At 59.2% G+C, this 230,686-nt stretch carries 202 protein-coding genes, 1 tRNA gene and 1 pseudogene (2 of these 204 only partly in view); 77 read left to right on the plus strand and 127 right to left on the minus strand.

Going from position 1 to position 230,686, the window contains the following annotated elements; genetic code table 11:
* The 3 genes from ACP0KA_RS00525 to ACP0KA_RS00535 form a co-directional block, all read right to left on the minus strand.
* Positions 1-1,390 carry the 5' portion of an alkaline phosphatase family protein gene (locus ACP0KA_RS00525; RefSeq protein WP_424626883.1) on the minus strand. 686 nt of this gene lie to the left of the window's left edge, so the window shows 1,390 of its 2,076 coding nt (coding positions 1-1,390); the start codon lies at positions 1,388-1,390; the stop codon falls past the left edge of the window.
* Between the two features lie 339 nt (positions 1,391-1,729).
* Positions 1,730-3,106 carry a cytochrome c peroxidase gene (locus ACP0KA_RS00530; RefSeq protein WP_424626884.1) on the minus strand — a complete coding sequence of 459 codons (1,377 nt, stop codon included), beginning with the start codon at positions 3,104-3,106 and terminating at the stop codon, positions 1,730-1,732.
* Positions 3,103-3,948 (minus strand): EfeM/EfeO family lipoprotein, encoded by an 846-nt coding sequence (locus tag ACP0KA_RS00535; protein ID WP_424626885.1) that lies wholly within the window; start codon positions 3,946-3,948, stop codon positions 3,103-3,105. Before ACP0KA_RS00535 ends, ACP0KA_RS00530 begins: the two co-directional genes overlap by 4 nt.
* 231 nt (positions 3,949-4,179) lie before the next feature.
* Here ACP0KA_RS00535 and ACP0KA_RS00540 point away from each other — a divergent pair, with 231 nt between their 5' ends.
* Positions 4,180-4,653 carry a prepilin peptidase gene (locus ACP0KA_RS00540; protein WP_424626886.1) on the plus strand — a complete coding sequence of 158 codons (474 nt, stop codon included), beginning with the start codon at positions 4,180-4,182 and terminating at the stop codon, positions 4,651-4,653.
* Here ACP0KA_RS00540 and ACP0KA_RS00545 read toward each other — a convergent pair.
* The 10 genes from ACP0KA_RS00545 to ACP0KA_RS00590 all read right to left on the minus strand — a co-directional run bounded on the left by ACP0KA_RS00545 (position 4,621) and on the right by ACP0KA_RS00590 (position 12,804).
* The gene (locus ACP0KA_RS00545) at positions 4,621-5,259 is read right to left on the minus strand and encodes a hypothetical protein (RefSeq protein WP_424626887.1); all 639 of its coding nucleotides are present in this window, start codon (positions 5,257-5,259) and stop codon (positions 4,621-4,623) included. The genes ACP0KA_RS00540 and ACP0KA_RS00545 overlap by 33 nt on opposite strands.
* Positions 5,256-5,816, minus strand: coding sequence for a type II secretion system protein GspM (gspM, locus tag ACP0KA_RS00550; protein ID WP_424626888.1), 561 nt, complete (start codon positions 5,814-5,816; stop codon positions 5,256-5,258). The genes ACP0KA_RS00545 and gspM overlap by 4 nt, the downstream gene beginning before the upstream one ends.
* Positions 5,813-6,793 carry a PilN domain-containing protein gene (locus ACP0KA_RS00555; RefSeq protein ID WP_424626889.1) on the minus strand — a complete coding sequence of 327 codons (981 nt, stop codon included), beginning with the start codon at positions 6,791-6,793 and terminating at the stop codon, positions 5,813-5,815. Before ACP0KA_RS00555 ends, gspM begins: the two co-directional genes overlap by 4 nt.
* 98 nt (positions 6,794-6,891) lie before the next feature.
* Positions 6,892-7,809 carry a general secretion pathway protein GspK gene (locus ACP0KA_RS00560; RefSeq protein ID WP_424626890.1) on the minus strand — a complete coding sequence of 306 codons (918 nt, stop codon included), beginning with the start codon at positions 7,807-7,809 and terminating at the stop codon, positions 6,892-6,894.
* Complete coding sequence (locus ACP0KA_RS00565) at positions 7,809-8,537, minus strand: PulJ/GspJ family protein (RefSeq protein ID WP_424626891.1); 729 nt, start codon at positions 8,535-8,537, stop codon at positions 7,809-7,811. The genes ACP0KA_RS00560 and ACP0KA_RS00565 overlap by 1 nt, the downstream gene beginning before the upstream one ends.
* Positions 8,538-8,545: 8 nt before the next feature.
* Complete coding sequence (locus ACP0KA_RS00570) at positions 8,546-8,965, minus strand: prepilin-type N-terminal cleavage/methylation domain-containing protein (RefSeq protein ID WP_424626892.1); 420 nt, start codon at positions 8,963-8,965, stop codon at positions 8,546-8,548.
* Positions 8,931-9,395, minus strand: a complete 465-nt coding sequence (locus ACP0KA_RS00575) for a pilus assembly FimT family protein (protein ID WP_424626893.1) — start codon at positions 9,393-9,395, stop codon at positions 8,931-8,933. The genes ACP0KA_RS00570 and ACP0KA_RS00575 overlap by 35 nt, the downstream gene beginning before the upstream one ends.
* On the minus strand, positions 9,388-9,849 hold the full coding sequence (gene gspG / locus ACP0KA_RS00580) for a type II secretion system major pseudopilin GspG (RefSeq protein ID WP_424626894.1): 462 nt from the start codon (positions 9,847-9,849) through the stop codon (positions 9,388-9,390). The genes ACP0KA_RS00575 and gspG overlap by 8 nt, the downstream gene beginning before the upstream one ends.
* A 53-nt stretch (positions 9,850-9,902) precedes the next feature.
* Complete coding sequence (locus ACP0KA_RS00585; RefSeq protein ID WP_424626895.1) at positions 9,903-11,117, minus strand: type II secretion system F family protein; 1,215 nt, start codon at positions 11,115-11,117, stop codon at positions 9,903-9,905.
* 4 nt (positions 11,118-11,121) lie between these two features.
* Entirely contained in the window at positions 11,122-12,804 is a 1,683-nt protein-coding gene (locus tag ACP0KA_RS00590; RefSeq protein ID WP_424631456.1) for a GspE/PulE family protein, read from the minus strand.
* Between the two features lie 361 nt (positions 12,805-13,165).
* Between ACP0KA_RS00590 and gspD the strand changes: the two genes are divergently transcribed.
* Entirely contained in the window at positions 13,166-15,505 is a 2,340-nt protein-coding gene (gspD, locus tag ACP0KA_RS00595; protein WP_424626896.1) for a type II secretion system secretin GspD, read from the plus strand.
* Positions 15,505-16,047: a tetratricopeptide repeat protein gene (locus ACP0KA_RS00600; RefSeq protein WP_424626897.1), complete on the plus strand. Its 543-nt coding sequence runs from the start codon at positions 15,505-15,507 to the stop codon at positions 16,045-16,047. Before gspD ends, ACP0KA_RS00600 begins: the two co-directional genes overlap by 1 nt.
* 46 nt (positions 16,048-16,093) lie before the next feature.
* Here the strand turns inward: ACP0KA_RS00600 and ACP0KA_RS00605 are convergent, their stop codons facing one another.
* From ACP0KA_RS00605 to ACP0KA_RS00615, 3 genes are read right to left on the minus strand one after another with little or no spacing between them, the layout of a single operon-like run.
* Entirely contained in the window at positions 16,094-16,831 is a 738-nt protein-coding gene (locus tag ACP0KA_RS00605) for an enoyl-CoA hydratase/isomerase family protein (RefSeq protein WP_424626898.1), read from the minus strand.
* Positions 16,804-17,976, minus strand: a complete 1,173-nt coding sequence (locus ACP0KA_RS00610; RefSeq protein WP_424626899.1) for a CaiB/BaiF CoA transferase family protein — start codon at positions 17,974-17,976, stop codon at positions 16,804-16,806. The genes ACP0KA_RS00605 and ACP0KA_RS00610 overlap by 28 nt, the downstream gene beginning before the upstream one ends.
* A 24-nt stretch (positions 17,977-18,000) precedes the next feature.
* Positions 18,001-18,774, minus strand: coding sequence for an IclR family transcriptional regulator (locus ACP0KA_RS00615; RefSeq protein ID WP_424626900.1), 774 nt, complete (start codon positions 18,772-18,774; stop codon positions 18,001-18,003).
* A gap of 109 nt (positions 18,775-18,883) precedes the next feature.
* Here ACP0KA_RS00615 and ACP0KA_RS00620 point away from each other — a divergent pair, with 109 nt between their 5' ends.
* The 5 genes from ACP0KA_RS00620 to ACP0KA_RS00640 all read left to right on the plus strand — a co-directional run bounded on the left by ACP0KA_RS00620 (position 18,884) and on the right by ACP0KA_RS00640 (position 24,528).
* Positions 18,884-19,840: a D-2-hydroxyacid dehydrogenase gene (locus tag ACP0KA_RS00620; protein ID WP_424626901.1), complete on the plus strand. Its 957-nt coding sequence runs from the start codon at positions 18,884-18,886 to the stop codon at positions 19,838-19,840.
* Between the two features lie 40 nt (positions 19,841-19,880).
* Positions 19,881-21,083, plus strand: coding sequence for a mandelate racemase/muconate lactonizing enzyme family protein (locus ACP0KA_RS00625; RefSeq protein WP_424626902.1), 1,203 nt, complete (start codon positions 19,881-19,883; stop codon positions 21,081-21,083).
* 56 nt (positions 21,084-21,139) lie between these two features.
* Positions 21,140-22,105 (plus strand): Bug family tripartite tricarboxylate transporter substrate binding protein, encoded by a 966-nt coding sequence (locus ACP0KA_RS00630; RefSeq protein ID WP_424626903.1) that lies wholly within the window; start codon positions 21,140-21,142, stop codon positions 22,103-22,105.
* Positions 22,106-22,288: 183 nt separating this feature from the next.
* On the plus strand, positions 22,289-23,785 hold the full coding sequence (locus ACP0KA_RS00635; protein ID WP_424626904.1) for a class I adenylate-forming enzyme family protein: 1,497 nt from the start codon (positions 22,289-22,291) through the stop codon (positions 23,783-23,785).
* Entirely contained in the window at positions 23,785-24,528 is a 744-nt protein-coding gene (locus ACP0KA_RS00640) for an enoyl-CoA hydratase/isomerase family protein (RefSeq protein ID WP_424626905.1), read from the plus strand. Before ACP0KA_RS00635 ends, ACP0KA_RS00640 begins: the two co-directional genes overlap by 1 nt.
* A 70-nt stretch (positions 24,529-24,598) precedes the next feature.
* On the opposite strand, the gene ACP0KA_RS00645 is transcribed toward ACP0KA_RS00640, so the two are convergent.
* Both ACP0KA_RS00645 and ACP0KA_RS00650 read right to left on the minus strand, forming a co-directional pair.
* Positions 24,599-26,356, minus strand: a complete 1,758-nt coding sequence (locus ACP0KA_RS00645; protein ID WP_424626906.1) for a hypothetical protein — start codon at positions 26,354-26,356, stop codon at positions 24,599-24,601.
* Between the two features lie 135 nt (positions 26,357-26,491).
* Positions 26,492-27,373: an SDR family oxidoreductase gene (locus ACP0KA_RS00650; protein WP_424626907.1), complete on the minus strand. Its 882-nt coding sequence runs from the start codon at positions 27,371-27,373 to the stop codon at positions 26,492-26,494.
* Positions 27,374-27,518: 145 nt separating this feature from the next.
* Between ACP0KA_RS00650 and ACP0KA_RS00655 the strand changes: the two genes are divergently transcribed.
* Positions 27,519-28,082, plus strand: coding sequence for a TetR/AcrR family transcriptional regulator (locus ACP0KA_RS00655; RefSeq protein ID WP_424626908.1), 564 nt, complete (start codon positions 27,519-27,521; stop codon positions 28,080-28,082).
* A 409-nt stretch (positions 28,083-28,491) separates the two neighbouring features.
* On the opposite strand, the gene ACP0KA_RS00660 is transcribed toward ACP0KA_RS00655, so the two are convergent.
* The 4 genes from ACP0KA_RS00660 to minC all read right to left on the minus strand — a co-directional run bounded on the left by ACP0KA_RS00660 (position 28,492) and on the right by minC (position 30,640).
* Positions 28,492-28,761, minus strand: coding sequence for a hypothetical protein (locus tag ACP0KA_RS00660; protein WP_424626909.1), 270 nt, complete (start codon positions 28,759-28,761; stop codon positions 28,492-28,494).
* Between the two features lie 62 nt (positions 28,762-28,823).
* Entirely contained in the window at positions 28,824-29,108 is a 285-nt protein-coding gene (gene minE / locus ACP0KA_RS00665) for a cell division topological specificity factor MinE (RefSeq protein WP_424626910.1), read from the minus strand.
* Positions 29,105-29,923, minus strand: a complete 819-nt coding sequence (minD, locus tag ACP0KA_RS00670) for a septum site-determining protein MinD (protein WP_424626911.1) — start codon at positions 29,921-29,923, stop codon at positions 29,105-29,107. Before minD ends, minE begins: the two co-directional genes overlap by 4 nt.
* A 21-nt stretch (positions 29,924-29,944) precedes the next feature.
* Complete coding sequence (minC, locus tag ACP0KA_RS00675) at positions 29,945-30,640, minus strand: septum site-determining protein MinC (protein ID WP_424626912.1); 696 nt, start codon at positions 30,638-30,640, stop codon at positions 29,945-29,947.
* A 293-nt stretch (positions 30,641-30,933) separates the two neighbouring features.
* Here minC and ilvA point away from each other — a divergent pair, with 293 nt between their 5' ends.
* Positions 30,934-32,448, plus strand: a complete 1,515-nt coding sequence (gene ilvA, locus ACP0KA_RS00680) for a threonine ammonia-lyase, biosynthetic (RefSeq protein ID WP_424626913.1) — start codon at positions 30,934-30,936, stop codon at positions 32,446-32,448.
* Positions 32,449-32,543: 95 nt separating this feature from the next.
* Here the strand turns inward: ilvA and ACP0KA_RS00685 are convergent, their stop codons facing one another.
* From ACP0KA_RS00685 to ppk2, 5 genes are all read right to left on the minus strand, one after another.
* Positions 32,544-33,080, minus strand: coding sequence for an HdeD family acid-resistance protein (locus tag ACP0KA_RS00685; protein WP_424626914.1), 537 nt, complete (start codon positions 33,078-33,080; stop codon positions 32,544-32,546).
* Positions 33,081-33,280: 200 nt separating this feature from the next.
* Positions 33,281-34,735 carry a GntP family permease gene (locus tag ACP0KA_RS00690; protein ID WP_424626915.1) on the minus strand — a complete coding sequence of 485 codons (1,455 nt, stop codon included), beginning with the start codon at positions 34,733-34,735 and terminating at the stop codon, positions 33,281-33,283.
* A gap of 3 nt (positions 34,736-34,738) precedes the next feature.
* Positions 34,739-35,788: a patatin-like phospholipase family protein gene (locus ACP0KA_RS00695; protein WP_424626916.1), complete on the minus strand. Its 1,050-nt coding sequence runs from the start codon at positions 35,786-35,788 to the stop codon at positions 34,739-34,741.
* Positions 35,789-35,996: 208 nt separating this feature from the next.
* Positions 35,997-37,679 (minus strand): Na/Pi cotransporter family protein, encoded by a 1,683-nt coding sequence (locus tag ACP0KA_RS00700; protein ID WP_424626917.1) that lies wholly within the window; start codon positions 37,677-37,679, stop codon positions 35,997-35,999.
* Between the two features lie 102 nt (positions 37,680-37,781).
* On the minus strand, positions 37,782-38,579 hold the full coding sequence (gene ppk2, locus ACP0KA_RS00705; RefSeq protein WP_424626918.1) for a polyphosphate kinase 2: 798 nt from the start codon (positions 38,577-38,579) through the stop codon (positions 37,782-37,784).
* 359 nt (positions 38,580-38,938) lie between these two features.
* On the opposite strand from ppk2, the gene ACP0KA_RS00710 reads away from it, so the two are divergent.
* The 3 genes from ACP0KA_RS00710 (at position 38,939) to ACP0KA_RS00720 (ending at position 46,184) form a co-directional block, all read left to right on the plus strand.
* On the plus strand, positions 38,939-41,680 hold the full coding sequence (locus ACP0KA_RS00710) for an HAD-IC family P-type ATPase (protein ID WP_424626919.1): 2,742 nt from the start codon (positions 38,939-38,941) through the stop codon (positions 41,678-41,680).
* Positions 41,681-42,012: 332 nt separating this feature from the next.
* Positions 42,013-43,128, plus strand: a complete 1,116-nt coding sequence (locus tag ACP0KA_RS00715; RefSeq protein WP_424626920.1) for an efflux RND transporter periplasmic adaptor subunit — start codon at positions 42,013-42,015, stop codon at positions 43,126-43,128.
* Positions 43,125-46,184, plus strand: a complete 3,060-nt coding sequence (locus ACP0KA_RS00720) for an efflux RND transporter permease subunit (RefSeq protein WP_424626921.1) — start codon at positions 43,125-43,127, stop codon at positions 46,182-46,184. Before ACP0KA_RS00715 ends, ACP0KA_RS00720 begins: the two co-directional genes overlap by 4 nt.
* 66 nt (positions 46,185-46,250) lie before the next feature.
* Here ACP0KA_RS00720 and ACP0KA_RS00725 read toward each other — a convergent pair whose 3' ends face one another.
* The 5 genes from ACP0KA_RS00725 to ACP0KA_RS00745 all read right to left on the minus strand — a co-directional run bounded on the left by ACP0KA_RS00725 (position 46,251) and on the right by ACP0KA_RS00745 (position 52,556).
* Positions 46,251-46,721, minus strand: a complete 471-nt coding sequence (locus ACP0KA_RS00725; protein ID WP_424626922.1) for a DUF992 domain-containing protein — start codon at positions 46,719-46,721, stop codon at positions 46,251-46,253.
* A gap of 1,318 nt (positions 46,722-48,039) precedes the next feature.
* Positions 48,040-49,551, minus strand: coding sequence for a GMC family oxidoreductase (locus ACP0KA_RS00730; RefSeq protein WP_424626923.1), 1,512 nt, complete (start codon positions 49,549-49,551; stop codon positions 48,040-48,042).
* Positions 49,552-49,595: 44 nt separating this feature from the next.
* Positions 49,596-50,543 (minus strand): alpha/beta hydrolase, encoded by a 948-nt coding sequence (locus ACP0KA_RS00735; protein WP_424626924.1) that lies wholly within the window; start codon positions 50,541-50,543, stop codon positions 49,596-49,598.
* A 107-nt stretch (positions 50,544-50,650) separates the two neighbouring features.
* Positions 50,651-51,526: a pirin family protein gene (locus ACP0KA_RS00740; protein ID WP_424626925.1), complete on the minus strand. Its 876-nt coding sequence runs from the start codon at positions 51,524-51,526 to the stop codon at positions 50,651-50,653.
* 118 nt (positions 51,527-51,644) lie between these two features.
* A complete protein-coding gene (locus ACP0KA_RS00745; protein WP_424626926.1) occupies positions 51,645-52,556 on the minus strand; it encodes a LysR substrate-binding domain-containing protein in 912 nt (303 codons plus the stop codon).
* Positions 52,557-52,686: 130 nt separating this feature from the next.
* Here ACP0KA_RS00745 and ACP0KA_RS00750 point away from each other — a divergent pair, with 130 nt between their 5' ends.
* On the plus strand, positions 52,687-53,304 hold the full coding sequence (locus ACP0KA_RS00750) for an isochorismatase family protein (protein ID WP_424626927.1): 618 nt from the start codon (positions 52,687-52,689) through the stop codon (positions 53,302-53,304).
* A 244-nt stretch (positions 53,305-53,548) separates the two neighbouring features.
* Here the strand turns inward: ACP0KA_RS00750 and ACP0KA_RS00755 are convergent.
* Positions 53,549-53,622, minus strand: a tRNA-Gln gene (locus ACP0KA_RS00755).
* Positions 53,623-54,026: 404 nt separating this feature from the next.
* On the opposite strand from ACP0KA_RS00755, the gene ACP0KA_RS00760 reads away from it, so the two are divergent.
* From ACP0KA_RS00760 to ACP0KA_RS00770, 3 genes are all read left to right on the plus strand, one after another.
* The gene (locus ACP0KA_RS00760) at positions 54,027-55,787 is read left to right on the plus strand and encodes an ATP-binding protein (protein WP_424626928.1); all 1,761 of its coding nucleotides are present in this window, start codon (positions 54,027-54,029) and stop codon (positions 55,785-55,787) included.
* A 93-nt stretch (positions 55,788-55,880) separates the two neighbouring features.
* A complete protein-coding gene (locus tag ACP0KA_RS00765; RefSeq protein ID WP_424626929.1) occupies positions 55,881-56,462 on the plus strand; it encodes a peroxidase-related enzyme in 582 nt (193 codons plus the stop codon).
* A gap of 17 nt (positions 56,463-56,479) precedes the next feature.
* A complete protein-coding gene (locus ACP0KA_RS00770; protein ID WP_424626930.1) occupies positions 56,480-56,950 on the plus strand; it encodes an MgtC/SapB family protein in 471 nt (156 codons plus the stop codon).
* Here the strand turns inward: ACP0KA_RS00770 and ACP0KA_RS00775 are convergent.
* Complete coding sequence (locus tag ACP0KA_RS00775; RefSeq protein ID WP_424626931.1) at positions 56,947-57,570, minus strand: ParB-like protein; 624 nt, start codon at positions 57,568-57,570, stop codon at positions 56,947-56,949. The genes ACP0KA_RS00770 and ACP0KA_RS00775 overlap by 4 nt on opposite strands.
* A gap of 264 nt (positions 57,571-57,834) precedes the next feature.
* On the opposite strand from ACP0KA_RS00775, the gene ACP0KA_RS00780 reads away from it, so the two are divergent.
* From ACP0KA_RS00780 to ACP0KA_RS00810, 7 genes are all read left to right on the plus strand, one after another.
* Positions 57,835-58,182 (plus strand): hypothetical protein, encoded by a 348-nt coding sequence (locus tag ACP0KA_RS00780; RefSeq protein ID WP_424631457.1) that lies wholly within the window; start codon positions 57,835-57,837, stop codon positions 58,180-58,182.
* 168 nt (positions 58,183-58,350) lie between these two features.
* Positions 58,351-58,632, plus strand: a complete 282-nt coding sequence (locus ACP0KA_RS00785) for an acyl carrier protein (protein WP_424626932.1) — start codon at positions 58,351-58,353, stop codon at positions 58,630-58,632.
* Between the two features lie 11 nt (positions 58,633-58,643).
* A complete protein-coding gene (locus tag ACP0KA_RS00790) occupies positions 58,644-59,117 on the plus strand; it encodes a 3-hydroxyacyl-ACP dehydratase FabZ family protein (protein WP_424626933.1) in 474 nt (157 codons plus the stop codon).
* Positions 59,110-60,309: a beta-ketoacyl-ACP synthase gene (locus ACP0KA_RS00795; protein WP_424626934.1), complete on the plus strand. Its 1,200-nt coding sequence runs from the start codon at positions 59,110-59,112 to the stop codon at positions 60,307-60,309. Before ACP0KA_RS00790 ends, ACP0KA_RS00795 begins: the two co-directional genes overlap by 8 nt.
* A 13-nt stretch (positions 60,310-60,322) precedes the next feature.
* On the plus strand, positions 60,323-61,603 hold the full coding sequence (locus ACP0KA_RS00800) for a beta-ketoacyl-ACP synthase (RefSeq protein ID WP_424626935.1): 1,281 nt from the start codon (positions 60,323-60,325) through the stop codon (positions 61,601-61,603).
* A 105-nt stretch (positions 61,604-61,708) separates the two neighbouring features.
* Positions 61,709-62,731 carry a zinc-binding dehydrogenase gene (locus ACP0KA_RS00805; RefSeq protein ID WP_424626936.1) on the plus strand — a complete coding sequence of 341 codons (1,023 nt, stop codon included), beginning with the start codon at positions 61,709-61,711 and terminating at the stop codon, positions 62,729-62,731.
* Positions 62,731-63,663: a lipid A biosynthesis lauroyl acyltransferase gene (locus tag ACP0KA_RS00810; protein ID WP_424626937.1), complete on the plus strand. Its 933-nt coding sequence runs from the start codon at positions 62,731-62,733 to the stop codon at positions 63,661-63,663. Before ACP0KA_RS00805 ends, ACP0KA_RS00810 begins: the two co-directional genes overlap by 1 nt.
* 9 nt (positions 63,664-63,672) lie before the next feature.
* On the opposite strand, the gene ACP0KA_RS00815 is transcribed toward ACP0KA_RS00810, so the two are convergent.
* From ACP0KA_RS00815 to ACP0KA_RS00860, 10 genes are all read right to left on the minus strand, one after another.
* On the minus strand, positions 63,673-64,773 hold the full coding sequence (locus tag ACP0KA_RS00815) for a polyamine ABC transporter substrate-binding protein (RefSeq protein WP_424626938.1): 1,101 nt from the start codon (positions 64,771-64,773) through the stop codon (positions 63,673-63,675).
* Positions 64,774-64,802: 29 nt separating this feature from the next.
* Positions 64,803-65,954, minus strand: a complete 1,152-nt coding sequence (locus ACP0KA_RS00820; protein ID WP_424626939.1) for an aminotransferase — start codon at positions 65,952-65,954, stop codon at positions 64,803-64,805.
* A 7-nt stretch (positions 65,955-65,961) separates the two neighbouring features.
* Positions 65,962-66,297 (minus strand): rhodanese-like domain-containing protein, encoded by a 336-nt coding sequence (locus ACP0KA_RS00825; RefSeq protein WP_424626940.1) that lies wholly within the window; start codon positions 66,295-66,297, stop codon positions 65,962-65,964.
* Between the two features lie 73 nt (positions 66,298-66,370).
* A complete protein-coding gene (locus tag ACP0KA_RS00830) occupies positions 66,371-68,296 on the minus strand; it encodes a potassium transporter Kup (RefSeq protein WP_424626941.1) in 1,926 nt (641 codons plus the stop codon).
* Between the two features lie 131 nt (positions 68,297-68,427).
* Positions 68,428-70,329: a potassium transporter Kup gene (locus tag ACP0KA_RS00835; protein WP_424626942.1), complete on the minus strand. Its 1,902-nt coding sequence runs from the start codon at positions 70,327-70,329 to the stop codon at positions 68,428-68,430.
* A 312-nt stretch (positions 70,330-70,641) separates the two neighbouring features.
* Positions 70,642-71,469, minus strand: coding sequence for a flagellar motor protein MotB (locus ACP0KA_RS00840; RefSeq protein ID WP_424626943.1), 828 nt, complete (start codon positions 71,467-71,469; stop codon positions 70,642-70,644).
* A 29-nt stretch (positions 71,470-71,498) separates the two neighbouring features.
* Positions 71,499-72,272 (minus strand): motility protein A, encoded by a 774-nt coding sequence (locus tag ACP0KA_RS00845; RefSeq protein ID WP_424626944.1) that lies wholly within the window; start codon positions 72,270-72,272, stop codon positions 71,499-71,501.
* A gap of 199 nt (positions 72,273-72,471) precedes the next feature.
* On the minus strand, positions 72,472-73,350 hold the full coding sequence (pssA, locus tag ACP0KA_RS00850; RefSeq protein WP_424626945.1) for a CDP-diacylglycerol--serine O-phosphatidyltransferase: 879 nt from the start codon (positions 73,348-73,350) through the stop codon (positions 72,472-72,474).
* 79 nt (positions 73,351-73,429) lie between these two features.
* A complete protein-coding gene (locus ACP0KA_RS00855) occupies positions 73,430-74,128 on the minus strand; it encodes a phosphatidylserine decarboxylase (protein ID WP_424626946.1) in 699 nt (232 codons plus the stop codon).
* A 34-nt stretch (positions 74,129-74,162) separates the two neighbouring features.
* Positions 74,163-76,133, minus strand: a complete 1,971-nt coding sequence (locus tag ACP0KA_RS00860; RefSeq protein ID WP_424626947.1) for an ABCB family ABC transporter ATP-binding protein/permease — start codon at positions 76,131-76,133, stop codon at positions 74,163-74,165.
* A 233-nt stretch (positions 76,134-76,366) separates the two neighbouring features.
* Between ACP0KA_RS00860 and ACP0KA_RS00865 the strand changes: the two genes are divergently transcribed.
* Positions 76,367-76,972, plus strand: a complete 606-nt coding sequence (locus tag ACP0KA_RS00865; protein WP_424626948.1) for a TIGR00730 family Rossman fold protein — start codon at positions 76,367-76,369, stop codon at positions 76,970-76,972.
* Positions 76,973-76,977: 5 nt separating this feature from the next.
* On the opposite strand, the gene ACP0KA_RS00870 is transcribed toward ACP0KA_RS00865, so the two are convergent.
* From ACP0KA_RS00870 to cysS, 4 genes are all read right to left on the minus strand, one after another.
* A complete protein-coding gene (locus ACP0KA_RS00870; RefSeq protein ID WP_424626949.1) occupies positions 76,978-77,364 on the minus strand; it encodes a VOC family protein in 387 nt (128 codons plus the stop codon).
* Positions 77,365-77,373: 9 nt separating this feature from the next.
* Complete coding sequence (cimA, locus tag ACP0KA_RS00875) at positions 77,374-78,972, minus strand: citramalate synthase (protein ID WP_424626950.1); 1,599 nt, start codon at positions 78,970-78,972, stop codon at positions 77,374-77,376.
* A complete protein-coding gene (locus ACP0KA_RS00880) occupies positions 78,969-79,493 on the minus strand; it encodes a GNAT family N-acetyltransferase (RefSeq protein WP_424626951.1) in 525 nt (174 codons plus the stop codon). The genes cimA and ACP0KA_RS00880 overlap by 4 nt, the downstream gene beginning before the upstream one ends.
* A gap of 114 nt (positions 79,494-79,607) precedes the next feature.
* The gene (gene cysS / locus ACP0KA_RS00885) at positions 79,608-81,002 is read right to left on the minus strand and encodes a cysteine--tRNA ligase (RefSeq protein WP_424626952.1); all 1,395 of its coding nucleotides are present in this window, start codon (positions 81,000-81,002) and stop codon (positions 79,608-79,610) included.
* 292 nt (positions 81,003-81,294) lie between these two features.
* Here cysS and ACP0KA_RS00890 point away from each other — a divergent pair, with 292 nt between their 5' ends.
* Positions 81,295-81,603, plus strand: coding sequence for a hypothetical protein (locus ACP0KA_RS00890; protein WP_424626953.1), 309 nt, complete (start codon positions 81,295-81,297; stop codon positions 81,601-81,603).
* 239 nt (positions 81,604-81,842) lie between these two features.
* Positions 81,843-83,012, plus strand: a complete 1,170-nt coding sequence (locus ACP0KA_RS00895; protein ID WP_424626954.1) for a DUF2865 domain-containing protein — start codon at positions 81,843-81,845, stop codon at positions 83,010-83,012.
* Between the two features lie 111 nt (positions 83,013-83,123).
* Here ACP0KA_RS00895 and ACP0KA_RS00900 read toward each other — a convergent pair whose 3' ends face one another.
* The 3 genes and pseudogenes from ACP0KA_RS00900 to ACP0KA_RS00910 form a co-directional block, all read right to left on the minus strand.
* Positions 83,124-84,881 carry an NAD+ synthase gene (locus tag ACP0KA_RS00900; RefSeq protein WP_424626955.1) on the minus strand — a complete coding sequence of 586 codons (1,758 nt, stop codon included), beginning with the start codon at positions 84,879-84,881 and terminating at the stop codon, positions 83,124-83,126.
* 43 nt (positions 84,882-84,924) lie between these two features.
* Positions 84,925-85,274, minus strand: a pseudogene (locus ACP0KA_RS00905) (diacylglycerol kinase).
* Between the two features lie 2 nt (positions 85,275-85,276).
* Entirely contained in the window at positions 85,277-86,665 is a 1,389-nt protein-coding gene (locus ACP0KA_RS00910; protein ID WP_424626956.1) for a class II 3-deoxy-7-phosphoheptulonate synthase, read from the minus strand.
* Between the two features lie 169 nt (positions 86,666-86,834).
* Between ACP0KA_RS00910 and ACP0KA_RS00915 the strand changes: the two genes are divergently transcribed.
* Positions 86,835-87,719: an alpha/beta fold hydrolase gene (locus tag ACP0KA_RS00915; protein ID WP_424626957.1), complete on the plus strand. Its 885-nt coding sequence runs from the start codon at positions 86,835-86,837 to the stop codon at positions 87,717-87,719.
* A 46-nt stretch (positions 87,720-87,765) separates the two neighbouring features.
* Here the strand turns inward: ACP0KA_RS00915 and ACP0KA_RS00920 are convergent, their stop codons facing one another.
* The 4 genes from ACP0KA_RS00920 to rpiA form a co-directional block, all read right to left on the minus strand.
* A complete protein-coding gene (locus tag ACP0KA_RS00920) occupies positions 87,766-88,929 on the minus strand; it encodes a beta-propeller fold lactonase family protein (protein ID WP_424626958.1) in 1,164 nt (387 codons plus the stop codon).
* A 431-nt stretch (positions 88,930-89,360) separates the two neighbouring features.
* On the minus strand, positions 89,361-90,746 hold the full coding sequence (gene gor / locus ACP0KA_RS00925) for a glutathione-disulfide reductase (protein WP_424626959.1): 1,386 nt from the start codon (positions 90,744-90,746) through the stop codon (positions 89,361-89,363).
* A 204-nt stretch (positions 90,747-90,950) separates the two neighbouring features.
* Positions 90,951-91,460 carry a DUF2059 domain-containing protein gene (locus ACP0KA_RS00930; RefSeq protein WP_424626960.1) on the minus strand — a complete coding sequence of 170 codons (510 nt, stop codon included), beginning with the start codon at positions 91,458-91,460 and terminating at the stop codon, positions 90,951-90,953.
* Positions 91,461-91,471: 11 nt separating this feature from the next.
* Positions 91,472-92,182 (minus strand): ribose-5-phosphate isomerase RpiA, encoded by a 711-nt coding sequence (gene rpiA / locus ACP0KA_RS00935; RefSeq protein ID WP_424626961.1) that lies wholly within the window; start codon positions 92,180-92,182, stop codon positions 91,472-91,474.
* A gap of 167 nt (positions 92,183-92,349) precedes the next feature.
* On the opposite strand from rpiA, the gene gph reads away from it, so the two are divergent.
* The 5 genes from gph to ACP0KA_RS00960 all read left to right on the plus strand — a co-directional run bounded on the left by gph (position 92,350) and on the right by ACP0KA_RS00960 (position 97,674).
* Positions 92,350-93,036, plus strand: coding sequence for a phosphoglycolate phosphatase (gph, locus tag ACP0KA_RS00940; protein WP_424626962.1), 687 nt, complete (start codon positions 92,350-92,352; stop codon positions 93,034-93,036).
* A 158-nt stretch (positions 93,037-93,194) separates the two neighbouring features.
* On the plus strand, positions 93,195-93,689 hold the full coding sequence (locus ACP0KA_RS00945; protein WP_424626963.1) for a PEGA domain-containing protein: 495 nt from the start codon (positions 93,195-93,197) through the stop codon (positions 93,687-93,689).
* A 273-nt stretch (positions 93,690-93,962) separates the two neighbouring features.
* Positions 93,963-94,997, plus strand: a complete 1,035-nt coding sequence (gene moaA / locus ACP0KA_RS00950) for a GTP 3',8-cyclase MoaA (RefSeq protein WP_424626964.1) — start codon at positions 93,963-93,965, stop codon at positions 94,995-94,997.
* Between the two features lie 194 nt (positions 94,998-95,191).
* Positions 95,192-95,788 carry a TRAP transporter small permease subunit gene (locus tag ACP0KA_RS00955; RefSeq protein ID WP_424626965.1) on the plus strand — a complete coding sequence of 199 codons (597 nt, stop codon included), beginning with the start codon at positions 95,192-95,194 and terminating at the stop codon, positions 95,786-95,788.
* Between the two features lie 41 nt (positions 95,789-95,829).
* Entirely contained in the window at positions 95,830-97,674 is a 1,845-nt protein-coding gene (locus ACP0KA_RS00960; RefSeq protein ID WP_424626966.1) for a TRAP transporter large permease, read from the plus strand.
* 69 nt (positions 97,675-97,743) lie between these two features.
* Here the strand turns inward: ACP0KA_RS00960 and ACP0KA_RS00965 are convergent, their stop codons facing one another.
* Positions 97,744-98,832, minus strand: coding sequence for a TRAP transporter substrate-binding protein (locus ACP0KA_RS00965; RefSeq protein ID WP_424626967.1), 1,089 nt, complete (start codon positions 98,830-98,832; stop codon positions 97,744-97,746).
* A 147-nt stretch (positions 98,833-98,979) separates the two neighbouring features.
* Positions 98,980-100,122, minus strand: a complete 1,143-nt coding sequence (locus ACP0KA_RS00970; protein WP_424626968.1) for an Mrp/NBP35 family ATP-binding protein — start codon at positions 100,120-100,122, stop codon at positions 98,980-98,982.
* 172 nt (positions 100,123-100,294) lie between these two features.
* On the opposite strand from ACP0KA_RS00970, the gene ACP0KA_RS00975 reads away from it, so the two are divergent.
* The 4 genes from ACP0KA_RS00975 to ACP0KA_RS00990 all read left to right on the plus strand — a co-directional run bounded on the left by ACP0KA_RS00975 (position 100,295) and on the right by ACP0KA_RS00990 (position 103,878).
* A complete protein-coding gene (locus ACP0KA_RS00975) occupies positions 100,295-101,164 on the plus strand; it encodes an NAD(P)-dependent oxidoreductase (RefSeq protein WP_424626969.1) in 870 nt (289 codons plus the stop codon).
* A 247-nt stretch (positions 101,165-101,411) separates the two neighbouring features.
* Positions 101,412-103,013: a sensor histidine kinase gene (locus tag ACP0KA_RS00980; protein ID WP_424626970.1), complete on the plus strand. Its 1,602-nt coding sequence runs from the start codon at positions 101,412-101,414 to the stop codon at positions 103,011-103,013.
* 96 nt (positions 103,014-103,109) lie between these two features.
* On the plus strand, positions 103,110-103,322 hold the full coding sequence (locus tag ACP0KA_RS00985) for a DUF1289 domain-containing protein (protein ID WP_424626971.1): 213 nt from the start codon (positions 103,110-103,112) through the stop codon (positions 103,320-103,322).
* A 37-nt stretch (positions 103,323-103,359) separates the two neighbouring features.
* Complete coding sequence (locus tag ACP0KA_RS00990) at positions 103,360-103,878, plus strand: TIGR02281 family clan AA aspartic protease (RefSeq protein WP_424626972.1); 519 nt, start codon at positions 103,360-103,362, stop codon at positions 103,876-103,878.
* Position 103,879: 1 nt separating this feature from the next.
* Here the strand turns inward: ACP0KA_RS00990 and dusA are convergent, their stop codons facing one another.
* The gene (gene dusA, locus ACP0KA_RS00995) at positions 103,880-104,875 is read right to left on the minus strand and encodes a tRNA dihydrouridine(20/20a) synthase DusA (protein ID WP_424626973.1); all 996 of its coding nucleotides are present in this window, start codon (positions 104,873-104,875) and stop codon (positions 103,880-103,882) included.
* Positions 104,876-105,233: 358 nt separating this feature from the next.
* Between dusA and ACP0KA_RS01000 the strand changes: the two genes are divergently transcribed.
* Together ACP0KA_RS01000 and ACP0KA_RS01005 are read left to right on the plus strand one after the other, a co-directional pair.
* A complete protein-coding gene (locus tag ACP0KA_RS01000; RefSeq protein ID WP_424626974.1) occupies positions 105,234-105,878 on the plus strand; it encodes a hypothetical protein in 645 nt (214 codons plus the stop codon).
* Between the two features lie 10 nt (positions 105,879-105,888).
* Entirely contained in the window at positions 105,889-106,374 is a 486-nt protein-coding gene (locus tag ACP0KA_RS01005; RefSeq protein ID WP_424626975.1) for a GGDEF domain-containing protein, read from the plus strand.
* Positions 106,375-106,474: 100 nt separating this feature from the next.
* Here the strand turns inward: ACP0KA_RS01005 and ACP0KA_RS01010 are convergent, their stop codons facing one another.
* The 20 genes from ACP0KA_RS01010 to ACP0KA_RS01105 form a co-directional block, all read right to left on the minus strand.
* Positions 106,475-107,179, minus strand: coding sequence for an ABC transporter ATP-binding protein (locus tag ACP0KA_RS01010; protein WP_424626976.1), 705 nt, complete (start codon positions 107,177-107,179; stop codon positions 106,475-106,477).
* The gene (locus tag ACP0KA_RS01015) at positions 107,166-107,969 is read right to left on the minus strand and encodes an ABC transporter ATP-binding protein (RefSeq protein WP_424626977.1); all 804 of its coding nucleotides are present in this window, start codon (positions 107,967-107,969) and stop codon (positions 107,166-107,168) included. Before ACP0KA_RS01015 ends, ACP0KA_RS01010 begins: the two co-directional genes overlap by 14 nt.
* A complete protein-coding gene (locus tag ACP0KA_RS01020; protein WP_424626978.1) occupies positions 107,969-109,003 on the minus strand; it encodes a branched-chain amino acid ABC transporter permease in 1,035 nt (344 codons plus the stop codon). The genes ACP0KA_RS01015 and ACP0KA_RS01020 overlap by 1 nt, the downstream gene beginning before the upstream one ends.
* Positions 109,000-109,872, minus strand: a complete 873-nt coding sequence (locus ACP0KA_RS01025) for a branched-chain amino acid ABC transporter permease (RefSeq protein WP_424626979.1) — start codon at positions 109,870-109,872, stop codon at positions 109,000-109,002. The genes ACP0KA_RS01020 and ACP0KA_RS01025 overlap by 4 nt, the downstream gene beginning before the upstream one ends.
* A gap of 102 nt (positions 109,873-109,974) precedes the next feature.
* A complete protein-coding gene (locus tag ACP0KA_RS01030) occupies positions 109,975-111,138 on the minus strand; it encodes an ABC transporter substrate-binding protein (protein WP_424626980.1) in 1,164 nt (387 codons plus the stop codon).
* A gap of 179 nt (positions 111,139-111,317) precedes the next feature.
* On the minus strand, positions 111,318-112,685 hold the full coding sequence (locus ACP0KA_RS01035) for an L-serine ammonia-lyase (RefSeq protein WP_424626981.1): 1,368 nt from the start codon (positions 112,683-112,685) through the stop codon (positions 111,318-111,320).
* A 44-nt stretch (positions 112,686-112,729) separates the two neighbouring features.
* The gene (locus ACP0KA_RS01040) at positions 112,730-113,686 is read right to left on the minus strand and encodes an LLM class flavin-dependent oxidoreductase (protein WP_424626982.1); all 957 of its coding nucleotides are present in this window, start codon (positions 113,684-113,686) and stop codon (positions 112,730-112,732) included.
* A gap of 18 nt (positions 113,687-113,704) precedes the next feature.
* Positions 113,705-114,475, minus strand: coding sequence for a CoA-transferase subunit beta (locus ACP0KA_RS01045; protein ID WP_424626983.1), 771 nt, complete (start codon positions 114,473-114,475; stop codon positions 113,705-113,707).
* Positions 114,468-115,439 (minus strand): CoA transferase subunit A, encoded by a 972-nt coding sequence (locus tag ACP0KA_RS01050; protein WP_424626984.1) that lies wholly within the window; start codon positions 115,437-115,439, stop codon positions 114,468-114,470. Before ACP0KA_RS01050 ends, ACP0KA_RS01045 begins: the two co-directional genes overlap by 8 nt.
* Positions 115,436-116,947, minus strand: coding sequence for a pyridoxal-phosphate dependent enzyme (locus ACP0KA_RS01055; RefSeq protein ID WP_424626985.1), 1,512 nt, complete (start codon positions 116,945-116,947; stop codon positions 115,436-115,438). Before ACP0KA_RS01055 ends, ACP0KA_RS01050 begins: the two co-directional genes overlap by 4 nt.
* Positions 116,948-117,025: 78 nt before the next feature.
* The gene (cofH, locus tag ACP0KA_RS01060) at positions 117,026-119,455 is read right to left on the minus strand and encodes a 5-amino-6-(D-ribitylamino)uracil--L-tyrosine 4-hydroxyphenyl transferase CofH (RefSeq protein WP_424626986.1); all 2,430 of its coding nucleotides are present in this window, start codon (positions 119,453-119,455) and stop codon (positions 117,026-117,028) included.
* A gap of 1 nt (position 119,456) precedes the next feature.
* Positions 119,457-120,158 (minus strand): 2-phospho-L-lactate guanylyltransferase, encoded by a 702-nt coding sequence (gene cofC / locus ACP0KA_RS01065; protein ID WP_424631458.1) that lies wholly within the window; start codon positions 120,156-120,158, stop codon positions 119,457-119,459.
* Entirely contained in the window at positions 120,158-121,138 is a 981-nt protein-coding gene (gene cofD / locus ACP0KA_RS01070) for a 2-phospho-L-lactate transferase (RefSeq protein ID WP_424626987.1), read from the minus strand. The genes cofC and cofD overlap by 1 nt, the downstream gene beginning before the upstream one ends.
* The gene (gene cofE, locus ACP0KA_RS01075; protein ID WP_424626988.1) at positions 121,135-121,902 is read right to left on the minus strand and encodes a coenzyme F420-0:L-glutamate ligase; all 768 of its coding nucleotides are present in this window, start codon (positions 121,900-121,902) and stop codon (positions 121,135-121,137) included. Before cofE ends, cofD begins: the two co-directional genes overlap by 4 nt.
* 12 nt (positions 121,903-121,914) lie before the next feature.
* Positions 121,915-122,571, minus strand: coding sequence for an NADPH-dependent F420 reductase (gene npdG / locus ACP0KA_RS01080; protein ID WP_424626989.1), 657 nt, complete (start codon positions 122,569-122,571; stop codon positions 121,915-121,917).
* Between the two features lie 36 nt (positions 122,572-122,607).
* Entirely contained in the window at positions 122,608-123,384 is a 777-nt protein-coding gene (locus tag ACP0KA_RS01085) for a LamB/YcsF family protein (protein ID WP_424626990.1), read from the minus strand.
* A 99-nt stretch (positions 123,385-123,483) separates the two neighbouring features.
* Positions 123,484-124,689, minus strand: coding sequence for a xanthine dehydrogenase family Fe-S subunit (locus ACP0KA_RS01090; protein WP_424626991.1), 1,206 nt, complete (start codon positions 124,687-124,689; stop codon positions 123,484-123,486).
* The gene (locus tag ACP0KA_RS01095) at positions 124,686-125,525 is read right to left on the minus strand and encodes an FAD binding domain-containing protein (protein ID WP_424626992.1); all 840 of its coding nucleotides are present in this window, start codon (positions 125,523-125,525) and stop codon (positions 124,686-124,688) included. Before ACP0KA_RS01095 ends, ACP0KA_RS01090 begins: the two co-directional genes overlap by 4 nt.
* Entirely contained in the window at positions 125,522-127,885 is a 2,364-nt protein-coding gene (locus tag ACP0KA_RS01100; RefSeq protein ID WP_424626993.1) for a xanthine dehydrogenase family protein molybdopterin-binding subunit, read from the minus strand. Before ACP0KA_RS01100 ends, ACP0KA_RS01095 begins: the two co-directional genes overlap by 4 nt.
* Before the next feature lie 131 nt (positions 127,886-128,016).
* Complete coding sequence (locus tag ACP0KA_RS01105; RefSeq protein ID WP_424626994.1) at positions 128,017-128,832, minus strand: GntR family transcriptional regulator; 816 nt, start codon at positions 128,830-128,832, stop codon at positions 128,017-128,019.
* Positions 128,833-129,082: 250 nt separating this feature from the next.
* Between ACP0KA_RS01105 and pxpB the strand changes: the two genes are divergently transcribed.
* Positions 129,083-129,808, plus strand: a complete 726-nt coding sequence (gene pxpB, locus ACP0KA_RS01110) for a 5-oxoprolinase subunit PxpB (protein ID WP_424626995.1) — start codon at positions 129,083-129,085, stop codon at positions 129,806-129,808.
* On the plus strand, positions 129,805-130,842 hold the full coding sequence (locus ACP0KA_RS01115) for a biotin-dependent carboxyltransferase family protein (protein WP_424626996.1): 1,038 nt from the start codon (positions 129,805-129,807) through the stop codon (positions 130,840-130,842). Before pxpB ends, ACP0KA_RS01115 begins: the two co-directional genes overlap by 4 nt.
* Before the next feature lie 297 nt (positions 130,843-131,139).
* On the opposite strand, the gene ACP0KA_RS01120 is transcribed toward ACP0KA_RS01115, so the two are convergent.
* From ACP0KA_RS01120 to ACP0KA_RS01130, 3 genes are all read right to left on the minus strand, one after another.
* The gene (locus tag ACP0KA_RS01120; RefSeq protein WP_424626997.1) at positions 131,140-132,105 is read right to left on the minus strand and encodes a 2-hydroxyacid dehydrogenase; all 966 of its coding nucleotides are present in this window, start codon (positions 132,103-132,105) and stop codon (positions 131,140-131,142) included.
* A 77-nt stretch (positions 132,106-132,182) separates the two neighbouring features.
* Complete coding sequence (locus ACP0KA_RS01125) at positions 132,183-133,568, minus strand: MFS transporter (protein WP_424626998.1); 1,386 nt, start codon at positions 133,566-133,568, stop codon at positions 132,183-132,185.
* 150 nt (positions 133,569-133,718) lie between these two features.
* The gene (locus tag ACP0KA_RS01130; protein ID WP_424626999.1) at positions 133,719-135,734 is read right to left on the minus strand and encodes a methyltransferase domain-containing protein; all 2,016 of its coding nucleotides are present in this window, start codon (positions 135,732-135,734) and stop codon (positions 133,719-133,721) included.
* 145 nt (positions 135,735-135,879) lie between these two features.
* On the opposite strand from ACP0KA_RS01130, the gene ACP0KA_RS01135 reads away from it, so the two are divergent.
* The gene (locus ACP0KA_RS01135; RefSeq protein WP_424627000.1) at positions 135,880-136,248 is read left to right on the plus strand and encodes a hypothetical protein; all 369 of its coding nucleotides are present in this window, start codon (positions 135,880-135,882) and stop codon (positions 136,246-136,248) included.
* 172 nt (positions 136,249-136,420) lie between these two features.
* On the opposite strand, the gene ACP0KA_RS01140 is transcribed toward ACP0KA_RS01135, so the two are convergent.
* The gene (locus ACP0KA_RS01140; RefSeq protein WP_424627001.1) at positions 136,421-137,533 is read right to left on the minus strand and encodes a four-carbon acid sugar kinase family protein; all 1,113 of its coding nucleotides are present in this window, start codon (positions 137,531-137,533) and stop codon (positions 136,421-136,423) included.
* 105 nt (positions 137,534-137,638) lie between these two features.
* On the opposite strand from ACP0KA_RS01140, the gene ACP0KA_RS01145 reads away from it, so the two are divergent.
* The 3 genes from ACP0KA_RS01145 (at position 137,639) to ACP0KA_RS01155 (ending at position 142,792) form a co-directional block, all read left to right on the plus strand.
* Positions 137,639-138,607, plus strand: coding sequence for a zinc-binding dehydrogenase (locus ACP0KA_RS01145; RefSeq protein ID WP_424627002.1), 969 nt, complete (start codon positions 137,639-137,641; stop codon positions 138,605-138,607).
* Between the two features lie 166 nt (positions 138,608-138,773).
* On the plus strand, positions 138,774-140,141 hold the full coding sequence (locus ACP0KA_RS01150; RefSeq protein ID WP_424627003.1) for a cation diffusion facilitator family transporter: 1,368 nt from the start codon (positions 138,774-138,776) through the stop codon (positions 140,139-140,141).
* A gap of 224 nt (positions 140,142-140,365) precedes the next feature.
* Entirely contained in the window at positions 140,366-142,792 is a 2,427-nt protein-coding gene (locus ACP0KA_RS01155; protein WP_424627004.1) for a PAS domain-containing sensor histidine kinase, read from the plus strand.
* Here ACP0KA_RS01155 and ACP0KA_RS01160 read toward each other — a convergent pair.
* The 11 genes from ACP0KA_RS01160 to ACP0KA_RS01210 all read right to left on the minus strand — a co-directional run bounded on the left by ACP0KA_RS01160 (position 142,683) and on the right by ACP0KA_RS01210 (position 157,846).
* A complete protein-coding gene (locus tag ACP0KA_RS01160; protein ID WP_424627005.1) occupies positions 142,683-145,646 on the minus strand; it encodes a bifunctional [glutamine synthetase] adenylyltransferase/[glutamine synthetase]-adenylyl-L-tyrosine phosphorylase in 2,964 nt (987 codons plus the stop codon). The genes ACP0KA_RS01155 and ACP0KA_RS01160 overlap by 110 nt on opposite strands.
* Complete coding sequence (locus ACP0KA_RS01165) at positions 145,643-147,082, minus strand: ATP-binding protein (protein WP_424627006.1); 1,440 nt, start codon at positions 147,080-147,082, stop codon at positions 145,643-145,645. The genes ACP0KA_RS01160 and ACP0KA_RS01165 overlap by 4 nt, the downstream gene beginning before the upstream one ends.
* The gene (locus tag ACP0KA_RS01170; protein ID WP_424627007.1) at positions 147,066-147,791 is read right to left on the minus strand and encodes a response regulator transcription factor; all 726 of its coding nucleotides are present in this window, start codon (positions 147,789-147,791) and stop codon (positions 147,066-147,068) included. Before ACP0KA_RS01170 ends, ACP0KA_RS01165 begins: the two co-directional genes overlap by 17 nt.
* 280 nt (positions 147,792-148,071) lie before the next feature.
* A complete protein-coding gene (locus ACP0KA_RS01175; protein ID WP_424627008.1) occupies positions 148,072-149,646 on the minus strand; it encodes a Do family serine endopeptidase in 1,575 nt (524 codons plus the stop codon).
* Positions 149,647-149,930: 284 nt separating this feature from the next.
* Positions 149,931-150,431 (minus strand): cytochrome c-type biogenesis protein, encoded by a 501-nt coding sequence (locus tag ACP0KA_RS01180; RefSeq protein ID WP_424627009.1) that lies wholly within the window; start codon positions 150,429-150,431, stop codon positions 149,931-149,933.
* A gap of 7 nt (positions 150,432-150,438) precedes the next feature.
* On the minus strand, positions 150,439-152,421 hold the full coding sequence (locus tag ACP0KA_RS01185; protein WP_424627010.1) for a heme lyase CcmF/NrfE family subunit: 1,983 nt from the start codon (positions 152,419-152,421) through the stop codon (positions 150,439-150,441).
* Complete coding sequence (ccmE, locus tag ACP0KA_RS01190; RefSeq protein WP_424627011.1) at positions 152,418-152,891, minus strand: cytochrome c maturation protein CcmE; 474 nt, start codon at positions 152,889-152,891, stop codon at positions 152,418-152,420. The genes ACP0KA_RS01185 and ccmE overlap by 4 nt, the downstream gene beginning before the upstream one ends.
* A gap of 17 nt (positions 152,892-152,908) precedes the next feature.
* Positions 152,909-154,009 carry a c-type cytochrome biogenesis protein CcmI gene (gene ccmI / locus ACP0KA_RS01195; RefSeq protein WP_424627012.1) on the minus strand — a complete coding sequence of 367 codons (1,101 nt, stop codon included), beginning with the start codon at positions 154,007-154,009 and terminating at the stop codon, positions 152,909-152,911.
* A gap of 207 nt (positions 154,010-154,216) precedes the next feature.
* On the minus strand, positions 154,217-155,605 hold the full coding sequence (locus ACP0KA_RS01200) for a hypothetical protein (RefSeq protein WP_424627013.1): 1,389 nt from the start codon (positions 155,603-155,605) through the stop codon (positions 154,217-154,219).
* Positions 155,606-155,787: 182 nt separating this feature from the next.
* Positions 155,788-157,179, minus strand: coding sequence for a sensor histidine kinase (locus tag ACP0KA_RS01205; RefSeq protein WP_424627014.1), 1,392 nt, complete (start codon positions 157,177-157,179; stop codon positions 155,788-155,790).
* Positions 157,169-157,846, minus strand: a complete 678-nt coding sequence (locus ACP0KA_RS01210; protein ID WP_424627015.1) for a response regulator transcription factor — start codon at positions 157,844-157,846, stop codon at positions 157,169-157,171. Before ACP0KA_RS01210 ends, ACP0KA_RS01205 begins: the two co-directional genes overlap by 11 nt.
* A 367-nt stretch (positions 157,847-158,213) precedes the next feature.
* Here ACP0KA_RS01210 and ACP0KA_RS01215 point away from each other — a divergent pair, with 367 nt between their 5' ends.
* On the plus strand, positions 158,214-158,915 hold the full coding sequence (locus tag ACP0KA_RS01215; RefSeq protein WP_424631459.1) for a S1 family peptidase: 702 nt from the start codon (positions 158,214-158,216) through the stop codon (positions 158,913-158,915).
* Between the two features lie 53 nt (positions 158,916-158,968).
* On the opposite strand, the gene ACP0KA_RS01220 is transcribed toward ACP0KA_RS01215, so the two are convergent.
* Complete coding sequence (locus ACP0KA_RS01220) at positions 158,969-159,133, minus strand: hypothetical protein (RefSeq protein ID WP_424627016.1); 165 nt, start codon at positions 159,131-159,133, stop codon at positions 158,969-158,971.
* Between the two features lie 109 nt (positions 159,134-159,242).
* A complete protein-coding gene (locus tag ACP0KA_RS01225; protein WP_424627017.1) occupies positions 159,243-159,611 on the minus strand; it encodes a response regulator in 369 nt (122 codons plus the stop codon).
* Between the two features lie 436 nt (positions 159,612-160,047).
* On the opposite strand from ACP0KA_RS01225, the gene ACP0KA_RS01230 reads away from it, so the two are divergent.
* A complete protein-coding gene (locus ACP0KA_RS01230; RefSeq protein ID WP_424627018.1) occupies positions 160,048-160,302 on the plus strand; it encodes a hypothetical protein in 255 nt (84 codons plus the stop codon).
* Between the two features lie 48 nt (positions 160,303-160,350).
* Here ACP0KA_RS01230 and ACP0KA_RS01235 read toward each other — a convergent pair whose 3' ends face one another.
* The 5 genes from ACP0KA_RS01235 to ACP0KA_RS01255 form a co-directional block, all read right to left on the minus strand.
* Positions 160,351-160,542, minus strand: a complete 192-nt coding sequence (locus tag ACP0KA_RS01235; protein ID WP_424627019.1) for a hypothetical protein — start codon at positions 160,540-160,542, stop codon at positions 160,351-160,353.
* Between the two features lie 207 nt (positions 160,543-160,749).
* Positions 160,750-161,469, minus strand: coding sequence for an RES family NAD+ phosphorylase (locus ACP0KA_RS01240; RefSeq protein ID WP_424627020.1), 720 nt, complete (start codon positions 161,467-161,469; stop codon positions 160,750-160,752).
* Positions 161,466-161,864, minus strand: coding sequence for an MbcA/ParS/Xre antitoxin family protein (locus ACP0KA_RS01245; protein WP_424627021.1), 399 nt, complete (start codon positions 161,862-161,864; stop codon positions 161,466-161,468). Before ACP0KA_RS01245 ends, ACP0KA_RS01240 begins: the two co-directional genes overlap by 4 nt.
* Positions 161,865-161,974: 110 nt before the next feature.
* Positions 161,975-163,561, minus strand: a complete 1,587-nt coding sequence (locus ACP0KA_RS01250) for an MDR family MFS transporter (protein WP_424627022.1) — start codon at positions 163,559-163,561, stop codon at positions 161,975-161,977.
* A gap of 185 nt (positions 163,562-163,746) precedes the next feature.
* Positions 163,747-164,265: a YcgN family cysteine cluster protein gene (locus tag ACP0KA_RS01255; protein ID WP_424627023.1), complete on the minus strand. Its 519-nt coding sequence runs from the start codon at positions 164,263-164,265 to the stop codon at positions 163,747-163,749.
* 306 nt (positions 164,266-164,571) lie between these two features.
* Between ACP0KA_RS01255 and ACP0KA_RS01260 the strand changes: the two genes are divergently transcribed.
* Genes ACP0KA_RS01260 through ACP0KA_RS01280 form a run of 5 tightly spaced genes read left to right on the plus strand, consistent with a single transcriptional unit; the run spans position 164,572 to position 170,230 of the window.
* Positions 164,572-166,836: a transglycosylase domain-containing protein gene (locus ACP0KA_RS01260; protein ID WP_424627024.1), complete on the plus strand. Its 2,265-nt coding sequence runs from the start codon at positions 164,572-164,574 to the stop codon at positions 166,834-166,836.
* 25 nt (positions 166,837-166,861) lie between these two features.
* Positions 166,862-167,440, plus strand: a complete 579-nt coding sequence (locus ACP0KA_RS01265) for a DUF1214 domain-containing protein (RefSeq protein WP_424627025.1) — start codon at positions 166,862-166,864, stop codon at positions 167,438-167,440.
* On the plus strand, positions 167,437-168,000 hold the full coding sequence (locus ACP0KA_RS01270; protein ID WP_424627026.1) for a DUF1254 domain-containing protein: 564 nt from the start codon (positions 167,437-167,439) through the stop codon (positions 167,998-168,000). Before ACP0KA_RS01265 ends, ACP0KA_RS01270 begins: the two co-directional genes overlap by 4 nt.
* A 56-nt stretch (positions 168,001-168,056) precedes the next feature.
* On the plus strand, positions 168,057-168,533 hold the full coding sequence (locus ACP0KA_RS01275) for a thiol-disulfide oxidoreductase DCC family protein (protein ID WP_424627027.1): 477 nt from the start codon (positions 168,057-168,059) through the stop codon (positions 168,531-168,533).
* A 2-nt stretch (positions 168,534-168,535) separates the two neighbouring features.
* Positions 168,536-170,230, plus strand: coding sequence for a DUF4166 domain-containing protein (locus tag ACP0KA_RS01280; protein ID WP_424627028.1), 1,695 nt, complete (start codon positions 168,536-168,538; stop codon positions 170,228-170,230).
* On the opposite strand, the gene ACP0KA_RS01285 is transcribed toward ACP0KA_RS01280, so the two are convergent.
* The 4 genes from ACP0KA_RS01285 to ACP0KA_RS01300 all read right to left on the minus strand — a co-directional run bounded on the left by ACP0KA_RS01285 (position 170,209) and on the right by ACP0KA_RS01300 (position 172,566).
* Positions 170,209-170,847 (minus strand): TerC family protein, encoded by a 639-nt coding sequence (locus ACP0KA_RS01285; RefSeq protein ID WP_424627029.1) that lies wholly within the window; start codon positions 170,845-170,847, stop codon positions 170,209-170,211. The genes ACP0KA_RS01280 and ACP0KA_RS01285 overlap by 22 nt on opposite strands.
* Before the next feature lie 220 nt (positions 170,848-171,067).
* Complete coding sequence (locus tag ACP0KA_RS01290) at positions 171,068-171,418, minus strand: hypothetical protein (protein ID WP_424627030.1); 351 nt, start codon at positions 171,416-171,418, stop codon at positions 171,068-171,070.
* 159 nt (positions 171,419-171,577) lie between these two features.
* Complete coding sequence (locus ACP0KA_RS01295) at positions 171,578-172,306, minus strand: hypothetical protein (protein WP_424627031.1); 729 nt, start codon at positions 172,304-172,306, stop codon at positions 171,578-171,580.
* A 56-nt stretch (positions 172,307-172,362) separates the two neighbouring features.
* Complete coding sequence (locus ACP0KA_RS01300) at positions 172,363-172,566, minus strand: hypothetical protein (RefSeq protein WP_424627032.1); 204 nt, start codon at positions 172,564-172,566, stop codon at positions 172,363-172,365.
* Between the two features lie 139 nt (positions 172,567-172,705).
* Here ACP0KA_RS01300 and ACP0KA_RS01305 point away from each other — a divergent pair, with 139 nt between their 5' ends.
* The gene (locus tag ACP0KA_RS01305; RefSeq protein WP_424627033.1) at positions 172,706-173,728 is read left to right on the plus strand and encodes a DUF2336 domain-containing protein; all 1,023 of its coding nucleotides are present in this window, start codon (positions 172,706-172,708) and stop codon (positions 173,726-173,728) included.
* 16 nt (positions 173,729-173,744) lie between these two features.
* Here ACP0KA_RS01305 and ACP0KA_RS01310 read toward each other — a convergent pair whose 3' ends face one another.
* From ACP0KA_RS01310 to ACP0KA_RS01320, 3 genes are all read right to left on the minus strand, one after another.
* Entirely contained in the window at positions 173,745-174,092 is a 348-nt protein-coding gene (locus ACP0KA_RS01310; protein WP_424627034.1) for a DUF1491 family protein, read from the minus strand.
* 207 nt (positions 174,093-174,299) lie between these two features.
* A complete protein-coding gene (locus ACP0KA_RS01315; RefSeq protein ID WP_424627035.1) occupies positions 174,300-174,920 on the minus strand; it encodes a peptidoglycan-binding protein in 621 nt (206 codons plus the stop codon).
* A complete protein-coding gene (locus ACP0KA_RS01320) occupies positions 174,913-176,733 on the minus strand; it encodes a PAS domain-containing sensor histidine kinase (protein WP_424627036.1) in 1,821 nt (606 codons plus the stop codon). Before ACP0KA_RS01320 ends, ACP0KA_RS01315 begins: the two co-directional genes overlap by 8 nt.
* A gap of 469 nt (positions 176,734-177,202) precedes the next feature.
* Between ACP0KA_RS01320 and ACP0KA_RS01325 the strand changes: the two genes are divergently transcribed.
* Both ACP0KA_RS01325 and ACP0KA_RS01330 read left to right on the plus strand, forming a co-directional pair.
* Positions 177,203-177,658: a DUF5330 domain-containing protein gene (locus ACP0KA_RS01325; RefSeq protein ID WP_424627037.1), complete on the plus strand. Its 456-nt coding sequence runs from the start codon at positions 177,203-177,205 to the stop codon at positions 177,656-177,658.
* A 74-nt stretch (positions 177,659-177,732) separates the two neighbouring features.
* Complete coding sequence (locus ACP0KA_RS01330) at positions 177,733-178,158, plus strand: SufE family protein (protein WP_424627038.1); 426 nt, start codon at positions 177,733-177,735, stop codon at positions 178,156-178,158.
* A 92-nt stretch (positions 178,159-178,250) separates the two neighbouring features.
* Here ACP0KA_RS01330 and ACP0KA_RS01335 read toward each other — a convergent pair whose 3' ends face one another.
* The gene (locus ACP0KA_RS01335) at positions 178,251-178,667 is read right to left on the minus strand and encodes a MucR family transcriptional regulator (RefSeq protein WP_424627039.1); all 417 of its coding nucleotides are present in this window, start codon (positions 178,665-178,667) and stop codon (positions 178,251-178,253) included.
* A 282-nt stretch (positions 178,668-178,949) separates the two neighbouring features.
* Complete coding sequence (locus tag ACP0KA_RS01340; RefSeq protein WP_424627040.1) at positions 178,950-179,948, minus strand: hypothetical protein; 999 nt, start codon at positions 179,946-179,948, stop codon at positions 178,950-178,952.
* A 326-nt stretch (positions 179,949-180,274) separates the two neighbouring features.
* Between ACP0KA_RS01340 and ACP0KA_RS01345 the strand changes: the two genes are divergently transcribed.
* Together ACP0KA_RS01345 and ACP0KA_RS01350 are read left to right on the plus strand one after the other, a co-directional pair.
* Positions 180,275-181,924: a glycosyltransferase family 39 protein gene (locus tag ACP0KA_RS01345; protein WP_424631460.1), complete on the plus strand. Its 1,650-nt coding sequence runs from the start codon at positions 180,275-180,277 to the stop codon at positions 181,922-181,924.
* Positions 181,925-182,041: 117 nt separating this feature from the next.
* Entirely contained in the window at positions 182,042-182,824 is a 783-nt protein-coding gene (locus tag ACP0KA_RS01350) for a class II aldolase/adducin family protein (protein ID WP_424627041.1), read from the plus strand.
* A gap of 75 nt (positions 182,825-182,899) precedes the next feature.
* Here the strand turns inward: ACP0KA_RS01350 and ACP0KA_RS01355 are convergent, their stop codons facing one another.
* The 3 genes from ACP0KA_RS01355 to ACP0KA_RS01365 form a co-directional block, all read right to left on the minus strand.
* Complete coding sequence (locus ACP0KA_RS01355) at positions 182,900-184,300, minus strand: M20/M25/M40 family metallo-hydrolase (RefSeq protein ID WP_424627042.1); 1,401 nt, start codon at positions 184,298-184,300, stop codon at positions 182,900-182,902.
* A 26-nt stretch (positions 184,301-184,326) separates the two neighbouring features.
* Positions 184,327-185,958 carry a helicase HerA-like C-terminal domain-containing protein gene (locus ACP0KA_RS01360; RefSeq protein WP_424627043.1) on the minus strand — a complete coding sequence of 544 codons (1,632 nt, stop codon included), beginning with the start codon at positions 185,956-185,958 and terminating at the stop codon, positions 184,327-184,329.
* Positions 185,959-186,186: 228 nt separating this feature from the next.
* Positions 186,187-186,369 (minus strand): hypothetical protein, encoded by a 183-nt coding sequence (locus tag ACP0KA_RS01365; protein WP_424627044.1) that lies wholly within the window; start codon positions 186,367-186,369, stop codon positions 186,187-186,189.
* A gap of 286 nt (positions 186,370-186,655) precedes the next feature.
* Here ACP0KA_RS01365 and ACP0KA_RS01370 point away from each other — a divergent pair, with 286 nt between their 5' ends.
* The 12 genes from ACP0KA_RS01370 to ACP0KA_RS01425 all read left to right on the plus strand — a co-directional run bounded on the left by ACP0KA_RS01370 (position 186,656) and on the right by ACP0KA_RS01425 (position 198,773).
* Complete coding sequence (locus tag ACP0KA_RS01370; protein WP_424627045.1) at positions 186,656-187,063, plus strand: DUF4332 domain-containing protein; 408 nt, start codon at positions 186,656-186,658, stop codon at positions 187,061-187,063.
* Between the two features lie 72 nt (positions 187,064-187,135).
* Positions 187,136-187,993 (plus strand): dihydropteroate synthase, encoded by an 858-nt coding sequence (gene folP, locus ACP0KA_RS01375; RefSeq protein WP_424627046.1) that lies wholly within the window; start codon positions 187,136-187,138, stop codon positions 187,991-187,993.
* Complete coding sequence (folB, locus tag ACP0KA_RS01380; RefSeq protein WP_424627047.1) at positions 187,990-188,355, plus strand: dihydroneopterin aldolase; 366 nt, start codon at positions 187,990-187,992, stop codon at positions 188,353-188,355. Before folP ends, folB begins: the two co-directional genes overlap by 4 nt.
* Positions 188,356-188,361: 6 nt before the next feature.
* A complete protein-coding gene (folK, locus tag ACP0KA_RS01385; protein WP_424627048.1) occupies positions 188,362-188,853 on the plus strand; it encodes a 2-amino-4-hydroxy-6-hydroxymethyldihydropteridine diphosphokinase in 492 nt (163 codons plus the stop codon).
* 87 nt (positions 188,854-188,940) lie between these two features.
* Complete coding sequence (locus ACP0KA_RS01390; protein WP_424627049.1) at positions 188,941-190,818, plus strand: methylmalonyl-CoA mutase family protein; 1,878 nt, start codon at positions 188,941-188,943, stop codon at positions 190,816-190,818.
* A 10-nt stretch (positions 190,819-190,828) separates the two neighbouring features.
* A complete protein-coding gene (locus tag ACP0KA_RS01395) occupies positions 190,829-191,272 on the plus strand; it encodes a hypothetical protein (protein WP_424627050.1) in 444 nt (147 codons plus the stop codon).
* Positions 191,269-193,425 carry a methylmalonyl-CoA mutase gene (gene scpA / locus ACP0KA_RS01400; RefSeq protein WP_424627051.1) on the plus strand — a complete coding sequence of 719 codons (2,157 nt, stop codon included), beginning with the start codon at positions 191,269-191,271 and terminating at the stop codon, positions 193,423-193,425. The genes ACP0KA_RS01395 and scpA overlap by 4 nt, the downstream gene beginning before the upstream one ends.
* 107 nt (positions 193,426-193,532) lie before the next feature.
* Positions 193,533-194,282, plus strand: coding sequence for a hypothetical protein (locus ACP0KA_RS01405; protein ID WP_424627052.1), 750 nt, complete (start codon positions 193,533-193,535; stop codon positions 194,280-194,282).
* Positions 194,282-195,262: a methylmalonyl Co-A mutase-associated GTPase MeaB gene (meaB, locus tag ACP0KA_RS01410; protein ID WP_424627053.1), complete on the plus strand. Its 981-nt coding sequence runs from the start codon at positions 194,282-194,284 to the stop codon at positions 195,260-195,262. The genes ACP0KA_RS01405 and meaB overlap by 1 nt, the downstream gene beginning before the upstream one ends.
* A complete protein-coding gene (locus ACP0KA_RS01415; RefSeq protein ID WP_424627054.1) occupies positions 195,262-195,921 on the plus strand; it encodes a pyroglutamyl-peptidase I in 660 nt (219 codons plus the stop codon). Before meaB ends, ACP0KA_RS01415 begins: the two co-directional genes overlap by 1 nt.
* A 109-nt stretch (positions 195,922-196,030) precedes the next feature.
* The gene (locus tag ACP0KA_RS01420; protein ID WP_424627055.1) at positions 196,031-197,278 is read left to right on the plus strand and encodes a multidrug effflux MFS transporter; all 1,248 of its coding nucleotides are present in this window, start codon (positions 196,031-196,033) and stop codon (positions 197,276-197,278) included.
* 124 nt (positions 197,279-197,402) lie between these two features.
* Complete coding sequence (locus ACP0KA_RS01425) at positions 197,403-198,773, plus strand: TIGR03808 family TAT-translocated repetitive protein (RefSeq protein WP_424627056.1); 1,371 nt, start codon at positions 197,403-197,405, stop codon at positions 198,771-198,773.
* Here ACP0KA_RS01425 and ACP0KA_RS01430 read toward each other — a convergent pair.
* The 5 genes from ACP0KA_RS01430 to ACP0KA_RS01450 form a co-directional block, all read right to left on the minus strand.
* Positions 198,750-199,160: a TIGR03809 family protein gene (locus tag ACP0KA_RS01430; RefSeq protein ID WP_424627057.1), complete on the minus strand. Its 411-nt coding sequence runs from the start codon at positions 199,158-199,160 to the stop codon at positions 198,750-198,752. The genes ACP0KA_RS01425 and ACP0KA_RS01430 overlap by 24 nt on opposite strands.
* A 197-nt stretch (positions 199,161-199,357) precedes the next feature.
* Complete coding sequence (locus tag ACP0KA_RS01435; protein WP_424627058.1) at positions 199,358-201,664, minus strand: DUF4384 domain-containing protein; 2,307 nt, start codon at positions 201,662-201,664, stop codon at positions 199,358-199,360.
* A gap of 365 nt (positions 201,665-202,029) precedes the next feature.
* Entirely contained in the window at positions 202,030-203,511 is a 1,482-nt protein-coding gene (locus ACP0KA_RS01440) for a S8 family serine peptidase (RefSeq protein ID WP_424627059.1), read from the minus strand.
* Positions 203,512-203,585: 74 nt separating this feature from the next.
* Entirely contained in the window at positions 203,586-204,263 is a 678-nt protein-coding gene (locus ACP0KA_RS01445; RefSeq protein ID WP_424627060.1) for a hypothetical protein, read from the minus strand.
* Complete coding sequence (locus ACP0KA_RS01450; RefSeq protein ID WP_424627061.1) at positions 204,260-204,829, minus strand: sigma-70 family RNA polymerase sigma factor; 570 nt, start codon at positions 204,827-204,829, stop codon at positions 204,260-204,262. Before ACP0KA_RS01450 ends, ACP0KA_RS01445 begins: the two co-directional genes overlap by 4 nt.
* A 377-nt stretch (positions 204,830-205,206) precedes the next feature.
* Here ACP0KA_RS01450 and ACP0KA_RS01455 point away from each other — a divergent pair, with 377 nt between their 5' ends.
* Both ACP0KA_RS01455 and ACP0KA_RS01460 read left to right on the plus strand, forming a co-directional pair.
* Complete coding sequence (locus ACP0KA_RS01455) at positions 205,207-206,367, plus strand: GGDEF domain-containing protein (RefSeq protein WP_424627062.1); 1,161 nt, start codon at positions 205,207-205,209, stop codon at positions 206,365-206,367.
* 59 nt (positions 206,368-206,426) lie between these two features.
* Positions 206,427-207,542, plus strand: a complete 1,116-nt coding sequence (locus tag ACP0KA_RS01460; RefSeq protein ID WP_424627063.1) for a DUF2336 domain-containing protein — start codon at positions 206,427-206,429, stop codon at positions 207,540-207,542.
* A gap of 12 nt (positions 207,543-207,554) precedes the next feature.
* Here ACP0KA_RS01460 and ACP0KA_RS01465 read toward each other — a convergent pair whose 3' ends face one another.
* The gene (locus ACP0KA_RS01465; RefSeq protein WP_424627064.1) at positions 207,555-208,193 is read right to left on the minus strand and encodes an NrsF family protein; all 639 of its coding nucleotides are present in this window, start codon (positions 208,191-208,193) and stop codon (positions 207,555-207,557) included.
* Between the two features lie 5 nt (positions 208,194-208,198).
* On the minus strand, positions 208,199-208,744 hold the full coding sequence (locus tag ACP0KA_RS01470) for a sigma-70 family RNA polymerase sigma factor (RefSeq protein WP_424627065.1): 546 nt from the start codon (positions 208,742-208,744) through the stop codon (positions 208,199-208,201).
* Between the two features lie 208 nt (positions 208,745-208,952).
* On the opposite strand from ACP0KA_RS01470, the gene ACP0KA_RS01475 reads away from it, so the two are divergent.
* Both ACP0KA_RS01475 and ACP0KA_RS01480 read left to right on the plus strand, forming a co-directional pair.
* On the plus strand, positions 208,953-209,624 hold the full coding sequence (locus tag ACP0KA_RS01475) for a hypothetical protein (RefSeq protein WP_424627066.1): 672 nt from the start codon (positions 208,953-208,955) through the stop codon (positions 209,622-209,624).
* Between the two features lie 178 nt (positions 209,625-209,802).
* Positions 209,803-210,582, plus strand: coding sequence for an enoyl-CoA hydratase (locus tag ACP0KA_RS01480; RefSeq protein ID WP_424627067.1), 780 nt, complete (start codon positions 209,803-209,805; stop codon positions 210,580-210,582).
* Here the strand turns inward: ACP0KA_RS01480 and ACP0KA_RS01485 are convergent.
* On the minus strand, positions 210,569-212,434 hold the full coding sequence (locus ACP0KA_RS01485; protein WP_424627068.1) for an acetyl-CoA hydrolase/transferase C-terminal domain-containing protein: 1,866 nt from the start codon (positions 212,432-212,434) through the stop codon (positions 210,569-210,571). The two genes, ACP0KA_RS01480 and ACP0KA_RS01485, sit on opposite strands and share 14 nt — an antisense overlap.
* A 261-nt stretch (positions 212,435-212,695) precedes the next feature.
* Here ACP0KA_RS01485 and ACP0KA_RS01490 point away from each other — a divergent pair, with 261 nt between their 5' ends.
* Positions 212,696-214,099 carry a TolC family outer membrane protein gene (locus tag ACP0KA_RS01490; RefSeq protein ID WP_424631461.1) on the plus strand — a complete coding sequence of 468 codons (1,404 nt, stop codon included), beginning with the start codon at positions 212,696-212,698 and terminating at the stop codon, positions 214,097-214,099.
* A gap of 1 nt (position 214,100) precedes the next feature.
* On the opposite strand, the gene ACP0KA_RS01495 is transcribed toward ACP0KA_RS01490, so the two are convergent.
* The 6 genes from ACP0KA_RS01495 to ACP0KA_RS01520 all read right to left on the minus strand — a co-directional run bounded on the left by ACP0KA_RS01495 (position 214,101) and on the right by ACP0KA_RS01520 (position 225,727).
* Entirely contained in the window at positions 214,101-217,223 is a 3,123-nt protein-coding gene (locus tag ACP0KA_RS01495) for an efflux RND transporter permease subunit (protein WP_424627069.1), read from the minus strand.
* Positions 217,224-217,278: 55 nt separating this feature from the next.
* On the minus strand, positions 217,279-218,544 hold the full coding sequence (locus tag ACP0KA_RS01500) for an efflux RND transporter periplasmic adaptor subunit (protein ID WP_424627070.1): 1,266 nt from the start codon (positions 218,542-218,544) through the stop codon (positions 217,279-217,281).
* A gap of 96 nt (positions 218,545-218,640) precedes the next feature.
* Positions 218,641-220,044, minus strand: coding sequence for a CoA transferase (locus ACP0KA_RS01505; RefSeq protein ID WP_424627071.1), 1,404 nt, complete (start codon positions 220,042-220,044; stop codon positions 218,641-218,643).
* 61 nt (positions 220,045-220,105) lie between these two features.
* On the minus strand, positions 220,106-223,450 hold the full coding sequence (locus tag ACP0KA_RS01510; protein WP_424627072.1) for an error-prone DNA polymerase: 3,345 nt from the start codon (positions 223,448-223,450) through the stop codon (positions 220,106-220,108).
* A complete protein-coding gene (locus ACP0KA_RS01515; RefSeq protein WP_424627073.1) occupies positions 223,447-225,051 on the minus strand; it encodes a DUF6504 family protein in 1,605 nt (534 codons plus the stop codon). The genes ACP0KA_RS01510 and ACP0KA_RS01515 overlap by 4 nt, the downstream gene beginning before the upstream one ends.
* Positions 224,951-225,727 carry an ImuA family protein gene (locus ACP0KA_RS01520; protein WP_424627074.1) on the minus strand — a complete coding sequence of 259 codons (777 nt, stop codon included), beginning with the start codon at positions 225,725-225,727 and terminating at the stop codon, positions 224,951-224,953. Before ACP0KA_RS01520 ends, ACP0KA_RS01515 begins: the two co-directional genes overlap by 101 nt.
* 144 nt (positions 225,728-225,871) lie before the next feature.
* Between ACP0KA_RS01520 and ACP0KA_RS01525 the strand changes: the two genes are divergently transcribed.
* Both ACP0KA_RS01525 and ACP0KA_RS01530 read left to right on the plus strand, forming a co-directional pair.
* Complete coding sequence (locus ACP0KA_RS01525) at positions 225,872-227,104, plus strand: putative DNA modification/repair radical SAM protein (RefSeq protein WP_424627075.1); 1,233 nt, start codon at positions 225,872-225,874, stop codon at positions 227,102-227,104.
* A gap of 2 nt (positions 227,105-227,106) precedes the next feature.
* Positions 227,107-228,537 (plus strand): UdgX family uracil-DNA binding protein, encoded by a 1,431-nt coding sequence (locus tag ACP0KA_RS01530; protein ID WP_424627076.1) that lies wholly within the window; start codon positions 227,107-227,109, stop codon positions 228,535-228,537.
* A 19-nt stretch (positions 228,538-228,556) separates the two neighbouring features.
* Here the strand turns inward: ACP0KA_RS01530 and ACP0KA_RS01535 are convergent, their stop codons facing one another.
* Complete coding sequence (locus ACP0KA_RS01535) at positions 228,557-229,729, minus strand: M20 aminoacylase family protein (RefSeq protein WP_424627077.1); 1,173 nt, start codon at positions 229,727-229,729, stop codon at positions 228,557-228,559.
* Between the two features lie 163 nt (positions 229,730-229,892).
* Between ACP0KA_RS01535 and ACP0KA_RS01540 the strand changes: the two genes are divergently transcribed.
* On the plus strand, positions 229,893-230,686 hold the beginning of the coding sequence (locus ACP0KA_RS01540) for a GMC family oxidoreductase (RefSeq protein ID WP_424627078.1). The gene runs 829 nt beyond the window's last position; 794 of the gene's 1,623 nt are visible here — the first part of the coding sequence; the start codon lies at positions 229,893-229,895; the stop codon falls past the right edge of the window.

Below are 230,686 nucleotides of genomic sequence, written 5' to 3' on the forward strand. Positions count from 1 at the left end.
GAGCGACGGCAGCGTTATAGGCGCCACCATAGAAAGCCCACGAGATGTCCTTTTCCATCAGAGCATCGCCGATGGTACGGACAGGAGACGGCGGAAGATTGTTGCCGCCCGACAGCGCACCGTTCGGGAGATAGCCCGGATTGGTGTTGTTCAGCATGTAGTAGTGATTGTGCTGACAGTTCGGCTCGGCAGCGTACTTCAGATGCGAGAGATAGTTCACAATCGGCTGCACGCCGGGTTGGAAGATATCCGCGCATTCGCTGAAATTGCCGTCGACGGTGTACTTGTTGTTGATACCGGGCTTCGGGTTCGGATTCGCGATTATGCTGGCAGGCGGCACAGCAGGATTGCCATGTCCATCCGTCCAGTAACCGGCATCGCCGGTGCCGAGCATGAAGTGGTTGGCGCCCGTGCCGCCGTGGAACGACTGATGGAAGTTGTCGCTCAGCGTAAAGCGGTCAGCAAGCATCTTCAGGATCGGAGCCTGCTCTTGCGTTGCATTGTAGAAGCCCATCGAGTTACCGGCGCTCGATGGCGAGAGGGTCGACATGATGAACGGAAACAAATCCATCTTACAGCCGGAGTTGTCTTCCTTCGTCACATTGGCGGCGCTGCAGTCGTCCTGCTGCCAATCTGAATAGAAGCGGTGCGAAGTATCGCCGGTGTAGTCGTCATCGCTAATCTGCGGGCCCTGCAGCGGGTACGGACCGCTCAGATTGCCGGCACCAGGAACGCGAGTATCCAGAACGTTCTTCGCCAGGCCGCTCGCACCGGTCGTCACGATGTCGAGATCCGCCGGATTCATGTCCTTCTCGACGTGTGCTTCTGCGATCGTCTTGAAAGGAGGCGCAGTATCGCTTTGCGTTGTCGGGGTACCGCCGGTGTTCGGCTGCGGCATCACGCTGGAAGCGCTGTATGGGAACTTCGCGTTTTCAGGCGCGCTGATATAGAACGACGACTGCGCACCGACTGAGTACTGCTGCGCCAACGCGTAATTCGGGCCCGGCGAGCCATCCTCGTTGACGATTCCCTTCGAGAGGAGGTTCGAAATCGTCTGCTTCTTGCCCTTCGGACGATACACACCAAAGGTGTGATCGAGACCGCGGTTTTCTCCGATCAGGATGATCACATGCTTGATCGGGCTTTCCGTCTTGAGCGAGTCGGCAGGATTCTTTTTCTGCTTGTCCGCGTTCTGTACGGCATTCGATTGAAGCTTGAGACCATTGGTCTCAACTTCTTTGTTCAGATAAGGATTGGGATGCGCGCGCGTATCCCAGCTGCTGCGACCAACTTCAGCAGCGTAGCTCGCAGTCGAAACAAGAAGCGACGTAATGACGCACAGCGCTGTGCTAGCGCGCCATCCGTTGTTGAGATATTTCGTGGTTTGCATTGTCGACCCCATTTGAAGTTAACATGTACTGCTTTAGTCGCAGTTCGTGACGGTCGCGTTTCGCACTTGTGAAATCAGAAGAATGCGAAGCGAACGCAGCGATAATTTTTCTCGCGCGCACTCATCTTCAATATCTCAAGTTGTTTTTCTCTCGCGCACGTTGCGCATTCAATGATCGCGCTGTGCATCACACACCATCAAGACGCAATGGCGCGTGATTAAGTCGAGATAGATGTCATCTGATTCGCCCAAGCGCCTATCGAACGACGACAAATTTATCGAAATGCGATACATTCACGTCGAGCGCGTTATGCGAACGCACGGCGCGCCGCTAATCTCTCAATGCGTAGATTGCTTTACCTGCAAGACCTGACGGAATGCATCGTAGTGCGCGTCGTGCACTGACGGATTAAACAGAGACCACGGCTGCGCCCTGGCAAGCAAAGACGGCACTGCTGCGGCCATCAAATATCGATAATTCTTGTATTCAGCTGCCGCGTCGTCAAAGCGATCTTCGTTGGAAGCATTGCCGATACGCCGCAACGTCAATACCAACTCCTTCAGAGCGGAACGCGCGAGCATGCGCTCACTCTGTCCACCCGAAACGCTCGTGTCCTTCCGATCCGGATAGCGTTCTGTCAATTCGCGCAACTCGCCGCCGATCGTCTCGACCGTGAGCGAAACAATCTCCTTATCCTTCGCGGGAATTGCCGTATCCAGCACCGTCGCGAAATCATTGATCTCCTTGAGGACAGCACCAACGCCGTCGACCTCGTAAGGCTGCATCCCGTCCCCGACCGCCGTCAGATACGCAACCAGGTCGTTCTGGTCCTGCGCGGAAAGACCAAGAGTAAAGGTACGATCAAAGTGCGCGACAACCTCGCCATAGCTGCGGTAGCGTCCATCATGAAAATACGGAGCGTTGAAGTCTGCATTCTTCAACGTCGGCGTCTTGTAGAGACCACCAGAGCCAACATCATGCTGTTGATGATCAACAAATCCGGCTGACGGAACGTGACAGCCCGAGCAACTCATCGACGGCTGATTCGGAAATGGCTTTACGAAGAGCGCTTCACCACGACGTTCCGCGTCGCTGATCTTCCCAACGAGTCGCCCGCCTGGACCGAGACTCGGATTCGGGAGGAAGTCGATGTCGTTGATGTAGGCGACCAACGCATCCAGAATGACAGGCGATGGCTCCGGCCCCGCAAATTCATCCACAATCACATTTCGCACGAATTCACGCAGCGACGTCATTCGACCATCGTGGCCATACGGCGCGAGATATCGCGCGCCTCGCAAACTGGGAATCCTTATCGGATCGAACGAGAGATTATCGGCTTTAGGATTGAACAACGGACCGGTCGTGTCGAACGTGCCCGGATGAACCGACATTTTCGGAACAAAAAGCTTCGCGTTAGAGGCGCCGTTGACATGGCACGTCTCGCAGCTCATCCCGGCCTGCCGCGCAGGTCCACCGAACAGCGACGGTGAACTGAAAGCCAGATTTCCAAGGTTGACCATATAGGACTTCCGGCCGCCAATACTCTCCGACCGGAACACCTCGCGCGGCTTCGCCAGCGCGTCTTCATTCAGCTCCGTTGAACGTGGAAGGATAGTCTGATCCCCATCGACCGGAAAAGCAGCCACCCGCACGATCGATCCGCTCGTGAGGCAGACGAGAAGAACGGCGAGCCATGGACGCAATGATTTCATCGCGTTGAGGCCTCGAGCGTCGGACGGCCTAAGCCGAGTTTCGGCGCAGCCGCCTGCAGTGAGACCACCAGGTCCTCGCTCACTTCGCGCAGCTTCGGAATATTCACCGCGCGCAGTTCCCGAACACCCATAAGCTCGGAAAGCGATTTGATCTTTTGGTCAATTTTATCCGCAAGCTTCCGATCGGAAGCTTCGAGAGCGGTGGCGAAAATCGTCCGGTAAGCGAAATCTATCCCGGATACATTGTTGCGCATGTCATCAAGTGACGTTCCGCTGATGCGTGACTCGCCGCCATCCGCTTTGCTTTCTCCAACTTCGTATGCCAGCCGCACGAGGCCATCGAGTAACCCCTGCGGCTTCAATTCCATACCGTGAAGTTTGGAATGGAGATCATCCAGATTGCCTACAAGCGCATCTGCTTCATTTCCGACATCGAGCTTTCCGGAGCCGAACAGTTTTGCCTCGATGGCATGGAATCCGGTCGTGGCATCGGGCCACGCGTCAATCTTCTGATCGAGCTCTGGAACAAAGCCCGCGGTGAAGACTTCGGAGCGCTCCCAGCCCGCGCGGGCTGAAAGCCAGGCTTTCTTTGCCCCTACGAGATCGGATTCGGCGATTCGCTGCTTCAAATCGCGCGCACCGTTCAACGCCTGACCGATCCCCTCCACCATGTAAGGACGATATCGCTCTGCAGAATCATCCAACGGTGACGCCGCCACGCTGCCGGACACCAGCGTAAACGCAAGACACAGAATACCGGCACAGCAACATACAAAACAGTTCAGCGAACGATCCATTCGCGGCGACACGCGAGAGACGCCGTCGAGTGAAAGATCGATCATACTCTTGAACCTTAACTGAGCTTAGAATGTTTCCACGTAATATTGTCGGATTGGTTTGCGGTTTTGTGACGAGATGACGTCGATGTATCGTTTTCCGACCTAACAAGGAATTTCCACGCTCAACGAACGCTTCGGGCGCGGCCTAAAGCGCACTAAGCCACTTCAGCGAGAACGTTTTCCTGAACGGGAAAATCAGATAACAAAAACGCAGGTATCTCAGAACGAGTTTGCATGTCTTTTGATAACGAGTTTTTTATCTTCTTCGCTTTGCTTTTCGCGTTGTGCTTTGCTCTCGCGATCATCGACATCCGGCAAGGAATCATTCCCAACTGGTTGAACCTTGCAATCGCAGGAATTGGAATCGCGGAGGCTGCAACCACCGATGGCTTGCTCGCCTGCGCACAAGCGCTATGCGAAGGAATTCTCGTCGGTGGGGTATTTTGGTTGCTGCAGCGATTTTATTTCTCGCTGCGGAAAGTCCGCGGCCTCGGACTTGGTGATGTCAAGTTCATTGGAGCTGCCGGGATCTGGATCGGATTTATCGGCATACCCGTTCTCTTGCTTGTCGCGTCGCTGACCGCCCTGCTCACGGCAGGGATTATGAAGCTGGCCGGACGAACAATGACCGGTCAAACGGCACTGCCGTTCGGCCCGTTTCTCGCGATTGGTCTGCTATTTGCGCTGGCCTTCAAACCATACGGGTAACGATACGGGATGTACGATTCCCTCTTCACCCACCGGCTCCGGCAAGCGCAGAACTGACGTCTGCTGGTCTTTTTCCAGAGTCACTTCCCTTCCGCGTATCGATTGCAGCTTCCAGCCCTGATGGTCTTCACCGACTTTCAGGCGGAGCGCGGCCTTCGTGGTCTGATCGAGGAAAATACCGAATCCCTCCTCCCCGCTCGCGATCGTACCAACGAGAGAAAGTTGCGGACGCTCCGGCACCTTAGGGCGCGGCGGCGCTCTAACGGTTACAGGTTTGGCTTCAGCAGGCGGCGCCGGAGGCCGACGCGAGACCGAGAATATTGGTCTGTCCCGCGTCTCAGATAACTGACTGAGCGGAATAGCCCATAGCGGATTGGCGCTTGGAACTGGCTTCTTCACGGGCAACATCGCCGAAGGCGCGCCGGCTTTCGTTGGGTTTACGACCTGTGGATCAGACGGAGTCTGAACCGGCCTGTTGACCGGCGGATCGTCAACGACATCCGCATCCAAGGCGTCGCTCGATGGCAATGCAGCCGCGCGCTGCACCAGGATGGTCAGAAGAAAAGCAGAGATCAGGGCTCTCCAGGTCACTTGTTTCCAGGTCACTTGCTGCCCCGCCACTGTCCGGAAACTGCGAGCAAGATGCGTAATTTGTCCTCGCCAGAGGTCGATGATGTCGTTGATTCAACAACAAGCTGATCGACAAACAGGAAGGGCATTCCAGCCTCAAGGTCATATAAAAGCTTCTGCAGTTCCGCCTGACCGATCTCGCAGCTTGCGATCATACTGATAAAGCCGGCCTTCGACTGGCTTCCTTTTAAATCCACCTGCGAAGACAGCACATTGCCACCGAGCTTCGTCACAGCGCCGTCAACGCGTTGTAGCAATGTGGCTCCTGCGATGGTGAAGGTTGCGCCTTCGAGGAACGGCGATCCCGTCGGGATCGATACATCACCCGACGAAGTGCGTGCTGCCGCCAACCTGCGTCCATCCAATTGCGCAAGCATAGTCTCAGCGGATGCCACCTCAGCGCGTCGAGAAAGAAGGTCTGTGACGGACGTCACAACAATGAACAGCAATGCCAGTACCAAAGCCGCATAGGCAGAGGCTGCTAGCGATGGCGAACCGGAAAACGTTTTTCGCAGTGTCGCGATTGCAGTCATGTGCCGGATCCAAAGTACGCGTTGATGTGCGCTTCAATATGAAACCGCTCTCCCGGGTCATTCTGCGCGCGTGTCGTCGGCGCGAAGAAGGTTGCGCGCGTGAACTGTGGCGACTGCTCCATGAGCCGGATCAATGATGGCGCATCCTGTGTCAGTCCAACCACCTGGACCTTGTCCCCCTCAATCCGCAGTTCCGTCACGTAAGTCGTATCAGGTAACACCTTGGAGATCGCTTCAAGGACCATCACACTCGAGGAGGTCTCCTGCTTGCGCTTTGCAAGCAACTCCAACCCAGAGCCACCAGCGGGATCGGAATTAAGGCGCAATGCTGCCCGCCGCTGGGAAATTTGGCTTTGCAGCTGTTGTTGCTCCGAATCCAAGGCATCACCAAAATAGACTGAAACCAGAACTGCAACTGCTGCGGCAACCCCGCCCGTCAACAAAGTGCCGCGCAAGATCGCCGGGACGCTCAGGGCACGTTTGCTCGAACCCTGAAGCGCGTTTTCAAACAACTTTATCGGTAGGAGCGGCCCTTCATTGGCAGCAAACAGCGTGAGTATCGCGACCGACGAGGCGCCGAGATCCGCCGCCAACTGAGACAGCGGCTGAATCTTGCCTTTCGAGGTCGCAACCAGAGCGACATCAATGCGATCACTGGTCGTGTCGGAAAGCAAACTCCATCCAAATGCGGCATCGTTCGCCGTCCACGGCGTGAGGCGATCGATTTGCGATCGAATCATGCCGTCAAGAAACTCAGCCGCCTGCTTCGGAAAATCCAGCTTCCGCGCCATGACCCGTTGTGACGACAGCATGATTTCGATCCGACTGCCGCGGGCGACATTTTGCCAATCTTCCGAGAGCGCGGACGTCGATCGCTCGCTGATCAGACCTAATTTGATATCCGGGAGCGAGATTCCGTTTTTGCTTTGTTGGGCCTTGATGGTGAGCGAACCGTCCGTACTTTCTTCGATGATCACCACTTGTGGCCGGACATATCGCCCCGCGACAAGATCGATAGCGCGCGCAACAGCTGCGATCCAGTCGCTGAATAGCTCCTTCATGTCGGAAACAACCGTCATTGCAACCTCGCCCACTTTTTCTGGCGCTGCCGGGACGTCAGTTCATCCTGCCACGATAGCACCCGATAGGGCACGTCATCATCGCCCAAAACAAACACCACTTCAGAAGTCATTTGGCGACGATCTTTCGTCTTGATCAGGATGGATGCACGAAAGGTGCTGCCTTTGGGAGACGCGGCATCCGGATTTGACGTCTGCGCGCCATCGTTAAGATCGCTGGATGAAGTTGAGACGCTTTTTGCTATGTCACCGAAAGAGGCTGGGGCTCTGTCAGGCTGCGCTGCAACGACTTCCGGTGAGGCAATCGCCACATCCACATTCGGGGACCCGTTGAAGATCGTGACAAAAGGCAACGCCCGCTCGACGAATGCGGGCGGGATTCCAAGGACCAGCCCCAGTTCATTCACATGGACAAAGGACCCCTGCCGCGGTGAATATGTCAATCCAGCGGCGCCGTAGAGTGCGGCTTCATCGTTTGAGGCGCCGGGCGTAGGACGGGTCCTCCATCCGACAATGCGATCCGCATATTCCTTCGCGGCGTTCTCGTTTGCACCAAGAACCGCGAAGAGCCCTGAAAGCGTTTCCTTTGAAGCGTAGTTCAGATCGATGCGGGCCGTTTCGGCTGAAAACGAGACGAAGATATCCGCGCCGTTGAGTCCAAAATGAAATTCGCCCCGTGCAGGACGCGTCTTTTGGTCCGCAGCCAACAAGCGATAAGCCGTCAGTTCGACGCCAGCGGATACAAGTGCCTCAACTTGCAATCCCGTGTCGTTGATGGCGAGCGCCTGAGCTGAATTGGAAAGATACAGAGAGAAGATGACGGTCAATGCAGACAGCGCCATCAAAATCCAAAGTACCGCAACGAGGACGAAGCCACGTTCGGGGGATTCCTGAGCCGTCGAGCGGATGTACATTATAATGCTCCCCCGCCGCTGCCAGGAGCATTGCTCTGTCCGCTATTCTGATGGTCCCGCGTCTCGTCGGCCTTCTTGCTGCATTCCTTCGGCGACTGCATGCACTCGGCGGACACCTGCACGTGGATTGGTGTAACCGTCGATACCGACAAGATGCGCTCGGTCGCAGCATCCCGAACTGTCAACTTGATCGCGGTCGGGAGCTGATCGGCGTCGCGCCAGGAGGCGCGCCAGACCATGTCCTGCCCCGCATAAGCAAAGGACAAACGATACGGCGGACGCAGCAAAAGAACCTGATCGCTGAAATGCAATTGTTCGGTCACCGATGATCCCGGCTGCAATGGCCGGAACGAGGCACGGGAGCGGACCGTCACCAGATCTCCATGGTCGCTCGCTTCACCAAGCCGCACGATGTCGAGGCCGGTTCCGACATTAGGCCCCAACGCCGTCCGCACGAACGTCACCGACAATTCGGAACCGTCGAACAGCGGACGTTTTTTGTCCCGGTCCGGCGAAACATATTCTGCGGAAGCCAGATCCGCCGCGATCCGTTGCAGGGCAATTCCGATGGTCTCGCTGCGCTGAATGCGGTCGATCCCGCGATTCCAGTTTGGCAACCATTGGGCCGTGATGCTGGCGAGCGCCGATAACACCATGCCGGTCAAGGCCAACGCCACCAGCGTCTCGATCAAGGTAAAGCCGCGTTCATTCTCGCGCTGTCTTGCCACTCGCCCGCTCATTGTGAAGGCCGTCCGACCAGCCGGACAGTGCGAAGATCGGAGACGGCGCCAAAGGGCGATCGCACGCGTACTCTGACCAGTTCCGGAATCCACTTTGTGTCAGAGTCTTTATCTCCATCATCCCCGCTCAAGGGATCGATATCAATTGTCCAGCGATAGCCGCCTTCCTCCCCGGATATCGTGCCGGGAGCAAGTGCCGGGCGCGGTGGGACTTTTGTCGCCATAATCATCCGCGTCGTCTGCATCAATGCCACGTGTCGTTCGAGCGAAAGAACGCCGCGCACGTTCGTCGACATGACAGATCCGATCGCGACGACTGAAACCGCGACAACGGCAAGCGCAATCAGCACCTCGATAATGGTGAATCCGGCATCGTTCCGATCAACGGCTTGCGGCGGTACGCGAAACAATTTCAACCCTTCCTGTCAGCCAGTTGACGCGCACGTCATAACCCGTATCGAAGCGAGTCAGCCCTATAGAGCCGCCACATGACATTCCGTTTGCAAAAAAGCTGATGGTCGAAAACGCAGGCTTTTGATTGCACGTTTTCGGAAGCGTCGCGTCGAAGTGAACGTCATCCGGGACATGAATGGTGCTTTTGCCGGTACCCGAGACGATCCTGCGCGATCCGGGATCAACCAGCGTTGCCACATCTGTCCCGCGCCGGACTGCGGCATTGCGATCCGCTTTCAGCAGCGTCGCAACCTGCAGCGCATAGGCCTGAAGTCGCGAGCGCGAGGTGTTGTGAGGGATGAATGGCAACAGAACGGCTGACAATAGCCCGATGATGGCCAGGACACAGACCATCTCGAGCAAGGTGAAGCCGTGCTGTGCGTCATCAGTCATTCTTCGCACTTGTCAGCTTGTCGAGCGAGATATCGGCAGCGACCCCACTTCCGCCTTCCTGACCGTCAGACCCGCGGGATAGGATGTCGTAAGGACCATGCTCGCCCGGAGAACGATAGAGGTAGGGATGATTCCAGGGATCCTTCGGAACGGAGCCACCTTTCAGGTAAGGACCGTTCCAGGCCGCCGCGCCCGCGGCCTGATGGACCAGTGCGTCGAGACCTTCTGACGTGGACGGATACCGGCCGGCATCCAGATAGAACAAATCGAGCGCTCCAGCGAAGCTCTGCAACTGGATTTTCGCAGTCTTGACCTTCGACTCGCTCAGGTAGTTCAGAACTCTCGGGCCAATCAGCCCCATGATGAGGCCGATGATGGTGATCACCACCAGCATCTCGACCAAGGTAAACCCCTCTTCACCCTCGCTGGTCCTCCGAGGGCTCGTCTGACTCATGAGAAGACTGCTGATACGTTTCATCAACGTCATAGTGAACCAACCTTTTTGATCTAGCCGACGAGCTGAGTGACAGAGAGCAATGCAGTCATGACCGAAACAATCAGTCCTCCGACAACCGCACTGATGGTGATGATGGCAAGCGGCCCGATAACGGCGACGATCCGATCGAGGCTGCGCTGCAACTTTGCTTCATAGAATTCCGCGACACGACCTGACAGTGAGGGAAGCTGGCCGGTTTCTTCGCCCAACCGCAGCATCCGCACTGCCATCGGAGGCAAGCAGCCGCCCGCCGCCAATGCTTCGGACAGCTTGCCGCCATGGCGCACGCGATCGGCCGCCGCCGCCCATGCCTCCACGTTGCCGGTAACCGACATGATATCCATCAGGATACGCAACGTTGCCGTGAGGCTCACTCCGCTGCCCAGCAGAACGCCTAGATTCCTGCAGAAGAGACTTGTGCGGTAGAATTGAAAAATCGTCGAAATCCCCGGAACGCGCGAGATCGCTGATGCGATGGCGCTGCCTGTTCCCGGACGGCGCAGCAGCCACCACAGGCTCGCGATGACAGCAGCCGACCCCAACAACATCTCCGTGGCGTTCGCCCGAAGGAAATCCGATAACCTGATGAAGGCGCTGAGCGCGGTGTCGGACTTCGTCCCGAAATCCTGCAGGACCGATGAGAACTGCGGCAACACGAACAGAATGAAGAACAGCATCACGCAAGCCGATGCGATCAGAACAAATACCGGATATTGCATCGCGTCCATCAGCTTGCGACGCATAGCCTCGGAACGCGTGCGCTCCGCCCCCAGCATCTCGAGCACCTGATCCAGCGTTCCGGAGACTTCTCCGACCCGAACCAAGGCGCCATACATCACCGGAAACAGCTCGGGATAGCCCTCCACCGCATCCGCGAAGCTCTCTCCACTCAACAGCGCCGTGCGCAATTTTGCGACGATGGGCCGAAGTCTGCCCACGTCAGCGTCGCTCGCAAGAAGTTCGAGCGCATCATCGAGGCGGGCACCTGCCTTCAAAAGCAGCGCCAGATCCCGGGTGAACGTGGTGATCTCCGCCGTACTTGGCCGACTGAGAAAACCGAACATTCCGCTTGAGTCAGCCGTAGATCGCTTGTCCTCAATCGTCTCGATCGGCAGCAACTGCAGATACTCGATCCGGCGAGCCACTTCCGCAGCCGTCGGAGCGGACAGCGTTCCGTTGACGATCTCGCCGGTCTGGGTCAGGGCGCGGTAGCGAAAATTCGGCATGACGTCACCGCACTGTCGTCACGCGAAGAATTTCGGAGGGCGATGTCAAACCCGCCCGGCATTTGGCAACACCGTCAACAAGCATAGTGGTCATGCCGTTGCGGATCGCGGTCTGATCGATCTTCAAGCCGTCGGTCTTCTCTCCGATGAGCTCTCGAATCTCGTCGGTCAGCTCGAGGACTTCAAAGACCCCAAGCCGGCCGCGATATCCCGTACCGCTACATCGCTCACAACCGCACGGTGTCTGAAGCACCTCGCCGGCCCTGAAACCGAACGCGCGTAACCGGGGGTCCTCGGTGAAATCGTTATCAACAAGCGTTTTTGGCTTCTTGCAGCGATCGCACAGCTGCCGAACCAGTCGTTGCGCAACCACAGCTCGCAGCGTCGAGCGCAGCAGATAGCCTTCGATGCCAAGATCAAGCAGGCGCGGAACCGCAGCCGCCGCGGTCTCGGTATGGAGCGTGGTCAGAACAAGATGTCCTGTCAGAGCCGCATGGACAGCGACGTGCGCCGTCTCGGAATCGCGAACTTCACCAACCATGATGACGTCGGGATCCTGACGGACGAAGGAGCGAAGAGCGGCAGCAAAGGTCAATCCGATTGCGGGTTTGGTCTGCGATTGATTGACCCCCGGGATTTCATATTCGACCGGATCTTCAATCGTCAGAATTTTTCGCGTCGGCTCATTCAATATCGAAAGGACGGTTGCAAGCGTTGTGGTCTTCCCGCTTCCCGTCGGACCGGTGATGACAATCATGCCATGCGGCAGCGTCAGCAGACGTCTAAGCTTTTCTTCGTCTGTCGACGCGAACCCAAGTTTTTCGACAACCAGAAGTCCGCGGTCCTTGGGCAGAATACGAATAACGGCCGATTCACCGTGCTGGGTCGGCATGATGGCGACACGCATGTCCACATCGGACCGCCCCGCTCGCAATCGGGCAGCGCCATCCTGGGGAAGCCGGCGTTCGGCGATATTAAGACCAGCCACGATCTTGATGCGCGAGATCACTGCTTGCGGCAAGACCCCGGCCGGCGCAGCAACAGGCCGCAACAGTCCGTCGATGCGCATCCGGACCACCAGTCCGGACTGGTGCGGTTCGATATGAATGTCGCTGGCGCGCAACTCCAGCGCCTTTTCGAGAAGATCATTGACGGCGCGGACTACCGGCGCGCCACTCGCAAGATCCCGCAGGCTCTCGATATCGTCGTCGCGCAACTCATTGAGCGCGCCAACTGCCTGCGACTCAAGACTTTCATCACTGAGCCGCTGATTCAGGACAATTGCGATATCCTCTGACGAGGCAACCTCGATGGCTACCCCTGCTCCCAGTACAATCTCGGCGGCGCGCTGCGTTGCCCGATCACCGGGATCGGCAACTACAATTCGCGGCATTCCTTCCGCAGTACGATACGGGAACACATACATGTCCCGCAGGAAACGGGACGAAAACAACTCAGTGAGGGAAGTTGCCCCCAGCATTTCCGGCAGCGGAATACGCCGTACGCCAAAGAATTGTGCAGCCTGATCCGCGAAATCGTTAGGCGAGAGATTCGTCAAATCCCACAACTTGCTTGCAGCACCGCCATTGCCGCCATGCCCAGTGACATTAGCCTCGACGTCAGCGGCAGCCAGATGATTGGCCTGGCGCAGATGTTCAATGAACTGCAAAGACTCGCCGCTGGTCATCGTGTCTTTCCAGACAAAACGCTTCTTCATCGCGAGCTGTCAGGAATTTGTGCACCGCCGACAAGCTCTCTGTCATCGCAGGACAGGGGTGTGTTTATTCCTCCGAAGTGTGACACCTGTACGAAACATCCGAGAGGACGTTTGGCAAAACACCCGCAACAACAGTTTTTGATCGCATTACGATGAAATGGATCGATGTCAGCTTCGCCACCATGAAAGATTGTTCGTACATATCAAAATGTGGCTGCCGATCTTTTTTTGAAAATTATTACTGTCATGTTTGATCGCTAAACATTCCGTTCGTTCGACGAATTATCGCAAGCGATCAATTCGTTGCACTTCCAGTAAGAATGGCGGAAAAATGGTACGCGTCGGTCGCTCAAACCGGTACCCGACGATTGCACGCATTGCACATACTGCGTTGATGCTGATGTCGGTTGTATTCCTGACATCATGCAATTCTGCAATCGTCACCTCGAACAGCACGGACATCGATGTTCTCGACAAGGTCCGATCAATCGACATCCTTCCGCGTCAGCCGCAACAGGTGGGCATCGCGCAAGCTCGACCTGCTCAACCGAGCCGATCGGCAGAGTTCGAAGGTGCAGCTGTCACCGACGTTTCCGAAGAACGGCCCCAGCCGGTGGCAAATGGCAACGGCTTCGATCTGAACTTTGAAAACACGCCTGTCGCGACAGTCGCCAAGGTCGTGCTCGGCGACATTATGGGGACCGGCTACACCATCGACCCCCGTGTTCAAGGCACGGTTAGTCTGGTCTCGGTCAGGCCCGTTCCCAAATCTGACATTATATTTGTGCTTGAGAACGCCCTGCGCCTCAGTGGCGTTGTTCTGGTGCGCGACACGGCGGGATATCGCCTGACACCGCTGGGGGATGCGATCGGGGCGGGTCGTGTCGATGCGGCTGCGGCAAGCCCCGAGCCCGGCTACGGCATCTCCGTGGTGCCGCTGCAATACGTTTCAGCGCAGACCCTTCTTAAGCTGATGGACAGTTTCGCAACCAAGCCGGGAACGGTGCGGGCCGATTCAACGCGCAACATCCTCCTGATCCAGGGAAGCGGAGCAGAACGACGAACAGCCGTGGACACCGCCATGAGCTTCGACGTCGACTGGATGCGCGGCCAATCAGTCGGAATCTACCCGATCAACAGCAGCAGCCCTGAAACCATCATCACGGAGCTCGAGAAAATCGTCGACTCCGGCGAGAATGGCCTCAGCCAGAACGTCATCAAGTTTCAGCCCATTGCCCGCTTGAACGCGGTGATGGTCGTCACCAAAAAGCCGGCGCTGCTGCACACCGCTTCGACCTGGATCAAGCGGCTTGATCGCGCTGATACGGCGCGAACCAGCGTCCACGTCTACCAGATCAAGTACGGTGACGCGCGCCAGATGGCGCGGGTGCTGACGGACATGTTCCTCGGCGGTTCGTCCTCTTCCTCGCTCGATAACGCCGACAATCAGATCGCACCGGGATCCGGCACATCCAACACCAGCAGCGCCGACCGACTGTCACTGAACGGCAATTCGTCTTCGCAAAGTGGCTTTGCTAATCGCGGACAATCGGGCACCGGCAACACCACGCAGGGCTTTGGCGGATCAGCGGCGGCTCCCTCTTTAACCGCAAACGCCTCCCCCAATGGCGGCGGTGCGCTCGATAGTAAAGCATCGGGGTCAAACGGCCCGCCCGCGCTGCAAGGCGTGCGCATCACGCCGGACACGGTGAACAACACCCTGCTGATCTATGCGGATCAGCAAAACTATCAGGTCATCGAGGCAACGTTACGTCAGGTCGACCAGCCCCAGCTGCAGGTTGCAATTGACGCCACCATCGCGGAAGTGACTCTGACCGATGAACTCAGCTACGGCGTACAGACCTACCTGACGAGCCACAACCTCGGTCTCAAGCCGAACACCGGCTCAATCCTCAACACCCAGGCGGCCACCGCGCCGGCCACCACCACGGACCCAGTCACCGGCGCGGCTTCCGTCGCGGGATCCGTCACCAACGCCTTCATCAACCGCGCATTTCCCGGCTTTAATTTCCTGATCGGCTCCGAGACGCAGCCAAGCGTCATTCTCGATGCTCTGCACGCGGTCACCAGCGTCAAGGTGTTGTCGAACCCCTCGCTTGTCGTCATCAACAATCAGCCGGCGACCCTTCAGGTCGGCGACGTCGTTCCGGTCTCCACCGGTAGCGCGACTGTCCTGACGACGAACAATACGGTCGTCAACACCATCGACTATCGCAACACCGGTATCATTCTTCGCGTTGCCCCCCGTATCAGCGCGAACGGCAACGTCAGGCTCGACGTTGAGCAGGAAATCAGCAATGTCTTGCCGGCAAGCGCCAACAGTCTGACACCGACGGTTTCGGAACGACGGGTCAAGAGCTCGATCTCGGTTGCGACCGGCCAGACCGTGCTTCTGGCGGGATTGATCAGCGAGCAGCAGGACGGCGGGCGGAACGGTATTCCGCTGCTCGACCAGATTCCAGGTTTGGGCGATGGCTTTGGCCATCAGGACAAGAAGACCACGCGCACCGAACTGATCATTTTTATCCGGCCGCAGATTATTCGTGACAGCACGGATGCCCACTTTGTGGCGGAAGAGCTCCGCTCAAAGCTGCGCGGCAACATCGGCGCAAGCCTCGTGAACCACCCCCACGGCCCGAGGGCGGATTGATGGTAGGAGCCTGGAATTCGGCAGAGCGCACAGGCCGAAAATTGATCTCGCTACGAGTGCTGGTCAGCTGGATCGCCCTGTCGTTCTTGAGTGCGGCGACGATCGGTATTGCACATGCCGGCGATCTCGCACGCAGCAATGCCGCCTATGCCAGACGTGACTATGTTCGCGCGGCAAAGGCCCTGTCCCACGCCGCGCGACGTGGAAATCGAGAAGCACAAGGTCGTCTCGGCTTCATGTATGAAAATGGCCTTGGTGTTCCCCAGGCCTATGATGCCGCCGCCTCTCTTTATATAGACGGTGCCAGGCAGGGCGATCCTTTCGCGCAAAGCCGGCTTGGCTTGATGTACGACAAAGGCCATGGCGTCCCACAGGACTTCGTCCTCGCCTATAAATGGCTCAATCTCGCAGCGGGACGCGCGTCACGACGGGAGCGGGATTTCTTTCTCCGGCTTCGGGATGCCGTGTCGTCGAAAATGACACCCGATCAGATTCTCGAAGGTCAGAGAATGGCCTTGGATTGGCGGCCTGGAGAGTGGTGATCCGTCCGCGCCTGCTTAACAACGGTTCGCGTCTCGCACTCCACACTCAATGCCCGGCGCGATAGCGTGCAATCCGCTCATGCAATCCCGGCGCGCTGACCGAGCGAACAAGCTCAGCCAGATCGGTATCGTTGTTCTGCGGCGACGTCAGATGCAGAATGCGATTGCGCACGGTCTTATCGAGGTGCCCGATCTGCGCGATGATCTCGTCGGCCTTGATACGCAGAGCATCCGGCTCTACCAAATCGGTCAAAAGTCCGATCTCAAGCGCAGTGTTCGCATCGATCGTCGTATTGTTCAGCAAAATATCCCGCGCGGTCTGTGTCCCGACCAGTCGGGCCAGATGGCTCGTCCCCAGTGCGACGCCAAACCGAAAGCCGGGGAAGCGGAATTTCGCCATATCGGATCCGACCCTGTAGGTGCAGGACGCGGCAATATCGGCCCCTGCCCCCATCGCCGCCCCCTGTACGAGCGCGATGCTGACAAACGATGATTGCCGCAGCCGTTGCAAAAGCTGTTCGATGCGCGTGAAACGCAGCAGCAGATCGCCGTGGGACGCGGTTTCATAGCCGGTGAAGTCAAAACCGCCGCAAAAGGCTTTGCCGTTCGCGGCAATGACCACAGCGCGGCAATCTTCATTCTCCGCTTGTTCGATCCAGCCAAGCAGCTGATCGACAAGGTCAGCGCTCAGCGAATTGGCTTTGTCGGCCCGGTCGAGCGTCAGGAAGCGGACACCCTCAACAAGCGGCGATGCAATCACGTACTCTTTGCGCGCGTGGTCCATTCCTTGAAAACCTCTTCATTGTGCTCGCCAAGACCGGGCGGTGCCTTTGTGATCTGGTAGTCAAAATCCGAGATCTTGACCGGAAATCCGACGGTCTTGGTCGTCGCGCCATTCGACACTTTGATCGAATGCACGAGGCCCAGATGTTCGACCTGTTCATTCGAGAGAATTTCACGATAGTCCAGCACGGGCGCACAGGGGATGCCTTTGGCGTCGAGCGCTGCAACCCACTCATCCGCATTCCGCGTCAGAAAGATCGGCTGCACAATCGCAGAGAGTTCTTTCTGGTTTCGCGCGCGATCGAGCTGCGTGACGAACCGGGGATCGTCCGGGAGATCCGGCCGACCGACCACATCGCAGAAATCACGCCACAGCTTGTCGTTGCCGGCGGCTACCGTGAACGGCCGGTCTTTCGCATCAAAGCCCTGATAGGGAGCGTTGCGCGGATGCGCCGCCCCGAGCCGCTTTGGCGCGATGCCGGTGCCGAAAAATTCACTGGTCTGCAGCGCCGCCATGCCAATCAACGAACCGAGCATCGAGCAGTCGATATAAGCGCCCTGTCCGGTCTCTCGTGCCTTCATGATCGCGGCCAACGACGTAAACGCCGCATAGAGCCCCGCGCCGAAGTCACCAATGGGGACACCGCATTTGACCGGCGCCCCGCTCTCCTCTCCTGTGACACTCATCACGCCGCTCATGGCCTGTACCGTCACATCGAACGCGCCCTTCTGGGCGTAAGGACCGGTCTGGCCATATCCAGAGATCGAACAGTAAACGATGCGCGGATTGTGCTTGCGAAGCTCTTCATAGCCAAGGCCGAGCCGTTTCGGCACGCCGGGGCGATAGTTCTCGACAAAGAGATCGGCAGTGGCAACCAACGCATAAAACCGCTTCATGTCCTCCGGGTTCTTCACATCGATGGTAATGCTGCGCTTGTTGCGATTCACCGACGTGAAATTGCCGCTGACGGGCTCGCCACCCTCGCCCTTGATGGCCGGCGGCCAGTTGCGCATCCCGTCGCCGCCATCCGGTCGCTCGACCTTGACCACGTCAGCGCCAAGGTCGGCAAACAGGCTCCCCGCAAAGGGGCCCGCTGCGATCTGCGCGAATTCCAAAACACGTATTCCGGTGAGAGGACCGTTCATTGATTGACCTATGATGATCTGGACTTAAGCTGTTTTGCGGGATGAGTAAGCGTCGCCTGAATACCCAAGCGCCCGCGAGATGGAGTTCGCAACCCCGATCACCTCAGGTGCCTGATCGCGCATAAATGTCGGCTTCATACGGGTGGCCGGTCCGGATATCCCCACTGCACCCACAACCTGCCCTGACGAGTCGCGGATAGGCGCTCCCACTCCGCAAACACCCTCACGCCATTCACCGCGATTGATCGCGTAGCCGACCTGCCGAATGCGCGCGAGTTCGCGCTTCAGTTCTTCGGGGTCTGTGATGGTGCGCGAGGTATGCTGCTCGAGGGATTTGCACACACCAGCAATTACCTCTTCGCTCTGATACGCGAGAAGGACCTTGCCGGTCGCCACACAATAAGCCGGCGCACTCTTCCCGATCTGGCTGTAAGCTCTCACAGGTTGAGGACTGTCGATCTTGTCGATGTAGATGATGACGTCTTCAATGAATACCGACAGATGCACCGTCTCGCCGGTCTTATCCGCCAGCGTCTGCAAGAATGCGCCCGAGACGTTCTTGATATCGACCTTCGCCAGCACCTGAGAGCCAAGCTCCCACAGCTTCAGCGTCGCGGAGTATTTCCCGCTGTCACCAGTGGACTGCGCAAAGCCGCACGACACCAGCGTCTTCAGGAGACGATGAGAATTGCTCTTGGTCAGACCCAACTCGCGCGCGAGATCGCTGACTCCACGCGGGCCCTCGGACGAGGCGAGAGCCTGGAGCATTTTCATGCCTTTGAGAAAAGTCTTTTCCATCTCGTTCTAATATTTGGAACACCTATCCAACATTTAGGATAGACAGACAGGGCTTTCGTCGTCAATAAGTGAGTGAGGCCCAGAAGAGGCCAGACGAGGTGGGAAGCGAATGCTTGTTGAACCGACTATTCTTTTCGGTCACGTAGCGTATCAACTTGGCGACGCCTTCAAGGCGCGCGGCAATCGAGAGCGTTATATCGAGGTGCGCAGCATCGACGACGTCGAAGCAAAGCTGCACGACGCTGATGTGCTGGTTGTTTCCCGCTTCTGGCGCAATGAATGGATCGAGCGCGCCGAACGTCTCAAATTTGTTCAAGCTGTCAGCGCAGGCACGGAGCAGTTCGACCGCGCCCGCCTCGCCGCCCGCGGTATTCGCCTTGCGAGCGCTCAGGGTGCCAACGCCGGAGCCGTCGCCGAGCATGCCATCGGCCTGTTGCTGTCACTGAGCCGCCATCTTCATTTCGCCCGCGATCGGCAGCGCGAGCATCTCTGGCGTCCGATGATCAGCGATCCGAATGTGCGCGAACAAGAACTCAGTGGCAAAACGATTGCCATTGTTGGGCTTGGCGAAATCGGCCAGCGCATTGCCGTGCTGTCCAAAGCGCTAGGTATGCGGGTTATCGGCGTAAACCGGTCCGGGCGCGCACCTCAGGGCATCGATTCCATCCGGACGATTGATCGCCTCAGTCAGATCCTGCCCGAGGTCGACGTTGTGGTGCTCGCCTGCCCCTTGACTCCAGATACCCAAAACCTGATCGGTGGCCGACAATTAAAGGCAATGAAGCGCAACGCGTTCCTCATCAACGTTTCACGTGGCCGTGTCGTCGATGAGGCTGCGCTCATTGAGGCGCTTGCTGATGACATCATCGCGGGCGCAGGCCTCGACTGCTTTCATGAAGAGCCGCTTCCAGCGTCATCTCCCCTCTGGGATTTCAAGAACGCGATCATCACACCCCACAGCGGCGGCGAGACACGAAGCTATGAAATCCGCGTCATCGATATTCTGACCGAGAATCTCGGGCGGCTTGCGCGCGGCGAAACGCAACTTCGCAATCAGGTCGTCTGACGCCATCGAGACAACCAAATATGTAAAAGGAGCTCGACCGATGAAGGTCGCTGAAATCAAAACCCTTCGATGTGATGCCGGCTGGCGAAACTACCGTTTCGTCAAGATCACCACGGATGATGGTGTTGTCGGATGGAGTGAGTTCGATGAAGGTTTCGGCTCGCCTGGTGTCACCTCCGTCATCGAACAACTCGGCCAGCGCCTGATCGGCCAGGATATCCGCAATCATGAACGCTTCTTCGCGGAGGCCTCCGCGCTCACGCGTCCCGCCGCGGCAGGTGGCATTATCGGCCAAGGCATCGGTGCAATTGAAAACGCGCTCCTCGACGCCAAGGCCAAGACTCTCGGCGTCCCTTGCTACGAACTGCTCGGCGGCAAGATTCGTGACCGTGTTCGTGTGTATTGGTCGCATGCGCCATCATGGCGGATCAACCACCCGCAGTTTTTTCCGCCCGCCATCACCGATCTGGAAGGGGTCAAGAATATTGGAGCTGAAGTCCGCGCCCGCGGCTTCACGGCCTGCAAAACCAACATCTTCATCCATGACGACGGCCCAGTGCGCGCATGGCGCCCCGGATTTGGTGTTCCGTTCTATCCCGAACTGAACGTCGATCGTGCGGTCATCCGCAATCTGAAAAGCCACCTGCAGGCGCTGCGCGACGGAGCTGGGCCTGACGTCGACATCTTGCTCGACCTCAACTTCAACGCCAAGACCGAGGGCTATCTCAAAATCCTGCGCGCGCTCGAGGACATGGACATGTTCTGGGTCGAGATCGATACTCACAGCCCGAAAGCACTCGGCTATATCCGGCAGCACAGCCGCCTTCCCATCAGCTCGTGCGAAACGCTGATCGGCCTGCGTCAGTTCCTGCCCTATTTCCAGGAACAGGCCATGGACGTTGCTATTGTCGACGTGCCGTGGAACGGCGCTTGGCAATCCATGAAGATTGCAGCACTCGCCGAAGCTCATGAGGTGAACGTCGCTCCGCACAACTTCTATGGCCATCTGTGCACGATGATGAACGCGCACTTCGCAGCGGCCGTCCCCAATCTTCGCATCATGGAGGTCGATATCGACCGCCTCGCCTGGGACAAGGAGCTGTTCAGCCACGAGCCCGAATTCGAGAATGGACATCTCGTCATTCCCGATCGTCCGGGATGGGGCATCGATCCGGTCGAAGAAGCAATTCTAAAACATCCGCCCAAGGTGACGGGCGGATTACTCCAATACAAAAGATCCTGAAAAGGGACGCACGACAAAGTTCAATGACAAAAAACAAAACTAGGTGGGAAACAATGATGTTGAAGCACTGCTGGGTCGCCTCGGCCCTACTGGCGTTCAGTCTTTCTGGTCCTGCGATCGCCCAAGATAAATACCCGGATCATGTGGTCCGGATCGTCGTTCCCTATACTCCCGGCGGAACGACAGACGTTGTCGCCCGCGTCATCGCCAACAAGCTGAATGCCCGTCTTGGACAGCCGTTCATTGTCGACAACCGTCCGGGCGCCGCCGGCATGATCGGCTCTGACGTTGTGGCGAAGTCACCCGGCGACGGATACACTATCCTGATGGGATCCGTTGCGAATACCACGATCCCGGCGGTTTACACACACGTCCCCTACGACCTCAAACGTGACTTGGTGCCGTTGTGTCAGGTCATCTCGATCCCCAACTTTTTGGTGGTTAGCGCCGAGTCGCCCTACAAATCCGTGGCCGATCTCGTCGCTGCCGCGAAAGCAGCTCCCGGAAAGTTTTCGTTCGCGTCGTCAGGAGCCGGCGCGAGCCCTCATTTGTCCGGCGAGCTTTTCAAGGTCATGACCGGCACCGACATGCTGCACGTTCCTTATAAAGGCAGCGGCCCGGCGCAGGTCGATCTGATGGGCGGCCGCGTGACGATGATGTTCGACAACGCCTCGCTTCCCCTGATCAAGGGCGGAAAATTGCGCGCGCTCGCTGTGAGTTCGCCGAAGCGATCGACCGCAGCACCGGACGTGCCGACCGTGGCCGAAGCTGGCGTTCCGGGTTACGCGGTCACATCGTGGTACGGGCTTTGGGTTCCGAAAGGAACACCGAAGCCGGTCATCGACATGCTTGACAAGAACATCGCCGAAATATTCGCGGACAAGGATATCCAGGCGAAAATGCTCGAATTCGGCGGCGACACTGACGTCGCTTGTGGCGACAAATTTTCCGCCTTTATCGATAAAGAGTTGGCGAAATGGAGCGACCTCGTCAAGAAGGCCAATATCAAGATCGATAACTAGAGCACATTCGGTTCTGATTGAATCAGAACCGAAGCTATATTCTTGTGTTGACGCGTTTTCTTCACGCGAACCGGTAGAAAACGCTTTAGCATGAATTGACCAGAGCGACCGGAAGCCAGCGCGCTTGCTTCCGGTCCGCGCTGCGCGAACCGGGCGTCAATTCATCAGGAGACCGCGCGCACGATGGATATCGTCACCCCCATTTTCAGACAGGCTGCGACGCAGGGTAATGCACCCGCCGTCACCGATCACTCACTCTCGCTCAGCTATTCCGATTTGCAGTGCGAGGTCACACGGCTTGCCGACTATTTAAGGTCGCTCGGCATCGTTCCAGGCGACCGCGTGATGATGATCGGAGAAAACAGCGTAGCGCTCGCGGTCCTGATCCTCGCCGGATCGCATGCAGGCGCAACGATCGTGCTCGAGAATGCACGGCGCGCGCCCCTCGAGATCGATGCCATCACGACGCACTGCCAGCCGAAGCGCGCGATCTTCGTCCTCGCCCATTCGACCGATGCCAGAAAGCACGCCGAACAGGCGAACGCTGACATTCGTTCAGACGCCGTGATCGGTGACTTTGCCGTCAGCGCAGAAAGCCCCAAAGGCAGCTCAGCTTCCGACCAAGATACGGGATTGGCCGCCTTCATCTACACGACCGGCACAACCGGTACACCCAAAGGCGTCATGCTCACCCATGGCAACCTGTGCTTCATCGCATCGATGATGGGCGAGCTGCGCGAGATTGCGTCCAGCGACAAAGTCTACTGCGTCCTTCCCATCACCCATGTCATGGGCCTCGCCTCCGTTCTGCTGGGATCACTGCATTCCGGAGCCCATGTCCATCTGCGCCCGAGATTTTCCGCCAGAGAGTGCCTTGCCGACATCAACGCGCTCGGCATCACCGTGCTGCAGGGCGCGACCGCCATGTTCGCCAAACTGACTGAACAGGCTCACCTCGACAAATGGCAGCTCGCAGCCCGAATGAGGTTCATGGGCGCTGGCGGAGCGCCCATTGACACGACGGTCAAACGAAACACCGAGCGACTTTTTGGCGTCGTACTTCAGAACGGCTACGGACTCACCGAGGCCGCATCCATCTGCTGGACTCGCTTTGACGAAACCTATGACGATGATTCTGTGGGCCGTCCACTCCCCGGCATGGAATTGAGAATTCTCGACGATAACGGCCATGCCGTGGCGGATGATACTGTCGGCGAATTGTGGGCGCTCGGGCCGAATGTCATGCGCGGCTATTTCCGCAACCCGGAGATGACCGAGAAGGTTCTCACCGTCGACGGCTGGCTAAACACACAGGATCTCGCACGACGGTCGCCGGACGGCCGGATTTACATTGTCGGACGAAAGAAGGACGTCATCATCCGTTCTGGATTCAAGGTCAATCCGCTTGAAGTCGAGACGATCCTCAATCGCCATCCCGGCATTGCGCATTCGGCGGTCATCGGCCGAAAGGCAGAGGGCAACAACGAAGACGTCGTTGCCTTCGTCGAGCTCGTACAGCCATTGACCGCCTTGCCCGATGACCTTGAACGGCATCTGCGCAACGCGCTGTCAGCTTACAAATATCCAAACGAGATCATCGTTCTCCCAGCCCTGCCGCTTGCGCCCAACGGCAAGGTGCTCAAGAACAAACTGCTGGAAACTGCGAAAGGTTTGACGTGATGAGCGATCCAGTTCTCTACGAAAGCGCAGACGACATCTGCACGATCACATTGAACCGCCCTGCCAAACTGAACTCCATTGATGAAGCCACCGAACTCGCCCTGGCTGACGCCTGGCGCCGCTTCAATGCGAGCAGTGACCGCGTGGCAATTCTCACCGGCGCCGGCCAGAAGGCGTTTTCGGTGGGAAAAGATCTGAATTCATCTTCGATCCCGGACTACCGACGTTTCACGCCGGGCTTTGATATCGAGGTGAGAAAGCCGATCATTGCCGCCGTCAACGGATGGTGCATCGGCGGCGCGCTGACGCTGGTGCAGATGTGCGATCTCTGTATCGCAACAACCACCACACGCTTCATGTATCCCGAAGCTAAGATCGGCTTTGCCGGCGGCTTGATTGCGGGACTGGCGGCCCGCATTCCCCACAAAGTCGCGATGGAAATCATGCTGCTTGGCGAAGAGTTCTCGGTCGAGCGCGCCCATCAGGTCGGGCTCGTCAACAAGATCGTTCCCGAGGACGAACTCATGTCCGCCGCGAGAGCCTATGCACGGCGCCTTGCCGACAACGCACCTCTGGTACTTGAGATGTTCAAGATGTTCGCGGGCGAAATCATTCCAAGCAGCCCCATGGAACGGGCAAGCCACGCCATGCGCGTGGTTGAAAACATCATGGCAAGTGACGATTTCCGCGAAGGCTTTGAAAGCAACCGCGACAAACGCCCAGCACGGTTTACAGGAAAGTAATGCCGTTAACATGTAACGGCGTTGCCAAATTCATAGGTTGTAACGACGAACTCGCGACTTGCTCCACCAATCAAGGTTTTGGCGTGATCCGGAGATCCGTATCCGGCTTGGGGATGTTGCCCTCCCGGATCAGCGGGCGTTCCCGCCATTCCTCTCCCATGAGCGCAAGATCGCGTGCACGATCAAGCAACACTTCAAGACGCGCCTTGCTGTCCTGACGATATGAGGACGGATCCTCGGCGTAACGTTTCAGAAACGCGTCAAAGCCTTCGGGTTTTCCCGGTAACGTCTCATAGGCCGTGACGACTTCCTCCAGCGTCTCTTCCATACGCGCCATTGCCACTAGAAATCGGCGCCAGCGATGGTCATCCAAGTCAAAGGAGGTGCACAGAATGTCTCCCGCATCTCGCCCATACTCAGCAAGCTGCTTGATTGTGTCATCACTCATGGCGAGATTGAGGCCACCCTCATTCGGCACGAGACCGATATGGACAATTCGCTCTCGATATCCCGGCAAGGTGCTCTGCAGATTGTCCTGCCAGTCCTTGACTGAATCGATCAGCCGCATCAGAAATCCGAGTATTCCCTCAATCGGTTCGAGCGGAATATTGATGCCGCTGATGGCCTTCGCGGGAAGCCAGACGCGGCCATCTCCACGATCCCGCTTTTCGTCATATCGATCGAGCGATATTGCGAAGGTCGGAGTGTTGGGAAGCAACCGGTCAAAAAAGTGAATGGGAAAATTGCTCGACAGGCCACCATCACTGAATAGACAGCGCCGCAGGGTGTTCTGCTCTTCCTCGGTGGCAAAGGTAAAGTCTCGACGCCACAGCGGTACTGCACAGATCAGCCCGGGAAAACTCAGGCTCATCCGCGCAGCGACGGTCAACGGAAGGTGGCTAGCGTCGGGAAAATAGTAATAGTCTCCCGCCTCACCTGATGCCGGCTCGAAGCGCTCACAGTTATCGACGAGATAAGTCATGACGTATTCAGGAAAGAGATTCGCCCATTCACTTCGCTTGAATAGAAATGCTCGCGGGTGTGAAAACGGCATCGTGTAAGGACGACGCTCCATAAGACTGGTCGTCATCATCGCAAGCTTGATCGGCGGACGGTCACCCGGAGGCGCCAACAAATCGCCGAACGAGAGCGGTACCTTTCGATCGGCAACACCAGCCGTTTCATCGATCAGCCGTGCCAGCCAATCGGTAAATCCTTCGTCCTTCGTGTTCCCTTGGCGAAGTCCAGGACACAGTCCGAAATCATTCACAGGCAAGTCGTCGCGGATCGCTGCGACGAGACGATAGGAAACGGCGGCGACGAGCCCTCCGATGCCGAGGATCACACCGCAGACAAGGAATCCCGCGCTCGCGAAGCCTAGCCAGGCAATTGCTGCGAGAAGTGCACCAGGCGCTGCGCCGACGATGGCCGCGAACGGATACCCGGTTACCGCAGCTGCCAGTACGCCACCCCATCGACCGAGGCTGCTTTTTGCGGAGAGCAACGCGATAAAGATGCCAAACAGCGGTTGGAGTGGCGGCGCTGGTTGAAACAGCGACAGCAGCTTCGGCCCTATTTCACTCGGAATTGTCTCAAGCCGTTCAAAACCTGCGCCGGGAACGGATCTGCCATACTCCGCTGCTGCCGCCGCAGCGGCGGCAATGGCACCGGCCGATGTCCCGCCGATATTGGAAAAACGGAATTTCTTGGACAGCTCAACAAGCGCGAGCGGGTAAACGACCCCGCTTGTAATGCCGCCCTTGAGAACGATGTCACAGAAACTCGCAGGTAATTCGTTGACTTGGGCATTCGACGATTGTGTTTTCATTTCGCCCTCGCGATTAGAAACTCAAGTCCCGAAAATCAGTCCGATTCAATCATATTCCAACATGCTTCAATGACGATACAGAGACGCGTCCGCCCGATCGGCGGCTGCGCCTCTTCGTGCGCGCCTATCCCAGCGCTATTCCGCCTCTTCGAACCAACGCGATTTCTGGTCGTTGTCCGGGCCATCGGCAAAGTCTGTCGAGAACGCCAGTTCGCGTTGCGCTTCCAACGCCGCCAGCCGCACTGAGAGTTGCGCATGCATCATCTGGTAGGCATCGCCGCCAAGCGCGATGCGGCGCGGCGCCGGATTTTGCTCGACACTGGCGATCATCGCATCGACCATCTTCGCTGGATCGCCGGGCGATTGATGAGTCCTGTCCGTGAGAATGCGATTGACCATCCGCGACGGTGACACGTCATAAGATTCCAGCATCGGCGCCACCCGGGCACTGCGATAGCGAAAATCCGTCCGCGCGCCGCCGGGTTCGACGAGCGTGCAGCCGATGTTGAAGACCGCAACCTCCTGCGCCACGGCTTCGATGAATCCTTCGATGCCCCACTTGGTCGCGTGATAAAGCGAACCACCTGGAAAGGTGACCTGTCCGCCCATGCTGGACAGCTGAAGGATGCGTCCACCACCCTGGGCCCGCAAATGCGGAAGCGCGGCGCGGATCAGCTGGATCGATCCGAGCAGGTTGGTGTCGATCTGATGCTCGATGAGCTCGTCGGTCAACTCTTCGGCCGCGCCCATGAGACCATAGCCCGCGTTGCTGACGACGACATCGATGCGGCCAAACGCGGACCACGCACGATCGACCACGCCGCGGATCGAGGCTGTGTTGGTGAGATCAAGCTCGGCCAACCACAGCCGATCGCCATACTGGGCTTTCAAACCGTCAACCGCCGACAGGTCCCGCACCGTGCCTGCGACATCGTCGCCCCTGGCCAATAACTGCTCAGCCATCACGCGTCCGAATCCGGTACTGATCCCGGTAATCAACCAGCGCTTCTTCGTCATGCTCAAGTCCTTGGTTCAAATCAGATAATCACGCGCGCACCTCCGGCGGCTGATGGACAATGAGCCATCGGCACGCTACACATCCGGAGGACGCCTCCGATTAAATACGGAGGCATCCTCCGTTTTTCAAGAGGAATAATTCTAAATGGCCGAGCGCAAGCCCCGCACGGATTCCCTGCGCAACCGGACCCGCCTTCTGGAAAAGGCCAAGCTGGCATTTTCCGAGAAAGGATCAGGCGCGAGTCTTGAAGAGATCGCGCGTGCAGCCAATGTCGGAATCGGTACGCTCTATCGTCACTTCCCCACACGCGATGCGTTGATCGAAGCAGTGTATCGCCAGGAGAGCGAACAACTCGTCGGAGCGGCCACCGAGCTTGCCAAGACGCACGATCCCCTCCCGGCGCTGCGTGCGTGGATGCTGCTGTTCGTGGACTTCATCGGCACCAAACAGGGGATGTCCGAAGCGCTCAATTCGATCGTCGGCGGAACGTCCGATCTCTATTCCGCCTCGAGTTCGCACGCGAAAGAGGCGTTTGAAAAATTGATCGCGCGCGCGGTGAAAAGCGGAGAGATTCACTTGACGATCGATCCGCTCGATCTGCTGCGCTCGTTGGCCGGCGTTGCCAACATCAATGCCGGACCAAACTGGAAGCGTAACGCCAAGCGGCTTGTCGATATTCTGCTGGAAGGCGTACGCATACGCGATTGAAGAGCAGTCGTAAGGTAGCGACCGCTAAGGCATGGTCAAATCAGACAGCTTGGTACTTAAGGCACCGCGCCGACGCCCATCCCGACGCCGCCATTGAAACGGACGCAATTGTCCGAACCGGGAAGACGCGTGAATCCTGCACCAAACTGCGCACATGACGTTTCCCGGTGTGGCCGTATGATCGGTTTCTGAACTTGTGTCCGGTGGCGCGTGACTTTGCCATCACGCGGCTCTTTCGGCGCAGCAGCAGCAGACATAGACGTCAACGCCACGGCCGCAACCGGCAACACAGCAATCAAGATAAAGGAGCGATGCATCATCCCTCCCTTATATCAGACTTTACGGGGGGCTTTCACCTCCCAGCGCGCGATCATGGAACTCACATCGCAACGGCCAGCCCGCTGGGCTTTTATTGACTCGTGCCGACACCAACGTCGATCCCGCCGCCGATACGAACACAAGTATCGGAGCCGGGAGCGCGTACAAAGCCCGCCCCGAACTGCGCACATGATGTCGCCTGACGCGGCTTGGCAATCGGCCGATCAGGTGGCGTGGTTACACGCTGGCGTGGGGTTTTGCCGCCAGGCGGCTCTTTCGGTGCGGCGAAAGCTGGCATGGGCGCCAACGAAACGAGCACAGCCAGCAGCACCGAAGCGAGGACTATAGGGGAACGAACCATCATCCCTCCCCTATATCAGACTTCCCTGCCGCCTTCACGTCCCAACGTGGGACCCGATGAACTCACACCACCACCGCCAACCGCCGAGGCTCGACGCCATTCGGAAGTTCAATGTCGACTTCAAGCGTCGAGACGCTTTCGCCGCGATCCATACGGACCACAACTCTTTCCGGATCGAGATCGACATGGCGCGAGACCACCGCAAGGATTTCCTCGCGCAGGATGTTCAAGAGATCCGGCTGACCGCGCAGGCCGCGTTCATGCGCGAGAAGAATCTGCAACCGTTCCCGTGCAACCGGCGCGGACGCCGAACGGCCGCTGAGGAGCCGCCACAGATTCATGCTCATGCAGCGGCCCTCCGTCCGAGCAGTCGGTTCATGAAGCCTTTGCGTTCGGTCGGCACCACCATGGCGATGGATTCACCCATCAGGCGGCGGGCTGCATCGGTGTAAGCCTTGGCGGGAGCGCTCGCCGCGTTGTTGAGCGTGACAGGCGAACCGACGTTGGACGCTTTCAAAACGTCCTGGCTCTCGGGAATGATGCCGAGCAGCGGCGTCGCAAGGATCTCCAGGATGTCGTCGATATTGAGCATCTCGCCGCGCGCCGCACGCGAGGTGTCATAGCGCGTAATGAGAATGTGCTTCTTGATCTGCTCGCCCTTCTCCGCCTTCACGGTCTTGGAGTCGAGCATGCCGATGATGCGATCGGAATCGCGCACCGACGAGACTTCGGGATTGGTGACAATCACCGCTTCGTCGGCAAAGCGCATCGCCATCGTTGCACCGCGTTCGATGCCCGCTGGGCTGTCGCAGAGAATCCAGTCGAACTTCTCGCGGAGCTCATTGATGACAGCCCCGACCCCCTCGTCGGTCAGCGCATCCTTGTCCCTCGTCTGCGACGCGGGAAGCAGCCACAGATTGTCGAGGCGCTTGTCGCGGATGAGCGCCTGCGAAAGCTTGGCGACCCCGTGCACCACGTTGATGAGATCGAACACCACGCGGCGTTCGGCGCCCATCACGAGATCCAGGTTGCGCAGACCGACATCGAAATCCACGACCACGACTTTCTCGCCCAATTGTGCGAGCGCAGCACCGAGTGCGGCAGTGGACGTTGTCTTTCCAACTCCGCCTTTGCCAGACGTCACGACCAAAACTTTGGCCATTCCTACCTCCTTCTTCGCCGGTTAATTCAGCGGGGTAATTCGCATCATGTCGCCGTCGAGCCACGCCTGGGCGGGCCGATGACGTACGGTTTCGTTGATGTCTTCTGCAGTCCGGTAAAAGCCATCGATGGCGAGCAGCTCGGCCTCGATCTTTTGGCAGTAAATCCGCGCACCGGGGTTGCCGTTGACGCCTGCCATCGCACGACCGCGCAGCGTGCCGTACACGTGGATCGAGCCGCCCGCGACGATCTCTGCTCCCGAGCCGACCGAGCCCAGCACCGTCACATCGCCATCCATGAACACGACCGACTGCCCCGAGCGCACCGGGCTATCGAGCAAGAGCGACGTTGGCCGCGGCTTCTCGTCGGGCTTTTTCTGCTCCTGCGGCGCTTCGATCACAACCGGACGCCCGCTGGTCAACACCGGCGGTAAATCCGGCGTGAGCTTGGACCCATCCACCCCCTCGAAGCCGAGAACGCGGATATTTCGGGCGTGAAGGCTGGTGACCAGATGCGTGATGGCGGCCTGGCTGAGCGACAGCGCGGAGAGATCGAGGACAACGGGCCGTCCGACAAAGAATCCGGGTGACGTCGCGATCGTTGCGTCGATCTGCTCCAGCCACCCCACAATCGGCACAACGGGGCTGAACACGAACGCAACGTAAGACCGGCCCCGGAGGCGTACCAACTGCCGTTGTGGTTCCACCTGTGAAAGCATGTTGCCGACTCTCTTTGGTTACTGATTTGTTAAGTTGAGAGTCAGGCAATCGTGGTTAACAAACGGTTAACTCGCCGATTAATTCCTTAATTTTCATTGGCTTGCGGGGTTCCATCCGCGCTCGCATGCCGTGTCCGATAAAAATTTTTCGCGCGATCGCGCGCCAGCGCGACGGAAGCGGGCATGAATTTGTCGTGAGACTGACACGACTTGCCGGAGACTGTTGAAGCTTCCCGGCAACCTGTTACGAATGCTGACTTCGCGCCCTCCCGATCTCCCATGGGACAAATCACATGCACGACTATGTCCGCCGCATCCTCGACTCAGCCGTTTACGAGGTCGCGACCGAAACGCCGCTCGAGCGGATGGGCATGCTGTCGGAACGGCTGGGCCGGGACGTTTTCCTGAAACGCGAGGACCTGCTGCCCGTTTTCTCCTTCAAGCTCCGTGGCGCGTACAACAAGATCGCGAAACTCTCAGCCAGCGAAAGGCAGCGTGGCGTCATCTGCGCCTCCGCCGGCAATCATGCGCAAGGTGTCGCCTATTCCGCGCGGCGGATTGGCGTGCGTGCCATCATCGTCATGCCGACCACGACTCCGTCCATCAAGGTGAAGGCGGTGAAGCGTCTCGGCGGCGAAGTGATCATCTTCGGTGACACTTTCGACGACGCCCGGCTGCATGCGCTGGACCTCTGCAAGAAAGACAATCTCGTCTTCGTACATCCCTATGACGATCCCGACGTGATCGCCGGGCAAGGCACCATCGGCGTTGAGTTGCTTCGTCAACACTCCAGTCAGCTCGCTGCCATCTACGTGCCGATCGGTGGCGGCGGATTGGCTGCGGGAATTGCGAGCTACGTCAAATTCCTGCGGCCTGAAATTCGCGTGATCGGTGTCGAACCGGAAGATGCAGCCTCGATGAAGGCGGCCATCGCGGCGGGACAACCCGTTCCGCTGGATGAGGTCGGCATCTTTGCTGATGGCGTTGCCGTGCGACAGGCGGGAGATGAAACGTTCCGCCTGTGCAGCACGTTGCTCGACGAGGTGGTGACCGTCACAACCGACGAAATTTGTGCCGCCATCAAAGATATCTTCGATCATACCCGCGCCATCTCGGAGCCGGCGGGCGCCGTCTCGCTCGCGGGGCTGCGCAAACATGTCGGACAGCTCGACATCCCCGGCGCGGCCATCGCGATTTCCTCAGGCGCCAACATGAATTTCGACCGGCTGCGACACGTGGCCGAACGCGCGGAGATCGGCGAGCGATCTGAGGCCTTGCTCGGTGTGACCATTCCGGAAAAGCCAGGCTCCTATCGATCTTTCATCCGGTTGCTCGGAGATCGCGCCATCACGGAATTCAACTATCGCATCGCACCCGGCGCGAATGCCCAGATCTTCGTCGGCGTCGCACTGAAGGCTGGCCAGGCGGAAAAGCAGGAAATCATCGCCCTGCTCCGCAACCACGCGCTCACCGTCGTCGATATGACGGACAACGAGTTGGCCAAGCTTCACGTCCGCTACATGGTTGGCGGCCGCGTCGAAGGCTTGATGGATGAGATGCTTTACCGCTTTGAATTTCCCGAGCGCCCCGGTGCGCTCCTCAGATTTCTCGAGGGTTTGCACTCGGACTGGAATATTTCGCTCTTCCACTATCGCAACCACGGCTCCGACTTCGGACGCGTGCTTGCGGGCATTCAGGTGCCGCGAAACGAAAGACCTGCATTCGAGCAATTCCTCAAGGAACTCGGATATGCGCATTGGGATGAGACCGGAAACCCGGCTTACGGCATGTTCCTTGGCATGAACTGACCCGACAAATGCCAGCGGGTCAGTAGCCGTCGGCGACAGAAGCGACACCATCATTGCCACCCACATACGCTGCAACGACGGCGTCGGGGACGAGCTCAACGCCGGCTGCGAAACGCCAAGGCAATGAGCGAAACGCCCTGTATGAGCAGCAGCACAGCGAACACAAACGGCACTGCCAGCGCTGCGGCCATGGGAGCCGTCAATAACAGCACGCCGATCAGCAGGTTGATAACGCCCCGGATAAACGAGCCGATCCCGCCGCCTGAAAAACCGCCAATCAGCTCCAATATGCCGATGATCAACCCTTCAATGCCGAAAACAATGACAATGGCGGTCGGCACGGTTAGCGCTGCAACTAGCGGATGCCTTACAATCAGAACGCCGGCAGCGACGCTGACAAGTCCGATCAGCAGTGACCATATCCATGGCACGGACCGATCGACAAACATTTGAACGAGTGAAAGAACGCCGGTGACAATCCAGTAGAAGCCGAGAAACGTAACCAGCGCGACAAGCGTGGTGCCGGGCGCCGTCAAAAGCATCAAGCCCAGAAGAATTCCTGCGATGCCTTGGAGAAGAAAGACCCACCAGATGTTGCTCGATTGCGGGGTCTGTATGGTTGTCGTGGTCATAACGTCGATCTCCTATTTTGCTTCAATTGCAACGGGATCTTTCGCTAGCTTGTAATTTGACCGTATCGTTTGAACGCTACCAGTTTATGTGAATCGTTTAAGCGGCCAAACGAATTCTAACCAGAAATGACATCAATGTGAAAAGCTCCGTTGGAGCGCGCGCTCAGTCAGTCCATTTTTGTAGGCAGGCTTATCGAGCATCAGAATGACCCGAATACTGAGCCCAAACCAATAACTGCTGCAAGCGCAATAAGCGCGCTGACAATTCCCACCATAACGATATCCAGATAGCTTTCGCGATGTGTGCAACCGCAAACAGCGAGCAACGTCACCACCGCGCCGTTGTGCGGTAGGCTGTCGAGCGTCCCGGAGCCAATTGTCGCCACGCGGTGCATCAATGAAGGATCAATCCCCTGCTCCGCAGCGATACGCATGTAGGTGCTGCCGAGCGCATCGAGGGCGATTGTCATGCCGCCCGAGGCGGAGCCGGTCAGAGCGGCGAGCACGTTGGTGGCGACGGCCAATGAAACCAACGGACCGCCACCGATCGAGAGAACCCAGTCACGCACGGTCGCAAACGCCGGCAGCGCAGCCACGACGGCGCCGAAGCCAACCAGGCTGGCAACGCTGAATGCCGGCAGGACAGACGCGTTCGCGCCAGCATCCATGCTTTGGCGCAGCTCCGGCAGCCGCCGACGGTTGACGAGGATCAGCGTCAAGATTGCAGCGGCAAGCGCCACCACCACCGACCAGACGCCCGCCACGGCAGAGAGCGAGACACCGCCCCAGCTTTCCTCCGCCAAAAAGGAAAAATCGAGCCGTGGCAAAATAAGAAGCGACATCAAAAGATTGACGCCAACGACAACGATCAGTGGCAACATAGCCGTACCGATTGGCACCACGGCATCACTGTGGTGACCGTGACGAATTTCTGCTGGGTCGAACTCCCGCGCAGTCGTCGCTCGCTCTCGAATGATCTCGTTATCGGCAACGATATCGGGAATGATATCAGTTCCGCCGCCATACCCTTCACCGGCACGCTGCGCTGCGCCCTCGGCGCGGGCGAGCCACCACAAGCCAAAGGCCAGCATGATGGCGGAGGCGATAATTCCGAGCCCCGGTGCCGCGAACGGGGTGGTGCCGAAAAACGGCATCGGAATCGCGTTCTGAATCGCCGGTGTCCCCGGAAATGCCGTCATCGTGAACGTCGAGGTGCCGAGCGCGATGGCCGCCGGCATTAGCCGACGCGGGATATCGGCCGCTCGAAACAGCGCCTGCGCCATCGGCGCGAGCACGAAGAAAGCAACAAACAGGCTAACGCCGCCATACGTCACCAATGCACCTGCGAGCACGACCGCAAGGATGGCGCGGCGTGGCCCCAATTTTTTCGTCATGAAGTTCGCGATGGCCGTCACCGAACCGCTGTCATCCATGAGCTTGCCGAACAGGGCGCCCAACAGGAACAGCGGAAAGAATTGCGCGATAAACTGCGCCGCGCTGGTCATGAATGTCTGAGTCCAGTGGGCCAGCAGCGGTTCTCGCGAGATGGCCGCAGCAACCAGTGCAGCCGCGGGCGCGAGCAGAAGGACACTCCAGCCGCGATAGGCGAGAAAGATCAGGAGCCCGAGTGCAAGCAGAATTCCCAGAAGGCCCATGGCTCAGACCTGCTCCAGAAGAACGTCTAAATTGAGCGTAGACGTTTTTCCCAAACTCCCCCGACTGGTCTCCAAAAAAGCTTCGGCGCTCTTGCGGCCTTCATGATGCAGCATGGTCAGAAAATCCCATTCCGCATTGAACTTTGAAGACGCTCCGAGCTTGGCGAGAGCCGCGCTCGCGATGAGGTGGATACGCATCCCCGCCCAGAGCGCGCCCTCACCCGAGCCCGCGTCGGCCACTTGCCGAAGCAGCGCAATCATGCGCAACTCCTTCAGCAGCGTGGCGTTAAACGATACCTCATTCAGCCGGTCGAGGATTTCGCGTGCCGAACGCGGCGTGCCCTGGCGTTCGACCGGGTTGACCGCCACGAGCAGCGTATCCTTGGATTGACACTCACGCACCAGCGGCGTGATCGTTGGGTTACCCGAGTAGCCGCCATCCCAATAGGCTTCGCCGTCGATCTCTATGGCTTGAAACAGCGTCGGCAGGCACGCCGATGCCAGCAAGACGTCAGGGGTAAGCTCGGCATTCCGAAACACGCGGCCGCGACCGGTGCGAACGTTGGTCGCGGTAACGAACAAGCGGATAGACGACTTCGCCACGCGTTCGAAGTCCACACACTCCGCAAGGATTTCCCTCAATGGATTAACGCCTCGCGGATTGAGATCGTAAGGCGAGAACAAACGCGCCGCCAGATCGAAGGCGACAAAGAACGGCGATGTATCCAAGGTCCAACGGCCCATGAGCATATCCAGCGGGCCTCGCTGGATAGGGCTGAACCGCGCGGCATCCGACACCCGCTGCCAGAATAGCTCAAGCGCCGCCCGTGCGCCTTCCGGTCCGCCCGCCGCGTATCCGTCGGCAAGGACTACCGCATTCATTGCGCCCGCGGAGGTCCCGGAAATGCCATCAATCCGTAGCCACGGCTCCTCAAGCAACCGATCGAGCACCCCCCACGTGAAGGCGCCATGAGACCCGCCGCCCTGAAGCGCCAAGTCAACCAAAAGAGTATCGTGAACGCCGTGATGAGAAGCATCGGAAGGAGCAGACACCATGCACTCCTCGGTTACGAGAACCCATTTGAATGTACCTAGGCAACCATTTCAGCGCTATGACGTTTTGGCCCTCTCGCCGATAAGGTTGCGGCAAGGAATTCCCGCTTCAGCGCTGATACCGCGCACAATTGCTGCATCGGCGCCAACAATTCAGGCAGTCGCTAAAAATTGAAGTCATTTTGAGTTTTTCGACGCACGAACACCGTTATTTCTGATCGCCAACCAGATGAACTGCACAGCGCCAAGCATGGTGCGCAATCGCTTCAATGCGTCGCGCTGTATCAACACGGACAATCGCTTCGTCCGCCGTCAAGGCTCCACTCCCGACGGCTCCCAGCGTAGCAGCGCGATACGCGGGCTGCACCTCATTCAGCCCCCGTGCAGACTGCTCGAGCTGGACGAGAGCGCCATCGGCCGTTCCCTCCCAATGTGTTGTCTCCCGATGGGAAGAGCTGATCGGATCGGCAGTCGCTTGAACACCTGTTTGCGCGGAAATTTTTGCCGCGATCAAGGCCGCATTTCGCATCGCATCCGCACACAGCTGCACGACACGCGTGTCCTCAAGCCCACCTTTTCCCGGACTGATGTCGGCCTCTTGGCCCGCGACCTCTGCAAGCCGAGAGGCGTGGTCGAGAGCATGCAAGGTGCTGGTGAGCCGCTGCTGATCCTCCTCTGTTTCAGGCGGACCGCTCACGTCGGTCATGAAAACCTGTGTTTGGCTAAGAGCGCTGGCTGCTTCCGCGATCAAGACATCGCCCGGACGAACTGCTCCACCAGCACTATTCGCCTCAAGCCGCGAGCTAATGGAGTTACATATCGCCTCCAGGGCGCGCGCCACCGTCCGTCGCGCCCCCTCCACCGCCGCGATTGGAATCTCAAGCGCGGCTGGATCCAGACATCGCGTGAGTGGCGAACCGCGCTCCGGCAGGATGCGTTCGACAAATTTGGTGAACTTTTGGATGATCGGCAAAAGCACAAGCACGCCGATAACATTGTAGGCCGTGTGATATGCCGCCAATAGGGTCACGCCATCGATTGTGTTTGAGGCACGGACCAACATGGGGGTGACAACCGGGAAGAGCACCAGAGCGAGTACGGCTGCAATCAGTTTGAACAGGATGTAGGCGACGGCCAACCGTTTGGCCGTACTGCTCGCGCCAATTGCAGCCAGAGCCGAACTGGTTGCCGTCCCGATGTTCTGCCCAATGATGAGAGCGCATGACTGGTCGAGCCCAACGGCTCCGGCGTGATAGGCGGACAGCGTGACAGCAATCGCAGCGGTCGAGGACTGCATCAAGGCAGTCATGACGAGCCCGACAACCACCAGGATCAGCACGCCCAACATACCGGACCACCAACCCGCCCCCGCCGCTGCTGTAACGGCAGGCAAGTCCGCTGGATGCAACTGCTCCGCCAGGCCTCCCATGCCCTGCTGCAGAGTGGTGAGTCCAAAAAGCACGAGAGCGAAGCCGGCAAGAGCTGCGCCCGCGGCGGATAGACGTCCGCGCCCTAATAATTTGACCAGCGCGCCGATAAAGATGAGCGGCAGTGCAAAAGCTGTGAGCGAAACACGAACGCCGATGAGCGCAACCAGCCACCCCGTTCCCGTCGTTCCTATATTCGCGCCAAATACGAGACCGAGACCTTGAGGAAAATTGAGCAAGCCCGCGCTGACCAGGCCGATTGTGGTCATGGTCGTTGCACTTGACGACTGCACCAGGAGCGTCACGAAAGCTCCCCAGAACACACCCGACAAAGGCGTAGCGGCAGCTTTGCCCAACACCGTTCGCAGCGACGGCCCGGCCATGGCTTTGAGGCCGCCGGTCATGACCGACATGCCAAGCAGAAACAGGCCAACGCCACCAATGACTGCGACCGTTGTCGACATTTCGGCTCCCGGGCTGAATCGTTCCCTCAGCTACGTGTAGTGAGTAACAATGACAGAAGTGCCGTCAGATATATCCCCCGCGTCTCACTCTCATTTCTTGCGCTAGTATTTTTCGTCAACGAACCGCCGGCCCTCGAGTGTTGCCTGATCATCGTATGCGTTCTTAACCTCCCGTTTTGGAAGCTTCACAAGCTCCCGCCGTGTCTTCTTGTAAGGAATGACGCCCAGCAGGTGGCTGATGCAGTTCAGTCGCGCACGACGCTTGTCATCAGAACGCACAATAAACCAGGGCGCAAACTTGGTATCGGTCGCCTCGAACATGATGTCGCGCGCTCTGGAGTAATCAAACCATTTGCGTCGGGAGCAGAGATCCGTGGGGCTCAGCTTCCATTGACGAAGCGGGTCCGTGATACGCGCCTCGAAGCGACGTTTTTGCTCGGCATCGCTCACCTCCATCCAGAATTTGATGAGCAAGATGCCGTCGTCCACGGCATATCGTTCAAATTCAGGACAGACCTCAAGAAAGCGCTGGTGTTGTTGCTTTGTACAAAAGCCCATGACGTACTCGACGCCTGCTCGATTGTACCAGCTACGATCGAAAATCACGATTTCGCCGGCTGCCGGAAAGTGCCGGAAGAAACGCTGCATATAGACTTGCGATCGCTCGCGATCTGAAGGAGCCGGTAATGCGACGACGCGGAAGACCCGCGGACTCACTCGTTCGGTGAGAGCCTTGATCGTGCCTCCTTTGCCGGCCGCGTCGCGGCCTTCAAAAACCACGACCACGCGGAGACCTTTTTCCTTAACCCAATCTTGAAGCGCACACAGCTCAACCTGCAAGGTACGAAGCGCAGTCTCATAGTCCTTGCGCGCCATTGGCTTATCGGATGCGATGACCATCCTGTCCCCTCCGAGTTTGGAATAAGGTTCGCAGCCTCGGTACAGCAATCAGCCGTGCGACATGATAGCCGGTCGCCCTCCATGAAACAGTGTGTTTTATTCGTCACTCAAAAGGATACGAACTATCAGTAACTTGGGTGATCGCACGCAGCGGCCTTGCTGCATTGCAACTCAAGAGCCCGCTATAACGAGTCTGCACCCTTTGCTAACTGAGCCGGCTTGAGACGCGCAGCTTTACTCGCGTTTCCAAGACGATCTACACTCAGCTCTCAGCGGATTTACGGTTTGAGGAGCTCTTCGCTCCGCTGCGAACGTCGATTGGTCGAACTCTGGTGCAAATCAAACCACGGAGTACGCCGATGACCACGGTAGCAAACAGTACGCCCGGGCCCGGCTCGATACCTTGGCATGCAATTGCAGCGAACGATGTGCTGCGACGGTTAGACAGCAATCTACAATCCGGCCTGCCCTTCTCCGAAGTCGAGAGCCGTCTTGAGACGTATGGTCCCAACAAATTACCCGAGGGCCGGAAACGAGGACCATTCATGCGGTTCCTCATGCAATTTAACAACATACTCGTCTACGTTTTGCTCGCCGCCGGATTCGTCAAGCTGATGATCGGCCTCTGGCTCGATGCTTTCATTATATTGGCGGTGGTCGTCCTCAATGCTCTCCTCGGATATATTCAAGAAGGCAAAGCCGAGGAAGCGCTTGAATCGATCCGAAACATGTTGTCGGCGGAAGCGAGAACTCTGCGTGGTGGCGAGACTCGTTTTGTGCCGAGCGAGGATCTCGTTCCGGGCGACGTCGTGCTGCTCGAATCCGGCGACAAGATTCCAGCCGACCTGCGCCTCATTGACGCAAAGAACCTGAGAACGGAGGAAGCCGCCCTCACCGGGGAATCCGTTCCCATCGACAAGACCACGGAAGCAGTGAACGAACGGGCGACTGTCGGCGATCGAGAAGGCATGGCCTTCTCCGGCACACTGGTCGCTTCAGGGCGCGGCACCGGCATCGTTGTTGCAACGGGAGCCGATACGGAATTAGGCCGCATCAACCAGATGATGACGGCAGTAAGTGCAATTGAGACGCCCCTGCTGCGTCAGATCAAGAAATTCGGATATGCCATCACCGCAGTGATCGGCATTGTCAGCGTGATCGTCTTCCTGTTCGGCCGTTTTGTGCGGCAAATGCCTTTCGTGGATATCTTTCAATCTGTGGTCAGCATTGCGGTGTCAGCGATCCCTGAGGGGTTGCCGGCTCTTATCACAGTCACCCTGGCGATCGGCGTGCAGCGAATGGCTCAGCGCAATGCCATCATTCGGCAACTTCCCGCGGTCGAAACGCTCGGTTCGGTCTCCCGAATTTGCTCCGACAAAACCGGCACCCTCACCTTGATGGAGATGATGGTGGTCTCGGCCGTGACCGCCAAAACGACATACACCGTGACAGGACAGGGTTATGCAGCGGACGGCGAAATTCAGAAGGATGGCAAACGCGCCGCCGCGGACTCAGCCTTGAAGCTCATGGGCAAGGTTTCGATGCTTTGCAACGATGCGGAATTGCTGCAGGAGGACGGCGTCTGGAAGGTCGAAGGCGATCCGACTGAAGGAGCACTCTATCCATTCGCCGTAAAGATCGGACTCGATCGGCAGGCCGAACAATCCGCGTTCCCAAGAATCGATATGATTCCATTTGAATCAGAACATAAGTTCATGGCCACCGTGAACAAGGATGCTGCCGGGAAGACGATGCTCCTTGTCAAAGGCGCTCCGGAAGTCATTCTGGATCATTGCGATCGACAACACATCCAAGACGACCAATCTGCAGTCATCGAACGCAACTACTGGTTAAAGGCGTCGGATCTCCTCGCCGCGCAGGGTGAGCGCGTACTCGCTCTCGCATGGCAGGATCAACCGGAGATCAACATTGGTAGCCTTGGACCGGCGGACCTGCCGAAAAATCTGGTGCTCATCGGGCTCATTGGACTATTGGATCCTCCGCGCCAAGAGGCCATCGAAGCCGTCAAGGACTGTCACCACGGCGGCATCCGCGTCACCATGATCACCGGCGACCACAAGATTACAGCCGCAGCTATCGCGGAGATGCTGGGGATTGGCGACGGCAAGACCGCAATCACGGGCAGCGAAATCGAGCAGATGGACACAGCGACGCTGCAGGATCGCGTCCGAGATGTGGACGTCTTTGCAAGAGCGAGCCCAGAACACAAGCTACGCCTCGTCAAGGCCATTCAGGCGAACAGACAAGTCGTCGCGATGACGGGCGATGGGGTGAACGACGCCCCAGCCCTGAAGAAAGCCGATATCGGCGTCGCAATGGGCATCAAGGGCACCGAAGTGACCAAGGAAGCTGCCGAGATGGTGCTTGCCGACGACAACTTTGCCTCAATCACCGCAGCCGTCAAAGAAGGGCGTACAGTCTATAACAACATTGAAAAGGCCATTCTGTTCTTATTGCCAACGAACGTCGCCCAGGCACTTGTGATCATGGTGGCCATTTTCGTCGGGTTCACCGCGCCGATTACCGCTCCCCAAATCCTCTGGGTGAACATGGTCACGTCCGTCGCACTTGGGCTCGTGATCTCGTTCGAGCCGCATGAGCTTGATGTCATGCAACGACCGCCACGTGCGGTCGAGCTCCCAATCCTGGATGGATTCGGTGTATGGCGCGTCGTCTTTGTAGGCTTAGCATTGCTCATCCTCACCTTGTGGGCTTTCTTTTGGATGAAATCGAATGGCGCGTCCGATGCGCTTGCGCGGGCTACTGCCGTGAACGCGCTCGTCATCGGCCAGATTTTCTATCTGCTCAACAGCCGATATAAGGTCGACTCATCGCTGTCTTTGAAAGCGCACCTGGACAATAAATATCTGCCGCTCGGCATCGGCGCTGTTGTCATTCTCCAGTTATTGTTCACCTACGCCCCGCCTCTCCAGGCTCTGTTTGAAACAGAAGCCATTCCGCTTTCCGTATGGCCATGGCTCCTGCTGGGCGGCTTTATCTTCTTCCTCGTGGTCGAGGGCGAGAAACTACTCATTCGAAACATGCGCATATCGCGGCTTGCGCACACTGCCGTGCGATGAGCTGCCGTACAATGAAGTGGATATGCTGGCGGTCTCGTCAGTCTTGCGTCGAAGTTCGCAATGGCGGCAGACGACGTCGATGATCGCTGCATCTGTTCGACGTAACACATTTGAGTAGTGTCCGATTTCAATCGCTATCCTCGACTTGAAAAACGCGATAAGCTTATTCGGTGAACTCATTGTAGCTATCGGATATTTCAAGCGGTTCCGCGAAACAGGCGAGACTATCGTACACAGCGATCACGCAGTAAGAGCCGCATCAAGGAAATGGACGGAAGAGAACAATAAACAGAGCACAATAAACAAACTTGCGCGGCAGAAAGGGCTTGGCCATGTCTGCATACGTCGCTCGTATGAAGCAGATGCGTCGTATGACGCAGCCGGCATTGATCGCCCTGATTCTCCCGACCGTGTTTGTAGCTTGCCAGCGCGAGGCGGAAACGTCCGCCGCTCCGGAAGTGCGGCCTGTCAGGGCCATAACGGTTGAACGGCGGGAAGCCGGAACACCGCTGACCTTCACCGGTCGCATCGAGGCAGAGGACGAAGTCTCGCTCGCATTCCGGATTTCCGGCCGCCTGCTCGAAAGCAACGGCAAGCTCGGAGATCGAATAGAGCCCGGTCAGGTTGTCGCACGTCTCGAATCGCAGAACGAGTTGAATGCGCTGCGGCAAGCCCAAGCCGGTCTCGCCGCCGCTCAGGGGCAGCTCACCCAGGCGCGCAATCATTTCGAGCGCCAGGAAACGCTTCTGGGTCAAGGCTGGACGACCCGTGCAAATTTCGACCAAGCAAAGCAGGCACAACAGACCGCCCAATCGCAGGTTGACGCCGCCGAAGCCCAGCTCAAGATTGCACATGATCTGGTCGGCTTTACCGAACTCAAGGCGGACGCGCCGGGCATCTTAACGGCCACAGGTCCCTCGGTCGGCGAAGTTGTTCAGGCAGGACAGAGCATCTTCAGGGTTGCGCGAAAAGACGGACGCGATGCCGTCTTTGATATTCCGTCCCAGATCATTCGAACGGCGCCAAGCGATCCGCAAATCTCCGTAAGCCTTGCGGACGACCCGACCGTGACAGCGCGCGGACGCATTCGCGAGGTTGCGCCGCAGGCCAATCCTGCCACAAGAACCTTCGAAGTGAAGGTTGGATTGACTGAACCTCCAGCAGCAATGCGCCTTGGCGCAACTGTGACGGGACGGCTGGAGACAGTGGCTGTTCCGGTCATCGAAATCCCCGCAACAGCATTGACGCGGATCAATCAGCAGCCGGCAGTGTGGATTGTCGACCCGGCCAACAAGACTGTCTCCATGCGCAATGTGGATGTCCTGCGCTTCGATCAGGCCCTGGTTGCCGTCTCCCAAGGGCTCGATGCCGGCGAACTGGTCGTCACAGCAGGCGTGCAAGCCCTGCACCCAGGGCAGAAGATTCGCGTGCTCGGATCTGTGCCATGACCAGCTTCAATCTTTCAGAATGGGCATTGAGACACCGTTCGCTTGTTGCCTACCTCATGATCATCGCCGTGATCGCAGGTGTTCTGTCCTATTTCCGCCTCGGCCGTAGCGAAGACCCGTCGTTTATCATCAAGACCATGATCGTGCAGGCGGCATGGCCCGGTGCAACCGTCGAAGATACACTCAAGCAGGTCACGGAACGGATCGAGCGCAAGCTTCAGGAAACCCCTCACCTCGACTTCCTGCGCAGTTACACGAGTGCCGGGGTTACGACGATCTTTGTCAATCTCGAGGGGAGCGCGAACGCGAAGCAAGTTGCCGATACCTGGTACCAGGTCCGCAAGAACATCGGTGACATTCGCCACACCCTTCCTGCGGGCATCGTCGGCCCCGGCTTCAATGACGATTTCGGCGATACATTCGGGATCATATACGGCTTCACGAGCGACGGCTTCACCCATCGCGAGCTTCGCGATTACGTTGAAGATATTCGCTCGAAGCTCCTTCTCATTCATGACGTATCGAAAATCGAATTGCTCGGAGCACAGGACGAGCGGATTTTTGTTGAATTCTCGATCAAGGAGCTCGCTGGACTCGGGATTGACCGCTCAGCGCTGATTGCCGCACTTCAGGCCCAAAATATCGTACGCCCCTCCGGCACAATCCAGACGGGCTATGAAAGCGTCTCGCTCCGCGTATCGGGCGCATTCCGCTCTGAGCAGGACGTCGCAAACGTCAATTTCATCGTCGACGGACGTACCCTGCGCCTCAGCGATATCGCCCAGGTGCGCCGTGGATATGCCGATCCGCCGCAACCGATGTTTCGCGTCAATGGCGAGCCGGCAATTGGTCTTGCCATTGCCATGCGCGATGGCGGCGACATCCTTGCTCTCGGTCAGAACATCAAGAAGGCGATGGCACGGATCACCATTGACCTGCCTATCGGCATCGAGCCGAAGCTGGTGGCCGACCAGGCCGTCACTGTGGACGGCGCGATCTCCGAATTCATGACATCGCTGCTGCAAGCGATTGCGATCATTCTAGTCACCAGCTTCATCAGTCTCGGCGTTCGTCCGGGTCTGATCATCGCCCTGTCTATCCCTTTGACACTCGCGATTGTGTTTCCGATCATGAAGATGGCGGGCATCGACATGCAGCGTATATCGCTCGGCGCGTTGATCATCGCGCTCGCGTTACTGGTGGACGATGCAATGACCACCACGGATGCGACGCTCAACCGGCTCGCCGAAGGCGACAGCAAGGTCGAAGCCGCGACCTTCGCATTCCGGACCTATGCGTTCGCCATGCTCGCCGGGACACTGGTCACCATCGCAGGCTTCGTCCCGGTCGGCTTCGCCGCAAGTTCTGCGGGCGAATACACGTTTTCGCTCTTTGCCGTCGTCAGCATCGCATTGATCGTGTCCTGGTTCGTCGCCGTCGTCTTTGCGCCACTGCTGGGCGTCGTCATCCTGAAACCTCCCAGGACGACCCAAAGCGGCGCCCCCGGAAAGATTTCCAATTGGTATCGGGGATTTCTCACCACCGCCATGAGAGGAAAATGGGTCACAATCGCTTTAGCACTGGCATTCTTCGTTGCATCCTTTCTCGCGCTTCCCCTCATCCCGCGGCAATTTTTTCCATCATCCGATCGCCCGGAACTCCTGGTAGACATTAGTCTTCCGCAAAATTCATCGATCTATGCCAGCGAGGCGGCGGCGAAACGCTTCGACGCCGCTCTTAAAGGTGATGCGGATGTGGCGCGCTGGAGCACCTATGTCGGCCGTGGCGCCATCCGCTTCTATTTACCGCTGAATGTCCAATTGCCGAACGACTTCTTCACCCAAGCGGTGATCGTTGCAAAGGACGTGGCGGCGCGCGAGCGACTGCGCGCCAAGCTGGAAACATTTCTCGCGAATGAATTTCCGAGCGCAGTCACCCGCATATCGCCACTCGAACTCGGTCCTCCCGTGGGGTGGCCTCTGCAATACCGTGTCAGCGGCCCGGATATCGCTCAAGTGCGGGAAATCGCCCTGAAGCTCGCCAAAATTGTTGCGGCAAACCCGCAAGCTGAGAAGGTCAACTTTGACTGGATCGAACCGGCGCGCCAGGTGCGCATCCGCATCGATCAGGATGAAGCAAGATTGTTGGGGCTAAGCTCGCAAGCCGTCGCGGCAGTCCTCAACACGGTCATTTCCGGGAACCCGGTCACCCAAGTGCGCGACGACATTTATCTGATCGACGTGGTGACGCGCGCGACTGACGAACAACGCGTCTCGCTCACGAACTTGCGGACCTTGCAGGTCCCTCTCCCGAACGGCCAGACAGTTCCGCTGAGCCAATTCGCCACCTTCGAATATCAACAAGAATATCCCTTAGTTTGGCGACGGGATCGCGTGCCCACGCTCACTGTCCAAGCTGACGTGGTACCTGGAGCACTGCCGGAGACTGTGATCAACGCGTTAGAACCTTCGATCAGCGCTCTGAGGAAGGATCTCCCGCGCTCATATCAAGCCGTCGTCGGTGGCACGGTCGAAGAGAGCAAGAAATCCCAGGCGTCGGTCATTGCCGTTGTACCTGTGATGTTACTGCTGATGCTGACTATCCTCATGGCCCAATTGCACAGCTTTCAGCGGCTGTTTCTGGTGCTGAGTGTCGCACCGCTGGGCTTGATTGGGGTCGTGGCCGCGCTTCTCCTTTCCGGTAAGCCGTTGGGCTTTGTAGCGATCCTCGGGATCCTCGCCTTGATCGGAATGATCACGAAAAACGCCGTGATCCTGATCGGGCAGATCGAGGCCGAGCGGGAGCAAGGCAGAAGTGTCTGGGATGCGGCGATCGATGCCAGCAGCGCGCGCTTCCGCCCCATTATGCTCACAGCGATATCGACGGTGCTCGGCATGATTCCGATCGCGCCGACCGTGTTCTGGGGACCGATGGCCTATGCGATCATGGGTGGATTACTGGTCGCGACCGTCCTGACGCTGATTTTCCTGCCGACCGTTTACGTCGCCTGGTTCGGCGGAAAGGAGCAATCCATCGAAGCCCGCTCACCGGCATAGGCGGTGAGCGAGACTTCGCAGCTGTCTATCGAAATAACTTCACGAGGAATACCGCTCCAGTATCCGCTAACGAAGAACCAGCCTCGTTACTCCGAGAGCCACATTGATGCCGACCTGTCCTTCAACAGAGAGCGGCTGCAAGGAGATCGTTCGGTTGGAGCCGCCAATCAGCACGTTGGCGCCTAAACCAAGACCCAACGATGCATCGGCACTCGCACCCACATAGGTGCCTCGGAGCGACCGGTGAGTAACCCGGCTTGGCGCAAAAACAGCCCAGAACAACCGTCCCCCGGCTGTGACGCCGAGATCGAGACCCACGCGAGTGACGGTCCCCCTATATGTGTAACGCCGTCCCGTCGCGACCGAGCGGAATACACATCGAAGGTTTTGCCGCGAGCCGACGACCAATCCGACGCTTGGGCCGGATTCGCAGGTCAATCCTCCAACGCGCGTGCTACGCGTGCCCTGCGCCGACGCCGGCAAAGCCGACGCAATGACGAAAAAGCACGCAACCGCCGTAAGCCAAGTCTTCGACATTTACATCTCCATGGAAAATTGTCGGATGAGCTGAAGCGTTATCGATCTATCTATGTCCCCTCTTCGCCTGATAATCACGGCCTCCAATCGTAAACCCGAAACCAGAGCCCTCTCAACAATGTATCGTGGAATCCACACCTGGGTGTGACAAGGATTCAAAATGGACTAACGCCGCAAACGATTCATTCCCACGACACGCCCGGTTCGAGCATCGATGCGAACGTTCAAAAGGTCTCGCCCGCGGCGCGGCTCCCCCATCACGATCCAGTATCGACCACGTCGATCTATGTTCCGCACGCGAGCAACTCCATTGAGCCTCGCGATATGTATCGCTTCCTGACGACTGAATTCATGGCGGGCCCCACGACCAGCTCGATCACCAACGGCGGCGTCTTGTGCCAGAGCCGGCGTAAAATCAGATAAGCTGAATAGACCGAGACCGGCTATGAAAGCGTAGGTGAGATATATCTTCATCGCCACCTCATTCACGGGATTGGATCACGTGGTGAAAAGCTACCATGTGAACCACCTGTTGTCGGCGTCAGATTGCTTCTGCTTCGGCTCCTTCGAGAGAAAAAGCGGGATCAACTATCCGTGGTGCTGCGCTGCAAGACGGAGTAGGATAATTTCACGGTGGCCTTAGCCATCTCCAATACAATTTGAACGAATTTAGCCTTCAAACTATCGTCGATGCGGAGGCGAAACGCTTTTCTTTTATTGAGCTTTGGCTCGCCGTTGACATGAGGGCATCAACCTGCTCGCAAATTCATCGGTGTTCTTGAAGCCACTTGCGTCTTAGATTGAACGCCATCGTTACCGGAATGGAGCGAGGTGTCTCACGGCCGATCAGTCACAGTGCGTTGACGCGTATTGAAGAAAGGGCCCGAACATATGAGCGCAATCAACCGCCGAATATTTCTTCGCCACACCCTATCTGGCGTCGTCATCGCAAGCGCGGGCATCACTTCCTTTGGCCTCATTGCATTTAGTCCCGCAGAAGCACTGACAGGTCCGACTGCAAAGACCGCGCCATCTGAGAGTCTCATTACGAGCGCCCAAGCCACCAGTGTAGATCCCAGAGGGCCGCACCATCGTCGGTGGGGTCCTCGCCGTCGCGATCCCCAGCGAAGTCGTTGGACCTGTTGGTGGCATCGCGGACGCAAGAGGTGCGGCTGGCGCTGAACCGCACACTCTCGGGTTCGCACAACCGAGAGTGTGTCCAAGTCAAAAAAGCAGAACGTTGAACAACGGTGAGAGCAAATGTCGATACCGCTGATCGCCCGATGGGTATCGTCGCGACTATCACCCTGTTCATGAATCAAAGCTTCCGGCTGATGGCCTCCGCGATCATGATCGTGGTCACGTTCGTCGGCGCCGAGACAATATCAGGCATGATCGATGCGTCGACGACGTGAAGACCTTCCACGCCGCGAACCGCGCCTTTCATATCGACGACGGCGGCAGGGTCGTTATCGCCGCCCATCGGTACCGATGAGGTCGGATGGGAATAGCCGTCAACGGACGCAATGATCGCCTTCTCGAGGGCAGCATCGTCCTGAACGTCCTTGCCGGGGGTCATCTCAAGCTGGACCACATCGCTGAACGGCGCCGTCCGGCCGATACGGCGCGACAGCCGCACCGCCTCCATCATCCGCCGCAGATCGCTCCGGTCCTGAAAAAAGTTGAACCGAATGAGCGGCATCGCGCGCGGATCGCGGCTGGCCAAGCGGACCGAGCCGAGCGACTTGGGAAGCGTCACCGAGCAGGCGAGAACGATCGCACCTCCTGTTGGGCTTTGCGCCGGATCGAAGATGTGTGTGCCGGAGATGTGCAGATCGAGTTCGTCGGGACCAGCCTCGCTGGAATTGGTCCAGATGATGGCTCCCGCGACCGGCGCCATCGATTTGACCTCCGGCTTAAGTGCGTAGACGTTGTAGTAGAACGGATGCTCCTTCAGCCGCTCGCCGACCGGAGCGTGCACAAGGACCGGGATATCGAGTTCTTTCAGGTGCGACGATGGTCCTATCCCCGATCGCATCAGAATCGCCGGACTGCCGTACGCGCCGGCGGACAAGATGACCTGGCCGGCGGCGACGATCTCCCCGCCCACAAGACGGACGCCAGTTGCGCGGCGGCCATTGAAGACCACGCTGTCGACATCGACACCCCCTCTGATTGTCAGGTTCGGCCGCCCGCGAACCTCGTCCGTCAAGTAGGCCATGCCGGTGTTGATGCGCCGACCATCGACCACGTTGAGCGGATACGGCGACACGCCGTTCTGCTCGGCGCCGTTGAAGTCGCTCACCCGCGACAGGCCGCAAGCCTCCGCGGCGAGCACAAACGCCCGCATCGATGGCGTGTTTTCCTCCATCGTCCGCTGCCGGATCGGAAATGGTCCGGAGCGCCCGTGCCACGCATCATCGCCCGCGGGCGTGTTCTCCAGCGCCTTGTAGATCGGAAGTACATCGTCGAACGACCATCCTTCGATTCCGAGTGCGGCCCAGCGTGCGAAGTCGGACGGTCTCGCGCGCATTGCAACCGCCGCGTTGACGCCCGAACTGCCGCCAAGCACCTTGCCGCGGATCGCCCTCACGTCGTGACCGAGGCCGACATGATCCTGGGTATGATATCCCCAATCATGGGCCTCATCGCCGCCGACGCGGTTTGCGTTCGCGATCACGTCGGGATACTCCGCCGGTGCGTAGGCTTGCCCCGCTTCGAGCAGAAGAACACGTCTGGCGAGATTCTCGCTCAGGCGGTTCGCAAGTACGGCGCCTGCGGATCCACCACCGACGATGACGACGTCGAAGGACTTGCTTTCATTTGCCATGATACTTTCCTTTCCTGAGGGGGCGACTGCGCGGCGTGTGATGCTCAGCGGTGATCGAAGGTGTTGCGAAGGAAGTGCGCGGCCCGGTCGAGTGCAATGCGGCTACTCTCGAGATGCGCCACATCGAGCTGGAATACGTGATGCATCCCTTCCCAGATCTCGAACGCGACCGAGACGCCTGCCCGCGTCGCACGACGGGCGTATTGCTTGGAATCATCGAGCAAGTGCTCGTCGGTGCCGACTTGAATGAGCAGCGGCGGCAACCCCTGCAAATCACCGAACAACGGCGAAGCAAGTGGATCGGAGGCATCCGCTTCTCCAAGGTATTTATGGGCGCAGTCCTGCAGATAGTCGTAGCTGATCAACGGATCGATGACGGTCGGATCTCTCATCGACGCGCCGGTGAAACTGAGATCAGTCCATGGGGAGAACACCACACCAGCGACAGGCGTCGGTCCCTGAGGTTTCTTGATCAGTTGAGCAAGCGTCACCAGCGTCAAACCACCGCCTGCGGAATCTCCGACAATGGCGATCTGTTCAAACCCCTGCGCAATCAGCCACTGCCATGCCTTCAGGGCAGTGTCGGGCGCTGCCGGCAGCGTGGCTTCCGTCGCCAAGGGGTAATCAATGACAAGCGCGGGAATCTGCGTGCGGCTGACGATCTGACTCACAAAGCCACGGTAGGCGTGCGCGGAGCCGACAACGTAACCACCGCCGTGCAGAAAGAGAATTGCGCGACCAGGTTCGGCCGAGTTCGGACGAACCCACCAACCCTGCACGTCTGCCTCGTTGACTTCCGCGAGATCGACATTGTCTGCCAGGGGGCTCGCTGAGATGAAGGAGTCGTAAATCGCTCTCGGCTCCCCGCTCGCTGTCCCCCAGAAGCGCGCGAAGTGATCGCGCAGAGCGATTTCGCGCTCGCGCTCTTCACTTGAGAGCTCGATGATTTCCGTTTTGCTCTGTTGATGATTAAGTGATTCAACATCAGACATTATTAGTCTCCGCTGCTGTGTCCGCGAGCAGGCATTGCGAGGCAAGCCTCCGCCATCGGCGGGGAACACCGACCCACGCGCCACGAGTATTTTGAATGTGAGTTGAGTTAAGCTGGGATGCGGCCGAACTTTCCGTCGGCGTAGTTGGCGAGCGTGCGCCGGACATCCGCCTCCGTCGACATCACCAATGGCCCATGCTTAACGAACGACTCGCGGATGGGCTTCGCCGCCATCAGCACGAAGTGCGATGCTTCACTGGACGCGAGCACGATCTCAGACTCCAATCCGGCCTCGACGATTGTCGCCGTGCCAGCTTTCAGTCTGCGCTCCTCGTTCTGGCAGCTAACTGCGAGATCACCGGAGACCGCGTAGATCCAGGCCTGACGCCCTTCGGGCAATTGGTGAGAGAAGCGACCGTCCTCCAGGCAGCCGTCGAGCATCGTCATTTCCTCCGGCGTGCCGTCGGCTCCGGTGGCCTCATTGCTGCGGCCAAGAAGCACACGGATGCGATACCCCGCCCCTTGCAGAACTGGAACGTCTTCCGCACGGATGTGAAGCGCGCGGGCCGGCTCGTTCTTGAGGCGGCGCGGCAGATTGACGAATATCTGCAGAGCGTGCGTCCGTGCACCTTCCGCCGGGCGCTCTTCATGGGCGGCACCGCTGGCTGCCGCCAGCCAATACAGATCGCCTGCCTTCAACGCGACGTTATGGCCGAGCGTGTCCCGGTTCAGGAAGTCTCCTGTGGAGTCTTCGAACATCGCCGTCACTGCTGAAATACCGGCGTGAAGATGAGGATCGAATGTCGGGGACGTCATCACGAAGTGATCCACCATCAAAAGCGGATCCATGTGGCCTCCGAACATCTCTTCCGAAAAGTGACGCGCGGAAAATCCGCTCCCGATCGTATGCGGGATTGCCGAGACGACCTTTCCAAGTCTTTCAGATCGTCCGTTCACTTCCCTCAGTGCGGCTGGACTGCTCATCGATGTTCTCCAACACGGTTTCGGTATGTCGGAAGCCAACCTACGAGCACGTCGATCGGACGAAAAGATATCGAATTTCAGACTTAACGTCCAACTTATTGGACGATTAGCGCCGTCTTTACATCAGCACGGTCTTGGGAAATTCCGCCGCCAGATGATCGAGGAAGACGCGTACCGACGGCAGGAGTCCCTGCCGGTACGGAATAAGGGCGGTGATTGTGGAATCGCCGGCGATCCAATTCGGCAGCACCCGCCGCAATTTCCCCGACCGCACCGCTTGGCGGCAGATGTAGCCCGGCAACGCGACGATCCCGAGCCCTTTGATGGCCGCCTGCTGCAGACCGACCATGTCATCACTCAGTAACCTCGGCGTCAGCGGCATCACGACTTCGTTCTTCGCCTGCCGCGCATGACGCAGTCGCCATGTCGGCGCAACACCGGTGCGCATCATGAAAAGCGAAGGATGCTTCTCGAGGTCTTGGGGCTTCTCTGGCTCACCATGCTCGTCAAGATAGTCGGATCCCGCGAACAAGAACCATGGCGCCGGCGCGAGTGTCCGCTGGACGAGATTTGAATCCGGCAGCGGATCGGAATGCGCCCGGATGGCGACGTCGTAGTTTTCGCCGACGATATCGACAGCACGATCGACGGCATGCACGACGACGTTGACCTTCGGATATTTAACCAGGAAATCGGCGACGATGTCCGACATGGCGAACTGCATTGTCGCCACGCCACCGGTACAACGTATCGTCCCGCTCGGCTCGCTGAGCCGATGACGGATCGTGGTCTCGGCCAATTCGGCTTCGCGCAGCATCGCAACCGCATGTCGATAGAAATCCTCCCCGGCATCGGTCATTCCGAACTTGCGTGAGGTGCGATTGAGCAGCCTGACGCCGAGATTGGTTTCAAGTTGTTGAATGCGGTGACTGAGGGTCGATTTGGGTGCCCGCAGCGTCCGGCTCGCAGCGGTGAAGCCGCCACGATCGACCACCTGCACGAACAAGAAGAAATCATTTAGATCCAGCATGCGCCACCCATCGTCCAACACATCGGACGTTGAGTTCGGATTTTGACGGCTTTTGGGCCGATCGTCCAGAGGGTAGTTCTCGTTTGTCACATCGGTCCGGAAGCGGATCGAGCAACGAAGGAGAACGAAGATGACTCATCGCGCCTACGAACCGCTCACTGCCGAAAACGCAGCCCTCGTCCTCGTCGATCACCAAATCGGCCTCATGACCGGCGTCCGGGATTACTCCACCGGCGAACTCAAGCACAACGTCGTTGCCCTGGCCAAAGCCGCCAAGGCCCTCAAGCTTCCGATCGTCGTCACGACGACGGCGCGTGACAGCATGTGGGGACCAACCTTCCCCGAACTCGTGGAAGCCCTGCCTGGAATTGAAATCATCGACCGTTCCACGGTGAACGCTTACGACGACGAGCGCGTTGCCCGCGCGATTGAAGCAACCGGCCGCAAGAAGCTGATCTTCGCCGGCATTTCGCTCGAAGTCTGCGCCGCGTTTCCGGCGATGACCGCTGTGGCACGTGGACTGGACGCGTACGTCGCCGTCGACGCCTCAGGGACGTTCAGCGAAACCAAGCACCAGGTGGGCTTGCTGCGCATGCAGCAGGCGGGCGTCATCGTGTCCGACTACGCAACACTGATGGTCGAGATCCTCAAGGATAACGGGCGTCCGGAAGCTGGTGCCGTCTACGGCGCGCTCGACATGCCATGGGCCACGCTCGTCGGCCAAATCTCCAGCGCCTTGCGCAAGTGAGCAGCTTCGACGGTTCGAGCTTACGCCACTGGGCTTAAGTCCGAGCCGTCACCCACATTTGCTTGAGCCGACACGGCAATCGTCTATCCATCCCGGATTTCGATGCATTCCGGGCATCGCAGAACGAGCTACCATGGGTGCGATTAAAGGCGGTCGCAACCAAGGCAACCACTTCTCAGCCAAAAGAGGTCAGGACGGCTGCAAGCACGAAAGTCTATTGATTTAATGGAGAACTTTCCGAGTCTGGCTGGGGAACCTGGATTCGAACCAAGATTAACGGAGTCAGAGTCCGCTGTTCTACCATTGAACTATTCCCCAATCGATCGAGGGTCCCCCAGCGAGCGGGCTTTAGCCCAGGCTCATTGCATTTATGGAAAGCCGCAAATCAATCGTGCCGCAGCATATAGAGTGCGCGCGAGCCGCGGTCTACCCCCCACTTTCCGTCGAAACCATATTCTTGCGGATATGTCCGCACCTGACGGCAAAGACGCGCCAGTTCATTTTTATTCGCAAAAACAAATAGATAAGTTATTTTTCGGTTAAGCTACTTGATGCTGAGATCCGACAATGTCCCTTCCGTAACGAGCGTCCCTATGGCCGTCCCATCTCGCGGGACTGGATCGCCGATTCGATTGGGTTCCACGGCCCTGTTTAACAATTTGTGCAACAACGGCCGTCATAGTCTGGGGAAAATCCCAACTTCTGACAGGCAAAATTTACGCATGTTGACCTCACCGCAGGCTGGTTCGCTTGGGCGCGTGATTTCGGTTCGCGGCTCGCAGGCCCGCATTGGAATCCTCGCGACCAACCAGATTTCGAACAGCGCTCCACGCGCAACCGTCGGCCAATTTTTCGGAATTCGGACCGCGACGACGACGATCGTTGCGATCATCACCGAAGTGACGCGGGAAAATCTGCCGGCGACCGACAATTATATTGCGGTTGCTTCCGTCGACCTGCTCGGCGAAATCGCAAACGGGCCGACCGGCCGCTTTCAACGCGGCGTTACGTCCTACCCGACCATCGGCGATGCTGTCGATGTCCTCACCAATCCCCAGCTCCGGACGGTTTACGCACCATCGAAAGCAGAGCAGATCAGCATCGGCACACTGCAACAGGATCCCTCCGTCATCGCGCATGTCGATATCGAGGAAATGCTGAGCAAGCATTTTGCGATCCTCGGTTCGACCGGCGTCGGAAAATCCAGCGGCGTCTCATTGCTGTTGAATGAGATTCTCCGCGTACGTCCGAATCTGCGCGTCTTCCTGCTTGATGTGCACAACGAATACGGCCGGTGTTTCGGCGACAAGGCACTGGTCCTTAACCCCCGCAATATCAAACTGCCGTTCTGGTTGTTCAATTTCGAGGAATTCGTCGATGTGATCTTTGGCGGACGCCCTGGCGTTCCTGAAGAGCTCGAAGTGCTCGTCGAGCTGATCCCGGTCGCAAAGGCAACCTATACGCAATACCAGAACACTGATCGCGTTGGCCTCAAGCGGATCGACCCGAAAAGCGTCGGCTTCACACCGGACACGCCCGTCCCCTACCGGCTCGTCGACCTGATTTCGCTGATCGACGAGCGCATGGGCAAGCTGGAAAACCGATCCTCCCGTATCGTTTATCACAAGCTGATCGCGCGCATCGAAGCCGTGAAGAACGATCCACGTTATGCGTTCATGTTCGAGAACGCCAACGTCGGCGGCGACACGATGGCTGAAGTGGTCAGCCTTCTGTTCCGTATGCCGGCTAACGGCCGGCCGATGACCATCATGCAGCTCGCGGGCTTCCCGGCCGAGGTTGTGGATTCCGTGGTCTCTGTGCTCTGCCGCATGGCATTCGATTTTGGATTGTGGAGTGACGGCGCATCACCGATGCTTTTCGTTTGCGAAGAAGCTCATCGCTATGCATCTGCCGATCGCACCATTGGATTTGGTCCGACACGCAAGGCCGTCTCGCGTATCGCCAAGGAAGGCCGTAAATACGGCGTCTATCTCGGACTGATCACACAGCGTCCGGCTGAACTCGACGCGACCATCATCTCCCAGTGCAACACGCTCTTTGCAATGCGCTTGGCGAACGATCGCGACCAGGCGCTGCTGCGCTCCGCGGTCTCAGATGCCGCAGCAAACCTTCTGTCGTTCGTGCCGTCGCTCGGCGTTCGCGAAGTGCTTGCGTTCGGCGAAGGCGTCGCCCTGCCGACGCGCCTTCGTTTCAAGGAAGTGCCCGTCCATCAATTGCCGCGGGGTGAAGCGACCATTGCAACCTCGCCATCCGCCTATACCGGTCACGATATCAACTTCGTCAGCTCGGTGCTGGAACGCTGGCGCGGCGCTCAGACGCACCGTGAGGCTCCGAACGATCCGGTCTTCGGCGGCGGATTCGGCGATCGGCCGATTCCCCGCACGTCCGAAGCACCCATGCTGCAACCCTCCATGGGTCTCGATCCCGATCGATTCTCGCTGCTGAAAAAGCCGCTGCGCTGAGCTGATCTGCATTCCGATGATCGGAGAGCCGCTTGCACGGCAGGCGCCTTCGCCTATGCTCGCGGCAGGCAGTTCTCACATCGGACTTAGCAAATGTCTCAACGTCCCATCAGCCGCTTTCCTGTTCCTGCGTTGAACGCGTTGCCGGATGACATCCGGACGCGAATCCTGGCGGTCCAGGAAAAATCGGGCTTCGTGCCGAACGTTTTCCTTGCACTCGCCTACCGGCCAGACGAATTTCGCGCGTTCTTCGCTTACAATGACGCGCTGATGGAAAAAGAAGGCGGGTTGAGCAAGGCCGAGCGCGAGATGATCGTGGTCGCAACCAGTGCCGCCAATCAATGCCACTATTGCGTCGTTTCGCACGGTGCGGTGTTGCGCATTCGCGCCAAGAATCCGCTGATCGCGGACCAGATCGCCAATAATTATCGCAAGGCGGACATCACGCCGCGTGAGCGCGCGATGCTCGATTTCGCCGTCAAGGTTTGCCTGGAATCCCAGACGACTTCCGCCGACGATTTCAAAACACTGCACGCACACGGCTTCAGCGACGACGATATCTGGGACATCGCAGCAATCGCCGCATTCTTCGCACTTTCAAATCGGATGGCCAGCGTCACGGACATGCGGCCCAACGACGAGTTCTATATGATGGGCCGTGTCCCGAAGGCGTAAAGTGAAAGGCGCTTCGCGTGCTTGAGTGGTCTGACATCGTCCTGCGGCTCGGCGTGGCGACGCTCGCATCTGGCTTGGTCGGTCTGAACCGCGACCTGCACGGCAAGCCGATCGGATTGCGCACGCTGGGTCTGGTCGGCCTGGCAACCGCGCTTGCGGTCATGCTCGCCAGCCCTGCGGCCATTGAAGCCGGAAGACTGTCCGACGCCACAAGTCGCGTTATTCAGGGCATTCTCACCGGCATCGGCTTTCTCGGCGCCGGCGTGATCGTCCATGCCGAGCAGCACAAGGTGAAGGGCCTCACAAGCGCAGCTTGCGTCTGGTTCACAGCCTGCATCGGCGTAGTGTGCGGTTTGGGCCACTGGCGGCTCGTGGCCGTCGCCCTGGGATTTGCGTTTTTGGTGCTCGTGCTCGGCGGACCGCTGGAGCGGGCGATCCATCGCCTGTTTGGAGGGCGGAATACCGATGACCTGCCGCCGGCTCCCTAATCGTCGGATGCAGGCCCGCACCAGCCAGGCAAGTAAATCGCGTCTTTGCTTTTTCCCAATGCCAGCGCCTGCTCGATAGCCTTTTCAAAATCGGCCTCGACAGATTTGCGCGACAGCCGCCGGCGCAGAAAATCCGCCCACAGGAATTCGCTGAACGGCGTCGTATCCTTGGCGAAGCCTCCAGCACGGCGCAATTCACCAGCCAGACTTCGGAATGGATCGTCTTTCAGACCGGTGATGTTTTTCGGCAGGTCAACATAGTGACGACGTTCGCCCTTGGCGTCGTAGGGGTAAACCCAGCGATGGTTGTCGAGCACCACCCAGAACGCCTTCTTGTCCACCATCGTGAGATCGGCCACCACCGATACCAGAACCTCTTTCTCGCCTTCTTCGTGAAGTGCACGCGCCAAGTGATGATGGTCGATGACATAGTTGCGCTTGTCAGGACCGACCACGACCGGAATCATGTGCTGGCCGAGTAGTTCGGCCCGCCTCTTTTTGCTGTGCGTGCGCCACCGTTTGCGTTTCTCGTTGACCTCCCTCATGCCGACCGTCATCTGCGTCGGGCGCAGCGAGAGGATTGAAACGGGCTCCAGGATCGGCTCGCGTTTGTTCGCCATTGGCTTCAACAACCTCCGATGAGTAGGCGGGCTCAAATCTATCCGAAAACGTGACCCGGCTGGACATCACGATCCGGGCATGATGCACTGCAAATCAGTCTGGGCACGCTCCGCTACATGAGCGACTCGCCATGCTAAGACAATTAGTTCCATCTATTCTTTAAGGCATCACAGGAATACCTTCTTTTTCCAAGACACCTTGAATCGACGTGCTAAAACATTGGCGATGCGGATGTACGATTCATGCCCACCCAGCGACCAGTGATGACGGACGGCGAAAATCGCGTAGTGAAATTCCGCCCGCGCACTTTGGCGCGACCGCCAGCACCTGTTGCCAATGAAAACACCAACAACGTTGCTCACGTTGGGAGCGGTAAGGCCGCACCAGATTTGTCGCAATACGAGCGTGGGCGCGAGAGCCCTGAGGAGTATCGCCATCGGATGATTGCCAACGTTGCCGCGATCGTTTTCACGGCGGCGCTGACAGGCATTGGAATTTGGCTGGCAATGACCCTTGCCGATCTTCGCAACACACAGGACTGCGTTCTGATGGGTCGCCGGGATTGCGCTCATATCTCTGCTCAGGCCGTCCACCTGGCCCGGTACTTCTGAGTACTCCCCAGGCAGTGTCTCACCTGGCTTCCTGTGCCATTGAACTCAGCCCCCTGCTCCGATATACGGGAATTTAACACTCGTCCCTTCGGGGGCTGCGACAGCCTTCCCTGTTCCTGCTCCGCACCAAGAATGGGCAATTTACCCCGAAATATCAAAGGTTTATAGATGACGACGACATTCGATCAGGTCGCCACGATCATTGCGGAAACATGCGACATTCCCCGCGACACGATCACCCCTGAGAGCCATGCAATCGACGATCTGGGCATCGACAGCCTGGATTTCCTTGACATTGCATTCGCGATTGACAAGGCATTCGGCATCAAGTTGCCGCTTGAAAAGTGGACCCAGGAGGTCAATGACGGTAAGGCGACCACAGAGCAGTACTTTGTTCTGAAGAACCTCAGCGCCCGCATCGACGAACTGGTCGCGGCAAAGGGCGCCTGAAGCGCCCCGCCATGCACCTCGAATATTTCAAACTGATCGACCGGATCGCCGACCTCAACGTCGGCGATCGAACCATTACGGTTGAAGCACAGGTCCCGCAGTCCAATACCATCTTCGAAGGACACTTCCCCGGCTATCCCTTGATGCCGGGCGTCTTGTTGATCGAGTCGATGGCGCAAACGTCAGGTTGGCTTCTGATCGCCCTTCTGAAATTCGAGCGCATGCCGTTCCTTGCCAGCGTCAAAGAAGCCAAGATGCGGGACTTCGTGAAACCCGGCGAGCTGCTGACGATTGATGCCAGCCTCGCCCACGATGGATCGGGCTTTGCAGTCACGGAAGCGAAGGTTCGCGTCAACGGCAAACTGAAATGCAACGCCACGCTGACTTTCCGCCACACGCCATTTCCGAACGCCGAGCTGCGCGGACACATGGAAGAAATGGCCAAGCGGATCGGCTTTCCTGAACAGGCGATGACTCATGACTGAAACGCCCACATCGAACGGCGGGTCGCGTGAGACCTGGATCACGGGCATTGGTCTTGCGACTTCGCTGGGCGAAGGCCCGGACGCCCATTGGGATGCGCTAGGCAAGAAAGAGATCAATGCGGACGTGACGTCGTTCGCGCCTTACATCGTTCACCCGATGGTGAAGGTCTCCTTCGACTCGCAGATCCCCAAGAAGGGTGATCAGCGCCAGATGGAAGCCTGGCAGCGCATTGGCACTTACACGGCCGGACTTGCGCTGGATTCAGCAGGCATCAAAGGCAACACCGAGATTCTGTCCCGGACGGACATGATCGTTGCCGCAGGCGGCGGTGAACGCGATCTGGCTGTGGACTCTGCAATCCTCAACGCTCAAGCACAGGGCAACGCCTCCCCTGCCTCGCTGAACGAGCGTCTGATGAACGATTTGCGCCCGACGCTGTTTCTGGCCCAGCTGTCAAATCTGCTCGCAGGCAACATCGCGATCGTGCATGGGGTGACCGGGTCATCCCGCACTTTCATGGGCGAAGAAGCCGCGGGCTTCGACGCAGTACGCATTGCGCTGGCGCGTATCGCTGCCGGACAAAGTGATATCGCACTGGTCGGCGCTGCTCAGAACGGTGAGCGCAAAGACCTGCTGATGCTCTATGAGTTCGCTGGCTACAACATGAAAGATAAGTTTGCCGGCGTATGGGAGCGCGACAACGGTTTCGCGCTCGGCTCCGGCGGCGCCTTCCTGGTGCTGGAATCTAAAGAGCATGCGCAGGCGCGAGGCGCAAAGCCCTATGCGAAACTGTCGAACGTGGTCGCAGACTCCGCGCGGCGCAAGGGCGCCGGCGATGTGACCGCGACGCTCGATCGCTTGTGGTCTAAGATCGGTCCCCTGGGAAACAACAGCGCCATCATCACCGGTGCAACAGGCGCCGGCCCAGCGACCGCCGAAGAACGCTCATTCCTGGCCAAACACAAAGACATCCCTGCACGCGCGACAGGCACGTCTTTCGGCCATATTATGGAAGCTCAATTCCCGTTGGGAATAGCGCTTGCCGCGTTGTCGATCTCCCGCGGAGGGCTGTTTCCCGCGAACGATGGCAGCGGCGTAGAGATTGAAATGTCCAAGACACCTTCCCAGATTGTGGTGATCGGGGCTGGCCACTGGCGCGGCGAAGGCATGGCGCTAGTGGAAGCTGTATAACTGCGGGGACACCATGACAGCGAAACGCGATAAATTCGGGCGGCCCATCGTCGTTGTCACGGGCATGGGCGTTGTCACCTCTTTGGGCGCCGGGAAATCCGACAACTGGGCGAAGCTGTCCGCGGGTGAATCCGGCATCCGCACGATTACACGCTTTCCAACCGACGGCCTGAAGACCACCATGGCCGGCACCGTCGATTTTCTTTCCATCGAGCCGTTCTCGTCGACCGTCCTTTCCGAGCGTCTGGCCGACGTCGCCGCCGAAGAGGCCGTCGCGCAGGCCAACATTGGCGCAAAGGGTGACTTCCCGGGCCCGCTGTTTCTGGCTGTTGCCCCGGTCGAACTCGAATGGCCTCCGCGGCAGGACATTGGCCGCGCGACGGGGCTGAAGTCCGGGATCGATTATGACGCGTTGCTGCGCGCCAGCGGCGGCGGAAAGTTTACGGACCTGCATCGCCGCTTTGTATTCGGCTCAGTCGCTGACCACCTGGCGGAGACACTCGGCACCAAGGGCTCCCCTATTTCGCTGTCCACCGCATGCGCTTCCGGCGCAACCGCGATTCAGCTCGGCGTTGAGGCCATCCGCCGCGGCGAAACGGACGCTGCGCTCTGCGTAGCAACAGACGGCTCGGTCAACGCCGAAGCCCTGATCCGCTTTTCGCTGCTGTCCGCCCTCTCCACCCATAACGATCCGCCGCAGTCGGCGGTGCGTCCCTTTGCGAAGAACCGCGATGGCTTTGTCATGGCCGAAGGTGCCGGAGCACTGGTGCTTGAAAGCCTCGAATCCGCCACCGCGCGCGGTGCGAAAATTCTCGGCGTTCTCGCCGGCTGCGGCGAACTGGCCGATTCCTTTCACCGCACCCGTTCGAGCCCTGACGGCAAACCGATCGTGGGCTGTGTGCGCAATGCGCTGGCCGATGCCGGCATGGAAGTCGAGCAAATCGACTATATTAATGCACACGGCACGGGCACGCCCGAGAACGACAAAATGGAGTTCCTTGGCATCTCGACCGTTTTTGGTGAGCGCGCCAAGCAGGTTCCGGTTTCGTCCAACAAGTCGATGGTTGGCCACACGCTTTCGGCCGCAGGTGCCGTTGAAGCTGTGTTCTCCTTGCTGACCCTCGAGCACCAGCGGATCCCTCCCACGATCAATTACGATGTGCCGGACCCGGCGATCCCGTTCGACGTGGTGCCGAACCAGGCGCGCGACGCCCGGGTGACGGCGGTCATGTCCAATTCGTTCGGATTCGGCGGCCAGAACGCCTCCCTGATCCTGACCGGCGAGCCGATCTGACCCATTCAGGAAGGGCGATGGTTGACGCCATCGCCTGAACCGGCGATACGCTCCCCGAACAGTTCATGAACCTTTAGTCTTAAATTTAGTCCTGGAGACGCAGTGATGCGTGCGCTTAGCCTTGTTGCCGACCGCGAGCTCGTGGTCGCAGACGTCCCGCCCCCGCCACCACCGGGGGCAGGCGAAGTGCAGATCCGCGTCAAGGCTGTCGCCCTGAACCACATCGATGTGTGGGGCTATCGCGGCATGGCCTTTGCCAAACGGAAGCTGCCGCTTGTGGTTGGTGCCGAAGCTTCGGGCGAGATCGCATCAGTGGGTGAAGGCGTGACGCGCTTCAAGCCCGGCCAAAAGGTCGTCATGTACGGGGCGCTGACATGCGGCACCTGCCCCGCCTGCAAGGCAGGTCGGGACAATCTCTGTGAAAATGTCGCGGGCATCATGGGCTTCCACGTCGACGGATTTGCCCGCGAGCTGATGAACCTGTCGGAGCGGCTTGTCATTCCGGTTCCGGATGGTGTCAACGACCGCGATGCAGCCTGCGCGCCAATCGCCTTCTCCACGGTTCAGCACATGCTGTTCGACAACGCGAAGCTACGGCCGGGCGAGACTGTCCTGGTCCACGCCGGCGGCTCAGGCATCGGCACGGTCGCGATCATGATGGCCAAGGCCATCGGCTGCACAGTCATCACCACGGTCGGCGACGACTCCAAATTCGAGGGCGTGAAGGCCCTCGGTGCCGACCATGTGATCAATTACCGCAAGGACCGGTTCGAGGGTGAGACCCGCAAGATCACCAAGAAGAAGGGCGTCGATGTCGTCTTCGAACATGTCGGCGCAGACACCTTCAACGGCTCCTTGCTGAGCATGAAGCGCGGTGGCCGGCTTGTGACCTGCGGATCGACATCGGGACCGACGACCACCATCAACCTGATGCAGTTGTTTCAGCAGCAGTACCGCATCTTCGGTTCTTTTGGTGCAACCATGCGCAACATCGCCGAGAGCCTCGATAAGATCGCGGCAGGAATGAAGCCCGTGATCGACACCGAAGTGCCGATCAGTGATGTCGCATCGGCCCTCAAGCGTATGGAAAGCCGGCAGGTCTTCGGCAAGATCATCGTCACGTTCTGATGAAGCGTCTTTTCTTACGCGCCAGGGCCGGCCTGCGCGATGCCGTGAAGCCCGTGACGGGGGCAATCCTGGGCAGCATCGCCGTTAGCGTCCTGCGGATGACGCGTTATTTCGATCCGCAACGTACTGCGGACACGTTTGCATCCGTCACGCGCGGGATCGGACCATGGTTGCCGGAGCACAAGATCGGCCGCGCCAACCTGACGGCTGCATTTCCGGAAAAGTCACCAGAGGAAATCGACACGATCCTCATGGGCGTGTGGGAAAATCTTGGACGCGTTGCGGCTGAATTCGCCCACATCGATCATATCTGGAATCTCGATCCCGAGAATCCCGAGAAGGGCCGCATCGAGCCTGCTCCAGGCAGTATCGAAAAATTTCTCAAGTTACGCGATGACGGTAAAGGCGCGCTGGTCTTTGCAAGTCACCTCGCCAACTGGGAGTTGCCTGCCCTCGCCGCGCCCGCCTACGGCCTGGAGTCGGCTGTACTATTTCGCCGGCCGAATATCGCCGCTGTCGACCGCGCGATTCAGGATATCCGCGCGGTGAATATGGGCACGATGATCGCAACGACTCACGATGCCCCCTTACGCCTCGCGCAAGCGCTTCAGGACGGCATTCACGTGGGCATGCTGGTCGACCAGCATTTCGGACGCGGCGTTGATGTTACCTTCTTCGGTCGTCAGGCTAAGGCCAATCCCCTGCTGGCGCGCCTCGCCCGCCAGGTCGACGTGCCAATTCACGGCGTTCATGTCACGCGATTGCCGAACCACCGCTTCCGCATCGAAGTCTCTGATGAAGTCGTTCCGGTCCGCGACGCCGACGGCAAGGTGGATGTGCAAGGCACCACACAGGCGATTACATCCGTGATCGAAGGCTGGATTCGCAAGGCGCCCGAACAGTGGCTCTGGCTGCATCGCCGTTGGCGTTAACGCCTCCTGTCAGCGGCCGGTTTTCACGCGCGTCCATATCCGATTGATGATCCGCTGCGTCGCAGGATCGCGCGCGGTGATGACGAATAGTCGATTGAGCGTCGCGTCATCCGGATAAACCGTCTTGTCGTTGAAGACTTTTGGATTGAGCAGCTTCTGACTGGCCAGATTGCCGTTAGCATAAGACAGGAAGTCGGAGTTCTTGGCTGCAACATCAGGACGGTAGAGATAGTTGATGAGCTCATAGGCCTCGGCGACATTCTTCGCATCTGCCGGAATGGCGAAATTATCGAAGAACATCTGCGCGCCCTCTTTGGGAATCGCATACCCAATTTCAACGCCGTTGTTGGATTCGGCCGCGCGGCTCTGCGCCTGTTTGATGTCTCCCGACCATCCGACAACGAAGCAGATTTCGCCGGTTGCCAGCGCACTCAAATATTCCGAAGAGTGAAACTTGCGGACATACGGCCTTATCTTGCTCACCAACTCAGCGGCCTTTTCAAGATCTGCCTGCTTGGTCGAATTCGGATCGAGGCCGAGATAATTCAGCGCCGCCGGCAGAATATCGTCGGGGGAATCCAGCATTTGGACTCCACAGTCCTTGAACTTCGCCAGATTTTCCGGCTTGAACACAATGTCCCAGGAATCGATCTTTGCGTCAGGTCCGAGGATGCTGCGAACCATCTTGACGTTATAGCCGATGCCGGTGGTGCCCCACATATAATTCGCGGCGTAGTTGTTGCCCGGATCGTAGACAGCGAGCCGCTTTGTCACCTCAGGCCAAGTGTTGGCAAGATTGGGGAGTTTGGCCTTGTCGAGCTTCTGGAAAATATGCGCCGCGATCTGCCGCTGCAGAAAATAGGCCGTGGGAACGACGACGTCGTATCCGGACTTGCCCGCAAGCAATCGCGTTTCCAGCGTCTCGTTGGCGTCGAACGTGTCGTAGACGACTTTGATCCCAGTTTCCTTGGTGAAGTCATCAAGGACGCCCGGAGCTATGTAATTCGACCAATTGTAGAAATTGACGGTACGCTGCTGGGCCTGCGCTGAAAAGCTCGTGAGCACGCCTGCGGCCAAGGCTATCAGGCGTAATCGTCTGGCAATCCCCATGCCCCTCGGCCCTCTTCCGTTCGTTTCCGTCAGCCGTTCAGCACCCGCGACAGTCGCTCCAGCGCCGTATCGATCGTTGCGTCCTTCTTCGAGAAACAGAACCGCACAACCGACGTCACGTGATCCTCTTCATAAAAAGCGGAAACGGGAATCGTCGCCACCTTGTGGTCGGTCACGAGGCGCTTGCAGAAGGCCTCGTCGGTCTCGTTCAATCCAAGCGGGGCGAGATCGACATTCACGAAATACGTGCCCTGCGACTTGAGGACAGGGAAACCGATCTGCGACAACCCCTCGCTCAGCCGATCCCGGCTGCGCGCCAGCTCAGCACGCATGGTGAAGAAGTAATCATCCGATTTGCCGAGCCCGTACGCCACCGCCACCTGAAGGTTCGGTGCCGTGGTGAAAGCCAGAAATTGATGCGCTTTCGCCAGCACACGCAGGATATGCGGCGCGGCGCAGACAAAGCCGATCTTCCACCCGGTCAGCGCGAAGATCTTTCCGGCCGAGCCGATCTTCACGGTGCGGTCGCGCATTCCCGGAATTGAAATCAAAGGAATGTGCTGCCGTCCGTCGAAAACGACATGCTCCCAGACCTCGTCGCAGACCGCGATCAGGTCGAACTCCTGACAGATGCGCGCGAGCATCTCCAGGTTTTCACGTGGATATACGACGGCGGCTGGATTCAACGGGTTGTTGAGGACGACGTACTTCGTCTTCGGCGTAATCGCCCGGCGGATTGCTTCTTCCGGCAGCAGCCAATGCGGCGGTTCGAGGCGAATGAATTTCGGGATACCACCCGCCAAGCGAATGATCGGTACATAAGAGTCGTACATCGGCTGGAACACCAGTACTTCATCGCCGGGCTTGATCAAGCCGAGCAACGTTCCCGCCAGCGCTTCGGTGGCGCCAGACGTGACCATGACTTCGGTCATGGGATCGAGCTGGACGCCGTGCCAGTGTGCATAATGGGTCGAAATCGCCTGTCTCAGTTCAGGGATACCCATCATCGAGGGATATTGGTTGTAGCCGTTCAGGACAGCGTCGGCCGCCTTCTCGCGGATGTCGAGCGGTCCGGGATCATCCGGAAATCCCTGGCCGAGATTGATCGCGTTGAGGTCACGCGCGGCCTGCGACATGGCTTCGAAGATTGTGACCGGCAGGTCCGCAAATATCTTGTTCATCGCGAAATCAGCCGCCCGTCTTCGTCGGCAAACCGGCAGCCTTCCAGGCCAGCATACCGCCCGCGAGATGCGCGTCGTAGGGCTTGCCGTCCGCCTGCGCCGCCAGCGACGCCGTGGCGGAACGCTTGCCGGAACGGCAGGCAAAGACGATCGTCTTGCCCTGCGGGTCAGGAATTTCGGAGGGGTCGAAAGCCGAAAGCGGCAGCACGAAAGCGTCCGGATAGGCCTCGACGGCGACTTCATTTGGCTCCCGGACGTCGATCAGCAGATAACGCCCTTCGGCAATTCCCTTGGCAACGTCGGCCGGAGCCAAATCGTGAACTTTGTGAGCCTGGTCTGACAAGTCGAAGCCTCCGGGAGGTGCGTGGATGCCGCAAACTCCCTTTTTATGACGGGAAAATCAAGCGTTTGGACAATTAGATCGTGACCTGCGTTCCCACCTCCACGACCCGGCCGGTCGGGATCTGGAAGTAATCGGTGGCATCATTGGCGGACCGGCTCAGAGCGATAAACAGATGATCTTGCCAGCGCGGCATTCCGGACTGCGCCGCCGGCTTCAAGGCACGGCGTGAGAGGAAAAACGAGGTCGACATGATGTCAAATTGCCAGCCCAGCTTGCGGGCGATGACCAGGGCCCGCGGCACATTCGGTGATTCCATGAAACCGAACTTGAGCACGACCTTCGAGAACATTTCACTCACCTCCTCAAGCCGCACGCGCTCGGACGGATCGATGCGCGGTGTGGGCGCGGTTTCAATGGTGAGAATAACGTTCTTCTCGTGCAGCACTTTGTAGTGCTTCAAACTATGCATGAGCGCCGTCGGCGCAAAATCAGGATTGCTGGTCAGAAACACGGCGGTGCCAGGCACACGTTGTGGCGGCTTCTTCGCTAACATTCCGATCAGGTCGGTCAGCGGGATTTCCTGCTTGTGCGACTTTTCATAGAGCAGCCGGCTGCCGCGGCGCCAAGTGTACATCAAAAGCATCACGAGACCGCCGAGTGCGAGCGGCACCCATCCACCTTCGAAAATCTTCAGCAGGTTGGCTGTCAAGAAAGTCAGGTCAATGGCGAGGAAGGGCGCGATTAAGGCTGCGGCTGCGATTGGATGCCACCGCCAGACTTTCCAGATCACCACGAAGCCCATCATCGCTGTGACGACCATCGTCCCGGTGACCGCGATGCCGTAAGCCGACGCCAGGGCGCTCGAGGAACGGAAGACGATCACCAGCATCACCACCGCAAAAAACAGCAGCATATTGACGCGAGGAATATAGATTTGGCCCGAGTGAGTCTCGGAGGTGTGCGTGATTTCAAATCGCGGCATCAAGCCAAGCTGGATCGCCTGACGCGTGAGCGAATAAGCCCCCGTAATGACCGCCTGGCTGGCAATGACAGTCGCGATCGTGGCGAAGATCACCATCGGCACCAGGGCCCAATCCGGAAACATCAGATAGAACGGGTTCTCGATGGCCTTTGGATTGCCGATGACGAGCGCGCCCTGGCCGAAATAATTCAGTGCCAGCGACGGCAAGACAATCCCCAGCCAGGCAGTCTGAATTGGCCGCTTGCCGAAATGACCCAGATCCGCATAGAGCGCTTCTGCGCCGGTCACTGCCAGAAAGACGGCGCCCAGCGTGACCAGCCCGATCAAGCCATGATGGGCGACGAACGTCACCGCATAGACCGGATTCAGAGCCTGGAGCACTTCGGGATGCTTCAGGATTTGCGGAATGGCCGCGACGGCGATGACGATGAACCAGAGACACATCACCGGACCGAAGAACGCAGCAACCCGCGCCGTCCCGCGTGATTGGACAGCAAACAGCGCCATGAGAATGATGATCGTCAACGGCACCACATAAGGGTCGAGTGCCGCTGTCGCCAGCTTCATGCCTTCAATGGCCGACAAAACCGAGAGCGCGGGTGTAATCACGGCGTCGCCGTAAAACAGTGCACCGCTGATAATGCCAAACATCACAATCAGGCTGCTGCTCGACTTGAGCGCGCGTTGGGCAAGCGCCATCAGCGCGAGGGTTCCGCCCTCCCCGTTGTTGTCCGCCCGCAACAGGATCAGGACGTATTTAAGGGTGACGACGACGATCAATGCCCAAAGGATCAATGACAGAACGCCGAGCACCGCGGACGGTTCGAGAACCTCCGCCTTCGTGCCTGCTGCGGTCACGGCTTCGCGAAAGGCATAAAGGGGGCTGGTGCCGATATCGCCATAGACCACGCCGATGCTGCCGAGGATCAGCGCAGTGAGTGACGCGGTGGAGTGTGCCTCGCCATGGCCGCTTACGGCCGGCGCGTCAGCGGCGGCCATCGATGTTTCGCTGGTCATGGATCAGTGCCTCAACCCTGCGCTGCCTTGAGCAGACGACCAAGTATACCGGTAAATTCACACGGACGCACGGCGAGAGCGTCCGCAACGGTTAAACGTTTGCACATACCAGCAGGCTCAATTTTCCAGGATTAAATAGTGACTTGCGTACCGACTTCCACGACCCGTCCTGTCGGAATCTGGAAGTAATCGGTCGCGTCATTAGCGGAACGGCTCATCGCGATAAACAAATGATCCTGCCAGAGCGGCATTCCTGATTGCGCTGCCGGCTTCAAAGACCGCCTGGAGACGAAAAATGACGTCGACATGATGTCGAACTGCCATCCGAGCTTGCGGGCAATCGCCAGAGCCTTGGGTACGTTCGGAGATTCCATGAAACCAAATTTAAGACCGACCGTCGAAAACTTGTCGCTGATGCGCTCCATCCGCACACGCTCCGAAATATCCACCCGCGGTGTCTCCGCCGTGTGAATGGTCAGAATGACATTGTGCTCGTGTAGCACCTTATTGTGCTTGAGGTTGTGCAACAGCGCGGTGGGCACGTATTCCGGGTCGCTGGTCAAAAAGACCGCGGTACCCTTGACGATATGCGGTGGCCGTTTCTCGAGACTCTGAATCAAATCCCGTAGCGGCACTTCGGTGCGGCGCGTTTTGTCGATGAGAATTGCGGCGCCCTTTCGCCAGGTCCAGATCATCATCACCATGATGAGACCGAACAGGAGCGGCACCCACGCTCCCTGAAGCAGCTTCAACAAGTTAGCCGTAAAAAACGTCAGGTCGACCACGACAAGTGGAGCAATCAGCGCAGCAGCGGCAGCTGCTCGCCAATTCCAGAGTTTCCAGATCACAACGAAACACATGATGCCGTCAGCGACCATCGTGGTCGAAACCGCAATACCGTAAGCAGACGCAAGCCCGCTCGAGGTCCGGAACAGGCCAACCAGCAGCAACACACCAATCAGCAACAGGATATTCACACGCGGCAAATAGATTTGTCCGGCGTGCGCTTCCGAGGTGTAGCGAACCTCGAAACGGGGCAGCAATCCGAGCTGGATCGCCTGACGAACCAGCGAGAAGGCACCTGTGATCACCGCTTGGCTGGCGATCACCGTCGCCGCCGTCGCCAGACAGATCAGGGGCACCAGAACCTTTTCCGGCACCATGCGATAGAACGGATTTTCGACGGCCCCGGGATGCGACAGGATCAATGCCCCCTGCCCAAAATAATTGATGAGCAGACAGGGCAGCACAAAGAAAAACCATGCGGCCTGAATCGGTTTGCGTCCGAAATGCCCCAGATCGGCGTAAAGCGCTTCGCCGCCCGTGACGGCGAGAAACACCGCGCCCAAGATGACCAAGCCGATCACACCATGCGTCAGTAGAAATCCGACGGCATGGACCGGATTGATCGCGTACATCACCGTGGGATCATCGCTGATGTGCATCAAGCCCAGGACACCGAGCGTCGAAAACCAGATGATCATCACGGGCGCGAAGGCGCTTGCAACCAGCGCCGTTCCACGGCTTTGCACGGCGAACAAGCAAACCAGGATCAGGATCGCCAACGGCACGACATAGTGTTCGAGTGCGGGGGCAGCAAAATTCAGCCCCTCTACCGCCGACAGAACCGAGATCGCGGGCGTGATCATGGCGTCGCCAAGAAACATCGAGCCGCCAACAACGCCCAGAGCGAGAAGGAACCAGCTTCTCCGGCCGAGCGCACGTTGACCGAGCGCCATCAACGAGAGTGTGCCGCCCTCCCCGTTGTTATCGGCGCGCAGCAGCAGGAGCACATATTTGATGGTTACGACGACGATCAGCGACCATAAAATCAGCGACAGCACGCCGAGCACGATGTCCCGCGACACCGGCCCGCCATGGGACGCGTTGTGAACGGCCTCACGAAAGGCGTACAGGGGTGAAGTGCCGATATCACCAAACACCACGCCGATGCTGCCGAACGTAAGCGCCCAAAAGCCGGTGCTTACCGGTACTTCGTGCGAAGCTTCGGTCGATGTCTCGCTGGCCGCCATATCGAGGGAACGCCTATGGTGTTTCTTTGATCCAGACGGACCATCGTCGATCTGAAGTGGCGCTTCTTATAGCACCCCAACCCAAATGGCACCTGCGACAATGCAGATCAGGCTCCCCCTGGTGTGTGGTTCAAAAGCCCCGATTTTGCCTGCGGTTCTTTTCGCGAACTACTGAACCTAAACACAAGTAGAATCATAGACTTACTGGTGACCTCCGAAACCGAAGTCCGCCACGGAGCGTGCTGCACGGTCGGGCGGATTTTGGTTTCGGAACACCAGTCGCGAAAGAGGTATAATAGTAGTGAATCTGCTTTACGGCTTCAGGTTGGGCGGCAGAGGCGGATCTTCCCGCATCAACGTGATGGTCACGCGCCGATTCGCGGCAAGCATCGGATCATCCGGGAACAGCGGCTGCGTATCTGCCTTGCCTGACACCGCGAAGATGTGGGAGGTCGGCAGGCCTTCCTGCTCCAGAATCTGACGCACGACGTTCGCGCGATCGGACGACAGATCGAAGGCATCATATCCGGACCGCGAAGGGACGAAGCTGGCCGAGGTATGGCCAACGATCGATACGCGGAGCGGCGTCGCACGAAGTGGCGCAGCGAGCCGCTGGATCAGTCGCCGCGTTCGGTCTAACGGCTGTTTTGAACCTTCGGAAAACATCGAGCGGCCATCTTGATCGACGATTTCGAGATTCAGCCCCTCCTTGGTTTCCTCGAACATGATGTTCTTGGATATCTCGGTAATTTCCGGCATGTCCTGCAACGCCTGCCGCAACGATGCCGACGCGAGTGCAAACTCGCGATCTGTCTTCATTCGCGCGCCAACAGTTTTGTTCCGATCGTCCTGTTCCGGCGTCGGTGTATTCGACGCCTCGTCCGGCTGGATATGAGCGGTATTCTTCATCTTGGACCGCGTCGGCAAACCGTCGGACTCGATGATACCGGAATAGCGCTGGGTCGAAACGCCGAATGCGTCGCGCATGGATCCCGCGACGACCTTCAGTTTGGCTTGGTCTTGCGTTGAATATGCGACGAGCATGACGAAGAAGCTCATCAGCAATCCCATGAGATCGGCGAACGTCACGAACCAGCCGTGACCGCCTCCCGCATGCCCACCATTCTTTTTCTTGGCCATGACCCGGCTCCTGCCTCGGCGTTCTCAGATCAAGCCGGTACTGGCTCGCCCTCTTCGTGGCGGTGTTTTTCCGGAAGATAGGCCAGCAGCATTTCGCGCACGAGCGTCGGAGACTTCGAATCGCGAATCATCAGAATGCCGTCGATGATCAAGGTGCGATTGGTTTCCTCGTCCGCCAGCTTGACGTGAAGCTTGTCGGCAATCGGCAGACAGAACAGGTTCGCCACAAGCGCACCGTACAAAGTTGCGAGCAACGCGACAGCCATGAAGGGGCCGAGCTTCGACGGATCGGACATGTTGGAGAACATCTGCACCATGCCGATGAGCGTGCCGATCATGCCGAATGCCGGAGCGCAGTCGCCGATCGCGCGATAGATCTTCTGGCCCTCATCGAGATGCATCAGGAAGTTGTCGCGATCGCGCTCAAGGTTGTCGCGGATGAAATCCATGTCGTAACCGTCTGCGACATAGCGGATACCTTTGGCGAGAAACGCATCGTCGGTGTCGACCTTTTCAAGGCCGACCGGCCCCTGCTTACGGGCAACTTCAGCCAAACGCGCCAGTTCATCGACCAGATCACGCGATGTCGTGCTGCGCATTGTGAAGGCGAATTTCAACCCTAGCGGCAGACCATGAACGATAGCAACGAAGGGAAAACGGATCAGCGTTGAGGCGAGACAGCCACCGCCGATAACGATAAGCGCGTGGGTATCATAGAAAGCCTTGAGATCGCCGCCCATGAGAATGATAGTGACAACAACAGTCAACCCCGCAAGAAGGCCGGCCCCAGTGGCGATATCCATAAAAGCACCCCAACGCATTACAGCGCGCATCGTTCTGAAACGCGCGACGTGACCCTAGCGTCGATGCAATTAAATTCGCGTAAAGGTTAGCGGCCGAAGTGAATCGACAACCACAAATGACAATCGCGAGCGATCACATCCCGTCATGGAGATTTTTAACAATCTCCTAACGAGTGCTGCGATGGCGATGGATACGCTGTCAGTTGAGCCGCGATGGGCGATCCGCCGGGTCCTGCTCCACCGCCGAAGGCGCGCTGAAGTCCGGCGCAGTCTCCTGAAGGCTGGCATCACTCGAAGCCGTCGCCGCACGGGCCCGACGTTCATGCTCGCGATAGGACTTCCACCCGATAGGCAGCGAGATCAGGTACAACAGCGAGCCGCCGGTCAAAAGGTGCCATGGGTAGCTGATCAGAATGGCGATGAACAAGACGGCCAACACGACCACAGGCAGCACCATGTCAGGTGCGACCTTGGCGCCGATCATCTTGCCCGAGAAGACCGGGAGCCGTGACACCATCAAGAAGGCGATCGTCAACGTATAGATGGCAGTCAGCGCCGCCGGCACCTGAGGCGCCCCGATGAGCACAAGGTACATCGGCAACAGCACGCAAATCGCTCCGGCGGGCGCCGGCACACCAGTAAAATAGTTCGCGGCAAACGGCGGCTTATTCGGATCGTCCATGGTGGCGTTGAAGCGCGCCAGGCGCAGCCCGCCGCTGATCGCAAAGATCATCGCGGCGATCCAGCCGACATTGTTGAGATCGTGCAGCTGCCAGAAATAAAGAATGAGCCCAGGCGCCACACCGAAATTGACGAAATCCGCGAGGCTGTCGAGTTCGGCGCCGAAGCGGGACTGCCCCTTGATCATGCGCGCGACACGGCCATCGATGCCGTCCAGGATCGCGGCGAAAACGATCGCTGCCAGCGCCAACTCATTGCGCCCCTCGATCGAGAGCCTGATAGCCGTCAGTCCGGCGCAGATCGCCAGCAACGTGATGACGTTAGGCACCAGCATCCGGATCGGAATCTGGCGAAACCGACGGCGGCGGAAATCGGGCGATCTTGGATCAGAAACCATTGGCATAGGTTCGTATATAACAAGTCCGCCCCGCTCCGCCACGACCGTCAGAGCCCCGCAGCGCCCATCCCCGGCGTGGTTAATCGACCCGGTAGGTCCGTCCACCGTCGCCGAGGCGGAAATCGGCCAGAACGGTCTCCCCGGCAATGGCGGTCTGCCCTTCCGAAACCAAGGCCTTGGCCCCTTCCGGAAGATAGACGTCCAGCCGCGATCCAAAGCGGATCAAACCGAACCGCTCACCTGCAGCCAGCGCCTGCCCTTCGCGCACGAAGGACACGATCCGGCGCGCGACGAGCCCGGCGATCTGGATGACACCGATCCGGCCAGCCGGCGTCGAAATCACCAGCGAATTGCGCTCGTTGTCCTCGCTTGCCTTGTCGAGATCGGCATTGAGGAATTTCCCGGGACGATAGGCAATCCGGTCGATCCGGCCGGCCACAGGGCTGCGGTTCACGTGGCAGTTGAAGACGCTCATAAAGATGGAAACGCGCGGGAGCGGCTTGTCGCCCAGCCCCAGTTCCGCCGGCGGCACGGCCTGTACCACCATGGAGACACGCCCGTCAGCCGGCGAGACAACGAGGCCCTCGCGGGTCGGGGTCACGCGAACGGGATCGCGGAAGAAGAGCGCGCACCATACGGTCAGCCCGCACCCGATCCAGCCTAACGGTGTCCAGATCCAGAACAGGATCAGGCTGGCGAGCGCAAAACCACCGATGAACGGATAGCCTTCGGGGTGGATCGGGGGAATTTGCGCGCGAATGGAATTGACGACGGACATGAAATTTCTGACCTGTGTTTAAACGTAATGCAGATTATTCGGCGGCGGCCGGCGCGACCAGCGGATCGTCGATCTGCGGAGGCGCACGATTCAACGCAATATTCTCATCGGCCATCATCGCCAGCTTCTCGCGCGCTTCCTGAGCCTCACGTTGCCTGTTCCACATGCTGGCGTAAAGGCCGTCCGCTGCCAGGAGCCGCGCGTGCGTCCCCCGCTCGACGATACGCCCCTGATCCAGCACGATGATCTCATCAGCGCCCACAATCGTAGAGAGCCGGTGGGCGATCACGAGCGACGTGCGGTTACGCGATACCTTCTCGAGCTCGTCCTGAATTTCCTGCTCGGTGTGGCTATCGAGTGCCGACGTCGCCTCATCGAGAACCAGAATCGGCGGGCCCTTCAGGATGGTCCGCGCAATCGCCACGCGCTGCTTTTCGCCACCGGACAGTTTCAGGCCACGCTCGCCGACCTCGGTTTCGTAGCCGTGGGGCGATCTGCGGATGAAGCCATCGATCTGCGCCATGGCCGCAGCCCCTTCGACCTCCTCATCGGTCGCATCCCAACGGCCGTAGCGGATGTTGTAGCGGATGGTGTCGTTGAACAGCACGGTATCCTGCGGCACCATGCCGATCGAGGCGCGGAGCGACGCCTGGGTGACATCGCGGATGTTCTGGCCGTCGATCGTGATCTGTCCGCCGCTTGCATCGTAAAGACGGAACAGCAGCCGGGAAATGGTCGACTTGCCCGCACCCGACGGGCCAACGATCGCAACAGTTTTACCCGCCGGGACCTCGAAACTGAGCCCCTTCAGAATAGGCCGCTCAGGATCGTAGGCGAACTGCACATTGTCGAACCGGACGACGCCCGCCGATACGTGCAGCGGTTTCGCGCCGGGAATGTCCTTCACCTCAGCGCTTCTGCCAAGCACGCCGAACATCTTCTCGATATCGATGATCGCCTGTTTGATCTCGCGGTACACCATGCCCATGAAGTTCAGGGGCTGGTAGAGCTGGATCATCATGGCATTGATCATGACGAAGTCGCCCACGGTGTTCGTGCCGTTGCGCACGCCGACGGCACACATCATCATCGTCGTCGTGAGACCGAGAGTGAAGATGACGGCCTGTCCGGTGTTGAGCACCGCAAGCGACGTATAAGTCTTGACGCTCGCGCGCTCGTAGCGCTCCATGGATTTGTCATAGCGCGTCGCTTCGCGATCTTCAGCGCTGAAATACTTCACCGTCTCATAGTTGAGCAGCGAGTCGATGGCCTTGGTGTTCGCCTCCGTATCGGAGTCGTTCATCTTGCGGCGGATTTCGATCCGCCATTCCGTCGCGATGTAGGTGTAGTACATGTAGATGACGACGGTCGCGAGCGTCACGAGCGCGTAGCGCCAATCGAACTGCCAGACCAAAACCGCCATCAACAACGTGAGTTCAACGATGGTGGGAGCTAGCTGCAGAATCACCATTCGTACGATGGTCTCAATACCGGTGCGGCCACGCTCCAGCACACGCGTCAAACCGCCGGTCTTGCGCTCCAGATGAAAGCGCAGCGACAGTTCATGCATGTGGATGAAGGTTAGGTAAGCAAGCTTGCGCACCGCATGCATCGCCACCTTCGCAAAGATGCCGTCGCGCCACTGGGTCAGCACCGCCATGAGAATGCGCATGCCGCCATAGCCGGCCGTCATCAGCAGCGGCGATGCAAGCAACCACAATGTCCAGTTCGTTGCCTGAACGGGCGCGGAGCCCGTCCCGGTCAGCGCATCGGTCGCCCACTTGAACGTGAACGGCACCGCAAGGGTGGCCAGCTTCGCAATAAGCAGCAACACCATCGACCAGACGACGCGCATCTTCAGATCGAAGCGGTCACCGGGCCAGATGTAGGGCCACAGCCGTGACAGCGTTCCGAATAGCGTCGCCTTTTCGGCCTTCAGTTCTGCGATGGCATTTTCGGCAGCAGCGGCGGAAGCCGACGGGGACGGAGCGCTAGGGGCAGCCATTGGCCGTCCTGCTCTCTTCGGGCAACCGTTGGCGGCCGCCAGTCTCTTTTTGTTCGCGGATGATCATGCGCCCCCATATAGAGGCTTTAGGTCCGGTTCGCACCCTTTTTGGTGGTAATTCTTTCCAACCCCGGCCCGCTCCGGGACGATTTTTCCCTCGCGATTCCTTCCTCTTATCTTCCCGCATTGGGCCCGTCTTGACGATGTCGCAATGCAGTGCCACATCGCAAAGTATGAAAATTATCAAGAATGTTTGCGTTTATTGCGGTTCCGGCCCTGGCACTAATCCCGGTTTCGTCAAAGCAGCCACTGCCTTCGGCAAGTCCCTTGCCGAGAACGGCGTCGGCCTTGTGTACGGCGGCGGCTCGATCGGTCTCATGGGCGCAGTCGCCACGGGCGCGCTCGACAATGGCGGGACTGTCACCGGCATCATCCCGGACTTCCTGACCGCACGCGAGAACGCCCTGAAGCGCGCGCAGGAGCTGATCGTCACGAAGGACATGCACGAGCGGAAGCAGCTGATGTTTGATCGCTCCGACGCCTTCGTGGCGCTTCCCGGCGGCATCGGCACACTGGAAGAACTCGTCGAGCAGATGACCTGGGCGCAGCTTGGCCGTCACGCCAAGCCGATCCTCATCGCCAACATCGAGGGATTCTGGAATCCCCTCCTCGTATTGCTCGACCACATGAGGGATACGGCGTTTATCCGCGCCAACCTGTCGGTCGATATTTTGACCGCGGAGCATGTCGAAGACATCCTGCCGATTCTGGAAAAGGCAGCGACCCGCGCTCCTGAAGCGACCAAGCTGATGGAAGACAAGGTCGCAAGCCGGCTCTGACCCCGTCAGCCGGCTTTGTCCTTCAGGAAGGTGACGGCCTCGATGCGGTTACCATCGAGATCGATGATGAAGGTCGCGTAGTAGCTCGGGTGATACTCCAGACGCGGTCCAGGCGCTCCATTGGATTGACCGCCTGCCTTTAACGCAGCTGCGTGAAAGGCTTCGATCGCAGCCGTCGTCGGCGCCCGCAGACAGATGTGCGTTCCGCACTCGAGCGGGACCGGCTTCATCCCGGCCCGAAGATTGATCCAGAACTCCGGATAGGTTTTTCCGAACCCGATCGTGGTGGGTCGCTCGACCAGCTTGGTCAGACCAAGCGGCGCAAGCACCGTTTCGTAAAACTTCGTGCCGCGCTCAAGATCGGAAACCCCAACAGAGACATGATCGATCATCGGACCTCCTCACGTCGGTGCGTTCGATTTCACCAGCTTGTAGATCACCGAGTCCATCAGCGCCTGAAATGACGCATCGATAATATTGGGCGATACTCCGACAGTCGTCCAGCGCTCGCCTTGCTCGTCCTCGCTCTCGATGAGCACGCGGGTGACGGCTTCGGTACCCCCGTTGAGGATGCGCACGCGATAGTCAACGAGTTTCAGGCCTTCGATATATTTCTGATACTTTCCAAGATCCTTGCGCAGCGCGACATCCAGCGCATTGACCGGACCGTTGCCTTCCGCCGCGGAGATCAACATCTCTCCAGCAACATTGACCTTCACCACCGCCATCGCCACGGTGACGCGCTCACCGAGGGAATTGTAGCGCTGCTCGACGTTCACGTCGAACTGTACAACATCGAAATAGTTCGGAACCCTGCCAAGCGTCCGGCGCGCCAGCAGGTCGAACGATGCATTGGCAGACTCATACGCATAACCCGCCGCTTCCCGCTCCTTCATCTCCTCGACCAGGCGTGTGAGCTTCTGGTCGGTCTTGTCGAACGGAATATTGGCGCGCTCCAGCGCAGCCATCACGTTGGACCGCCCCGCCTGATCGGACACCAGCACCCGCCGATGATTGCCGACTGCTTCCGGCGCGACATGCTCGTAGGTTTGCGGATCTTTCAGCACCGCGGAGGCGTGAATGCCCGTCTTGGTGACGAATGCGCTCTCGCCGACATAAGGCGCATGGCGATCCGGCGCGCGATTGAGGATATCATCGAGCGCACGCGAGGCCTGAACCAGGGTCGCGAGCTTTTCCTCCGACACGCCGATCTCGAACTTGTCGGCAAATTCCCTCTTCAGCTTCAACGTCGGGATCAGCGAGCAAAGGTTCGCGTTTCCGCAACGCTCGCCAAGTCCGTTCAGTGTGCCCTGAATTTGCCGCGCGCCCGCACGCACCGCCGCCAGTGAATTCGCCACCGCCTGTTCGGTGTCGTTGTGGGTATGGATTCCGACGTGGTCGCCGGGAATGTGTTTGACGACGTCAGCGACGATTGTCTCGATCTCATTCGGCATGGTGCCGCCGTTGGTGTCGCAAAGCACCACCCAGCGCGCCCCGGCGTCGTAAGCGGCCTTCGCGCAGGCCAACGCGAATTGCGGATTTTCCTTGTAGCCATCAAAGAAATGCTCGCAATCGAGCATCACCTCGCGACCAGCGGCCTTGGCCGCACTGACGCTGTCGCGGATCGACGCGAGATTTTCCTCATTGGTCGTCTCAAGCGCCACCCGCACCTGATACTCCGACGACTTCGCCACAAAGCAGATGGCATCCGCTTTGGCTTCGATCAGCGCACCAAGCCCCGGATCGTTCGATGCCGAGCGACCGGCACGGCGGGTCATGCCGAACGCGGTGAATTTGGCATGGCCGAATTTCGGCTTGGTGGAGAAAAACGCGGTGTCGGCGGGATTGGCGCCCGGATAGCCGCCTTCGATGTAGTCGATGCCGAGATCATCAAGCATATTGGCGATGATCTGCTTGTCGTGGAGTGTGAAATCAACGCCATTGGTCTGCGCGCCGTCGCGCAGGGTCGTGTCGAATAAATAAAGCCGTTCGCGGCTCATGACGGCCTTCCAGGCGCCTCGCTCTGAGGACCGTTATCGCCCAATACCTTCTTCATCGTGGTGTTGGTGAGCCATTCATCGCCCATAGACACCGTATTGCGTTGCTCGGAAACATAGCCGCGCCTTGCAAAAAACGGCTCGGCTGTGTCGCTGGATTCCACATTGAGACCCGTCACACCGCGCGCGGCCGACAATTTTTCGATCGCATCGCACAGTGCCGTGGCGACACCCTGCCGGACGAAGCGCGGATGCACGTACAGCAAGTCAATGTGGTCATTGCCCTTTACGGAAATGAAGCCTGCTGGCGAACCTTGAATGGTCGCAACCAGTGTCAACTGACCGGCGAGGCGCTTGCCGAATTTCTCTTCGTCCTCGGCGGCACCGGCCCAGGCCTCGCGCTGTGCCTCTGAATAATCGTCCTCGGTCAGCTCCTCGACACTCGCGACAAAAATAGCCGCGAGCACTGAAGTATCCGCGGGAAGAAATGGCCGTAGCCCGACCTTGGGAAGCGCTTGTCCCATGACGTTAGAAGACTCCGAATACTTTGAGTGCGATCACCACAGCGACAGCAATCACAAGCCACTTGAGCACAATGTAGTAACGCCAATGCTTCGGAAATGGGGTGTCCGGCTTTGTCATCGCGCGATCTCCCAGGTGGTTCCTTCTTTCGAATCTTTGATCACGACCCCCATCGCGGCCAGTTCATCACGGATACGATCGGACTCCTTGAAGTCCTTGCGGGCGCGAGCGGCCGCGCGATCGGAAAGCAGGCTGTTGACTTGAGCGGCATCGATCCCACTCGCCTGTTGTTTCTTGGCCTTCCACCCGGCAGCGCTGTCGGACAGGAAGCCAAGAAGGCGCAAGGATGCAGCGAATGCTTCACGCTGCTTGGCGTCGCCCGAAGCAGCCGCGTTGCGCAAACCATGCAGCGAGGCCACGACCTGTGGTGTATTGAGGTCGTCGGACAGCGCCTCGAGAACCGCACCTGATGCGACCTCTCCCTTGCTGTCGGCCGCAACCTCGTACCAATCGTCAAGCGTCTTGGCGCTTTCTTCCAATCCCTTGAGGGTCCAGTCGATCGGCGAGCGATAGTGCGTCTTCAGCATATTGAGACGCAGCACTTCGCCCGGCCAGTCCCGCAGCAGCTCATTGATGGTGACGAAGTTGCCGAGGCTCTTCGACATCTTCTCACCTTCGACCTGCAGGAAGCCGTTATGCATCCAGATATTGGCCATGGTGTGCGTGCCGTGCGCGCATCGCGATTGCGCGATCTCGTTTTCATGATGAGGAAAGATGAGATCGAGACCGCCGCCGTGGATATCGAAAACCTCGCCAAGATAGGCGGCGCTCATGGCCGAGCATTCGATATGCCAGCCGGGGCGTCCCCTGCCCCATGGGCTGTCCCATCCGGGCTCGTCATCTGATGATTGCTTCCACAGCACAAAGTCGGCGGGATTCTTCTTGTGGGCATCGACGGCAATGCGGGCGCCCGCCTGCTGGTCCTCGAGCTTGCGGCCTGAGAGCAATCCGTAATCGGGCATAGATGCTGTATCGAACAGCACCTCGCCACCGGCCTCATAGGCGTGTCCCCGCGCGATCAACTGCGTGATCAAGGTCACCATGTCCGTTTTGCCATCCGTCCGCGGCAAGACGAACTCGGTCGCGCGCGGCTCGAATGTCGGCTTCAGGCAGCCTAACGCCGCCACATCGGCGTGAAACTGAGCTGCCGTCTTTTCGGTGACCCTCCTGATCGCGTCATTGAGCGGAAGGTCGGGAAAATCACGCAAGGCCCTTGCGTTGATCTTGTCATCCACGTCGGTGATGTTGCGGACATAGGTGACATGGTTCTCGCCATAGACATGCCGCAACAGCCGGAACACCACGTCGAACACGATGACCGGACGGGCATTGCCGATATGGGCGAAGTCGTAGACCGTTGGTCCGCACACATACATGCGCACGTTTTTCGGATCGAGCGGCCGGAACGGCTGCTTCTGCTTGGTCAGCGTGTCGTAAAGCTTCAGTTCCATGGAAAACGCATCCGTCCCTTGCCTTGCGGCCGGGCGTCCCTTGATCTCATTTTTGAGAAAAGACGGCTCCAGCCAGCGAATCGCTAGCGAATAATCCCGCGGCAAATGCCGAAAATGGAGAGAGAACCGTTCATCGGCGGCACAATGGTCCAGCCCAGGGGACCACGTCAAGACCGCGGCATGTCCGGAAGTCGCTCCAAACCTTTGTATAATTGGGAGACATACCCTTAATAATTCTTAACTCTTTGAGCCTATTCGTGTATGCGCCTGCTTCCCTCTCGACCGGTGCATTATGCGATTCGTGTCCGCGCTGCCCTTTTGCGCTCTCTTGCTGCTGAGTTCGCCCGCTTTGGCCGACAGCCGCGTCTTCGTGATCGCCAATCAGTCGGACGGCTATGCCGTCAACGAGTGCCTCGCCAACGGGGAAAAGTGCGGTGAGCACGCCGCCCGGGCCTATTGCCGGTCTCGGGACTTCGCCCAAGCGACCAATTATCACCGCGTTGACCCCGACGACGTGACCGGTTCAGTTCCGTTATCCACAGGCCGCACCTGCAGTGGCGGCGAATGCGGTGAATACATCGCGATCACGTGCCAGCGCTGAGCCGCAACGCTCACGTTCCTTTGCAGTTTTTGCCTTATCTGCGCCCCGGAATCGACGTGACCTCGCCGCCGGAAGCTAGTATGTGAGCTTCGTCGGCCGCGTCGCGGTCAGTCAGCCGGATCGTGACAGTTTGCCTAGTGGTCCGATTTTAACGTTCGCATCCCGTCTCGGCAGCCACTTTTGCGAACGTTAGAATCGAAGGACCACTAGCAAATGTAAGTTCTAGTGGAGCTTTGGATTTGACGTTCGCATCACGAATTCGCGGCAAGGAAGGTAGCGAACGTCAAATCCGCTCCACTAGCCTTCTCTTCAAGCGATGCATCCTTGCCTGCGCCGCCGCCTTGAGCGTCGCAGCGGTGGCTTTCGAGGCTATGGCGCAAGGCGCCCCTCCGCCGCCTCCTGGACCGCCTCCCGGCAATCCCATGTGTCAGCGGCTTGTCGGGCAGCTCGCTGCCATTGACGGCGGTGGCGGCGACAGCGCGCGTGCGGATCAGATCCGGCGCTACGAGGAGGCGGCCCACCGTCAGCAGGCAGAGCTGGAGCGCGTGCAGGGACAGGCGCGACGCCAAGGATGCGACAGTTCAGGATTTTTCTCGCTGTTCAGCGGCCAATCGGCGCAGTGCGGCCCGATCAACAACCAGATTCAGCAAATGCGCTCGAATCTCGACCAGATCACCACCAGCCTTGAGCGGCTGCGTGGCGGCGGCGGTAATCCCGAGCGCGACAATCAGCGCCGCTCGGTGCTGCTGGCACTGGCCCAGAACAATTGCGGACCGCAATACGCCCAGGCGGCCCGCGCCGCCGGCGGCGGTGGTTTTCTCGAAAACCTCTTTGGCGGCGGCGGAGGCCAGACAGCGGACGCTCCCCCGATGGACAACGGCGCGCCGTCATCGACATATCGTACCGTCTGCGCACGCAGCTGCGATGGATATTACTTCCCGATTTCCTTTGCGACGGTTCCGAGCCGTTTCGGCGAAGACGAAAAAACTTGCAAAGCTCTTTGCCCGGCAGCAGACGCAACGCTCTATACCTATCGCAATCCGGGCGAAGACATGAATCAGGCGGTGTCGCTCTCGGGACAGCCCTATTCGCAGTCGCCGAATGCATTCCGCTATCGCCAGCAATTCGACAAAACGTGCAGTTGCAAGGCTCCCGGACAAACCTGGTCCGATGCGCTGAAGAACATCGACGACAAAGCGTCTCTCGAGCAAGGCGACATCATCGTCACCGACGAGCGGTCGAAGAAGATGGCACAACCGCAGCAGACACCGGTGTCTCAGCGGAAAGGTGCGCCTCCCGCCGCAACGGCCCAAAATCCAGCGCCGGCACCAGCGCCGCCCCAGAGCGCGACATCGCAGAACAACAAGCCGATCCGCTCGGTCGGACCGACCTTCATCCCGGCGCACTAATCCGCTCCGACCAGGACAGATTGCCGTTCCGCAACCTCCCCTGACCAATCTTTCCCGAATTCCTGCAGCACCGCACGAGCTGCGCGGGCAACGCCGCGCCAGCAAGCCGGCTTAACCGTCGAAGGCTTCAACCGAACCGCGGCTCGAACGCGTCACCAGCGTGTCATCGGCCTTCGGCGCTGGCACACCGTTTTCACGAAACTTGTTGGTGATCGGGTAGCGGCGGTCGCGACCGAAGTTCTTGCGGGTGACTTTCACGCCGGGCGCCGCCTGACGGCGTTTATATTCCGCGACATTCAGCAACCGGCTGATCCGCAGCACCGTGTCCCGATCGAAGCCTTCCGCAATAATCGATGCGACAGGCTCTTCGCGCTCGACCAGCCGCTCAAGAATGGCGTCGAGCACATCGTAAGGCGGCAGCGAATCCTGGTCGGTCTGATTTTCGCGCAGCTCCGCCGTGGGTGGGCGCGTGATGATGTTGGGAGGAATGACCTCCCCCGATGGACCGAGAGCCCCTTCCGGCTTCCAGCTGTTCCGCAACGTCGACAGGCGGAATACCTCGGTCTTGTAGATATCCTTGATCGGATTGTAGCCGCCGTTCATGTCGCCATAGAGCGTAGCGTATCCCACCGACATTTCAGATTTGTTGCCGGTGGTGACCAGCATCGCGCCGGTCTTGTTGGAGATCGCCATCAGCAGCACACCGCGGGTACGTGCCTGAAGGTTTTCCTCCGTGACGTCGCGTTCCAGGCCCTTGAACGGCCCGGACAAGATTTCTTCAAGACCGTGCACCGCGGGCGCGATGGAAAGCACTTCGTACTGAATGCCGAGCGCTTTTGCGAGCTTTGCTGCATCATCGAGCGACTCCTGCGCCGTGAAACGGAACGGCAGCATCACACCGCGCACGTTGTCGGCACCCAACGCATCGACCGCGATCGCCGCGCATAAAGCGGAATCGATGCCACCGGAAATGCCCAGCAGCACGCCGGGAAAACCGGTCTTGGTGACGTAATCGCGCAAGCCGAGCACGCAGGCTGCGTAGTTCCCCTTGTCGCCATCAAGAACCTGCGCGATTGGCCCCTTCTTGCAGGTCCACCCCTCGTCGCCCTTGATGCATTGGATGGTGGTGATGTTTTCCTCAAATGCGGGAAGCTGCAGTGCCAGCGAACGATCGGCGTTCAGCGCGAACGATGAACCATCGAACACCAGTTCGTCCTGCCCTCCCACCTGATTGAGATAGATCAGCGGCAGGCCGCTCTCCGCGACGCGCGCCACGGAAACCGACAAACGCATGTCGTTTTTCTCACGCGTGTAAGGCGAGCCGTTGGGCACGATCAGAATTTCAGCGCCCGTCTCCGCGAGGCATTCGACGACGTTTTCATAATCCCGGGATTCTTCCATCCATGTGTCTTCACAGATGGGAATTCCGATCCGCACGCCCCGGATTGTAATTGGTCCCGAAACCGGCCCGCGCGCAAACACGCGCTTCTCGTCGAACACGCCGTAGTTCGGCAAATTGACCTTGAACCGCAAGGCTGCGATCCGGCCGCCGTCAAGCAGCACGCACGCATTGTAGAGCTTGCCGTCTTCGACCCAAGGCGTGCCGATCAACATCGCGGGTCCGCCATCGGCGGTTTCACGCGCGAGGTTCTCGACCTCTGCACGGCAGGCAGCCTGGAACGCCGGCTTCAGCACAAGGTCTTCCGGCGGATAGCCCGCGATGAACAATTCGGGGAGCACAACAACATCTGCGCCGTCGGCTTTCGCCCGTCCACGCGCCGCGCGCGCCTTGGCGGCGTTGCCGGTGACGTCACCGACAACCGGATTGAGTTGCGCAAGTGTGATCGTAAGTTGGGAAATCTCGGCCATGTCTGCTTTTAGCCCGGCGGATGAGATTTCCGCAATTGCTCGCTTAGATGAAGCCTATGCGCTCGGCGATGGCAAAGAGCCAGGTGATGCCCGCAATGAGAAGCGCCACGCCCACTGCGGCCGAGCCCATATCCTTGACGCGCCCGATCTGCGGATCGTGATCCATTGTCAGACGGTCGGAGAGCTTTTCAATTGCCGTATTCAGCAACTCAACCACGAGCAACAGCAATATGACAACAATGAGCTCGACCCGCCGCGCCGGCGTTACCCCGATGAACCACGCGGTATCGATATCAAAAGCGCGGCCAGTTCCTCGCGAATGGCCTGTTCGGAACGGACTGCAAAAATCAGTCCGTTCCTGGTGTTGATGGTGGCGCGCCAGATGCGCAGCACCTTTAGAAGCCTGCGACAGCCGGCATCGGTTTCACCTTGCCTGCGCGCTCCTGCTTGAGCAGTTCGGCGATCAGGAAAGCCATATCGATGGACTGCTCGGCATTAAGCCGCGGATCGCAAACCGTGTGATAACGGTCGTTGAGATCCTCATCGGTGATGGCGCGCGCGCCGCCGATGCACTCGGTGACGTCCTGACCGGTCATCTCCAGATGAACGCCACCCGCGTGGGTGCCCTCGGCCGCGTGAATCGTAAAGAACGATTTCACTTCCGACAGCACGCGGTCAAACGGCCGCGTCTTGTATCCGGAGGTCGACGTGATGGTGTTGCCGTGCATCGGATCGCACGACCAGACCACCACCCGGCCCTCGCGCTGAACAGCGCGGATCAACTGCGGCAGATGATCGCCCACCTTGTCCGCGCCGAACCGGTTGATCAGCGTCAGACGTCCCGGCTCGTTGTCGGGGTTGAGAACGTCGATCAGCTTGAGCAGTTCATCAGGCTTCAGCGACGGGCCGCACTTGAGGCCGATCGGATTCTTGATGCCGCGGAAGTATTCCACGTGGCCGTGGTCGAGCTGCCGGGTGCGGTCGCCGATCCAGATCATGTGGCCCGACGTTGCGTACCAGTCGCCGGTCGTGGAATCGACGCGGGTGAACGCCTGCTCGTAGCCGAGCAGCAAGGCCTCATGGCTGGTGTAGAAATCCGTAGCGCGCAGTTCCGGATGGCTTTCGAGATCCAGTCCGCACGCCTGCATGAAGTTGAGCGCATCGGAAATGCGATCGGCCAATTCCTTGTAACGGCGCGACTGCGGCGAATCCTTCAGGAATCCGAGCATCCACTGATGCACGCTGCCGAGATTGGCGAAACCGCCGGTCGCGAACGCGCGCAGCAGGTTCAGGGTCGCAGCGGACTGGCGATAAGCCATCAACTGGCGCTGCGGATCGGGCGTACGCGCTTCCGCCGTGAACGCGTTGTCATTGACGATGTCGCCACGGTAGCTCGGCAGTTCCACGCCATCGATCTTCTCGACCGGCGAGGAACGCGGCTTGGCGAACTGCCCCGCGATGCGCCCGACCTTCACCACCGGCAGCGCGCCGGCATAGGTCAGCACCACCGCCATCTGCAGCAGCACGCGGAAGAAATCGCGAATGTTGTTGGCGCCGTGCTCGGCAAAGCTCTCGGCGCAATCGCCGCCCTGGAGCAGGAAGGCTTCGCCCGCCGCGACGCGCCCGAGCGCCTTCTTCAGGTTGCGCGCTTCACCTGCAAAAACCAGCGGCGGAAACGTGGCCAGTTGCGCCTCGACATCGGCCAACGCCTTGGCATTGGGATACTCAGGCACTTGCAGCACTGGCTTGTTGCGCCAGCTATCGGGCGTCCACCGCTCGGACATCACTGAAACTCCTAACAGAACCGTCTGGACAATAGCGCGGGGTTATACACAGATGGCCCCCTTCTTGCCAGTTGCAATTCGCCGTTGGATTTCAAGCGCTTGCGGACCCGACAAGTTAACTTTAGACGATTTTATTGCCGTTTTGGCCCAAACGCGAAGGGGAATTGCCGTGACATCCGGGATTTCGAGCCCACCGCCGGATGCCGGCTCCAGTGCTAATCTCTCTTTCAAGGCCTCTGATGGCTATCGGCTTGCGGGCACCCTGTTCCGGCCGTCCGGACCGGTCCAAAGCGCGGTTCTGGTCAATTCGGCAACCGCCGTTCCGCGCAAGATCTATCGCGGGTTCGCCAGCTATCTGGCAGAGCGCGGGTGCGCGGTCCTGACCTATGACTATCGCGGCACGGGCGATTCCCGTCCGGGATCACTGGTGGGGTTCGATGCGTCGATGGCGGATTGGGCGGCGCGCGACGTGACTGCAGCCGTTGCCTGGATGCGATCGCAGTTTCCCATGCCGCTTCGCTATGTGGGCCATTCGTTCGGCGGCCAGGCCCTCGGACTGCTGCCAAACAACACCGAGGTTTCGCGCGCGCTGTTTGTGGCCGCTCAGGCCGGCTACTGGGGCCTGATGACACCGCCAGAGGGTTACCGTGTCTATGCGCTGATGAACTTCATCGGCAAACCGCTCACGCAGATGATGGGTTACGCCTCCGGCAAGATGGGGCTTGGGGAGGACCTGCCGAAGCACGTCTATCTGCAGTGGGCGCGCTGGGTCATGAGCAAGCGTTACTACTACGATGACCCAACGCTGGCTGCGCTGGTGAATTACCCGAACTACCGTGGCGCGGTGCGGGCGCTGAGCTTCTCCGACGATCCGTGGGCCACACCACCCGCCGTCGAGGTGCTCTGCTCAGGCTTTACATCGACCAAACCGGAGATCGTCACGATCAGTCCCGCGAGCGTCGGTGCGGCGAAGGTCGGTCACCTAGGCTTCTTTCGTCCCGAGCACCGCAACAGCCTCTGGAAAGATGCCACCGATTGGCTGCTGGCTGACTGAAGCAACAAGCGGGAAGGAAATGTCACTCTCCTCCCCGCGATGCTGATCATTTCTCCGCGGTGCGGATGCCGGCCGGACCGGTGACCTTGATTGCAGGCTTCGGCGTCAATGTCTTGCCGTCGAAATCAAAGACCATGATCTCGTTCTCGACCATGCATTGCACGAGGACCGTCTTACTGTCCTTGCTGAATGCGATGCCCTGACACCAATGACCAACCTTCGCTTCGGTCACAGGCGTCAGGCGCTTGTCCTCAAGCCTGTAAATCTTCAGCAGTCCATTGTCGTTGAAGAACGGCGATGACTTCGGCTTGTTGGAGCCGTTCATCACGGCGACCGCAGCATACTGCCCGTCCGGAGAAAGCTTGAGACCTTCCGGCGTCTGACCGACGGTGATGGTGTCAACGACGCGAGGCGGCTTCGCAGCAATATCGATCACGCTGACGGTATCTGCGTCGCCGGCGCCGGTGCCGATGTTGGCCACGACAGCAGCGTCCCCCTTCGAAGACACATCGATGCCGTAAGGGCGCAGTCCCGCACCAAGGTCGCGCTTGGTGTATTCGACCTTGCTGCCGTCGACCGACAGAACGGAAACCTTGTTGTCACCGTCCCTCGTGACGAGAGCCGTTTTCCCGTCCACGGAGAACACGGCATGGCTGGGCCCGGATGCCTTCGCGCCGAAATCCACCTTGCCTGCCGGCGTCAACGTTTTGCCATTGACGGTGAAGATCGAGACCGTGCCTTCGGATCGATTGGCAACCAGAACAAGACTCCCTGCACGATTGAAGGAGACCCCGGCAGCACCGAGCCCCGCTTCCAGCGTGGCGACAACCGCAGGCGGCGTGGCCTTCAGATCGATCACGGACAGCTTGTTATCCGGAACGGATTTGGTCGCATCTGCGGGATCGATCTTCATCGCTCCCGTGACGACGGCAATCGATTCATCCGGCGCCACGGCCACACTCATCGGCGGCCCAACCACGCTGGCGGGTGCCTTGACCTCACCGACGACCTTGGGCGGAGAAACATTCAAATCGATGATCGAAACCGTGTCAGCCGCAGGCGACGCCGGCGTTTTCGATACGCCGTCAACGAGCACGGCTTTGCCGTCGTTTGCCGAGACGGCAAGCTGGGCATGGGCAGAAGAACAAAGCAGGGGGAGAGCAACAACTGCGCACGCGATCACGCGCCCGCAAGAAGCTTCGAACGGCATGGGACGTCCTCCCGCCCCGATGATTGTTTTTAAAGCCGCAGATCCCGCGGGGGCGTCACAGGCCCGGCGATAAGTGGTCCGATTCTAACGTTCGCCTCCCGCCTCGTCATCACTTTTGCGAACGTTAGAATCAAAGGACCACTTCAAATATAATTCTAGTGGAGTTTTGGATTTGACATTCGCTTACGGAGCTTGCGGCAAGGTGGGTAGCGAATGTCAAATCCACTCCACTAGTAAACACCGCCCGAAGCCTAGTGTCACGAATCCGAAGTTCGCCTCATAATGCAGCGCACCCGTAGCGAACTTCGGATTCGAAAGGACACTAGCAACCTATGATTCTAGTGTGGTTCGGGTTCAGAAGTTCGCTTAAAGGACTCGCCGAGAAATGAAGCGACTTCTGAACCACCACACTAGTCGTCCAACGGGAGTTTTTATTCGGCCGCCTGCCGGACGTGCCGCGCGCTCGGCGTCCGCATGGTCACGAGCTCTTCGGCGGCCGTCGGATGCACCGCCATGGTCGCATCGAAATCGGCCTTGGTCGCCTTCATCTTCACGGCGATGCCGATGACCTGAATCAGTTCTCCGGCATCCGGACCAACGATATGGCAGCCCAGGACGCGGTCGGTGCTCGCGTCGACGATCAACTTCATCAACACGCGGGATTCGCTGCCCGAAAGCGTCGCCTTCAGTGAGCGGAAATCAGCCTTGTAGATATCGATGTGGGTGTACTGCGCCAGAGCTTCTGTCTCGGTCAGCCCCACGGTACCGACCTCAGGCTGCGTAAACACCGCGGTCGGAATATTGGAATGATCGACCTTTATCGGCTTGTTACCGAAGATCGAGTCGGCAAACGCATGTCCTTCGCGGATTGCGACCGGGGTCAGGTTGATGCGCTGCGTCACATCGCCCACTGCGAAAATATGTGGCACCGACGTTTGCGAAAACTCGTTGACGGCGATGCCGCCGTTCACCGGGTTGAGCGCAACGCCCGCCTTCTCTAGGCCAAGTCCCTTCACATTCGGATGCCGGCCGATGGCAAACATGACCTGATCAGACGCAATGCTCGATCCGCTCGACAAATGCGACGTGTAAGCATCGCCATGCTTCTCGACTTTGGTCACGATGCAGCCGGTCAGAATGGTAATCCCGGCCTTTTCCATCTCGCGACGTACGTGGGCACGCACATCGTTGTCGAAACCGCGCAAGATATTGTCGCCGCGATAAACGACAGTGACGTCGGCTCCGAGGCCCGCAAAAATGCAGGCGAACTCCAAGGCGATATAGCCCCCGCCCTGGATCAGGATGCGCTTCGGGAATTTCGGAAGGTGAAACACCTCATTTGACGAAATGACGTGCTCGATCCCTGGAATGGGTTCGCCATGATTGGGCGCTCCGCCGGTCGCGATCAGCACATATTTGGCTTTGACAGTTTCGCCTGTGCTGAGACGCAGCGTGTGCGGATCTTCGAATACGGCCCGCGCCTTGGCGATCCGTGCCCCGGCTTTCTCGGCATTGAACGTGTAAGCCGCCTCGAGCCGAGCAATTTCGCGATCCTTGTTGGCAATCAAGGTCGACCAATCGAACGTGGCGGGAGGGATCGTCCAGCCAAAACCCGCTGCATCATCCAATTCATGACGAACGTGTGACGCATACACCATGAGCTTTTTCGGCACACAGCCACGGATCACACACGTCCCGCCCATTCGATATTCTTCGGCAATCAGGACGCTGGCACCGTAACCGGCGGCAATACGGGCAGCTCTGACGCCGCCTGAACCACCACCGATGACACACAAATCAACGTCCAAATCGGCCATCGGAATCCACCTGCAGAACTTTCCGTCGTCGTCCTAGTGGAGCGGATTTGACCCTCGCTGCCCAGCTTGCAGCGAGTTCGTCAAGCGAATGTCAAATCCAAAACTCCACTGAAAACTTATATTTGCTAGTGATCCTTTGCTTCCAACATTCGCACGAGGTGCCGTTGAAACGGGATGCGAATGCTAGAATCGGACCACGAGTGCTTAGATATCTTTTCCGCGCGCCTTCATTTCAGCGCGGAACTTGCCGTTGATTTCTGCGGCAAACTTTTGCGCCCACTGATCCATATATTGCCGAGCGGAAGCGAATGCGATCGGCTCTTGAGCGATTGCTTTTGCACCCAGCGGCGACTTGTAGAACGTCGCGAGCTCCTTCAGTTCCTGCTCAGTGAACATGGAGGCATAGATCTTCGTCATTTGGTCGCCGATTTCCTTCTCGCGACCAGCAAGATCCTTCGCCACTTTCACCGCGACTTCATTGAGGTCCTTCTGGTAATTCAGATTGCTCTGAAGCAGAACGTCCTTGGTACGCTGAACCAGGCCCGGCACCGCACCTTGATAGATCTGCTCGACGTGCTTGGCGGTGAGGATTTCCTTCGCATAGCCGATAGCAGCCGCGCTCGGTGGCGTTGCTGGCTGCTGTGCCTGTGCTGTGGCCCCAAACAGCGCGATCACCGCGCCGGCCGCGAGCAACGTTTTCGAGAGCTTATTCATCTTCAATCTCCTCAATTACGGCGCGAAGGCCGTTCAATCGTCCGAATTCCATTAGCCCCCGCGAGCACAGCCATGCTCGCCAGACCCACGAATAGACCGTGCTCGACCACGCCCGGGATCGAACTCAGCGACAGTGCCAAGCGAGGTGTGTCCACGATCCGTCCAAGCCGGGCATCGATAATCCAGTGGCCGCCATCGGTGACAAAAGCATGGCCGTCCCGCCCCTTGCGAATGTCCATTTGGCCGGACACCCCATTTTCAGTGAAGGCCTTCTCAATGGCCCGCCGGGTGGCACCAAGGCCAAACGGAATGACCTCGATTGGCAGCGGAAAGCGGCCAAGGGTTTCCACCAACTTGGACTCGTCGGCAATCACAACCATCCGGTCGGAAGCGGCCGCCACGATTTTTTCGCGCAAAAGCGCGCCACCCCCGCCCTTGATCAGGTTGAGGTCGGGATCAATCTCGTCCGCGCCGTCGACAGTTAAATCCAGCCGATCGATGTCATCTAACGTTGTCAAAGGAACGCCACATCGTTCCGCGTCCGCGCGGGTGGCTTCGGATGTCGGGACGCCGATGACCTTCAGACCACCACTCACGCGTTCGCCCAAAAGCTCCACGAAATGCTTTGCCGTCGACCCGGTGCCAAGGCCGAGCTTCATGCCCCCCTCGACCAGCTCAACCGCGCGAGCCGCCGCCTGCCGCTTCAGATCATCCATCGACATGATCGACCTATGTAAAAAGTTCCAATCAACCGGAACGCGAGGCATATAGCGCGACTTCCGCTGCCGTGGATACCGGTTTTGCAGACTTGAAGGTGCAATTCCCTGTCAAATCGGCTCTTCCAGCCTTGCATCTTGCGTGATTGCCCGCCGCCAGCTAGCCATCCACTATGGCTAGCTCCCCCCTGATCGTTTTCGACCTCGATGGCACCCTGATCGACACCGCGCCAGATCTGGTCGCCGCCCTCAATTTTGTCCTTCAGCGTGAAGGCCTCCCCCTAGTGCCCATCGCATCGGCCCGGAACATGATCGGCGGCGGGGCGCGTAAGCTGATTGAACGCGGGCTGGAGATGGAAGGCCGGACCATGAGCGTGCAGGACGTCGATCGCCTGACCGCCGACTTCATCACCTATTACAAGGCGCATATCGCCGACGCGTCACGCCCCTTCGAAGGCCTCCATGCCGCCCTCGATGAACTGAGGGAATCCGGCTTCCGGTTCGCTGTCTGCACCAACAAGTTGGAGGGTCTGTCCAGGCTTCTGCTCGAGCAGCTCGATATGACATCGCGCTTCGAGGCTATTTGTGGTGCGGATACATTTGGTGTCTCCAAACCGGACCCGACGATTCTGCGCCAGACCATCGCGCGTGCGGGGGGCGAGGTCGCCTCATCGATCATGGTCGGGGATTCAGGACCCGATATCGGTGTCGCGCGACGCACCGGCATTCCCGTCATTGGTGTCGAGTTCGGCTATACCGAAGTACCTATCGCCGAGCTGAAACCCGACGTCCTTATCGGGCACATGCGTGAGCTGCCGGGCGCCATCAAGACCTTGATGCCCGAATTCACCCGCTCATAAGGCTTTGAAATCAGGCGCATAATCCGCCACTTTTCCAGCGGGACACACGTTAACCCTTTCTTAACTAAAACCGCCCCTGCGGTTGCGCCCCGGAATTGAGACTTCTATTGTCCGCCCCTGGGGACTTGCGGTTCGCCGCATTATTTGACGGATGCACTATGCGTAAAATTGTTGTTGTCGCTGCGAGCCTCGGCCTCGCCGGCTGTTCGTCGTTCTCCACTCCGGAGATGTTCAAATCGACGCCGCCAACGGTGACAATCCAGCTTGAATCACAGCCCGCCGGTGCGGAAGCCCGCACGCCAGGTGGCCAGACCTGCCAGACGCCCTGTTCGTTGTCCGTTCCTGCGGAAGGCGATTTCGCGGTGACGTTCACGCTTCCGAAGTACACGCCAGAAACGGTTCCGGTGCAGGTTGTCCGCCAGCAACAGGACGGCCTCACCGGCTCATCGCTTCCTCCGACCGTTGATCCCAATCCGGTCTATGCAGAATTGCAGCTTGCTCCGCCTCCTGGGCGAAAGAGCAAACCGAAAGCTGCGGCACCGAGACCAAGGAAACCCAAGCCGGCTCCTGCCGCCGCCGCACCTGCGGCAGCGCCCCCGCCACCGCCTGCTGCAGACAATAGCTCGCCGTTCCCACCGCCTCCGGCGCGCTAATTCAACGCATCCAACAGAGATCCGTTGTATACCACCGCGTGAATGCCTACATTAGCTAGTGTCCCGTCTCCGAATAACCGCCCCATTCGCGGCGCGCTCGCACGGTTATTCGGAGACGAAAGGACACTAGCAAAATCAAAATGCTAGTGTGGCTTCGTCTCGCAATTGCCGATATGGGACTAGTCGCAAGACAGGTCGGCAAATGCGAGACGCCACACTAGTGACATGGGATGCTCCGTGCAGTCACGGAGCATCCGTCACAAGGCATACTGAATGACCGGATCTTTGCCGAACTTCCTCCCCTCAACGACGTCCGCGATGACCGATCCTTTCGGCCGGACGATCAAGTACCTGCGCGTCTCGGTGACGGATCGCTGCGACCTGCGATGCTTTTACTGCATGTCGGAGGACATGACGTTCCTGCCCAAGTCCGACCTCCTCTCTCTGGAAGAGCTTGATCGGCTGTGTTCGGCATTTATCGCTAAAGGTGTCCGCAAGCTCCGCCTAACCGGCGGCGAGCCCCTTGTCCGCCGCAACGTCATGTCGCTGGTACACTCGCTGTCGCGCCATCTCGATACGGGCGCACTCGACGAACTGACGCTGACCACGAATGGTTCGCAGCTTGAGAAATTCGCCGCCGATCTGAAAGATTGCGGCGTTCGGCGCATTAATGTTTCGCTCGACACCCTGGATGCGGCGAAGTTTCGTACGATCACGCGCTGGGGCGATCTGGATAAAGTCTTGCGGGGCATTGAAGCCGCACGCACCGCCGGGCTCAGGGTCAAGATCAATGCCGTTGCCCTCAAGAACATGAATGAGGATGAAATCCCATCGCTCATGGAGTGGGCCCACAGCAAGGACATGGATCTTACTCTGATCGAGGTGATGCCGATGGGAGAGATCGGTGAAGGCCGCATCGATCAATACGTGCCGCTATCCATGCTGCGCGCGCGTCTTGCGGCGCGCTACACACTCACCGATCTCGACGAAGACACCGGAGGTCCGGCCCGCTACGTCCGCGTCAGCGAAACAGGCGGCAAGCTCGGCTTCATTACGCCGATGACTCATAATTTCTGCGAGTCCTGCAATCGCGTCCGCATCACGTGCACCGGCACACTGCACACATGTCTTGGCCACGAGGATGCATCCGATCTGCGCAAGCCGCTTCGCGCATCCCCGGACAATGACTTGCTGAGCGCGGCGATCGATCGGGCCATCGGCCTCAAGCCGAAGGGACACGACTTCATCATCGACCGCCGCCATAATCGCCCAAGCGTCAGCCGGCACATGAGCGTCACCGGCGGCTGACGGCCCGTCCACAACGGCATCTCGGAAACCGTACTTTACATCTTGAAATTGCCTATTTTCCAATTGACGGCGGCCTAAGTCGCTGATTTGGTTGCGCCGCTTCACGCCCTCCGGCAGGGAAAAGCCGGCATGCCGCGCCTTAATGGCTGCAGCAAAGTCCGAGCGACAGTTGAGGCACACCTGGAGGACTGGTTTTGCAATCGCTTCTGAAGTTGAGCCGAGGCATCGACACGTTCAGTACGTGGATCGGGCGCTGGACATCGTGGCTGGTCGTCGTCGCCGTTATTATTTCGGCGGTCAATGCTGTCGTCCGCAAAGTGTTCGACGTATCCTCCAATACCTACCTTGAATTGCAGTGGGTTCTCTTCAGTGTGGTCTTTCTGCTTTGTGCCCCCTGGACGTTGCTCAAGGGCGAACACATCAAGATTGACATCGTCAACCACGCTCTCCCGCTGAAGGTCCGCAGCTGGATTGACATGATCGGGCATATCTTTTTCCTGCTCCCCTTCTGCGCGATCTTGGTTTGGACCGCGATTCCATTTTTCCTTGTTTCCTATCACCAGAACGAACAATCGTTCAGCGCCGGCGGCCTCCCTCAATGGCCGACCAAGTCCTTGATCATGATCGGCCTTGCGATTCTGTTTGTGCAGGGAATCTCGGAAATCATCAAACGTGCTGCAATTATGCGTGGACTGCTCCCTGACCCCAATGTTGATGCGCTCAGTGCGCATGAAATTGCCGAGCAGGAAGCCGTGAAAATCGCACAAGCCATTACAACCGAAAAGCCATGACGGTTACTGCCGTCACGCCGCATCTAAAGAGAGATATCTAGATGGCCGCTATGTTCATCCACTACATGGCGCCGATCATGTTCGCGTCGTTGGTGCTTTTTTTGCTGCTGGGATACCCGGTCGCATTCTCGCTTGCGGCAAACGGATTGCTGTTCGCCCTTATCGGCATCGAGCTTGGGCTATTCCGTCCTGACTTTCTGCAGGCGTTGCCTGAACGCGTTTACGGCGTCATGAACAATGAGACGCTGCTCGCGATCCCATTTTTCACCTTCATGGGCCTTATTCTCGAACGATCTGGAATGGCCGAGGATCTTCTCGAGACCATCGGCCAGTTATTCGGCAGCATTCGCGGCGGCATTGCCTATGCCGTTGTTTTCGTGGGCGCGTTGCTTGCGGCAACGACTGGCGTCGTCGCCGCTTCCGTGATTTCAATGGGCCTGATCTCGCTTCCGATCATGATGCGCTATGGCTACGATCGCCGAGTGGCGACAGGCGTGATTGCAGCATCGGGTACCCTCGCACAGATCATCCCGCCGTCGCTCGTGCTTATCGTGATGGCCGACCAGCTCGGTCGTTCCGTCGGCGATATGTATGAGGGCGCGTTCATTCCGGGCATCGTGCTTTCGCTGCTCTACGCTACCTACATTTTTCTGGTCGCAACTTTCTTCCCGCAAGCCACGCCAGGGCTTCCCGTGGAAGCGCAAACCCTTCGCGAGCCGGAAACCGCAACTCATCCGGTCATTTTGCCGCTGGCGACCCTGTCTGCGGCGGCAACGGCCTATCTGTTTGCGGTAAAGCTTGGCCTGTTCGACTGGACCTCGCCTGTTTTCAATAAGGTGTCAGACAGTCCGCTGGTGTTGCAGGGCTTCTGGCTTGTGGTTCTGACTGCCCTCTTCACCAAGCCGTTCATCGGCATTATCCGCACCATGACGCTGTCCTTGTACCTCGTGCTGGCCGGCGCGACAGCAATTGCACTTGAAATTATGACCTTCACCGACGTTAAGGCGGGTGCTGATTACGTCGTGCTGACGATGTCGATCGTCGTCGCAATGTCGTTTGTGCTGGCAGTCCTGAACCGTGTCCTACGTCTGAAACTGCTCTCGAAACTTGCGGAGCAGGTGGTATTCGTCATGGTCCCGCCGCTTGGTTTAATTTTTCTCGTCCTCGGCACGATCTTCATTGGCGTCGCCACTCCGACCGAAGGCGGAGCTATGGGCGCCGCTGGGGCGTTGATTCTCGCGATCATGAAACGCCGCCTCACCTTCGACCTCACCCGTCAGGCAGCGGAATCCACCGCCAAACTGTCCTCTTTCGTGATCTTCATTCTCGTCGGCGCTCGTGTCTTCTCTCTCACGTTCTATGGTGTCGACGGCCATCGTTGGGTGGAAGAACTTCTCGTGGCACTGCCAGGTGGCCAGACCGGCTTCCTGATCTTTGTGAATGCGTTCGTGTTCGTGCTCGCCTTCTTTCTCGACTTCTTCGAGCTGGCGTTCATTGTCATCCCGTTGCTCGGGCCTGTTGCCGAAAAACTTGGCATCGACCTGATCTGGTTCGGCGTGATCCTTGGCGTGAACATGCAAACATCGTTCATGCATCCACCGTTTGGATTCGCGCTGTTCTATTTGCGATCGGTCGCTCCGAAAGAGGCCTACATCGATCGTGTCAGCGGCAAGCGAATGGAGCCTATCACGACCGGCCAGATCTATTGGGGTTCGGTGCCGTTTGTGATCATTCAAGTGATCATGGTCGGACTTGTGATCGCCTTCCCCGCAATGGTTATGCACTACAAGGGGTCGCTGTCGACGGTTGATCCGAACAAAGTGAAGATCGAAATCCCGCAGATCGAAATCCCGCAGCTCGATTTGGGACCTCCGACCATCAAATAGTGGAATTGCAGCTCAACAAAAAACCCGGCCTTCGCGAGAAGGCCGGGTTCTTTTTGGAGCTCAGTATGATCAGCCGCGGGTGCGCGAGCGGATCATGAAGCTGTCGAAGGTGTATTCGGCAACCTGCCACCACAGATATTGGTCGGAGCGATAAGCCTGCATCGCATCGATCGACTTCTTGAAGTCGGGGTTCTTGGCTGACAGTTCGGCCCACAGCTCATTGGTGGACTTCAGGCAGGCGTCGAGCACGTCGTTGGTGAACGGACGCAGTTGCGTGCCGCTGGCAACGAGCCGCTTCAACGCGGTCGGGTTCTGCATGTCGTAGCGTGCAGCCATCCAGGAGTTGGTGTTGGCTGCCGCATTGGCGAGGATCGCCTGGTAGTTCTTCGGAAGCGAATTGTACTTCTCGAGGTTCGTGAACGCGTGAACCGTCGGTCCGCCTTCCCAGAAGCCTGGATAGTAGTAATACTTGGCAACCTTCTGGAAGCCGAGCTTCTCGTCATCGTAAGGACCGACCCACTCAGCGGCGTCGATGGTGCCTTTTTCCAGCGATGGATAGATGTCGCCGCCGGCGAGCTGTTGTGGGACGACGCCGACCTTCTGCAAGACCTGACCGGCAATACCCCCGATGCGCATCTTCAGACCTTGAAGGTCCGCAACGGTCTTGATCTCCTTACGGAACCAACCACCCATCTGGGTGCCGGTGTTGCCGGCCGGATGCGCGATTACACCGTACTTCTTGAAGAACTCGTTGCCGAGCTCCATACCACCACCCTGGTACCACCAGGAGTTCTGCTGACGCGCATTCAGACCGAACGGCACGGAGGCATAGATCGCGAAGGTCGGATCCTTTCCGACATAGTAATACGCAACGGTGTGGCACATTTCGACGGTGCCGTTCGACGTCGCGTCCAGCGCCTGCAGACCGGGCACGAGTTCACCCGCTGCGAATACCTGGATCTGGAATTTGTTGTCGGTCATTTCGGCGACTTGCTTCGCCAGATACTCACCGCCGCCATAAATGGTGTCGAGCGACTTCGGGAAGCTCGATGCCATGCGCCACTTGATCTCGGGCGACGACTGCGCGATTGCCGGCGAAGCCACCGCAGCAGCGGCGGCCCCGACGGCCGATACTTTCAAAAACTCACGACGCTTCATAAGGCATCTCCTTTGGGGGTGTGTTTCTTTTTGGAATCCTTCGGTCTGTAGCATGGAAGCTCGCCCGCCGAAAATGCGGGGAAGCGGCTATTCCGAAGGATTAAACGAAAGTCGAATAACTTAAAATCTCGGATATCAAGGGATATCTTAAACCGTCGCACCCGCAAGCTGTGCTTTGATCTTCTCCCCGATTGCACGGTAGATCGCCGCGTGTGGGCCATTCGGCTCGCTGTCAACCACAGGTGCACCTGCATCCGACGATGTGCGAATCGCCATGTGAAGCGGAATTTCGCCAAGGAACGGGACATTGAGCCGCTCGGCTTCATGCCGCGCTCCCCCGTGCCCGAAGATATCCGATCGTGTCCCACATTCAGGACATTGAAAATAGCTCATATTCTCCACGATGCCGAGCGTCGGCACATTGACTTTGCTGAACATCGCGATGCCACGCCGCGCATCGATCAAGGCGAGGTCCTGAGGGGTCGACACGATCACCGCACCTCTCAAGGGCACCTGCTGCGCCAGCGTCAGCTGCGCGTCCCCCGTCCCCGGCGGCATGTCCACGATCAAGACATCGAGCACTCCCCAAGCCACGTCCCACAGCATCTGCCGGATTGCCGACATCACCATGGGTCCACGCCACACCATGGGGGTCTCCTCCCCCACCAGGAAGCCGATGGACATCAGCGGTATGCCGAAGCGCAAGATGGGGACCATCTTCCTTGCGTCGTTCAACTGCGGCTTTTGCAGGATGCCAGTGAGCCGCGGGACGGACGGACCGTAAATATCCGCATCCAGCAACCCGACTTTGAGGCCGAGATCCCGCAAGCCAAGTGCAAGATTGATCGCTGTAGTCGACTTGCCAACGCCGCCCTTGCCCGAGGCGACTGCAATGATCGCACCGACTCCCGGGATCGCGACTTGCTTGCCCATCGGCGAATCTGCCGGTGCCCCATGGGGGCGGTGCTGTGTATCCGGCCTCACGCCATGAGAATGTTGATGAGAATGTTGATGAGACGGTTGCGGTGCGGGCGCGGCTCCTGGCCTCCGCTCAGCGGTCAGTGCCACCATCACTGTCGTGACGCCGGGAATCGCCCGGACCGCGGCCTCCGCTCGCCCACGGGTCTCCTCCCACGCACGCGCCTCAGCAGCATCGACATTGATGGAAAAAAACACTTTCCCATCGCTTGCTGCAATCTCGGATAGGACCCTCGCCTCGGTCAGAGGGACCCCGCGCGGCGATGTCACTGCCCGAAGTGCGGCAAGAACCTGATCTTTATCGACGGCCAAAATGGATCTCCAAGGCGGCGGAACGATGGAAAACGCCGCATGACGGCCTTCTTACGCGCGTTACATGCGCCGTCAACGCCCTTGCATCCGAGCGCATCATACGCATAGCTGTCGGCGCCACGCGGGCCCCGGGGTCCGCATCTGCAATCTCAACCCTCAAAGAGTATACGATATGGCAAAAGTCGCATTTCTCGGTCTTGGCGTCATGGGTTTCCCTATGGCCGGTCATCTTGTCGCCAAGGGCGGCCATGAAGTGACAGTGTACAACCGCTCCGGCGCAAAGGCGAAAGCCTGGGCCGAGAAATTCGGTGGCCGCACTGCAGCAACGCCGAAAGCCGCGGCTGAGGGACAGGACTTCGTCATGGCCTGCGTTGGAAACGACGACGACCTCCGCTCGGTGACCCTCGGCAACGACGGCGCCTTCGCCGGCATGAAGTCGGGCGCGATCTTTGTCGATCACACCACGGCCTCCGCAGAAGTCGCGCGCCAGCTTGACGCAGAAGCCACCAAGCGCGGTTTCCATTTCATCGACGCCCCTGTCTCGGGTGGGCAGGCTGGTGCCGAGAACGGCGTTCTCACGGTGATGTGCGGAGGCAAGGAAGCCGACTACAAGCGCGCGGAGCCGATCATCGCGGCCTATGCGCGGATGTGCAAACTGCTGGGGCCTGCCGGCGCTGGTCAGCTTACCAAGATGGTCAACCAGATCTGTATCGCCGGTCTTGTCGAAGGACTGTCCGAAGGAATCCATTTCGCCAAGAAGTCGGGTCTCGATGTCGCCGCCGTGATCGACACCATTTCCAAGGGCGCAGCGCAGTCCTGGCAGATGGAAAATCGTTACAAGGCCATGGACGAGGGTAAATTCGATTTTGGCTTCGCCGTCGAATGGATGCGCAAGGACCTGTCGATCTGCCTCGCGGAAGCCCGCCGCAATGGCGCAAGCCTGCCCGTGACCGCCCTGGTCGACAACTTCTACTCCGAAGTTGAGAAAATGGGCGGCAAGCGCTGGGATACCTCCAGCCTCCTCGCCCGACTGGAGCGCTGATTTTCTTCGCATTTGGGCCTCCGCAGGCTCAACGAACCAAAGGCGGCACTTTCGTGCCGCCTTTGTCCGTTTTTGAGGACTTCCAGCAATCGCGCGACCTCAAATTTAGACTTTCTTAACCCGATTAAATTGACCTTTAAGCCACCTCTTAATGTTTTAGCGCCAAAGATAGCGGTGGCAGTTTGTACACGACCATACGTGGCATTCGCACCGTTCAGGGATTCTGCGTTGTAGTTGTTAGTGTGTAATGAGTGAGTCCGCCGAAAAGATCGAACTTCCCGCGGCAACCGCGGATGGACCGAGCGCGACTCCCGCACGGAACCGACGTGCTGCCGCGCAGCGCGTGCGTGAAGCACGCGATCGGTTAACATCGACCAGCGGGACGCGCCCCGCATTTGATCACGAACTGCTGCGGCAGTACGCCCAGACACGAATCTCAGCCTCACTGGTGGTCGTGCTCCTCGTGGTCGCGACCGGCGTGCTTTGCAGTGTCTGGATTCCCCCCGTTATCGCTGCAGGATGGACCTTCGGCGTCCTGACGCTCCACGCCGTCATCATCCGCTATTGCCGCAAGTTTCTCGCGAAAGCATCGTCCGCTCCGGCCACCACCCGCAAATGGCGCCTGCGCTTTGTTGCGCTCGATTTGTTATACGGCTTGGCGTGGTCCTTCATCCTGATCCACCCATCCGGCATCGACGTGGTCTCCAACACACTGATGCTGTTCTTGATGCTGCTTGTTGTTGCAGTCTCGAGCATGCTGGCTGCGAGCCTGCCGATTGCGGCCTTCGCGGCCACTGTGCCGGTTGCGACCGTCATTGCCACGAACTTTGTTCTGCGCAGAACTTTCGACGACTACATGCTCGCAGCGCTTGCTGTCACCGCGGAAGGCTATTTCGCGCTTCTTGCCCACCGGCTTCACTCAACGACGCTTGCAACGCTCGAGGCTCGCGCCGAAAAGGACGCCCTGATCGGCGAACTTGAGCAATCAAAGGCCATCTCGGACGAGGCGCGCTACCGCGCCGAAGCAGCCAACGTCTCGAAATCGCGCTTTCTCGCACAGATGAGTCACGAGTTGCGCACGCCACTCAACGCCATTCTCGGCTTTTCCGAAGTGATGAAGAGCGAGATTTTCGGCGCGCATACGGTTGAGGTTTATAAGGACTACTCCGCCGACATTCATAACTCCGGCGTACATCTGCTCAATCTCATCAATGAGATCCTCGACTTGTCACGCATCGAAGCGGGCCGCTACGAGCTGAACGAAGAGCCGGTGTCTCTCACCCACGTCGTCGCTGACTGCCACCACCTTTTGAAGCTTCGCGCCTCGACCCGTGGCATCACGATCCACGAAGTGTTCGAACACGGCATGCCCAAGCTATGGGGCGACGAGCGCGCCACCCGTCAGGTCGTTCTCAATCTGCTGTCAAACTCGATCAAATTTACGCCGCCAGGCGGTGAGATCTGGCTCAAGGTTGGTTGGACCGCATCGGGCGGCCAGTATCTCAGCGTCAAGGATACCGGTTCGGGCATTGCAGAAGACGAAATTCCGGTGGTTCTGGCCTCATTCGGCCAAGGATCGAACTCGATCAAATCAGCGGAACAAGGCGCCGGCCTTGGCCTGCCTATCGCCAAAAGCCTGATCGACATGCACGGCGGAACGTTCACGCTGAAATCAACCCTGCGCGTCGGCACGGAAGTGATTGTCACCTATCCGCCGGAACGCGTGATGACCGCGTTGGCACCGATGCGAGAAGAGTCCCCGCCTCTGCAACCCATGCCGGACGCGGTGACCAACGAGAAAAGCCGGCCACGCCATACACCCATCATGAGTGCAGGAACCGGATTATGAGCCCAGGGCGCACGACACTCTCTGATCGAGGTTCTCTGCCCCTGGCCCGACACTCCCGGCTTGCACGATCCGTCAAAATGTCCATCAGTAGCGCTCATGAAAGCCGAAACTCCCTGCATCGCGGTCTGCTTTATCGATCCGAAAACCGATCTTTGTCTGGGCTGCGGACGCACTCTGCCCGAGATTGCGCGGTGGCATGCGATGACCAATCCCGAACGCGTCGAACTCATGGCGGCGTTGCCTCAGCGCATGCTCGACGCTGGCCTTTCCGTGCCGGCCGCCACCAAGAGACGACGCGCGGAATCCTGAACCGCGGTGTGCCGAATGCGGACGCGGCAGGTGACATATGATCCGCGCGGTCCTCATTCTCGCGGGCGTCGTCACAGCGGTGACCTTCCTGCTTTCGATCTCCGATCCCGTCGCCTTCGCAAACATCAAAGGATCGATCACCCGTGTCGCAGAGAAGCCATTCCGTTCGAAATCGTCGTCACGCTCGGTCGAGATTGCACGCAGTGACCGCGGTGACTTCGCGTTGCATGCAAAGGTGAATGGCGTCAGCGCGCCGATGGTGATCGACACCGGTGCAACGTCTGTGGTTCTCACCTATGAAACCGCGAAGGCCGCCGGCCTGCCACTCGAGTTGCTCGACTATAATGTGGACGTTGAAACCGCCGGCGGGCGTGTCCGCGCCGCGCGCCTGACATTGGATCGACTTGCTGTCGGCAAGCTTGTCGAACGCTCGGTGCCGGCGCTAGTGGTGCCGCGCGGGCAGATGAAATCCAACCTGCTAGGGATGAGCTTCCTCAATCGCCTTGAGAGCTGGGAAGTGCGTGCCGACCGCTTGATGCTGCGCGGCTACCCGTAAGTTACGCAGCGATCGGCGCAACCGCAGCTTCATCGACCAGTGCAAGCGCTTGCCGCAGCGATTCAACACCGGCCCCCGGCTTCGTGCACACTTCGGCAAGATAACGGCGAAATGCCCGCGCGCCGGGAACAGCTTGAAACGCACCCACGAGATGGCGCGTGATCGAGTGAAGCCGGGTGCCTGCCGCAAGCTCACGCGCGATATAGGGCATCAGCGCTTCAATGGCTTCATGCATCGACCCGTGCGGAGCGGCTTCACCAAACAGCTCGGGATCGACGCTGAGGAGACGCCACGGCTCCTGATAGGCCGCGCGTCCCAGCATCGCGCCATCAACGTAAGCGAGATGCTGTTTCGCGGCTGCAATGGTGCCGATACCGCCGTTGATCGCAATCGGCACGCCGGGCAGCGACGCTTTGAGCCGATAGACGCGGTCATAGTCGAGCGGCGGAATGTCACGATTTTCCTTCGGGGACAGACCGTTGAGCCACGCCTTGCGTGCGTGCACGACCAGGGCATCTGCCCCGGCCACTAGCACCGCATGCGCCAACGTATCGAGCGCGACTTCCGGATCCTGATCGTCGATGCCGATACGGCATTTGACGGTGACTGGAATGCTGACCGCCCTCTTCATCGCACCGATGCATTCCGCAACGAGATGCGGCTCCGCCATCAGGCAGGCGCCGAAACGGCCGTCTTTCACCCGGTCTGACGGGCAACCGACATTGAGATTGATTTCGTCATAGCCGAAGTCTTCGCCGATGACCGCACTCGCTGCCAGGTCCGCGGGATTGGAACCGCCGAGCTGAAGCGCAACCGGATGTTCGGTCGCATCAAAGCCCAGCAACCGCTGACGGTCGCCATGGATGACAGCGCCGGTCGTCAGCATCTCCGTGTAAAGCCGCGCACGACGCGACAGCAAACGGTGGAACACCCGGCAATGCCGGTCGGTCCAGTCCATCATCGGGGCGACAGAGAATTTTAATTCATTATCAGTCACTTATCAGCCTTTTCCGATCCAACCTTTGATGGAACGAACTCTCATTTACACTGATTTTCCGGATTTTCTCACCTTACGGTCAGTCAAATGCTCCAAGTAGCCGTTCATTTCAACGTACTTACGAGCCAGGTTGCGCCGGAGCAATTTCGCGGAGCTGGTTTCTACGAAGTGGGAACTACCCTGGCCTAGCTATCGGCCGTTAGTAGAGGCACGCTTCGCCAGTGATTATAAGGGCGATGGTAAGTCTAAATTATTGATATAACTTCTTTTTTCTTGAAATTTCCGAACGACTTCGCTGCTGCTGGTCGGTTAATGATAGTGAAGTATCAATACGACAGGTCTACCAGCGGTCGCCACGATGCTTCTCGATCAGTTTTCAATTCTCGTTGCCATCGGCTTTTCCGGTGCGTCGCTGGGTCTCACGCTTTTTATGATGTGGGTGATCGGGCGATCGGACACCCATCTGTTGAATTGGTCGTCTGGTCTCGCGCTTATCGTCGCCGGCGTGGTACTTTTTGGCTCTATCATCGACAAGTTCAACGACAAGCTGCTGCTCGCGTCGTTCGTACTGTTGATCGTCGGCTTTGGATTCGTCTATGCGGGCTCAGCCAAATTCTGTTCAAGCCGAGCAAATTGGCCTCTCGCAATCGTTGTTGTCACCATAGGCGTCTTGTCGACGTTACTCGCTTTCGCGATGGGGTATTCGGGCATAGGGACCGTAATTGGAAATGTGACGATCGGCACACTCCTCGCGCTCAGTGCTCATCAATACTGGCTCGCGCGCGTCGAATCCCCGTTCCTCATGATCATGAATGCAGCGCTTTACCTGATCACTGCAGTATCGTTCATGGCCTGCGGTTATGCCCTTATTGAACAGGGCCAACTCATTCTGACTGCACGGCCGGCCAACTGGGCCGAAGATATCAACTCCCTCGTCGTAATCGCCGGATTGACCGGCATCGGAACGATGTCGCTGACGCTCAATCATCGCGAACCGACATAAATCGGATGCGATGACGGACCCGTTGACCGGTTTGCTCAACCGCCGCGCATTGCTGGACAGCAGCGTGGATGTCGTGCCGGTGGGAACGGCGGTGATCATGATGGATCTGGATCATTTCAAAGCGATCAATGACCAGTTCGGACACGATGCCGGCGATCAGGTGTTGAAAACCTTCGCCGAACTTGTCCACGCAAACATCCGCGCGCACGATCTCGCCGCTCGTATGGGAGGCGAAGAGTTCTGCCTCGTCCTGTCTGATTCATCTCCAAAGGCCGCCGCTTCGGTGGCAGAGCGCATACGGTCCCAGATCGAAGCGATGGCCGTTTCAACGTCTTTCGGGCCGATCCGGGCGACCATCAGCGCCGGCATCTGTCTTCGATCGACGGAGCCTGAAACACTTCAGGCTCTGCTCAACCGCGCGGATGAGGCGCTCTATGAAGCCAAGGCTTCGGGTCGCAACCGCGTGAAGATTTCCGGCTTCAGTCTGGTTGCCTAGCCAGTCGAGAAAGCCCCCTAACCTATCTGGCGAATGCGAAGACGTCGAACGCAGGACAAAAGCGTCGACGCGCACGTCAAGTTGCGATGCAGGCTTCTCCTCAGCCGCCCAAATAGGCTTCCTGGATGTGCTTATCGTCAATCAACTCGTCGCCGCTGCCCGACAGCACGATCGATCCAGCCTCCATCAGGTAGGCATAGTCGCACATGTCGAGGGCTGAATAAGCGTTCTGCTCCACCATCAGCACCGTCGTTCCGGATTTGCGAATGCCATCGATGATCTCAAACACCTGCTCCACGATGTTGGGTGCAAGGCCAAGCGATGGCTCGTCGAACATCACCAGCTTCGGCTTCGACATGATGGCGCGACCGATCGCAAGCATCTGCTGCTCGCCGCCGGATAGCGTACCTGCGACCTGGTGACGACGCTCTGCCATCCTCGGAAACTGGGTGAATATCCGATCGCGATCCGCGGCGATGCCGTCAGCGTCCTTTCGGAGGTAAGCACCCATGTCGAGGTTCTCCTCGACCGTCATGTCGGGAAACACCCGGCGGCCTTCGGGACAATGCGCAATGCCGCGCGCCAGGATTTCCCGGGCCGAACAGCGCGTGATGTCCTCGCCCTCAAACATCATGCGACCAGACACCGATGGTAGAATGCCCGAAATCGAACGCAGCGTGGTGCTTTTGCCGGCGCCGTTGGCACCAATCAACGCGACGAGCTGTCCCTGCTTGATGGACAGCGAAATACCCTTGATGGCTTCGACCTTGCCGTAGCGGCAAACGAGATCGCTAATCTCTAGCACGTTTCTTGGCTCCCTGCCCGAGATAAGCGCGGATGACTTCAGGATTGCCCTGGATCGCCGCAGGCGGTCCCTCGGCAATGATCCGGCCGTAATTCAACACAACGATGCGATCCGACACGCCCATCACCATGGGCATGTCATGCTCAACCAGCAGGATCGTGACACCCAGACCACGCAATTTATCGAGCAATTGCATGAAGCGTGCAGTCTCCGTCGCGTTCATGCCGGACACCGGTTCGTCCAGCAGCAGCATGGACGGATCGGCCGCCAAGGCGAGCGCCACGCCGAGAAGCCGCTGGTCACCGTAAGCGAGGGACCCGGCGAGTTCACGCGAACGGCGCTCGATACCGACAAGGGCGAGGATCTCCGCTGCCCTCGTCTTCAACTCATTTTCGGATTCCCGCTCACGCGGCAGCGCCAGCAACGTATCCCACAGGCGTGAACGGCCGCGGCGATGCAGGCCGATCATGACATTCTCGAAGACGCTGACGCTTTGAAACACACTGGTGCGCTGGAACGTTCTGACCAGCCCAAGCGACGTCACCTGATGCGGCTTCAAATTGTTCAGCGATGATCCGCGATAGCGGACCTCGCCCTTGGTCGGTCGCAAGAAACCGGTGATGACGTTGAAAGCCGTGGTCTTCCCGGCGCCGTTCGGACCGATCAGGCTGACGACCTCGCCCTCATTGACGACGAAGTTCATGTCCGAGATCGCAACAAGGCCGCCGAAATGGACAGCGATGTGCTCGATCGACAGCGCAGGCTGCTTTTGTGTGAGCTGCGCATCCATTATGCGGCATCCTGTATTTTGGCTTCGGTTGTCGGAGCAACCTTCGGCTCATCGCTCACGCCGAACCATTTCTCGATCGCCGGCACGATTCCCTGCGGCAGAACGAACACGATTAGGATCATGAACAAGCCGTACAAGATCCACTGGATCTCCGGGGCGGCGAAGGAGCGTGCCACCACCGGAATGAAGCCAAAGATCAACCCGCCGACGATCGGCCCCGCGAGCGTTCCCTTCCCGCCCGTGATGACCATGATCACCATGGTGACGGTGTACAGAAAGAGAAACACGTCCGGATCAATGATCTTCAAATAGTGCGCATAAAGACTGCCTGCGGCGCCCGCGATGCCAGCCGAAACCACCGCAGCAAGCACCAGGTAACGCGTCACGTCGATACCGACGGATACCGCCAACGACTCGTTTTCCTTCAGCGCGACCATCGCGCGCCCGACTCGCGAATACACCAGCCGCTTGATGATCACGTAGGAAATCACGATGACCGCAAGAACGAGGTAGTAATTCGACTGCTTGCTGTAGAAGTCGTAATAGCCGAGCCCGGGCAATCCCAATGTCATCGGCGGAATGGACGTGAGCGCCAATGGACCCTGGGTGAGCTCGACCCAGTTCAGCGCCACCAGCCGAACGACTTCGGCGAAGCTGATCGTCACGATGACAAAGTAGGCACCGCGCACGCGGAAAGACAGCTTTCCAACAAGGTAGCCACACAACCCGGTAAACAGAATCCCGATCACGAAGCCAAGCCAGACCGGCCATGGTTCGTGCACGACGCGATATCCACCGACCAACTCGACGTCGAAACCGAGCGAAACCAGCGCACTGGTATAGGCACCAATGCCAAAGAATGCGACGTGGCCGAGACTGAGCTGCCCGGTATAGCCGAGCAGCAGATTGAGGCTCATCGCCGCGATGATGAAAATGCCTGTCGTGATAAAGGCATTCAAAAGATACGGATCATTGAGCCACAGCGGAATGGAAGCGAATACCAGCAGCGCGATCCAGGGAAACAGCCGCTTCATCCGATACGCTCCGTTCGCGCAAACAGACCGGTCGGCTTGAAAAGCAGCACCGCAATGATGAGCAGGAATCCCATGGCATCGCGATATCCGGATGAGATGTATCCTGCCCCCATTTCCTCGGCGAAGGCCAGAATAAATCCGCCAACCGTGGCGCCACCAATGCTGCCGAGACCGCCGAGGATGACGATGGCAAATGCCTTCAACGACGCAATGTTACCCATTTGCGGCGAGATGACGTAAACCGGGCCCAGCAGCGCGCCGGCAGCAGCGGCGAGACTCGAGCCAACGGCAAACGTCGCCATGTAAATCATCTGAATGTTGACACCCATCAGCGACGCCGTATCGCGATCCTGAAACGTCGCCCGCATCGCCTTCCCGAGCTTGGTACGGTTGATCAGGAAATAAGCGACCGCGATCAGCGCTAACGCTGCAAAGAACACAAACAGCCGCAACCAGGATACCGAGAACGGCCCAATGGTAAGCGGTGTCTCAGGAAACGGCGTCGATACCGACTTCGCCACGCCACCCCAGACATACTGTTCTGCGTTCTGCATCACGATCATGGCGCCGATCATGATCAACATCGTGGTGTCGATGTCTGCGCCGCGCATCGGCCGCAACAGCACGACTTCGATCAGCGCGCCAAGCAGGCATCCCGCGACAATCGCCACAAGAATTGAGAGAAAGAAATTCAATCCCAGCATGACGGCGACGAAGTAAACGAAGTATGCCCCGAACGCGTAGAGCTCGCCATGCGCGAAATTGACCACGCGCATGATGCCGAAGATCAAAGTCAGGCCAATCCCGAGCAGCGCGTAGGTGCTGCCGAGGATCAGCATGTTGATCATATGTTGCAGAAATTCAGTCATTGAGCCTTATCCAGGACAACCGTCTCCATCCGGCGAAGATCGCCAGCACCACAACGGAAACGTGGGCACCGCCGAATGACAGCGGTGCCCACGCAAACATGCTTAGAGCTTCGGAAGAACAACCTTCGCGTCGTCGATCTTGATCAGATAGACGTTCGGCATGCTCTGACCGCTTTCCTTTCCGGCGGGGCCCTGCTTCTGGAACTTGATCTTGCCGTTCAGGCCAAGCAGATCGACTTCCCACAGTGCCTTCGTGATCGCTTCAGGCTCTGCCTTGCCGGCCTTTTGGATGGCAGCCGCGATGGTACGGATGCCGTCATAGCCGCGGAAGCTTTCCGTTGCGCCAGCGAAGTTGAAGCCGCGCTTCTTCCACTCGCCGAGGAAATACTTGGTGGCTTCAGGGTTCGGCGTCGCATCCGGGTACCACGGCGCAAACGTTGTGAGGTGGAACGTGCCGTTGGCGGCAGTTCCGGCCTGATCAATCAACTGATCAGGATTCTGCGAACCACCCGTGGTGATGATCTTCTTCTTGATGCCAAGTGCAGTTGCCTGCTTCAGAACAAGGGTGAGCTGCTCGACGGCCGTCGTCACCATGATCGTATCGGAATCCGATGCCTTAATTTTAGACAGCTGCGCGCTCATATCTTGAGCGGACTGATCCATGGTTTCGACGAGACCGACCCCAACATTATCAACCTTGAAGATCTTTCCGAAATCATCAGCCGCACCACGTCCCCAGTCATTGTTGATGACGAGGAAGTCAGCTTTCTTCACTGACATCTTTGGCAGGATGTCCTTGAACGCTGCGGCTTCAACCGACGACGGCGGCGAGATGCGGAAGATGTAAGGATTCCCGGTCGTCGTGATCTTCCCTGACGACGAGGTCTCGACCACCATCGGGACCTTGTATTCCATCAGCTTGGGCATGACGGCGAGCGTCAGGCTCGAACCCCAGGCGCCCATGATCACCGGAACCTTGTCGGCCGTGATCAGCTTTTCCGCAACGGCCGCGGCTTCGGTTGGATTGCTCTTGTTATCTTCGATAACGAGCTCAATCTTCTTACCGAGCACACCGCCCTTGGCGTTGATTTCATCGGCCGCGATTTTCGCACCGTTGACGACGTAAGTTCCGGAAGCCGCGAACGGCCCGGTCAGCGGTTCGTTGACGCCGATCTTGATGGTCTGTGCGAACGCCTGCGTTGCCAGACCGGTCGACAGCAGCGCCGCTGCTGCGATCGCAGTAAGTAACTTCGAGTGCTTCACCATCGTACGTTTCCTCCGTTACGTGATATGCGAAAAACCGGTTGCCTTATTTTTCAAGCAAGCATTATGCCAGTTCATCCGCACTTGTTTCTATTTGTCGTTGGCTAATCGTCCCTAACTCTAATCGTCCTATTTTTGGTACCTTAGCATCATCTTTATCGGCCGTACGGCGTCAAGCTCTTTCAGCAGTCAGGCACGTTCACAGCGAGGCCCCCGCGCGAGGTTTCCTTATATTTCGCCTGCATGTCCGCCCCGGTATCCCGCATCGTGCGGATCACCTGATCAAGCGAGACATGATGCGACCCATCGCCGCTTAATGCCAATGATGTCGCGTTGATGGCCTTGACCGCGCCAAACGCGTTGCGTTCGATGCAGGGTATCTGCACCAATCCACCGATCGGATCGCACGTCATCCCGAGATGGTGCTCCATTCCAATCTCCGCAGCATTTTCAATCTGCCGGCTGCTGCCGCCTAACGCCGCTGTCAGGCCCGCTGCGGCCATGGAGCATGCCACACCCACTTCGCCTTGGCATCCGACTTCCGCGCCGGAGATCGACGCGTTCATCTTGCAAAGCGCCCCAATCGCGGCGCTGGTCAGGAGGAAAATCCTGATCCCCTCCTGGGAAGCGCCCTGGCAATGATCTGAATAGTAACGAAGGACTGCCGGCAATACGCCAGCCGCGCCATTGGTCGGCGCCGTCACCACGCGACCGCCGGCGGCGTTTTCCTCATTGACGGCAATGGCATAGAGACTCGCGTAATCCATCGCCGGAATGGAATGCCGCATGTTGCGGGTCTCCGACGCCTGCAATCTGTCATGCAGCGCGCGTGCACGGCGTTTGACCTTCAACCCGCCCGGGAGCTCGCCATCGGTACGCATGCCGCGATCGATACAGTCGAACATCACCGCCGCGATACGATCAAGCCCCGCATGAACCGAGGCCTCATCCACGAAGACTGTCTCGTTCGCCAGCAGGATATCAGCGATCGAAAGACCGGAGCCATCACACATGTCGATCAATTCCGCCGCGCTGTGATAGTCGTACGGAATGTCTGCCGACGATGACGCGGTCGACATCACCTCACCTTCCCGCTGGATGAATCCGCCGCCGATCGAAAACCAGGTTTCTTTCTTCAGCTCGCTGCCGCCGGCGTCGAATGCCGAGAACCGCATCGTGTTCGGATGAACGGCGGGAACTTCGTCGAAATTGAAATCAATGTCCTGCGCAGGATCGAAATCGATCGTCCTGCCGCCCGGCAATGTCATCCGTTTGGTCGCGGCGACGGCAGCAACGATGTCGTCGGCCTTGTCGGGATCAATCGTCTCAGGTGCAAAACCAGAAAGGCCGAGCACAACGGCCTTATCGGTGCCATGACCGCGTCCGGTCCAAGCCAGCGAACCGAGCAAAGTGACTTTCAGCCGTTGAACGGCTGATTGTTCGTCCCTGCTCAGCATACCGATGAAGGCCGCAGCGGCCTTCATCGGACCGACCGTATGGGAGGACGATGGTCCGATCCCGATCTTGAACAGGTCGAAAACACTGATCATGACACGGGACCGGGCATTGTTGCGACCGATGCTGACTTGTCTTTTTACTTGGCTTTCAGCCTTGGGATGATCTCGCGTGCGATCGTCTCAACCTGATCCATCTTGTACTTATAGGGAACAAAGATGATCTTTTGTACGCCGACTGCCAGATGAGCCTTCAATTGTTCGACACACTCGTCGACCGAACCCATGATCGCACTATCGCGTGAACAATCGCTGTGCTCGGGGAAGTCCCATTCCTTGTTGAGCCAATCCATCATCTCATCGCGGACTGCCGCCTTCGATGGACCGACCATAATCGGCAACTGCGAAGCATTGAGCAGCTTGTCGGGATCTTTGCCGCCTTCCTTGGCGAAGTTGCGCAACTTGGCCCACGACTTCGCGAACGCTTCCGGAGAGTAGAAATAGGTCAGCCAGCCGTCGCCGGCCGTCGCCGCGCGCTGCAGCACGCGATCAACATAGCCGCCGATCAGGATCGGCATCCGCGGTTGCTGCACCGGCTTCGGATACATCACGGCTGCGGAAATGTTGTGCGCGAGATACTTGCCGTCGACCATCGGCTCGGTCCACAGACGGTTGAGAATTTCAAGGTTCTCGTCCATCAGCTTGCCGCGCTTGTCGAACGGAATGCCCATCGCGTCGAATTCGCGCTTGTACCAGCCGGACGCCATGCCCATCAGCATGCGGCCATTCGAGAACTGGTCCATGGTGGACAGCTGCTTTGCCAGTGCCACCGGGTTGCGCAGCGGCAGAACAAGAATACCGGTGCCGAGCTTGATCTTGCTGGTACGCGCGGCAATCGCTGTGAGCGTGGTCAGGGAGTCGAGGATCGGAAAATGCGGATCGACACCGAGGAGAATGTGATCCCAGACCCAAAGGGAGTCATACCCAAGCTCTTCAACACGCACACCATAATCGACCAGCGCCTTGGCATCCGGAAGCTCGGGCCAGGCGGTGAAGTTGCGCGCAGCGATACCGAACGTATTCGACAGGATTGTCATTCTTACTCCCCGTTTTTCTTATGCAATGAAGAGACGATCGGGATCGAGCATCCGCAACGTTGATAGTTCGTGCTCGGTCGGCGGCTCGGTGACATTGATCTGATCCTCGAAGATCAGATCGAAACCGGTGTTGTCCTGCACCTGCTCCCGCGTGATACCGGGATTGAGCGCAAGAACCTTCATCCGGCGAGACGTCTCATCGAATGAAAACACCGCCAACTCGGTGATAACCCGGAACATCCCGCCCTGGGGCAAGCCGCTTTCAGCGCGGGTCTTGCCGCCGCGGATATATCCCGGGCTGGTGATGAAATCGACTTGATCGACGAAGCGACGCTTCTCGTGCTTCATCGCAACAATCATGTTGGTCAGGCTGGAAATATCATTGCCGCCGCCGGTGCCCGGAAGCCGCGTCTTCGGGTTGTCGGAATCGCCGATGAAGGACGAATTCAGATTGCCGTATTTATCGATCTGCGCGCCGCCCATGAAGCCGACATCGACATAGCCGCGCTGAAGCAACAGAAGCACTTCGGCACTGCCGAGCACCATGTTGGCGCGCTTGGTGCAACGCTGGTCGTTCGTCGAAGGCGGCAGCTTGCCCGGCTCCACGAAAGCGCCGATCACGCCCCCTTCGAACAAAATCGTCAAGCCAGGGCAACGCAGGCGTTGCGCAAGCGTTGCAGCCAGCAGCGGGATGCCGATGCCGGCGAACACGACCTGCCCTTCCCTCAGCTGCCGCGCGCTGAGGATCGCCAGCATTTCCGACGCGGTGTGACGGCTCTGCTCAGTCATCGAAAATGCTCCTGCCTCTGCGGCTCGCCGTCACGACTTCCTCCATGCCGATCATCGACAGGAACTCGTTCCAGTTTTTCGGTCCGTAGACATAATCGTCGAGATATTTCTTCATGCCGCCGACGGGATCACCGTTCACCTGCTTCACGTAGGCATCGAGGTGATTCATCATCGGTTCGTAAACGCCGTAGCATTCATGCGGCGCGGAACCGTAAGGGACCTCTACGACTGCATCGACGCAGAAGAAAGGGATCTTGGTGTGATCGGGGGCACGGCGGATCTGATCGTTGGAGACGATGCGCTCCGTGGTCAGGATCACGCGGTTGGCGGCCATCGCCAGATCGATATCCATGAACTGAAGACCATCGATCTGCGCATTGCCGTAAGCGTCGCAGCGCTGCACATGAATCAACGCAACGTCGGGATTGAGCGCCGGCACCAGCAGGATCTTCTCCCCGGTGAAAGGACAATCGATCTCCTTCGTCTCCGGCCGCTTCTTGCCGACATCCGAGCCCAGCATCGAGCGCATCGGCATGAATGGAACACCCATTGCACCGGCGCGGAAACGCATGCCGACGCCCATATGGCTCCATTCGTCGTAACGAGCATGACCACCTTCAATGTGGTGCCGCATCACCTTGGAGAGGCCCCACAGAATGCCCTGAGCAAACCAGCTCGAAACAATGTGGTTCGCAGCGCCCGAGCCGAGCAACAGATCGCCATCCGTCGAGATGATGCAGCGCGAGCAGGACAGTTCCTTCTTGCGCGCCCGGATGAGCTGCCAGATCATCGCCATCGGCGTACGCGACATGGTCGAACCGCCGATACCGACTGTCGCGCCATCGCTGACGAACGAAGCCGCCTCCTCCAGCGTCACCACCTTCTCGCGCAGGCTCCGGTCGCGCCGCGCCAGATTTTCCCGCAGCGTCTGATAGGGCAGAACCGTACTCTGATCCACGCTCATGACCTCGCTTTGCCTGAAGCTTCTGTATTCGATCCAGCGACCTCCGCGTTGAAGTCCTCGATCAGCCTGTCCCATTGAGGAAGGCTATCCGCGATGCCTTCCCAGAACGACTGATGCCTGCGCCGCTCGAAATCCTCGACGCTGACGCCCTGCTGCTCGACCCAGGTGTAATAACCAAGATTGAAAACCTGCCGCCGCAACTGATCCGTGAGCTCCATCACGTGATCCGTCGCGATCGACGTCAGGCACGACCCGAAGATCTCGCCGGCATTCACCTCGTCGAATGAACCGAAATGCTTCTCGCTATAGCTATCGCGCTCGCTGTCGTAGAGGGACGCGCTGTCGGTCGCGACCGTGACGATGACATCGTCGGCGCCGTAATGGAGCTGCTTCGCCAGCTTGATCGACGCAACAATGTTCGCAAAGCCGGAAATGCCGACATCTGCGAAAGATTCCACCAGCGTCTTGTCGAGCTTGCGGCGATTTCGCAGGTACTTCCGTCCGACTTCCGAGCCGAACAGCAGATTGAGCTGGTCGGTGACACGGTCCGACACGCCGATCACGACATCCGTGTTCATCACGTTGTGGATGAACGGAATATGCTTGTCGCCGATGCCCTGGATGTTGTGCTCGCCATAGCCGTTGTTGAGCATGGTCGGACATTCAATCGCCTCAACGGCTGCAATCTGCGTACCGTGACGCTTCTTCAGGTAGTCGCCCGCCGCAATCGTGCCCGCGGACCCTGTCGCGGAAACGAACGCCGCAAGGCGACGATTGCTGCCGCCCTTGAACGCGTTAAAGGCGTGTTCAGCTGCAGCACCGGTACAGGCGTAATGGATGAGATAATTCGAGAAGGCGGAAAATTGATTGAGGATCACGTTTTGCGGATCACGCTCAAGCTCCGCGCACTTGTCGTAGATTTCCTTGACGTTGCTCTCGGTGCCTGGCGTCCGAACGATGTCCTCCGGATGCGAGACCCACTTCTCCAGCCACTCGAAGCGCTCGCGGCTCATGCCCGCAGGCAGAACAGCAACCCCGCGGCAACCAAGGATGCGCGACACAGACACGCCGCCGCGGCAGTAGTTGCCGGTGGACGGCCAGATCGCCTTCTGCTTTTCCGGATCGAAACGCCCGGTCACGAGCTGCGCCGCCAAGGCGGAATAAGCCGGCAACACCTTGTGCGCCCCGATCATCGGGAAGCGGCGGCCCAGCAGCACGACGATCGGCGCTTTCACGCCGGAAATCGATTCCGGAATCACGATGTATCCCGGCACATCGGTCCGGCTCTTCCGATCCGCAGCGTTGTACCAGTTCACACGCCAAAGATTTTCCGCGCGCGGCTCATCGGGAGCCACATTCGCGAGCTTCTTGGAGACCTCGGCTGGAATGGTCGAAGGGTTGGCGAGCTGCGAGAACGTCGGCAGCACCATGCCATGCTCTCGCGCCTTGGCAACGGCCCGCGCTCTCAGCTTGGCGTCGACGATTTCCGGATTAATGACTGAAGACATTCGTAAACTTCTTTCGGCTTCACGTCGTGTTGAAAGATACTAACATTAGGACGATAGGATGTCGAGCGACGCCCCGCCTCATGAGGAGGCAACCATGTGCACATTTTTGTCGCGCGCGGCTTCTATTGCTCTCGCTGCTGCAGCATCGAACGAGCGTTGCCGCACCACATTATCGGCATCGGAATAGACCGTGGTTCGCTGTCGGGGTGTTCGGCCGCTCGATAGGATGATCCGTTCCATCTCCTGCGGCGTCATTTCCTGCCCATGGGATGCACCCGCGGAGCGCGAGATGCTCTCATCCATCAGTGTTCCGCCAAGATCGTTGACGCCGGCGGACAGGCACTGACGCACGCCTTCTGCGCCGAGCTTGACCCACGAAGCCTGAATGTTCGGGATCAGGGAATGGAGCGCCAATCGTGCGACCGCATGCATCAGGATCGCCTCACGGAATGTCGGCCCCGGACGCGCCCTGCCCTTGAGATAGATCGGGGCTTCCATGTGAACGAACGGAAGCGGCACGAATTCAGTGAAGCCGCCAGTGTCCGCCTGGAGATTGCGGATGCGCAGCAAATGCCGTGCCCAGTGCTGATAGCCCTCGATGTGTCCGAACATGATCGTAGCAGTGGAGCGGAAGCCGACCAAGTGCGCCGCGCGCATCACATCGAGCCACTGCTGCGTGCGGATCTTGTCCGCACACAGAACCACGCGAACCTCGTCGTCGAGAATTTCTGCCGCCGTGCCCGGCAGCGTGCCAAGACCTGCAGCTTTCAGTTCGCGCAGAAACTCGATGACCGGAATTCCGAGCGTCTGCGCGCCCTGATGAATCTCCAGCGGCGAGAACGCATGCATGTGCATTTGCGGCACGGCGCCTTTCACGGTGCGGCAGATATCGAGATACTTCTGCCCCGTGTACGACGGATGAATTCCGCCTTGCATGCAGACCTCGGAAGCGCCCCGCTCCCACGCCTCAACCACACGGCCAGCGACCTCCTGCATGTCGAGATCGTAAGGACGCCCACGCAGGTTCTCGCTCATCTTGCCCTTCGAGAATGCGCAGAACTGGCACTTGAAGGAGCAGATGTTCGTATAGTTGATGTTGCGCGTCACGACGTAGCTCACCACATCGCCGTTCACATCGCGCCGCAGCTCGTCGGCGGCACGGCAGATCGCCGAAAAATCATCACCGCGGGCACGGAACAGGTTGACGATCTCTCCCTCGCCCAGCGCCTCACCGCGCTGTGCCTTGGCAAGGACGCGCCCCAGATTGTCGGACGGCGTGACAGAGGGCGCCTTCGCAATCCAGTCCAGTTCACGCGCGGGCAATTGGCCGACATGCCCCGGGCACCAGTCATCGACGCGCGGCATGCCATCGCCGTCGATGCGGTTGAGCACCGCCGTGCGCAGTCCCTGATCAACCCAGCGATTGGTGTCGCGCGCAAACGCCGGATAGATCGCCAGACGTTCCACCAGATCCATGCCGGCAGCCTTGGTTGCCGCTTCAAGCACGCGCAGATGCGGCCATGGCGCCTCGGGATTCACGTGGTCCGGGGTCACCGGCGACACGCCACCCCAATCGCTGATGCCCGCAGCGACCAGCCGACCGAGCGCGCCAGGGCTCAGGTTAGGCGGTGCTTGAATATTCATCTGCGGTTCGAAAATCAGGCGCGCGATCGCAATCGTCCAGAGATGATCGTCGACATCGGGCGACGCCGCATCTTCCATCCGCGTGCCCACCTTGGGGCGGAAATTTTGGACGATGATTTCCTGAATGTGCCCGTGCTGATCGTTGAGATCACGCAGCGCGAACAGTGAATCAATCCGTTCCTGTCGTGTCTCGCCGATTCCGATCAGAATGCCCGATGTGAACGGAATCTGACGCTCGCCGGCGAGCTTCATGGTTTCAAGCCGGGCCGCGGGCACCTTGTCCGGCGAACCGTGATGCGCACCGCCCTTTTCACAAAGCCGGTCCGAGACACTTTCCAGCATGATCCCTTGCGAGACCGAGACCTTGCGCAAGGCATCGAGGTCGTCGCCCGTCATCAGGCCGGGATTGATGTGCGGCATAAGTCCTGTTGCGCGGAACACCGCGCCCGCGGCTTCAGCGACATAAGACAGCGTCGTCGCATGTCCCAGCCGATCGAGTTCTTCGCGCGCGACGCGATACCGCAGCTCCGGCTTGTCGCCGAGGGTGAACAACGCCTCTTTGCATCCGGCCTTCTTGCCGGCCTCCGCGATCGCAATCATCTGATCGATCGACAGGAATGGTTTCTCGCCTGCCCGCGGCGCGTGAGCGAACGTGCAATAGTGACAAACGTCACGACAAAGCTGCGTCAGCGGAATGAAGACCTTGCGCGAGTAAGACACCTGCCGGCCGTGGGCAGTGTCACGCCGTGCAGCCGCAGCACTGAGCAGATCATCGAGACGTCCAGCATCAACAAGGCGCACGGCCTCTTCGCGCGTCAGCCTGCGGTCGTGCGAAAAATTGTGCAAAAGAGAATTCAAGTTCATCTCAGACATGCCTCTCGGACGCCGGAAGAGCAGCGGCACGGAGCCGTTCTGCGATGTTGAATTCAACCAGCAGCGCGGCCGTGAGCGAAAATTTCTTGATACCCGTCCACGGCAGCAGATCGTCCGGACAATCGATATCCCGGCCCAGGCCCTCATTGCGGACGATGCCACAATCGATACCGCTGGCCTGTGCCAGCGCCTGATGCCGGGCGAAGCTGTCGTCACCGAAACTTGGAACGATCAAATCGGGGGAGCGCATCGCAATCGCATTGGTGCCCCCGTCGGAGAACGCAGGTGCCAGTACTACCGGATGGCGATCGAGCTCGCCGATCACATCCCGAAGATCGCGGGCTGTGGCGAAAGGAACGTCGGCCGGAATGACCAGTGCGGTGGACGAGTCATCGAGCGTCTTGAGGCCCTGCTGGACGGCAGCATTGATACCCGCCTCCATGACATCGGTGACCACGCGCGCCTCGAACAGCGTTGCAAGGTTCGCCACCATGGGATCACCGGTCACCACGATGGTCCCTGCAATCTCCGGGATCGCGCAGAGCGTGGTGAGAACTTCATGCAGCATGGTGCGGGCGAGCTTGACGCGTTCGTTGCGCGACAAGACGTCAGCAAGCCGTTGCTTGGCTCGGCTCAAGCGTTTGACCGGCACGATAGCCCAGACATGACCGGAGGTTTCTGCTGCGATCTGCATCACGCGGCGCTCTCTCCCTTCCGAACAATGGACAATTGAGCTGCGAATTTCAGGCATTCGGCAGCGAGTCGATCCCGATCCTCAAAGCTCCGCATCCAGGTCGAGGCGACATGCACCGGCATCTCGATTTTATCCGCCTCTTCGCGATCCGTCTCGTCGATGATCAGCCCACTCAGAAACGGATAGTGCCGGGCGATTGTCACCGAGTCCGCCGGCAAACCAAGCTCCGCCATGATCTTCGCCGTCGGTCCCTTGACCGCCTGCCCGCCGATCAACGGCGAAACTGCAACGATCGGCGCTTTCACGGCATCGAGCGCCTTGCGGATGTCCGCGACAGCGAGAATGGGGTCCACACTCAGATAAGGGTTTGACGGGCAAATAATCACGGCCGCGAGATCGGGATGTCGCAGCGCCGACAACACCTGCTGCGTTGCAACGGCCCTCTCTGCGCCCTTGAACTCAAGCCGTTGGACGACTGGGGCGCATTGCAAGCCAACGAAATAACGCTGGAACGGCAACGGACCATCCGCAGTCATCACCATCGTCTCAACGCGATCATCGGACATGGGAAGAAGCGTCGCAGCGATGCCGAGACGACGCGCCATTGCGGTCGTGAACTCTGTCAGCGTGGTTCCACCGCGCAGCGCCTGTGTCCGCTCTACATGCATGGCAAGATCGCGATCGCCCAGCCGGAACCAGGTTTCGCCGCCGAGATCGCCGAGCGACGCCATGAAATTCCAGGTCTCATCGGCGCGGCCCCAGCCGCGCTCAACATCGCTGAGGCCGCCCAGCGTGTAGACGACCGTGTCGATATCAGGCGACACATGCAGACCGAGATGCTCGAAGTCGTCGCCCGTATTGACGATTATTGTGAGGTCCGCGCCGATCAGGCGATTGAGGCCAAGCGCCAGCTTGGCGCCGCCGACTCCGCCACACAGCGCCACAACAGGCTTGCCTTTGAATGCGCTTGCGGTGCTCATCGGAACATATCCCGTTCGCGCGGGCGGATCAGAGCCGACGCCGGCCGCGATGCCGCAGAAAACGACAATCCCCGGACCACGACCACCGGCAACCCTTCCGCGGCCTGCCCCATGAGTAATGATGCGCCCGCGGCAATTTCATCGGCCACCGCGATCTCGGTCACCTGCATCGGTCGGCCGAACATATCCGGCGCGCCGATCATATCCAGCAGCGATGGTAAGCCTGCGACGCCGAGCGCAACACCGGTGACACCATTGCGCCATGGCCGCCCGAAGCTGTCATTGATGATCACGCCGACATCGGCGCCGAACGTCGCGTCAAGCTTCGCTTTCAGCGCCGCGGCAGAACCATCCGGATCCTTCGGCAACAGCAAAACCCGTTCTTCACCTTCGGTATGCTGGATATTCGACTGATCAATGCCGGCATTGGCCATCACATATCCCAGCCGATGCGCCACGATCATGATGTTCGGCCGGTGGCGCACAACCTCATCGGACTCGGACAGTACAACCTCGATGAAGCGCGGGTCCTTACCGATGTCCTTGGCAAGCGCGTGCGCCTTCTCCGATGGAACGACGCGCTTCAACTCGACGTAGCGATCTTCGGATTTTGAAACGATCTTCTGCGCGATGACGACGATGTCCCCTGTCGTCAACGCAAATTGGGCGGCCTTGAGAGCATCTCCGATCACCGTGGCAAGATCGTCGCCCGGCTTGATCAACGGAATGCCGGGTACGGCAAAATATGTGACGCTCTTCGCCATCGCGAGTGCCGTTTACGGAGCAGGCGCAGGAAGTCCGGTGATGCGGATGCCCGCGCCCGGAACTTTGTAGCGACGGTTGATCCCAATCAGAACCGACGTCAGAGCTTCCGCCGCAGCCGAGTTGGCAAGGACGCCGCCATCGATGCCGCTGGTCGCAACTTCGCCCGCCAGCGTAATCACGAGATCACGGGCTTCCTTGTCATTGCCGAACACCAGCACGTCACAGTCCGCGCGGCCGCCCGCATGCAGCTTCGTTGCGCCGACGTTGTGAAAGGCTGAGACAACCTTGACGCCGTCGCCGAGCAGCTTCTGGGCAATCTGTGCCGCAGATCCTTCCGGCGGCAGTTGCACAACCGAGACTTTCGGCGGCACCAGCGGCACCGCCGCGTCGACCACGATCTTGCCTTGAACCGCATCCTTCACTTCAAGAAGCGTAGCCTCATGGCTGCCGAACGGCACCGCGAGAACCACAATGTCGGCGGCCTTTGCAGCACCGACATTGTCATCACCCCGCGCGTTGCCGCCCAGTTCCTTGGCAAACGCCTGCGCCTTCTCGGCGGAGCGCGACCCGATCACGATGGAATAGCCGGCGGCGATCCATCGCTTCGCGAGACCTGAACCCAGGTCGCCGGTGCCTCCCAAAACAGCAATACTTGGCTTTGCGCTCATATGACCGGCCTTCCCTGGATCAGTTTTTGGATGATGTCAGTCGAGCGACATCTCAGGCAGCGTCACCAGCTTGACCCCTGCCTTCTCCAGCCCTTCGCGAACGGTCTTCGCCAGCGCCACGGCGGTCGGCTCATCACCGTGAACGCACAGCGAGTGCACCTTGCACGGGATCTTCTTGCCGTTGCGCGACGTGATGGTGTTGTTCACCACCATGTCGATGACCTGCTTGGTTGCCGCGGCGGGATCATGCAGCACCGAGCCCGGAATCTTGCGTGATGTCAGGTTGCCGTCGTCTTCGTACTGACGATCGCAGAAGCCTTCCAGCGCGACCGGCAAGCCGAGTTCGCGGCCGGCTTTCTCCATTTCAGAGCCGGCAAGCGCCACATAAATGATCTTGGGATCGACCGTCTTGATCGCCCGCCCGATGGCCAAGGCGTATTCCTTGTTCTCGGCTGCCATGTTGTTCAGCGCACCGTGCGGCTTGAGATGGGTCACCTTGACATCGGAGTAAGTCGCCAACGCCTGTAACGCGCCGATCTGGTAGGCGATCATGTATTCGAGATCTTCGGGCTTCATATCGATGCGGCGGCGGCCGAAGCCCCAGAGATCGTTAAAGCCGGGGTGCACACCGACCGTGACGCCCTCCCGCTTCGCATCGGCGATGACCTTGCGCATCGTCAGCGGATCGCCGGCATGGAAGCCGCACGCGATGTTCGCTGAACCGATAATCTTCAGAATGCCGTTGTCGTCGCCGATCTTGTAGGCGCCGAAACCCTCTGCCATGTCTGCGTTGAGATTGATCTTGATCGTCATTGCTCGCTCCGGATTGCCACGACTGGCAAAAAGTCATCTATCACAGGCCTAAACGAGGATAAGGTACTATCTTTAGGAAGACAATACCTTTACCCTTACTTATCTGCCGAACAGTCGTTTCAGCAGGTTTTGGAACCTACCTTTTATCACTGAGAACACCAGTGATCCTGCATCAAGGCCGGCCTCGGCAGACGGCATGTCTCCGCTCGACTTCCCTGCCAGGCGCGCCTCGAGATTCTTGACGAACATCGCGATCAGGCGGCCGGCAATATCCTGCACAAGACCAGAGCGGCTGAACTGCGCAAGCGCTCCGGTCAGCGTAAAGCCGATATTGACGTCGACACGCGTCTGATCCGGCGTATCTCCCTCCTTGACCGCATAACCGACCAGCCCGCGAGTCGCAGAGTTGCTGCGCTTGTCTTTGCCGGAGCCAATGATTGTGCCGGTCCGGGTTGCCTCGTCGCGCGTGATGTCAGCGATACCCTGGAATTCCGCCGAGATCGGGCCGACTTTGACCTTCATCTGGCCTTCGACATGGCCATCCACCGGCTCGCCGGCCAACGACGCGCCGGGCAGACAGGCCGCAACACTCGCCACGTCGCCGAAGAAGTTCCAAACCACGTCGACAGGATGGGCGACCACGAAGCTTTGCGTGAATGTCGTCTGCGGTTTCCAGTCGGGATCCATGCGCGCGGCAGAAGCTGCAGACGCACTTTTCGCGGCGACCTTGGGCGCTACGGCGACGCGCGGCGCCGAGCCAGACATGGCAGGCAGCGCATGTCCCGACCCTGACGGGCCGAGCCGCGTGCGATTGCCGTTCGGGATTGCCGCGATGCCACGGCTGCGTCTTGCCTCGACCACGCGCTGGATCGCGCGAATGATGCCGACGTAGCCCGTGCAGCGGCAGAGATTTCCGCTCATGGCGACGCGAATGTCGTGTTCACTCGGCGCCTGCAGGCGCAGCACGACATCTCGCGCGGACACGAGCATCCCCGGCGTGCAATATCCGCACTGAAGCGCATGCTCCTGCGAAAAGGCCGCGCGCAGTTCCGTCGCGATCTCGTCGTTGTCGAGGCCCTCGATTGTCGTCACTTCAGCCTGCTGGCAAGCGACAGCGTACGTGATGCAGGAGCGTGTCGGCACTCCGTCTACGAGCATCGTACAGGCCCCGCACACGCCGTGCTCGCAGCCGAGATGGGTGCCTGTCAGATTCTGGGTTTCGCGCACGAAGTCGGCGAGATGGGTGCGCGGCTGGATGCCGGCGCTGACCGATTTTCCGTTGACTGTAAGACTGACGAGCGTCATGCCGACTGCGCCTGTTCGATCGCGCGCCGCAACGCGACAATATGGGTTTGCTTGTCGAGCGGATCGATCATGCCTGCGGCCTCGACCGCATTTGCTGCGGCATCGCTATTGAATGCGGTATTCAACTGCTTCGCGCGTCCGTCGCCGAGAATCCTGCCCGCGTCCGTGACGACGATCGGACGGCTTTCCGTCGCACCGATCACGACGCGGCTGACCCCGCGATCGGGATCCGACAGAAACGAACCGATGGCGTGGGCGAATTCACCGGTCTTGCGGCAGGTCTTGTAGTAACCCCAGCGCGCCGAACGGCTCAGCTTGGGCACCTTGACGCCGACGAGCATTTCACCGAGCTGCAGGTCGGCTTCCAGCGCACCGACCATGTAGTCTTCGACAGGGATCGTGCGTTCGCCGCCCGGGCCGCGCAGCACGACCTTCGCGCCCACTGCGGCCATGATCGAATGCCAGTCGGCGGATGGATCGGCGTGCGTCAGGCTGCCGCCAATGGTGCCGCGATTGCGCACCGCCCGATAGGCGATCCCGCGCGCAACATAGGGCAGCGCGCCGCAGGTCACGTCGGGAACGCGCAAGTCTTCGATATCGGCGTGCGTGATGCAGGCACCGAGCACGATCTCGTCCGCGCGCTGATCGACGCTGCGAAGTTCCTCGATGCCGGTAATGTCCACCAGCAGATCGGGCTGGACCAGACGCATGTTGAGCATCGGCCCGAGCGATTGGCTGCCGGCCATGATTTTGACCGTTTGGCTGTCGTCGGCGATCAGCTTGAGCGCTTCGTTGACATCGCCGGGACGCGCGTAATCGAAATTGACCGGCTTCACGCGGGAACTCCTTCACCCGCTTTCGTCCGACGCTTCTGTTCGGCGGCTTGAATAGCTTCCAGCACCCGGCGCGGCGTGATCGGCGAATGGAGCAATTCCGCTCCGAGTGATTTCAGCGCATCGTTGACGGCATTGCCGATGGCCGCCGGGGGCGCGATGGCGCCACCCTCGCCGAGACCTTTGACGCCGAACTCCGTGTAAGGCGCCGGTGTTTCCATGTGACCGAGCTTCGGCGCGGGCACCTCGGTCGGACCGGGAAGAAGATAATCAGCGAACGTCGACGCCAGCGGCTGGCCCGACGCGTCGAAGTTCATCTCTTCGTAAAGCGCGGTCCCGATGCCCTGCGCGAGGCCGCCATAGATCTGGCCATCGACCACCATCGGGTTGATCAGCTTGCCGCCGTCTTCGACGATGACGTAGTCGAGAATCTCGATGTCGCCCAATTCCGGATCGACCGCGACCACCGCAACGTGTGTCGCGTAGCTGAAGGTGCCGGAATCCCGCACCGGCTTGTAGCCAACCGTCGCCTCCAAACCTCTCGGATCGACTGACGGCGGCAGATCCTGCGGGCGCCGGTACCATGTATGCGCGATTTCCTGCAGTGTGACGCTGCCATTCGGGCCGACGACAGCCCCGCCTTCCAACTTGACGCTCTCGACTTCGGTCTGCAGCAAATGGGCACCGATGCCCATCGCAAGCTTGCCGAGTTCACGGGAAGCAGTCGCCACGGCGCCGCCGGCCATCACGGCACAGCGCGATCCCCAGCTTCCAGTCGAGTACGGTGTGTATTCGGTGTCGCCATGCACCAGCTTGATCTTGGCCGTATCAATGCCGAGCATTTCGTGGGCCACCTGCGGCAGCGTGGTTTCCATGCTCTGGCCATGGGAGTGGACGCCCACACGCAGTTCGAGCCCCCCATCCGGCGTCATGCGCGCGGTGGCCTGCTCGTGACCAGGTACCATCGGAATGCCCCAACCAGCATAGACGGACGTTCCATGTGCACCCTGTTCGCAATAAACCGACAAGCCGACACCGATCAGCCGGCCGTCGGAGTCCGGAATCTTCTGCCGCTCGCGCAGCGCGGCGAGATCGATCTTGGCCAACGCCTGCCGCAGCGACTCCGGATAGTCGCCGCTGTCGAAATGCTTCTTGGTGATGTTGTCGAACGGCATCTGCTCGGGCTGAACCAGATTCTTCAGCCGCACTTCATACGGCTCGAGCCCGGCCTCGCGTGCGATCGCGTCCATCATCAGTTCGATGGCGAAACAGACGCCCGTGCGCGCCACGCCGCGATACGGCAGGATCGGACACTTGTTGGTCGCAACCGACCAGGTGCGGCAGCGATAGGATGGAAAATCGTAGGGCCCCGGCAGAATGCTCGCGACCTGCGCCGCTTCCAGACACGCCGAGAACGGATACGACGAATAAGCCCCGGAATCGACCGTGGCTTCACATTCGACACCACGCAGCTTGCCGTCGCGGTCGGCATAGACGGTGATGATGTAGTGGTGTTCGCGGCAATTAGCACCCGCCGTGAGATGCTCGCGGCGGTCCTCAATCCAGCGCACCGGATGACCGCAGCGCATCGCCAGCCACCCAAGGCAGACGTCTTCCGTCAGCACAATGCCCTTGTAGCCGAAGCCGCCGCCGACATCTGGCGATACGATCCGCACGTTAATCTGCTCGAGCCCGAGGCATTCGGACAATCCATTGCGGACGATGTGCGGCTGCTGGTTGCCCGTGTAGAGCACGAGCTGGTCCATGCGCTTGTGCCACATGGCGACCGTACCCCTGCCCTCCATCGGCGCCATACTCTGGCGTGCGGTGGAGATTTCACGGGTAATTTTGATCGGCGCGTCGTACGCTGCTTCCATGTTGATATCGACAAACGTCTCGAGAAAGACGTTGTCGCCCCAATGCTCGTGAAGCAGCGCCGAATCCGGACGCTTCGCCAGCAGCATGTCGTAAACCGCGGGCAGTTCCTCGAACTCGACTTCGACGGCAGCGGCAATATCTTCCGCCTCCGCGCGCGTGTCAGCGACACACATCGCGATCAGTTCGCCGACCTGACGCACCTTCTCAAAGGCGAGAATCGGCTGTTCGGACACCTTGAATCCCGGCAGTCCGGACACCGCGCGGATTGGCTTCACGCCCTCCAGGTCTTTTGCCGTGAAAACGCTGCCGCGGAACTGCGGCGGAATCCGGATGTCCTTGATGCGGGCATGCGCCAGCGGGCTGCGAACGAACGCCACGTCGCGCATTCCGGCCAAGCGGATATCGGCAACAAATTCGCCGCGCCCGCGCATCAGGCGGTCATCCTCCTTGCGCAGGAGCCGCGCGCCCACACCCTGCTTCGCCATGCACATTCCCTCGAAGGCCCGATGACAACCGCCCGGCCAAACTCATCCTATTTTTAGGACGATAGCAAGACCTCGTTCGTAGACTTCAACGATCAAAGAATTTGCAAAAATAGAGGCCGATTGACGCGGATTTAGGCTTTGCGAGCTTTGCTGCGCCGCGCCAATTCAACGGCTTTGTAGCCATTGCGCGCTTTTTTCTCCCGAACGGGGTTGGTCGCGAGCAGATCCATCTGCAGCTTGATGCTTTCACTGCGATAGATGATGTCGCCGACATAAATGGCAATCCCGCCATCATCCACTACGACACAATGGGCCGCGACCGTTGGCGCCCCGATCGAAATTTTCAGAAGGTCAGCGATTTCGGGATCCGCGCTGCCGATCGTCAGGGTCTGCTGCGCTTCGAGCAGCGTGACCTCTTCCATCGAATCGATCGTGACCAGCGCTGCCGCGTTCTTGAAACGAGTTGGATTCAGATCAAAGACTTCTCGCGCCAGAAGGATATTGACGACCGAATATGGGTCTTCATTGCGGTACTGAACGCTGCGTAATTTCACGTAGCTCGATGCCAACTCCCCTTCGGAACTGGTCAGATTAGGGGGCGGAACGTCTTCCTCAATGGTCAGTCGCCGGGGCACATTGCCCGTGAGGGAGTCGATGAGAGTGCTCCAACTGGTGGCGAGCTTGACCCAGTGCCGATCCTGGGTTTTTTTCGAAACAAACGTCCCAAGTCCCTGACGTGCCTGCAGCAATCCCTCTTCCCGCAAGATGTCGACGGCCTGCCTGACCGTGACGCGAGCGACCTCGAACTCCCGTTCAAGCTCTTCGAGGGTGGAGATTTTTTCTCCGGCGCCCCACTGTCCGGACTGTATTCGGGTTCGCAACACCGATGCCACCTGGATGTACAGGGGCACGCGACTGCGATCATATGCCTTTAACAGCTTGGACACGTTAGCTCTTCTTATTGGGATCCAATGTTTGCGCGGGGATCATAACTAACCACGGAATCAAAGCAATGTGCTAGCAATGCCGCTGGCGGGCAGCACTGCACTGCGACGAACGCGCCTTGTGACACGCGCCCTGTATGGCGCAGGATTTGCCCAGCCTCCGGACAAGGCCTGCACAGTCTGCCTCACTGAGGGGTTTGACGCAATCGTACCGTCTTAGGTACGATAGTATCAATGCGAACAGGTCTTCGTCATGGCTGATTTTAGAATTTTGAAAGCGGCGGACAGCGCGCTTGTCATCGAATTTGGATCGACGATCGACCGCAAGATCAGCGACCGGGTGCTCGCACTTGCGGAAACGCTTGAGCATGCAAAACTTCCCGGAGTGACGGAGGTCATCGCAACCTTTCGTTCGCTCAGCATCAACTATGATTCGCTCGTCACAACGGGCAATGAACTCGAACAGGCGGTTCATGCCTTCATTAATCAGTCCACCCGGGCTTCAGGCGGCAAGCGGATTTGGGAAATCCCGGTTTGCTACGAACCGGAATTCGCGCCGGATATCGAGGAAATAGCGAAAGCCGCAAAGCTTTCGGTTGAGGAAGTGGTCTCGCTTCACGCCGGCACGCAATATCACGTCTACATGATCGGCTTCGTTCCCGGCTTTCCTTACATGGGCGATGTCCCCGAAAAACTTCGGTTTCCACGCCGCTCCGATCCCCGCACCCGTGTTCCTCCCGGCTCTGTTGCCATCGCAACGAGCATGACGGCGGTCTATCCTTACGAAAGCCCCGGCGGTTGGCATTTGATCGGAACATCGCCCGTCCGGTTTTTCGATGCAGCGTCGGCGCGCGGCGCCCTGCTCGCCCCCGGCGATGCTGTCAAATTCAATCCTGTCGCACCTGCTGAATTCGAACGCATCAAACTCGCGGTGCAGCGCAACGACTACGTTCCGGATAGTTCGGAGATTGCAACGTGACGCCGGTTTTTAAAGTCATTGCTCCCGGCTTTCTCACCACTGTCCAGGACGAAGGACGGCGCGGTTTTCAGCACGTCGGGGTGCCGGTTGCGGGCGCGCTCGATCGGGACGGCTTCACGCTGGCGAACGCGTTGGTAGGTAATCGGCAAAACAGCGCCTGTCTGGAAGTGATGGGATCAGGACCCGAGCTGGAAGTCGTTTGTGATTCGGCGAGAATTGCATTGGTCGGCGGCGGGGGCGGCCTTGAGATCAAGGGAGGCGAGCAGCCGCTGGTCCCTTCCGGGCAGACCGTCCGCTTGACCAAGGGAGAGATCGTCCGCGTCAAGCTCGGCGGCGACGCGTTTTGCTCGTATCTCGCCATTGAAGGCGGATTCGATGTGCCGCTGTGTCTCAACAGCAGGTCCACCTACACGCGTGCGGCCTTTGGCGGCCTCGAAGGACGGCAACTTCAAGGCGGTGACATCCTCAACAGCAGCAAGGACGATGTTGCTGTTCGTGAAGAAGTCGCTCTCAGTGAGCCGCGCGATCTGCGCTTTGGACAGCCGATCCGCGTTGTTCTCGGACCGCAGGACGACTTCTTTACCGAAGCGGCTATCCAGGAATTTCTGTCCGGCACTTACACCATTACAGCGGCATCGGACCGCATGGGATTCCGGCTGGACGGACCTCTTCTCGAGCACAAGGGCGGCAACTACAACATCGTCTCGGACGGTATCGTCGGCGGCTCGATCCAAGTCCCCGGTTCAAAGTTGCCGATCATCCTGCTGGCCGACGCTCAAACCGCCGGCGGCTATCCGAAAATCGCCACCGTTATTTCGGCGGACCTGCCGCTGCTTGGTGTGCGCGGATCAGGACGCTCCATTCGGTTCGAAGCGGTGTCGCGCGAGGAAGCCGAGACCATCCGGCGCGCCGAACACAAGCGGATTCAGGATGTCATTCAGGCGATCCGCCCGGTCGGCGGAGCGCAAGGCATCAACCTCGAAGCGTTGTACAACCACAATCTGATTGACGGCGTCGTCGACGCCTATGCGTGAGCGCGTCATCCTCTCAGGTGACGCAGAACGAGGTTCTCGACTTCGGTTCTGATTGAATCAGAACCGAAGCTCTTGATTCTTTTTTGACGCGTTTTCTTCACGCGAATGAGTGGAGCGGATTTGACGTTCGCACCTGCTTGCCGCGAGGTTGTAATGCGAACGTCAAATCTTAAAGCTCCACTCAAGTCATAGATTTGCTAGTGGTCCTTTGATTTGAACGTTCGCAACAGTGCCTGCTGAGACGGGATGCAAACGTTCAAATCGGACCACTAAGTAGCCACTTCGCTCGAAAACGCTTTAGTAGCCGCGCGTCAGGTCGACGACGTTGTCCAACGGTCGCCCGGCTTCGAATTGCTCGATTTGGCTGGCGACATAAGCCGAGATTTCCGTCGGATCTGTATCCGCCGCATTGTGCGGTGAGAGAATAACCTTCGGATGTGACCAGAACAGGCTTTGTGCTGGAAGAGGCTCGCTTTCGAACACATCGAGCGAGGCCGCGCCCAATGTGCCGTCATCCAGGCAGCTCAGAATATCCGCCTCGTTCTGCAGGCCGCCCCGCCCGGCATTGATCAGCACTGGAGCGCCCAGCGGGCTATTACGATCGAGTTGTGAGAAAACGCTGCGATTAAGGATATGACGCGTATCCGGCGTGAGCGGCAGAAGACACACAAGGATGTTCGTGCGCGCCAGGAACTGCTTCAGCCCAGTTTGCCCCGAGAAACATTCAATGCCCGGCAAGCTCTTCGGGCTCGCACTCCAGCCGGCCACGCGGAAACCGAGGCGCTTCAGAACGTCTGCCGCATCGCGCCCAAGTGTGCCGAGCCCCATCACTCCGACGGAAATCTCGCTCGCCGCCCATTGATGACGGGGCGCCCAGATTTTGTTCTGCTGACTTTGCGACAAATACGGCTGCTGACGATGGTGCATCAGCACATGCATCACGACGTATTCCGTCATGCGGCCCGTCAGATCACCGATGGCAACCCGAACAATCGGCACGTTCGGTAACGTCTTGTCCGCAATCAATGCATCGACGCCGGCGCCGAGATTGAACACAGCTTTCAGATTTGGAAATGCAGCGAGCGCGCCGGGAGTGGGCTTCCAAACCGCGGCATAACCGATGTCTTCAGGGCGACAAGCGTCGCCGGGCAGCAATGCGACTTGCCTGTCTTCACAGACAGACGTGAAACGCTCTTTCCAGCGTTGCGGCGACCAGTTGTCCGTACCGCCGTTGATCAATACCGCGAGCGCTGCCTTGCTCATCTGATTTTCCCCCCACAACCGACGACGTCCTGTTTCCCACAAGACGGACCTTGTTCGCAACCTACAGCGGGACAGACTTATTTGGCGCGCGGAGTCGCAACGAGGCGCAGGAAACTCATCACCGCTCCGAGCGCGGCAAACCCCGCCCCGACCGCCAAGGCGTACGTCGCGCCCTGGTGACCGGCGAGACCGAAACAGAGCGCAGCAAGAGCCGCGCCCGTGGTTTGGCCAATCAAGCGACCCGTTGCAACGAGACCGCTGGCTGCGCCGCTGCGGGCAGGCGGCGCGCTGGACATGATGGCTTTCATATTCGGTGACTGAAAGAAACCGAAGCCGCATCCACAAACCGCCATGCGCCAGACGATGTCCACAACGCTCGGCTCGGCCGGCAGCATTGCCAGCAGGACCATGCCCACACCGAGCACGACAAGGCCAAGGCCCCCGAGCAGTCCCGCCGGATGACGATCGGACAGCCGTCCCGCGATCGGGGCCATAATGCCGACGACCAAAGACCATGGCGTCATAAAGAAGCCCGTCTCCACCTGCGTCCGATGCAGCACGTCTTCGAAGTAGAACGGCAGCGACACGAAGGCGAGGCCCTGCACCGCGAACGAGCAAACGGCGGTCGCGACCGATAGCGCGAAGACTGGCCGGCGAAACAGGTCGATGGGCAACATCGGGGCTGGATGATCCGCCTGTCTGCGGAGCAGAAGCGCACCAAGCACGACAGTGCCGATCAGGACCGCAATGACGAGCCACAGCGACGTATTGTGCGCCGCACTGCCGATTCCGAAGATAAACAAACAAAGACAAGCCGAGGTCAGCAGCGCGCCGGGATAATCAAATGCATGCGTGGCGCGCGGGGTTTGCGGCAGCGTCTTCAGGCCGATCAGGATCGCGGCCACGCCAAACGGAATGTTGATGGCAAACAGCCATGGCCAGGAACCGACAGACAAAATTCCGGAGGCGATTGTCGGCCCCAGAGTAAATGCTGTCGCGACCACGAGGGCGTTGTTACCGAAGCCGCGCCCATGAAGCCGCGAAGGATAAATAAAGCGCACCAGCGCCGTGTTGACGCTCATGACCCCGGCGGCACCCAATCCCTGAAGAAAGCGCGCAACCAGCAAACTGGGCAAGGACCATGCACAGGCACAGCCCAACGACGCCACCGTAAACAGCAATAGGCCCCAAAGATAAATCCGTTGATGACCGACGATTTCGCCGAGCGCGGCAACCGGAAGCAAGGTGGCCACCATCGCGATCTGGTAGACGTTCACGACCCAGATGACGTCCGCGGGCGTCGTATGAAGGTCATTGGCAATCGCGGGCAAGGCGACATTGGCAATAGCCGTATCAAGCGCGGACATTGCCAGAGCCGTGAAAACGGCCAGCAGCGCCCAGCGCCGCCGCTCCGGAGGAAGGCCGTCGGTCACAGGAGGAAACTTCCCCGAAATTGCATCCATCCTGCGGGCTTTCCGAAACGCGTTTTCAATGTGGGTGAACGACCGTTATCTAGTCGGGATGCGAAACAATCGACAGTGGCCGGTCTGCATGCGGCATATGCATCAGGCTCTACAATGCTCTAAAATCTGACGAAAACGGCTATCCGCGGATCACGTTTTCTGGATCCAGAATTGATACATCTCGGTAAAGGTTGCGGGGTTCTCCGTCTCGAACAAATGCCAATTATCGAGGTTGGCAGCAGCCGTGTCGTCCGGGAAACGCTTCAGATATCGGCTTCGATATGGGGTCTGAAATCCCAAGAATTTGAAGCCGGCTTCTGCCAGGAAAGCAGCGATCTGCGGGATTGAAAACTGGTGCTCCTGGACATGAAAGAGCAAATCCCTGCATTCGCTGGTGCTGAAAAAATCGCCAAACTCGGTCACCGCCATCTGCTGGCCGTCGTGGGGTAGGTTCGCGGCCTGGGCTCGCAATCTCCTCACCTCCGCGACGGAGTACCCCCTTCCCTCCTTGGCGAGGACATCACGGGCGACGTTGATATTCTTCCGGGCGATGGCGCTATAAAGCCCGATGTGCATCAGGCCACCGGGCCGCAGTAGGCTGGCCAGATTTCGCCATCCCTCGAGAGGATCTCCGAGGTGGTGAAGCACACCCGATGAATCGATGACGTCGAACATCATGTCCGGCTTGAACGCCAGAATGTCGGCCCGAGCGTAACGGATGTTTTTCAACCCCAGTTCCTGGGTTTTTCTGGCCGCATAGCTCAGGCTGCTCAAGCTGAGATCAATGGCTAAAACGTCGGCGTTCTTGAACTGCTGCGCACGTTGAATCGCGTGCATCCCTGTTCCACAACCTGCAATCAGAACACTGATCGGACGATCGCCAATCGCCTGATACGGAGCACCCGGCATCTGTGCACGCAGGTACTGATCGATCGGCATCGCTTCCTTATCCACTGGAATCCTCGTCCAGCGCGGATAAGGGTTTTCCTCGTACTGATCCCTCACCTTTTCCGAAACGCTATCCTCGACTGCAGTCAGTTCTTCGATCCGCTCTCGAATTTCCTGCTCTTCGGCCCATTCCAAAATCTGCTGCTTGATCACGGGTTGAAGAACATCCGGCCAACCCACCTGCGCGAGCCGGTCTGCTCCAGTGAGAGAATGGAGAGGCACGTAGCTTGCAAGAACAGCTATTTGAATTGGCGAAACAGTTCCGCCTGCGTCTAGCGTCCCAACGATCGAATCACGAAGACTCAAAATCTGAGATTCTTCACGATCACTGAGGTCGAACACATACTCATTGATATGGCACTGTTGAGCGATGGCCGCACTGAGCGGCAGCCACACGTCGAGAGCTTCCAGCTCTCCTTTGGAAACTTCGTCCAATAGTGCGGCACGAGTCGCCGTTAAAACTCGCTCAAGCGCGATATCGGTAACCGGACACGCCACCAAAAGGGCGTGCAACAATCCGTCAGCCGCAATTGACGCACGTTCATCAGAGCTGAACAGGTCGTTCAAGCGAGAGGAGCCTGGCGTCAACGAACGCTCCAAGCTTCGCTTGAACGCAGGCATCTGCACCAGAAGCACACACACGCCGCGAGAAATATCTCTTGGCCGACACCACGCTTCGACGAGCGCGCGAGATAGAAACTGAACGGCGCTACGGTCGAACTTGGTGCTTAAGGGGTCCAGAGATCGCAGCACCGTCACAAAAGTGGACTTCAAATCCGGCGTAATGCCCAATTGCAGTCCCTGCATGGCAGTTTTGAGGGCTTCGGCGCCTTGTCCACTCAGAAACAACAAGGCAGCGAGATTGTTGTGTGCGCCGGGATAGTCAGGCTGCAGTTCCAATGCTTTCCGGTTGTGGCGAATTGCCTCTTGCTCACGTCCGCATTCGGCCAGCACGCGCGCTAAGTTATAGTGCAGTTCCGCGTTACGCTTTTCCGATGCGATAGCCTTCTTGAGCAGATCAATACCGTCGGCGCTGTGGCCCAATTGATGAGCCAGAATGCCCAGGAAGCCGAGAGCGCCGGAATGCCGGGGATTAGCGGCCAGGACCTGCCGATAGCCGGCTTCGGCTTCGCTCATCTGGCCGGCGCGGTGATACGCAAAAGCCTGCGCAAACAGCGCATCTTCGAACGGCCGTGATTGCATTTTCCTGCTGCTCATCAGTTCGTCTGTGTTTTCCGACCGCTTTGATCGATGAATGCGCCATATAACAGTGGCCCAACGATTGGAGCAAAGTGCTTTACATCCGCTCCCCAACGACCCTGCAGGCTATAGTTACTGCACGATGTCGTGATTAAATAGCCCCTTGCCCACCGAGTTCGTCCCCCTTAAAAACGGCTGTTTCCTCTTGCATCAAGGGAGAAACATCTTGGGTGAACTCACCACATGGCTTTCGGGCCAACATTCTGGCCTTCGCACTTACAAGGCCTTTCGCAATAGAACCCTCCAGCTTTCAGCATCCGACAGCGAGCATCGCGCGCTATATACGCTGCTCGCAGCGATGGCCGGCCGATACATCGAATCTTTTGATGAAGAGCCGCTTCCCGTCGAGACGGCGGATCGTGCTTATAAAAAGCTTCTCAAGATCGTATCGGAAGCGGAAGGATCGACCTCGGCGCCAGCATCACAGCAGATTCAGGTTCTGAATCATGTGGCGTCGACCGAACTCTTTTGATCCCGGGATCGCTGATCCTGGCACCGTCCGCGCGAAAATAATTCGAGGCGCTGGGCCAGCTTGATCACCTCGACGACACTGCGTTCATTTGCCGTCATCAGCGATGCCGAACGCGATCCTGTGACCGATCGGCATCCCGCGTGCGGTATCGCCGGCGCAGGCCGTAGCTCCGTCATGTTCCGATCCGATCTGGAACAAGGTGATTGTCACGCAGCAGATCTGCCCACAGGTTTGCGGGGCCGAGCGATCCCGATTTGGAGATGACTTCAACGTCCGACCAACGCCCACCCTGTATCACCGATCGCGGAAGGCCTGGCATGATCTGGCCTGCCAACTTCAACGATTGCGCACCAATAGCGACACAAAGCGCCCTGAGTGTTTCCCCGCCGGCAACGATAAGCGTCCCCGGCGGTTGGAGCTGCAAGGTCATCGCCGCAAGCTCGCGCGCAATCCGTTGCGCCGCGTCAGTCCTGGAAAGTCCGGAGGGAAGGCCGAACCGCGCCAGGACAACGCCATCCGCTGCAAGCCGGCGCTCCACGTCGCGTGCATGGTCTGGCGCCCCCTCGGTAAGGGTGACCACCTGAGATCCGCATGCCGCAAGCTGCGCGGCTGTTGCGGGCTGATCAGAGCCGAACAATCCCAGTACCGGAGCTTGCAACCGCGGCGATACACTCACCTCGTGACCGCGCGCCAGCGCTCGAGCAAGACCGCCACTCCCAACCCATAGGACTGAGCCTTGGGCAGAGCGCCCCACCGCGACGACGCGATCCAGGTCATCTTCGCTCTCGGCGTTGAAGACACTGACGCCTGGCGGCAATTCCTTCTCCAACTGCCCTTGATGGGCATCGATTCCTTCCGCTGCAAGCAGTGCCAGAATGTTGCCGCCGACGGGCGACCAACTGCCGTCCTGGGTCCGTGCGAATTGCTGGCCGCCGCGCGTCCGCCGCCCCTGATAGACAAATGCCGGCGCGACAATGCAGGACGACCACCTGCCCGGCCGCAGGCAGGCCGCGAGTTCAGCGGCCCACTCTCCGCGCATCAGGCTATCGACCTTCTTGAACGCAATGGTCGCGTCATACAGCGCAGGTACCAGCCGTTCGATGATCGGCACCACCTGGGCTTTGCCAAGTTCGCGCGTGCCGCTGTCGAGGATCAGGCTTTCCGAAAGCGTTGACGGCAAGCTCTGCGTCCAGCACACCTCCAACGGACCGCATAGTCCGACGAATTCAACTCCCGTATCGAGCGCGCCGGTCAGATCGTCCGCAAGAAGCCGAAGCAGCGCCATCGGGGGTTCGTTTCTCAAAGAAGTGTCACGCAATCGTGGGTTTGCGCGGTCCAGGAATTTGCGTCAAGACTACCTCATCAATTTCTAAAAACATCGGGAACGCCCATGAAAGCTTATGTCTACGGGACCAACGGCGCCGCCATCACCGATACCCCCAAACCATCCCCCAAGGGATCGCAGATTTTGGTGAAGGTCCACGCCTGCGGCATGAACCGCGCAGACCTCGGCATGATCAAGGGGCACGTGCACGGCTCGGCCGGTGGCGCGGGCACAGTCCTTGGAATGGAATGGGCCGGCGAGATTGTCGAACTGGGGCCTGAAGCGAAGGGCTGGAAGGTCGGCGACCGCGTCATGGGCTCTGGTGCCGGCGGATATGCCGAATACGCGGTGACCGACTATGGCCGCGCCCTCCCTATTCCATCGGGAATGGGTTTCGAACAAGCCGCATCTTTGGCACTGGCATTGACCACCATGCACAATGCCGTCGTCACCATCGGCGGACTTCAGCCGGGCCAGAACATCCTGGTCCAGGGAGCAAGCTCAGGCGTCGGGCTGATGGCACAGCAGATCGCCAAGTTGAAAGGTGCAAAACTCGTTATCGGTTCGTCGACCGATGCTGCACGCCGGGCCCGCCTAAAAGAATGCGGAGCAGATCTCGCAATTGATTCCAATGATCCGAAATGGGTCGATCAAGTGCTCGAAGCCACCGGCGGCGCAGGTGTCGACGTCATCATCGATCAGGTATCCGGCAAGCTCGCCAACCAGAATCTGGCCGCAACCAAGGTTCTGGGGCGAATTGTCAATGTCGGCCGTCTCGGCGGTAGCCACGGCGACTTCGATTTCGATCTCCACGCCGCGCGGCGCATCAGTTACATCGGCGTGACATTCCGCACGCGTTCGCTCGAAGAGATACGGGAGATCTTCAGCCAAGTCAGACAGGATATCTGGGCGGGTGTCGAAAGCGGCCAGTTGAAATTGCCAATCGATCGCGTGTTCCCGTTCGACGACATCGCGCAAGCCGTCGACCACATGTCCACGAACAAGCACTTCGGTAAGATTGTCCTTAAATTCTGACGCTTGCTGCGAATGAAACTCATTTTAACAAGCAACTAGTGTGGTGATTCAGAAGTTCGCTTCATTTTTCTCCGCGCGCCCTTCAGGCGAACTTCGGATTCGGGACACTAGCGTTGTTGACGCTCGCCGCAGGATCGTGACAAGTCCCTTCTAACGAGAGGGGTCGATGAGCGCAGTCAAACAACGAGTTGCGGCAATCTCGATCGCGGCCAGCGCCAGCATGGCCGCGGTCAAGTTCGCGGTTGGCGTGGCTATTGGCAGTATCGCGTTGATCTCCGAAGCGCTGCACAGCTCTGTCGATCTTGTCGCCACGATCATCACCTGGATCGTGGTCCGCATCTCGGACAAGCCTGCAGACGCCGAGCATCATTACGGCCACGGCAAAATTGAGAGCCTGTCGGCCCTGCTTGTCATCGCCATGCTTTACATCCTGGCGGGCGGCATCGTGGTCGAAGCGTTCGGGCGGCTGCGTGAAGGCGCTCCTCCGCCAACTCTGTCGGCATTGCCTTTCATCGTTCTGGTCATCGACATCGCGGTGAACTTCTGGCGCGCGCATGCCCTGCATCGCACCGCCATGGACACGAAAAGCCAGGCACTCGAAGCCGACGCCCTTCACTTCGCCTCGGACGTATTGGGATCGAGCGCGGTCATCATCGGCCTCGGCCTCTCCGCGTTCGGCTATGAATGGGGCGATTCGGCCGCAGCGATCGCCGTTGCTATCCTCATTTCGCTGCTGGGATTGAAACTCGGCCGCTCAACGATCGAAACCCTGCTCGACCGCGCCCCTGAGGGGGCGACCGAAGCCGCCGAGACTGCAATCCGGGCCATCCCCGGCGTGATTGACGTTGAGCGGCTGCGGGTTCGAATGGTCGGTGCCCGGCATTTTATCGACGCGACGGTGCAAGTGCCTCGCACCTACCCGATCGACCGCATCGACGCCATCAAGCACAAGGCCCAGGACGCGGTCACGCGTGCGCTCCACGATGCGGATTTGACATTCACTGCCGTCCCCGTCGCACGCGACAACGAAACTGTTCGCGAGCGAATCATGGTGATCGCCCGTAATTCGGGATTGGCCATCCACCACGTCACCGTTCACGACCTCGGCGAGAAGTTGACCGTGGGCATCGACCTGGAAATCGATGCCGATATGCCGCTCGATCGTGCACACAGCATCGCCCACGACCTTGAACATGCGATCCGGGAAGAGTTCGGCTCGGACGTCGAGGTCGACACGCATATCGAACCACTGCAGCCGGAATTGCCGCTCGGCACCGATACCGGACCTGAACGGGTTGACGCCATCCAGCAGACGCTTGCTCGTCTTGCCGCTGAAGGCGGAGCAATTCATGACGTACATAACGTGCGCGTGCGCAATACCGATGCCGGTGAGATCGTGAATTTTCACTGCCGTGCGGCGCCAACAATGACTGTCCTCGAAGTCCACGAACACGTCGATGCCATCGAGCGTGGACTGCGCCGCGCCTATCCATCGGTCAAGCGCGTCATCAGTCACGCCGAACCGGCACACTGATTGCGAAACGTTGCGCGGCCGATCGGGCACTGCGTTCTCGTTTCGGACTCACTTTGCGCGCGCCAAATCGTCCCAATCTTCTTTGGATAAGATTTATTTCGCTTTAAGGATTCGTTGACTCTCGACAGCACCGAAAAAGTGGATTCAAATCGACCTATGATTCGAGAGGTCGGGGAAAACCTCTCGGGCGGGGTGGCAGACAGAAAATTCAAGGGGCCGAAGGCATGGCGCGCTCGCACGCAGCGACGACGTGTGTCCAATCCGATTCCATCAAGGGAATGGCGCAATCGATTGCGAAACCGGCCTATCACCGGTGGCAGATCGCGGAGCCCGCGCTTCGACGCGCCGTTCCGATTCTCATCATCGCCTTTCTGATCACCATCTGCATTGGGGCTTACGTCCAAGTGATGGACCAACGCAGACAGCAACAGGTCGCAACGAGGCACGAACTGTTAGCACTGGCCGACCTGCTCGCCGACCGCCTCGACCACATGGTCTTCACACGGCAGGAGCGTGCTGCACCGGCCGACCGACTTCAGAGTGAGCTGCCGGACCTGCTGCCGCAATGGGGCCTCGTTGCTGGCCGCCATTTCATTATTACCAGTGCGGACCAGCGCACCGTGGCCCGCATGTCCAAAGAAGGCTTTGGCGACAGCGATCGGATCCGCGATATTCTCAAGGCGACGCAATTGCTGACGTTGCAGGGCACTCATTCGGAGGTCGTGGACGTTAATCTTCCTCATAGCGCGGCTGCTTTGGCGACACAGCGCGCCATCAAGTCCCTTCCCGGCTTCATCACGGTCATCCAGGAACCGGTCGAATCGCTGTGGCGCTCTGACGCCGCGCTTCAGATCACCCTGTCGGCAACCACCGGCTTCGTGGTGCTCATTCTCGGCTTTGCGTTCCACTGGCAATCGACGCGAGCTCGCGAAGGCGACCTGATTAACGATGCCGTCCGCGCACGAATCGACACAGCTCTCAACCGCGGCCGCTGCGGTCTGTGGGATTGGGACCTGTCACGCGGACGCATCTTCTGGTCGCAATCCATGTTCACGTTGCTGGGACTTGAAAGCCGCAGCGACCTCCTGACGTTCGGTGAAGTCAATGCGCTGGTCAAATCCGACGACATCGACCTGTTCGAGACCGCGAACCAGCTCGTGTCCGGCCAAATCGACCACATCGACCAGAGCTTCCGGATGCGTCATGCCAATGGCCACTGGATCTGGCTTCGGGTTCGCTGTGAGCTCAGCCAGGGCCAGGGCGACAGCGACTGCCACCTGATCGGTATCGCCGTCGACATTACCGAACAGAAGAACCTTGCGGAGAAGACCGTCGAGGCAGACTTGCGGCTGCGCGATGCCATCGAGACGGTCCCCGAGGCATTCGTCCTGTGGGACGCCGAAGATCGCCTGCTGCTCTGCAATTCGCATTTCAAGCGGCTACACAAGCTCCCGGATACCGCAGTGAAACAGGGCACGCCGTTTGAAACGGTCGCCCAGGCCGGCACCATGCCCTCAATGCGCTCGCGGATACCGAGTTCGGTTGAGCCCGGCGCGCGGACATTCGAGGCGCAACTCGAAGACGGCACCTGGCTGCATATTAGCGAGCGCCGCACCAAGGACGGCGGCTACGTTTCGGTCGGTACCGACATTACGCAGATCAAGCTTCATGAGCAGAAGCTGATCGACAACGATCTTCGCCTCACCGCCAACGTGATCGATCTCAAGCGCTCGCAGGCCGAGCTTGAACGACAGGCGCAGGAACTGGCCGATCTGGCACAGAAATATTCGGAAGAAAAAAATCGCGCCGAGGAAGCCAACCAGACCAAGTCGAAATTCCTGGCCAATATGAGCCATGAATTGCGCACCCCTCTCAACGCCATCATCGGCTTCTCGGAAGTGATGGGCAGCGGCATGTTCGGTGAGTTGGGCTCCGAAAAGTATCAGGAATATTGTCACGATATCCTGACCAGCGGAAACTACCTGCTTGAGGTCATTAACGACATCCTCGATATGTCGAAGATCGAGGCCGGCCGCATGAAGCTCGACTATGAGCACGTCGACCTCGCACAAACTCTCACAGAGTCATTGCGCGTGGTGTCAGGGCGCGCCGAGGTCAAGAAGCTTACGGTAACCGCGGATATTGAAGGCGCGCTTCCAATCGTCGCCGATCGTCGCGCAATGAAGCAGATTGCAGTGAATTTGCTGTCCAATGCCGTCAAGTTCACCCCGGACAACGGTCACGTGACGGTTCGCGGGCGTATCTGCGGAACGTGCGTCATCCTGACGATTGCCGATTCCGGCATCGGCATCGCTCCGCAATCCCTGACAAAGCTTGGACGCCCTTTCGAACAGGTCGAAAGCCAGCTGACCAAAAGTTACCATGGGTCCGGATTGGGCCTGGCAATCGCAAAATCGCTCGCCAGCCTGCACGGCGGCTCAATGAAGCTTCGTTCAAAACTCGGCAAGGGAACGATCGTGTGCGTCAAGCTGCCGTTGGGTGCCGTAAAGCACGAACCGCAGCTGATTCAACTTGCGTCCGTCAGCCCGCCGCTTCAACCAGCTTCAAGAAAACCTCGCGCACGGAAGTCTGGGTCTCTCGCACATGCGCCTCGAGCGCGGAAAAGTCCGGTGCATCACCAGCCCGCGTAAGCACGCGCAACAAGTCTTCCCCCGCCGTCTCCGGATTGAATTTCGCGCTCACACAGAGCCGAAGAATCTGTGTCAGATCGTGATAGAGCCGCGCTGCCCTGCGCAGCGTATCGGCATCGGACTGCGACAGAATGCCGAGAGTCGCAGCGTTAGCGAGAACCTGCACAGTGCTGACGTTGAGGATGTCGGGCTTATCGGCCGCATGTATCAACTGAAGATACTGCGCGATGAACTCGATATCGATCATGCCGCCGGCAGCATATTTCAAGTCCCAGATGTCGTTCTCGCCTTTTTCCTCGGCAATGGCGCGGCGCATCTCGAGCACGTCGTTGGCAATGATGCGGGTCTCGCGGCGGCGCGTTAACACCTCGCGGATCACCGCTTCTATCTTCGCCTTGAATTCAGGCGAAGAAGAAATCACGCGCGCGCGGGTCAGCGCCATATGCTCCCAGGTCCACGCTTCGTGCTGCTGATATTCGGCGAATGCATCGATGCGCGAAGCCAGCGGCCCGGCGCGCCCGGATGGCCGCAGCCGCATGTCGATCTCATACAGCACGCCGTAGTTCGTGCGCGTCGTGAACGCGCTGATCAAACGCTGAGTCAGCCGCGCAAAATACTGCGAGCCGTGCAGCGGCTTGGCACCGTTCGAATCCGGATTTTCATGATCGAAATCATAGATCAGGATCAGATCCAGATCGGAGGACGCCGTCATCTCGCGGCTGCCGAGCTTACCCATCGCAACGATGGCGGTTTCCTGCTCGGGAATTCGACCATGCTGCTCAGCGAACTGATCCATGACGAGGCCATGGACGGTGTGGGCAATTCCCTCGGCAACATCGGCGAAGGCAATGCCAGCTTCCCGCGCGGATACGGTGCCGGAAAGAATGCGCGTGCCGATCAGGAACAGGCTCTCCTGTCCGAACAGCCGCAAGCGGTCGAGAAATTCTTCGTAGGAGTTCGCGTCGGCCAATGTCGCAGCAAGGCGCGCCGAGAGTTCATTTTGATCGGGCATCGCTCCGAAGAAGCGCGGATCAATGAGCCCGTCCATGATTTGCGGCTGCCTCGCCAGCATGTCACTTAAACGCGGCGCAGCGCCAAGCACGAGCGCGACCAGCGCCACCAACTCCTTGTTCTGGCTCAGCAGCGAGATCAATCGTCCGCCGCGCTGCAGGGCTTGCAGGAAACGGTCGAACGCCAGCACCGCGTCGTCCGGCTCCTCGGCCCGCGACAGTCCGCGGATGAGTTCAGGGACGAACTCCTGAAAGGCTTGCCGGGTCGCGTCGACTTTGAACACGCGATATTCCCCGGCCACCCAACGCTGAACCGTCTCGGCCGCTAATCTGGGTTTCTTGAAGCCCAGATTGAGAAGATGGTCGATGAGCCGTTGGTCTTCGGGGCCTGCACCGTAGTTGATATCCGGCGCCGTTTCAGCGCTGGGATCCCCTTCAAACAACCTGCCATAGTGACTCTGCACGCAATTGAGGTGAGCCAGCAGATCTTTCGCAAAATCGTCGCGGCTGTTGTACCCGAAGAACCGGGCAAACCGCTCCACGGCCTCCGCATCGGCGGGCAGCGAATGCGTTTGTTCGTCAGCCAGCATCTGCAGGCGGTGCTCGACGCGGCGCAGGAAGGTATAGGCTGACGTCAGCTCATCGCGCGCCTCGCCCGTAATCCAGTTGCCTGCAGCGAGAACGTCCAAAGTGACCAGCGTCGGGCGCGTGCGTAGTTCGGGATGCCGTCCACCGGCGATCAGCTGTTGCGTTTGCGCGAAAAACTCGATCTCGCGAATGCCGCCGCGGCCCACTTTGACGTTGTGGTCTTCGACGGAAATTTCGCTCTGACCTCGATACGTCTGCATCTGACGCTTCATGTCGTGAATGTCTGTCAGTGCCGCGAAGTCGAGATGCTTGCGCCAGACGAAGGGCGCAATCTCCGTCAGCAAGTCGTTGCCCGCCTTGAGGTCACCCGCACAAGGCAATGCCTTGATCATGGCGGCGCGTTCCCAGGTCCGGCCTTCTCGCTCGTAGTAATGCAACGCTGCCGCCGTCGACACTGCGACCGGCGTGGATGCGGGATCCGGCCGCAGCCGCAGGTCGACGCGGAAGACATACCCATCGCCGGTGCGCTGCTGCAGCAGTCGCGGCAGGCCCTGCGCAACCTTGACAAAGAATGGCGTTGGATCGAGGCCTTCGGCCAGCACCGCCGTTTCGAGATCGTAAAACACGATCAGGTCGATATCGCTGGAGTAGTTCAGCTCTCCGGCCCCCATCTTGCCCATGGCAAGCACGATAAGGCCCGTTCCCTCTTCAGGATGGTCCGGGGTCGGCGGCAACAGGCGGCCGCGCGCGGCCTCCTGCATCAGCAGGAAGCGAATGGCGCACTGAACCGATGTGATGGCAATGTCCGTGAGCGCCTTGGTCACATGCATCACCGGCCACACCCCGCCGATGTCGCACAAGGCGATCATCAGTGCGGCCTCGGACTTCATCCGGCGCAGAGAGGACATGACGTCGGCTTCAGCCGACGCCGCAGCGACCTCCGCAACCGCATTGCCGATCAGAGCAGCGACATGACTGTCGGGATCGCACTGGAGCAGCCGCAGCGTCCGTGCGGCATCGAATCTGACCAGGTCGAACAGATAAGGTGACGCCTCGGCAATTCCCGCGAGGATCGACTTCGCATGAGGAAAGCGACCGACAATCTCTTCGAGCGCACGCGCATGCTCAGGCGCGATGTCGCCAAACCAATCCGCAAGACGCCGTTCGGCTTCTGCAGGGTCAGACAATTGGGGCCCGGTGACAAAACGCGCGGCCAAATACGGCCGATCCGCGTCGCCCGTCGCGGTCAATATCATACGCTCTTTTGTTCCACGCCCCGGCTCGGGATCACAAGCGTCACGCGTAGCCCCGGCTGGCTATCCGCGAGTCGCAGGTCGCCACCATGCAACGTCGCGACGGCCGAGGCCAGACTTAACCCAAGTCCCGATCCTGGCTGTGTCCGGCTGGCTTCAAGCCGGACGAAGCGCTCGACCGCCCGCGCGCGATCAGCTTCAGGAATCCCCGGACCATGATCTGTGACACTGAGATGAACGTTGTCACCCTCCCGCTGGGCTTCGATCAGGATATCAGGGGCTCTGTCAGCGGTATTCTTATCCGGCAAGTCGGATTCTGCAGCAACTGCAACAGGCTGGCCATATTTGATGGCATTTTCCACGAGATTGGCGAGAGCCTGGCTGATCAACTCACGATTGCCGTGGATCGATGCCGCCTCGGTTTTCACCTCGAGCGAAAGCCCTTTGTCTTCCGCGAGCGGCTCGTAGAGTTCCTGGATGCCCTGCGCCACCTCGGCGGCATCAAAATCGATCATGTTGTCGCGTGCCTGCCCGGATTCGGCGCGCGCAATCATCAGTAGCGCATTGAAGGTCCGGATCAGGCCATCGGACTCGTCGATCGTCCGTTCCAAAGCGGCGCGGTATTCAGTCTCATTGCCCGCCTTTGCCAACGCCTCCTCGGCACGATTCCGGAGCCGTGTCAGCGGCGTCTTGAGGTCATGGGCAATGTTGTCGGAAACCTCCTTGAGCCCGACCATCAGCGCCTCGATGCGCTCCAGCATGGCGTTGAGATTTTCGGCCAGACGATCCAGTTCGTCACCGCTCCGCCCGACAGGCAAGCGCTCGCTCAGATCGCCCGCCATAATGCGCTGGGTCGTGCCGGTCATGGCATCGATCCTGTGCAGCACGCGGCGCGCAACGAATACGCCGCCGCAGAGCCCAAGGACCACGACGATCAGCAACGACCATTGCGCCGCCTTCGCGACAATACCGAACAGCCTGCGCCGCTCTTCCAGATCTCGGCCAATCAGCAGACGAAATCCACCTGGCAGTTGCTCGACCCGGACCAGCGCATAGTGGCTCTTGGTGTCGGTTTCATCGAGCCGCGTATAGAAGGTTTCGGCCCAGCCCGGGTGATCCATGATTCCGGGTGCAAGTGAAGCAATGTTGCCGGCAACCCCCTGCCCTTGTGATGTTGTGATCAGATAAAGATTGGCGCCGGGGCGCAGCGCACGCGCCTCGATCGCCGACACGAGGCCTCGAAGCCCTGCGCGCGAATATTGATCAGTAAGTTCACTGAGTTCGGAGTTGACCGTCTCAGTAATCTGTTCGGTGATCATGCGGCGCGTGTTCCAGGCGAAATAGCCCAACAGCGACGCCGCGAATAATGCAAAAAGAAGCAAATAAACCAGCGTCAATCGAAACGCTGTCGTACGAATGAGTTTACCGAATGCCGTCACGTACCATGTATCCCGCACCACGAATGGTGTGCAGCAGCGGGCGATCGTAGCCCTTGTCGATTTTCGAGCGCAACCGCGAGATATGCACGTCGATCACGTTGGTCTGCGGATCAAAATGATAGTCCCAAACATTCTCGAGCAGCATGGTGCGCGTGACCACCTGCCCGGCATGTTTCATCAAATACTCCAGCAGCCGGAATTCGCGCGGCTGCAGCGTGATCTCGGCCGTGCCGCGCACCACGCGATGCGACAGCCGGTCCAGTTCGAGATCGCCAACGCGATAAGTGGTGTCCTCAGACGGCCCGCCCTTGCGGCGCGACAGCACTTCAACGCGCGCCAGCAGTTCGGCAAATGAATAAGGTTTCGGCAGGTAATCGTCGCCGCCGGCACGAAGGCCTTTGATACGATCGTCGACCTGTCCGAGTGCCGACAGAATAAGCGCAGGCGTATGATTGCCCTTGCCGCGCAGCGTGCCGATGATCGAAAGCCCGTCGCGCTTCGGCAGCATCCGGTCGATCACCAAAACATCGTAATCGCCGGTCTCGGCCAGCGCGAGGCCTTCCTCGCCGTCGCCAGCAAGGTCGGCGATATGCCCCACCTCGCGAAACGCTTTTACGAGGTAGTCGGCCGACTCGCGGTCGTCTTCAACGATGAGCAGTCGCATTTTTGATTCGGTCTGGGGCGAAAGAGCTGTGCTTGATGTCACCATGGCGCGATGCAAGTCCTCATGCAAGCCGCGGGGGCGGTCCGATGCTCCATAAAGGGAAAACGGGCGGCGAAGCTGGGGAGACTCCGCCGCCCGCCGCACGACCGACTGGAGTGCGATCGCGCGCTCTCTTTCGACGAAGGGGGGCGTATTCCGTCGAAAGTGGAAACGAGGGATGGGCTTTTGACCCATCCCCGGGAAGGAGCCGTCGGCGGGGGCGAAAAGTGCCGGCGACAACTCCCCATCTCATGCTCCGTGCCTGACGACACGGAGCAATCGGTTATCAGCCCTTGGACACCGGCAGCGCGACGAAGCGCGAGGAGTCACCCGAGCGAACACGAACCAGCACGCTGTTCTTGTTCTCGGCGCGTGCGGTGGTCACCGCCTCGCGGACCTCGCCCGGTGTGGCAACCAGCTTGCCGGCGACTTCAAGAATGACGTCGCCTTCCTTGAAGCCACGCTCGGCTGACGGGCTGTTCGGGTCGACATCGGTCACAACAACACCATCCTTGCCAGCGCCGGCGACACTGTTTGCCGGAGCCAGGGTCAGACCAAGGTGCGGGACCGTTGTCCCGCGTCCCGAACGACCACTGTCGTTCTGGTCCGTATCGGCCTTCGCCGTCTTCGCGTTCGGCAGCTCACCCAGCGTCATGCTGAGCGTCTTGTCCTGCCCCTTGTGGAGCACGGCGAGCTTGATCGTGGTGCCGGGTGCCATGCCGCCGATGGTGCGAGCAAGCTCGCGTGCATCCTTGACCGGCTGATCATTGACCCGCGTGATCACGTCACCGGATTCGATGCCAGCCTTCGCTGCCGGGCTACTGGCTTGCGGTTCGGCGACCAGTGCGCCTTCGGCCTTCTTCAGACCAAGGCTGTCGGCGATCTCGGGCGTCACCTGCTGGATCTGAACGCCGATCCAGCCGCGGCTGACCGAGCCCTTGTCCTGCAGCTGCTTGACGACGCTCTTCACCGTCGACGCCGGGATTGCGAAGGCAATGCCGACGCTGCCGCCGGACGGCGAGTAGATCGCAGTGTTCACACCCACGACGTCGCCCTCGGTATTGAAGGTCGGGCCACCCGAGTTGCCTTTGTTCACGGGCGCATCGATCTGGATAAAGTCATCGTACGGTCCGCTGCCGATGTCACGGCCGCGCGCCGAAACGATACCCGCCGTCACGGTGCCGCCGAGGCCGAACGGATTGCCGACCGCGAGCACCCAGTCACCAATACGAGGTTGGCCATCGGAAAGTTTCGCGAACGGGAAGTTGCTGATGCCGTCGACCTTAATGAGAGCAAGGTCAGTCCGCGAGTCCGTGCCAATCACCTTTGCGGTGTGAACCTTGCCATCGTCGGTGGTGACTTCAACCTTCTCCGCGCCATCAACCACGTGGTTGTTGGTCACCGCGTAGCCGTCAGCCGAGATGAAGAAGCCCGACCCCTGACCGGTCACCATCTGGCCACGTCCACGGCCGCCACGGCCGCCCGGGAATCCATCCGGACCACCGAAGCGACGGAAGAAGCGCTCCATCGGAGATCCGGGAGGGAATGGCGAGTCTTCGACGGCATTGTCCGGCGTTTTCTCGTTGATCTTCACGCGGACCGAGATGACGGACGGCTTCACGCGTTCGACGATATCCGCAAAGCCAATCGGCTGCTGAACCTGGCGGACATCCTTGTTGACCTGCGCATGCGCCGTGGTGGTCAGCACGTCGATTTTGTTCAACGTCGGGCCAAAGCCATACGCGGCAACGCCAAGACCAGCGACCACCGACGCCATCAGCGCGAACTTCCGCGCAGAAAACACCGAGCGACGTGGGGCGGAGTATGAAGGGAGGTTAGAAAGATCGGGGCGGTCGGACATAAATGCTCTCCAGGGCAAAACTCGTGGTGCGTTGTGCACCTCTCACCTGGAAGATGGACTTCGTGGCCTTACCGCGTACTGACGGGGGAATTAATGTTTTGTAATAAAAATAGCGCCCCGGAAAGCCCGTCAAACTCGTGTGGCGGTTCAGAATTCGCTTCATTTCCCGGCGCATCCCTTAAGCGAACCTCGAACCCGAACCGCACTAGAATCATAGGCTTATGAGTGCCCTTATGAATCCGAAGTTCGCTGTGAATGCGCTGCAGTATGAGGCGACTTCGGATTCAGGACACTGGCTTTTTCATTGAGTCTTCGTCGGCAATAAGCGTCTCGAGCCGCGCCTCTTCGTCCGGGGTGAGGTGGAATGTCGCACCACCCTCGCCGTCGCCCACGCGGGTGCGACGCCGGTTGTAGAACCACAAAGCCACGCCGCCTCCGATCAGGGCCAAAGGTGGAATCAACCACAGCACGATCGTGTGCCCTTCGAGGCGCGGTTTCAGCAGGACGAATTCACCGTAGCGCGACACGAGAAAATCCATGACCTGCGCATCGGTAGAACCAGCGGCGATGCGCTCGCGCACCAGCAATCGCAGGTCTCGTGCCAACGGCGCATCGGAATCATCGATCGATTGATTCTGACACACCATGCAGCGCAGTTCACGCGACAACGCCCGAGCCCGTGCTTCTTGCGCGGGATTCGCCATCACCTCGTCAGGCTGAACAGCGTGAACCACCGACGGAGCCAGCAACAGCATCGCCAACAAGACAGGGATGAAGCGTCTCATCGTGCCCCTACTCCGCTGGCTGCAAAGCGCGCGGCGCCTTCGCCGGCTTTGGCGCTCCAACACGGAGCCGCCGGTCGGACAATGAGAGAAATCCGCCGAACGCCATCAAGACCGGCCCGAACCAGATCAGCAACACCATCGGTTTATAATAGGCCCGAACGGCGATTGAGCCGTCGGTATGCTCATCCCCCAGCGACACGTAGAGCTGGCTCACGCCCCGCGTCAGAAGCGCAGCTTCGGTCGTCGACATGCCGCGCGTGGCAAAGTTGCGCTTTGACGGCGTCATCACCCCGATGGTCTTGCCGTCATAGGTGACCGTGAACCGCGAAACCTGCTCGCGGAAATTCGGCCCCTGCTGCTGGGTGATGCCGTCGAGCTTGACCTCGTACCCGCCGACCTGCGCAACATCCCCCGGCTTCATGGATGCGATGCGTTCACTGTTCCATGTGGTCTCGCAGACAACGCCAATAAGTGCGATGCCGAGACCGGCATGAGCAAAAGCGGCTCCCCATGCCGAACGTGGCAGTCCACGTGCGCGGTGCACCGCGGTCATGAAGGGCACGCGAAACAGTTGCGCGCGCTCGATGATGTCACTCATTGCTCCCGCAATGACGAAAACAGCAAGGCCGATCATTAACGGCGCAAACGCCCCGCCGCCACGTGTCCAGGCCCAGACCACCGCGATGGTCGCCAGCGCGACGATGCCGGCCGCTGTCAGCCGTTGCGTTGCGCCGAGGATATCGCCGCGCTTCCAGGCAAGAAGCGGTCCGAACGGCACAGCCAGCAACAACGGCAGGAACAGCGGCGCAAATGTCAGATTGAAGAACGGCGCACCGACGGAAATCTTGTCGCCGGTCAGGACCTCAAGCGCCAGAGGATACAGCGTTCCGATGAACACTGTCGCACAGGCGGTGGTCAGCAGCAGATTGTTCAGCACCAGCGCGCCCTCACGCGAGATCGGCGCGAACAATCCCCCCTGCTTCAGGGCCGACGCACGCCATGCGTAGAGACTGAGACTTCCACCAATAAACAGACAGAGGATCATCAGGATGAACACGCCGCGGGCCGGATCGCTGGCGAAGGTGTGAACGGAGGTGAGCACGCCGGAACGCACCAGGAAAGTCCCCAGCAACGACAGCGAGAATGTAAGAATCGAAAGCAGGATGGTCCAAACCTTCAGCGCGTCGCGCTTCTCCATCACGACGGCGGAGTGCAACAGTGCCGTCCCCGCAAGCCATGGCATCAGAGACGCATTTTCAACCGGATCCCAGAACCACCAGCCGCCCCAACCGAGCTCGTAATAAGCCCAGTATGAGCCCATCGCGATGCCGAGCGTCAGAAATATCCATGCCATCAGCGTCCATGGCCGCACCCATCGCGCCCATGCCGCATCGATCCGGCCTTCGATCAGCGCAGCCACCGCGAACGAGAACGAAATCGAGAACCCGACATAGCCGAGATAGAGCATCGGCGGATGCACAGCGAGACCAATATCCTGCAGGATCGGATTGAGATCACGTCCCTCGATTGGCGGATTGGCGATCCGCAGAAACGGATTCGATGTCAGCAGAATGAAAAGATAGAACGCCGTTCCGACCCATGCCTGCACGGCCAGAACATGGGCGCGCAGCGATAACGGCAGGTTATTGCCAAACGCCGCAACAAGGCCGCCGAACAGCGCAAGGATCAACACCCAGAGCAGCATGGAGCCTTCGTGATTGCCCCATACACCCGTGATTTTATAGATCAGCGGCTTCAGCGAATGCGAATTCTCATAGACATTCACCACCGAGAAGTCCGAGGTGACGTGAAGATATGTCAGCGCTGCAAATGACGCTGCCGTGAATATAAACTGCGTCAGTGCCGTAGAGCGTGCGACATTCATCAGCGCTGGATCTCCCAGACGCGCGCCGACGACCGGCACCACCGCCTGAATCAGCGCCAACGCCAGCGCCAGGACCAGCGCGTAGTGTCCCGCTTCCGCAATCATTTCGCGGCTCCCTGCACATCCGAGGTTTTCTTTTCGTAATTGTCTTTCCAGTGACCTTCCTTCTTGAGCTCGTCGGCCACGGCTTTGGGCATGTACGTTTCATCGTGCTTGGCGAGCACGGTATCGGCCTTGAACACGCCGCTTGCGTCGAGCGAACCCTCGGAGATCACACCCTGCCCTTCACGAAACAAGTCCGGCAGAATTCCCTGGAAGGCCACGGGCACGGTGGCCTTGCCGTCCGTCACCTGAAACTTCACCTTGAGATTCTCGCCGCGGACCAACGATCCGTTTTCGACGAGCCCGCCCAGCCGAAAACGCTGGCCCGGGGCGATGTGTTTTTCGGCGATGTGTCCGGGCGTCGTGAAAAACACAATGGAATCACGCAGCGCGTTGAGAACCAATGCCGCCGCAATCGCGAGCACCGCCAATGCCCCACCGATCAAAGTCAGTCGCCGTTGCTTACGCGTCATGCTCTCGTGTTCCGGTTCTAGCCATCCAGTCCAAGATTCTTCAGACCGTCGTTCAACTGCTGTAATCGTGCGGCATCCTTGCCCACAGCCTGCCGCGCCTCACCAAGTGCCGCCTGCGCCTTGTCGCGCTCGCCGAGGACGGTGTAGGCGCGCACAAGACGCAACCATCCGTTGACATCATCGCCGTTATCCTTCAGACGTGTGGCAAGACGCTCCACCATCCCGCGGATCATCGTATTGCGATCGCCTTCGCTCATGCTCTTCGCCGCGGCCATGTCCTCGCCGGACAGTTTGGGGGCGACGACACCGACACGCTGGAGCGAGCTTTGCACCAACGGCCGCCAGGGCGCATCAGCCGGGGCATCGGCGAGCATCGTGCGCCAGAGATTCGCGGCATCGGTGTTGCGGCCATCCTGTTCAGCCGCCAGACCGATGAAATAGCGGGCTTTGACTTCCTTGGGATCGAGCGCGACGGCGCGTTCGAATTCCGCCTTGGCGTCTGCCGTCACGATGCCGTTGGCGGCGCCCGCGATGGCCTCTCCAAGGTCAGCCCGGCGGGCTGCCGTATCGCCGTTATATGTGATCGAATTGCGGAAGGCGCGCACGGCATCGTCGTAACGGCCGAGCTTGACCAGCACCGGAGCGAGCACCTCCCAGCCGCGCCCGTCAGCCGGATTGGCTTCGAGGTGGGTCTCGACCTGCGCGACCAGCTTGTCCATGGATGCGGTGGCGATCGGCGCATGTGCCCGCTCCGCGAGCGGGAAATCGCCGAGCAACGGAGACCCAAGCCGGGCGTAAAGCAGGACTGCGACCAAGGGCACACCGACGAGCGCCACCACCGCAACGGCCCGACGAAACGGCATGCTAATGGATGTTGTGACGGCCTTTTCGCTATCGGACGCCGCAAGCAGACGGCGGCCAATTTCAACGCGGGCAGCCTCGGCCTCGACCGGCCCGATCAGGCCCGCCGCCGAATCGCGCTGGATTTCGGCGAGTTGATCCTTATAGACCAGCGTTTCGCGGCCCTCGCGCTCCGGCCTAGCCCCGCGCCCCAATGGCCACAGCACGGCAAAAACAGCTGCGGCAGTCATCAGCGCGAGCACAAACCAAAGCGTCATTCATCAGGGTTCCGGTGGCGGCGGCGTCCAGGGATTCAAATCGTGAATCCTTGGACATAGGTCGGGTTACACCATGACTAGCCGGGGTGTGCAATTGACATTTCCGGCACGGAATGACGCGGTTTCGCAGTGAAAACAACGCGCTTGGTGATGAAATGAAGCCGGAACGTGCAGTTCCACCGATTAAGCCGTGATCACCGCCCCGGATCAGCCGGCTTTCGCTTCCTTCTTCTCAACCGGCTTGACCATGTCGGCAGCCCTGCGCATCAGCGAGGCATAGTCCGGGCCGAACATAACGTCGCAGAACCGGATTGCCGCCTGCATCTGCATCAAACGGTAGGCCCGAATCTTGGGATCGGGCGCACGCAAGGATTCCATCAGCGTTTGAGTGGCCGTCTCAACGTATTGCTGCAGCTCCGAGTAGGAGCGCAGGCTCGCCTCGTTGATCGCAAGCTCGCCGGCATAGTTGCGGCAAATCGCGACAAAATCGATCAGCGCGGCGACCGCCTCAACATCGACGGGGTCGACCTTGCTGTTTGCAGTGACCTCCTTGTCCGGTCCCTGCCGCAGCAAGCGCCGCACTTTTCCCGGAACACTATCGATTTCAGAATGCAGCGAATTCGAGATTTCGGATCGGATCGCGGTCAACTGGCGGCCCCAACCCGAATCCGTGCGAATATCGAGTTCGGTGCGCAGACCACGCATGCCGTCGTGAAGCGCTTTGAGATGATTTGACAGGTCTTGGGAGTGACCACGCTTCAGATCCGAGCGCAGTGCCGTCACCAATTGCGCCATATCGTGGATTGCCATGGTGACCGTCACACCGAACGGCGTGCCGGCAACCCGAAGCTCGTCGTCTGACGCCGCAACCGAAATGCCGAGCCGGATAATCTGCCACGGGGCTGGGAGACGCGGCATGACCAGCGACAAAGCGAACGGCAATGTCTGGGGGGTCTGTAGCGCTGGAATGTTCATGGATCCCATAACCGATTTGATCTGGGATTCGGCAAATGTCCGCATCTGCCCCGGCAGTTTGGAATTCAGGGTGTCCAACGCGTCACGGACGCTGAGAACCGCCCCCACCGAGACGATATCCTCCGACACGCTCGTGGATCCGAAGCGGGCCATGGGCCGCTGGCGTGCACTGCTGTCTGAAGGTCCGGCTCCGGTCGCTTGCGCAATGGCCTCTGCAGCCGCCGCCTGCACTTCGCGAGTTGCCTGCTCGCGAGTATTCGAATCGCTCGGGCTTTTGCAGAAGTCTTCAAAGGCGCGCAGTTTGTCGGGGATGCCTTCGTTGCCCAGCCAAATCCAAATCGGTCCCAATGACGCGCGTCTGATCTGTCCAGGCCGAACGGAGGGGACACTGTCGACCAGAAACCGCTCAAGAGGACGAAACACCAGCCGCATCGGATCATCGGTGCGAGCGGTCAAATCCTCGCTGGGAGCGCGCACGATCTTGCGCAGTTCGGAAAGCACGAAATTCGCGATCGTAGGGTCGTCACCGCGCTCTATAGAACGCTCGAACTCCCGCATCAGCAGCGCCTGCGCGCCCGGCGGAAGTGCTCCGAGATACTCTTTCAACCGCTCAATCGACATAGGCTGACGCCCGCCACTTCACCTTCGCAGGGCGCCAACCGAGCCCCCTCCTCGGCAGTCTTAGCCGGACCGCCGTTAATATCGCGTTGAAGCGGCGAGACTTGAGGTCAGAAAGCCCCACGCGACTTCGCGGGAAAAGAACGCCTAACGCACTGATTTAGCGTTAAAAATCGTTTCGAACGTCAGATCCCCGGCAAAACCAGTTCTGCTCGAAGCCCCCCGATCGGAGCGGCCCCCAGTTGGAGGTTGCCGCCATAGAGCTGGGCGAGATCTGTCACAATCGATAGCCCAAGACCGGAGCCGGGCTTCGATTCATCCAGCCGTTGGCCGCGGCGTGCCACCTGGGCGCGTTCGGCGGGTGATAGTCCCGGACCGTCATCGTCCACGATGATGCGCAATGTGGGCTCGATCGCGCCCGAAGCCCGCTCCGCCAACACCTCAATCGTCACCCGGTGCTGTGCCCATTTACAGGCATTATCGACCAGATTACCGGCCATCTCCTCGAGGTCCTGACGCTCGCCTCGAAATTTGGTCCCGGCCGGAACCTCTGTGTCGATCTGCATATCCCGATCGCGATGGATCTTCTCCATTGTCCGGGCCAACGCTTCGACCACCGGGGCCACCTCTGTCACGGTCCCGATGGTCGTCGCGCGCGCAGCAATGCGCGCCCGCTCCAGATGGTGCGCCACCTGCTGGCGCATGATGTCGGTCTGTTCGAGAACCTTCGCCGCAAATGGCTCTCCCCGATGCACCGAGGCTTCGTTGACGATCACCGATAACGGCGTCTTGATAGCATGCGCAAGATTGCCGACATGGGTACGCGACCGCTCGACAATCGCACGATTGGCATCCAATAGCGCGTTGGTCTCGCGTGCGAGCGGCGCAATCTCGAGCGGAAATTTTCCTTCAAGCCGTTCTGCATTGCCCGAGCGAATGGCCGCGAGCGAATTTGAAATGCGCTTGAGCGGCGCAAGGCCGAACCGGACCTGAAAGATGGTGGTCAAGATGAGACCGATGCTCAGCGCCGCGAACGTCACGGCGAGATAAAGATCGAACGTCTGAGTCTCTTCATCAATCTCTGTGGCATCGCCCGCGACGGTTGCGAGATATTTTCCTTCGCTCCCGAGATCGACCGGCCGTTCCACCATGCGCAAGCGCTGGTTTTCCGGTCCATTCACATAGGCAAGACGCACGCCGGATTGATTGAGTTCAATACCCAAGTCCTCGAGCTTGGGAAGCGTTGCATCCCACAGTGAGCGCGATGCCCGCACTTCAGGCTTGTCGCCGTCGACGCGCGCCATGCGCCAGTACCATCCCGACAAGGGGAGCTCGAAGAGCGGTTCACCAAGCGATTGGACCGACCGATCCGATTTGTCGCTCTTGTCGGAAGGATCATCCGGCTGCGCCGCTTCGGCGATCAGGGTACGAAGGTAGAAATTGAGCCGGCGATCGAACGCACGCTCGACCGAGCGGTTGTAGAGCGATGATAGCGCGATGCCCGTAATGACAAGGATCAATACAACCCAGGCCGTAGCCGAGACGAACAGGCGTGTCGCAAGTGAATTAGCGCGCATTGGGTGTGGGTGGCGGCGTCAGCAGATATCCAAGACCTCGCACCGTCTGAATGATATCGACATCGAGCTTTTTCCGAATACGGCCAACGAAGACCTCGATCGTATTCGAGTCACGGTCGAAATCCTGGTCGTAGAGATGTTCGACCAATTCAGTGCGCGACACGACGCGCCCGGAATGATGCATGAGGTACGCCAAAAGCCGATACTCGTGCGATGTCATCTTGATCGGATTGCCGTCGACGCTGACGCGGTTGGTGCGGGTGTCCAACATGACCGGCCCACACGTCAGCTCGCTCTGGGCGTGACCGGTACTTCGGCGCAGCAGTGCGCGAATTCTTGCCAGCACCTCCTCGAGATGGAACGGCTTGGCGACATAATCATCGGCACCGGCATCGAACCCCTGCACCTTGTCGCTCCAGCGATCCCGCGCCGTCAAAATCAAAACGGGCATGGTGCGGTTGTTCCGCCGCCAGGCCTCCAACACGGAGATGCCGTCCATCTTGGGCAAACCGATATCGAGCACAACCGCGTCATAAGGCTCGCTATCCCCGAGGAAGTGTCCCTCCTCGCCATCGAATGCGCGGTCAACGACATATCCTGCATCCGACAAGGCCGTCGTCAGTTGGCGGTTCAAATCAGGATCGTCTTCGACAACGAGAAGGCGCAAGGGAATCTCCGCAGTTGGCAGGCCCGCTTATGGCAAGCTGTTACCTATAACATGAACGGCTTGGCCGTGAACGGCGGATGAACAACGCGGTTGCGGCTATAAACTTTTTCCATCCGTGTGAGATCCCACGCCGAGTGGCCGGCCCGCTCTACCCCCTATTTTCAGATCCCGAAGAGCGTGGTGCCACACCCCCCATTCAGATATACGTCCCTCGCCTTCGGTGAGCGGCTTTTGGGTTTCCCGGTGCTCACAAGAGGAAGTTAAGCCACCCTCCCGGTGGCCGACACGGAATTGGAAAGTTCAAGACGTGCTTCGCTTCTCCACCGCCATCGCCGCAACTCTCGCCTTGGCTTATCCCTCGTTTGCCATGACCGGCAGTGCATCGACGCCAAGTGCGGACATCAGCCGCGCCATCGTCACCGTCATCGGCTCGCGCGGCAATGTCTGCACCGGTTCATTGATTGCACCGCACATCGTCCTGACAGCTGGCCACTGCATCACACCAAACACGTCATATCGTATCATCGACAATACAACGCAGCCGCCACGCCTGATCACCGTCAGCAAGGTCGCGACACATCCCCAGTTCAATATGCAGACGATGCTCGCGCATCGCGCCACCGCGGACGTTGCACTCCTGCTGCTGCCCGCATCGGTGCCCAAAAAGGAAGCCGCTCAACTCGGTGTCCCACGCGCGCCAATCGCTCCCGGCTCTCGCTTCACCGTGGCCGGCATCGGCGTGACGGCGGCCGGCAGCGATGCCGGGATCGGCACCGTCCGGAAGGCAGCCCTCGCCGTGACAGGACATCCCGGGACTTTGCAGATCCGCCTGGTCGACCCCGTCACCGATAACAAACGCGCCGGCATGGGTGCCTGCACCGGTGATTCCGGCGCACCGGTGTTTGAGGATCAGGACGGACGAACGATGATCGTCGGGGTGGTGAGCTGGTCGACCGGACCGGGTAATGCGGATGGTTGCGGGGGTCTTACCGGTGTAACGCCGTTGACGCTCTACAAGGACTGGATTGTGAAGACCGCGCGGAGTTGGGGCGCTGCGCCACTCGACTAAGCGCGAGCGTATCCGGTATTCCGGTTACGTCTCAAGATCCTCGCCTGCATGCATCACGTCCGGAAAAATACGAACCAGACGATCGCAAGCACGAATACAGCGGCGATGGTGCTGACAGTGAGCAGGGCCAGGACCGACGGCCCTCGTTCGCCCTGCCTCGCCTCTGTCGGCGTTTCGACTACGCGATGATGTTCTTCGACGCGTTCTACCTTTGCCATCACGCCCTCATTGTTTCTCCGGATGTTTCAAAGGCAACGCTCCGTGCGCGGCGAATGTTCCGAACCGCTCGGCGACAGACCGCCTCAGGGGCCCTAACATCACGCACTCCTAGTGCCGTGTTCTTGACCGCTCAGCTTGCCGCAACAGTTCAAGCGGCAGCCAAGGCTTCGGCATGAACAAGGTGTTTTCGGGAATGCGATCGACACCTTGCCCTGAGGTGATGATCACATCGATGTCGGGAAAGCGGCGCTTTGCAAGTTCAGCCAATTCCACGCCGGACATCTTCCCTGCGAGTTCGACGTCCGTGAACATCACCGTCAAATCGCGCCCCGCTTTTTCCAGCACCACGGCTGCAGCTTCCGCGCTCTCACATTGAATGACGTTCATTTCGCTTTCTTCGAAAATCAGACTTACGAGTTCCCGTTGGAGTTCATCATCTTCAACAACCAATGCGGTGTGCTTGAGAGCGCGTCCCATGGTCACCTCCCTGTGATGTTGGAAGGCAATGCATCAGCCCCGATGAAGTTCAAAAAAAGCGAACGCATGCGGTTTTTGCATTGAAGCCACACGTTGCGGCGCGTGTCCTCAGCGGAACTGGAACTTGCAAACCCGCGTTGGCATCTCGGAAAATGAGGTGGCCATGAGAGAAATTGTCGAGCGAGTCGCAAACGCAATTTCGCGGAAGCATGTTGAGATGGCCTCTGGGACCGGGCGAAACATGCAGGATGAAATTTCCGATTTCGTCGCAGATTTGCTTTCGAAGCGTGCGGGCCAGCTCGCCAAATTCGGCTGGCGTACAGAGTCGGAGACCGAGAAATTTAATTGAATTCTGTCAACGAGAGTGAGCTGATCTCCTGCAGGCGGGACGGAACCAGCCCGACGGATCCCCTCTAACGATGTGGAGATGCGACACATGACGCCACAAGAGAGTGTTCTGGATGCGGTTCTGAGAGCGCAAGGCGTTTTGGCCGATTACATCGAACCCGGCCCGCATGACTGCGAGAAAACCATCAATCGGCTGTTCGATATTTTTGACGACGAGAAGCTTATGACCGCCGTCAACAAACTCAATCTGGACTTGGCTCAACTCCAGATGAAAAGCGATACCGGCGAACGCCAGCCCTCCAATACCACGGCCATCGATGGTCTCGTTGATGAGATCGATTAAATCATTCCACCGTGGATGCCGGACGCGATCGACCTAACAGTGCTGGGATCAGCTGGCGAGAAGCTCGAGACCGAGCGCGCGGTCCACCGCTTCCAGGAGCATCTCCGTCCCTTCAAGAGCGGCTTCAGTTTGCTCGGCAACAAAATCACTGCAGGGTTGGGAGAGGATGCCGTTAAGGCGATCAAGGTCGGCAAGAAGCCTCGCCTTGGTCTGCAAAAGAGACGTCCGATTATCGTTCATGGAAATCACTCAACACAAACTCAAATGATACATTAATTTATCGAATGCTCACTGATCGCTCAATATGCATTCTCTGGCAATAACTTAGATGTGAAAGATATTGTTAATGATTGGCAAGAGGATTTTTACCGCGGCTCGATTCGTTCTTTGCGAACAAAATGGAATCATTCCATGAACCAAAGGAGCTAGCCTTGCAGCAGTGAGAAACTAGCTGACGTCGGCCGACATCCACGTCTCAAAACTGTAATCGAAGTAGCGCGAGAACCGCTTGCCGTCCCATTCGTATTGCAGGTGACGCTCCTGCATCGGGATGCCGACGACGTCGGGCCAGAATGCGGCAACACAAGTGCCCTCATCGTCCCGCACGCTCGGATAGACGAGCCCATTGCTGCCCGCTTCGCGCAATTCGAATGCAAAAGGCCGGCTGTAAGAATAAGAGGCGGGGTCCAAGAGACGCTTCTGCGTCGCCTCCTCGAGCGACGCGACATCATGCAAATCTCTGTCGATCGTTCCTAACAGGACGCGCATGTCCTCGCGGCGCGGCGGATCCTGAGCATCAGCTGCGAACCGTGCAAAGTGATAGCCGGTCTCAAGGATGGCTGTCCGCAAGGTGCTCGCGGCGTAGTAAACGCCATAGTTTCCGTCCGAAAAACGGGAGCCCTGCCGGTTGACGTGGGTAAACGGCGCCATCACCCAGGATGCTCCGGAGCCCGCGACCCTGCGTTCGGCCGGCACCAAAACGATCTCGCCGGCTTCATCGCGCACGCGCGGATTTGTCGCCTGCTCAAGCTCAATCAACACGTCCCACACTGCGGGATTGTCTGACACGCGCTCAAACAAGGCGATCGGCGGATAGCGCGACGCGATGATCCGCCAGGCCTGCGGCCAGCGGACATGCGAGATCTTTGTGTCACGAACTGATGTCACGACCACGGGGCGCGGGCCGCATCGACATAGGCCCTGACCGCGGCAAGATCGGTGACGTCGCCTGCCACCATGCGCGCGAGCGGTGTCTGTCCACCGAAGGCTTTGTTCGGACGGGTGACCCAGGTGTCGGCAAGACCCGCATCCGAGTAAACGATCTGCAGCGCTTTCCAGATACCCGCGACATAGCCAATCCGGCGCAACGTATCTTCCGGCACGCGCGCAGCCTTGCCGCTCTTCCATTGAAAGAACGTGCGTTCGGCCGGATTGCCCAGAATACGGCGCGCATCGCTGTTGCCGATATTCCAGCGCGCCATGATCTGAAAGAAGCCTTCCAACGCGAGGCCTTGGCGATCGGCGGGTACGAAATCCGGAGCCCTCTGCGAAACTGCAGCCATTTGGCCATCTCCTGCGGTACTGCAGAAGATATGGGGCGTCGCACCGCGACGTCAATGCCCGATCAAAGGACTATATTCCTGCAGTCTGGCGGTGGGCGCCTCGAGGCTCCCTACTCTGCCATCGCCGAGGCAGCGCCAGCCGTTCCGGGGCCAGCCAGCGGACGCTCTTCCATCAGCACGACCAACATCGCAGCCGTGCCGAGCAGCACTGCGGCTGCTCCGAAGACGTAGCGGAAGGCCGCGGACATATCGCCGGCGTCAATACCTTGCGTCGTTCCCGCGTGATGTTCGGCGCCGATCGACACGTGAGGACCAAGTACCGTCAGCAGGATCGCGGTGAATATTGCCACGGTGAAGGATGCCATCAGCGAGCGGAAGAAATTCATCGCACCGGTTGCGGTACCGACCTGGTTACGCGGGACCGCATTCTGGATCGACACCACGGTGACGGGAAACACCGTACCTAATCCAACGGCAAGCAATGACAGAAGCCCCAGCAGCACATAGAGCGGCAGCGGAGTTGCAAACGCCATTATGGCTGCGGCACAAGCCGAGATCGATACGCCGGCGATCGCCAAGCGCTTGTAGTGCTTCGTCATCGTCATCGCGCGGCCAACGATCCAGGCCCCCAGCACGGAGACCGCGACCAGTGGAATGAGCGCAAAGCCCGCTTCGCTCGCCGTCAATCCGTAAACGACTTCGTAGTAGAGCGGCAGATGAACGGTAAGGCCGATCATCGTACCGATACAACAGGCCCCGGCGCCGATCGCAAACGGCACCACCGTCCCAGACAACAGCGGTATCGGCAGGAACGGCTGACTGGTCCGCAATGCGTGGACGACAAACGCAGCGCCGAGACAGATCGCAGATCCAACCATCGCCAGGATCGTTGGCGACCCCCATGCGAACTTGTTACCGCCCCATGTCAACACCAGCATGATGATGACGGCGGAGGCCATCAACAGCAGGCCCCCGACCCAGTCGACTTTGCGTTTGCGATGGAAGACCGGGATCTTGCCCATTTTGGGCAGCAACAGTGCAAGCGACAGCACACCGAGCGGCAGATTGATCCAGAAGATCACGGACCAATGCAGATGCTCCGCGAACAAACCGCCCAGAACCGGTCCCCCGATGCCGGCCGCGACCCATACTGAACTGAAATAGGCCTGATACTGGCCGCGCTCACGCGGCGAAACCACGTCGGAAATAATGATCTGAACCAGAGGCAGAATGCCGCCGCCGCCGATGCCCTGCAGAGCCCGGGCCAGAATCAAGATCAGCAGATTTGGCGCGATAGCGCACAAGACCGAGCCGACGAGAAACAACGCCATCGACAGGATGATCATCGAACGCCGGCCGTAGATGTCACTGAGGGTACCGTAGACCGGCGCAACCGCCGTCGACGACAGAAGATACGCGGTGATCACCCAGGAGAGATTGGTCACGTCCCCGAACTGCCGCCCGATGGTCGGCAGCGCGGTCGCGACGATGGTCTGATCGAGCGCCGTCAGGAACATCGTGAGCATGAGGCTCAGCAGGATGGTCCTCACCTCACTCTTCGTCAGCGCCGGCGCCGGAGAAATCGGCGGCGCTTCATTGATGTCGATGACTTCGGTGGGGAGGTTTGAAACGTCGTCTGCCGTTTCGATGTCCTGCGTCTGATCCGCGTCAAAACGCTGTCGATGAGTCTCGGTCATGAGCCTGGATTGGGAGACTGGGAGAATGAAATATCTGAGAAATGGCTCGCGCGTAGCGGCAACGAACTGAAATCATCAGGGATGAGGATTGTTTATCCTGTTCGGGTCGTCTTCATAAGACACGCGGGTGCATGGGTGCACCGCGTTGGTGGATCATCACATTATCGGGACACCGCTGCGGCGTTTCAGCGGGTTGCCGGCCGCTTTTTCAGACGCGCACGTTTCGGCAGAGAGGCCGGCCACTGCACGATGTGATCCTCAAGATCGGCCTCATCGACTTCATCCTCGGTCCCCCACACCCTGCCCCGCACCGAAACTCCGGCCTCATGAACCGTGTTCGGATCGCCGGAGATCAGCGGATGCCACCAATAGAGATCGCGCCCCTCGGCAACGAGCTTGTAGCCGCAACTCGGCGGTAACCAGTTCAAGGTTCGGACATTCTCGGGCGTCAGCCGCACGCAATCAGACACCTTGTCCGACCTGTTGGGATAGTCCTTGCAGGCACACAGCCCTGCGTCGAGAAGCGTGCAAGAAATGTGGGTGAAGTAGATTTGTCCGGTGTCCTCGTCCTCAAGTTTCTCCAGGCAACACCGCGCACAGCCGTCGCACAGGCTCTCCCATTCGCTGTCGGACATCTCCTCCAACGTCTTGGTTTTCCAGAAATATTCGCTTTGAGTTGATGGTGGCCGCGGCCGGGTTGTCATAGCCTGGAACTCATCGTCCCCTCATGGGGCGTTAGCTTTTCAAGTGCTTTATGGGACTTGGCAGCGGATACGCAAGCCGCAAGACAGAAGATGCGCTGTTCCCGCCCTTGCTAAAGAATGGGATAGCGCTCTTGCTTACGATCAAAAAACCAGCGGCACCATTGGTTTATGACCTATGGTCGGCTAGAAGATGACGGATTCTCAACGGCTGAAATCGCCTTGGGGATGCCGCAAATTGGCGAGCACATCATTCTCGCGAATGCATTCAGTCGGCGCCTTGTCGCCGCGTCATGATCAAGGGTTTCGGTGAGCCAGATCGAACCAGGTGGGTGGAAACGAAGATTCCGGCATTTCCTGCTGGACCTCGACGCGCGCATTGATTCGACGCTGTTTTCGTCGGCTGTTGGTCTGCGCGAACTGTTCGAGCGCTACACCACCTTCATGGACAGGTTCTACGTCGGGCGCTGGAAACGATGGGTGATCGTTGAGCCGCTTTCGGAAGCTGCAACGATCGGTCTTGGCGGTCTGATCCTGATGCTCGCGCTGGCGCTGCCGGCGTTCCGAGAAACCTCCGACGATGACTGGCTGAAGAAATCCGATCTCGCCGTCACGTTTCTCGACCGCTATGGAAATCCGATCGGCAGCCGCGGCATCAAGCACAACGATTCGATCCCGCTTGAGGAGTTTCCGGATCATCTGATCAAGGCCACCCTCGCCACGGAAGACCGACGCTTCTATGACCACTTCGGCATCGACGTTGCGGGCACGCTGCGCGCATTGATGACCAACGCTCAGGCCGGCGGCGTGCGACAGGGCGGCTCCTCCATCACCCAGCAGCTCGCCAAGAACCTGTTTCTGAGCAACGAGCGCACGATCGAACGTAAGGTGAAGGAAGCCTTCCTCGCCATCTGGCTCGAAACACGGCTCACCAAGAACGAGATCCTGAAACTCTATCTCGACCGCGCCTATATGGGCGGCGGCACGTTCGGTGTGGATGGCGCGGCTCATTTCTATTTCAATAAATCCGCGCGCGATGTGAATCTCGCGGAAGCCGCGATGCTGGCCGGCCTGTTCAAGGCACCGACGAAATACGCGCCTCACATCAACCTGCCCGCAGCTCGCGCCCGCGCCAACGTCGTGCTCGACAATCTCGTGGACGCCGGCTTCATGACCGAAGGCCAAGTGTTCGGCGCCCGGCGCAACCCGGCCACCGCGGTCGATCGCCGCGACGAGAACTCTCCGAACTACTACCTCGATTGGGCCTTCGATGAGATGAAGAAGCTCGTCGAGACGTTCCCCAAATCCTACACCGAACGTGTCTTCGTTGTCCGTACTGCCATCGACATGAATGTGCAGCGGGCGGCGGAAGCCACGGTTGAAAATCAGCTGCGTCAATTCGGCCGCGACTATCACGCCACCCAGGCGGCGGTTGTGCTCGCCGACCTCGATGGCGGCGTCCGTGCGATGGTCGGTGGCAGAGACTATGGCGCGAGCCAGTTCAATCGCGCGACCGACGCGATGCGCCAGCCCGGTTCGTCGTTCAAGCCTTACGTCTACACTACGGCGCTATTGAACGGCTTTACGCCGAAGTCCGTCGTGGTGGACGGACCAATCTGTATCGGCAACTGGTGTCCGCAAAACTACGGTCGCTCATACTCGGGACCAGTCACGCTGACGCAGGCCCTCACGCGCTCAATCAACGTCATCCCGGTCAAGCTATCCATTGCGATTGGCGGCAAGGGCGGCCCGAAGGCGGGCCGCGCCAAAATCGTCGAAACGGCGCGCAAATTCGGCATCAAAGCGCCGCTTCCGGATACGCCGTCGCTGCCGATCGGCGCCGACGAAGTCACCGTGCTTGAACATGCCGTGGCCTATGCCACCTTCCCCAATAAAGGGAAAGCGGTCACCCCACACGCCATCCTTGAGGTGCGAACCGGGGCCGGCGATCTCGTGTGGCGTTTCGATCGCGATGGCAAGAAGCCGACACAGGCAATCCCCGCGCCGGTCGCAGCCGATATGGCGGAAATGATGAGCCACGTCGTCGACGAAGGCACCGCGCGACGCGCGCGTCTTGACGGCATTCCGGCAGCCGGCAAAACCGGTACAACCAACGCATACCGGGACGCCTGGTTCGTCGGCTACACCGGCAACTTCACCATGGCGGTCTGGTACGGCAATGACGATTACTCATCCACGAACCGAATGACCGGCGGCTCCCTACCCGCCCAGACATGGCACGACATCATGGTCGCCGCACACCAGGGCGTCGAGATCAAGGATTTGCCTGGCGTCGGTGCTGGCAAGAAGCTGCCTGAGTCCGAGGCCGCAGCATCGGCAAATGCGAAAGCTCCCGAGGTCGCTCCCGGCCCGCCGCCGGTCCTGACCCGGCGCGGCGCGAATATCCTGGTAAAAGTCGAAAAAATGTTCGACGACGCCGCAAAGACCGTAGGCGTGCCCGGCAAAACGTCGTTAAACGATGCTGATAAAAAGGCGTCGTCCGACCGGGCATTCCCCGATAGCTTTGCGTCATCGGATCTGCCCTCGGCTTTGGCGCCATCCCGAAAGAATTGATCGCCCCCATCATGGCGCCCTAATCGTGCGACTGATTTTTATCACTCTTCTGTCGTTGATGATCGCGACCGTCGTCGGCCTCGGCGCGACGTGGGTGACGTCGACACGCGGCGTCAATGTCGGCACGATTAACATCGGTGCATGGACCGCAAGACCGAAAGTCGGCACCAGCGACATTGACCCGTACTCGCGCGCATCGATCGCGCGAAGCGGTGAACTGCCGGTTGGCGCCGGCGACGGCATCACCTTCAGTACCACCAAGGATGACGCACAACGCCGCCTCGACGGGCGGTGTGACGTCGTCGTCAAAGGCGTGACACCGCCGGCACGCTTCTGGACCCTGACCTTGTACGACATGAAGGGTCAGCTCGTGGCCAATGCGCTCCAGCGCTACGGCTTTACCAGCCAGGAAATCGTCCGCGAGTCGAACGGCTCATTCGAAATAAAGATATCGTCGCGATCACGTGCAGGAAACTGGCTGCCGACTGCCGGCGTCGATCATTACTTCCTCGTTCTGCGGCTTTACGATACGCCGGTGGGCGTCGGCACGCGAACGCAGAAAGATGCACCGATGCCTTCGGTGACCACGGTGGGTTGCTCATGATCCGCTGGCTGTTTGCAATTCTCGGCGGCATCCTGCTTGGCGGGATCGTGCACCTCGTGAGTGTGCTGGTGCTGCCGCGCGTCGCGACACTGGATGCCTATTCCCGGCTCGAACCCATCACGAAGCTCAACGCCGTGACGGCGCTTCCGGCCGCGGCACCGACCGGGGCACCGATGCCTTTCATGGATCCCGCTTTTGCGACGGCGGCCTGCCGCTATGACCTCTCAGATGGTCCGATCAAGCTGAGCGTGCCGGTCAGCCAGGCTTATACGTCGGTGTCGTTTTATACCCGCAACGACGTCGCCTATTACGCCATCAACGACCGCTCCGCCGGACGACGCGTGATCGAGCTCGACCTCATGACCGAAGCGCAGCATGCCGAGTTGCCGGAGGACGAAGACGTGACTGCGGCTGACAGGCTCATCATCGATTCACCGACCACGACGGGCATCATCATCCTGAAGGCCTTGGCGCCGGAGCCGGGCTTGATGCCGCAGGCGCAGGCCTCGCTCGCCGCATCGACCTGCCGCGTACAGAGCGAGCCGGCCCCGGCGAAATAGCTAGTTTAGCGATCGCAAGAAATGATTTGGCGACCTTGCGATGGTAGGTTGCCGCAATGAACAGCCGCATCGCTTCCCCACCTGCTGCAGCCAAAGCTTCGGGATCAGTCACTCCCACAAAGCCCGATGGCATCATGGTATTTGACGGGATCTGCAACTTCTGCTCGGGTTACGTCCGGCTGGTGCTGATGATGGACCGTGAGGGCGTCATTCGTTTCACGCCGATTCAATCCGCATATGGAAGGCAGCTGTGTGAAAAGCATGGCGTCAATCCTGATGATCCATCGACCTTTTTGTTTTTCGACAATGGCGAGGCGATCGGCGGCACTAACGGGATGGCTGCGATGCTTGCTCGGATGCCTCTGCCCTGGCGAGCGCTGCGTGCCCTCGTCGCAATTCCGCAGCCCATTCGAAACGCCGTGTATCGCTGGACGGCCCGCAATCGTTATCACCTGCTAGGCAAACGGCGGGAGTGCATGATCCCACCGCCGCATGTGCGCCAGCGTTTCATCACCGAACCACCGGCCCTCTAGCCATGCGCCGCGTTTTGCTGATTGGCGCCACGGGAGCATTTGGGAGCCGCCTTGCGGCTCTTCTCGCAACATTCACGAATATCGAACTCGTGCTTGCCGCACGAGGACTGACCGCTCTTACTCAATTGCGGAACGATCTCGTCAATCAATATCCTGCCGCCCGTATCACGGTTCAGCAGTTTGACCGGTCACGCGCAGACAGTATTGCAAGCATCTCGCCATGGCTCGTTATCGACACGGCAGGCCCCTTTCAGGACACCGATTATGGCCTAGCGCAAACCGCCATCGGTTGCGGAGCGCACTATATCGACATCGCCGATGCACGAAGGTTCGTGGCGAATTTTGCGGAAGCTCTCGATGCGCAGGCACGCACGGCAGGTGTTCTTGCCGTCACCGGAGCAAGTTCGACACCCGCCCTTTCGCACGCCGTGTTGGCGCCCCTGGTTACCGGGTGGCGTCGCCTCGACGACGTGATCGTGGCGATTTGTCCTGGGGCCAAAGCACCGCGCGGGCTTTCAGTTATTCAGGCCATTCTCTCCTATGTTGGCCGGCCGGTCCGCGTTTTCAGCAACGGGCATTGGATCTCCTCACCTGGATGGTCCGGGGCCCGCCGTCTCGCTATTCCGGGCCTCGGACGGCGATGGACCTCGCTCTGCGAGACACCTGACCTCGACATGCTGCCTGCCCATTTTCCCATTCAACGAACTGCTCTGTTTTTGGCAGGCGTCGAGCCCGGCTTGATGCACCTCGGTCTCACGGCACTGAGCCTGCCAGTTCGGTGGGGCCTCATAAGCTCGTTGAAGCGATTGGCACGGCCACTGCGCTTCGTCGCCGGACTTCTGGACAGGTTCGGATCCGACCGCGGCGGAATGCTGGTGCAGGCATCAGGCGCGGATCACAAAGGCCGAAACGTTGTTGCCCGGTGGTCGCTGCTCGCCAGGGACAATGCGGGCCCGAGCGTACCCATCGCTGCCGCGGCGGCCATGGTGCGCGGACTGCTGGACAATCGGATCACGCAGACCGGGGCACAAGCTTGCGTTGGCCTGCTGAAACCAGAGGCCATCCTTTGCGAATTGCAGCATCTCCCGGTTATGACGCGGGAAGATGAGGCATGGCCCGATCATGCTACCCTCTTTCGCCGCCTGTTAGGCCGTCACGTTGACGACCTTCCGCAAGCGGTCAGATCGGTCCACGATCAGGAACGCGCCGGGACTTTCGCCGGCACCGCCATCGCGCGCACCGGCCGCGGATGGCCGGCGCGCCTCCTGCGTTGGCTCGTCGGATTGCCGAAAAGCGGCCGCTATCCTGTTGTGGTGAAGATGACTGCGGACAAGACCGGCGAGAGCTGGGCCCGTCAGTTTGGCGAAAGCAGCTTCAGATCGCGTCTGCAGAGCACGTCCCAGATAGCGACGTTCGAGGAGCAGTTCGGGCCTCTCAGGTTTACCTTCGATCTGGCTCGAACCGAACGCGGTGTTGACTGGCGATTTCTCGGCTGGTCTTTCCTCGCCCTTCCGCTGCCCGCATGGGCAGCTCCCAAGATCAGGGCCACAGCGACAGAGGCGAACAGCCGCTACCGATTCAACGTTGCCGTTCAGCATCCCGCGCTCGGACTGCTGTTTGCGTATCGCGGGACGCTCTTTGTCGAACAAGAGAGCGCCCCGCAATCTCATACAGCTTACGAAGCGACGTGCGGATAGACTTCGAGCATTCCGCGATAGATCATATCGCCCGCCACATAGAGAATGACCGCAAGACCGACGTAAGCGATCCAGCGATGGTTTTGCAGCAACCGCGCGATGAACGACGCAGCGACACCCATCATCGCAATCGAAAGTGCCAGACCGAACACCAGTACCCATGGATGTTCACGCGCTGCGCCCGCGACCGCCAGGACGTTGTCGAGAGACATTGACACGTCAGCCACGATGATCTGCCAGGTCGCCTGAGCAAGTGTCTTGCGAGGCACATCATCGGTCTCTGCGCCTATCGGCATGCCTTCGGCTACCGCCATCTCGGCATGACCGGTCGACGCCCGCAGCTCTCGCCACATCTTCCAGCAGACCCACAGCAGCAGGATCCCGCCCGCAAGCAGCAAGCCGACAATCTGCAGAAGCTGTGTCGTCAAACCGGCGAACACAATTCGCAGCAGTGTCGCCGCACCGATACCAATCAGAATGGCCTTGGTTCGCTGCGTCGCTGGCAGGCCCGCAGCCGCAAGACCGATGACAATGGCGTTGTCACCGGCGAGAACGAGATCGATGATAATGACCTGAAAAAGTGCTGTCAGGACGTCAGCGGTGAGAAAATCAAACATGAGCCGGGCTTCCCTTCTAAGGAAGAGCGGCCTCCTATCGCAGGCTTGTATACGCGACAACATGACGTCCACGATGCCGGCAATCGGCCGGACATCGCTTCAGTGCAACACGCTTGTGCCGCATATCAAAAAAGGGGCCACTCCAACTGAATTCCAGTCCGACATCGCAGCCTGCTGGCTGCCAGAGGGGCCCGGCCTGGTAGGTGTTTTGTATCTCCTGCTATTGCGTGTTGGTTCGACGTTCGAACAGATGCTCGAACAATTGTGTCACTTGATCGGGCTCACCGAGCACCGACGCCGCACAGCCGGTCAGGACAAGCCCGCCGGCGACATCCCACAGTGTCAGCTTCTCCGGATTGGTTTCAGTCCTCACCGAGCAAGCCAGAACAACTGAGATTGCGGCACCCGAAAACAAAAGAACGCTAAAGGCGGGCAGAATGAGTTCCATATCAAGCGAATAGATGATCAGAGCAGCGGGAACTGCCAGCACGACACTCAAGAGTGTCAGCAATCCGGATGACTCGCTCGGATTCGGAATCCAGTTGACCCGATGCTTGATGGAACCACTCACTTCAGACCTCTTCGAGCAATTCACATCGTTTGCATGGATGCGCATCGCTGCGCATCTCTCAAAAAATCCTATGACCTTAGTGTGGAGAGAACATCCGATTGTGCGTTGAAACAACGCGACTTTCAGCCGCACATTCACGGTAACGTGTTGCGGATCTGATCAGCCGCCCACGCGGAGCGCACGGCCCACAACGGCGGGCGCAGTTGTCCACGCCGCTGACGCGCGATCCGACAATTGAGCAATGAGACGATCCGCATCCGCCGCCATGGCATCGGGCGCATGAATCACAAGGCGTTCAAGCGCCCAGCGGTAAGATGCCACACGCTGCTGCAAACACTGCTGAGCCCACTGCACCACCAGCACGTTTTCGCGCATACGCGCCTGCGCGTCGTCTCGCTCGCGCGGAGACAACTCGGTGATGTAGCTCAGAGCCTTGTTGCGCTTGATATCGAGATCGTTGACCTTTTCAGCCACCGGAAGCAGCTGATCAAGCATGTAGCCGTCGTTGCGGACGTCCTCCATCAGGCCGGCATACGCCGCAACCTGCGACCGATGAGGCTCGTCGATCATGCGGCGGCCGTAGAGCGTGCGATCGAAAAAAACTTTTTGCCGCCAGGGCGCCGGGAACGGCTTGTAGTCGCCAAACACGGCTTTCCATGCCGGGCGCGAGTGCGGCGGCTCGATAAAATAATATGCGAAATCGCGCAGCGACCGCTCGTAATCAGTCAACTGGAATTGCGAAGGCCGCCCGCCGAGGCTGGTCGTCGCCTCGACGCCAACCCAGCTGTGCATGTCCTCGTGATAAAAGGTCCCCTGCGTGCGACCGAAATCGCCGCCCGGACAGGCCAGGCTCGCAACAAACGGCAGAAGATACATTGGATTGCACATGGGAGCCCGGCGATTGATGTTGGCGATCCGGCGTCACCGTCGAACCAAAACTACCCTCAGGAACGAGCCCTGCGCTTGCGTCGACGCCCCGTCGCCCCTTCCGTCGGGCCGCTGTCGCCACGCGTTTCTTCCGCGTAGCGCTCAATTCTCACAACGGGAAGAATCACGACTGTTGCACTTCCCTGACGCGGTAACTGATACGCGCTTTCTCCCTCGCGTCGCGAAACGGCGCGCACCGGGAATTCAACGACAGTGCCCATCTCAACCACTCTCTGCTGGCCGCCCCCTAAACCTCGCAAGGCCCCGCGGCACACGGCCATTAAGGACAAACGTGGTTAACGGCTCATTAATGGGCACGCGATAACGTCGGGTTAAGATTTAACTCCGATCGCGCATGACATGACGGCACCTGCAATCCCCAACGGCCTCGATGGCCTTTTGAATTTGTCCCAACGGGAGGGGGTCGATATCCGGCCGACGCTTCTGCGCGTGCTGACCGACCTTTATGTCCAGACACGTGATCACACCCGCGACGAGGAACGGCAATATGTCGAACTCGCATCGCGATTGATCGACGAGGTTGATGATGCGACGCGCGCGGCCGTCAGAGCCCGCTTGTCGATCTATCCACAAACGCCGACCGCACTGATCTGGAAGCTCAGACTGAGGCCCCCCGCCGAACCGCAGACGAATCAGTCTGGTCGCATGCAGGATTCAGCCGGAAGCCATCCCGTGCAGGACGATGTATTCGAGATCGACGTCGAACCCGATCTGGAAGACCTCGAAATTGTGTCCGAACCGGACGTCAGGATCGCGCCGACATTGGCTATGCAACCTGAAGACGCATCGAAACTGATCGATGTGTTTGTTGGTGCGGGCCGAAGCGAGCGTACGAAAATGCTCTATAGCCTGACGGATGCACCGCTCAAGCCTTCTCCTCCAGTTGACTTGCGGCGTGCAAGGCGCGCGATTGCACTGCTCGAACAGGCCGCGATGGCCGCTGATATGCCGAAGTTCACCGCCGAAATTGCAGACTCATTGATTCTAACCGCACGCGTCGCATCGCAGATCGTTGAGGACGCAGGCGGTGAGCCGCTTGTCTGCGCCGCCAAGGCCCTTGGCATGCCTTCCGACGTGTTCCAACGGGTGTTGCTGTTTCTCAATCCGACGCTCGGTGCATCGGTCACCGACGTGTACCGGCTCGCCCGTCTGTACGATACGATCAGCGAGCGCGCCGCCTTGATCATGCTGACGGCATGGCGCGGCGCGGCTGTCGCTGCAACGCGGGCCAAATACCGCCCCGCCCTTTACGACGATGAACGGCAGCGGGCCCGGTCAACTCCGTCGGAAACGCGCACCGCACCTCAATCGGGCGGAGCAACGACAATCCGCAACGCGTTCGTTGGGCCAACGAGACGTTAGTGTTCCAAATCCAAAATCATGTCTTCGCCAAATCGAGGAAATGCCGTCCGGCCTTGTCCTCGATCTCGACGATCCAGACGTCCGGATCAAAGCTGACCTCCTTAGCCAGACGCGCTTCGATCACCTGCTCCTCAACAGGCTGAGGGGGCGACGGCGTGAAGACACGCTCAACCGGCCGACTGTCGTCATAGGCCGTCTGTGGCGCCGGCACATACAGCCACGCGGTCCCATCCAAGAGAGCAAGCTTGACGAAAACAGCGCCCGCCTCCTCGGCGCCACGCCTGCGGACTGCGCCGAAGACCCCTTCACTCTGACATCGCCGCAGATACGCCGCGACCCAGATCGATGACTTCAGACGGGACATGTGATGAGCCAGTTGATGATGCGAGACGGCGAGGCCCGAAGCATATCAGCGGACACCGTCACCTTGGCAGCTTTTTTCCGATATCCGGATGCGGTCTGCATAGCCGCTTTCATGAGCCGCCCACAGAAGCGCAACCCATAAGCCACCTGGGCGGCACGGGCCCCTTTGAGGTGCGCGAGAGGGTCGAAGGGGCCAGCAGGCGCTGGCTTATTCGATTGGCCGCCCCGTCAACACGACAAGATCCCTGATCAGGCGATCTGAAAGCTGGCCAGTGATCGGCAGCTTGCGATCCTTTTCAAACTTCTGGATCGCCGCTTGCGTGTCCGGTCCCATCACCCCTGTCACCTTGACCTGCCCATAGCCGAATTCTGCCAGGGCACGCTGGACGGCCGTAATACGGCGCGTGGAATTGATCAGGTCGCCGACCGGGTCGACCCGGTGCGCGGGCATTCCGCCGGACTTTTGTGACGCGCTCGAAGGCGGAGTTGCTGCCTTTACCGGCGCCGGCGCTTCGACCGGCATAGTCTCGGTCGGCCGAGGCTCGGCCTCAGCAGGACGGACCCGCGGCAGTGGCGCCGAGATTGGAGCCGGAGATATAAATGCCGTGCCGAACATGGGCGATGGATGCCGGCCGGCCTGCAGGAACAGCGCATTGGTCATGATGGCGACAACAGCACCCAATGCTGCTGCACCCGCAACGGTATCCTTCGGGCTGTGAAGCAGCACGCGCATGATCAGTCCACGCTCACGCTCGGGCTCGATCGCAACGGCTGTTGCGGCCCGGCGACGACGTGGCTTCTCTTCATCGGTAGAAATACGCTTAGGCACTTTTCTTCACCTGATAATCTTGTTTCTGGACGCGCTGGGTCGGCGCGAGGGTTGCCACGTTGCTCGTATTGCTGAGCACTGGCGGCGTATAAACAAGCGGCAATGCCACGGTCACTGTGGTGCCTTCGTCGATCTTACTATCGACAGTCATGTCACCACCGTGCAGCCCCACAAGGCTTTTGACAATAGACAGACCAAGTCCCGTTCCTTCGTGGCGACGCTGATAGGTCTTGCCCGCCTGGAAGAACGGATCGCCAAGCCGCTTGAGATCTTCTGCTTCGATGCCGACGCCGGTATCCATGACGCGCACCATCAGGCGCGGCCCTTCGACCGAGGCAGTGACGGTCACCGTACCACCGCGTTCCGAGAACTTGATTGCGTTGGAGAGCAAATTCAGGAGGATTTGCTTGAACGCACGCGGATCACCATTGATCTGCGGAAGGTCCGTCGGAGCACGGGTGACAAGATCGATGCCGCCCTCGCGCGCCTTGAGCACCATCAGATTGCAGCAGCCGACGAGCGACTCGCGCGGTGAAAACAGCTCCGGCACGATTTCAAAATTGCCGCTCTCCATCTTCGACATGTCGAGGATGCCATTCACGACGGAAAGCAGATGTAATCCAGACTCGTTGATGAGCTTGGCATATTCCTTACGCCGCGCAGCGTCGATCATCATCTCGTCTTCATGGACGATCATCTCGGAGAATCCGATGATGGCGTTCAACGGTGTGCGCAATTCATGGCTCATTGTGGCAAGGAACCGCGACTTCGTTTCCCCTGCCCGTTCAGCCTCGCTTCGAGCCGTCTCAAGCGCCTGCTCCTGAAGCTTGCGTTCCGTCACATCGCGCATGACTGCAACGACTTCAACACCAGGCTCCGCATGCGGTCCCGAAATGATGTCAATCGGCCTGCAACGCATCTCGATCCAGATGAATTCAGCCGCCGGAGTACGGGAGGACGCGTCGCGTTTGACACGGAATTCAACACTGCGCTCGCTTCCGCTGCGGGCCGCTTCCGACAGCGCCGTCAGATACGAAGGGCGATCGGCAACATGAACGCGATCGAACAACCCATGCTGCAGCAGACGTGCAGCGGGGGCGCCCAGCAGCGTTTCCGCCGCCGGAGAGATGAACTGGATCGCACCGTTGCGGCTATGCCGGGAAATGACGTCGCTGATGTTGCGAGCCAAGAGACGATAGCGTTCTTCCTCGTCGCTCAGCAGTTTCTTGCTGGTGCGGGCCAGAGCTTCAGCACTGAAAGCAAGAGCTGCGGCATACATCGTCGCGGTCGCGATACCGATCGTGGCGAAGAATGAATTGAAATGCGCGGGCACCTTCGAGACAGGCAGAACCCCGAGAGACCCCATGGCGACCAGAGTCAGCGCGCAACCGAGCGCAAGCACCACGGTGGTGGCCACGATACGGCGCGACGCCGACAGCGCGGCTTCAAGCGGAACAGCGATAAGCCAGATGGCGGCGAACGACGAGATGCCGCCCGTATGAATGCAAAGAATCAGGACGACCGCAGCAAGCGACGTTGATGAAAGGATGTGAGCGCTTTCGTAGTGGCCAGTCCGCGATAGATAATACGAGATCAAGATCGGCACGATCAGCCATGCGAATGCCATCACCTCAATGACAGTCGGTGCGCCGCGAACCGCGAGATAAAGTGGGAGCGAAGCAAGCGCCACCAGACTGCCCAGCAACCGGGGAGCAATAAAGGCGCGATGCCGCGCGCTCGTCATCGCATCCCGCCGTGCTGATGGATGCAGCAGGGTATCCAGGTGGTCCCGTATGATCGCAAACACTGTCACGCTTTAATACTCACGTTCGGCTCACACGTCAGCGACGTATGCCGGAACGCCCCCTTTATTCGTTGCCGGATGCTGTCAGAGCGAACTTAAGCGAACACTAAGGCACCCGGGCAATCGCGGCTCGCAGCCGCTGAACATGCGGTTTTGGGCACAATCGGCATTGCATTTGACGGGAATGGTGAACGCGAAGTTTCTATGGGGACGCTGATATGGTTTCGAAATGGTGGACGATGCGTTCGCAGCGACCATACGGGCGCTTCATACACACTTAACGAACCACGCACTGGTCAATTGAAAATTTACGCCAAATGAAACGATTCGAATTTTAAGCAAATTGGACTTTGTCAAAACACCGGGGATTTAACCGGCCCTGCTAAAGAACAGACGCGTTTGGAAACAACCAATAACGACATGAACGCTTCGAGGGGAATGAAGCGCTTCATTGGGACCGAGATCGACGGGGTTTGAGATGTTCTTTCTGCTTCGCATGGCATTCTGGCTCGGGCTTGTGCTTGTGCTACTGCCGACAGACAAGACGCCTGACACAGACAAGGCTCCTGAAGTGGCGACGTCGGATGCCATTTCCGCCGCGACCGCTGCTGTCTCGGACATGAGCCAGTTCTGCACACGTCAGCCGGCGGCTTGCGCCGTGGGTGGTCAGGCCGCGACAGTCATTGGCGCGCGCGCGCAGAACGGCGCAAGGAAGGTCTATCACTTCATCACGGACAAGGCCGAGAATAAGACCGAGAACAAGACTCTGATCGGGCCCGAGAAGCCGGAGAAGAAATCGCCTGATCACACGGGGTCGATTGCTTCACTGGATGATGATGCCGACATCAGCGGCGTCACGCACCAGACGCTCACCCAGGAGGACCTGCAGATGGAATGGCAGCCTCCCACTGCGGAGCCCGTTCCGGCTCCGTAAAAACACCGTTGCGATATAGCTATCGAAGGTTTCCGATCTCATATAAGGGTTCTGCCCATGAGATCGGAACTGTCATGACCATTGATGAAATCAGGGACAACTTTGCGCTGCTGGACGAGTGGGACGATCGCTACCGCTATGTGATCGAACTCGGCCGAACCCTGGACCCGATGACCGAAGACGAGCATTCCGCCGCCAACAAGGTTCAGGGCTGCGCCAGCCAGGTCTGGTTGTCTCGTGACATCGACCGCCGGAACGGCGAACCGGTGCTTAATTTCAAGGGCGACAGCGACGCGCATATCGTCCGGGGGCTGATTGCGATCCTGCTGGCGCTCCAGTCAGGAAAGACCGCGCGCGAGGTTCTCAGCGCTGATCCGATAGCGGTTTTCGATGAGTTGGGTTTCCGCGAACATCTGACGCCGCAACGATCGAATGGCCTGCGGGCGATGGTCGAGCGTATTAAAAACGATGCGCGGGAAACGCTGGCCGAGACGACCTGATTCCCAGTTGAAGAGCCGTCCTCCGCATCGCGATGGCTGAAGTTCTCGACAAGCTAGCTCGTAAAGCGGGCGGAAATTATTCCCACGAGGGATTACCGTCCGCGTCGGCGGCGCTGTTGCCCAAGGCCCATCTTCTTGGCGAGATTGGACCGGGCTACGGCATAGTTCGGTGCAACCATCGGATAGTCCGCCGGCAGCCCCCATTTCTCCCGGTACTGCTCTGGAGTCATGTTGTACTGCGTCCGCAAATGGCGCTTGAGCGACTTGAAGCGTTTGCCATCCTCAAGACACACCAAATAGTCCGGGGTCATCGATTTCTTGACTGAAATCGCTGGTTTAACCGGCTCGAGGGCTGCTTCGGTGCCGCCGGTCGACACGCGTAACAGCGCGGCGTGGATCTGGCTGATCAGCGCCGGGATCTCGGCTGCGGTCGTCGTGTTGTTGCTGACATAGGCCGATACGATGGACGCGGTCAGGTCGACAAAACTCTTCGCGGACGTCTCGCTCATCTTAATGCTTTCGGGCGTTCAAATCCGACGGGCCGAAAAACTCCCGCCGGTCGACGATTTGTTGCCGATTATACTTGTGATTATGGAGAATATAACAGGTCAGACAAGTAAAACACCGTCATAGCAGTGTTTATTTTTAAGAGAGCACTAGTGTCCCGAATCCAAAGGTCCGCCTTATCGTGAGCGCGCTCCGTAGCGGACTTTGGTCGAGAGGACACGAGTAGAAGTTCGCTGCTGGAAAGACTCGCAGGAAAAATCGAGCGAACTTCTCAACACACTGGTTTAACCGCGCTGGTCGAGGTGCGCCCGCAGCTCCTCGATGGAGGCGAAACGGACCATGCCTTCGGGCATCTGCGCTTCGATGGAGCCGTCGGAGTAGAGCGAATAGGCCATTGAATCGACGACCCCGGATTTCACGATCGTCACCGACTCCGTTTCGGCCCGCTTCGGAGGCTGATAGCGCTCGCGCGGTGTCTCGGGTTCGCTGTTTTCAGAAGTCGCCGTACGCGAGAGACGGCTGCTCCGCAGCGGGGACGGATCACGCCGCGGCCGTTCACGTTGCGGCCACGCTGTCTCAAAAAGACTTCCAGGCTCAGGATTGGACCGATTTTGACCGGCCTCCTCTCCCGATAGTTCCTCGGTGGAGGGCTGATGGCTCGGCATTTCCTCGGCGTGCGATTCGTCTCGCACCTCGAGCTCGCGAGGAGTTTGGTCCCGCCGCCGCGATGAAAACAAGAGGTTGCGCCGCTGCTGTCGTTGCGCGGCCGGTGACATCGCCTCGGATGCGTCCGCCGCGGCTGAGTTGCGCGAGCGGGTCTGATTGTCCTGCCAGGGTGCCGGGTCTTCAGCCGCCCGCTCCGGCTCTGCCGAGCGCGACGCGTGTAACGGCTCGTGAGGCGAGCGATCTGGGAAGCTTTCAGTGGTTCGAGACCGATCCCGGGAAAACAGCATATCCTCCCGGTTTGACCGCCCGACCGGCGCAGGCGGCACTGGATCCGGAGCGTTCTTGCCAGAGCGGATGACATCTACGAGATCGCTTGCTTCACGGCCTCCCGCGAGAGGTGGATTTGCAGGAATCCCGGCCTCCAGCCGGCGGGCCAAAGCTTTCAATTCACGTCCCACAAAGGAGAGGCCAATCAGCAGCAGACCTGTGCAGGACACCACCGTTCCGGCAACGATCATGGTGTTGCCGAAGCTGAATTCCTTGATCGGAACTCCGAACACGACCGTCAGAAGGCCAACACAGAGCACGACCGTTCCGCCGATCAACAGCGCAATCATTACAAACTCCCCAAGCTGCGGGAACTCGTGCCGCAGTGCATTATAATACTTTCATATTATTCCCATTACCAATTGGTAACTTTATGCCCACCCGGAGCATAATTCTCGCGGAGCTCAGACGCGTCAAAAAAGCCCGGCAACCGTCTGGATCAGCGACACAATCTATAGGTTTCGGAAAAGATCTTTACCTTGCCACAAATGCTGCGTTGCATCAGGAAAAATGCGCCACAATTGGCAATTACTTCAACATCTAACTGAGATACATTGTTCCCGGGGAATGGCCTTCGTTGAATGAAGGCACGGGACACCGGGTTTATCAACTGACCATGTCATCCATCACGACATCAGCGATCGAACTGCCTGCGCGGCGCTCGATCGAACAGGTAAGTGACGATCTCGCCATTGCCGTTTTGGCCGTGGTGAGCATTATCGCAGGTCTGACGTTCCGTGACTATGGTCTTGGCTGGGACGATTATACGCATGCGGAGTATGCCGACCTCCTGCTGAAAATGTTCAGCAGCGGCTTTACGGACACCAGCGCGTTGTCGTTCGCCAACCTGTACATGTATGGCGGCGGCTTCGACATGGTCGCGGCCTTGCTTCACAAGGTTGTTCCGCTCGAATTGTTCGAAACGCGGCGACTGGTCGGCGCGATCGTGGGCGTCATTGGCCTTGGCGTCACATGGCGGCTGGCGCGGCGGATCAGTGGGCCGATTGCAGGTCTTGCTGCATTGCTCCTGCTCGCGCTGTGCCCGATCTTCTACGGCCACATGTTTATGAACCCGAAGGATGCGCCGTTCGCCGTCGCGATGGTGATCCTGATGCTCGGGCTTGTCAGACTGGCCCAAGAATACCCGGCCCCATCACCGCATACTATTCTGATCATTGGGCTAGGCGCCGGGCTCTCCATCGGTTCGCGTATCCTGGGCGGCCTCGCCCTGCTCTACGCTGTGGCGGGATTCATGCCGATCTGGATTGCGGATATCCGCGAACAGGGCTTGCGTGAAGCAGGTCACCGGCTTGGACACGTTTTGTATGTTCTGCTGCCGGCCATCCTACTTGGCTATCTGGTCATGGGCTTGATCTGGCCGTGGTCGATCATCGAGCCCGCCAATCCGTTTCGCGCGCTGACCTACTTTTCGCACTTCTTTGAAAAGCCGTGGAAGGAATTGTTTGACGGCGCGATTGTCTCCGTACCGGACATGCCCTGGTCGTATCTGCCGACGTTGTTCGCGCTGCAGCTTCCGGAGGTCATGCTTGCACTGCTCGGAGCCGGCGTGATTGGTACGCTTGTGTCGCTGACCCGCGGCAACGTCGACGCCAAGCGCAAAACCATTTTGTCCATGTTGACGCTTGCCGCCATGCTTCCCCTCATCATTGCGATGGTGAAGCGGCCGGCCCTCTACAACGGCATTCGCCACTTCATCTTCGTCATTCCGCCGATGGCGGTTCTCGGCGGTGTAGCGTTCGCGGCCATTTTCAACCGGTTGCGAGAGCGCGGCTGGAAAGCTCAGGCCGCTTTGGTCACGGTGTTCATTCTTGGTCTGGTGCTGCCGCTGAATGAGATGATCCGCCTGCACCCCTATCAATACACCCACTTCAACCAGATTGCCGGTACGGTTCGGGGCGCGGACAACCGCTATATGCTCGACTATTGGGGACTTGCCCTCAAACAGGCGTCGGAAGGCTTACGGCAGGAGATCGTCGAAAAGCATGAAGTTGCACCGCGTAACCGCAAATGGCGTGTTGCGGTCTGTGGACCTCAGCGCCCCGCTCAAGTGGCCCTCGGCCCGGAGTTCACCATCGGCTGGGATAGCCATGCGGCCGATTTCGCGATGACGCTCGGGGAATTCTACTGCAAAGGATTGAATGCCCCGGTGGTCGTTGAGATCAAGCGGGACGACGTTGTCTACGCGCGCGTCTACGATATCCGCGGCAAGAGCATCGCGAGCCTGCTGGCCATTCCTGCCCCGTAGCCGCCACGGCATAGCCGCCGTGCAACGAGTACGTGTTGCTGCGACGATCTCCCGGCGTTAGCTTTGGTTAGAAAGCCTATGAACTTTGGGCTCACAAAACCGCGGGAGAAACGTTCCATGTCGCCAGCCGAAGCTGCTCGTCTGAAAGAAGTCCAGTCAACTATGTCTGAGGCCGAGTGGTCGCAGCGCGTCAACCTTGCGGCAGCTTATCGGCTGGTTGCGCTGTATGGCTGGGACGATCTGGTCGACACCCATATCTCGGCACGCGTTCCCGGCCCCGAGCATCATTTCCTGATCAACCCATACGGCCTGATGTTTGACGAGATTACCGCGTCAAGCCTCGTGAAGGTCGACCTCGACGGCAACCAGCTGACGCCGAGCGCGTACAAGATCAATCCCGCGGGCTTTACGATCCACTCCGCCATTCACGAAGTCCGGGAAGACGCCGGCTGCGTGATGCACCTGCACACCCCGGACGGCACGGCTGTTGCAAGCTGCATGGAAGGTCTGCTCCCGCTTAACCAGACCGCCCAGCTCGTCACCGGCGACCTTGCCTACCATGACTATGAAGGTATCGCGCTGGACCATGACGAGCGCCCGCGCATCCAGAAGGATCTCGGCGAAAAGAATATTCTGTTGCTGCGCAATCACGGCACACTGACCGTCGGCCGTTCGGTCGCGTCTGCATTCGAGCGCATGTATCATCTGGAGCGCGCATGCACGATGCAGGTGCGTACCCGCATGCTCGGGCCCACAGCCTATCCGGTCGACAAATTGGTGATCGAAAAGAACGAGAAGCTGGTCAGCGATCCGGATCGTTCCGATTTGCGTTCGACGAAACTCGTCTGGCCGCCGTTGCTGCGCAAGCTTGACAGGATCGACCCGAGCTACAAGAATTAATCCGTCAGCCTCTACACTGACCAGACGACAAACGCCGCCCAATTCCGGGCGGCGTTTTTACTTTTGCAGACACCATCAACTACGAGCGTCTGCAAAGGCAGCCAGAATGCGCGCCCAGGACCGGATGCCCTTGTGGAAGCTCTGCAGGTCGTATTTCTCGTTCGGCGAGTGAATATTGTCATCCTCGAGCCCGAACCCGATCAGCACCGTTTCGAGGCCAAGCGTGCGCTTGAAGTCCGCGACGATCGGTATTGATGCCCCCGAGCCGATCAGCAATGCGTCCTTGCCCCATTCGTCGGTCAAAGCGCGCTTCGCCGCCGCAAGCGGCTTCATCCCCCAATCGAGCGCAATGGCCGGCGCACCCGCATGATCGGTGAACTCAGCGGAACAATCTGCTGGAAGGCGCGCCGTGACGAAATCGCGGAAGGCTTTGCGGATCTTCTCGGGATCCTGACCCTCCACGAGACGGAATGACACCTTTGCCGAGGCTTCCGCCGGAATGACGGTCTTTGACCCCTCACCCGTGTAACCACCCACGATACCGTTGATGTCACAGGTTGGGCGTGACGAGATCTGTTCGATCAGCAGGCGGTCCTTTTCGCCTGCCGGCTCGGAGAGGCCGATCGGCTTCAGGAACGTTTCGGCTGAAAGATTCAATCCCTTCCACTGCGCCAGAATATCCGGCGGCAAGTCCTTCACGCCGTCATAGAAGCCGGGAATGGTGATGCGTCCGTTCTCGTCGAACAGGCCACCGAGTATCCGCGTCAGCACACGGATCGGATTCTGCGCGCCGCCGCCGAAAATGCCGGAATGCAAATCACGGTTGGCCGCTTTGATCTTGACCTCGTCGTAGACGAGGCCGCGTAGCGATGTGGTGATCGCCGGCGTATTCGGATCCCACATGCCGGTGTCGCACACCAAGACGAAGTCGGCAGCAAAGTCTTTTTTGTGCTTGTCGAGAAACGGCCCAAAGTTCTTGGAGCCGATTTCCTCTTCGCCTTCGATCAGGATCGTCACGTCCAGCGGCAACGAGCCGGTGACGTTTTTCCAGGCCCGGCAGGCTTCGACGAACGTCATCAGCTGACCTTTGTCGTCCTCAGCCCCACGCGCCACGATGATCTTGCGGCCATCGGCGTGATTGGTAACAACCGGTTCGAACGGAGGCCGATGCCACAGATCCAACGGATCGACCGGCTGCACATCATAATGCCCGTAGAACAGAACGTGAGCCCCACCGGCGCCATTGCTCTTGCCGACAATCGCCGGATGGCCCGCGGTTGGGCGAACCTCGGTCGAAAAACCGATACTGGCTATGTCGGCAGCAAGATGCTCCGCCGCCTTGCGGCAATCCTCGGCAAAGGCAGGGTCAGCCGAAATCGACTTGATCCGTAACAGAGCGAACAGCCGCTCGAGGCTCTTGTCGAAGTCGGCATCAATGCGCGCAAGCACATCGGAAAGCGCAGCGGTCTTTGTCATGATAGAACTCCGAATTCTTGAAACGACTATCGACGCAGCAGGCCACCGAGCGCGCCACGGACAAGGGCGCGGCCGATCGACCCGCCCAGTGAGCCGCCCACGGACTTGCCGAGATCGGAAACCACGCCTCCGAGCACTTTGTTGGTCACGGTGCGGGTTACATCACGGGCAATGACTTGCGTCGTCGATAGCCTTTTTCCGCGTGGCGTATCGGTACCAAAGATGCCTCCGACGATCGAACCAAGCTGACCGAGAACACCGCCTTCCGAAGCTTCTGTTGTCGCAGCGGCACCCGCGACGCGTTTCTGAAGCACCTCATAGGCGGATTCAGAATCGATCGTGGTGTCGTATTTCCCTTTGACCGGGCTCGCCGCCATGATCGCTTTGCGCTCGTCCGGGGTAATCGGCCCGATCCGGGCTGTCGGCGGACGAACCATCACGCGTTCGACCATGGCGGGCGTGCCATTACCCTCCAGGAACGATACCAGTGCCTCGCCCTTCCCCAATTCCGTGATGACTTGGGCTGTATCGAGTGCCGGATTGGGCCGGAAGGTCTCGGCGGCCGCCTGCACGGCTTTCTGGTCACGCGGCGTGAATGCACGCAGAGCGTGCTGAACGCGGTTGCCAAGCTGGGCAAGAACCTTATCAGGCACGTCGATCGGATTTTGCGTCACGAAGTAGACGCCGACACCTTTGGAGCGGATCAGGCGCACCACCTGCTCGATCTTGTCCATCAAGGCCTTTGGTGCGTCGTTGAACAGCAGATGCGCCTCGTCAAAGAAGAACACGAGCTTCGGCAACGGCGCATCGCCAACTTCAGGAAGCTCCTCGAACAATTCCGACAGCATCCACAACAGGAATGTCGCATAGAGCTTCGGATTCTGCATCAACTTGTCCGCGACGAGGATGTTCACCATCCCCCGGCGATTGGAGTCGGTCCGCATGAAGTCTTTCAGCTGCAATGCCGGCTCGCCGAAGAACTTGTCAGCTCCCTGGTTCTCGAGCACAAGCAACTGGCGTTGGATCGTGCCCACCGTCTGCTTGGAGACGTTGCCGTACTGAGTGGTCAATTCATCTGCGTGTTCGGCAACGAAAGCCAAGATTGCGCGCAGATCCTTCATATCGAGCAGCAGCAAGCCCTGCTCGTCCGCCACGCGGAACGCAATGTTGAGGACGCCCTCCTGCACATCATTGAGGTCCATCATCCGCGAGAGCAAAAGCGGTCCCATTTCAGAAACCGTCGCTCGAACCGGATGGCCCTGCTCACCAAAAACATCCCAAAAGACCGTCGAAAACTGATCGGGCTGAAAAGCAAGCCCCATTTGCTTGGCACGGCTTAAGATAAAGTCCTTCGCCTCTCCCATCTCGGAGATACCCGACAGGTCACCCTTGATGTCCGCGGCAAAGACCGGCACTCCCGCACGGGCAAAGCCTTCCGCCATGACCTGAAGCGTAACGGTCTTACCGGTCCCCGTCGCACCGGTCGCAAGGCCGTGCCTGTTGGCAAGCGCGAGTGTCAGGAAGGCAGGCTGTTCGCCCTTGCCGATAAACATCATCGTGTCGGTGTCGGCGGATGCCACGCTCGCCGCAGCGGCAGGCGGCTTGGTCGCCGTCGTGGATTTCGACGTTGAAGCGGTCTTGGAGGTTTTCTTTGCCATTGCCTTGTCTCTCGCAGGCCATCGATATCGTCAGGTAGTCCGAAGCAACACACTATACTGCGTTGGAACTCATCTTGCAGGCGGCAATTGAGCGGTCAACCCGCGACGCTCCGAGCGCTAAGTATAATGTCCAGACATAGAGCGATAGCGCTGCGGCGCTGTGTTCAGTTCCGGACAATGAAAGAAATGATCGTCCCAATAACGAACTTTCGTCGTCGCCATGTGGCTCTATAGCAGTTGCAACACAACATTTTTTGAAACGCCGCGTTCGTTTGGTGCACCTTGATGCGCTTCTAAACCAAAAATACCAATGTCGACGCCTGAGAATGCGACAAAATCGGCAAGCACTCTTGCATCACAGCAACACTTCACTGCCGATTGAACCCAAATGAGCGAATCAAGTGCAGGCATCGCTTGTAATTCATCTCGCACCCGCTCAAGATGAAATCATAAACAAAACATCCGGACACGTAACCGGAACCGACGGGGCATCAGATGGACGGGCTGATTGATCAGCTGGCTGAGAAAGCTGGCCTAGATAGATGTGTGTCGGTACGAAACGTCGATATCGGCGATCTTCAGCACTCAGCTTCCAATTCGGACATCGATAGACAGAAGAAGCCCGCAGCTCATCAAAGCGCTGCTGGAACGCAACACGTTTTTAATTTCGCTTGAAATCATTTTTCAGTACGAGTCCATGACATACTCCATTTCAAAAATTGACGGGCTGGGCCCACAAGCCCAGGCCAAACTGAAAGCAGAAGGCATCCGCACAACCGCTGCCCTCCTCGAACAGGCGAGTACCGTAAAGGCTCGCAAAGCGCTCTCCGCAAAAACCGGGCTCAGCGAACAGCAACTGCTGGCGTGGGCCAATATCGCGGATTGCATGCGGATCAAGGGTATGGGCAAGGCCAAGGCGGAATTGCTTCGTGCAGCCGGCGTCAACACCGTCCGGGAATTTGCGCTTCGTAACCCGGAGCGGCTTGCACAGGCGATGAAAGACGCCAACGACAAGCGTAAGCTTGTTCGGGTGCTCCCCTCGGAAAAGTCCGTTGCACAACTGATCCAGAGTGCGCGCAAGCTGCCTTTGAAGATCAGCTACTAAGGCTGCTGGCTTTCCGTCAAAAGCACACCTCCGTGTCTTGACTCCATGTGACGGACCGCGCAAAGCCACGCCATGATGGCGGAACCGTCCAGATCGTCCGAGGTGCCTGCATCGCGGTACCACGCGCTGTTGCAGCCCTTGCTTGCGCGTTCCTATCCGGCCGTCATGGGTGTGCTCAATGTCACACCTGATTCATTTTCGGATGGCGGCCAGTTTACAAGCGTCGATCTGGCTCTGGCCCAGGCGAAGCGCATGATCGCTGAGGGCGCCGACATTCTCGATATCGGAGCGGAGTCCACCCGTCCCTATGGCTCGGCGCCGGTCTCCGCCGAAGAAGAACTAAGAAGGCTGCAGAGCATCCTGCCGCAGGTTGTCGCCCTCGGGCTTCCCGTGTCCATCGATACCATGAAGGCATCCGTTGCGGCGTGGGCCCTCGGCCAGGGGGCACGGATCGCCAATGACGTATGGGGCCTGCAGCGCGATCCCGAGATGGCGCGGGTGGTTGCGGATCATGACGCCCCCATCATCGTGATGCACAACCGCGATACTATCGATGCCACCATCGACATCATGCAGGATTTGACGGCTTTCTTCGGCCGTTCACTCGACATTGCGGCCAAAGCCGGCGTTGCGCAGAAAAATATCGTGCTCGACCCCGGCATTGGCTTCGGCAAGACGCCCGAACAAAGCATGACGGCGTTGGCACGGCTCGACGAATTGAAGCAATTCGGGCTTCCGCTGCTTGCCGGCGCTTCGCGCAAACGATTTATAGCCACCGTCACACCATCAGAGCCGCACCAGCGACTTGGTGGCTCCATCGCTGCACATCTGATCGCTGTTCAGCGCGGAGCCCGGATCATTCGCACGCATGATGTGGCCGAGACCGTCCAGGCGCTGCGCGTGGCGGCGGCAATCGAGGAGAAACAATGAGCGACACGATCTTCATCAAAGGGCTTTTGATCCACGCTCGCCATGGCCTGCTGGAGCATGAAGCGGAGGTCGGTCAGCGCTTCGTCATCGACCTCGAGCTTTGCATTGATCTGGCGGAATCCTCGCGGACCGACAAGCTTGCGGACACGGTTTCCTATTCCGACGTGGTGGCAAGTGCCATCGCGGCGTTCAAGGGGCGCAATTATTACCTGCTGGAGCGGGCCGCCGGCGCCGTTGCGGAGGCCATCCTCTCAGCGTTCGAGCGGATCAGCACCGTCAAGGTCACCGTGCACAAGCCTCATGCCCCTATTCCCGCGATCTTCGACGATGTCGGCGTGATCATCACGCGCAGCCGGTCTTAGGCTCCGATGGCGAGCGTCCTGATCGCACTCGGTGGCAATGTCGGCGATGTCCGCGCCACGTTCCGCAAGGCGATCGCCAACATCTGCGGCATGGCACAGGCCGCTTTGGTCGCACGATCATCTGACTACATCACCCCGCCGTGGGGTGACGAACAGCAGGACCGTTTTATCAACGCCTGCATCGAGATCGAAACCGCTCTCGATCCTCACGCCCTCCTCTTCACCATGCACAAGGTCGAAAAGAAGTTTGGCCGCGACCGGGCCAATGAGCGGCACTGGGGTCCACGCACGCTGGATCTGGACATGATCGCTTATGATGACGTCCGCATCGATAAGCCGGACCTGACATTGCCCCATCCGCGCCTGTTCGAGCGTGCATTTGTGCTGGTTCCGCTGGCGGAAATCGTACCCGACCGCGTGATCGCCGGGCAGACGCCCCGCCAGGCACTGTCCCGGCTGGCGGTTGAAGGCATCGAACGCCTGCCAGACCTGCCCTGAAAGCCTGAAACAATCATTGGCTTACGTCCCTCCCCGTGGCATTTTCCGGCTAACAAACAACGAGATTGCCGGGAGTTAACCTGCTGAATGTCCACGGAAACTGACGATCTGCGGCTCGCCGCCGATTTTGCACCGGCGTCGCGCGACGACTGGCGGAAGCTGGTCGACGGCGTGCTCAAGGGTGCTCCCTTCGAAAAGCTGACCGGCAAGACCTACGATGGTTTGCGGATCGATCCGATCTATGAGCGCGCGAAGAATGCAGCCGGCATCCCGGGCCGCGCACCGTCAGCCCCGTGGCAGATCATGCAACGCGTAGATCATCCCGATGCGGCAACGGCCAACGCGCAGGCGCTCCATGACCTCGAAAACGGTGCGACGGGCCTGACACTGGTTTTCGCCGGTGCAGAAGGCGCCCACGGGACCGGTCTTGAGCCGACACCTGCGGCGCTCGCACGCGTGCTCGATGGCATCTATCTTGACGCCGGGATCGGGATCGAAATTCAGATCGGTCCCCAGACCCGCAACATGCCAGCGCACTTCGCCGCTCTGCTGCAGCAGAAAGGCATTTCACCCGGCGATGTGGATGTGCGGTTCGGTCGCGATCCGATCGGCGCGACAGCCGTATGGGGCAGCAGCCCCTATCCATGGCCGGACATCGCCAAACCGTTTGGTGCCGGCGTTGCTCAGTTCGCAGCTCAGGGATTTCGCGGACCGCTTGTTGTTGCCGACGGCCGCGTGATTCACGACGCAGGCGGGACAGAAGTTCAAGAGCTTGCCTTCGTGCTCGCCGTCGCGGTGGCCTATTTGCGCGCCATTGACGCAGCCGGTGTGCCTTTGGATGCAGCCCGGCGGATGATCTATGCGCGCCTCAGCGCCGACGCCGATCAATTCCTCACGATGGCGAAATTCCGCGCGCTGCGGCTGCTGTGGGCGCGCGTCCAAGAGAGCTGCGGGTTGACGCCGGAGCCGATGTTTATCGCAGCCGAGACCGCGTGGCGCATGCTGACGCAGCGCGATTCTGACGTGAACATGCTGCGCGCAACCATTGCGACGTTCTCGGCCGCGCTCGGCGGCGCCAACAGCATTACAGTGCTGCCTCACACCCTGGCGCTCGGACTGCCAGACGCTTTCGCACGGCGCATCGCCCGCAACACGCAACTCGTGTTGCTGGAAGAATCCAATCTGGAGAAAGTTGCTGATCCTGCTGCCGGTGCCGGCGGCATCGAAGCGCTGACCCGGCAGCTTGCCGAAGCCGCGTGGGCGCAATTCCAGGAGATCGAGAAAGCCGGCGGCGCGCCCGCAGCTCTTGAGCAGAATATCATCCAAAAGAAGGTCGCCGCTGCGCGTGCCGCACGCGCCGCAAACATTGCAAAGCGCCGCGATGTCCTGACCGGCGCCAGCGAATTTCCGAACCTGAATGAGAAAACACCGGCTGTGCTGGATGCCAAGCCGGTCGAGCTTCCGCCCTATGGCGAAGCCAAGATCGCATTCGACGCACTGTTGCCTATCCGGCTTGCCGCGCCGTTTGAGGCGCTGCGCGATGCGTCCGACACAGCGCTGAAGACGACAGGATCGCGGCCCAAGGTGTTTCTCGCCAATCTCGGAACGGCCGCGGACTTCACGGCGCGTGCGACCTTCGCAAAGAGCTTCTTTGAAGCAGGCGGCATCGAAGCCGTCGATAGCCATGGTTTTTCGGACCCGGAGAAGCTTGTCTCAGCGTTCAAGGGAGCAAACGCCTCCCTGGTCTGCCTCTGCTCCTCGGACAAAACCTACGCCAGCCACGCCGTCGCGGCCGCGCAGGCACTCCGCAGCGCGGGCGCCGAACACATCTATTTGGCAGGCCGCCCCGGCGATCTGGAGGCTGATCTGCGGGCGGCGGGGGTCAACGACTTCATTTTCGCGGGCGCGGATGCGCTTGCGACATTGCGGGCGGCCCACGATATTCTGGGTACACGGCAGAACTGACAGCGGGCGCATGACGGACATCACCGGCCCAAAGATCGTTGTGGCGGACAAGACAGCCCGGAAACACCGGCGGCTGGAGCGTCAGTTGCGCGCACTGCACGCCATGCAGGCCCATCTGAACGTCAAGGATATCGTCTGCGCAATTCTGGCTATTCCTGCGTTGACGCTGCTGTGTCTGACCGTGGCCTTGAAACTGCATATGGCGTCGGAATCAATCCCGCTCGCCATGTTGGGAGCTGCCGCTGCCGGAACCCTGATCTGGTGGATCGGACGGCGCTGGTTCATCCTGGCGTTATTGATTGTGTATGCGTTGTTGCTGATCCTTTTTGAGTCAGCGGACTTCGATCTATCTGGACTAGACGTGAACTCAAAAAGATCCCGTCGCGACAAACTCGACGCGGCCATTGCCAAACGCGAAGCTATGCTGCGCGAATTGAACAGGACCACCTCATGATCCCCGACTTTACAAAGATCGAGTTTGACCCAACTCAGCTTGCCTCGGGACAAGTCGGCATGAAGGAGCCCTGGCTCACGCCGGAAGGCATTCCGGTCAAGTCCAGCTACAGCGAAGCGGATCTCAAGGGCATCGATTTTCTCGAGACGTGGCCTGGCATCGCGCCTTATCTGCGCGGTCCTTACCCGACCATGTACGTCAATCAGCCGTGGACCGTGCGCCAGTACGCCGGATTTTCGACGGCCGAGGACTCCAACGCTTTCTATCGCCGCAACCTTGCGGCCGGCCAGAAGGGGCTCTCGGTCGCCTTCGACCTCGCCACCCACCGCGGCTATGACTCGGATCATCCGCGTGTCTCCGGCGACGTCGGCATGGCCGGCGTTGCGATCGACTCGATCTATGACATGCGCACGTTGTTCGCTGGCATCCCGCTCGACCAGATGAGCGTGTCGATGACCATGAACGGCGCGGTGCTGCCGATCCTGGCGTTGTTCGTCGTCGCCGCCGAAGAACAGGGCGTACCGCCGGAAAAGCTGTCGGGCACCATTCAGAACGACATTCTGAAAGAGTTCATGGTGCGCAACACCTACATCTATCCGCCCTCACCTTCGATGCGGATCATCTCGGACATCTTCGGCTTCACATCGCAGAAGATGCCGAAGTTCAATTCGATCTCGATCTCCGGCTATCACATGCAGGAAGCGGGTGCGACGCAGGATCTCGAGCTGGCCTATACGCTGGCGGACGGCGTCGAATATGTCCGCGCCGGCATGGCGGCCGGCCTCGACATCGATCGCTTTGCGCCGCGGCTGTCGTTCTTCTGGGCGATCGGCATGAATTTCTTCATGGAAGTCGCCAAGATGCGCGCGGCCCGCTTGCTCTGGGCCAAGCTGATGAAGGAATTCAACCCGAAGGATGCACGCTCGCTGTCGCTGCGAACTCACTGTCAAACCTCGGGCTGGTCGCTGACCGCGCAGGACGTCTTCAACAACGTTGTGCGCACCAACATCGAGGCGATGGCCGCCACCCAGGGCCATACCCAATCGCTTCATACAAATGCGCTCGACGAAGCGCTCGCGCTCCCGACCGACTTTTCGGCCCGCATCGCGCGCAACACGCAGCTTTTCCTCCAGCAGGAAAGCGGCACCACGCAGATTGTCGACCCTTGGGGCGGTTCATTCTACGTCGAGCGGCTCACCCATGACCTGGCGACAAAGGCGTGGGGTCATATCCAGGAAGTCGAGGCACTGGGCGGCATGGCCAAAGCCATCGAAGCCGGCGTTCCGAAGCTGCGCATCGAGGAGGCCTCCGCCAAGACCCAGGCCCGGATCGACGCCGGCAAGCAGTCCGTGATCGGCGTCAACAAGTACAAGCCGGAGAACGAAGCTGCGATCGACGTGCTGAAGGTCGAGAACTCCACCGTGCGCCGTCTGCAGATCGACAAGCTGTCGCGGCTGAAGAAGGAACGCAATCAGGCGGATGTTGACGCGGCACTTGTTGCCCTCACCCGGTCGGCGTCTGAAGGCAACGGCAATCTGTTGGCACTCGCCATTGATGCCGCGCGCGCCAAGGCGACCGTGGGTGAAATTTCCGACGCGATGGAAAAAGTGTTCGGCCGTCATCGGGCCGAAATCAAATCGATTACCGGCGTCTACAAACGCGAGGCTGCCACTATGTCCGACCGGGTTCACAAGGTTCAGGAATTGATCGATGCCTTCGAGGAGGCCGAAGGCCGTAGGCCCCGCATCCTTGTCGCCAAGATCGGCCAGGACGGCCATGACCGCGGCCAGAAAGTGATCGCGTCGGCCTTCGCCGACGTCGGCTTCGACGTCGACATCGGACCGCTGTTCGCCACCGCAGACGAAGCCGCCCGACAGGCCGTCGAAAACGACGTGCACATGCTGGGACTGTCGTCGCTCGCGGCAGCACATCTCACCGCTGTGCCCGAGGTCAAAGCCGCACTCGCAAAGCGCGGCCGCGACGACATCATGATCGTGATCGGCGGTGTCATCCCACCGCAAGATTATGATGCTCTTTACAAGGCCGGTGCCGAAGCGATTTTCCCGCCGGGCACTGTCATTGCGGACGCAGCAGAAGAATTGATCAACAAACTCAACGTACGCCTTGGACATTCGAGCGCGGCGGCCGAGTGACGACGGACGCCATTTTCCTTCAGTCAATGAGGACTGTCTTGCACCAAATGTTTTTTGAAAAGCCGGCGCGTATCGGTCGGATCGCTGCGGGAGCAATATCGTTGACGATGGCTGTGTCGGCCCCCTTTCACACAGCGAATGCGGACGATCCGAAGCCGGATTTCGCGCTCAAAAGCAAAGCGGTGGAAATTACAGTTACGTTGGATGCCGATCTCAAGGCCAATCAGCCGCTCGCCGAGAACCTGCTCGCTGAAGGTAAACGTTGGGCGCAAAAATATCTCGCCGACGCCAATAAAGAACTCAAGGAATCGCCCGAACGATTCAGTGAGGGGCGAACCTGGAGTCTCGACCGCAACTACGAAATGAGATCGGTCGTTGCAGGTCACTATGTGAGCGTCGGGCGGTCCGATTACACGGAGACCGGCGGCGCGCATCCCAACACGGATATCAACACCATCATCTGGGATAACACGACGAGGAAACGCATCAGCATCCGTCCGTTCTTCAGGGAAACCGCCGACGACGGCCCCACACTGAAGGCGATCCTGGAGGCCATCGTTGTGTCGCTTCGGGCGGAGAAGAAGGAGCGCGATACGTACACCTCGGATGCAGACATCAGGCACTACCTTGAACCCAAGCTTCTGAAGATCGGTGCGGTCACGTTCGAGCCGTCTACGGAGGCGGGAAAGAGTTCGGGGTTGAGTTTCGACTATCCCGCCTACGCTGTCGGCGCCTATGTCGAAGGCCCGTATGATGCATTCGTGCCATGGGATGTGCTCAAGCCCTATCTCTCAGCTGAAGGGATTGCGGTGTTCGGCGGCACTCGCCCCGCAGAGACGAGCCAATCCGAAAAATGATGAAAGCCGCGTCGGCCTCCCAACTTGCTGACGATATCCGGCGTGGCGACCGCGCAGCGCTGGCCCGTGCCATCACCTTGGTGGAAAGCCGCCGCGCCGATCATCAGGCGCAGGCGCGCGACCTGGTGCAGGCGCTCTTGCCGCAGACCGGCAAGGCAGTTCGGGTCGGCATTACCGGATCGCCCGGGGTCGGGAAGTCGACAACGATCGATGCGCTGGGAATGGCGTTGATCGCCAAGGGCCACAAGGTCGCGGTGCTGGCGGTTGATCCGTCTTCGGCGCGCACCGGCGGCTCGATCCTCGGTGACAAGACCCGCATGGCCCGGCTCTCCGCCGAAGACAACGCCTTCATCCGGCCTTCGCCGTCGTCCGGCACGCTCGGCGGCGTAGCGGCGAAAACCCGCGAGGCGATGCTCCTGTGCGAAGCTGCCGGCTTCGACGTGATGCTCGTGGAAACGGTGGGCATCGGACAGTCTGAGACCGCCGTTTGCGATATGACCGATTTTTTCCTGGCCTTGATGCTGCCCGGTGCCGGCGACGAACTTCAAGGCATCAAGAAAGGCCTGGTCGAACTGGCCGACATGATCGCCGTTAACAAGGCCGACGGTGACAACCTCAAGCGGGCGCGAACCGCCGCCTCGGAATACAAGGCGGCGCTGCACATCCTGGCGCCGCGATCCGAACACTGGTTTCCCCCGGTCGTCACCTACTCTGCGCTGACCGGCGACGGCATCGACGCGCTGTGGGACAAGGTGCTTGCCCACCGCACTGCCATGCAGGCGTCCGGCGATTTCGAGGCACGCCGTCGCGACCAGCAGGTGAAATGGATGTGGGCGATGCTGGAAGACCGGTTGAAGGCCCGTCTGCGCTCCGATCCCTCCGTCCGCAGCAAGGTCAAGCAAGCCGAGGCTGCTGTTGCCGACGGCCGCATGACGCCTGCCGTCGGCGCGGATACCGTCGTAGCGCTGCTGGAGCGATGATGGGCGACAAAGTCCGCATCCTCATCACCGGCTTTCGGCCCTTTCCGGGCGCCCCCTACAATCCGACAGAGAAACTGGTTGACCGGTTGATGCGGTTACGCCGGCCAGCCTTCGACAATATTGAATGCATCGGCCACGTTTTCCCCGTGACTTATGGCGCGGTCGACCGCCAGTTGCCCGCGCTGATCGAGCGTCATCGCCCTCATGCCCTGCTCATGTTTGGCTTGGCGTCGCGAACACCGCATATGCGCGTCGAGACCCGCGCGCGCAACACGGTCACCCAGATCTGGCCGGATGCCGAGCATACGCGGGTCCAGGGCCGGGCGATTGTTGGCGGTACAAGCGATGCGACACGCCGTTTCGGGCCGCATACGACACGCCTTCTGCGGGTGGCTGAGGACACAGGCGTTGCCGTCAAAAGCTCGCTCAGCGCCGGCTATTATCTCTGCAACTATCTCAGCTGGCGCGCCATCGAAGCCACAAAGGCAGAGAAAGGTCCTCGTCTGGCCGCGTTCATCCACGTGCCGCTGGTTCCGCGTGGCATCGTCTCCAGACGCGCATCACCACGCCGACGCGTCACATTCGAAGAAATGGTCGATGCCGGCGAGGCCATGCTCATGGAAATGGCACGGTTAGCGCGCGGCTACGCAAACAACTGAAATATGAAGCTATCTGGCCAATTTTCGTCTGGCTGCCATACGCGAAGATGAGTTGTGCGCCGCAGCATTCGCGGCCTACACATAAGCTCAGCTTCGCGAGTCCTCCTTCATGACCGATACCAGTGCTAACGGATGGGTGTCATCAGCCCACCGCCCGATGGGGTTTCCCGAATTCGTCGCCATCGTCGCGGCCATCATGGCGCTGAATCCGCTCGCGATGGATCTGATGCTTCCGGCGCTGCCAGATGTCGGCTCGACCTTCCACATCAGCAATGCGAACAGGCTTCAGACGGTCCTTTCGGTCTTCTTAACCGGCTTCGGTGCCGGTCAGTTTGTCATGGGGCCCCTCTCCGACCGTTTCGGCCGGCGGCCAATCCTGCTGCTTGGAATGCTCATCTACGGCGCCGCCGGCATCCTCGCGATCGTCGCGCCATCGTTTGAGGTGTTGCTCCTTGCACGCGCGCTGCAGGGGCTTGGGACGTCGGCGACCCGCGTGATTGCCACGTCCGTGGTTCGCGACTGCTATACCGGCCGCCGCATGGCGAGCGTCATGTCGCTCGCGATGATGATCTTCATTGCTGTTCCAGTCATCGCGCCTTCTTTCGGACAGGCGATTATGCTTGCCACGCAGTGGCGCGGCATTTTCGTCGTGCTCCTGATCTATGGCGTGTTCGCATTGACCTGGAGCGTGCTGAGGCTGCCCGAGACCTTGCCTGTGACTGAGCGCAAATCCCTCGCGCTCAATGTCGTCGCCGCCAACTTCTGGCAGACCATCTCGAACCGCCAGACCATCGGCTATGCCATCGCGGCGGGCAGCATCCAAGGAATCCTGTTCGGCTACGTCTTCTCATCGCAGCAGATCTTCACTGAGATCTACAAACTCGGCCACTATTTCCCGATCGCGTTCGCCGCCGTCGCCATCGGCATTGCCATCGCCGGCTTCCTGAATTCCCGGATTGTCGGCCGTTTCGGCATGCGGGTCATTTCGCACATCGCGCTTGTCGCCCAATTGATCGTTGCGGCTCTGATGCTTGCTGCTGCCTTCAAGGGATGGCTTTCGCTCCCGGTCTACATGATCCTGTCATCGGTCAGCACATTCTCGTTCGGGCTGATGTTCTCGAACTTCACTGCGCTCGCCATGGAGCCGCAGGGCCATATCGCCGGAACCGCGTCATCGCTGTTCGGGTCGATCACGACATTGCTCGGCATCCTGATCGGTTCCACCATCGGCCAACACTACGACGGCACTTTGGTGCCCTTTGCGATCGGAGCCTTTCTCGCCGCGCTGATCGCACTCGTCGTCGTGCTCGTGGTCGAGAAAGGTCGATTGTTCACGCCGCATAACAAGCCGATCTGACGCGTGAGGGTGGATAGATCCTTCCACTCCATTAACCCTACTCCCCGACAAACCCGCTGATTGCCGCGTCTGAAAACCCCGGTTGACGTATTCCTGCATTAGGTCTTGCGCAGGAGCCAACCTCATGGACATCAGCCGTCGCAAACTGATCAATGGATCCGCAACCGCTGCAGCAGCGGGGGCGCTTGCTATGCCTGTCGATCCCGCGCACGCCGCACCGCTGACGTCCGCCCTGGGACGCGACGCCACGCAGTTCGGTGTCCGCCCAAACAGCCCGGACGATCAGACAAGAGCACTCCAGCGCGCCATCAACGAAGCCGCGAATGCGCAAATGCCGTTGGCACTGCCTCCGGGAATCTATCGCACTGGGCAACTGCGTTTGCCGAACGGTGCGCAGCTCGTCGGTGTGCGTGGCGCGACAGTGCTGAAGTTCACCGGCGGTGCGTCCCTCGTCAGCGGCGAGGGATCGAACGGTATCCATCTGTCCAATCTCACCTTCGATGGCGGCGGCATCAAGCTCGACGACCGGCGCGGACTGCTGCACTTCATGAATGGACTCAATGTCCGCATCCACGATTGCGAAATCATCGGTAGCGGCGGTTACGGCATCTGGTTTGAAAACATCGCCGGTGAAGTGCGCGGCAACATCATCCGCAAGACCGCCAATACGGCTTTCACATCCTTCGATGCCCTCGGGCTTCTGGTGACGCAAAACACCATCCAGGACGCATCCGACAACGGCATCGAGATCCTGCGTTACGCCGTTGGCGACGATGGCACGCTGGTCATCAACAACCGGATCGAGGACATCAAGGCGGGTCCGGGCGGGTCTGGACAGCACGGCAACGCCATCAACGCTTTTCGCGCAGGCAATGTCGTGGTCAGCGGCAACCGGATCCGCAATTGCGACTATTCCGGCGTGCGTGGCAACTCAGCGTCAAACATCCACATCACGGACAACAGCATCAGCGATGTGCGCGAGGTCGCACTCTATTCGGAATTCAGTTTTGAAGGTGCGGTGATCGCCAACAACACCGTCGATATTTGCGCCCTGGGCGTCTCGGTCGCCAACTTCAACGAGGGCGGCCGGATCGCGACCGTTCACGGCAATATCATCCGCAACATCCTGCCAAAACGGCCGATCGGTACCGCGCCGGATGACGACGGCGGTGTCGGGATCGTCGTCGAGGCGGATGCCGCGGTGACCGGCAATGTGGTCGAGAATGCCCCGGCCTTCGGCATCATGGCGGGTTGGGGGAAATATCTGCGCGACGTTACGATCACGGGGAATGTGGTCCGCAACGCCTATATCGGCATTGGCGTTTCAGTCGTGCCCGGCGCGGGAACGGCACTGGTCAACGGCAACCTGATTTCCGGGGCTGCGCGGGCATCAATCGTTGGACTGGATCACGCCAAAGTCGTGACGGATGACCTTGGCAAGCAAAATGCCTCACCATTTACCCAGATCGTACTAGGTACCAACGCCGTACGTTGAGGACCGCAGCGCCTGCATCGCCAAGGATGGCTGACTAAAAGATGGCTGGGTAAAGGACGGCCTTGTGAAAGGCGGAGAAGCCAACGAAGGGGCGGCCGGGGATGGAGCATTCTCGGGTCGTAAATCAACCGCAGGCCGCTCAACCGACTGTGCCACCTCGACCTCAACCGGCCTGTCCCGGGCAGTTTCAGGCGGCGCAAGTGTTTCCCAGGCTTTCAGCGCGGCATGGGCCTCGCGGACGATCTTCAGGAATTCCGGCTCGTTGTAATAGAGCTTCCACCGGCCACTCTCGTAGAGCTCAATCAGATATTTGAGCCTGCGTTCAGCGAGCATTCGCCAGCGTACGACGACACTTCGACCCGAGTCTGCAGTAGAGAGCTTGGTCATCAGGAATTCCGTTGTGGGGTAATCAAACTGAGCCAGCACTGACATCGCATAGAGTCAGATTCGTTCTGAAGGCTCAAGGCCTGCGCGCCCCACACGCAGCCTGAAAAGCGAAAATATCTATAAAGGCGAAAGTCCTGTGACGCAGTTCCTTAACGACCGCGATGGGGCTGGCGGATTGGCCGGCCTCATCCGAGCGCTCAACGAACCTGGAGTTGGATTGCGGCTCTGAAAGACACCCGTCCTTGCGGCGACGGCTGACGGTTCGAGACCGCAGCGGCCCCTGTATTGGTCACCCCGGATATGGCCGGAGTCCCGGTATTGGCAGGGACGACAGCAATCGAGCGTGCAACGGCCTTGGTGTAGTTCGGCACCGGCGTGAACTGCTCCTTGTTGAAATCGTGCAGGATGCGATCGCCGCCGCCGGCCTGCACGGCACAGACAGCCGTGACGGTTTCGCGCCCCTTGTCCTTCATCCTGAACTGAAACGGCGACCCGGCCCCGGGAAACTGGATCGGGATCCCCGCCTTGATGAAATTCTCCTGCTGGAAGCGGTTCGGCATCAGCACCATGCCCTCACCCTTCTCGTCGATATCCATCAACGTCAGGAAACAATCCCGAGATGTCACGATGGTAAATACCGGACCGTCACCCACACGGTAGCTGTCCTGGTCCGAGGTCAGTGACAGGTCGATATCCGCTCCAACCGGCCGGATCACGGGCTGGACGGCGGGCCGTGTGCTGCTCATGCGGACAGGCTTGAGGTCGGTCATGTCTGGCGCAATCTGGCGGAAGGCCAGTTCGAAAGCATCGCGCGGAACCGATCCTTGCGAGAGCCTGCGCAGCAGCGGACGGTATTTCTTGGCAACATCTGTCCCGCCCTCTTTGAATCCCGCCTTGGTAAGGCCGAGTTCGGCGGCCGCCAGCGTCAGATCGAGATCGTCTTCATAGCGCTTCGCCAGCGCGTTGATCATCTCGATGCCGTTGAGCTTGAGTGCAGGATCAATGCCTGCACGCTTCATGGCATCCGAGAAGCGCTTGCCGTCGCCCTCAATGAGGGCATCCATTTTGTCGTGCGGCGGATAAAGGCCCTCGACCTGCTCTCGGACATCTCGAGGGAACGTGCGGCCGGCCATGATCAGATCGCGGATGTCGTCCTTGGCCTTGCGCATGCCCTGGTCATGACAACCTATGCAGGAGATGCCGTTGGTGACGGAAAAGTCCTTGCGCGAGGGATCGCGGACAATTGCAGTCGGCCCCTTGTCGAGCCGTTCGCCGGTAGCCTTGTTCAGATAGTAGGCCTGAAATCCGTTGGGCAGGCTGAAAATGGTTTCGCCGCCATCGTGATGGAAGGCATTTGGCCCCGTCGGCCCCAGCGGATAGTCGAACAGATTTTGGCGGTCTCTGTTTCCGGCGAAGTCATACGACGTCCAGAAATAACCGCTGCGCGACGGATGCCGTTCGATGAGGCGATTGTTCTGGCTGACACCCGACTTCTGGAATGCCGCGCGTTGCGCGACGAAATTGCGGATATTGCCTTCAATATCGATCCCCTGCTCGCGCACGAGCTGCTGAAACGTGTTGGGCAGCTGAAGCAGCACGTCATAAAGCGGCGGCTGCGAGGCCGCGAAGGCGAACCAATCCGCGCGAACATAGGCCATCGGAGTACGGGTGCTCGTGGCCAATGCACGACTGCTCTCCGTATCCGGATCGACCATGTAAGGATAGGACGCAATGACGTTGTCCCAATCACTTCCATTCCAGCCGAGATCGGCCAGATTGAAGCGAATGATTGTGCCTTCGGAATCGATGGTCTCCAGCTTGACAACATCCGATGAGCGGCTGAGCGAATTGAGGAATTTGACCGCAGCCTGCCGGTAGACGTTCATTGCCGCCGGATCGGCGCAGATGTTGGCGAGATGCGTCAATGTCAGATAACGCGTGGTCTGACGCCGCTGAGGCAATTGCTTGTCGAGATCCTTCGCCATCGAAGCGATCATGTCATTCGACGTGATGAACCTGTGTGCTTCGCAACTCGCGGTCGCCTTGGTGCCGAGCGCAGCAATCCAGTCCTCAAGCGACTTGATGTCCGCCTCGGATACGTTGGGATACCTCGTCTCGCCTTCGTAATTGATATCGTACGGCATCTCCTTGTCGGCAATCTGCCGAAACAGCTTCGAGCCAAGTGGATTTCCGGGAAGAACGTAGTGCGGATTGGAGGCGATCTCGTCGAGCTTGAGAATATTGCCGAAGTTCTTCGCCGGACGTTCGCGCTCGATGAGCTTGCCCTGCTGGTGGCAGCGGGCGCAGTGCTTTTCGAGAACATTGAACGCGGCTTTTGCGACGGGGTCCGATGGCGCCGTGACGGTATCCGTTGTGCTTGCAGGGATAGCGGGCTCTCCGGATTTTCCCTGTTGAGCGGACGCCATTCCCGCGGAGCCAAAAGCCAATCCCGCAGCAACCGTAAATCCGATCGCTCTCAGACGAAATTTCGGCAATCCGCTCATCAACTTCCCTCACGTTCTTCGTAACGCCAGACCGTCGGATATTGGTCGTTTCATCGCATGGCCGCGTTCAAGACGCTAGGAGCGGCACCTGTCCAATGATCGTCAGGAAACGGTCAAATCCGGATTGCATAAGACGTTTTTGAGGAACGGCCGCCGAAGACCCGTCCGGGGGACAACCGGACGGGTCAAGCCGCGACGGCGCGAGGGTGGATGGGCACACGCACCGTCAAGCTACGAAGGCGGAAAACTCGCCCTCGCGTGAATTCGTCGGTCAGCGCAGGAACACGGTTCACGCAAAACGGCACCAAAATTACAGATCCGCTTAGGGCCAATTCAGACGGCACGACGACGAGCCCTTGCGGCAATTATCGGGTGCTGCCTTTGCCTGCCGCAGCCAACGGCGCCGGTGCAACCGTCGAAACTGCGGCGAAGGCGTCCGCCTGCCCGGCCCCGAACTGATCGTCCCGTCCCTTCGGTCCGAGGTCGCGTGCGGTCGAGGCCAAGGTTGCCCGGATATCGGCGGCAGATATGTCCGGATTGCGCGCGATCAGCAGTGCGACCAGTCCGCTGATGAACGCCGACGATAGCGACGTGCCGGACGCCATCTGATATTTGCCATCGGGGGCCGGAGAAAGAATGTCCACGCCGGGAGCCGCAACGGCGACGTAGCTGCCGCGGTTGGATTGTGCAAACAGCCGGTCGGACTGATCGGTCGCCGAGACCGCAATCACATTCGGATCAGCTGCGGGATAAAGCGGCGGAGACTTCGGCCCGGCATTTCCGGCGGCTGCAACGAGAACGACGCCCTTGGCTGCCGCCGCCGCGAGGGCCCGCTGCATGACGAAATCATGCGGGCCCGCAAAGCTCATGTTGACCACCTGCGCGCCGTTCGCCACGGCGTAGTTCAGGCTTTTGAGAAGAATGAACGATGTGCTTTCCGCGCCGCTGCTCTTCGCACCAAACGCGCGAATGGCGAGCAGGTGCGCCGAAGGTGCCGTTCCCATCAATCGGCCGTGGGCGGCGATAACACCGGCGATGCCCGTGCCGTGGGGATGCGGCCCCTCCTCGCTGTTCAAGGCATCGAACGTGCCCGCGATCACGCCGGCCAGTTCCGGGTGCGTGACATCTACGCCGGAATCGATGACAGCGACCGTCACATCCGCGCCGACCGACAGCGCGTGCGCTTCCGGCAACCGCATCTTCGCCAGCGCGTATTGAGCCGGATCGCCTTCGCTGACGGCGGACGTCGTCTGTTGTTGAAGCTTGAAGATATTATTGCGCTGGGCTGAGCGGACATCTCCGCTGGCCATCAGTTCTCGAACGACGCTATCGACTGAGCGCCCATCGGTGATCCGCCAGCGGAAGAAGGTACTGTTGGTCGGTGCGAAATTCTGCGACTGCACGCGCGTCAGTCGATGACGGCGGGTAATTCCATCGACCTGTTCGTCGGAGGGTGTTCCGTCGATCTCGATCAGGACCTCTTTAACGACGTAGGAATTGTCAGCCACGGTCGCCGGACTTTTCTTGGCGCGGCGCGGTGACCGGACATCACGCACGTTCTGCGGCTGCCCTTGCCCTGTCTCCCTTGCCGCGCGCGGACGCCCCTGCGGCCCTGGCTGATCGCTTCCGTTGTATTGGACGTTGGGCGAGTACCGCACGTTCGGATTGACCGAGATGCGCGGCCCGACATTGAGGCTGGGAGTGCGCAGGCTGAAGCTGTGACTTTGTGCAAATGCCGCAGAGATCACGCCGTTGCAAACCACGGAGAGCGTGACGACCGCACAAGCATACCGGAAGATCGCATGAGCGCGCCGGGCGTGTCGTTTGGCGTTGCTCGCTCCGATCATCTCGCGTCCTCGCTGACTTCCCTACGCGCTCCCATGCGCGCGGCTCGTAAACTCTGCCGCCGCTGAACGAGCCGCTATTCTGCTGCAACAACCAGGCTGATGATCTTTTCGCCTTGCAGCTTGGTCAGCAACTGGGCGGCTTCCTGTTTCGGCAACGCCGTGTCGCCGAACCGGACCCGGAACATTCCAGCCTGAGGGCCCGAAACGATCGACGCCTTGTAAGTGTCGAGCAGCTTGGTGATATCGGCCGCACTCGCTTCCGGTGCAAAGCGGATCAACGCGTAGGTGCCTGCGGCAGTCGTCCCCTGGACAGACGCAGTTTCAAAAGTGCCGCCCGATCGGTCCTTGACCAGCACAGTGCCGATCACCCCGGCCTGCAACAGAACAACGGCTGCACCTGCAACAGCTGAATAAGCCAACGTCCGCGGGGCAAGCCCCGAAAAGAACTCTGAAATCCGCTGCAACGGACTGAACGAGGACGACGGCCTGCGCGCGGGTTCGGCGTCGATCGCATCGAACAGCTTCTGCATCGCGCGCGTCGAGGGCGCTCCCAAGCTCTCGTTCAGCAATATCGTCTCTGCGTATTCGTCCTGGATTGCGGCATACTGGCGAGCAAGGTCAGGATCGTTGGCCAGCGCCTCTTCAACGCGGCGGGCGTCACGCAGATTGAGCGTTCCAGCAGCATGGAATGGCAGGAGAGCCTCGATCTCCGTCGGTTCACTATCTTCGAACTGTTTGCTCGCAGCAGTCATGGCCAACCTCGCTCCACACCGGCTGCCTTCAGCAGTTCGGCTAATTTCTTTCGCGCATAAAACAGACGCGTCTTCACCGTGTTTTCCGGGATACCCACGATCTCGGCCACCTCTTCCACGGACTTCTCGTGGTAATAGACAAGATCGACGATCTCCCGGTGCTCTGGCGAAAGTGCGGTCAGGCAATTCCGCAACGCGTTACCAGTATCCTTCTTCGCAACCGCGGTTTCCGGATTGTCGGACGTATCCTCGATCGCGGCAGCCGCCTCGTCATCTAACTCCGCGTCCTTCCTCTTGCGGAGGGCGGACAGGGCCTTGAACCGGGTGATCGCCAGAAGCCACGTAGAAACGGCAGACCGGCCCTCAAACTTGCCGGCCTGACGCCACACGTCGAGAAAAACCTCACTGATGAGGTCTTCCGCGACGGACTCGTTACGAACGAGCCGCAGCGCAAAGCGGAACACCCGTACATGGTGCCTTCCGTAAAGCACCTGCATGGCGAGACGGTCTCCGTTAGCGATACGACCGATCAGAGCTTCGTCTGTGGCCGCCTGTGTTGCACTCAATGGCCGTCTCGCAAGGTTGGTCGCTGAGGACTGGGAAAGGGTTCAATCAAATCCGTGAGAACCTTCGAGAATTTTCTGAAAGACTCGAAATTGTCCGTATCTGGACGGGCGGCAAAATGCCCTTGAATCAGCAACAAGAGCAAGTCACCGCGCCAGACATCGTAAAAGAGTATTATAATACCTCTATTGTCGGTGAATATCGGTTGCCGCTAACGTCCCACCCCGCATGGCTGCCGGCGGGGCGCTTTCCGTACCCTAAATTCCCCTTGTTTGATCGACGGTTAGGAGGCGCGACGATTTAAAATCGGGGCTGGAAAGATACCAAACCTAAAGGCTTTCCGACCTAGACTCCGCGCGTTGCATCCAGTGGCGAGTTCATGCGTAGCGCAGCATCCCTAGTTCCTGAATCACCGCTTGGTGCTGTTGGCGGCAAGCCAACGCTTGGCGCGACCGAACTCGCGAAAGACCTTCTCGCCCGCCGCGCCAAACAGCGCCGAAAAATGCTGGGCATGGTCGGCACCAGCTACGTCGTCGATGCCCTGGTCCTGCTGGTCTACGCCTATGCCGGAGTGACAGCGTTCACAACAGGGCTGGCTTATCTGACCTGCGGCCTGCTGTCGGTCGCGTTTTTTCTGGCGTTGTCCGAAGCGAAGATCAATGACCGCTTCAAGGAACATCATCTTGTCGTGCAGCAGACGAGCGTTGGCCTCGCCATCATGCTGCTGTTTCTGTACATCGCGCCCGAAGTCGGCTGCGTCTTCTTGTGCTCGATCTTCCTGGTTTTCACCTTCGCCGCCTTAAGGTCCACCGCCCGTCAGACGATGATCGGCTGGACCGTCGCCACAGTAGGACTCGCGGCTCTGTTTTTGCTCACGGACGAACCCATCGCAATGCCACACGGAACGCCGTTGGAGCGTTTCGCGACCATGTTGGTGTTCGTTCTGGTGCTGGGGCGAGGAATGGTCGTCGGGTTGTATAGCAGCTCTCTTCATGACTCGCTCTACAAGCGTGGTCTGGAACTCAAGGAAGCCTACAAGCGTATTGAAGAACTGGCTGAGCTCGATGAACTCACCGGCCTGCTCAACCGTCGCAGCATCATGCAGGCGCTGGACGAAGAAATGGTTCGCGCCCGGCGAAGCAATGCGCCTCTCACGGTTGCGTTGATCGACCTCGACTGGTTCAAGCGGATCAACGACCAGTACGGCCACCCGACCGGTGACGAAGTCCTGCGAACTTTTGCGATCACGATGTTCGCCAACATTCGCAGCATCGACAAATTCGGCCGCTATGGCGGGGAAGAATTTCTCCTTGTCCTTCCAGAGACAGGTAACGATACAGCAAAGCGTACGCTGGACAGACTGCGGGCGATTATCGCGGATCTCGACTGGAGCGCAATCTCACCGGGCATGATGGTCACTATTTCCGCCGGTATCGCAACGCTGCGTCCCGAAGATGCACCGGACAGCCTGCTCGCTCGCGCGGATTCCGCTCTCTACAAAGCCAAGGATCTCGGACGAAACAGGGTCATCGTCTCATAGGTATTAGAGCCAGCCGAGAACCGTGACTGGCTTTTATTTTTGATTCCAGGACAGAAGTCATGCCTTCGATGTCGGCAGTTGTTCCAGCAAATCTTCTCGACGAACTGCAGAACGTACTCTCGCACGGGCCGGTTGCCCGTCGCGTGGAAACACTCCACCGGATTACTGACCTCTTTATTCGAGGTGAGGTGGATTACTCCGACGAGCAGATCAGCTTGTTCGATGATGTTTTTCATTGCCTGATCGAGAAAATTGAAACGTCCGCGAAAGCTTTGCTTGCCAGCCGCCTGGCTCCGATTCCAAAAGCGCCGCCTCAACTCATCCAAACGCTCGCCTTCGACGATTTGATCGAGGTCGCGGCGCCGGTATTGGCACAATCGGACCGGCTTGATGACATCATGCTGATCGAGAATGCACGCAGCAAGAGCCAGGGGCATCTTCTCGCGATCTCGAAACGAAAGGTTCTGAGCGGTGCCGTGACGGACGTTCTGGTCGAACGCGGCAATTACGAGGTGGTCGAAAGCACCGTCAAAAATCCCGGGGCCGAATTCTCCGAGAACGGTTTTAGCCTGCTGGTCTCACGTGCCGAGGGCAACGACAATCTCACGACCTGCATCGCGATGAGGCCGTCGATCCCAAGACATCACTATCTCAAGCTGATCGCAAAAGCGTCAGCCTCCGTGCGGGCGCGCCTCGAGGCAATCAATCCCCAGGCGTCAGGCGAGATTTCGTCGGCGATCAAGGAAGTCGCCCGCCGCGCCAGCACAGATGCATCCGCGATCACGGAGCAAACCGTAATCGCACACGAACTCGTCAAATCGCTCTTTGACGATGGCCGCCTCGACGAGCACCAGATTGCGAAATTCGCGAAAGCCGGCCAGTTCGACGAGACCAACGCGGCACTCGCCGCGATGGCAAACGTGCCGGTAGCAACGGTCGAAACCATGATGATCGAGTCCCGTTCCGAAGGCCTGATGATTCTCGCCAAGGTGACGGGGCTGTCGTGGTCGACGTTGAAGGCGGTCATGGACATGCGCGGCGCCCTGTCCGGATCCAGCCTCGAGGATGTCGACGAATTCAAGCGCAGCTACGAGACATTGCGCGCATCAACCGCACAGCAGGTTTTGCGCTTTCACCGGATGCGACAAAACACGATGCAGGCTGAGCCGATATAAAAGCCGCGCCGCTTAATACCTCAGCACTTTCGAGCCCGCGAACGCACCAATCGCGGCGACCGCGGCGATCGCAAGCGTGTACCAGGTTGCAACGAACAGCGGTGAATCGTCCGTGCAATGCGACGCGTAAATCGCCGCAGCAAGACCAGCCGACAATAGGCCCGCGAAGGTACCGGCAAGCGCCGGCCGAGACGGCGCGCCGTGACGCAGGGCCAGCAATGCTGCTGCCAGCACCGGCAAAGACAGCAGCGGGATAGCCATGACACATGCGCGTGAATTATGTCCGATCAACCTCGTCGACCACGTGGTGCGTTGGGGCGTCATCATATCACCCATGATCCCGATGCCCAGCAGGCCCACAGGAATCGCCAGCAACCAGCCCCAGCGGCCGATAGTCTGCTCCGGTCTCGACAGGTGCAGGCTGATGGCAATCGATGCACCGGCCAGAGCAATCGTGACGGCGAACTTCAGGTCGAAAAACGGATTCCCCAGAGCATCCATGAAATCCTTGCGCATGCCGAGCGTCGCCAGCAGCATTGCGGCTGATACCGGCACCGCGAGTAAAAGCGCCACAAGCAACAAGTTGCTGACCGGGCGTTCCTGCATCCCGTTGTCAGCGGCCAGCGTGCGAATGAGATCGTCAGTCTTCATGGTGATCAGTCTTTCCGCAATCTGTTTGCCAGGCCGGTCAACCCGCGATGCAACGCCACGCGGACCGCTCCCTCGGTGATGGAAAGCTTGGCCGCAGTCTCCTTGATCGACGCACTGTCAACCGCGATCGACTGCAGCACGTCGCGTTGGCGTTTCGGCAGGGTTGCGAGTTGAGCAGCAACCGTACCTGTCGGGACGGTTTCCTCGGCGGGCTCGCCGGGCAATGTTTCGGAAAAATCGTCGATGTTGACGAAGATGCGCCTGCCGCGCCGCCGCAAGGCATCGATCAACTTGTTCCGGGCAATGGCGAACAGCCACGGCGCGAACGGAGCGTTCGCATCCCATGTATGTCGTTTCAAATGCACCGCGAATAAGATGTCCTGCACGATGTCCTCAGCTTGATCCACGGGTTGCCCCGCCCGCGCCAATCCACGGCGCGTCGCAGCTCTCAGAACCGGCGCGACGGCCCTCAGAAGACGATCATATGCGGCATTGTCGCCTGCATTGGCCGCCTTCATCAGGTCGGTCCATTCGTTTTCCCGTCCGCGCACGCGGTCTCCTGTGAAGACATTTCGTATCTGTTCCTAAAGTGTTACGGCCCAAAGCTGCAATCACGCACTCGTGAGGCCGAGATTAATAGGAAAATAATCTCTGTCTTTTTCAGGGCATTGATCGAAAGATTCCCCTTTTTTGCCGTTCTGTGGCCACGCGATCCCGGTCCTTTGTTAACCGGATGGGGGCAGGCAAGGGAGATTTGCCATGCCGATGAAGGATGTCCGGCTGGTAGCAACAATCGCCGCTGTCGGAATAGTGGTGTGTTTTTCGACGCCCGAACAAACGTCAGCGGCACCTGGCAAGCCGATGGCAAGCGTTGAAAAGCCGATTGTGTTGGCGAAATTCAGTAAGCGCCGAGCACACACAGCAAAAAAAACACGTTCGGCCCGCTACGCCAAAAAATCCTCATCGAAATCATCGGCGAAGGAATCCGACGATAGCACAGCTGTCGCGAAGACGACCGCAGCGTCGAAGCCGACCTTGCCAGCGGCAATCGCTAACGCCCATGCGGAAGCACCGAAACCACGAACACTGGCGGAAGACGAAGCGAGAAACCTCGCAGCGCTGGACAGCACGGACGTGATCTCGACCGTCGACGGCGTACAGATTGCCGCCTCAGATCAGTTGAACGATGTCGATCGTGCGCTCACCGAAGAAAGCGCACCCGCCCTCGTCTCCACCGCAGCCGCACCGGCTGTGGCGGAGCCTATCCCAGCGAACAAGATCATTAAGGCGGTCTCATCCGGAGAAAACCAGACGGTCAAAAAATCCGACGACCGTGATCCCTGGAGCGAATCGTCCCTCCTCGGCAAGCTTTTCATCGCCCTTGGCGGACTTCTCACGCTGGCCTCGGCGGCAAGGATATTCATCGCCTGATACCTCCTACTCTCCCTGCTTGAACTTGCGCCGGCCACTCAGGCCGGCGTTTTTTTCGTCGACATTGCAGATATTCGGAGCGGCTCGCGAACCGATCTTGCAGAGCCGTGCCCGAGCAGGCACAGTAAATGCAACGGGCAGCTTGACGCCGCCCTAGGGACATATAGGGCGGCGAAACATGGCGGCATTCGAGCACATCATCGTAGAGAACAAAGGCGCAGTCGGCATTATCCAGATCAATCGTCCGAAAATGCTCAACGCTCTGTCTTTTGGTGTCTTTGGCGAGATCGCGGCTGCTATCGACGACCTCGAAGCTGATAACGCTATCGGCTGCATCATCATTACCGGCAATGAAAAAGCATTCGCTGCGGGCGCCGACATCAAGGAAATGCAGCCCAAGACATTCGTCGACATGTTCAGCCAGGACTTCATGGACATTGGCGGCGGCCGCGTTGCCACCTGCAAGAAGCCGACCATCGCTGCCGTCAGCGGCTACGCGCTCGGCGGCGGCTGCGAACTTGCAATGATGTGCGACATCATCATTGCATCTGACACCGCCAAATTCGGGCAACCGGAGATTACTCTGGGTACCATTCCGGGTTTGGGTGGCACTCAGCGCCTGACCCGTGCAGTCGGAAAGTCCAAGGCTATGGACCTCTGTCTGACCGGTCGCATGATGGACGCTGCCGAAGCCGAGCGCTCGGGATTGGTGAGCCGGATTTTCCCAGCCGACAAGCTGATGGAAGAAGCCCTGGCAATTGCCGACAAGATCGCGTCGATGTCACAACCGGTCGCAGCAATGGCCAAGAGTGCCGTCAATCGCGCGCTGGAGACCTCGCTGGCCGAAGGCATGAACCTTGAAGGCGACCTCTTCCACGGGACCTTTGCCCTTGAAGATCGCTCGGAAGGTATGGCTGCCTTCATCGAGAAGCGGAAGCCGAACTTCAAGCACCGCTAAATTCATTGCTTCGCGCAAGCGCTGCGACGACGAGCGCGCGGTAAAGCCGATCGGACAGCGACTTCGGCCGGTCGAGCTGCAAGCGCGACAGACACTCCATCGTGTGTGAATCCGGCTCGCTCGCGAACAAACCGCTGGCAGCCAGCCGGATCGCATCCAGCGGATTGGCCGCAGCCTCCGCAAGAATTTGCAGGGCAGGAATGAGCCGCTGCTCGACTTCGGTGAAATCACTTCCGAAAGGCAACGCCGGCAACAAGCCGGCATCCCGTGCCGGCTTCAATGCCCTGGCGATCCGGTCGGGACAGTTCTCGCGGTGGGCAGACGGAATTTGATGGGCCTTGGGGAGTTTTCCGGCGTCTTTCGCCTGCCTCATCAATTCGTCCTGAAAGCGCGAGTCTGAGATCGACAGCATTGCGGCGATCACATCCGCATCGGAACGGCCGCGTAGATCAGCAACGCCGTACTCTGTGATCACAACATCTCGCAAATGGCGCGGGATCGTCATGTGACCGTATGACCAGCGAATATTCGACGCGAGCTTTTTGCCTGAGCCACGGGCAGCCTCAAGCGTCAGGATCGACCGCGCGCCTTCCAGCGCGAAGGCTTGCGCCACAAAGTTATATTGTCCGCCGACGCCACTGACGACTTGACCGTTGTCCAGACCATCAGAAATCGCGGCGCCCAATAGCGTCACCATCATCGCGTTGTTCACGAATCGTGCGTCAACACGCGCCCGCCGCTTCGTGCTTTCGTCGCCGTAGATCTCGTTCGTAAACGACACCGGCATCATTTGGATGCGATCGAGCAGCTCGGGCGCCATCTCGCGCAATGCACGATAGAAGGATTTCGGACCGAGGAAGAACGCCGCGTGCAGCAGGACGCCGTCAACATCGCGCTTGATGATGCCCGCATCGATCAAGGCAAGAAACGCCTCGAAGAACATCTCGCTGACACCGTAGAGGCCGAACACAAACGGGCTGCTCTCCTTCACAGAACGACCCGGCGCGAGCCGCGACATGATGTTTCGAAATGCTGCGTTGTCACGGTGACGAACGATCAATCCCTGGGCCAGCGCATCACCCACCTGACCGATACCGATCTGCAACGTGCCGCCGTCAAGGATCAGGCCTGCGGCGTGGAAGCCGATGGCATATTTCGCATCCGTGATCGGCTCGGATGGCGGCGCGAACAAGGGAAAATCGGTTTCGGGACTGTCGAGGACCGCGTGGAATTCATCGGCGGACAGATCGCCCTCGCCGGGCATGAAGGGCAGTTCGGAGTTCACCTGCCCCACAATCTTGAATGTGGTACGGCCCTCGTTGCGCGCGCGCATGAAATCGAGCGTGGTATCGGTGTTTCCGCTCAGGCTGTAACGGGTCTCGCCATTGACGATACGCTTGGCGACAAGCTGAGCGATCACATTGACGCCGCGTGTCAACAGGTAGGCCGCCGCGTGAGTATAGTTCGCCGCAATGTAATGCTGCTGTGCGTACGAGTTGCCGAGCCACTTTCCGGCGAGGAAGAAAAATTCGATGACTTCGATATTGGGAGGCAAAGCCTTGGCGTGCAGTGCCTTGGCGTAGTCGAGATCGGGATAGCCGCCGAACAAGCGCTCGATCACAGGCCCGATAAATCGCCTTTCAAGGTCGGTTGACGGGGTTGGTTTTTCCAGCGTCAGCGCTGTAAAGATCGTGAGGTGGATCGAAGGATCGGCAACAGCGCGTCTGAACAAGGCATTGATGACATGGTTGGCTTTGCCCAGCCCAAGCGGCAACCCGACCACCAATTTCGTCCCTACCTCGCGAATAATGTCATCCGCGATCGCGTCTGGATCGGAAAAAACTCTCGGCATTCCATTTCTGCTGAGTTATCGGCTCCGGCGGCGGCCGAGGAAAGTGTCCATCCCTGACATAGCGGCAAGCCGCCCGCAATCCCATCACAGAGCGTTGATCCGCCAGAGGAATGCACCTTTTCAGGGGACAAAGCTGATCACATTGTCACAGCTTCAGAATTTCTTTGCCGGACGGTTTGCCCGAGGCATCAACGCCCTCTAAACAGAGTACAAATGAGGGCGTCACCCGAGCGCAAGCGCTCAGGATTGTTGCGGGAAACGATGGTTCGGCGTGGTTCAGTGTTCGGTCGCACGAAATGGCGGGTGCTGTTGTCCAGCGTCGCCTTCGGCGTCAGCGTTACGAGTTCCGCCGGGGCCGAAACCCTCAATGAGGCTCTTGTCAAAGCCTATCAGTCCAATCCGCAGCTCAATGCCGCCCGGGCCCAGCAGCGGGCGACGGACGAAAATGTCCCGCAGGCGCTCGCCGGTTACCGGCCGCAAATCGTAGCAAGTCTCAGCGCCGGATTACAACCGGTGCGCAATTTGCTCGTGGATAATACGGTCCAGACCGCCAGCCTGAAGCCCTGGACGATCGGCCTTACCGTGACACAGAATCTGTTCAACGGCTTCAAGACCGCCAGCAGCGTCCGCGTTGCCGAGCTTCAGGTGCGCTCGGGCCGGGAGGCTTTGCGGAATACCGGGCAAGGCGTGCTTCTGGACGCGGTCACGGCCTATATGAACGTCATCGCCAATCAGGCCCTGGTCGAAGCCCAGCGCGGCAACGTGACCTTCCTGCGCGAGACCGTCGGCATCACGAAAAAGCGCCTGGATGCGGGCGATGTGACCCCGACCGACACGGCACAGGCCGATGCCCGGCTCAGCCGGGGTCTTGCCGATCTCAATGCCGCCGAAGTCGCCCTCGAAACCAGCCGCGCCATCTACGCGCAGGTGATCGGCAATGCGCCCGGCAGCCTGGCTCCGGCTCAGACGGTTGATCGCTTTGTGCCGCGCAGCCGCCAGGACACCGTCGACGCTTCAAGCCGCGAAAACCCGGCAGTGATCGCCGCGACCTACGATGCCGATGTCGCGACCACCAACATCAGCGTGGCTGAGAGTAGCCTGCTGCCCCAGGTCAATGTGCAGGCCAACGTCAATCACGGCTCGGACACCGATCCCAACCTCGGCACCAAACGGGCCGATCAGGCTTCGGTGATCGGTAACCTCACCGTGCCGATCTATGACGGCGGTACGGCCGCATCACAGACCCGACAGGCGAAAGAGACGGCCGTCCAGAGCCGCCAAGTGCTGGAACAGGTCAGGAATCAGGCGCGTACTGCGGCGATCAGCGCCTGGATCAGCAGCGAAGGGACCAAGGTCGCCCTGTCCGCCGCCGAGGCCGAAGTCAAATCCGCGAACATCGCGCTTCAGGGCGTCCAGCGCGAGGCGCAGGCCGGTCAACGCACCACCATCGACGTTCTGAACTCTCAGCAGGACCTCACCGCCGCAAGAACGCGCCAGATCGTGGCGCAGCGCGACCGCGTGATTGCGTCCTATACGCTTTTGAGTGCCATCGGCCGCCTCGACGTCCGTACCCTTGGCCTCAACACACCGGACTATCTGCCGGACGTGCACTATCACCAGGTGCGGGACGCCTGGCACGGTGTTCGTACACCGTCAGGCCAATAGGTCAGTTACGCGCCCGGCGTGAGAAGACCGAGATCAGCACCGGCAGTGTGATCAGGATCACCAGCGGCGCCAGTGCCATGCCCGTGACCACAACCACCGCAAGCGGCTTCTGAACCTGCGACCCGATGCCGGCCGACATCGCGGCCGGCAGCAGCCCGATCCCCGCGACAGCGCAGGTCATCAAGACGGGACGAAGCTGCAATTCACCGGTGCGAATGGCCGCCTTCACGCGATCCATCCCCTCGTCGATCAACTGATTGTACTGCGACAGGATGATGATGCCGTCCATCACGGCGATGCCGAATAGCGCGATGAATCCGATCGCCGCCGAGACGCTGAACGGAATGCCGCTGAACAGCAATCCGAGCACACCGCCGAATACCGCCATCGGAATCACGCTCATCGCCAACAGCGTGTCCACCACCGAACCGAAATTGAACCACAGCAGCATGGCGATCAAAGCCAGACTGATCGGGACAACGATCGACAAACGCCGGATCGCATCCTGCAGATTGCCGAATTCGCCGACCCACTCCATGTGCGAGCCAGGCGGAAGCTGCACCTGCTCCGCGACTTTGTCCTGTGCTTCCTGGATCGCGCTGCCGAGATCCCGTTCACGCACCGAGAACTTGATCGGTAGATAACGCTCCTGCTGCTCACGGTAAATATAGGCAGCACCAGAGACGAGATTGATCGATGCCACCTCGCTCAGCGGAATTTGCGTGATGCCGTTCGGTCCCTGCACGCCGATCCTGAGATTATGAATAGCCTCTGCGCTCTTGCGGTATTCGGGGGCCAGGCGAACAATGATCGGGAAATGCCGATCGCTGCCCGGCTCGTACAAATCACCCGCGCTGTCACCGCCGATCGCAACGCGAATGGTGGCGTTGATATCACCGGGAGAGAGCCCGTAACGCGCGGCGCGCGCACGGTCGATGTCGATCTGGATGGTCGGTTGGCCAAGAGATGTAAACACCGATAGGTCGGTGATGCCTTTCACCGTCGAAAGCACCGCCTTGATCTTGTTCGCGGTATTGGTCAGTTCCGTGAGATCATTGCCGTAGAGCTTGATCGAGTTCTCGCCCTTCACGCCCGAGACGGCTTCAGCGACGTTGTCCTGCAGATATTGCGAGAAATTGAATTCCACACCCGGAAATTTCTTCTGCAGTTCCGCCAGAAGTTCGCTCGTCACCTGATCCTTGTCATGCGAACCCGGCCACTGGCTGACGGGCTTCAGTGGTGCAAAGAATTCCGCGTTGAACAGTCCTGCCGCATCGGTGCCGTCGTCGGGGCGACCATGCTGCGAGACCACCGACTCCACTTCCGGCCGTGCCCGGATGATCTTTCGCATCTCGTTGACGTAGGAGTTGCCCTCTTCCAGCGAGATCGTCGGCGGCAAGGTCGCGCGAATCCAGAGATTGCCTTCTTCGAGCTTGGGCAAGAACTCAAGGCCGAGGAAACGTACCGCGATAAAGGTGAGAATGACGAGGCCCACCGCCAGCGACATCACGGCCTTGCGGCTGCCAACCGCCCAGTGCAGCACCGGCATATAAATGCGGTGCAGCCATTGCACGATCCGCGTCTCGGTCTCCTGCATGTGAGCCGGAAGAATGATCGCGCTGAGCGCAGGCGTAACCGTGAATGTCGCCAGTAGGCCGCCGGCCAGCGCATAGGCATAGGTTTTGGCCATAGGTCCAAAGATATGGCCTTCCACGCCGCTCAACGTGAACAGCGGCAGAAACGCCGCGATGATGATCGCCGCAGCAAAGAAGATTGATCGCGAAACGTCGGCCGCGGCACTCAGAATGGCGTGCTGCTTGATGCCCATCACGGTTTCCGGCGAGATCGCGCTCTGCTCTTCCGGCGACAGCTCCGTCGTATGCGACAGGCGGCGGAAGATCGCCTCCACCATAATGACGGTGCCGTCGACGATCAGACCGAAGTCGATGGCGCCGACGGACAGCAGATTGGCCGACTCGCCCCGCAACACCAGAATGATGACGGCAAAGAACAGCGCGAACGGAATCGTGGCGCCGACGATGACAGCGCTGCGCAGATCGCCGAGGAACAGCCACTGCAACAGCACGATCAGCAGGATCCCGACCACCATGTTGTGCAGCACGGTGTGCGTGGTGGTGTCGATCAGATCCTTGCGATCGTAGATGCGTTCGATCCGGACACCCGGCGGCAGGATACTCGACTTGTTGATCGATTTGACGAGTTCTTCCACCCGCGAAATCGTCGGTGCGCTCTGCTCGCCTCGGCGCATCAGCACGATACCCTGCACGATGTCGTCGTCCATATCCATGCCGGCGATGCCGAGACGTGGCTTGGACCCGATGGTGACGTTGGCCACGTCCCTGACGAGCACGGGATTGCCCCCGCTCTGGGCAACCATGGTGGTCGCCAGATCGTCGACGGAACGGATCGATCCGACGCCGCGGACCACCGCCGACTGTGCGCCGATGTTCACGGTGTTGCCGCCGACATTGATGTTCGAATTGCTCACCGCCTGCAGCAACTGCGGCAGGGTCAGGCCATAGGCGATCAGCTTGTTGAAATCGACCTGAAGCTCATACGTCTTGGTCTTGCCACCCCAGGCGGTGACATCGATGACGCCTGGGACAGCGCGGAATCGCCGTTGCAGAACCCAGTCCTGCAGTGTCTTGAGATCCAGCACGCTGTAATTCGGCGGCCCGACCAGGCGGTAGCGATAGATTTCACCGATGGGGCTGAGCGGCGAGATTTGCGGCTGGACATTGCCCGGCAGCGGCGAGAGCTGCGACAGCCGGTTCAGCACCTGCTGCAAAGCCTCTTCGTAAGTGTAGTCGAAGGAAAACTGCAGTTTGACGTCGGAGAGGCCGTAAAGCGAGATCGTGCGGATTGTGCGAAGGTTCTTGAGACCCGCAACCTGCGTCTCGATCGGAATGGTGATGTAGCGCTCGACTTCCTCCGCCGACAGACCAGCGCTTTGCGTGACGATGTCGACCATCGGCGGCGTGGGGTCGGGATAAGCTTCAATATTGAGCTGCTGAAAGGCGAAAACGCCGCCAATCATGACAATCATGAACAGCGCCACCATGAGATAGCGGCGGTTGACGGCAAGAGCAACAAGACGATCCATCGAGACCGGGTCTTTCAAAAAAAGCGGAATCTTTCAGGGAAAGACGCGACTCGAGTTAGGTACCTGATGATGCAGCACGATCGATGAAGAGACTGCCCTTAGTCACGATCCGATCACCGGGGGAAAGATTGCCCTTCACCTCCACGAGATCACCATTGGCCAAGCCGACCTTGATCTGGCGCAACTCGAGGGATTTGTCATCGCGTAGGACCCAGACTCGCACCTGATCACCCTCATAGATCAACGCCTGCTTTGGCACGCCGATGGCCGGGCGCTCACCGGCTGAGTAGATCGTGACGTTGGCAAACATCTCCGGCTTCAACACTCCGCCCGGATTATCGATCGTGGCGCGAACCATCAATCTGCGCGTTGTGGGATCGATCGCGGCCGACACGTAATTGATCCGCGCGGTCATGGTTTTGCCGGGGAGTGCAAGAACGCTGAAGGTGATCTCCTGCCCCACCTCAATGGCCGGGGCTTCGGTTTCGCGAACGAACGCCGTGAGCCATACGGTCGAAAGATCGCCGATCACAAATACCGGATCGCTGGCACCGGCATTGACGTATTGACCAGGGCCGATCTTCCGCTGGACCACCGTGCCGGTAATCGGCGAATAGATCGTCGTTTCCGGATTGATACGGCCCTTCTCCTGGAAGGTGGTAATCGCCTCGTCTGTGAGGCCAAGTATGCGCAAGCGATTGCGCGCGGCTTCAAGCGCGGTCTCCGATGAGCGCATGTCGTTCTGGGCGGATACAAGCGCCGCCTGCGATTGCTGGTAATCCTTGAGCGGCGCAGCCTTACCCTCATAGAGATCGTGGGCCCGCTTGTCCTGGATCTGCGCCAGCTCGAGTTGCGACTTCGCCTTGTTGAGTGCCGTCGCCGCTGTGATGAAGTCGTTCTGGGCCTGCACGGTATCAGCTGCTTCAATCACGAACAGGGGCTGCCCCTGGGTGACCTTATCACCCGGTCGCGCCAGCAGCTTCGTGACCCGGCCTGCATACGGCGAGAACACCGGCGTTGAGCGGTCCTCATCAACCGCGATCTTGCCCTCTGTCGTATGCTCAGCCCTGAAGACGTGCTCGCTCACGGGCTGGATGGTCAGGGTGGCAAGCTCGGTCGGCGTCGGCGTGTAGCGAAAAAGGCTTTTCCGCGACTGGCTCGAAATCTCGGAACTGTCCTTTTCCGGGGCTCCGTTGCGCGTCAGACCGAAGGCGGCAGCGCCCGCGAGCACCAGCAGCCCTGCACCAACAGCTAAGCGCCGCCGGGCAAGGCTCTGAAATACGGCAGGAAAGCCGCCCTGTTCGGAGTTTTCTTTGGTCATGCAAAATTGTTCCTGCGGCAGGCTGACGCAGCCAATCCGCTAATAGTGCTACTTTGCAGATTAGGACAATCAAAAACCGCGGAACGGATATTTTTTTCAGTTAATGCCGGTTTCCGGCCACGCTAGGGGGCTAGCTCCCAGTTGCACTGCGGGATGGGACCAACTCGGAGGTGTCGTCGAAAGTACCGCTGAATGGCGAATGGCCCGCAGCTTTCCGAAACCGGACGGGCTGTCCTCAAGAAATGGCGCAACCGCCTCACCCTTGATATCGGTGCTTCCAAGTCCGCCATCGAGCCGCCCGAGATTCCAGAGCCAACGGCCGGTCTGAGCCAGCGAGACCCGGACGTGCCAGCTGCCGCCCTCATGCGCCTGCCGCAGCCGCGCCATCATTGCCCCGAACGCCATCAGATAACCGGTTGCATGATCGAGGATCTGCATCGGCAATTCCTTTGGCCCTTCAACACCAGCCGCCTGCCCCTCGGCATGGTTGAAACCGGTCGAAGTCTGAACCAGCGAATCGAAGCCTCGACGGCCCGCCCAGGGACCGACGTGGCCATAGGCAGACAGCGATACGTAAATGATGCCGGGGTTTATCTGCGCGGCATCCTCAGGTGAAAAGCCAAGGGCCCCGATCGATTGCGAGCGATAGCCCTGCGAGAAGATGTCGGCGCCCGCTAACAGGCCCCGCAACGTGTCGCGCCCCCGCTCCGTTTTGAGATCGGCGAAGCTCGACAGCTTGCCGCGCCCGGTATCGATCACCAGCCAGGGGATCGATGGAAGATGGGGCGAAGACATCAGCATGACGTCCGCCCCGTGCGCGGCCCAGGTGCGGCCCGCCACAGGGCCTGCAATGACGCGCGACAGATCGAGCACACGCAATCCCGCCAATGGACGATGACCTGTCGGCCATGGCTTCGGCGCGGCCTCGCCGATCTTCTCGATGGTGAGTAGCGGCAACTGCTCCAGTGCCTTGGCTTGCGGATGTGCGAGCCATTCATCGTGGGTGCGCATCATCGAGACCACGCAACCGCCGGCATAGGCCGCCGTTTCGAAATCGTCAGCCTTCCATTGCATTAAGGCCCGCTGCACGTCGTCGCGCTCCGGCTTGCAAGCCAGCACCTTGCAGATATTGTCGCGATGATGCGGGAAATTTGTGTGAAGTCGGACATAACGGCCATCACCGGTTTTGTAGATGCCTGCGGTCGGATCCCACGCCGGTGGAGGCGGCTTATCATCGACACGAAGATAGCGCTCGCTGCGGCATTCCACGGCAGCATGGAGCATATCGACGGAGACCCTCTGTCTTTCCCCGCTACGTGCTTTCCATATCTCGGCCGCGGCAAGGCCGGCTGCTGCGATGGTGACCTGCGCCGCTGCCCCGACGCGAAAGGATGACGGGAGCACAGGCTCCTGCCCGGTCAGCGTCACGGCATCGAGTGCGGATGGATCGCCCCCACCAAGCGTCCAGAGATCGGCAAGAATATCGCGGGTCGATTGCATCAGCGCCTCCGGCAGATTGACGCCGAAACATTGCGCCGAAGTTCCTGCACATCAAGCGACCTCAGTGAAAATCTCTCGACCGTGGAAGAATACGTACATTGCGCGGATGGCGCATCTTGTGAGCCGGCATGTCCGAGCGCGCAGGCAATTCATTGTCAAGCGGTTCGATGACGTCGGCCCCGTTCGGCACAATCGGTTTACGGCTGAGCGCATCGTTGGCGAGCTGTTGCAGGTCATACGACCGATCAATCAACCGCTCCGCCACCAGATGGACGACCTTCTCCGGGCTGCTTTGAATAACCCCTTCGATTTCGATCAATCGAGAGCCCATCACCTCCTTGCGGAAGGTCTCCATGATCTTTGGCCAGACCACGATATTGGCGATGCCGGTTTCATCCTCCAAAGTCATGAAAATAACTCCCTTGGAGCTGCCGGGACGCTGCCGCACCAGCACCACGCCGGCACATTTGACACGGCGTTTATCATTGGCATGGGTCACGCCTTGGCAAGAGATCACACCTTCCTTTGTGAACATCGGCCGCAGGAATTCCATCGGGTGTCCCTTGAGCGAGAGGCGGATGGTCTGATAGTCCGCCACCACCTGTTCCGGCAGCGGCATGGCGGGCAACGGTTTCGCCCCTTCGTCCGGCTGCTCACGCGCCGTCGCCGCCGCAAACAGCGGCAACGGAACGTCATCAGGCAATCGCCGCACCGTCCACAGAGCCTCACGACGATCGAGACCGAGCGAACGAAATGCATCGGCATCCGCAAGCGCAATCAGGGCACGCTTCGGAAGGCCGGTTTCCCGCGCGAAATCCTCCAGTGACGTGAATTCCTTTCGCGCCCGGGCATCGACAATGCGCTGATCCCAATAGTCCTTGCGAGGCTTCTTGAGAGCCTTGCCGAATTTCTCGGGAAGCCTGTCATCGACATCAAACACCTCGAAACCATCGATCTGGCGAAAACCGAGGCGCACCGCATTGTGTTCGCCGCTTTTCTCTTCGAGCGTATTCTGACCAAAGCTGTGGGACACATCGACCTCACGAACTTCAACCTTATTCTTGCGCGCATCGCCGACAATCTGTGCCGGCGCGTAGAAGCCCATCGGCTGCGAATTCAGCAACCCGCAACAAAATGCATCGGGATGAAAGCACTTGAGCCATGAGGAGACATAGACAAGCTGGGCAAAGCTCGCGGCATGGCTTTCGGGGAAACCGTAACTTCCGAAACCTTTGATCTGATCGAAGCAGCTTTTGGCAAAGCCGGGATCGTAGCCACGTGCGATCATATTTCCGACCATCTTATCTTCGAATTTATGGATGGTACCGACATTGCGGAATGTCGCCATGGCACGCCGCAATCCATTGGCTTCATCAGCTGTAAATTTTGCAGCCTCGATGGCAATGCGCATTGCCTGCTCCTGGAAAAGCGGCACACCCATTGTTTTACTCAGAACTTTCTTGAGCTCATCTCGTTCACCGTGTTCGGGTGCCGGTGATGGATACGTTACCTGCTCATATCCATTTCGCCGCTTCAGATAGGGATGAACCATGTTGCCCTGGATTGGGCCCGGCCGGACAATGGCAACCTCAATTACCAGATCATAAAATTCGCGTGGCTTGAGGCGCGGCAGCATGTTCATTTGTGCGCGGCTCTCGACCTGGAACACGCCAAGAGACTCACCCTTACAAAGCATGTCGTAAACTTCAGGCTCCTCAGACGGCAGCGTCGCTAGTTCCCATCGTTTGCCTTTGTGATCCGCGATCAGATCAAAACATTTGCGAATACAGGTCAGCATGCCGAGCGCCAATACATCGACCTTCATCATCTTCAGTGAGTCGATGTCATCCTTGTCCCACTCGATGAAGGTGCGATCATCCATCGCGGCATTGCCGATCGGCACATAAGTATCGAGCCGATCCTGCGTCAGCACATAGCCTCCCACATGCTGTGACAGATGACGCGGAAATTCGATCAACTCGGTCGCAAGTTCGACGGCGCGGTAGATCATCGGATTGCTGGGATCGAACCCGGCCTGTTTGACCTGCATCTCACTAAGACCTGAGCCCCAGCTTCCCCACACCGTATCGGCCAAAGCAGCGGTCACGTCTTCGGTCAGGCCGAGCGCTTTGCCGACATCACGGATGGCGCTGCGCGGGCGGTAATGAATGACAGTCGCGACAATCGCCGCGCGGTGACGCCCATAACGTTTGTAGACGTATTGCATCACCTCCTCACGACGTGAGTGCTCGAAATCGACATCGATATCGGGAGGCTCTCGACGTTCTTCCGAGAGGAAGCGCTCGAACAGCAGATCAACCTTGGTTGGATCGACAGAGGTGATCCCAAGCACATAGCACACGGCAGAATTTGCTGCCGATCCCCGCCCCTGACACAGAATGCCTTCGTTGCGGGCGTGACGCACGATGTCATGCACGGTGAGAAAGTAATGCGCGTAGTCGAGCTTGCGGATCAGCGCGAGTTCTTTCTCCAGGGCTTTCTGCACATCAGGTGGAGTTTTTTCGCCATAATAGGTTTGGGCGCCTTCCCGGGTCAGATCTTCAAGATGCTGCTGTGCCGTCTTACCGGGTGGCACCGGCTCATCAGGATACTGGTATTTCAATTCTTCAAGCGTGAAGTTGATGCGATCGGAGAAACGCATGGTCTCTTCGATCGCTTCCGGCGCATCGCGGAACAACCGCGCCATCTCCGCCCCTGACTTCATATGGCGCTCGGCATTGGCTTGAAGCTTTTTGCCAATGGCATGGATGGTGGTTTTTTCGAGAATGCACGTCAGCACGTCCTGCAACGGTCTACGTGCTGGATTGTGATAAAGGACTTCGTTGGTTGCGAGCAGCGGCACACGCGCCGTGGCGGCGATCCGCTGCAGCCTTGCCAGACGCCGCTTGTCATCACCGCGATAAATCAGGCTTGCAGCCAACCATACTCCATCCGCACCGCTGCGCTTTAACCGATCGAGGGTTTTCAGCGTCTGCGCGACATCGAAGTGATGCGGCAACGTCAGAACCAAAAGCTGGCCTTCGGAAAATTCCAGCAAGTCGCCGAGATAAAGCTCGCATTCGCCTTTATCCGCCCTTCGTTTGCCGACAGTCAGCAACTGACAGAGGCGACCATAAGCCGCGCGATCACGCGGATAGACAAGAATGTCCGGCGTCCCGTCCATGAACACGAGACGCGAACCGATCAACAATTTCGGCTTATGTTCAACCTCTGGATTGCTCAACTCGGTGTAGGCACGGACCACGCCTGCCAGCGTGTTGCGGTCGGCAATGCCAATGACGGGAATTCCAAGGTCGCTGGCTTCATGGACATAATCCTGCGGATGCGATCCGCCGCGCAGGAACGAAAAATTGGTGGTGATGCCGATTTCCGCATAAGCCGTCATGCGAACAATCCATGCATGAACCATTTCGGCGAAACGGGCTTATTCTTTTCCGGGGCGGTCTCGCTATCCGGTGTGGCGATCTCGTTATAAAGCCCATCGCGATAAATCCAGAAACGCAGCCCCTCCTCATCCTCGACCCGGAAATAATCGCGCGTCAAAGCTTCCCCCTCGTGCTGCCACCATTCCATGGCGATGCGCTCAGGACCTTCCACCCTTACCACCGTGTGGGTGGCACGACGCCAGATGAAGCGGCGCGGCGGACCATCCGGCACAGTCGCAAAAGGCGCATCGATAGGTTCTGGTTTTTCAAATAACCGTAACGGACGCAGCGGTGGCTCGCCCTCCACGCGCGCGGGCCATTCCGCGATAGAGGCCGCCGTCAGGTGCTGCTGCGCAGGTAAAGCCATTTCCGCATGTTCAGGAATATGCGTGTCCTGCGGCAGATGCACCACGACACGCTGGCTACCGATACGTGCCGATATACGGTCGATCAGCGCCGCAACTTCGTCGTTCTCTTGAACACGCGTGTCGAAATCACGCTGCTCTTGCACGACAATTTCAACATGGCTCGCAGACAGACGGATGAGATCGAAACCAAACCCAGGATCGAGCGGATCCGCCAAGGCATCCAGCCGCTCGCGGAACAGACGGTTCATCATCGCTGCTTTGGTTACGGGACGTCCTGCATCCACTGCGATGATGCGCACCACGCCATCGGTGCGGAAGAAGCTCGCCTCCAGCCGGCGCGCCCCCTTGCCTTGCTTGTCCATCGCTTGGACCAGCATCTCGGCGAGGTTCGATAGAACAGATGCAATCACGCCATCGGTGGCAACGGGCTCTGCAAAGCGCCTCTCGACCACGAAATCAGGCAAGGGCTTGCGCGGCGAGATCGGCGCGTCGCCCTGCCCTAAGGCCTGCTGCAAAAGATCCGTGAAAGCCGCACCGAAACGTGCGCTCAGCTCATGCGGGGCGCGCGACGCCACATCACCAATGGTCTTGAGCCCGGCACGTCGCAGCCCTCGCGTGATGGCATCATCGGCGCGGAGAGCAAACACCGACAGCGCACTGACCGCCTCAGCCTCTTTGCCATCCTCAACGATACAGGTTCGCGCGGCCTGCGTCAGCGTGCGGGCGCAGACCGCCGTTCCGGCAATCGCTGCATTGATGATAAAGTCTTGCTGCTGGAACGAGGTGCAGATGGTGCGCAGCATGGCGGCTTCGCCACCGAACAGATGCGCACATCCGCTGATGTCGAGAAACAGGCCAAACGGCGGATCCAGCGCCACCAGTGGTGTAAACCGATCACACCAATCGGCAATGTCTTCCAGCAATCTGGCATCCGCAGTCTCGTCGAGATCAAAGACCTGCACGTCAGGATCGATCGCGCGTGCATTGGCGAGCGGCAGGCCCTCTTCAAGCCCGATACGCGCGGCTGCGTCGTTCAGCGCTCTGACCTGCAGGGCGTTGTTGAGCTTGCCAACAACGACGCAGGGACGATCATCATCCAGCACGCCGCCTGGCAGCCGTTTCAACCTGTCGGTAGGCAGGCGCGGCAGCCACAGGCTGAGAATACGACGCCTGTTCACGGAAGAGGCCCTCATCACATTTCCACTCCATGATCCATCGTCCGGTCTGGCCGTGACGATTGCGAACAAGTTCGGCATCAAGTATCGGCGCGCCCCATGCTTCGGTTGCCATCGGCGACGGCACGCCACGCACCAGCCAGCGCGTTTCCGCCGTGCTGGTCGCAGGCATGGCCGCCGTGCGCAGCACAAGGCATGTGACGTTTGATGTCCGTGCGGTGAGCGTCAGCTTGCGGCTCGCAACCAGATCAAACTGACGCACCTCGCCCCAGACATCGAGGACAACCGCGCCGAGGGCATCACACGCAAGCGCATCGGCCGTGACACGCAACGCGTTTTCTGCATCCCCAGCCCTGACGACGACCAGCAAGCGCGGGTCCAGGCCCAGCGCAGCCAAGCCTCCCAGCGACAACGCACCGGATTCGATCTCCGCAAAATCCTGCCGCACCCAGAGCAGCGGCCGTCGTCCCGCCAGGCGATGAGCAAGCCCTGCAATGAAGCCGGTCGCCGCCGTTGCGTTGCGCCCGCCTTCGGCGAACACCTCATGCAGCGCACCGCGCACCAGACCTCCCTGAAGCATTGCATCCGCATCGGTATGACCCAACGCCACGCGCACCAAGCCGTCCGTTTCGCCTTCGAGACGGCCGATGGTCTTTCGCAGAGACGCGAGTGTGCTCATGCGTGCGCTGGTCATGCGCCGCTCCTGACATTTGAAAATCGTCACCGCCGATTGAACGAATGACGGGCTTATTTGTTCATGATATGTTCTAATATAAAGCTAAGAGCCGGGGATGAGTCAACCGGTTCATTTTCGGTAGTCAAAACAAAGAGATCAGGAATGGATGTGCAAGCAAAACTGGCCATTTTGGCGGATGCCGCCAAGTACGACGCCTCCTGCGCCTCCAGTGGAACCGAAACGCGGGACAGCCGCGACGGCAAAGGCATGGGATCGACCGACGCGGGCATGGGCATTTGTCATTCTTATGCGCCGGACGGCCGGTGCATTTCGCTGCTGAAAATCCTTCTCACCAACGCCTGCAACTACGACTGCCTTTACTGCATCAATCGCGCCTCCTCGAATGTGCAACGCGCGCGGTTTACGGTCGAGGAAGCGGTCAAACTGACGCTGGACTTCTATCGCCGCAATTACATCGAGGGCCTGTTTCTCTCCTCCGGCATCATCCGCAGCCCCAACTACACCATGGAGCAGGTTGTGCGGGTGGCGAAGAGCCTGCGTGAGGATCATCACTTCCGCGGCTACATTCACCTCAAGACAATCCCTGAAGCTGATGACGCTTTGATCGCGGAAGCCGGCAAGTACGCTGACCGTCTCAGCATCAACATCGAGGTTCCGACCGAAACCAGTTTGACAAAGCTTGCGCCGGAGAAAGACGTGCGCGCCATCCGCCGCACCATGGGACGGCTGCGGCTCAAACTCGACGAGGCGAAAGAGAATAAGTCGAGCAAGCATGCCCAGCGCTTTGCACCGGCGGGTCAAAGCACGCAGATGATTATCGGCGCCGATAGCTCGAACGATCAAACGATCCTCGAGACCAGCGCCAATCTCTACAGTTCGTATCAACTCAAGCGCGTCTATTATTCAGCCTTCAGTCCGATCCCGGACGCAAGCCGTGGCCTTCCGTTACAGGCTCCACCTCTGGTTCGCGAGCACCGGCTCTATCAGGCCGACTGGCTGATGCGCTTTTATGGCTTCGACATCGGCGAGATCACCAATCCGCTCGAAGGCGGCATGCTGCCGCTCGACATCGATCCGAAACTGGCCTGGGCGCTTCGCCACCGCGACCGTTTCCCGCTCGATGTCAATCGTGCAAGCCGTGAAGATCTGCTACGCGTGCCGGGCTTCGGAGTCAAAACCGTCGACCGCATCATGACCGCGCGCCGGTTTACACATCTCCGCGCGGCTGATCTCGCACGGCTGAACGTTCCGCGGAACAAGGCTCTCCCTTTCATCCTTCTCGCTGATCACAGGCCTGCGGCGTCTTTGCTCGATAGCAAGCGGCTCGTCGAATTGTTTCGTCCGCGGGCAACGCAACTCGGATTCGGATTCTGACATTGCACGTGATCGCTCTCAATCATGACATCGATTTTCAGGGCTGGCGTGAAGCTGCACGCGCCCTCGCGCTGAACAACGTGGCTCCAGAAGACGTCACCTGGAGCGTTGCAAACCAGGACCTCAGCCTGTTTCAACCTACGCGCCTCCCCGAGATTGAACAGGGTGCAACCTTCAACGTGCCTGCCGCCTTTGTTGAGCTTGCCCAGACCGCCATCCTCCATCAAACGCCTGACCGGTTTGGCCTGCTTTACCGAGTGCTCTGGCGCCTGCGCCGATGCCCCGATCTACTTGAGGTCTCCACGGATGCTGATATGTCCCGCCTGCGATCGCTGGTGAAAGATGTTCGCCGCGATGAGCACAAGATGCATGCCTTTGTTCGCTTCCGGGAATTCGGCGACGGTCGCGACAGCCGCTTTGTCGCGTGGTTCGAGCCCACCCATCATATTGTCGAGCTCGCCGCTCCGTTCTTCGAACGACGCTTCTGCGATATTCCCTGGTCCATCCTGACGCCAGAGCGCTGTGCCCACTGGGATGGTCACCGGACCATCTTCACGGAAGGCGCGAGAAAAACCGATGCGCCGTCGAGCGATCCGCTCGAAGACATTTGGCGCACTTATTACGCCAGCATTTTCAATCCCGCGCGATTGAAGATCAAAGCCATGCAGACTGAGATGCCGCGGAAATACTGGCGGAACCTTCCCGAGGCTTCGCTGATTGATCCGTTGATCCAAAAGGCGTCACGCACGACGCAGGCGATGATCGCACGCGACGCCCCTGAGCCACGGCCCTCTCAACAGCGAAAAGAAGTTCCAATGGCCAAGCATCCGGCGCAAGACAATCTGACAGCGCTGCGGGCAGAAGCCGCCGATTGCCGCGCCTGCCACCTCTGGAAGGATGCAACCCAGACCGTGTTCGGCGAAGGCCCTCGCCACGCACCGATCATGCTGGTGGGCGAGCAGCCGGGCGACAAGGAAGATCTGGCGGGCAAGCCGTTTGTGGGGCCGGCAGGTCAGGTCCTCAACCGCGCCCTGGAAGATGCCGGCATCGAGCGAGACAAAGTCTACGTCACCAATGCGGTGAAACATTTCAAGTTCGTGCCGCGCGGCAAGATCCGGCTGCACCAAAAGCCGAGCACGCCCGAGATCAAGGCTTGCCGGCAGTGGTATGAGCGCGAACGGGCCGTGATCAAGCCGCTGCTCGTGGTGGCCATGGGAGCGACCGCGGCGCAAAGCGTGTTCGGCAAGATCACGCCGATCGGCAAGAACCGCGGCCATTTGATCGACCTGGAAGACGCCAAGGCACTGGTGACGGTTCACCCGTCCTATCTGCTGCGCCTGCCTGATGCCGATGCCAAGGAACGCGAATACGAAGCGTTCGTGGAGGACCTCAAGATCGCGGCATCCTTCTTACGCAGACGCCACGCCGCCTGATCACAAGCAGACGACAGACTCAGCCCGCGAGCTGCGTCTCGACCAGCTTGATCCAGTAGGACGAACCGTACACGATGGCATCGTCGTTAAAATTGTAAGCCGGGTGATGCAGGCCGGCGCTGTCACCGTTCCCGATGAAGATGAAAGCGCCAGGCCGAGCTTCCACCATATAAGCGAAGTCCTCGGCGCCCATCACCGGCGGAATGTCGGTGCTGACCTTGTCCTCACCGACGATCTCCGTGGCTACGCGCGCGGCGATATCGGTTTCAGCGGCATGATTGACCAGCACCGGATAGCTTCGCTCATAGTCGAGGGTGATCTTGGCGCCGGAAAGCTGCGCAACACCTGCAACCACCTCGCGAACGCGCTGTTCAACCAAATCCCTGACTTCAGGCGTCAACGATCGAACCGTTCCTTTGAGTTCCGCAGTCTGCGGAATGACGTTGCGCGCATTGCCGGCGTGAAACTCACAGATCGAAAGCACTGCGGCGTCCAGTGGATCGACGCTGCGCGACACCACCGATTGCAGCGCCGTAATGAGCTGAGCCCCCACCAACACCGAGTCGATGCTCTTGTGCGGACGCGCGGCGTGGCCACCAACACCTTCGATGGAGATGTTGACGTGATCGGTCGCCGCCATGGTTGGGCCCACACGTGTCGCAAACGTGCCGACCGCCATGCCGGGACTGTTGTGCATGCCATAGACCTGTTCGACATTGAAACGGTCCATCAGACCGTCCTTGATCATCGCGGCGGCACCGGCACCGCCCTCTTCCGCCGGCTGAAAAATCACCACCGCGTCGCCGGCGAAATTGCGCGTCTCCGCCAGATAACGCGCGGCGCCGAGCAGCATCGCCGTGTGGCCATCATGGCCGCAGGCGTGCATTTTGCCGGGCACGGTCGATTGGTACTCGACCCCGGTTTCCTCCTCGATTGGCAGCGCGTCCATATCCGCGCGCAGTCCAATCGCCTTCAGGCCGCCATTCGCGGGCTTACGCCCTTTGATCACGCCGACCACGCCGGTGCGCCCCAAACCGGTTGCAACCTCGTCGCAGCCAAATTCGCGCAGGCGATCGGCAACGAAGGCTGCCGTGCGGTGCACGTCGTACATGAGTTCGGGATGCGCATGCAGATCGCGGCGCCAGCCCATGATATCAGCTTGCAGATCGGCGACGCGGTTGACGATGGGCACGATGGAAACCTCTCGATCGGATCAGGGACAATAAAGCTACCATGCGCGTGCGACAGACCCAATATCTGCGCAAAGTGGAATTGCACAGGTTCGGACTGTACAGCGAGGGCCTGCTGAGGTCATAAACTGTTCAAGAAACCGAATAAGAGATGCAGGACAGAATATGGCGAAACGCCTCGAGGGAGATTTCGATTACATTGTTGTTGGCGCTGGCACGGCGGGTTGCATCGTTGCCAACCGCCTCTCGGCCGATGCCAGCAAGCGGGTCCTGATCCTCGAAGCCGGCGGTATGGACAACTGGATCTGGTTTCACATCCCGGTTGGCTATCTGTTCGCCATTGGCAATCCGCGCTCGGACTGGATGTTCAAGACCGAGCCTGAGCCCGGCCTCAACGGCCGCGCATTGGCCTACCCCCGCGGCAAGGTGATCGGCGGGTCGTCCGCGATCAACGCCATGATCTCCATGCGTGGACAAGCCGCGGATTACGATCACTGGCGACAACTTGGCCTGACCGGATGGGGCTGGGATGACGTGCTGCCGGCGTTCAAGAGGCTCGAAGATCATTTTCTCGGCGAAAGTGAGCATCACGGCGTCGGCGGCGGCTGGCGCATCGAGGCGCCGCGCCTCTCCTGGAAGGTTCTCGACGCTGTCGCCGATGCCGCCAGCGAAATGGGAATCCGCAAGATTGCCGATTTCAACACCGGCAACAACGAAGGCATCGGATATTTTCACGTCAACCAGAAGCGCGGGCGCCGCTGGTCGTCGGCTCGGGGATTTTTGAAGCCTGCCCTGTCGCGCCCCAACCTGCGTCTGGAAACGGACGTCCTGGTCGACCGGCTGATCGTCGAGAATGGCCGTGCCGTCGGCGTCAAATTCAATCAAGGCGGCGAGACCATCGAGGCGCGGACCAAGGGCGAAGTCATCCTGTGCTCGGGTTCGGTCGGATCAGTGCAGGT

The organism is Bradyrhizobium sp. SYSU BS000235 (genome assembly GCF_049747295.1).
Taxonomy (GTDB): domain Bacteria; phylum Pseudomonadota; class Alphaproteobacteria; order Rhizobiales; family Xanthobacteraceae; genus Afipia.

Excerpts from the sequence above, each read along its gene's own strand:
- ACP0KA_RS00530 (WP_424626884.1), bottom strand. The coding sequence starts at position 3,106 with ATGAAATCATTGCGTCCATGGCTCGCCGTTCTTCTCGTCTGCCTCACG.
- ACP0KA_RS00535 (WP_424626885.1), bottom strand. The coding sequence starts at position 3,948 with ATGATCGATCTTTCACTCGACGGCGTCTCTCGCGTGTCGCCGCGAATG.
- ACP0KA_RS00540 (WP_424626886.1), top strand. The coding sequence starts at position 4,180 with ATGTCTTTTGATAACGAGTTTTTTATCTTCTTCGCTTTGCTTTTCGCG.
- gspM (WP_424626888.1), bottom strand. The coding sequence starts at position 5,816 with ATGACTGCAATCGCGACACTGCGAAAAACGTTTTCCGGTTCGCCATCG.
- ACP0KA_RS00560 (WP_424626890.1), bottom strand. The coding sequence starts at position 7,809 with ATGTACATCCGCTCGACGGCTCAGGAATCCCCCGAACGTGGCTTCGTC.
- ACP0KA_RS00575 (WP_424626893.1), bottom strand. The coding sequence starts at position 9,395 with ATGACTGATGACGCACAGCACGGCTTCACCTTGCTCGAGATGGTCTGT.
- gspG (WP_424626894.1), bottom strand. The coding sequence starts at position 9,849 with ATGAGTCAGACGAGCCCTCGGAGGACCAGCGAGGGTGAAGAGGGGTTT.
- ACP0KA_RS00585 (WP_424626895.1), bottom strand. The coding sequence starts at position 11,117 with ATGCCGAATTTTCGCTACCGCGCCCTGACCCAGACCGGCGAGATCGTC.
- ACP0KA_RS00590 (WP_424631456.1), bottom strand. The coding sequence starts at position 12,804 with ATGACCAGCGGCGAGTCTTTGCAGTTCATTGAACATCTGCGCCAGGCC.
- gspD (WP_424626896.1), top strand. The coding sequence starts at position 13,166 with ATGGTACGCGTCGGTCGCTCAAACCGGTACCCGACGATTGCACGCATT.
- ACP0KA_RS00600 (WP_424626897.1), top strand. The coding sequence starts at position 15,505 with ATGGTAGGAGCCTGGAATTCGGCAGAGCGCACAGGCCGAAAATTGATC.
- ACP0KA_RS00605 (WP_424626898.1), bottom strand. The coding sequence starts at position 16,831 with ATGGACCACGCGCGCAAAGAGTACGTGATTGCATCGCCGCTTGTTGAG.
- ACP0KA_RS00610 (WP_424626899.1), bottom strand. The coding sequence starts at position 17,976 with ATGAACGGTCCTCTCACCGGAATACGTGTTTTGGAATTCGCGCAGATC.
- ACP0KA_RS00615 (WP_424626900.1), bottom strand. The coding sequence starts at position 18,774 with ATGGAAAAGACTTTTCTCAAAGGCATGAAAATGCTCCAGGCTCTCGCC.
- ACP0KA_RS00620 (WP_424626901.1), top strand. The coding sequence starts at position 18,884 with ATGCTTGTTGAACCGACTATTCTTTTCGGTCACGTAGCGTATCAACTT.
- ACP0KA_RS00625 (WP_424626902.1), top strand. The coding sequence starts at position 19,881 with ATGAAGGTCGCTGAAATCAAAACCCTTCGATGTGATGCCGGCTGGCGA.
- ACP0KA_RS00630 (WP_424626903.1), top strand. The coding sequence starts at position 21,140 with ATGTTGAAGCACTGCTGGGTCGCCTCGGCCCTACTGGCGTTCAGTCTT.
- ACP0KA_RS00635 (WP_424626904.1), top strand. The coding sequence starts at position 22,289 with ATGGATATCGTCACCCCCATTTTCAGACAGGCTGCGACGCAGGGTAAT.
- ACP0KA_RS00640 (WP_424626905.1), top strand. The coding sequence starts at position 23,785 with ATGAGCGATCCAGTTCTCTACGAAAGCGCAGACGACATCTGCACGATC.
- ACP0KA_RS00645 (WP_424626906.1), bottom strand. The coding sequence starts at position 26,356 with ATGAAAACACAATCGTCGAATGCCCAAGTCAACGAATTACCTGCGAGT.
- ACP0KA_RS00650 (WP_424626907.1), bottom strand. The coding sequence starts at position 27,373 with ATGACGAAGAAGCGCTGGTTGATTACCGGGATCAGTACCGGATTCGGA.
- ACP0KA_RS00655 (WP_424626908.1), top strand. The coding sequence starts at position 27,519 with ATGGCCGAGCGCAAGCCCCGCACGGATTCCCTGCGCAACCGGACCCGC.
- ACP0KA_RS00660 (WP_424626909.1), bottom strand. The coding sequence starts at position 28,761 with ATGGTTCGTTCCCCTATAGTCCTCGCTTCGGTGCTGCTGGCTGTGCTC.
- minE (WP_424626910.1), bottom strand. The coding sequence starts at position 29,108 with ATGAGCATGAATCTGTGGCGGCTCCTCAGCGGCCGTTCGGCGTCCGCG.
- minD (WP_424626911.1), bottom strand. The coding sequence starts at position 29,923 with ATGGCCAAAGTTTTGGTCGTGACGTCTGGCAAAGGCGGAGTTGGAAAG.
- minC (WP_424626912.1), bottom strand. The coding sequence starts at position 30,640 with ATGCTTTCACAGGTGGAACCACAACGGCAGTTGGTACGCCTCCGGGGC.
- ilvA (WP_424626913.1), top strand. The coding sequence starts at position 30,934 with ATGCACGACTATGTCCGCCGCATCCTCGACTCAGCCGTTTACGAGGTC.
- ACP0KA_RS00685 (WP_424626914.1), bottom strand. The coding sequence starts at position 33,080 with ATGACCACGACAACCATACAGACCCCGCAATCGAGCAACATCTGGTGG.
- ACP0KA_RS00690 (WP_424626915.1), bottom strand. The coding sequence starts at position 34,735 with ATGGGCCTTCTGGGAATTCTGCTTGCACTCGGGCTCCTGATCTTTCTC.
- ACP0KA_RS00700 (WP_424626917.1), bottom strand. The coding sequence starts at position 37,679 with ATGTCGACAACGGTCGCAGTCATTGGTGGCGTTGGCCTGTTTCTGCTT.
- ppk2 (WP_424626918.1), bottom strand. The coding sequence starts at position 38,579 with ATGGTCATCGCATCCGATAAGCCAATGGCGCGCAAGGACTATGAGACT.
- ACP0KA_RS00710 (WP_424626919.1), top strand. The coding sequence starts at position 38,939 with ATGACCACGGTAGCAAACAGTACGCCCGGGCCCGGCTCGATACCTTGG.
- ACP0KA_RS00715 (WP_424626920.1), top strand. The coding sequence starts at position 42,013 with ATGTCTGCATACGTCGCTCGTATGAAGCAGATGCGTCGTATGACGCAG.
- ACP0KA_RS00720 (WP_424626921.1), top strand. The coding sequence starts at position 43,125 with ATGACCAGCTTCAATCTTTCAGAATGGGCATTGAGACACCGTTCGCTT.
- ACP0KA_RS00725 (WP_424626922.1), bottom strand. The coding sequence starts at position 46,721 with ATGTCGAAGACTTGGCTTACGGCGGTTGCGTGCTTTTTCGTCATTGCG.
- ACP0KA_RS00730 (WP_424626923.1), bottom strand. The coding sequence starts at position 49,551 with ATGGCAAATGAAAGCAAGTCCTTCGACGTCGTCATCGTCGGTGGTGGA.
- ACP0KA_RS00735 (WP_424626924.1), bottom strand. The coding sequence starts at position 50,543 with ATGTCTGATGTTGAATCACTTAATCATCAACAGAGCAAAACGGAAATC.
- ACP0KA_RS00740 (WP_424626925.1), bottom strand. The coding sequence starts at position 51,526 with ATGAGCAGTCCAGCCGCACTGAGGGAAGTGAACGGACGATCTGAAAGA.
- ACP0KA_RS00745 (WP_424626926.1), bottom strand. The coding sequence starts at position 52,556 with ATGCTGGATCTAAATGATTTCTTCTTGTTCGTGCAGGTGGTCGATCGT.
- ACP0KA_RS00750 (WP_424626927.1), top strand. The coding sequence starts at position 52,687 with ATGACTCATCGCGCCTACGAACCGCTCACTGCCGAAAACGCAGCCCTC.
- ACP0KA_RS00760 (WP_424626928.1), top strand. The coding sequence starts at position 54,027 with ATGTTGACCTCACCGCAGGCTGGTTCGCTTGGGCGCGTGATTTCGGTT.
- ACP0KA_RS00765 (WP_424626929.1), top strand. The coding sequence starts at position 55,881 with ATGTCTCAACGTCCCATCAGCCGCTTTCCTGTTCCTGCGTTGAACGCG.
- ACP0KA_RS00775 (WP_424626931.1), bottom strand. The coding sequence starts at position 57,570 with ATGGCGAACAAACGCGAGCCGATCCTGGAGCCCGTTTCAATCCTCTCG.
- ACP0KA_RS00780 (WP_424631457.1), top strand. The coding sequence starts at position 57,835 with ATGACGGACGGCGAAAATCGCGTAGTGAAATTCCGCCCGCGCACTTTG.
- ACP0KA_RS00785 (WP_424626932.1), top strand. The coding sequence starts at position 58,351 with ATGACGACGACATTCGATCAGGTCGCCACGATCATTGCGGAAACATGC.
- ACP0KA_RS00790 (WP_424626933.1), top strand. The coding sequence starts at position 58,644 with ATGCACCTCGAATATTTCAAACTGATCGACCGGATCGCCGACCTCAAC.
- ACP0KA_RS00795 (WP_424626934.1), top strand. The coding sequence starts at position 59,110 with ATGACTGAAACGCCCACATCGAACGGCGGGTCGCGTGAGACCTGGATC.
- ACP0KA_RS00800 (WP_424626935.1), top strand. The coding sequence starts at position 60,323 with ATGACAGCGAAACGCGATAAATTCGGGCGGCCCATCGTCGTTGTCACG.
- ACP0KA_RS00805 (WP_424626936.1), top strand. The coding sequence starts at position 61,709 with ATGCGTGCGCTTAGCCTTGTTGCCGACCGCGAGCTCGTGGTCGCAGAC.
- ACP0KA_RS00810 (WP_424626937.1), top strand. The coding sequence starts at position 62,731 with ATGAAGCGTCTTTTCTTACGCGCCAGGGCCGGCCTGCGCGATGCCGTG.
- ACP0KA_RS00815 (WP_424626938.1), bottom strand. The coding sequence starts at position 64,773 with ATGGGGATTGCCAGACGATTACGCCTGATAGCCTTGGCCGCAGGCGTG.
- ACP0KA_RS00820 (WP_424626939.1), bottom strand. The coding sequence starts at position 65,954 with ATGAACAAGATATTTGCGGACCTGCCGGTCACAATCTTCGAAGCCATG.
- ACP0KA_RS00830 (WP_424626941.1), bottom strand. The coding sequence starts at position 68,296 with ATGACCAGCGAAACATCGATGGCCGCCGCTGACGCGCCGGCCGTAAGC.
- ACP0KA_RS00835 (WP_424626942.1), bottom strand. The coding sequence starts at position 70,329 with ATGGCGGCCAGCGAGACATCGACCGAAGCTTCGCACGAAGTACCGGTA.
- ACP0KA_RS00840 (WP_424626943.1), bottom strand. The coding sequence starts at position 71,469 with ATGGCCAAGAAAAAGAATGGTGGGCATGCGGGAGGCGGTCACGGCTGG.
- ACP0KA_RS00845 (WP_424626944.1), bottom strand. The coding sequence starts at position 72,272 with ATGGATATCGCCACTGGGGCCGGCCTTCTTGCGGGGTTGACTGTTGTT.
- pssA (WP_424626945.1), bottom strand. The coding sequence starts at position 73,350 with ATGGTTTCTGATCCAAGATCGCCCGATTTCCGCCGCCGTCGGTTTCGC.
- ACP0KA_RS00855 (WP_424626946.1), bottom strand. The coding sequence starts at position 74,128 with ATGTCCGTCGTCAATTCCATTCGCGCGCAAATTCCCCCGATCCACCCC.
- ACP0KA_RS00860 (WP_424626947.1), bottom strand. The coding sequence starts at position 76,133 with ATGGCTGCCCCTAGCGCTCCGTCCCCGTCGGCTTCCGCCGCTGCTGCC.
- ACP0KA_RS00865 (WP_424626948.1), top strand. The coding sequence starts at position 76,367 with ATGAAAATTATCAAGAATGTTTGCGTTTATTGCGGTTCCGGCCCTGGC.
- ACP0KA_RS00870 (WP_424626949.1), bottom strand. The coding sequence starts at position 77,364 with ATGATCGATCATGTCTCTGTTGGGGTTTCCGATCTTGAGCGCGGCACG.
- cimA (WP_424626950.1), bottom strand. The coding sequence starts at position 78,972 with ATGAGCCGCGAACGGCTTTATTTATTCGACACGACCCTGCGCGACGGC.
- ACP0KA_RS00880 (WP_424626951.1), bottom strand. The coding sequence starts at position 79,493 with ATGGGACAAGCGCTTCCCAAGGTCGGGCTACGGCCATTTCTTCCCGCG.
- cysS (WP_424626952.1), bottom strand. The coding sequence starts at position 81,002 with ATGGAACTGAAGCTTTACGACACGCTGACCAAGCAGAAGCAGCCGTTC.
- ACP0KA_RS00890 (WP_424626953.1), top strand. The coding sequence starts at position 81,295 with ATGCGATTCGTGTCCGCGCTGCCCTTTTGCGCTCTCTTGCTGCTGAGT.
- ACP0KA_RS00900 (WP_424626955.1), bottom strand. The coding sequence starts at position 84,881 with ATGGCCGAGATTTCCCAACTTACGATCACACTTGCGCAACTCAATCCG.
- ACP0KA_RS00910 (WP_424626956.1), bottom strand. The coding sequence starts at position 86,665 with ATGTCCGAGCGGTGGACGCCCGATAGCTGGCGCAACAAGCCAGTGCTG.
- ACP0KA_RS00920 (WP_424626958.1), bottom strand. The coding sequence starts at position 88,929 with ATGCCGTTCGAAGCTTCTTGCGGGCGCGTGATCGCGTGCGCAGTTGTT.
- gor (WP_424626959.1), bottom strand. The coding sequence starts at position 90,746 with ATGGCCGATTTGGACGTTGATTTGTGTGTCATCGGTGGTGGTTCAGGC.
- ACP0KA_RS00930 (WP_424626960.1), bottom strand. The coding sequence starts at position 91,460 with ATGAATAAGCTCTCGAAAACGTTGCTCGCGGCCGGCGCGGTGATCGCG.
- rpiA (WP_424626961.1), bottom strand. The coding sequence starts at position 92,182 with ATGTCGATGGATGATCTGAAGCGGCAGGCGGCGGCTCGCGCGGTTGAG.
- gph (WP_424626962.1), top strand. The coding sequence starts at position 92,350 with ATGGCTAGCTCCCCCCTGATCGTTTTCGACCTCGATGGCACCCTGATC.
- ACP0KA_RS00945 (WP_424626963.1), top strand. The coding sequence starts at position 93,195 with ATGCGTAAAATTGTTGTTGTCGCTGCGAGCCTCGGCCTCGCCGGCTGT.
- moaA (WP_424626964.1), top strand. The coding sequence starts at position 93,963 with ATGACCGGATCTTTGCCGAACTTCCTCCCCTCAACGACGTCCGCGATG.
- ACP0KA_RS00960 (WP_424626966.1), top strand. The coding sequence starts at position 95,830 with ATGGCCGCTATGTTCATCCACTACATGGCGCCGATCATGTTCGCGTCG.
- ACP0KA_RS00965 (WP_424626967.1), bottom strand. The coding sequence starts at position 98,832 with ATGAAGCGTCGTGAGTTTTTGAAAGTATCGGCCGTCGGGGCCGCCGCT.
- ACP0KA_RS00975 (WP_424626969.1), top strand. The coding sequence starts at position 100,295 with ATGGCAAAAGTCGCATTTCTCGGTCTTGGCGTCATGGGTTTCCCTATG.
- ACP0KA_RS00980 (WP_424626970.1), top strand. The coding sequence starts at position 101,412 with ATGAGTGAGTCCGCCGAAAAGATCGAACTTCCCGCGGCAACCGCGGAT.
- ACP0KA_RS00985 (WP_424626971.1), top strand. The coding sequence starts at position 103,110 with ATGAAAGCCGAAACTCCCTGCATCGCGGTCTGCTTTATCGATCCGAAA.
- ACP0KA_RS00990 (WP_424626972.1), top strand. The coding sequence starts at position 103,360 with ATGATCCGCGCGGTCCTCATTCTCGCGGGCGTCGTCACAGCGGTGACC.
- ACP0KA_RS01000 (WP_424626974.1), top strand. The coding sequence starts at position 105,234 with ATGCTTCTCGATCAGTTTTCAATTCTCGTTGCCATCGGCTTTTCCGGT.
- ACP0KA_RS01005 (WP_424626975.1), top strand. The coding sequence starts at position 105,889 with ATGACGGACCCGTTGACCGGTTTGCTCAACCGCCGCGCATTGCTGGAC.
- ACP0KA_RS01015 (WP_424626977.1), bottom strand. The coding sequence starts at position 107,969 with ATGGATGCGCAGCTCACACAAAAGCAGCCTGCGCTGTCGATCGAGCAC.
- ACP0KA_RS01020 (WP_424626978.1), bottom strand. The coding sequence starts at position 109,003 with ATGAAGCGGCTGTTTCCCTGGATCGCGCTGCTGGTATTCGCTTCCATT.
- ACP0KA_RS01025 (WP_424626979.1), bottom strand. The coding sequence starts at position 109,872 with ATGACTGAATTTCTGCAACATATGATCAACATGCTGATCCTCGGCAGC.
- ACP0KA_RS01030 (WP_424626980.1), bottom strand. The coding sequence starts at position 111,138 with ATGGTGAAGCACTCGAAGTTACTTACTGCGATCGCAGCAGCGGCGCTG.
- ACP0KA_RS01035 (WP_424626981.1), bottom strand. The coding sequence starts at position 112,685 with ATGATCAGTGTTTTCGACCTGTTCAAGATCGGGATCGGACCATCGTCC.
- ACP0KA_RS01040 (WP_424626982.1), bottom strand. The coding sequence starts at position 113,686 with ATGACAATCCTGTCGAATACGTTCGGTATCGCTGCGCGCAACTTCACC.
- ACP0KA_RS01045 (WP_424626983.1), bottom strand. The coding sequence starts at position 114,475 with ATGACTGAGCAGAGCCGTCACACCGCGTCGGAAATGCTGGCGATCCTC.
- ACP0KA_RS01050 (WP_424626984.1), bottom strand. The coding sequence starts at position 115,439 with ATGAGCGTGGATCAGAGTACGGTTCTGCCCTATCAGACGCTGCGGGAA.
- ACP0KA_RS01055 (WP_424626985.1), bottom strand. The coding sequence starts at position 116,947 with ATGTCTTCAGTCATTAATCCGGAAATCGTCGACGCCAAGCTGAGAGCG.
- cofH (WP_424626986.1), bottom strand. The coding sequence starts at position 119,455 with ATGAACTTGAATTCTCTTTTGCACAATTTTTCGCACGACCGCAGGCTG.
- cofC (WP_424631458.1), bottom strand. The coding sequence starts at position 120,158 with ATGCAGATCGCAGCAGAAACCTCCGGTCATGTCTGGGCTATCGTGCCG.
- cofD (WP_424626987.1), bottom strand. The coding sequence starts at position 121,138 with ATGAGCACCGCAAGCGCATTCAAAGGCAAGCCTGTTGTGGCGCTGTGT.
- cofE (WP_424626988.1), bottom strand. The coding sequence starts at position 121,902 with ATGGCGAAGAGCGTCACATATTTTGCCGTACCCGGCATTCCGTTGATC.
- npdG (WP_424626989.1), bottom strand. The coding sequence starts at position 122,571 with ATGAGCGCAAAGCCAAGTATTGCTGTTTTGGGAGGCACCGGCGACCTG.
- ACP0KA_RS01085 (WP_424626990.1), bottom strand. The coding sequence starts at position 123,384 with ATGACGATCAAGATCAATCTCAACGCAGACATGGCAGAGGGTTTCGGC.
- ACP0KA_RS01090 (WP_424626991.1), bottom strand. The coding sequence starts at position 124,689 with ATGACGCTCGTCAGTCTTACAGTCAACGGAAAATCGGTCAGCGCCGGC.
- ACP0KA_RS01100 (WP_424626993.1), bottom strand. The coding sequence starts at position 127,885 with ATGGCGAAGCAGGGTGTGGGCGCGCGGCTCCTGCGCAAGGAGGATGAC.
- pxpB (WP_424626995.1), top strand. The coding sequence starts at position 129,083 with ATGGCTGATTTTAGAATTTTGAAAGCGGCGGACAGCGCGCTTGTCATC.
- ACP0KA_RS01120 (WP_424626997.1), bottom strand. The coding sequence starts at position 132,105 with ATGAGCAAGGCAGCGCTCGCGGTATTGATCAACGGCGGTACGGACAAC.
- ACP0KA_RS01125 (WP_424626998.1), bottom strand. The coding sequence starts at position 133,568 with ATGGATGCAATTTCGGGGAAGTTTCCTCCTGTGACCGACGGCCTTCCT.
- ACP0KA_RS01130 (WP_424626999.1), bottom strand. The coding sequence starts at position 135,734 with ATGAGCAGCAGGAAAATGCAATCACGGCCGTTCGAAGATGCGCTGTTT.
- ACP0KA_RS01140 (WP_424627001.1), bottom strand. The coding sequence starts at position 137,533 with ATGGCGCTGCTTCGGCTTCTTGCGGACGATCTGACCGGCGCGCTCGAT.
- ACP0KA_RS01145 (WP_424627002.1), top strand. The coding sequence starts at position 137,639 with ATGAAAGCTTATGTCTACGGGACCAACGGCGCCGCCATCACCGATACC.
- ACP0KA_RS01150 (WP_424627003.1), top strand. The coding sequence starts at position 138,774 with ATGAGCGCAGTCAAACAACGAGTTGCGGCAATCTCGATCGCGGCCAGC.
- ACP0KA_RS01155 (WP_424627004.1), top strand. The coding sequence starts at position 140,366 with ATGGCGCGCTCGCACGCAGCGACGACGTGTGTCCAATCCGATTCCATC.
- ACP0KA_RS01160 (WP_424627005.1), bottom strand. The coding sequence starts at position 145,646 with ATGATATTGACCGCGACGGGCGACGCGGATCGGCCGTATTTGGCCGCG.
- ACP0KA_RS01170 (WP_424627007.1), bottom strand. The coding sequence starts at position 147,791 with ATGGTGACATCAAGCACAGCTCTTTCGCCCCAGACCGAATCAAAAATG.
- ACP0KA_RS01175 (WP_424627008.1), bottom strand. The coding sequence starts at position 149,646 with ATGTCCGACCGCCCCGATCTTTCTAACCTCCCTTCATACTCCGCCCCA.
- ACP0KA_RS01180 (WP_424627009.1), bottom strand. The coding sequence starts at position 150,431 with ATGAGACGCTTCATCCCTGTCTTGTTGGCGATGCTGTTGCTGGCTCCG.
- ACP0KA_RS01185 (WP_424627010.1), bottom strand. The coding sequence starts at position 152,421 with ATGATTGCGGAAGCGGGACACTACGCGCTGGTCCTGGCGCTGGCGTTG.
- ccmE (WP_424627011.1), bottom strand. The coding sequence starts at position 152,891 with ATGACGCGTAAGCAACGGCGACTGACTTTGATCGGTGGGGCATTGGCG.
- ccmI (WP_424627012.1), bottom strand. The coding sequence starts at position 154,009 with ATGACGCTTTGGTTTGTGCTCGCGCTGATGACTGCCGCAGCTGTTTTT.
- ACP0KA_RS01200 (WP_424627013.1), bottom strand. The coding sequence starts at position 155,605 with ATGTCGATTGAGCGGTTGAAAGAGTATCTCGGAGCACTTCCGCCGGGC.
- ACP0KA_RS01205 (WP_424627014.1), bottom strand. The coding sequence starts at position 157,179 with ATGCGCGCTAATTCACTTGCGACACGCCTGTTCGTCTCGGCTACGGCC.
- ACP0KA_RS01215 (WP_424631459.1), top strand. The coding sequence starts at position 158,214 with ATGACCGGCAGTGCATCGACGCCAAGTGCGGACATCAGCCGCGCCATC.
- ACP0KA_RS01220 (WP_424627016.1), bottom strand. The coding sequence starts at position 159,133 with ATGGCAAAGGTAGAACGCGTCGAAGAACATCATCGCGTAGTCGAAACG.
- ACP0KA_RS01225 (WP_424627017.1), bottom strand. The coding sequence starts at position 159,611 with ATGGGACGCGCTCTCAAGCACACCGCATTGGTTGTTGAAGATGATGAA.
- ACP0KA_RS01230 (WP_424627018.1), top strand. The coding sequence starts at position 160,048 with ATGACGCCACAAGAGAGTGTTCTGGATGCGGTTCTGAGAGCGCAAGGC.
- ACP0KA_RS01235 (WP_424627019.1), bottom strand. The coding sequence starts at position 160,542 with ATGAACGATAATCGGACGTCTCTTTTGCAGACCAAGGCGAGGCTTCTT.
- ACP0KA_RS01245 (WP_424627021.1), bottom strand. The coding sequence starts at position 161,864 with ATGGCTGCAGTTTCGCAGAGGGCTCCGGATTTCGTACCCGCCGATCGC.
- ACP0KA_RS01250 (WP_424627022.1), bottom strand. The coding sequence starts at position 163,561 with ATGACCGAGACTCATCGACAGCGTTTTGACGCGGATCAGACGCAGGAC.
- ACP0KA_RS01255 (WP_424627023.1), bottom strand. The coding sequence starts at position 164,265 with ATGACAACCCGGCCGCGGCCACCATCAACTCAAAGCGAATATTTCTGG.
- ACP0KA_RS01270 (WP_424627026.1), top strand. The coding sequence starts at position 167,437 with ATGATCCGCTGGCTGTTTGCAATTCTCGGCGGCATCCTGCTTGGCGGG.
- ACP0KA_RS01275 (WP_424627027.1), top strand. The coding sequence starts at position 168,057 with ATGAACAGCCGCATCGCTTCCCCACCTGCTGCAGCCAAAGCTTCGGGA.
- ACP0KA_RS01280 (WP_424627028.1), top strand. The coding sequence starts at position 168,536 with ATGCGCCGCGTTTTGCTGATTGGCGCCACGGGAGCATTTGGGAGCCGC.
- ACP0KA_RS01285 (WP_424627029.1), bottom strand. The coding sequence starts at position 170,847 with ATGTTTGATTTTCTCACCGCTGACGTCCTGACAGCACTTTTTCAGGTC.
- ACP0KA_RS01295 (WP_424627031.1), bottom strand. The coding sequence starts at position 172,306 with ATGTGCAATCCAATGTATCTTCTGCCGTTTGTTGCGAGCCTGGCCTGT.
- ACP0KA_RS01300 (WP_424627032.1), bottom strand. The coding sequence starts at position 172,566 with ATGGGCACTGTCGTTGAATTCCCGGTGCGCGCCGTTTCGCGACGCGAG.
- ACP0KA_RS01305 (WP_424627033.1), top strand. The coding sequence starts at position 172,706 with ATGACGGCACCTGCAATCCCCAACGGCCTCGATGGCCTTTTGAATTTG.
- ACP0KA_RS01310 (WP_424627034.1), bottom strand. The coding sequence starts at position 174,092 with ATGTCCCGTCTGAAGTCATCGATCTGGGTCGCGGCGTATCTGCGGCGA.
- ACP0KA_RS01325 (WP_424627037.1), top strand. The coding sequence starts at position 177,203 with ATGTTCTTTCTGCTTCGCATGGCATTCTGGCTCGGGCTTGTGCTTGTG.
- ACP0KA_RS01330 (WP_424627038.1), top strand. The coding sequence starts at position 177,733 with ATGACCATTGATGAAATCAGGGACAACTTTGCGCTGCTGGACGAGTGG.
- ACP0KA_RS01335 (WP_424627039.1), bottom strand. The coding sequence starts at position 178,667 with ATGAGCGAGACGTCCGCGAAGAGTTTTGTCGACCTGACCGCGTCCATC.
- ACP0KA_RS01340 (WP_424627040.1), bottom strand. The coding sequence starts at position 179,948 with ATGATTGCGCTGTTGATCGGCGGAACGGTCGTGCTCTGTGTTGGCCTT.
- ACP0KA_RS01345 (WP_424631460.1), top strand. The coding sequence starts at position 180,275 with ATGTCATCCATCACGACATCAGCGATCGAACTGCCTGCGCGGCGCTCG.
- ACP0KA_RS01350 (WP_424627041.1), top strand. The coding sequence starts at position 182,042 with ATGTCGCCAGCCGAAGCTGCTCGTCTGAAAGAAGTCCAGTCAACTATG.
- ACP0KA_RS01355 (WP_424627042.1), bottom strand. The coding sequence starts at position 184,300 with ATGACAAAGACCGCTGCGCTTTCCGATGTGCTTGCGCGCATTGATGCC.
- ACP0KA_RS01360 (WP_424627043.1), bottom strand. The coding sequence starts at position 185,958 with ATGGCAAAGAAAACCTCCAAGACCGCTTCAACGTCGAAATCCACGACG.
- ACP0KA_RS01365 (WP_424627044.1), bottom strand. The coding sequence starts at position 186,369 with ATGCCTGCACTTGATTCGCTCATTTGGGTTCAATCGGCAGTGAAGTGT.
- ACP0KA_RS01370 (WP_424627045.1), top strand. The coding sequence starts at position 186,656 with ATGACATACTCCATTTCAAAAATTGACGGGCTGGGCCCACAAGCCCAG.
- folP (WP_424627046.1), top strand. The coding sequence starts at position 187,136 with ATGATGGCGGAACCGTCCAGATCGTCCGAGGTGCCTGCATCGCGGTAC.
- folB (WP_424627047.1), top strand. The coding sequence starts at position 187,990 with ATGAGCGACACGATCTTCATCAAAGGGCTTTTGATCCACGCTCGCCAT.
- folK (WP_424627048.1), top strand. The coding sequence starts at position 188,362 with ATGGCGAGCGTCCTGATCGCACTCGGTGGCAATGTCGGCGATGTCCGC.
- ACP0KA_RS01390 (WP_424627049.1), top strand. The coding sequence starts at position 188,941 with ATGTCCACGGAAACTGACGATCTGCGGCTCGCCGCCGATTTTGCACCG.
- ACP0KA_RS01395 (WP_424627050.1), top strand. The coding sequence starts at position 190,829 with ATGACGGACATCACCGGCCCAAAGATCGTTGTGGCGGACAAGACAGCC.
- scpA (WP_424627051.1), top strand. The coding sequence starts at position 191,269 with ATGATCCCCGACTTTACAAAGATCGAGTTTGACCCAACTCAGCTTGCC.
- ACP0KA_RS01405 (WP_424627052.1), top strand. The coding sequence starts at position 193,533 with ATGGCTGTGTCGGCCCCCTTTCACACAGCGAATGCGGACGATCCGAAG.
- meaB (WP_424627053.1), top strand. The coding sequence starts at position 194,282 with ATGAAAGCCGCGTCGGCCTCCCAACTTGCTGACGATATCCGGCGTGGC.
- ACP0KA_RS01415 (WP_424627054.1), top strand. The coding sequence starts at position 195,262 with ATGGGCGACAAAGTCCGCATCCTCATCACCGGCTTTCGGCCCTTTCCG.
- ACP0KA_RS01420 (WP_424627055.1), top strand. The coding sequence starts at position 196,031 with ATGACCGATACCAGTGCTAACGGATGGGTGTCATCAGCCCACCGCCCG.
- ACP0KA_RS01425 (WP_424627056.1), top strand. The coding sequence starts at position 197,403 with ATGGACATCAGCCGTCGCAAACTGATCAATGGATCCGCAACCGCTGCA.
- ACP0KA_RS01430 (WP_424627057.1), bottom strand. The coding sequence starts at position 199,160 with ATGACCAAGCTCTCTACTGCAGACTCGGGTCGAAGTGTCGTCGTACGC.
- ACP0KA_RS01435 (WP_424627058.1), bottom strand. The coding sequence starts at position 201,664 with ATGAGCGGATTGCCGAAATTTCGTCTGAGAGCGATCGGATTTACGGTT.
- ACP0KA_RS01440 (WP_424627059.1), bottom strand. The coding sequence starts at position 203,511 with ATGATCGGAGCGAGCAACGCCAAACGACACGCCCGGCGCGCTCATGCG.
- ACP0KA_RS01445 (WP_424627060.1), bottom strand. The coding sequence starts at position 204,263 with ATGACTGCTGCGAGCAAACAGTTCGAAGATAGTGAACCGACGGAGATC.
- ACP0KA_RS01455 (WP_424627062.1), top strand. The coding sequence starts at position 205,207 with ATGCGTAGCGCAGCATCCCTAGTTCCTGAATCACCGCTTGGTGCTGTT.
- ACP0KA_RS01460 (WP_424627063.1), top strand. The coding sequence starts at position 206,427 with ATGCCTTCGATGTCGGCAGTTGTTCCAGCAAATCTTCTCGACGAACTG.
- ACP0KA_RS01465 (WP_424627064.1), bottom strand. The coding sequence starts at position 208,193 with ATGAAGACTGACGATCTCATTCGCACGCTGGCCGCTGACAACGGGATG.
- ACP0KA_RS01475 (WP_424627066.1), top strand. The coding sequence starts at position 208,953 with ATGCCGATGAAGGATGTCCGGCTGGTAGCAACAATCGCCGCTGTCGGA.
- ACP0KA_RS01480 (WP_424627067.1), top strand. The coding sequence starts at position 209,803 with ATGGCGGCATTCGAGCACATCATCGTAGAGAACAAAGGCGCAGTCGGC.
- ACP0KA_RS01485 (WP_424627068.1), bottom strand. The coding sequence starts at position 212,434 with ATGCCGAGAGTTTTTTCCGATCCAGACGCGATCGCGGATGACATTATT.
- ACP0KA_RS01490 (WP_424631461.1), top strand. The coding sequence starts at position 212,696 with ATGGTTCGGCGTGGTTCAGTGTTCGGTCGCACGAAATGGCGGGTGCTG.
- ACP0KA_RS01495 (WP_424627069.1), bottom strand. The coding sequence starts at position 217,223 with ATGGATCGTCTTGTTGCTCTTGCCGTCAACCGCCGCTATCTCATGGTG.
- ACP0KA_RS01500 (WP_424627070.1), bottom strand. The coding sequence starts at position 218,544 with ATGACCAAAGAAAACTCCGAACAGGGCGGCTTTCCTGCCGTATTTCAG.
- ACP0KA_RS01505 (WP_424627071.1), bottom strand. The coding sequence starts at position 220,044 with ATGCAATCGACCCGCGATATTCTTGCCGATCTCTGGACGCTTGGTGGG.
- ACP0KA_RS01510 (WP_424627072.1), bottom strand. The coding sequence starts at position 223,450 with ATGACGGCTTATGCGGAAATCGGCATCACCACCAATTTTTCGTTCCTG.
- ACP0KA_RS01515 (WP_424627073.1), bottom strand. The coding sequence starts at position 225,051 with ATGAGGGCCTCTTCCGTGAACAGGCGTCGTATTCTCAGCCTGTGGCTG.
- ACP0KA_RS01520 (WP_424627074.1), bottom strand. The coding sequence starts at position 225,727 with ATGACCAGCGCACGCATGAGCACACTCGCGTCTCTGCGAAAGACCATC.
- ACP0KA_RS01525 (WP_424627075.1), top strand. The coding sequence starts at position 225,872 with ATGGATGTGCAAGCAAAACTGGCCATTTTGGCGGATGCCGCCAAGTAC.